Consider the following 228,545-nt stretch of genomic DNA (forward strand, 5'->3'; position numbering starts at 1 on the left):
TCCGGAGCCGGACCACTCAACCTTCGGCTAGTTGAGCGTTCTGCACTCAACTGTACTCAGGGCGCGATCAAAGTCAACCCAAAGTTGAGTCGAGTACGCTCAAGCCTTGCTTTTGATGGCCTTAAAGACCCGGAAATACGGGGATTTCCGGGTGATTTCGCCGTGGGAGAAACGCACGACGGCGGTGGCCTGGGTTGAGGACCGACGTCGAACTCGCGGGAACAGTGCCGGATCGCGTGAGCGCTCCGGTGACTCCGCAGCGTTCCGGCGATGTCGACGGCTCACGCATGAGGGCCCAGCGCGCCCGGCCCGAGCCGGCCAAGGTAGTAGTCCTTCGGCCAATGCCTCACCCTCCGGGGCAGCCTCGGATAAGCCGCGGCCAGCAGGCGCATGGTCCCATCAAAACCGCGGCGCTGCCGGGCATTCCACGGCAGCTTAAAACCCTCGCGGAGCTGATCGGGCAGCAATCCGGCCGTGAGCAGCCGGGCCAGCGGCATGCCCAGGCGCAACAGGAGCGGCCCGCTGCTCGGATAAAGGAGGTCGCGGGCAACCCGCAAAGCGGCCGCATCCGGTTCCAGGTGCTGCAAGGATTCATTCCAATAGTTCGCGAAGGCCGCACGGTCGGCGGGCCAGAGCTCGGAGGGTAGCTGCAAGGCTGTCCCGATCCGTGCATACTCGCTGTAGACGCGATCGGCAGTGCCGTCGTCGAGGGGTCCGTGGACCTTTTCATAGACGGTGACGGCCGTGTCATAGAGGGTCGCAACCACCCAAAGCTGGGATTGCGCATCAAAGGCGTTATAGCCTTTCGAGGCGTCGTCGGCCGTGCGGCGAACAGGTGCGTGTGCACGGTTTACGGCACGCCGGACCGCGGCCAATTGCTCCTCCGAACCGTAGACCACGGCATAGACGTACGTCATGGTGGCTCGGAGCCGGTCCAGCGGCCGTTCGGCGAAATTGCTGTGCTCCGCGACGCCGTGGCCCACTGCCGGGTTGGAGATCTGCATCAGGATGGCGCGGCCTGCTCCGGCGAGCAAAACGCCTTCCGCGCCGATGTCAGCAAGTCCACGAGCCATGCAGTAAATGTACCTCCCACCCGTTGCAGCTTTGGCGGCTACAACCCCACGATCCCCATCAGGACCGCGAGCTGATGCTCAAAAAGCTCGTTGCGGGCGGCGAAGGTATCGGCACCGTACTGGCCGAAAACCTCGAAGCTGATTGCGCCGAAAACCGACGTCCACACCAGGACCCCCTTCGCCAAAACCGGCCCGTGAACTGCCAGGCCCAGTCCGGCGCGGATGGTCTCGAGGTCCGCGCCGAGGGCAGGAGGAACAACGACGTCGGGCGCCACTTCGGCGGCCAGGGCGCCTGCGCGGTGGGCGGCGTCGAAGATCCCCACCATCCGGTAGATCACGCGCGTTCCGGGTTCCGTGGTGCGCTCGGCAGGTGCTTGGTATCCGGGCACCGGACTGCCGAAAAGGAGGGCATAACTGGCCGGCTCGCGAAGGGCCCACCGACGAACGGCCCGCCCGAGCGCCAGGAACCGGCCCCGGTAATCCTCTTCAGGGAGGACGTCGACGGCGGCATCGACTTCGTCGCCCAACTCGCCGTAAGCGTCAATCAACAGGAGGGTCAACAGTTCGTCGCGACTCTCCACATAGCGGTAGACGGCCGAGGACACCACACCAAGATCCCGTGCGACAGCCCGCAGGGACAAGCCTGCTGCCCCATGCAGCGCAAGGTGCTGCCGGCCCAACCGGATGATGTCCGCCACGGTTTGGGCCCGGGCGCGCTCGCGGGGTGTCGATTGCTTGGCCGGTGCGGCGGGAGGCGGGTTCATTCATCCAGCATGCCCACAAATGAGAGCACCGTCAACAAATGCAAGCAGTGCTCTTGACTTTCAGCCCAAGAAGGTTCATTCTGAATTCAGAGAGCACTGCTCTCGAAATCATTCAATACGAAATCATTCAATAGTAGAAAGCGAGCACCACCATGTACGTCGTCACTGGAGCAGGCCCCGTTGGATGGACCGTCGCCGAACAACTTGCGAATGGGGGCGAGCGAGTGCGCATCCTGACTCGTTCCGGCGGCGGCCCGGACCACCCGCTCATCGAGAAGTTGCGCGTGGACGTCTCGGACCCGGCGCAACTCGGGTTAGCGTTCGACGGCGCCTCGGCCGTCTTCCACTGCATCCACGGCTCCGCCTACCGAGCCAAGGCCTGGGCCGCCGAGCTTCCAGGAGCCGAGCAAGTGGTGATGGACGCAGCAGCGGAGTCGGGCGCCGTCGTCGTCTTCCCGGAAAGCTTGTACTCATATAGTGAACCGGACAAGACCATCACGGAAAGCAGCCCGCGTGAGGCAGTGGGGGGCAAGCGGGGGATCCGTTCCGCGCTCCTGAAAGCGCGGCATGCCCACCGCGCGAATACTGTCAGCGTGGTGTCAGGGGATTTCTTCGGGCCACGGGCGCGCCTGGCCCACGCCGGCGAGCGCATGGTCCCCCTGGTTCTCAAGGGCAAAACGGTCCAGGGCCCTCGGAAGCGCTGATCAGCCCCATTCCTTCACCTACGTCCCGGATCTCGCGGCCGCCATGATCGCCGCCGCGCAACAGCCTGAACTCTGGAATTCGGTGCTGCATGCCCCGACAGGACCGGCCATGACAATGCGGGAAATCGCGGGAAACTTCGCCCGGTCCGCCGGCGTTCCGGACCCGAAACTGAGCGTGGTACCAGGCTGGCTGCTCCGGACGCTGGGCCTGTTTTCGACGGATATGCGGGAGTTGGCCGAGATGCTGTACCAGTTCGAGCGGCCGTTCGTGATGGATTCGACGGCGAGCCAGGCCAAGCTCGGGCTCGAACCGACACCGCTACCGGATGCGATGGCGGCAACGGTCTCCTGGTGGCGGGATTAGGAACTTGCGGTTGCGCGCTGAGCCTCGTTCATTCGGCGAACCATCGAATGGAGTTAGTCCGGAATCCCGGTGACTCACAGGCCACTGCGGGAGTAACGTAGTGCTCATCGGCCATGCTGGACCACTTTGTGGAGCGGGGTGTCACCGTGGGTGTTGTGCGATCATCGTTGACCGAGCTCCTGGGGATACTCTCCGACGCCGTTTTGCCGGAGCGGGTCCGCTTCGACGACAATTCCGAACCACCTACTGACCCGTCCACCCATGCCGCTGTCACCGTTCACGCCGTCGCGGTAAACAGGGTGGGCCGCTCCCGGCGGGACGTTCCCCTGCTGGACCTTGAACTCAAGGTGGCTGTGGAATGCCACGGCCCGACGCAACTGGACAACATGGAGAAGCTCCTCCTGGCCGTCGAGCACAACAGCCAGTACTCAGTGGTTTCAAGCGGCGAATTCGAGCCGGACGAATACGATGCGGGCATCCGTCAAGGCCTCGGCTTCCTGATCCGCATTCCCGTGGGAATCCGCCTCGAAGAACCTTCGGACCCGCATGCCACTGAACCTCCCATTGCAACCACCACGGTGCCCCGCCGCATTCACGGCCGCCTGGTCGACGTGCACAACAAGGGCATCCCCGATGCGTACATCCGGGCGCATTCGTCAGCTACCGCCGTGGTGAGCGACCCCACCGGCCACTTCGAAGTCCTGGCCTCGGCAGACGAGGTCCAGCACTTTGTCGTAGCGGTCCGCGGCACTGAACGTGAAGTCCCGGCCAACACGAGCAGCCTGCCTGTCATCATCAGGTGGGAGTGAAGCACTACGTCATCACGGGCGGCAGGGCGCCGGACATGAAATGATCAACCATGCGTCCGATGCAGCACTCCAGCAAACTACAAAACGTCCGTTACGAACTCCGTGGGCCCATCCTCCAAGCGGCCAAGACCATGGAGGCCGAAGGGCACCGCATTCTCAAGATGAATCTTGGGGACACCGCACCCTTCGGACTTGAGGCGCCGGAGTCCGTGGTGGTGGACATGATCCACCACCTCCGCGGCGCCCAGGGGTACAGCGATTCCAAAGGCATCTTCACTGCGCGGACTGCGATTTCGCAGTACTACCAGACCAAGAACCTGATGAATATCGGCGTCGAGGATATCTTCATCGGCAACGGGGTCAGTGAACTGATTTCCATGACGCTGCAGGCGTTCCTGGAAAACGGCGACGAGGTGCTCATCCCCGCGCCGGACTATCCACTGTGGACGGCCACGGTGACCCTCACGGGCGGCAAGCCGGTGCACTACCTTTGCGACGAGGGCCAGAATTGGTGGCCGGACATGTCCGACGTCGAAGCCAAAATCACCAAGCGCACCAAGGCCATCGTCATCATCAACCCGAACAACCCCACTGGTGCGGTATATCCTCGCCACGTCCTGGAGCAGTTCGCGGCCCTGGCCCGGAAACACGATCTCGTCCTGTTCTCCGACGAGATCTACGAGAAAATCCGCTACGAGGACGCCCAGCACATCCACACGGCGTCGGTGGCAGACGATATCTGCGTCCTGACCTTCAGCGGCCTCTCCAAGGCGTATCGGATGCCGGGATACCGCGCGGGATGGGTCGCAGTGACCGGTCCACACGCGGCCACGGCTGAATACCGCGAAGCCTTGGAGCTGCTGGCCTCCCTTCGACTGTGCTCGAATGTTCCTGCGCAGCACGCCATCCAGACCTGCCTCGGCGGCTACCAAAGCATCGAGGAACTCATCAGGCCAGGCGGCCGGCTCCGCGAACAACGGGACCTCGCCTTAAAGCTCCTGACTGCGATTCCCGGGGTGAGTTGCGTTCCAGCAGCCGGCGCCATGTACTTGTTCCCGCGCCTGGATCCGGAGGTCTACCCGATCGCGAGCGACGAGAAATTCGTCCTCGACCTGCTGCAGGACCAGAAAATCCTGGTCTCCCACGGCTCCGCGTTCAACTGGCCAACCCCGGACCACTTCCGCTTCGTCATCCTGCCTTCCGTCCGGGAGATCGAGGAGGCCGTACGAAGGATTGCCACGTTCCTGGCCGCGTATCGGCTCCGCGGGGGTAGCGTTTCCGTATGAACGAGCAGATGCCAGAAGACGTCTACACGCACGGCCACCACGAGTCGGTGGTACGCGCCCACGCCTCCCGGACAGCCGAGAATTCTGCCTCCTTTGTTCTCCCGCATCTCACCGCCGGGACATCAGTGCTCGACGTCGGATGCGGACCTGGGAGCATCACCTGCGACTTCGCGGAACTGGTGGCTCCCGCGAAAGTAGTCGGGCTCGACCGCTCCGCTGAGATTGTGGCGCAGGCAACCTCGTTGGCGTCGGAGCGTGGCGTGGAAAACGTGGAATTCGTCACCGGCAACATCTACGATCTGGACTTCGAAGACGAGAGCTTCGACCTCGTCCACGCACACCAAGTCCTGCAGCACCTGACCGACCCCGTGGCAGCATTGCGCGAAATGCGGCGGGTAGCCAAGCCCGGAGCCATCGTGGCCGTACGCGACGCCGACTTCCATGGCATGAGCTGGTACCCGGAAGTCCGCGAGCTGGACGACTGGATGGATCTGTACCAGAAGATCGCCCGACGCAACGGAGCAGAGCCCGACGCCGGGCGGCGGCTCGTCTCATGGGCACAGGAGGCGGGCTTCACCGACGTCGCGCCCTCCAGCAGCAACTGGCTGTACGCCACCGCGCAGCAGCGCCGCTGGCAGTCGCGGGTCTGGAGCGAGCGCGTCCTGCACTCCGCCTTTGCCGAGCAGGCGCTGGAATACGGCCTTGCGAACGAGGCAGATCTGGCCCGGATCGCCGCCGGTTGGCACCGTTGGGGCTCCACGGATGATGGCTACTTCCTGATCCCGAACGGGGAGGTCATAGCGCGGGCGTAGCGGCCCGCCAAAATTCCTTGAGAATATCCGCCAACCCATGTCGAAAACCCGCCAGCAGTTCCGACCCATCAACGAAAGCGCCCACACGGAGCGCCCTGATAAGGAGTTCGAGATGAAATACATGATCATGATGTTTGGTTCGGCCGAGGGCATGATGGAAGTGGCCGATCCCGAATGGATCAAGGAAATGATCGGTTTCATGATCCAGATCGACAAGGATCTCCGCGATTCCGGCGAGATGGTCTTCAACGCCGGCCTGGCAGACGCCAGCACCGCGAAGCTGGTCAAGCAGTCGGACAGCGGGGTCATCACCACCGACGGACCGTTCGCTGAAGCCAAGGAATCCCTCATTGGCTACTGGGTGGTGGACGTGGCCAGCGAGGAACGGGCAGTGGAAATCTGCTCAAGCATTGTGAAGTACGCGCCTGTTGTGGAGCTCCGCCGCGTGCAGGACGAGCCGCCGGAGGTCTAGCGCTTGGCCGAGCCTTCCGGGGACACCGTGCTTGAGGACCGGCTGCGCACGCTCGCGCCGCAGGTCCTCGGCATGCTCACACGCAGGCACGGCCAGTTCGCCGAGTGCGAGGACGCCGTGCAGGAGGCGTTGCTCGAGGCAGCATTGCGGTGGCCTGGGTCCGGCATTCCGGACAACCCGAGGGCGTGGCTTTTCACCGTCGCCTCGCGTCGCTTGGTGGACCACTGGCGCAGCGAAAGTGCCCGGCAGGCGCGCGAAGAACGCGCCGTTGCCTTGGAACCGCCGCCGCCCGGAGACGACGCCGGAGGCCCCGTTTCAGATGCCGACGACGGCGCTGGCGGGTTTGCAGAAGATACCCTCGCCCTCCTTTTCCTGTGCTGCCACCCAGCGCTCTCAGCACCCTCGCAGCTCGCACTGACATTAAGGGCGATCGGAGGACTCACGACGGCGGAAATCGCCAGCGCCTTCTTGGTCCCGGAAGCCACCATGGGCCAGAGGATCAGCAGGGCGAAGCAGGGCATCCGAAAGGCCGGAGCCCGCTTCGAGATGCCGGAGGCCTCAGAGCGCAAGGCCCGGCTCGGCGTCGTACTCCATGTCCTTTACCTGATCTTCAACGAAGGCTACGCCGCAAGTTCCGGCCCATCCATGCGGCGCGAAGACCTGACAACCGAGGCGATCCGCCTCACGCGGCTCCTTTGGGGGCTGCTCCCTGAGGAGCATGCGGTGGGCGGGCTGCTAGCCCTCATGCTCCTCACTGACGGGCGACGCCGGGCCCGGTCACTGCCGGACGGGAGGCTGGTGCCCCTCGCTGAGCAGGATCGCGGGCTGTGGGACGCAGCGCAGATCGCCGAAGGATTGAAACTCTTGCCGTCCGTGCTGGGTGTTGGCCGTCCGGGGCCCTATCAGTTGCAGGCAGCCATCGCGGCGGTTCACGCCGAGGCGGCCTCCGCCGAGAAGACCGACTGGCCGCAGATCCTCGCTTTGTACACGGTTCTCGAAGCCGTGGCCCCCAGCCCTGTGGTGACACTCAACCGGGCCGTCGCCGTCGCGATGGTGGAAGGCCCGCGCGCCGCCCTTGATCAGTTGGAAGGATTGGAATCCGAGCTGGGACAGGGGCACAGGCTCGACGCCGTCCGCGGGCACCTGCTCGAAATGTCCGGGAATCCCGCGCAAGCCCGGGAGTCCTTTCTTGCCGCCGCCAGGAAGACCCGGAGCCTGCCCGAGCAGCAGTACCTGCTGGTGAAGGCGGCCAATCTCGGCAAGTTTTCCACATAGGCACAATGACCTCTGTCAGCGGACTGCCGCGGTGAATAGCCTCAAACCATGATCATTCAAGCAGGCTTTGACCTCGAGCTCCTCGCCCGCCCGCTCATCGTCCAAGAAGAAAAACTCTACCCAAGACTCGTAGTGACCGGCCTCGACGCCGAGATGCAGCTGCAAAGCATCCGGGTTGTCACGGAGACCTTTGAAGGCAGTCTGGAACCATTCCACGACGCCGTCCTGGAACACCTGGAACTTGAGGGCACCAAGTTCTTTGCAATCGCACACGCCGGGATCTGGACAGAAGAATACTGCTTCGAGCACCAGCCAATCATCATGGAAGCGAAGAGGCTCGAAAAAGCCGCGGCAGCGCGGGGCTTTCGCATGATCGGCCACTTTGGGCTGGATGAAAGCGGCTATATGTCAGCGGGACCGCATTCCTACTTTGACCAGTATCACGAGGAGGACCTTCCGAGCACCATGACCCATTGGGTGCATTCAAAGTACGGTAAATGCGGCTAGGTTCCGGGCATCGGGAGGGTAAGAAATTCCCGACGGCCCTTCACCCTCCAGAGGTTGACCAACTAGACTTGGTCAACATGGGACAGTACAACGTCCAGGAGGCAAAAACCCGGCTTTCTGAACTTCTGCAGATGGTTGAACGGGGCGAAGACGTGGTTATCGCCAAAGCCGGCAGGCCGGTTGCGCGGCTCGTCATGATTGAGCGGCCCACCAAGCGCCGCCTTGGATTCGTCAGGGGACAACTTCCGGATAATTTCCTAGAGCCTATGGATGAGGAGGAACTTGCGCTGTGGGAAGCACCGCTTATCTCCTCGACACGCATGCCCTGATCTGGGCCCTGACGGAACCCCGGAAGCTCTCACCCAAGGCGCGACGTGCAATCCAGTCATTCGATAACCGTCTCGTGGCATCATCTGCCAGTGCTTACGAGATCGGCTACAAGCACAAGCTGGGTAAGCTCCCCGGCTTGGACGGGCTGCTTCTGGGCTATGCCCATCACGTCGCCGAGCTATGCAACGAGGAACTGCCCATCCGGAGCGTGCATGCGCTTGCGGCCGGGCACCTCGATTGGGTGCATCGGGATCCCTTCGACAGGCTGATCGCTTCGCAAGCCATCGTGGAATCGATGGTGGTGATCACGGCCGATCAGGAATTCCATAGCTTCCCGTTGGTGGAGACGCTCTGGTAACTGCCCGTCCGGGCATCGCCTCCCGCGGGCATAAGCTGGATTGGTGCAAATTTCCCTTTGGCTGGCCCTGGTAGGCGCCGGCGCCCTGATCAGCTTCACTCCCGGCGCGGGCGCCATCTCCACCATGAGCAATTCGCTCAACTCTGGATTCCGCCGCTCCATCTGGGGAGTGTTGGGACAGCAGGCGGCGCTGATCATCCACATTGTGATCGTGGCCCTCGGGGTGGGGGTCCTGGTCTCCAGCTCACCCGTGATCTTCAACGTGATCCGTTACACGGGTGCCGCATATCTGGTGTACATGGGCATACGCCAGTTCCTGCACCGGCCGGACCTGAACAAGGAAAAAGTAGAGTCCCGGCGGAACGAACCGGGATGGTCCATGTTCCAGCGCGGAATTTGGGTCAATTTGCTCAACCCCAAGGCGATTGTCTTCTTCCTGGCTTTCATGCCGCAGTTCATCCGCCCGGAGCAGCCGCTGATCCCGCAATACCTGATCCTCAGCGCGACAATCGTTTTCATCGACATCTGTGTCATGTGGTTCTTCTTTGCACTGGCAGCCCGTTCATTCCAGCGATTCACCCACAACGAGCACGGACAGAAAGTCCTCAACCGCACCTTCGGTGTCCTGTTTATGTCGGTAGGTGTCCTGCTCGCTACCATCCACTAACCGGAGCAAATGACACCAGGCACCCGGCGCCGGTTAGCCTTGAGCAGTCGAACCCCGCACCATCAACGAGCTCTCCAGCGTCAGCTGCGGCTGCTCCAGCTCACGGCCTTCCATCAGTCCCCGTAGCTGTTCGCCAGCCTTGAGTCCCAGCGGGGTGGCGGGCAAATGCACGCTGGTCAGGCTCGGGTTGCTTGTGGCTGAGTACGGCAGATCATCGAAGCCGGCCACAGCCAGTTCCTCCGGAATCCGGACACCGGCCACGCGGGCTTCCTGCAGCACTCCGTAGGCGTGCGTGTCTGTTCCGCAGACGACGGCGGTCACCCCGGCCCGTTGCCAAGCCGGCCAGACGGCGGCGAAGGCAGCCGCGGCTGCACCGACGTCGATGGTTGTACTGATCATGTGGTGGTCCGCCACGGAAATGCCGCAGGATCTTGCCTCGTCCAGGAACGCGGCCCGGCGCACTTCGAACGTTGCTGTGCCGGTCACACTGTCCACGTAGGCCACGCGTTGGTGCCCGGAGGCCGCAAGATGCGCAGCCAGTTGACGGGCACCATGGGCAACATCGAGGTTGACGGACGGGGCGTAAGACTCAAGGCCCGGGGCATCAAGGAGGACCAGCGGCCCGGCGACGGACAGCTCCTCCAGGAATCCTGCATTGGGTGCGTCAACCAGCAGGCCGGCAGGGCGAAGGGCCAGGAGCTTCCGGACGTCGTCTGCGCGCGGGAATTCGCCGGCATCGGTCACGGAGAGCAACAGCTGGTATTCGGATCCGAGCGATTCCCGGACCCCGGCGATGACTTTGGCGAAAAATGGGTTGGAAATATCCGGCGCCACAAGGATCACAATCGAGCTCACACCTTTGGCCAGGGAACTGCCGATGCCGTCCACCACGTAGCCGAGTTCGGCAATGGCTTGGCGGACGCGCGAAATGTTGTCCTCGGACACCCGGCCTTGGGTTTTCCCATTGGCCACCAGCGAAACCGTCGCAGTGGAGACGCCTGCCAGGGAGGCGACCATCGCCGCGGTCACGCGCTGCGTGCGGCCAGGGGCCTGTTGCACTCGTTCCGCGGATTCCATACCTCGATCGTAGCCCGAACCAGCCATTTCCCGCGCCGCATGGCATCAAGCGCTTGACGCAATTCGCGTTAAGCGTTTGACGTGAGGCACAAGTCGGTGCCAGAATTCCCCTGAATGCTTTAACACCCTGCATTTGCAGGCCCCAATGACGTGGAGATGAACATGGACCCCAACACCATGACCCGTGAACGCAAGAAGATCATCCTGGATTGCGACCCCGGGCATGACGACGCCGTTGCCCTTCTGCTGGCCCACGGCAACCCGGACATCGAACTGCTCGCCGTCACTACCGTGGTTGGCAACCAGACCCTCGAAAAAGTCACCCGCAATGCCTTGTCGGTAGGCACCATCGCGGGGATCGCGGGTGTTCCCTTCGCCGCCGGCTGTGACCGCCCGCTGGTGCGCACGATCGAAACTGCGCCGGATATCCACGGCGAAACCGGCATGGATGGCCCCGAGCAGCCCCAGTCAGCCATCCAGCTGGACCCGCGCCACGCCGTCGACCTCATCATTGAAACGATCATGGCGCACGATCCGGGCACCGTGACCCTTGTCCCTACCGCGGGACTCACCAACATCGCCATGGCGGCCCGCAAGGAGCCGCGCATCGTTGACCGCGTCAAGGAAGTAGTCCTGATGGGCGGTGGCTACCACGTGGGCAACTGGAGCGCGGTGGCCGAATTCAACATCATCATCGACCCCGAGGCTGCACACATCGTCTTCAACGAAAAGTGGCCTGTGTTGATGGTGGGCCTCGACCTGACGCACCAGGCCCTGGCCACCCCGGAGGTTGTGGAGAAGATCGCCGCCGTGGGCACCAAGCCGGCCAAGTTCGTCATGGAATTGATGGAGTTCTTCACCAAGGCCTACAAGGACGCCCAGGGTTTCGACTATCCCCCGGTCCACGATCCCTGTGCGGTGGCCTACGTCATCGATCCCACGGTGATGACCACCCGCAAGGTCCCGGTCGACATCGAGCTCCAGGGCAGGCTCACCCTAGGCATGACCGTGGCTGACTTCCGCGCCCCCGCACCGGCTGACTGCAACACCTCGGTGGCAGTCGACCTCGACCACGAGAAGTTCTGGAACCTCGTCACCGACGCGCTTGTCCGCATCGGCGAACCGACCACCACAGAACCGATCACCTCAGAACCCGCCGCCGCAGAACTCGCCGCCATCGCTGTCGGCAGCATCGCAGAAGAGGCCAAGTAAATGACCACCCTCATCAACGGAACCAAGACCACCCGGGGCAACATCACGGCCCTCATGGTCGCCCTGCTGGCCGCCTGCGTGGCGTTCCAGCTCAACGCTTCCATGCTCAGCCCGGCCCTGGTCACCATGGGCAACGAGCTCCACACCGACCAGGCAGTCATCGGCCTCTCGCAGACCTGGTTCTTCACAGCGGCCGCTCTGTTCTCGCTCTTCCTTCCGCGCCTGAGCGACATCGTCGGACGCAAGAAGATCCTCGTTGGCATGATGGTCCTGATGGCCGTCGGCTCGGTCATCGCAGCGATGGCCCCGGATGTCACGTGGCTCTTCGTGGGCCGCATCATCCAGGGCGTCAGCGGCCCCACCGTGCCGCTGGCCCTGATCATGCTGCGATCCGCCGTCGACAATCCGCGCAAGTACGGCGCCCTGATGGGCCTCATCACGGCAGTCAACGGCGGCGTCGCCGGCGTCGATTCCTTCGTGGGTGGCTACTTTGCCGAGCACTTCGGCTTCCGCAGCATCTTCTGGCTCATGGTTGCCCTGGCAGTCGTGGCCACGGCCTTGGTGGCCCTCCTGGCCGGCGAGACCAAGCCCGCCGCCGGCACCACCATGGACTGGCTCGGCGTATTCTTCATCGTGATCGCAGTGGGCGCGTTGCTGACTGCCCTCAACGAGGGTTCCAAGCTTGTTGGCGCCTTCTCTTCCGGCACACTGATGCTGGCCATCGGCCTGATCGTCGTCGCCGCTGCCGCATTCGCAGCGTTCTGGACGGTGGAAAAGCGCTCCAAGTCGCCGATGGTGGAAACCATCCACCTTCGGCAGCGTTCCACGTGGGCACCACTGCTGACCACCACCCTCGCCATGACCGGCATCTTCGCAGTCATCAACGGCATCGTTCCCGCCTACGTCCAGGCCGCGGCTCCGGGATTCGGCGTTGGCCCCACCGAGATGTCGCTCATGATCCTTACGCCGTATGCCCTCCTCGGCTGGGTTTTTGGACCCATCAGCGGCCGGCTCGCTCCGGTGCTCGGCTACACCAAGGTCCTGCGCATCGGCATGGTGGGTAGCATCGCGGCGCTGGCCATTATCGCGTTCTTCGGCCTCAGCAGCCTGCCCCTCATGATTGTAGGAACGGCCTTGCTCGGCATCATGTACGCCGGTACGGTCAACATCATGCTCAACGGACTCGGCGTTGTCCTCTCCCCCGCCGGAAATCCCGGTTTCCTGCCCGGCATGAACGCCGGCGCATTCAACCTGGGCGCTGGCCTGAGCTTCCTGGCGCTGCCGGCCGTGCTCGTGGCGACCTCCGCCCTCGGCGACGCCAAAGCCTCTTACTTGACGGTCGTCGTCGTCGGCCTGGCCATCACGGTTGCCGCCTTCGCGGCGTCGATGCTCATCCCGAAGCCCCTCGAAGCCGAGGTTGAAAAGTGACCTCGCGGATCGTCGTCGTCGGGTCCTTGAACGCGGACCTGACCATCTATTGCGAGCGGCTCCCGCTTCCCGGCGAAACCGTCCACGGCAACGGTTTCGCGGTCAATCCGGGAGGGAAGAGCGCCAACCAGGCCGTCGCGGCAAGCAAGCTGGGGGGCACGGTGACCCTCATCGGTGCGGTCGGGGATGATCCCAACGGGGCTATGCTCCTGGCTTCCACGGAAGGTGCCGGCGTGGACGTTTCGCGCGTCCGCCGTTCCGCGGAGGTGGCCACCGGCGTCGCGGTGATCGCTGTGGACGCCCACGGGGAGAACAACATCATCATTTCGGCCGGAGCCAACGGGACGCTCGCTCCGGCGGACGTGTCGGCGGACGCCTTCGACGACGCCGCGGTGCTCTGCCTCTGCCTGGAGGTGGCCCTCGAGACTGTTGAGGCGGCCGCCAAAACCGCGCACGACGCCGGTGCAACAGTCCTGTTGAACCTCTCGCCGTACGCCGAGATCCCGCAAAGCCTGGCCAACCTGAGCGATGTCCTGCTGGTCAACGCCCACGAAGCTTCGATGTTCCTGGGCGACGCCGAGACGCCGCACCCCGGCGCGCCAGCAATCGCCTGGGAACCGGTCCGGGCCCAATTCGCCGAGCGGGGGCTGGAGCGGGTACTGGTTACCCTCGGCTCCCACGGCTCGGTGGTCCTGGATTCGCTTGCCGCCCCCGGGGAACAGATCTCACGGATCGCACCCACCAAGGTCAACGCAGTAGACACCACCGGCGCTGGGGACGCCTTCACCGGGGCCGTCGCCGCCCGCCTTGCTGCAGGCGAAACCTTGGCCGAGGCCGCCGCGTTCGCCTCGGTTGCGGCAGCGCTCGCCACCACCAAGAAGGGGACCCAGGCGGCCTACCCCGGCGCTGGGGAAGTCCTGGAGCTTTTGCGGATTTCCTGATTCAGGCGGTGCTTTTACGCCTCCGCCAGCGACTTTACAAAATCTGTAAACCGCAGCCATTTTTGACTAGCCAAGACGGGGTGGCATCCCCCATGCTTGCTCCATGTACTCAGCGTCGAGCCCATACCGCATCATCACCGTCTGCACGGGAAACATCTGCCGCTCGCCCATGGCGGAGCTGATGTTGACCGAAGCGTTCGACGCCGGAGGGCTGGGCGGAGCGGTTGTTGTGGACTCCGCGGGAACCACGGCATACGAGGCCGGGCACCCCATCGATCCCCGTGCGGCCCGGGTGCTTTCGACGCACCGGATCCACTCCGAGAAACACGTTGCCCGAAGCTGGCGGCCGGAATGGTTCCGGGAACGGGACTTGATCCTGGCTCTCGACGTGGACCATTACGGCTGGCTGCACGAGGCCGCCCCGGACTCCCAAACGCTCGCCAAAATCCGGATGCTGCGCAGTTTCGACCCGTCCGTAACGGGCCGCAGCACCCTGGACCTGGGCATCGAGGACCCCTGGTACGGCGGCCACCATGATTTCGACGTCGCCTGGGACCTCATTCGCGCGGCTGTTCCCGGGATCGTCGCCCACACCCGGGCGGTCCTTGCGGCGGAACGGCTTGGCGCCGAACAGCACGGGCAGCACTACGACCCACAGCAGGTACGCTCTATTTCATGACCCCAGCACCCGTGATCATCGCCGTCGATGGCCGCTCCGGCGCCGGAAAGACCACCCTCGCCGTCGAACTCGCCGCCCGCCTCCGCATGCATCACAAAGTGTCGCTCTTCCATCTCGAGGACATCTATCCGGGATGGAACGGGCTCGCCGCGGGCATCGAGCGCTATGTCACCACTGTCCTGGCTTCGCTCCGCAACGGTGACGCCGCGGAGTGGGTCAGCTGGGACTGGGAGAACCATTACGACGGCCGCAGCCATGTGACGCTGCCTGCCGAGATCGTCATTGTCGAGGGGGTCGGAGCCGCGGCGAGCGACGCACGGCCCATGCTGGACGCCGTGGTCTGGGTGGACGCACCCGACGGCGAACGCCGGCACCGCGCCCTGGCCCGGGATGGCAGCAGCTACGAACCGTTTTGGGACAGCTGGGCGGCCCAGGAAGACGAGTGGCTGGAGACCGATGACGTCCTCGAACACACCGATGTCAGGGTCCTGAACCGGGCCGATGGGAATGCCCCGGATGACGTCCTGCAGGTGCTGAACTACCTCCCTTCGCTCTCTCCCGTGCTGGCCCCCGAGCTTTCGGGCCGCCGCGGATTGAGCCTGAGCTACGAACACCATGAAGGAATCGTTCCGGATCCGGCTGCCCTGTTCGCCGAGCTCTACGGTGATTCCCCGCGGGCCGTGTGGCTCGATTCTTCCAACGCTTCGGGCGACAATCCGGCTCCCGGCGCGGATCGCCGCCGCTTCAGCATCATGGCGGACGATTCAGGGGCCTTCGGGCAGTGGGCTAGCCACGCCGACGCCATCACCACCATCACGGCAGGCCAGGCATCCGTGGCGGCCGAAGGACTGTTCTTCCGCTGGCTCAACTCGGTGTGGGGCCGCCGGAGCGTCAGGGCCCCCGAAGGCTACGAGTGCGGGTTCACCTTGGGCTGGCTCGGCTATTTGGGCTATGAGCTCAAGCGTGAAACCGGGGGCTCGAACGTGCACTCGCACACTCCTGATGCCCAATTAATCTTCGCCGGCCGCGCAGTGGTCCTGGACCACCAAAGCGGCCACGTGTGGGCCCTCAGCCTGGACCCCGACGACGGCGAGTGGCTCACCCGGGTGCGGCGCGCCGTCGCCCGTTCCTCGTGGAAGCCGCTGCAAGCCCCGGAAACACGCGCGGTTCCGAGCTTTTCGAGCCGGGATACCGAGGACGGGTACAAGAGCAAGATCGCCGACGCCCAGCGCCAGATCGCCGAGGGCAACACCTACGAGGTCTGCCTGACCACCACCGTGAGCGCCGAGGATCCCGGGCTGGACCCGTGGGAGAGCTACCTCGCTCTGCGCCACCGCAACCCCGCACCGTTCGCGAGCTACCTGCGGTTCGGCGAGCTGACCGTTGCCAGCACCTCGCCGGAGCGTTTCCTGCGGATCACCTCCGACGGCGGCATGCGGGCCGAGCCGATCAAGGGCACCAGGGGCCGGGCCAACGATCCCGTCATCGACGAGGCCCTGCGGCGTGGCCTTGAGTCCTCGCTCAAGGACCGTGCCGAGAACATCATGATCGTGGACCTGCTCCGCAACGATCTGAGCCATTTCGCCGTGCCTGGTTCGGTCACGGTCAGCCGGCTCTGCGAGGTGGAAAGCTACGCCACGGTGCACCAAATGGTGAGCACCATCGACGCCCAGCTACGGCCAGGCGCACCCAGGGCAGAGGCCGTGGCGGCTGCGTTCCCCGCAGGATCCATGACAGGCGCCCCGAAAATCAGCACCATGGACATCCTCGATGGGTTGGAATCCGGGCCGCGCGGGGTCTACTCAGGTGCCATCGGCTACTTCTCGCTCAACGCGGCCGCGGACCTCGCCGTCGTGATCCGGACTTTGGTGATGAGTCCCGACGGCGACGGCGGCCGCTCACTGAGTCTCGGCGTCGGGGGCGCCATTACTGCGGATTCCAAGCCGCTGGAGGAGTACGAGGAAGTCCGGACCAAGGCATTCGGCGTTCTCTCGGCGCTTGGCGCGGAGTTCCCGGAGGACTGAGATTGTGTACAGATCATGCCCCTTATTCGGGGCGTTTAACGGGCATGATCTGCCCACAAACTCGCGGTCAGTCGTGTTCCTCCGTGCGTGCACGGACCGTCCGGGGATCGTTGCGGGTGATCGCGTAGTAGATCAGGCTGGCCAGGATGGCCCCCACAAACCAGGAATACGGGCCTAAACCCGAGCCTCCCGGCAAGAACCCCTGCAGCCCGGGCACCAGGGCCATGACACCCGCGACGACGGCGGCCGGGACCAGCGCGGCGACCGCCTTGAGGTTCCAGCCCTTGGTGTAGAAGTAGAGGCCTTTCTCGTCCTCGTGGTACAGGTCCGAGACCTTGCAGCGCTGGTGGCGGATGCGGAAGAAATCGGTGAAAATGACGCCAAACAAAGGGCCAAGGAGCGCGCCCAGGCCGCCCAGGAAGTACACGATCACTACGGGACTGCTGAAGAGGTTCCAGGGCAGGATCACGATTGCGAGCACCGCGCTGATGAGGCCGCCGCGGCGGAAATCGATCCGATGCGGGGCAACATTGGCGAGGTCGTAGGAGGCCGAGACGAAGTTGGCCACCACGTTGATGCCGATCGTGGCCACCACAAAGGTGATGGCGGCGATGATGGTGATCCACGGGTTTTTGATGGCCTGGACGATCGCCACGGGATCAGTGATGACCTTGAACATATCCTGGCCGCTGTACTGGTCTGTTGTGAAGTAGGACGCTGCGCCCGCTGTGACAACCACTGTGACAAGGGCGAAGGCAATGAAGTTCACAGGGAGGCCCCAGAAGTTGCCGCGCAGGATAGTCCTGCGGTCCGGCGAGAACCGGGAGAAATCGCAAAAGTTCAGGAGCAGCGCGGAGAAGTAAGTGACCGTCAAGGCGATGGCCGAGAAGAACTGGGTCAGCGCGGCGGGACCGTCCAAGGGAGCGACACCGGGGATCGAAAGGCTGAACTTGTCGCCCGCCTGCGTCAGGATGTAGACCGCGAGCGCGAACATGGCGACCCAAATGGCGGGACCTGCCCAGTCCGTGGAATTTCCGGACCGTCTCCATGCCTCTCCGGATGACCAGCAGCTGGACCGCCCAGAGGACCAGGAAAGCGGCCCAACCGATCGGCGTCAGGCCAAGGATGCGCGGCACGTTCGGACCGTCAAGCGGCGTGAGCCCGGGCCATACCGAAAACAGCAGCACCAGCACCGCTTCCGATGCGAGCCAGGTCTGGATGCCGTACCAGGCAATGGCAATGAGTGCCCGGATCAGCGCTGCCAGGTTGGCGCCGAAGAGCCCGAAGGACATCCTGGCCAAGACGGGGTACGGGACGCCGGTCTTCTGTCCCGCTGTCCCCGCGAAGTTCATGAGGAAATACACCAGGGTAATGCCAAGGACCAAGGCTAGGAAGACCTGCCAGCCCACCAGGCCCGTGATGAAGAGACCTGCGGCGAAGGTGTAACCGGCGATACTGTGGACGTCGCACATCCAGAGGGCGAAGAGGCTGCGGACCTTCCAGTTCCGTTGCCGGGCAGGCGCCAGATCAGCGTTCCACAGCCGGTCGCTGACTAATCGCCCCTCGGCCAGGATTCGAACTTTTTCCGGATATTCGTCACCCGCCTCGGGTGGCGCCTGCACAGCCGGCGACTCGTTTTTCCGCGCCATGATGCCTCCGAAGAACGCTTCCAAACATGCTTGGAATTACAGAATCGCCCCATCACGGCCGGAATGAAAGCCCCGACGGCGGTGTGCCCATGTGCGTTCAAGCGTTGAGGTTCAGCATCTCCACGTAGCGGTCGATCATCATGTGTTGACCCTTGATCTGGGAGATCAGCTCCGGGCTGGCGATCTCGCCGTCGGGCAGCTGTCCAGAACCGCCGGACGGCCCCAACGGCAGGATGATGACGGGCCTCGACGGCGTGTAAGCGGATAGTTCCGCGGAGCCCTCAATCTGGGCTTGGACGTTTGTGGCAACCACTGCGGCCTCGCGTCCGGCGACGCCGGCCTTGTTCACGTCGATCGCCGATATGTCGCCCAAGGCGTAGACGTTCTCGAAGCCCACCACGCGGAGCTCGGGGGTGACGTCCAGATAGCCCTCGGCGGTCCGTGCAGCCAGGAGGTCTCCCGCCACATAGTCCGTCTGCGGGGCTATTCCATAGCAACGGAACCAGATGTCCGCCTCGATAGCAGTACCGGCCGTAGTTTTGACAGTAAAGATGGAGAATTCACCCGCAGGGACCGGAGGCAACTCCACCAACGGATTCCCCAGAATTCGCCGCACGCCGAGTTCATCCAGCTGCCGGTTGACCTCAATCCGCAGCCGTGGATCGTACGGCCCGGGAAGGATGTCCGGCGCCATGTCCACCATCACAATGTCCTTGTCCGGCCATGCCGCCGCGATCTCGCCCGCAAATTCAAGGCCCACAGCCCCGCCGCCGAGCAGCATCACCCTATTGGCGCGTTTGAGGTCATGATGTGCGGCTTGGTAGCGGGCGATGGCGTCAGTGGTGACCAATCGATCACTCTTGGCCGGGAACGGGTAGCTGGAACCGCTTGCGAGAACAATGTAGTCCGGCGTCAGGCTGGCACCCGAAGCCAACTCGACTGTGTGCCCGTTCACTCGAACAGCGCGGTCACGGAGTACCTCACCGTGGGCCAGCAAGCGGTCGTAGGGAAGGAACATCCGCGGCAGGAAATCGGGTTGGACCACGGATCGGAGAGCCGCAATGTTGTGTACGAAAGCGTCCTTGGGCTCTACCAAGGTAACCATCGCGTGTTCGTCTAGGGCCTTGGCTACGGAGATCCCACCGTAGCCTCCGCCGATAACCACCACAGTGGGTTGCTGCGGAGCCTGGTTGTTCATGGCAACTCCTTAGATAGAAAGCTCACGCTGCTCGACTCGTGCCGCTCAGATCGTTTATGAATCACAACGATTTCCAATCATCAATAATTTCCTCAGTGATAGGATTTTGCTGATGACTTCTTCGGCAGCGGGAAAGCAACTGGGGTTTCTCTTGGCGCGCCACGGGCGGATCATGAATACGCGCCTCCGCCAAGCACTGGACTCCTCCGGGCTCAGCCCGAGGCATGCGGTGCTGTTATGCCGGCTTGACGAGTCCGGGCCGCTCAGTCAGCAGGGCCTGATCGATATCCTCTCGATCGACGCGAGCGGACTGGTGGCGGTCCTGAACGACCTTGAACGCGAAGGGCTGGCGGAACGACGCCGCGATCCCGCGGACCGTCGTCGCCATATCGTTGAAATCACGGCGGAAGGCAAGCGCGCGGTGGCGTCGATCGAAGTTGCGGTGGCCGACGTCGAGCAGGAGGCCTTTGCCGGGTTCTCAGCCGATGAGCTCCAGCAACTCCATGGGTTGCTGTCGAGGATCCATGCCGAACCTGCGGACGAGGACTGCGCCGAGGACTGAGTCCCTACTGCAGGGTGGCGGTCAATCGCGCCACGTTGTCCACGTACTTGGCAAGCATCGGCCGGTGCAGCCAATCCTGCAGGGACAGCTCGCGGCACATCTCCCGGTAGCTCGACTCAACGGAGCGCATGCTGTCTACTGCCTTGGCACCCAAGAGCATCACGGACACCTCCATGTTGAGCGAGAAGGAGCGCATGTCCATATTGCTTGAGCCAAGGACCGCTACCTCGTCGTCGATTGTGAAGTGCTTGGCGTGCAGCACATACGGTGCGCGGTACAGGTAGATCCGCACCCCGGCCTCCAACAATGCCTCGTAATAGGAGCGCTGTGCATGGTGGACCAGGAACTGATCCCCCTTCTCGGAAACGAAAAGTTCCACGTCCACGCCGCGCTGGGCCGCCGTCGTAATTGCGTAGAGCAGCGAATCGTCCGGCACGAAGTACGGGCTGCAGATCGAGATCCGGTGCTGCGCCGAGTAAATCAACGTGTTGAAGAGCCGCAGGTTGTTTTCCGTGACAAACCCCGGGCCGCTGGGGACCACTTGTGCCGTTATCCCGCCCGCGATCTCCTGGGGCGAGACCCGCAGCTGGTATTCGAGGGATTCGTCGGTTTCGCTGAGCCAATCGGTGGCAAAGACCACGTTGAGGGTAGCCACGATGGGCCCCTCCATGCGGGCCATGAGCTCCACCCATTTGCGGCCCGCGCGGCGGTGCTTCGGGTTGTTATAGGAGGGCTCAATCAGGTTCTGGGATCCAGTGAAGGCAATTTCGCCGTCGATCACCAGGATTTTCCGGTGGTTGCGCAAATCCGGGCGGCGCCACTGACCGTGGATTGGCAACAAAGGCAACATACGCCGCCACTGGATCTGGCTGCGCTTGAGCCTTCGGACGAGCCTTCGGTAGCCAGGGATTCGCAGGGTGCCGATGTGGTCGAAGAGGAGCCGGACGTTCACTCCACGGGCGGCCGCGTTTTCCAACTCGGTGAGGAGCTCGTCCGTGACGAAGTCGCTGCTCATGATGTAGAACTCTGCGTTGACGAAGCTTTGTGCTTCCCTGACTGCCTCTGCCATGGCCTTGATCGATTCCTGGTAACCCGGGATCAGTTCCACGGAGTTGCCGTCCACCATTGGCAGCGAGCCGAGGCGCTTGTTCAGCTCGCCTGCAGACTTCACCCATTCGGGACCCGAATACTTGCTGACGACGTCGATGAGCGCCGAAGTGCCGGCACGCACCCTTTCGTTGACTTCCTCTTGCTGCTCACGACGGCGGCGGGACAAGCGGAAATTGCCGAACAGCAAGAAAAGGACGAAACCGACGGATGGAACGAGGAAGACGGCGAGGAGCCAGGCCATGGCCGTGGTGGGACGGCGATTTCCGGGGATGACACCCAGCAAAACGATGCGCAGGATGATTTCGACGACGGCCCATGCGCTGAGGAGCCAGGCCCACTCCACCCCGAATTGAAAAGGAAACAGCACTCGGCAAACCCCCGCGGTCAAAGAACTAACAGTCAGCACAGCCTATCGGCCCCGCCGCAGCTGACCGCTTGTCCCGTGGGCCGCACTAAGCTGGAAGCATGACTTTTCCTGCCTCGACGATCCTTGTTTTCGCTGGATCCAGCGTTCGAAAACGGCCGTATCGCCGATTCCAGCCAGCCGCAGCTGATGGCCACGGACCTCGGTGCCACCCGAGGTGACGGCGTCTTTGAGTCGCTGCTCGCCGTCGAGGGCCGGGCACGGAAGGTGCAGGCACACCTGAACAGGCTTGGGAGCTCAGCCCGCGCGCTGGACCTCAACATTCCGGAGCAAGACGTCTGGCGCCGTGCGATCGATACCGCGATCACCGAGTTCCGCGACTCCTTCCCGGCGCCAAGCGCGGCGGAGGACGAAGTAGTGGTCAAGCTCCTGGTGACCCGCGGCGTGGAAGGCTCCTCGACTCCGACGTGCTGGATCCAGGCTTCGCCGTCACCCGCGGGCAGTCGCCGGCAGCGCGAGACGGGCATCGACGTCGTACTCCTTGACCGCGGCTTCGACACGGAGGCAGGCGAGCGCGCCCCGTGGTTGCTGCTCGGCGCCAAGACGCTTTCCTACGCTGTGAACATGGCCGCGCTGCGGTACGCGCGCAAGCAAGGTGCCGACGACGCCATCTTCACCTCCACAGACGGCCGCGTCGCTGGAGGGGCCAACGTCCACCGTTTTGCTGGCGCATGTTGAAACGCTCGACGACGGCGCTGGCTCCGTGCGGACCATCAAGCGCCTCATTACTCCGCAGCTGGACAGCGGCATCCTGCCGGGCACCTCCCAAGACGCCTTGTTCACGAAGGCGAAGGCGGCCGGTTGGGAGCTTGGCTACGGCCCGTTGGTTCCGGAAGACCTGTTCGACGCCGACGCCGTGTGGCTGATCTCGAGCATCCGGCTCATCGCGCCGGTCAATCACGTGGATGGCAAGGAGATCGGCACCCCGGCAATGCGCAAGCAGCTCACGGCCGAGCTTAACGAGCTGTTCGCGGGGATCGAGTAGGCGCTTCCCCGTCCTTACGCGGCGACCTTACGCGGTGAGTTGCTCCCGCAGGATGTCTGCGTGCCCGCAGTGTTGGGCAAGCTCACGAAGCATGTGGAGGTAGACCCAGCGCAGTGGAAGCGGACCGCGTCGGTTCCCGTTGAGCATGTCGTCGAGGCCCAAGGATGAGGCCGCAAGTCGCGATGCCTCGCATGCCTCGCGGTGTGCCTGCTGGATTGTGGCGATGGTGTCTTCGTCGTCGAGGATAAACGACTCGTCCGGCGTTGCAGGGATGCCGATCTCGGCACGGGACCGGCGGGTGATCGCTTCGTCGAACCATACTTTCTCGACGAAGATGGCGTGCTTCACCAGACCCAACAAGGTGGTCCGGGAAGGCACCAACGAGCGTCGCACCTGTTCCTCGGTCAAGCCGTTCAAACTGTCATGGAGCAAACGCCGGTGCTCGTTGAGGAACGCCTCGAATTGGGTCCGGATGGGCTGGTTAATGACGTCCTCGGCAGACGCCACGGGAAGAGAAGTCATGCGTGGAGTATCCCAAGAAGGGCGCCCCGGGGCAATCCACCGAAGTCAGGCTTTTGTGCTGATCACCGGTGTGCTCATTGGCCACCAGCCGTGATCCTCGCCGCGGCTGCCCCTGCCGACCCGGTGGAGGGGCCTGTATTGACCCGCATCGCCAGGATCTGGACCACGACGAATCCGGGCTGCAACTCAACGACGCGGGCGTAGGGAACGGAACAGTCAATCGTCAGCTCCTGCGGTGCGAGGCCGGTCCTCGGATACCTGGCCGATGACCAGGAGAGCATTCGAGGCGCCGATACAAGAAGCCGAAACGGTGTACGAGCCGGCAGTCTCCACAATGGCAGACTTTCTGATCCCGCTGCTTGAGCCTGACGCGGTGCCGGAGTCCTCCAGGAGCACTGCCCCGGTGGCCGTCCCGAGCAGCTTCTTTACCGCAACAAGGTTGGTGGCATCGAGCGCCAACGTCGCCTCGTCCTTGGTGGGCAACGGGGTCCGGGGCTGGGAACTCCGCGCAGGCCCGGCAACCGGACCGCCGGCGTCGGTATATTCACAACCGGACATACTTGCGGCCAGCAGCAACGCGGTCAGTAACACCACAGTTTTGGTTCCCCCACGACCCAACATGGATCCGAGTGTAGCCTCCGGAACTGCGCCCGTCAGCTTCCAAACTGACCGCGAGTTGGGGCAGGTGAGACCCCTGAGTCTCTTGTGTCGCCATGGCGGCAGTAGTTAACTAGTTGCGGTTGGGTCTGCTGGCCGGATGAGAACGTCTGATGCGCCGGTTCTGGGGCCGGCGCATCAGGCTATTAAGAAAGCGTCTCGCCCATTCCACAACGGGGCCTGAGTCCGTAGGGTAATCGGCATGAGCATTTACATCAGCCCCGACTCAGCTGCATGGTCGCTAACAGCCATGGCAACTGCCGCGTCGGCCGGATCAATCGATGATGCGAATGGCATGTCCAACCTGGTACAGGAAATCTACGAGACAGAAGGTTTCGAAGCCCTGTCCGGGGTGGTCTTTGCCTTAGCTCATCACAACAGTCTTTCGCTTCATGCTTTGGCCACGGCCACCGGGATTTCCGTGCACGAATTGCTCGAAATGCGAAGGCATCAGGGATCCACGTTCCATCATTCACCTTCCACAGCCACACCCGGGATGGAAGCGATGACACGCCAAATCCAGCCGAGCCTGGAACCGCTACCGAGTGAAACCGAGGCCTAGCCCCCAGTACGCACCGTACGGATCCCGTGCCCGGGCGAAGCTGCCGCCCCGGTTACGGAACATGACGACGGCCGGTGATGCAGGCCGCCGTCGTGGATGTTACTTTTTTCTTGAGTAATGAGCACCAGCGCAAAGCCCTGACTTGCTGGTCGGCAACCCTCTCTCCGGCGGGGTGCCTCAGGTGACTACTCGGCGTATCGACATTTTCGAACTGCAAGCGTGACTGAGGAGCACCAGCAATGCCTGAACCCACTAAAGAAAAACTCTCGTACCGTCTCATCACGGGCCCTGACACGCAGGAATTCTGCGAGCGGATCTCCACTGCCCTCGCGGAGGGCTATGTGCTGCACGGCAGCCCGGCCGCCACTTTCGACGGCACGGAGGTGATTGTGGCGCAGGCCATCGTCCTGCCCGCCGCGATCGCCAGCGCGGACGCTGCAGTTGCGACTGCAGTTGATGAACTGGACAGCCAGCTGGATGAAGAGTTCGACGGCGAGGGCCACGCGTGAGCTACGCAGGCGACCTCAGTCCGCACGACGCCTGGACCAAGCTGGAGCAAGGCGCCATCCTGGTGGACGTCCGCACCGAAGCCGAGTGGGCCCACATCGGCATTCCGGCGACCGCATCCGCGAACAACGAGCTAAACGATCCCCTCTTCATCCAGTGGAACCTGGCTGGCGGAATCCCCAACTCACGTTTCATCGAAGAGCTGACAAAGCAGGCTCCACAGGCGGATGGCATCGAGCTGGTCTTCCTGTGCCGCTCAGGCCAGCGTTCCATTGCCGCGGCCATCGCCGCAACGCAGGCCGGCTACACCGCCTACAACGTCCTGGAGGGCTTCGAAGGCGAGCCCGACCGCTACGGGGAGCGCACCGTGAACGGCTGGAAAAACCGCGGACTACCGACGAACCTGGGGAACATCTAAGTGACTTTCAATCCTGACGCCGCCAGCTGGAGCCCTGACACCCAGGCAGTCCGCGGCGGCCTTGACCGCACCAATTTCCAGGAAACGGCAGAGCCGATCTTCCTGAACTCCGGCTTCGTCTACGAGTCCGCCGCAGCTGCCGAGCGAGCTTTCACGGGCGAGGACGAGCGCTTCGTCTACTCCCGCTACGGCAACCCCTCAGTGGCCACCTTCCAGGAACGGCTCCGCCTGCTCGAAGGCACCGAAGCGTGCTTCGCGACGGCGTCGGGCATGTCGGCAGTCTTCACCGCCTTGGGTGCGCTGCTGGCCGCCGGTGATCGGGTGGTTGCCGCCCGTTCGCTCTTCGGTTCCTGCTTCGTCATCCTCAACGAGATCCTGCCACGCTGGGGCGTCGAGACGGTCTTCGTTGACGGACCGGATCTTGAGCAGTGGCGCGCCGCCTTGTCGGTGCCGACCACGGCAGTCTTCTTCGAATCGCCGTCGAACCCCATGCAGGAGATCGTGGACATCGCCGCGGTCAGCGAGCTGGCCCACGCTGCGGGCGCCACGGTCGTCGTCGACAATGTCTTCGCCACGCCCCTGCTGCAGCGTTGCGGCGATCTTGGCGCGGACGTGATCGTCTACTCGGGCACCAAACACATTGATGGTCAGGGCCGGGTCATCGGCGGAGCAATCCTGGGCACCAAGGAGTTCATCGACGGCCCCGTCAAGCAGCTCATGCGGCACACCGGGCCCTCGCTCTCCGCGTTCAACGCCTGGGTGCTCACCAAGGGCCTCGAAACCATGGCACTGCGCGTGAACCACTCCTCCACATCCGCGCTACGGATCGCCGAATGGCTCGAGGAACAGCCAGCCATTAGCTGGGTCAAGTATCCGCTGCTGAAATCCCACCCGCAGTTCGAGCTCGCCGCGAAACAGATGAAGGCCGGCGGCACCGTGCTGACGTTCGAGCTGCTCCCCTCTGAGGGGCGCTCGGCGAAAGAGGCTGCCTTCACGCTGCTGGACGGCCTCGCGGTCATCGACATCTCGAACAACCTCGGCGACTCCAAGTCCCTTATCACCCACCCCGCCACCACCACGCACCGGGCCATGGGTCCGGAAGGCCGCGCGGCCATCGGCCTGAGCGACGGCGTCGTTCGGCTTTCCGTGGGCCCTGGAGGATGTGGACGACCTGATCCGGGCCCTGGAGCGGGCCCTCAAGCAGGTCTAGCTCTGCGCTGCCCGCCAATCCGGGCGCACCCAGGTGAGCACGGGTTGCGGTTTGGTGTCGCTCTCGTCCTTCTCGGACCGCGTGGTGATCTGGACGGCGTGCTCGACGACGGCGGCGAGCCCGGCGGCGTCGGGCGCGTCACCGTTGCTCTCGCTCCAGCGCTCGGCGACCGCGCGCTGTTCGATCGCGCCGTTGCCGCGGTTCAGAATGGCCGAGATGCCGGCCTCCACCAAGTCGAATTCACCCTGCTCAGCCAGGACCGGCTGCAGATACTCCACCAGAGACCAGACGACGTCGGCCGCAGGCTCGGGCCGAAAGGTGCCAAAGTCCAGCAACTCGCCGCGCAATCCAAAGTTGCTGGCCTGCCACGACGCCATCCGTAAGAGTGCGGTGGGCACTACCGCTGGCTCCATGCCGGCATGGTATTCGCGGACAGAAGTCTCCACCAGGGCCCTGACCAACACCGCGATCAGCGCCGCGTCCTCGGCCCGGAGGCAGACATCGGCCACCCGGACCTCGACAGTGGGAACGTGCCGGGACAGCCTCGCGTCGAAGTAGACCATGCCTTCATCCAGTAGCACCCCCGTTTCAATGAGCCTTTTGACTACGCTCCGATACGAACCCAAGGAACCGAAGACGGCATACGGCCCCGACGACGGCCAGCGGTTCCACGCTTGGGTCCGGTAGCTCTCGAAACCGGTCGACATCCCCCGCCAATACGGGGAATTTGCGCTGATGGCTGTGAGGACCGCGAGCTTGTCCCGGATTTGGTCCAGGACCACCACGCCTTCCTCGGGCGACGCGACTGATGTGTGGACGTGGAATCCGCAAGTAAGTTGTTCGTGGACCGTGATGCCGAAACGTTCGAGCATGATGGCGTACCGGGGATCCGGAGTGGTGTGGCTTGCGGTGTCCACGGGGGATGTGGCCAACGCCGCGATCCTTGCGCCGTTGCGCCGCGCGGCGTGGCTCGCGAGACCCCGTCCCCTGCGGATCTGGTGCAAAAGTTCAGCATAGCTGCGGCATGGCCGGGTCTGGGTCTCGATCTGCTCAAGCTTGAGTTCGTGGCTGAGGCCGGTATCGGTATCGGGGCCATCCATGTCCTCAGGGCTGAAAGCTTCGTTGGAGGGGGCGCTCAGGGTGGGGCTGTCTTGGGCTTGTTCTTCCCGCGGCACACCCGAAAGGAGCGCGTCGGCAAGGGCCAGTGGCTCGCCGGTCACGGGATCGACGATCAGCAACTCCTCTTCCACACCAAAAGTGCGCACGGATCCATTGTGCGCTATAGCGGCCTTGCGTAGACAGAGGCGGGCTGGGGGTTCCCGACGGATTCTGCTGGATCATTCATGCCATCTGAAAGGCGTGCCCCCATTTTCCGGGCCTGCAGGAGCGCCAACCCGGGGATGATCCAGCAGAATCTCGGTCGATTCATCCACATAGCCCACATTCCTTGGCGCTTCAGGGGTCATTCCGTGGCTAGCTGGATCCATGGATGCCTTGGAATATCTGACTTCGGTGGGCGGTGTCGCCCGGGTGGGTCTGCTTCGCGCGAACGGCTATGCGCCTTCGGCTATCCGCAAGCTGGCCTCCGCTGGCGGCCACCAACCACGCAAAGGCGTGTGGGCCATCCCATCAGCGGATCCGGAATACCTCACTGCCATCCTTAACAACGGGCATCTCACCTGTGGAAGTGCAGCAACACGGTATGGCCTCTGGATCAAGGACAAGCCCGGCCGTGTCCATTTGGCCACGAGGCACTGCCGGGGCAGGGGCTTCGTCCGGCATGGAGGCCTCCGCCTGCCCCTGGAGAACTCAGTTCCCGTGGCCTCCGTGGAAGACACGGTCATTCATGCGCTGACCTGTTTGCCCGAAGTTGATGCCATTTCGATCGCGCAATCGGCCATGCAGCAGTTCGGCGTGCCTCTGGCCATGCTCGAAAGCGAGATCCCTGCCAACTACTACGGGAACGCCCGGAGGCTTCTGGCCAAGGCCGATTTCCTCTCCGAATCGGTGCCCGAGATCAGTGCCCGCCTTCTGTTCGAATCCGAAGGCCTGACGTTCCGCCGTCAAGTCAAGATTCGAGGGGTGGGACGCGTCGACTTTCTGATTGGCCGGCGCCTCATTGTTGAAGTCAATGGCTACGCCTTTCACAGCTCGCGCGAGGCATGGAGAAAAGACATGGCACGCCTGAACGCGGCACAGCTACGTGGTTTCGTCCTCCTGAGCTTCGCACCGGAGACAATCTGGAACAACCCGGAGCACGTGATGGAGGAAATCCGTGCTGTTCTGGCCCGGGACGACCAACCCCGGTGACGGGTGGCGATGCATTCTGCTGGATCATCGCCGAAGGCTGGGAGGTACGTCCCCTAGTTTTCGGGGCGAGAGCGCGGGCCGGTCCGGATGATCCAGCAGAATGTGCCGTTAGTCCTGGAAGTACTCGATTTTGGCACCGATGGTGTTGAGGCGCTCGGCCAGGTCCTCATATCCGCGTTCGATCACGTAGATGTTGCGCAACTCGGACGTGCCACGGGCCGCGAGCATGGCCAACAGCAGGCAAGCGGCCGGGCGGAGCGCCGGAGGGCAGCCGATTTCCGCGCCACGCCATTTAGTGGGCCCGTTGACGTAGATGCGGTGCGGGTCGAGGAGTTGCACCTGGGCGCCAAGCTTGTTGAGCTCGGTCAGGTAGATGGCCCGGTTCTCGTAGACCCAGTCGTGGATCATGGTCTGGCCCTCGGCATTGCCGGCGATGACCGCGAAGAACGGCAGGTTGTCGATGTTCAGCCCCGGGAACGGCATCGGGTGGATTTTGTCCTCCGGCGCGCGCAGCCGTGATGGCTTGGTGGTGACGTCCACCAGACGGGTCCGTCCGTTGCGTGCAAAGTACTCGCCGGAGATGTCCAATTGCTGGCCCATCTGCTCGAGCGTGGCCAGTTCGATCTCCATGAACTCAATGGGGACACGGCAGACAGTCACTTCCGAGTTGGTCACGATGCCCGCGGTAATCAGGCTCATGGCCTCGATGGGGTCTTCGGACGGGAAGTACTCGATGTCGACGTCGATCGCCGGACGTCCGGTGATCCGCAACGTCGTGGTCCCGACGCCGTCGATCACCACGCCGAGTCCTTGAAGGTAGAAGCAGAGGTCTTGCACCATGTAATTGGGGCTCGCGTTGCGGATCACGGTGGTACCGCTGCGGTGGGCGGCGGCCATGATGGCGTTCTCCGTCACGGTGTCGCCGCGCTCCGTGAGCACGAAGGTTCGGTGGTCGCCGTCGGCCGGTGGTGCTTGAACGGAGTAGAAGCCGGACTTGGCTTCGACCGCGAGTCCGAATTGTCGCAGCGCCTGCATGTGCGGCTCCACGGTTCGAGTCCCAAGATCGCAACCGCCGGCATACGGCAGCTGGTACGTGCCCGCCTCATCGAGAAGCGGGCCGAGCAGCATGATGACGCTTCGGGTCCGTCGCGCCGCTTCCACGTCCATGGAGGCGAGGTCCAGGGTCTCCGGGCGCCGGATGCTCAGATCGTTGCCATTGAGCCAGGTGCACTCGACGCCGATTGAAGTCAAAACCTCCACAATCCGGTTGACTTCTTCGATCCGGGCAAGCCGGCGCAAGGTAGTGGTGCCGCGGTTGATGAGGCTCGCGCAGAGGAGTGCGACGCCGGCATTCTTACTGCTGTTGACATCCACCGATCCAGACAGCGTGCGGCCGCCCTCCACGCGCAGGTGGGTCATCTGCCGTTTGCCGACTTTGACGATGGTGCGCCCGAAGATGGACTCAAGGCGTTCGATCATGCGCAGACTCAGATTCTGCTTGCCCTGTTCCATGCGGGCAATGGCGCTTTGGCTGGTGCCCAGCTCCGATGCGAGCTGTCCCTGCGTCCAGCCCTTTTCGCCACGAGCGTCGCGGAGAAGGTGACCTACATGTTCGGCAGTCGGTTGCGTCATGACCAATAAATATCACAAATGATCTATTTGAATCCATTTTTGGTGTGCAACACGCCGTATTTGCCGAATAATAGTCGTTTTGCGCATAAATTTCAGAGACAGTACCTCGTGAATTGGAACCATCCCTGGGCCTGCAGAATTCCCAGCGTGCGGAACACGGAGCCTCGCCAATCATTGACATGACCACAGCTGCTGGGGAAGGCTCAGCCGAATGACAGCAAGCGGGTTCGCCAACTACGCGCCCAGGGCGCCCATGGAGCTGCGAGCATCCACCGCTTGAAGCTGACGTCCGCCCGGCCGCGCACTTGGACATCGAGCGCATCCGTGACATGGAGGCAAAAGCGGGCCGCACCATTCCTGAGGCTAGAACGCTGGCAGCAGCCATCGGCGACGACACCCGCCTGGTGGTGGTCGCCGTCGTACGCAGAGCGGTTGCGGTCAGATCGGACGGCGAGGAAGATGTTCTCGGCTGGGGCAAGACCCATTTCTGGGACTATGCCGACGGCTCCGCCCCGAGTGGCCACTATCTGGGCGGCCTCAGCGTTCGGCCCGATTGGCGACGCCACGGCATCGGCACTATTCTGACCCAAGCCAGGCTGGACTGGATTTGGCGGCGCGCGTCGGAAGCCTGGTACGTGGTCGACGCTTCCAACCTCGCGTCAATCGATCTGCATCGTGGGTGGGGGTTCAGGGAAGTAGCCAGAGCGCCGAGCTTTCACACCACAAAGTTCGACGGCGGCGAGGGCGCCCTTATGCGGGCACCCCGCCCCGGAACGGCGACTTATTAGTTGGCCTGCTTCAGCCAGACGAAGTGCCACGTCCCCGCCCATTGGGCCGCGAGCACGGCCGCGACGGCGATGAACACCCCGCCGGCCAGAACCCAGACGTCCAGCCGGCTGTACGTGGATTCGCGGGCCCAAGTCCGCCTGCCGCGGCCGAATCCACGAGCCTCCATGGTCACGGCCAGACGGGAAGCCCGTCGGATCGCCTGCACCAGCAGGCCGAAGCTTTGGCCCAGCATCGCCCTAAACCGTTGAGCGGGGCTCCCGTGTGAGCCAACTCCCCGCGCCCGCCGCGCCATGCCGATAGTCTGCCACTCCTCCGCCATGAGCCCCACGAGTCGCAGCGCGGCCAAAGTGCCCAGGACAAAACGGTGCGGCAGTTTCGCTTTCTGCGCCAAGGCATCGGCGAGGTCGGTCGGGTCCGTGCAGCTCATCAGCAGGATGGCCGGCATGGCGATCGCAAGGCCACGCAGCATGAAACCTAGCCCTAACTGCAGCGAGCCTTCGCTGATAGACCAGATCCCGACGTCAAACAGTACCCTGCCGCTGTGCGCAGAGAGGATCGCCGTACTCCAGCCACCAAGTGCCGCCGCGATAATCAAGGGCCAGCCGCGCTGCCACACCAAACGCAGAGTCAGTCCCGCGAGGGGAAACAAGGCCAGCTCGCCGAGGAGCGCCGTCGAAGCGGACACCCAGTCAATGGACAGGGCCAGCACCAGGGTGATCAGGAAGACGGACGCAAACTTGGCCAGCGGATTCGCCCGCGTGAGGAGCGCGTGATTGCCACTCAGGGTCACTGCATTCCTCATGCCGCACCCGCCTCCTGACGCGCGCTGCCTTGAATCGCAGGCTCGAACCGCATCTCGGTTCCGCCCAGCACGGAGCTGAACTCCCTGTCGTGAGTCACCGAAACCACGGAAGTACCGGCGTCGAGCAATTCGGACAAGAATGACGCCAGCTCGGCCCACGTGTTGGCATCCTGTCCGAAGGTCGGTTCGTCCAGCACCAGCACGCGCGGATGCGCGGCAAGCACGGTGGCCACGGACAGCCGTCGCTTCTCGCCGCCGGAGAGCGTGTACGGATTGGCGTCCACCAAATGGCTCAGGCGCAGCCGTTCCAGCAACTCGTCCACACGCTCCTCGCCGTGGCCGAGGTGCTTGGGGCCGAACATGAGCTCGTCCAGCACCCGGCCCGTCACGAATTGGTGCTCCGGCTCCTGGAAGACGGTCCCGATACGCGAGATCAGCTGTTCGGCCTTCCAAGTGAAGGGATCGACGCCGACGCCCGCGTGAAGTCCGACGGCGGCAGTCACCGAGCCGGAGACCGGCGCCAACAGTCCGGCAAGGGTCAGGGCGAACGTGGATTTTCCGGCGCCATTGGGACCCGTGATCGTCAGTGCCTGCCCCGCAAGCACTTCGGCGTCGAGTCCGGTTTGCACGGGGATAGGGGGGACCGTTTTGAGCCCGCGACGGCGCGCCCGTTCGCGGGAGACTGCCAGATCCTGGGTGGCGAGCAGCAGCTCTCCCCCGACTGCCGATCCGACTGCCGATCCGTCCGCCGCCCGGGAACGTGGCCGGGTGGCGGGCACATAGGCGGGAACCCACACGCCTGCAGCAGTGAGCATGTCCCTTGCTTGCGTCAGTACGGTCTCCGGATCGCCGTCCAGGAGCACAGCGGGCGTCGAGCCACCCTCGGCGGAACTGCCCGGCTGCAGGACCACGATCCGGTCCACGAGGTCTTTCCATACCGAGACCCGGTGCTCAACTACAACGAGCGTGGCTCCGGTTTTGTCCAAGCAGCGTCCCACGGCGTCGCGGACCTCCAGCACCCCGGCGGGGTCCAGGTTGGCGGTGGGCTCATCCAGGAGGACCAAGCCCGGCCGCATCGCCAGGATGCCGGCAAGCGCGAGGCGTTGCTTCTGCCCGCCGGACAGGGCCGACGTCGGGTGGTCGAGCGCGAAGCCGCCGCCTGCGCTGGTCCTCAGCCCGACGTCGTCGAGCGCTTCGTGGACCCTCGTCCAGATCTCCTCCCGCGGCACGCAAAGATTCTCGGCGCCGAAGGCGACATCATCGCCCAGCCGCGAGAGCACCACCTGGGTCTCGGGGTCCTGCTGCATGAGTCCCGCACGGCCCCGTCGGGAACGAGGCGAAGCGCCGTCCACCAGCAAACTGCCGGTCTCGTCGGCGTCGTCCCCCTCCTCGCCCAACACCCCCGCGAGGGCATGCAAAAGTGTCGACTTGCCCGCGCCCGATGGGCCGAGCAGCAACACCCGTTCACCGGGACGGATGTCCAACTCCAAGCCTTGGATGGCCTGTGTAGTGCGGCCGGCATGCCGCCAGCCCCATCCTTGGGCCGTGACAGCGGCCGGCCGCACGCCGGCATGGGAACTGGGCATTAGGAGAAGACGGGCTCCGAAGCGGCCTTACGGGACGCGAACGAGCCCAACACACCGGTTTTGGCGAGGCCGCGGGTGGCGATCCACGCCAGCGCGCCGGCAATGACGGCACCGGAAATCGTGCAGAACACAATGTAGGCCAGCTTGTCACCGGCTTCCCAGGCGATGTTCCAGCCCCACGGCAGGAAGGAATCGTTGAGCCCGCAGAACAGACCTGCACCGGCCCCGGCCAGCAGGGACACCGGCAGGTTGAACTTCTTGTACATGAATGCGAGGAAGATGAGTTCCGCGCCGAGTCCCTGGAGCAGTCCGGACATCAGCACCGTGGTGCCGTACTGGTTACCCATGATGAGCTCGCTGACGGCGGCAACGGTTTCGCAGAAAATCGCGGCACCGGGCTTGCGGACAATGAGCATGCCCAGAACAGCCGGGATCATCCAGCCGCCGGCGATCAGGCCGCCGAGAGGCGGGTAGGTAGCGGTCGCGGGCGTGACGACCAATGCCATCTGGTCCCAAGCCCAGAAGATCACGCCGCCGGCGATGGCGACCAGAGCCGCCACCACGATGTCCACCACGCGCCAGTTGTAACCGGGCTTGGTGAGGGCCGCCTTTGCAGAAATACCAGTCATTTTGTCCTCCTGAGGAACAGGAGGGGAAAGTGTTTCCGGTTTTCCTTCGAGCGGCTTGCGCCTCCGGTTCCGGACACTATGAGAACTCGACTCCCTTGCGCCGGTACTAGCCGGATCAGGTTCGAGGGTCTGCGGCTGTCCGCACTCTCAGCGCCCGTCCTCCGTGCCGCATTGCTGCAAGCCCGACGGCGGCGCTCCCCTGTCGTTATCAATCCACCCTTTTGGGCGTGGTTCAGTTTACACCTTGGCGGGGTTGCGGGCGCTTTGTTTGCGCGCGCTGAGCGGTCACAAAGGACGGAGAGCGACACATTCTGCTGGATCATTCGCCGTCCGAGCGCGAGCCGGCCTGAGGTGGCGCGGGCAAGTGGCGAAACTGGGAGAATGATCAAGCAGAATCGAACGCGCGGCATCCCCAGCTCCGCGGGCGGGCAGCAAGCGGGCGGCAGGCGGGCAAAGGAGCGGTCTTGACAGGCATTGGCGAAGCGAACACCACGGTGGCCGAACCTAGGCTCGCGGCGAGCGTGATCCTGATCCGCGATGCCGCACATCCCCCGGATCCTGTAGATCCCGCAGATCCAGCGGCTCTGGCAGGACCAGCACATCCCGCGGCTCTGGCAGGACCAGCACATCCCGCGGCTCTGGCAGGACCAGCACATCCCGCGGATCTGGCAGGACCAGCACATCCCGCAGGACCAGCACATCCCGCGGGCCGCGGGCTGGAGGTGTTCGTGCAGCATCGAGTGTCCACCATGGATTTTGCCGCGGGCATGGTGGTCTTCCCCGGCGGACGCGTGGACCAAGCGGACAGCGCCGGCTGGGACTTCACGGACGACATCGTCGAGCAGCATGCCGCCGCGTGGCACCGGAGCAGTATTGCCGCCGAGCCCTCGTTAGCCCGGCACAACGCCGGCCGGGTGCTCGCGGCCGCGCAACGCGAGGTGTTCGAAGAGGCCGGGCTGAAGCTCGACGCAGCCACCCTCCGCCCGTGGGCCAACTGGGTCACCCCGGAGGACCAGCCCAAGCGCTTCGACACATACTTCTACGTTGCCTGCCCGGCTTCGGGTGCAGAGCCACAGCACCAGACAACGGAAGCGTCGTCGTCTCAGTGGATGCCGGTCCGCGGAATCCTTGACGCCGAGGCCGCAGGGACTCTCAAGCTCATGCCGCCCACCCTGGCGCTGCTGGACGAACTTCTGACTCTCGGCGCGGTGGAGGCGGTCCTGGCCGAAAGGCGCGACATCGTTCCGGTGCGCCCGAAGCCCGGAGCCCTGGAGGAGTTCTTCCGGCTCAGGCGCCAACCCCCATCCGTGGCTCCCTAAAGGCCCCGTTGGGCGCTGAAACGGCCGGTGGGTTGCAATCGATAAAGTCGGGTTAGGCTGGGGTCGGTCCTGTTTCCTCCCGCAAGGAGTCCCGCAATGAACCTCGTCTTCAAACTGCTCGGTGCCGGTGTAGGCATCGGCGCTGGCATTGTCGGTAGCAAGATCGTCAACGCAGTGTGGGAAAAGACCACGGGCAACAAGCCTCCCAAGGGCCACGACGATATGGAAGCAAGCCTGCGTTCGGCCCTGACTTTTGCCTTGATTTCATCGACTGTCAGCGCCGTCATCCAGGTCCTCGCTGGCCGCAGCACTCAGCGCGCGATCTCGCGCTTCAACAAGACCCCGGAAGTCGTCTAGCGCGGCTCGCCGCCACCCCCGGCGGGGGCTCCGTTCCGGAAGTCGTCTAGCGCGGCTCGCCGCCACCCCCGGCGGGGGCTCCGTTCCGGAAGTCGTCTAGCGCGGCTCGCCGCCACCCCCGGCGGGGGGCGACGCGGGGCGGGCCTCTTCAGCCTTCTCGGCGGCCCGCTCACCGGCCGCCCGCAGCACCACAGCCTCGAGTTCGTCCGCGCTGAGAAATTCGGGGTGGAGGTGCTTGGTCCTGTATCCCGCGCGGCCCACCATGTGGGCCGACACAGGCACGGTCAGCAGCTGGAAAATCCACGCGACCAAGAGAACGGGCCACACCCACCACTCGCGCATCTGCAGCCCGATAGCCGCCAAGACAAGGAACAGCCCCAGCACTTGCGGCTTGGTAGCGGCATGCATGCGGCTCATCAGGTCCGGGAAGCGCAACAGGCCGATTGCCGCGCCCAATGACATCAGCGCGCCAACAATCAGCAATACGGCGGTAACGGCATCGATCACGGCGTCGGCTCCGGTGGCATTAGGAGTCATTGACTTGCCCTCTCCGATCGGCCACGAAGCGGGCAACCGTCACGGAACCGATAAAGCCGATGAGCGCCAGCGCGACCAGCAACACGAGGTTGTTCAAGTGCCTGTTGACGGCCATGTCGATGGCCAGCGCGGCGCTCAGGATCGCAAGCAGCACATCCGAGGCCAGCACTCTGTCCAGCAATGACGGTCCGACGGCGATCCTATAGATCGCTCCGGCCGCCGCGAGGCTGAGAATCACCGCCGTAACAATCAGCACGATGTCTTTCACGAGCCAGCTCCCCTCGTTGCAGGCCAGCCTTCGGCCTGGAGCGCATCCATTTCCTCGCGTGTACCCATAATCCGGATCAGCCCGGCCTCAGTGTCCTGGACTTCCCGGCGAAGTTTGGCGAGGTCGGTCTCGTTGCGGACGTTGAGCCCGTGAATGTAGAGCGTAGACGTGGAGCGGTCTACTTCCACCACCAGGGACCCCGGAATCAGCGAAATCACGTGGCCTGTAGCGGTCACCATGAGGTCGGAACGGCTCCGCAATGGAACGGCGACGACGGCGTTTGTCACCGCTGGCCCGCGGAAGATCGCCAGGTACATGACCTGGATACTCGCGGCCACCACCTTGCCCAGGAACACCACCACAAAAGGAATGGCGCGCAACACATTGAAGCGTCCGCTGAGCTCCACGGGAGGCAGGTAAAAGACCCTTGCCACCACCACCGCGATCAACGCACCGAACACGAGATTGCCCGGGCTGAAGTCCCGCCAAAGCGCGCCCCAGACCACCACCAGCCAGACCAGCAGGGGCAGCTCGGTGCGGAAGGAAATCCGTTTGCGGCTCACTTGCCACCTCCCTGCACCAGCGCCGGCGCTCCGCCTAGTGGCGCAGCGATCCCCGGAACCGCGGCCTTGTCGCCCAGCACGGAGCGGATATATGCAGTACGGTCCAACATCTGTTCCGCGGAGTTCCCGGCCAACTGGAACAGCGGACCGGCAAAGACTGTCAACGCTACGCCAAAGACCACCAACGCGGCGGTTGGCCCCACCATGGTGCGCGGAAGCAGACCGACCCCTACGGTGTCCTTCAGGACCGGGTCCGGGTACTCCGCGTCCTCGGGTTTCCGCCAGAATGCGCGGTTCCAGACGCGGGCAATCGCCAGCAACGTCAAAAGGCTGGTGATCACGCCACCCACCACCAGGGTGATGGCCAGGGGCGTCCCCAGCGCGACACCTGCCTGCAGCAGCCCTAGCTTCCCCAGGAACCCCGAGAAGGGCGGAATCCCAGCGAGGTTCATGGCCGGAATGAAGAACAGGAGCGCAAGGAGCGGAGAGAGCTTGGCGAGTCCACCCAGCCTGTCCATGGACGAGCTGCCACCACGGCGCTCGATCAGGCCCGTCACCAGGAACAGGCTCGTTTGGACAGTGATGTGGTGGGCTACGTAGAACACGGCCGCCGCAAGGCCCGCGATCGAGGACATGGCGATGCCGAAAACCATATAGCCGATATGGCTGACCAACGTGAAGGAGAGTAAACGCTTGATGTCGCTCTGGGCTATGGCGCCAAGGATGCCCACCAGCATCGTGAGGAGCGCCACCACCATCAGAGGGGTATTCAACGTGTCCCCCGGAAACAGGAGGGTCTCCGTGCGGACCATGGCGTAAACGCCCACTTTCGTGAGCAAACCGGCGAACACGGCGGTGACAGGAGCCGGCGCGGTGGGATACGAGTCAGGCAGCCAGAAGGACAGCGGGAAGACTGCTGCCTTGATGCCGAAAGCCACAAGCAGCATGACGTGGAGCAGGTTCCTGGTACCCGGATCCACTTCCCCAAGCTTGATGGCGAGGTCGGCCATGTTGATGGTTCCGGTGGCGCCGTAAATCATCGCAATAGCAATCAGGAACAACACCGAGGAAACCACGGAGACCACCACATAGGTAACTCCGGCACGGATCCGCGGGCCGGTTCCGCCCAGCGTCATCAACACATAGCTCGCGGTCAACAGGATCTCGAAGCCGACGTACAAGTTGAAGAGATCGCCCGTGAGGAAGGCGTTGGAAACGCCGGCCACCAAGATCAGGTATGTCGGGTGGAAGATCGACACGGGTGCCTCGCGGTCGCCGTCGGCCATGCCTTGCCCGGTGGCATAGATCAACACGGCGAGGCTGACGACGGAGGAGACCACCAGCATGAGCGAAGAGAACTGGTCCACCACCATCACCACACCCCACGGGGGCACCCAACCACCCAGGGTGACGGATGCCGTACCGCTGGTCCACACCGAGGCCAGGAGGAAGCATTCCAGGAGCAGGGTGAGGGATAAGAGCCCGATACTCACCGTGCGTTGCGCACGGGGGTTCCTGTTGAGCGCGAACGTCAGGGCGGCACCAAGGATGGGAAGTACGACGGCGAGCGGCGCCAGGCTGGCGATATTCACTCGGGGCCTCCTTCCTCGGCGTCTGCCGAAATTGTTGTGACGGGGAACTCCGACGTTTCTTCGGGCACCACGGAGTCGTCCTCGGCGTCAAAGCTGGGTGTCTTGGCCACGCGGCGGTCTTCGGCGTCGTCCTGGATATCGTCCTGACGTGCCAGCGCCCAGGTCCGGTAGATGATGCCGAGCATGAATGCCGTCACCGCGAAGGAAATCACGATCGAGGTCAGGATCAACGCTTGAGGCAAGGGATCGTTGTAGTCGCGCGGATCTGTCGCCTTGTCGAATAGCGGAGCAAGTCCGGCATATCCGCCCGTTGCCAAGATCAGCAGGTTGGTTGCGTTGGCCAGGAGCATGAGTCCCAGCAAGACGCGGGTCAGGCTGCGTTCCAGGATCAAATAGATTCCGCAGGCATAGAGCACGCCCATGACGATCAACAGGGTCAGGTTGACGCTCATTCGGTCCCCTTCCCCTGCGCAGAAGCAGTGGCAGTGGAGGCTTCGGACCGGGCCACTCCGGAACCTCCGGTGTCTCTGCTGGCGGTCTCTTCAAAGTGTTCGTCGATCTCGGCTCCCAGGCTGCGCAAAACGTCCAGGCCAGGCCCACCACCACGAGGTACACTCCGATGTCGAAGATCGTGGACGTGACGAATTTGATGTCGCCGAACAATGGCAACCAGAACTCGATGATTGCGGTTTGGAACACCTGGCCGCCCAGGAGCAACGGCACGAAACCCGCCGCGGCCGCCGTCGCGAGGCCGGTTCCGAGCAACATGCCGGCGCTGATCGGTGCGGCTTCCCGCAGCTCGAAGCGTCCGCCAGCCAGGTAGCGGATGGTCAGTGCCAGTCCGGCCGTGAGTCCGCCGGCGAAGCCTCCGCCCGGAAGATTGTGGCCCGCCAGCAGCAGGTACACGGAGAAGACGATCATCGAGTGGAAAATCAGGCGAGTGACCACTTCGAAGATGATGGACCGGCGCTCGGGAGCCAGGGTCCGGCCAGCCACGAGCCAAGGATCCGCCAGGGAACCCGCGAACTTTCGGACGAGTGCCAGCGAGGCGTCCTCCCGGGAACTGCCCCCGACGGGGCGGTGGCGCCCCACGGTCCCTTCGGGCACCGTCGCTGCCTTGTTGATCCGCTCACCGCGGCTGCGGACAAAGATCAAGCTCGCGACGCCGGTAGCGGCAACAGCCAGCACCGAGATCTCGCCGAAGGTGTCCCACGCCCTGATATCAACGAGCGTCACGTTGACCACATTGAGGCCGCCGCCGCCTTCGTAAGCCAGCCGGGGGAACGAAAGGGACACGGGATCCGCGATTCGCGCACCCATCGCGTAGATCGCCACGAAGATCATGGTGACTCCGAATGCCACGCCGATGATGACGCGAACCACCCGGTACTTCCCGCCGGTACGGTCGCGGAGCTCGGGAGGGAGGCTGCGCATCGCGAGGACAAAGGCCACCAGGATGATGGTCTCAACGAGCATCTGGGTCAGGGCTAGGTCTGGGGCGCCCTGCAACGCGAACATCAACGCGATGCCGTAGCCGGTGACGGACACCATCAGCACCGCGAGGAAGCGTTTGTTGGCGCGAACGGCGGCCAGCGCACCGACGACGATTCCGGCCCCGGCGATCAGCTGGAGGGGCGAGTTCGGGTCGATCAGGTAGAGGCCGCCCGGAAGGGGTTTGTTGGCCACAATCAGCGCGGTCAACGGGACGGCGAAAGCCACCGTGAGAATGACTGTCAGGTAGAAGAAGAGGGAACCGCGTTGCGTGCGCCCCGTGACCCAAACAGCGACGTCGTCGAGCGCACCGATGGTGCGTCGATATGCCCGGTCGCCGTCCACCCAGTCCGGGACCCGGCTCTGCGCAAGGGACACGAAGTTGCGGCCATAGAACATCACGACGCCGGCCGCGAACGTTATGGCGGTGAGGCCCAAGGCGGGCGTCAATCCGTGCCACAACGCGAGGTGGCTGGCGCCGCCCGAGCCGGCGCCGGCGTCGTTGGTTCCGGCGCCGTGACCGGCGAAAAGGGCGGCATACGGCTGAATCCAGGCGTCAACGGAAGCCGGCCACAGGCCGTACGCGCCCGTAAGCAGGCTCAGGATGGCGGGCGCCGCCAGGAACGCCGGCTGGACGGCTTTGAACGGCGTCCGTTCTACGCCCGGTTTCGTGGCGAACGCACCCCACATGAAGCGGGCGCTGTAGGCGAAGGTGAGGATTGACCCCAGCACCAAACCCACCAGGAGGATCAGCCCCCACGGCTGCGTGGCGGGGGCCGTGCCGTAGTGGACAAACGCTTCGAACACCGATTCCTTGGCCACGAAGCCCGCCAAGGGTGGAACTCCGGCCATGGATGCGGCGGCGATGCCGGCCACAATGGCGAGCGCCCTCGAGGACTTGTACACCCCGGAGAGCTTGCGGATGTCGCGGGTGCCGGATTGATGGTCGATGATGCCCACCACCAGGAACAGGGCGGCCTTGAAGAGTCCGTGGGCCAGCAGGAGCGCTAGTCCTGCGAGCGCCGCGTCGGCCTGTCCGAGGCCAACCACCATAGTGAGGAAGCCGAGTTGGCTCACGGTGCCGTACGCAAGGATGAGCTTGATGTCGGTCTGCCGCAACGCCCGGTAGCCGCCCACCAGCATGGTGGCGAGCCCCAGCCCGAGCACCAGGGGCAACCAGTACGGGCTTTCACTGAAGCCCGGAGCCATGCGGGCCACAATGTAGATACCGGCCTTCACCATGGCTGCAGCGTGCAGGTAAGCGCTCACCGGCGTGGGAGCGGCCATGGCGCCGGGGAGCCAGAAGTGGAACGGGACCAGCGCTGATTTGGTGATCGCACCTACCAGGATGAGTACGACGGCGGCAGCAACAGCACCCTGAGTCGGTCCGGCGATGAGGGTGGCGGCCTCCGCCATGATCGCCGAAATCCGGTATGTTCCGGCCGTTTGGCCCAGAACGATGAGGCCAACGAGCATGGCCAAGCCACCTGCCGTGGTGACGATGAGCGCCTGCAAGGCCGAGCGTCGGGCGGCAAGGCGGGTGCGCGCGTAGCCAATCAACAGATACGACAGGACCGTGGTGAGTTCCCAGAAGATAAACATCATGAGGAGGTCGTCCGCGGTCACCAGCCCGAACATCGCTCCCGCGAAGGCAAGGAGTTGGGCGCCGAATCCGCCGAGATCAGCATCCTTGTTCTTGAAGTACCGGGCACAATAGACCAGAACCAAGGCCCCGACGCCCAGGACCAGCAAGGACATCACCCAGGCAAGGACGTCCATGCGGAAGGCAAACTCGAGCTTGAGGTTTGGAATCCACGGGAGCGATTCTTCGATGAAGCCACCGGTGGAACCGGAACCAGCGCCACTGCCTGAACCTGCAGCGCTGCCGGGATAGATCCGGTCAAACTGCAGAAGCAGCCACACGAAGGCGCTGGCGGGAACCGCCGCGAGGACATAGAAGGCATTCCGCTGGAGTGTCCGGAAGATCCAGGGCGCCACAGTTGCCGCTGCAAAGGTCACGGCGAGAACTGTGATCACTGGAATCTCCGCAAAGTCAGGAATGAGTTGTCAAAAGTTGGAGCAGGCGGTCAAACGTTGGGTTCGGTGTGAAGGTAGTTTATCAACCGGCCATGACAAAAATCTTCCATGTCCACGTGGCACAGCTGTCCCGGCGACGGCCCAAACAGGACTGCATCATCCGGGGTAAATGGGTTACGGAGCGATGAGTCCGTCAACCACAACCGCGAGCATCGATGCTGCCGTGTCGGCGGGAAGCTCGCTGTTGTCCACCACTGCGGCCACGCCGCCAACGAGCCTGCTGATTTGCATTGCCTCGACCCCCGGGCGCAAGGCCGAGTCCAACGATTCAATGACCCGCTGATTGGCACTGACGTAGGTCTGGCACTTCGCTGCAAACGGAGATCCAGGGTCACCTAGCGCGGCGGTGATCCGGGCGGCCGCACCCTTGTGTTCTGTCAGCATCGCCGCGTAATCGGTCAACCAAGCCAATAGCTGCTCACGTGCAGGGGCGTCGAGGGCAAGCGCACGGTCCACTGCCGCGTTGACCTTGTCCGCCCACGCTTCGAGAACCGCGTCGTACAGCGACTCCTTGGTCGGGAAGTGCCGGTAAAGCGTACCGGCACCCACCTCGGCCGCTTTGGCGACTTCGTCCATGGACACCGCGTCGAAGCCTTTGGCGCGGAAAAGAGCGCGGGCAATCTCCACGATCCGATCGCGGTTGCGTTGAGCATCAGCGCGCACAGAAACACCTTTCAATACTCTGTTGCAAAACGGAGAGTGTCTCCGTATAGTTCTAAACGGAGCATCTCTCCTCTTAGTGTACGTCAGCCCATCGGCTAGAACAGGACACCTCCCATGACATCCACAACCGCCACGCGTGCACCCGCCGGAACCACCCGGCGAAGCGGTGATCCACGCGGCCGCACCAGCAGCATCGGCCTCTGGCTGGTCATGCTCGCCCAACTTATGCTCGTCCTCGACGCGACCGTAGTGAACGTCGCGCTCCCCCACATCGCCACCGACCTCCAATTCACCCGGGCCGAACTCAGCTGGGTCCTGAACGGCTACGCCGTCGCGTTCGGCGGCCTCCTGCTGCTCGGTGGACGGATCGGAGACGTCTTCGGCCGCCGTCGGACGTTCCTCGTGGGCGTCGCAGTCTTCACGTTCTTCTCACTGCTCGGCGGCCTGGCCACCTCACCCCTTCTCCTTGTCGTCGCCCGCGCACTCCAAGGGCTCGGCGCCGCATTCGCCGCACCGAGCGTTCTCGCCCTGATCACCACCAGCGCAAGGGACGACGGCGCGCGGAACCGGGCACTCGCCCTGTTCTCCGCCATTGCCTCGATGGGCGGTGCCCTCGGGCTCATCCTCGGCGGCCTCCTCACCGACACAGCCAACTGGCGGTGGACCGTCTTCATCAACGTGCCGATCGGCGTCGTCGTCCTCATTGCCGTGCCGCGACTCGTCGCTGAAACTCCCCGGCGACCGGGGCGCTTCGACGTCCTGGGAGCGGTAGCTGCAACGGGCGGCGCGGTCGCCATCGTCTGGGCCCTCATCCAAGCGGGCGACGGCGGCTGGTCCAGCCCCCGCACCATAGGCGGCCTTTTGCTTGGCGCAGCGCTGATCGCCGTGCTCGCCATCACCGAGCGACGGGTGGCCCACCCCTTGCTGCGCCCGCAGCTGCTCCGCAGCCCAAGCCGGGTAGCGGCACTTGCAGCGATGGCGGCCACCTATGGCGGGATGCTGGCGATGTTCTTCCTCATGGTCCAGTACCTCGAAGACGATCTTCACCTCACGCCCATGGTGACCGGACTGGCGTTCCTGCCGATGCCCCTGAGCATCTTCGCAATGTCCCGGATTGTGCCGCGACTGGTCGAACGGGTAGGTGCGGTCCGTCTCGTCATCATTGGCGCAGCGCTTCGCGTCATCGCCTTCCTTCCACTCACGCAGCTGAATCCGAACACGCCTTTCGCGATCGTCGTCGCTGCCCTGCTGTTGACGGGAATCTCGGCCGGCTTGACGTTCATGCCGCTCACGACGCTCGCTCTTCGCAACGTAGAACCCGAGCACGCAGGCTCCGCGTCGGGGCTTTTCCAGACAATGCAGCAGCTTGGCGGCGCCGTCGGGCTGGCCATCGTGGCTTCGATCTACGCGGCCTTCGCTATCCCGGGCGATTTCCTGACCGGCGGCCGGGCGGGGTTCTGGTCGGCCACGATCCTCTCGGCCGTTGCCCTGGCCGCCGTTGTGGGGCTGGTTATCAGACCTCGGAGAGCGGTGTCAGGCTCCCCGCTCTGAGTGCCCTCAATCCTGCCTAGCGGAATCGGCGTCCAGTTGGTGTGCTGGACGCCGAACCGCTGTCAGATCTACCCGTAGGAAGCACCTCGCCGTCGCTTGAGACGGTTACCATTCAGATCATGAACATGGCAGCTGCGCCTGAAGCCCCGCACCCGGCATCCGAACTCGCTTCCGGGCCGGCCCTGTCCAACAAGGGTCAGATCCTTGCGTGGGCATCCTGGGACTGGGGTTCCGCAGCCTTTAACGCTGTCATGACCACTTTCGTCTTCACGGTCTACCTGACGTCCAAGGCCTTCGGAGGAGGAGATTCCGCGTCGGCGGCGTTGGGATCCGCGTTGGCGATTGCCGGCTTCGCGATTGCCCTCCTGGCCCCCGTCACCGGCCAGCGCTCCGATTCCGGTGGCCGCCGCAAGCTGTGGCTCGGCGTCAACACCGCCCTGGTCGCCGTCCTGACCGCCTCGTGCTTCTTCGTTTTCCCCCATCCCGAGTTCCTGCTTCTCGGCGTTTCGCTGATTGCGCTCGGCAACGTGTTTTTCGAGTTCGCGAGCGTCAACTACAACGCCATGCTTGCCCAGATATCCACCCCCGCCAACATCGGCAAGGTGAGCGGATTTGGTTGGGGAATGGGGTATCTGGGTGGAATTGTGGCGCTGCTCGCTGTGCTGCAACTGTTCGTCCAGCCGTCGTTTGACTGGTTCGGGGCTTCTACCCAGGACAGCCTGAACATCAGACTCGTGGCTGTTTTCTCCGCGCTGTGGTTCTTCATCTTCGCGCTACCGGTCCTCTTTGCCGTGCCGGAACTTGCCGTCAAGAAACCGGAGTCCCAGCTCGGGTTCCTGGCCTCGTACGGCTTGCTGGGGCGCCGGATCTTGGCTATTTACCGAACCAGCCCGCACACCATCTATTTTCTGCTCGCGAGCGCCATCTTCCGCGATGGATTGGCGGCGGTGTTCACCTTTGGCGGCGTCATCGCCGCCGGGACGTTTGGATTCGAACTCAAGGGAGTCATCTTCTTCGCAATTTTCGGCAATGTGGTGGCCGCCGTCGGGGCCATGATCGGCGGTTTCCTGGACGACCGGATCGGGCCCAAGGCTGTCATCGTCATTTCCTTGATGGGACTCCTGGTAGCCGGCACAATGATCCTGGTGCTCGGCGACGGCGACTATGTGTTCTTCGGGGCCCCTTGGGCAGGCAGCACCACTTTCTGGGTGTTCGGCCTGTTCCTTTGCCTCTTCGTTGGACCGGCCCAGGCTTCTTCCCGGGCCTACCTCGCAAGGCTGGCGCCGGACGGCGAATCGGGCGAATTGTTTGGGCTCTACGCCACCACCGGCCGGGCAGTGAGCTTCCTGGCCCCGGCTCTCTTCACACTGTGCATAGCGATTGCCACTCCCTTGGTGGCCCCGGGCGGAGCCCAACGCTGGGGCATTCTCGGCATCATGGTGGTGCTCCTTGCCGGCCTGCTGGTCATCCTGCCGGTCAAATCACCCAACAAGGCGGAAATCGCCACCGTCCCGACGCGCTGAGGGGCGGGGCCGGCGGCCGTGCCTAGATTCCATCCAATCTGCAGAAATCCTTGTATTTTGATTGTTAGTAGAGTTTACTAACTCCCATGGAAGCCCTCCGTGACCGCCAGCGCACCGATCGAACAGGCACCGATCGGACAGGCCCGGCGACCCTGCCGTCCGACGGGCGCGCCCACAACCTCTCCTTGGTGCGGCAGACGCTTCACTCGGCAGGTGCCATGAGCCGCGCGGATCTCTCCCGGACGCTGGGACTGACCCGCGTCACGGTTTCGGACCTCGTCTCGGATCTGCTGGAGCGCGGCCACGTGGTGGAACTCGGCCAATCGGATGAAGTCCGCCCGGGCAAGCCCGCCATCCTGGTGGACATCAATCGCCAGGGCCTCCAGATGATCGGAATGGACCTTGCCGAAAATTCCGTGCTGCGTGCTGCTGTCCTCGACCTGGACGGCAACATCCTCGAACGCGTGGAACGGGCCATCACTTCCGAAATGGGCCAGGATGTGGTCAACCATGTCCTGGGCCTGGCCTCTGAGGCCGCTGGACGCGCCACCGCTACGCTGCTGGGCATCGGCGTCGGAACCCCCGGCATCGTCAACGCAGACGGCGTAGTCACCACGGCACCCAACTTCGAATGGAAGGACGTTGCGCTGCGCGATCTCCTCCAGGAAGCGCACTGGCCTGCCGACCCTCGTCTCCAACGACGCCGATGCCGCAGTCCACGCGGATTACACCTTCGGCGGCGGCAGTGACGACATGGTTCTGGTGAAGATCGGCCGCGGTGTCGGTTCCGGGCTCATCGTGGGCGGCCGGCGCGCACGGGGTGCCCACTCAGCGGCAGGAGAAATCGGACACGTCACTGTCGGCACGGACGGCGGGACCATGTGCAAGTGCGGGAAAACCGGCTGCCTCGAAACCTGGATGTCGGTTCCCAGCCTCGAACGCGCCCTTGCCGAAGCTACGGCGAGTGCCGAGCCGAAAGCCGCGGCCGGCGTCGTACTCCGCGAGGCAGGCGAGCGGCTCGCCATCGCCCTCGCACCGGTGGTCGGCGTGCTCGACCTGTCGGAAGTTGTCCTCAGCGGACCCCGGGAGCTCTTGGAGGGCCCCCTTCTCGATGCCGTCCAGCAGACCCTGCTCGAGCGGCTGCTGCACCAGGACCCCTCGCCGGTGTCCGTCCGTCTCGCGGCAGATGCGCAGGACATTGTCCTGCGGGGAGCCGCCGTGATGGTCCTGCGGAATCAGCTCGGTGTGGCTTGAGTGCCGCACTTGCGCCGTTTTCCAGCCCTGACTACCCACTAAGCACCCTTGAAGAAGGAGCCGGACATGGACACGATTCAGTCCCCCGCCACCCAGTCCTTTGAAACCAAATCCGCCCGCACGGACGAGCTCCGCCGCTTGGCGGCAGGAACCCTCATGCCGGGATTCACCGGCATTGCCGTCCCGGTCTGGATCCTTGAAGCGTACGACGCCGGACTGGCGGCTGTGTGCCTCTACGGCACCAATGTGGCGTCCCCCGTTCAGTTGCGTGAGCTCTGCGCCGGCCTACGGGCGCATTCCCCGAACACGCTCATCGCCGTCGATGAAGAGGGCGGCGACGTCACCCGGCTGCACTACCTCACGGGATCGACGCAACCCGGGAACGCGGTCCTCGGGCGTTTGGACGACGTCGATCTGACGGCGGCCAGCGCTACCGCCATCGGCCACGAACTCGCGGGACTGGGCATCAACCTGAACCTGGCTCCGGATGCCGACGTCAATTCCGCGCCGGACAATCCCGTGATCGGCGTCCGCAGCTTCGGGGCCGAACCGGACCTGGTGGCCCGGCACACTGCCGCGTGGATCCGCGGGCTCGAAGACGCCGGCGTGGGGTCCTGTGCCAAGCATTTCCCCGGCCATGGCGATACCACCACCGATTCGCATCTGGCACTCCCCCGGGTCACAGCGGACGCTGCAACGCTGGATGCCCGCGAGCTGGTCCCGTTCCGCGCACTCGTGGCGGCTGGTGGTGCCACTGTCATGACCAGCCACATTCTCGTTGAAGCCCTGGACCCGGACCATCCCGCCACCTTCTCTTCGCGCATCCTGCAGGACCTGCTCCGCCGCGAGATGGGATTCAACGGCGTGATCATCACCGATGCCTTGGACATGGCGGGGGCATCCGCCCAGACCGGGGTAGCGGAAGCCGCCGTCCGCGCACTGATTGCCGGGGCGGACCTGCTGTGCCTGGGCTCCGAAACCGGCCCGGCCCTCTTCGATCAGACCCTCAACGCGATCGCCGCTGCCGTGGAAGAGGGGCGGCTGCCGATGGAGCGCTTGGCGGACGCAGCCGAACGCACGGCAGCGCTGTCCTCGCGTTTCCCCGCTGCCGGCGCCGCGGAAATCCAGGAGGCCGCCATCAGGGGCCAGTTAGGCCTTGACGGCCGGGCGCAGCCTTCCGGCGTCCCCGCCGACCCGAAGGCGCTTGACGGCGAGCGCATTGCCGAGGCCTTCGAGGTGTCCGAAGCAGCGGAAAGATGGCTCGCCCGGGAAGACCCTGTTGCCATCGTTCAGGTGGAAACCGGGGCAAATTTCGCCGTCGGCCGGGTGCCGTGGGGTCCCGCTGCCGCGACTCAAGCAGTGGTCAGCGAAGGCGAGGTGCCCGACGGCGCGCGGGTCGCCGTCGTCGGGCGCGGCCTGGATGCCGAGCACCCGCTGTGGACCGTTTTCGCCCGGTTGAGGGCGGAAGGTCACGCGGTGATCGCTGTCGAGTGCGGTTGGCCGCGCGGCGGAGCGGACATCGTCACCTATGGCGCGTCTCTGGCGGTCTCCCAGGCACTGACGACGCTATTGAACGGCAACGTCAACGGCTGACCGCCGCCCGCATTATCCCTCCACAGAAAGTCGCCATGGAAGTCATTGTCGCGCCCACCCCGGAATCCGCTGCTTCGGCAGCGGCCCACGCCGTCCTCTCGGGGCTTCCTACAGGGCGGGATCCCGTGCTCGGCCTAGCCACTGGGTCCTCACCGCTGGGCTTATATGCGGAGCTCGCAGCCGCCGTAGCCTCGGGAGTCGCCGACTTCTCGGCCGCCACGGGCTTCGCGCTGGACGAGTACGTTAGCCTCCCGGCGGGCCATCCACAGTCCTACCGCCAAGTGCTGGTCCGAGAGGTCTGCGCGGTCATCGGCCTGCCGCTGGAGGGGCTGAATGTTCCTGATGGTACGGGCGTCACCCAGGCCGAGCTTGAAGCGGGAGCCGGTGCTTACGATGCGGCGATCCGCGCGGCGGGGGGCATCGACGTGCAAATCCTCGGCATCGGCGCCAACGGCCACGTGGGCTTCAACGAGCCGGGGTCCTCGCTGTCCTCCCGGACCCGGCTGAAGAGGCTGACCGCCCGGACGCGGCGGGACAATGCACACTTCTTTTCCCATGCCTCCGACGTCCCCACCCATTGCATCACCCAGGGATTGGGTACCGTGCTGGATGCCCGCCGGCTGGTGCTCATCGCCACCGGTGCCGCAAAAGCCGCCGCGATCGCTGCCGCCGTCGAGGGCCCGCTCACCGCGTCGTGCCCCGGCTCCATCCTCCAGTGGCATGCCGACGCCGTGGTGGTTCTCGATGAGGCCGCTGCCGCCGGATTGGCGAACCGGGAATACTACGACGACGCCGCGCGCGGACTCGCGCTTACGCCTTAAGGAGAGGGCGGACCGACTCGCCCCGGGGCTGCGAGTGGCATCATTCCGCCGCCCCTTCAAGAGGGCTAGGGTGGACTTATGAACGTGGAGGAGACAGAACTTCCGGGCCTGGGAGTCCGCAAGGATTTCGTCACGGCCTCGGGACGCCGGATCGGTGTTGTCGAGATGCGGGAAGGCGAGACCGAGCTTTTCGTCTCCACCTGGGACGATCCCGATACCTGCCAAGCATCCATCCCGTTGACCGCAGACGAAGCCGCCGCCCTGGGCAACCTCCTGGGTGGGCAACACATCGCCATGCGCCTCGCCGAAGCCCACAAGGAAGTCCCCGGCATCGCCACGCGGCAGTTCTCCATCACGGCGGACTCCCCTTTCAACAACCAGCCCATGGGCAAAGCCCAGATCCGCACCCGCAGTGGTGTCTCGATCGTGGCAATCATGCGCGAAGGCGAAGTGGTTCCCTCACCGGCGCCCGACGTCGTGCTTCACACGGGTGATCTGCTGGTGGCTGTCGGTACGCAGGAAGGTCTTGACTCTGCGGCTGCCATTCTGCGCAACGGCTGACGTTCATGGACCCCTGGCCCTGACCCTTATCGAGTTGGGCGCAGTCGTTTTCTGTCTCGGCCTTTTGGCGCGCTTGGCCGGCAGGATCGGCATGTCCCCCATCCCGCTCTATCTGGTGGGGGGACTCGCATTCGGGGCAGGAGGTCTGATCAAGCTCGATGGGATGCACGAGTTCGCCCATCTTTCCGGCGAAATCGGTGTCATCCTGCTCCTGTTGATGCTCGGCTTGGAATATACGGCCGCGGAACTCGTCACTGGGTTGCGGCGGTCCTGGCAGGCCGGTGTGCTGGACCTGGTCCTGAACTTCCTCCCAGGCGCGGGCATCGCCGTCTGGCTCGGCTGGGGGCTTGTGGGCGCGATCGTCATGGGCGGTGTGACCTATATTTCTTCCTCCGGCATCGCCGCGAAGGTGATCACGGATCTGGGCCGGATCGGTAACCGCGAAACTCCGGTGGTGCTGGCCATCCTGGTTTTCGAGGACCTCACCATGGCCATCTACCTTCCGATCCTTACGGCGATCCTTGCCGGTGTGGGCTTCCTCGGCGGACTCCAGACGGTGGGCATCGCCCTAGCGGTGGTTACCCTAGTGCTCGTGGTGGCCCTCAAGCACGGCCACCGGGTATCGCAGGCCGTGCACAGCGAAAACTCCGAAGTCTTCCTGCTCAATCTCCTGGGAGCCGCGCTCTTGGTGGCGGGGATTGCGTCCGCCCTCCAGGCTTCAGCGGCAGTGGGTGCGTTCATGCTGGGCATCGCCATTTCGGGGGCGACGGCCCACAACGCAACACGGATACTTGAACCTTTGCGCGATCTCTTTGCCGCGATCTTCTTCGTCGCCTTCGGCCTCAACACGGACCCGTCCAGCATCCCTCCCGTGCTGGGCTGGGCGCTGCTCCTGGCCTTCGTGACCGCGGTTACCAAGGTACTCACCGGATTCTGGGCAGCCAAACGGGCCGGCATCGGTGTGCCTGGCCGTTTCCGCGCCGGAGCGGCCCTGATTGCCCGCGGCGAGTTCTCCATTGTCATTGCAGGGCTGGCCGTGACCTCGGGAGGTGCCCCACGGGAACTCGCTGCGCTCGCCACCGCTTACGTCCTGCTCATGGCGATCCTCGGACCGGTCGCCGCGCGCTTCGTGGAGCCAGCCGTCAAAGTCTTCCGCAGGTCCCCCCGCAAACCTAAGAAATCCGAGCCTGTCGCCTCCCTCGAGGCGTGAGATCTCGCCCCTTTGAGCGAATGTGATGTCTCGGCACATCGTGGACACTTCATGTCTCGGGACATCGTGGACGGTTCATGTCTCAGGACATTGTGGACAGTTGGTTGGCCATAAATCCGCGGGGTTTGTTGTTGCCGACGTAGTTCGTGCCTTTCGGAGGGCGCTGGTGGCTGATGATTTCCGTTCCGCGGGTGTCGAAAAACATGATCGTTTCATCGTCGTAGAGGACGTGAATTTCGTGGCCGATGTATTCCTTGCCGAGTTTGAAGCGGGTGCCGACGACGGTGGCCTCGCCGTGTAGATTGGCGGTTCGCCGGACGCTGCGGCGTGCGTTCGCTTTGGTGGTTTCCGGGGTGGGCGGCTGCGGGGGCATGGCCTTCGGGGTGGTGTTCCATGCCTCGATCGGCGTTGTTCCGGGCGGGAGCGACTGGTGTTCGCGCTCGGTGTTGTAGTACTGGTCGAACGTGTCGATGTGGGCCTGGAGCTCTTCCATCGTGGCAGCCGGCGGTTGCTTGTTCAGGAATCTGTGCAGCGTCCGGTGGAAGCGTTCGTTCTTGCCCTGTGTGGTGGGTTTGTATGGTTTGCCGGTGATCGGTTCCACGCCTAGGGATTTCAGGTAGTCCACCAGGGCCCCGGTCCGTCCCATCCGGGTGGGGTTGAACGCGGATCCGTTGTCCGAGAGGAACTTCCGCGGTACTCCGTGGCGTTCGATCGCTGTTTTTACGACCCGGATGGCCGCTTCGCTGGTCTCTCCGCTCGCCACGAGCGAGGCCAGCGCCAAACGGGAGTGGTCATCGACGATCTGAAAGATTGCAACCTTCGTTCCCTTGGCAAGCATCCACTCGGTCGAGTCGATCTGCCAGCACCCGTTGGGCTCCGGATAAACGAACCTGCGAAGAGCGCTGCGGGGCTTCTTCCGTGGTTCCGGGACCACGACCCCGGCCCTGGTGAAGATCCGGGCCAGAGTCGCGCGGGAGGGCGGCTCGAAGCCTTGCCGGCGCATTTTCGCGGCCACACTCAAAGGCCCGTGGTCATAACCGGCCTGCTCCAGGGAATCCCTCGTCAACAGCGCCACTTCAACCATTCCCGAGCCGATTTGCGCCGGGCTGCTTTTCGGTTTCGTGGACCCCAATTCCATGGCCCTGATCGATCCGGAAGCCTCGGCCGCGGCCCTGACTTTATAGAACCAAGACCGGGACACTTTGTGCTGCCGGCAGAACCGCGCCACTGCACCCCTCGGAGCGTCCTCGGGCCATGTCGCCACCAAAAGCCGGATCTTGATATCCGGAGTGAAATTGCTCATGACCAGAGCAAATCCCGCCATAGTGTCCACGAAGTCCTGAGACACACTGTCCACGATGTCCTGAGACAGAAGTGTCCATTAAGTCATGAGACTCCACAGCCCCTTCCGCGCGCTCAAAGAGTCGAGATCTCACGTCTCGGCAGGCGCCCAGAAGCGGACAGGGAAACCTAGACGGCCGTCCGGTGGAAGTTCAGGTGGCTGCGGCTGGCGGTGGGACCGCGCTGGCCTTGGTAGCGGTTGCCGTAGCCCCCGGAACCGTAAGGGTGTTCGGCGGCCGAGGTGAGCCGGAAGAAGCACAGTTGGCCAATCTTCATGCCCGGCCACAACTTGATGGGCAGCGTGGCAACGTTGGAGAGCTCCAGGGTCACGTGGCCCGAGAATCCGGGGTCGATGAAGCCGGCCGTGGAGTGCGTCAGCAGGCCGAGGCGTCCCAGCGATGACTTACCCTCAAGGCGAGCAGCGATGTCATCGGGCAGGCTCACAGTCTCGTACGTCGAACCGAGCACGAACTCGCCCGGGTGCAGAATGAACGGTTCGCCGCCTTCGACCTCAACCAGGCGGGTCAGCTCCGGCTGCTCCTCGGAGGGGTCGATGTGCGCGTATTTATGGTTGTCGAAGAGCCGGAAGAAGCGGTCAATCCGCACATCCACAGAGGACGGCTGAACCATCGCGGGGTCGTAGGGCTCCAGAACAATACGTCGGGAGTCGATTTCGGCACGTATGTCGCGGTCAGAGATCAGCACAGGATCCAAAGTACCGTATGCATCCCGTACCCTGTGGTGCCGAAGTGGCGCATGGGACTATAGTGCACCACATAGACTGCCGTTACCACTGTTGTATTTGGGAACGGTGGCACGACGCGAACCTGGGAAACATTGAGACGAATTGCGGTGCCCGTTGCCGTGCTGGCGGCCTGCCTCCTCACGGTGATAGCCCCTGCCTCCGGCCCGCTGCAAGTCCCGGTTTCGCTCGCCGGAACTGCCGCCGCTGGCGCGCCTGCCAGCTCAAGCACCACCGCAGGCGCTGAAAGTACGACGACGACGTCGGCCCCGCCGTCGCGATCCAGCCTTCCGCAGGCCGCGCCTGCGCCGGGGTCACCCGCAGCCGCTAACCCAGCAAGCCCGGCCACTCCCCCCATCCCAGCTGCTGCGGCCCCTCAGGCCGCTGCCCAGGACGCGAACTCCGGGTCGGCCGTCCAGGCGGCGACCCCGCCCGCTCCGGCCAGCACCGCCGTCGAACCCGGCAACGCAACGTCACCCCAGGCAGTGGGCGGCCCGCCCCCGCTGCCCTCTATCCCGCCAGCATCAGGCCCGGACCCGCTCCCTGGCGGCGCGGCGGATACCTCGACACCCGCAGCCCCCGCGAGCAAGAACCCCCCGGCGGCCGCTCCTCTGGTTTCAGCCCAAGCCCTGGTCAACGACGATAATTCCGCCCAGGTGCTAGCAGTCTTCAACGCCATCAACGCCTACCGGACCTCCCTAGGCTTGAATCCGGTCAAGTACAACCCCACGGTGTCCACGCTCTCGCAGGACTGGTCCAACAACATCGCCAGCCGCGAGGTGATTGAACACCGCAGCAGCTTCTGGACCGATCCCCGGGCCCTGAACCCGAACAACGGCGCAGGCGAGGTCATTGCGGTCCGCTGGGATCGGGATGCCGCCCAGCTGGTCGAATGGTGGAAAGGTTCGCCCGCCCACGATGCCTTGCTGCGCGATCCCCGGTTCAACGTCATTGGCGTTGGAATCACCTTCACGGACGGGAACTGGCAGACCACTCCCAACCGCTACACCATGTGGGGCGTGGTCAATCTCTTCGGCTACACCACCCTTCCGGCGGGCACCGTCAACAGCCCTGGCGCTGGCACAACCCTGCCCCAGCCTTCGGCTCCGAGCGTCTGCGACCCCATTGCCAAGCATCAACCACCAACACTGAATCTCAATTCTGCCGCGATCCGCAGCGCTGGTGACCTTCTCGCCGTCGACTCTTCGGGCGCCCTCCGGGACTACCCGGCACTAGGCAACGGGACGTTCGGGGCGGCCCGGGTGGTCGGTTCCGGTCTCGCGGGGACCAAAGAAGTCATGATCACGGACTGGGACCGCGACGGCGTTTTCGATGTCCTCGCCCAGATGCAGGACGGGAGGCTCCTCCTCTATCCCGGCGTCGTGAGCGGTGGTTTCAAAACTCCGGTGGTACTGGGGACGTCGGGCTGGCAAGCGATGACCATGGCCGTCGGGATCTGGTGCGGCAACAACCGGCTCCCCCAGATCCTCGCCACGGATTCGGGCGGCGCGCTGTATCTGTACAAGAACATGGGACTCACGGCCCTCGGTGCACCGACCCAAGTTGGCTCCGGCGTGAGCGCCATCCGCCTCACCATGGTGGATTACGACGCCGACGGCTTCCAGGACCTGCTGGCCGTGGAAGCAAACGGGAACCTCCGGCTCTACCGCGGCTCCGGGGTTCCGTCGCCCAGGGCGGAAGCCCATTTGGTAGTGGGAACCGGCTGGACGGACTATTCCGGCCTCCGCTCGCTCCGTGGAGTCACGGGACTCAACACCACCGGCATTGCGGGCTTGTTGAGCAACGGTTCCATTGAATACTGGGACTTGAGCAGCGGACGCCTCACCACGCCGAGCACTCCCCTGACCGGTTTGGGCGGCCTCAAACTGGTGCAGTAGCTGGGCCCACGCCGCCAGGGTTCCCTGGGCGAGCGGCGCAGGCGAGCGGAGCGGTGGGGACTAGGATTCGGGGGTTTGCTCCTCGATGACCGTCTTGAGCTGCTCCAGCTGGACTACTTCGACCTCCATGGTCTTCTGGATCATGCTGTTCATGAGTTTCTGCAGGCCCCTCGCATGATACTCCAGCGCGAACCGCAGGCGGGTGTTCGGGCCTTCGGTGCTGAGGTAATAGCCACCCGTGGGTCGCGCAGGACCGGCGACGACGGCGAACCGCACCTCCGCGCCGGGCCTGGCTTCGGTGATCTGGAAGTCGGCCGCAATCGGCCGCCCACCCGGGCCCGCCAGGGTCTGTTGGTAGACGGCGCCCTTTTCGCCGCTTTGTCCGGAGCGGAGGGAAATGCTGCGTATTCCGTTGCGCCACAGCGGATTGTTCAGGCCGTCCACGAGGAATTGGTATACGGTCATGGCGTCTCGACAAATAAGCACTTCATGCTCTGCAAATGCCATGGGACCTTCTTTCTGCATGCGACTCAACGGCATAGCCGGGTTCCCCATGACACAGCAGCTAACTGCTTCAGAATAGTCAGGGGTGGCGAAGCGCAACACACCCGCGTCGAGCCTTAACCGAATCTTTACGAGTTGCGTGCCGGACTTGATGTGACCGTGATGCCGGGATCCTTGGTGCCACGCCCCGGTGAGCCTGGTCTGGAACACCGGCGCATCTGCGCTAAGCTGGGATCTGCTCCGGCTACATCGCGGGGCTTTGCGGGCGTAGCTCAATGGTAGAGCGCTAGCTTCCCAAGCTCGATACGCGGGTTCGATTCCCGTCGCCCGCTCCACTTTCCTGCCGCTGGATCTGCTTGTTTTCGGTGCCGGGCGAGCTTCACGTATACAAGGCTCACAATCCCTTGGGTGTATCGTCAGGATCTAGGAGCCATTTCGGCTCTGCTCTAGGGAGCGATCATGGCCGACAAATCACCGCGCCAAGCTGCATCAAAAAAGGCCGGCAAATCCATCAAAGAAAAGCGCGCGGACAAACGGGCTGCAGAGTCCTCCGCAACAGCGGCGGTAAAGCCAACAACCGGCAACAAAAAGTGAGTGGCCATATAGGCCCCGTCACCCTCGGCATCCTTTCCTCATCGCGGAAACCGGACGAGCGACGGCTGCCCGTCCATCCCTTGCATCTGGAGCGCATTGCTCCGGAGCTCAGACAACGCATTCGGCTCGAGCACGGATACGGTGAGCGTTTCGGCTTTTCAGACAGCCAGCTGGAGCCCCTCGTAGGTGGCATGGCCAGCCGTGAACAGCTCATCTCCGATTCGGATGTGATCCTGCTGCCTAAACCACAAGCGTCAGACCTTGCTGATCTCCGTGACGGGCAGGTCCTCTGGGGTTGGCCTCATTGCGTCCAGGACAGAGCGATCACACAGCTCGCCATCGACAAGAAGCTGACCTTGATCGCGTTTGAAGCGATGAACCACTGGGCCAGCGACGGCGGCTTCGGGCTTCACGTTTTCCACAAGAACAACGAGCTTGCAGGCTACTGTTCGGTCCTGCATGCCTTGGCACTCACGGGTTCCACGGGAGATTACGGGAGGCGGCTGAGCGCCGTCGTTATTGGTTTCGGAGCCACAGCACGCGGCGCCGTGACCGCACTAAACGCCCACGGCATCCACGATGTCCAGGTGCTGACCAACCGCGGTGTTGCTGCGGTCGGCTCCCCTATCCATTCTGTGCGGATTGTGCAGTTCGACCACGACCAGAACGCCCCCTTCCTGAGCGAGGTCATCACTGAGCGTGGCCGCCTGCCGCTGGCGCCGTTCCTGGCCGCCAGCGATATCGTGGTCAATTGCACGCTGCAGGACCCGAACTCACCGCTGACTTACTTGCGGACTGAGGACCTTGACGCCTTCCAGCCGGGAAGTTTGATTGTTGATGTCTCCTGCGACGAAGGCATGGGCTTCAGTTGGGCGCGCAACACCACCTTCGCCGAACCCATGTTCACGGTTGGTGACCACATCAACTACTACGCCGTGGACCACAGCCCGTCCTACCTCTGGAACTCATCCAGCTGGGAAATCAGCGAGGCTCTGTTGCCATTCCTCGAGACCGTTATTTCCGGCCCCGAGGCGTGGGAGGCGGACGAAACGATCTCCCGCGCCATCGAGATCCGGGACGGCCACATCCGCAACCCGGACGTGCTCGAGTTTCAGAAGCGCACGGCGGACTATCCGCACCTTGCGGCGTAGACGGACCGCGGTTTCGGCGCCCGGGCAACCGGGCGCCGAGCGGGCGCGGCCCGGCGCTACGCCGACTGCGGGACGATCCGCACCATCCGGCGTCGGTCCTTGACGTCCACTTTGAGCCGCAACTCAGACTTCCGGGCGAGGACGACGGCGACTGTCACCGCTGCGAGCGCCGGCACCCCGCCTGACACCAAGAGCGCTGCGTGCGGGTTCAGGTGTTCAGCGAGCCAGCCGATCATGGGTCCACCGATGGCTTGGCCACCGATGAGCACCATGATGTAGAGGCTCATAACGCGGCCGCGGATGCTCATGTTGGCGCTGACTTGGACCAGCTGGTTCGCGGCGGTCAGGAACATGAGGCACCAAAATCCGGAGAGGACCATGGCGGCGGCGAGCCACACCATGGACGGCGCCAGCGCGGCCAAGCACAGCATCAAGCCGTACATCCCGGCGCACAGCACAACTGAGCGCAGACGCAATTGCCGGCGGCGTGCCGACGTGATTGCGCCGGCGAGAGCGCCAAGGGCAACCATGGCATTGAGCAAGCCGTAGCCCCCGGCACCCGCATGGTAGATGTGGTCAGCGAAGGCAGCCAAGAGAACAGGCAGGCTCATCGCAAATACCGCCACGAAGCCAGCCATGAGCCATGGCCAATAAATGGTGGGCTTGCTCAAGGCGTAGCGGAGGCCTTCCTGCAGCATCCCCTTGCGTTTTGGCACAGGCGTGCTGACAAAAAGTTCATCCTTGCGCAGCATGAGCAACATGGTCACCGTGGAACAGCAAGCCACCGCATTTGCCGCGAAGGCCCAACCCGCACCGACCGCCGTCAGCAATATCCCTGCAACGGCCGGTCCAATCAGGCCACCCAGCTGGAACGTGGTCGAGTTGACGCTGATGGCGTTGCGCAGGTATTTCGGTCCCACGAGTTCGTTGACGAATACCTGCCGGGCGGGCTGGTCCAAGACGGTTACGAGGCCGAGGACCAGCGCGATGACATAAACGTGCCACACCTCGATCCGGTGGCTCAGCGCCAACGTGGCAAGGATGGCAGCCAGGCCAGCCGCCACGCTCTGGCAAAGGATCAGGATGCGCCGCTTCGGGAAACGGTCGGCCATCATGCCGCCCCAAGGACCCAGGAACAGCGAAGGCATGAACTGCAACGCCACGGTTATTCCGACGGCGGTCACGGAGCCGGAAAGCTGGAGGACCAACCAGTCTTGCGCAATCCTCTGCATCCAGAGCGCGATCACCGCCACGAAATGGCCCATGGCAAAGATCCTGAAGTTGGGCACCTTGAGGGAGATGAAAGTGTGCCGCCAAGGTAGCCGTTCGCTGACGACGGCGATCGGCTGGGTGGTGGTGTCCGTGTAGTCAGCAGCGCCCGGATTTTGGCTGCTTGAGGTGAGTGCATCGATGGAAGGTTGGCTGACGTTTGCCGCGGCGGGCGGTGGGGGTGCCAAAGGTAGTCCTTGGATAGACGGTTTCGCTGGGATGCTTTAACGCTAGGGCGGGCTCCGGTAATTATGGAAGAGAATTGGCCGTATAACTAGCATTACGAAATGCAATGAATTACCGTGAACAACGGAAACCCGACCATCCAAGGAGCCCCGTGTTCGAACCCGTGCAACTGCGGTCTTTCCTGGCCGTGGCAGAGACTTTGAGTTTCACCAAGGCAGCCGAACGCCTCGGCCTGGCCCAGCCGACGGTCAGCCAGCACGTGAGAAAACTGGAGACGGCGGCAAAACGCGTGCTCGTAGCGCGTGATACCCGGGACGTTCGGCTCACGGACAACGGCGACGCCATGGCTGGCTTCGCGCGCAACATCCTCTCGGCCCACGATTCTGCGGCCAGGTATTTCTCCGGGTCCGCGATGCGCGGCCGGCTGCGATTCGGCACGGCCGACGATCTTGCCATCACCGGATTGCCGCGGATCCTGCGCGAGTTCCGGCAGCTGTATCCCCAGATCAACCTCGAACTCACGGTCAGCCAGAGCGATCAGCTCTACAAACGCCTTAATGCCGGCCAGTTGGACCTGGTCTTCGTGAAGTGGGTGGGCGAGGCCAAGGACGGCACTGTGGTCCGGAACGATTCCTTCGCTTGGGTCGGCCTTGAACAAACGACGCTGGATAAGGCGAGCCCGGTGCCGCTGATCTGCTATCCCGCGCCCAGCGTGAGCCGCAAGTTGGCAATCGATGCGTTGGAGGCAATGGGCCGGACGTGGCGGGTAACGTGCTCCACGAAGCAAATCTCGGGGGTCCTGGCAGCCGTGCGCGCGGGCATCGGCGTCGCGGTCATGCCGTCGTCGCTGATTCCGGAAGACCTCACGGTGATCACCAAACGCTTCGACCTCCCGCCCGTGGGAGACGTCGACTTCACCTTGATCCGCAATCCGCTGGCGAACGCCGAGGTGGTGGACGCACTGACGCAGGCGATCATCGGCAGAACGCTCAACAAGCAGGCTTAGCCTCCGCTAGGGCTGTGTCAGGCATCACCAGGCGATCCCGCGGCCACGCGCTAAACTTGTCACGTTATGAACCGCACAATGTTTAAGTCCAAAATCCACCGCGCCACGGTGACGCATGCCGATCTGCACTATGTAGGTTCGGTCACGGTCGACCTGGATTTGCTGGATGCGGCGGATATTCTGCCCGGCGAGCTTGTCTCGATTGTGGACGTCACCAATGGGGCGCGCCTGGAGACCTACACCATCGCCGGCGAGCGCGGCTCCGGCGTCATCGGCATCAACGGCGCGGCTGCGCACTTGGTGGACGTCGGCGACCTCGTCATCCTCATCACGTATGCGGAGATGACCACGGAAGAAGCCAGGGTCTTCCAGCCAAAGGTTGTGCACGTGGACAAGGGCAACAAGATCGTCCAGCTCGGCAGCGATCCGGCCGAATGTCACACCCCCGGGCTCATGCGACCGCCGCATGCCCTCAACAACGCAGACCTGCACTAGGTTCCAGTCCCTCGGGGCACATTCCACGCGGTCCATATGGCGGGACACCCCGCCGTCGTGCCTCATAGCGGAATAAAGCTGATTTAGGCTGGGACCGTGAACCCACGCCGTCCCGCGCCGATCCCCCTCCGGATGCCGTAGTGCTCGGCGTCCTTTCCGGGTTCTTCGTGGTCTGGGCCATCATTCTGGTGGGCATGTTCGTCGGCAAGCGCGGGATCCTGGGTGACAATGCGCGCTCCGTCTTGAGTGGCCTCACCTTTTTCGTCGCGAGTCCCGCGCTCCTGTTCGAAACCCTGAGCAAGGCCCGTCTTCACGACGTTTTCGCCGCGCCTCTCCTGGTCACGGCTGTGGGCGCCGTGACCACCGCCTCCTTGTTCTTCATCATCGTGAAATTCTGGCTCAAACGGTCCCTGCCCGAATCTCTCATGTCCTCGATGAGTGCTTCCCTGGCCAACTCCGCGAACCTCGGCATCCCCATTGCGGTTTTCGTCCTGGGGGACGCGAGCTATGTGGCGCCGTTGCTGATCTTCCAGCTCGCATTCTTCACACCGATGTACCTCATGGCACTCGATGCCAGCACCAGCAGCCACCGCACCACTCCCACGCGGTTCATCCTGATGATCGTGCGGAACCCGATGATCGTCGGCTCGGCCCTCGGCTTGGTGGTGGCCGGCACCGGCTGGCAAGTACCGTCGCTCATCATGGATCCGATCCACTTGATCGGAGGCGCAGCGATTCCGGCCATGTTGATGGCATTCGGGATGAGCTTGAACGGCTCCCGGCCCCTGCAAAAGGACACCGGCCGCCGCGTGGACACCCTGTTGGCCAGCGGCTTCAAGCTATTCGTTCACCCGGTCATGGCGTACTTGTTCGCCCGCTTCGTCCTGGGCTTGGACGGTCACGCGTTGTTCGCCGTGGTGGTCACGGCGGCGTTGCCCACGGCGCAGAATGTGTTCGTGGCTGCGAGCCGTTACAACACAGGAATCGCGGTAGCCAAGGATACGGTCTTGATCACCACGGTAGTAGCCGTCCCGGCAATGATCGCCGTGGCGTTGCTGCTCACCTAACCTCACACTTCGTCCACCGCGTCCAGGGACTGGTCCAGCAGGCGCGCGCAGCGGATGAAGCCCAGATGCGAGTAAGCCTGCGGGTGATTGCCCAGGTGAGTCTCGGTACCGGGGTCAAACTCCTCCGGAAGCAGTCCGGTCGGCCCGAAGAGTGCCACGAGCTGGTTGAACAGTTCCAGCGCATCGTCCAGCCGGCCCACGGCAAGGTACGCCTCGATGAGCCAGGTGGTGCAGATGTGGAACCCGCCTTCCAGACCCGGCAGGCCGTCGTCGTACCTGTAACGGAACACGGTGGGACCCACCCGAAGTTCACGCTCGACGGCGGTGACGGTGTCCAGGAAGCGCTGGTCGCGGACATCCAGCAGGCCGGAGAGTCCAATGTGCAGCACGGCCGCGTCGAGGTCCGGGCTGTCGTAGGCAACGGTGTAGGAGCTGGCGGCATCATCCCAGCCTTCCTGGAGGACCTCCGAGCGGATGATGTTCGCCGTTTCCTCCCACTCGGCCCCGATAGAGCGATCGAACCGGACCGCCGTCCGCATTGCCCGGTCCAGGGTCACCCAGCACATCACCTTGGTGTAGACGTGGTGCCGTGGGGCGCGCCGGGCTTCCCAGATGCCGTGATCGGGTTCGTGCCAACGCGCCAGGACGGCCGAGGCCATCTGCTCCATGAGCTTCCAGTGCTCGTCCGGCAAGGTGCCCCGCCGGGTGCCGAGTCCGTGAATGAGTTCGGCGATCGGCCCGAAGACGTCCAGCTGCACTTGGTGGTCTGCGGCGTTTCCGATCCGCACGGGCCGGGAGCCGGCGTAACCGGGCAGGCTTTCAATGATGGCCTCCGTGGACAGCGGGGAACCGGTCACGGAGTACAGGGGGTGCAGCCATTCCGGACCGGGCGCGCTCTCCAGCGATGCGGCCAAGCCAGCGGAGGAAACCGTCTGCTTCCTCCAGCGAGCCGAGATCCACCAGCGCGTTCACGGTCATGGAACCGTCGCGGAGCCAGCAATAGCGGTAGTCCCAGTTCCGGGTTCCGCCGATCCCTTCCGGCAGCGAGGTGGTGGGTGCCGCGAGGACCGCCCCGGTGGGTTCGTGTACCAATGCCTTCAGGACCAGTGCCGAGCGCCGAACCAGCGACGGTTTCATGTCCGGCAGCTCCAGCCCGCGGACCCACTGCCGGGATTGGTGCGCGACGGCGGCCCGCCGGTTGAGCTCTCCGGCGGGGTCCGGCGTCGTCGGCTCAGTGTCACCGCACCTGAGGTTCATGGCGACGGGACCGTACGCGAGGCTGACTTCGGCGGTGGCGGTGCCGTGCTTGCCGTCGCTCGTGACCGTGAAGGAGACCCCGGGTGCGAAGAGAATGATGGGATCCGAGGTGCCAACGACGTGCAATTCTTCGCCGCGGATTTCCATGTTGAACGGGGCGTTGGCGTAGTCGGGCCGCGGCGCGAAGACAATTCGGGCACTGCCCGTTCCGGACAGGACACGGACCAGGCTGGTGATGCCGTCCGGGGCCGGCTCAAGATAGTCGGTGACGGTGACGTCTGCCCAGCGGGTCTCCACGATCATGGTGTTGTCCACATAGCGTTGGCCCAGCACCTTGGAGGTCTTGACCGGTTCCACGCTGAAATGACCGGCCGGATCGCCGCCGAGGATGTGGGCAAACAAGGAGCCGGAATCCGGGAGGGGATGGCTCATCCAGCAGATCTTGGCTTCCGGGGTGAGCAGCGCCGTCGAGGTCCCGTTGCCGATCATCGAGTGCCGCTCCAGCCCCACCGCGTCCTCGCCGAACAGCCATGCCCGGCGCAATTCGAACAGGATGGCGAGTACCTTGGCAAAGGATTCCGGGTCCGGCAGGCGGTGGCGCGCCATCGTTTCGCCGTCTCCCACGTGCAGCCCAAGGTCCGGTCCGCGCAACGTGGCAATGGCGAGTTCATCGCTGTCCGCGTCCCCGGCAAAGAGGGCTGCGCTGGCCCCCAACTGTGTCCGTAGATGCTCCAGCGCGGCGTCTTTGGAGGGTTCCACAATGGACATGTCCAGTACTGAGCCGTCCACAATGAAGAACAGGCCCAGTTCTCGGGCGATGTTGTGGGCCTCGCGGGTAACCTTTGCGACGACGGCAGGGGTGGCCGGCCGGGTGTGGATGGACACGGCCACCGGCTTGCGCTCAATGCTGATGCCCTTCTCGAAGCCGATGGATTCGTTGAGGGCTGTGGCTGCCTGCTGAAGGACCGCTTCCGTGGCCATCGAGATGCTGTAGGCGTACGTCATGTCGAATTCAGCGCCGTGCGAACCCACCAAATGGACCTCCGCCGGGAGCCTTGACACCGCAGCCAGTGCCACGCAGCGAGCGGCCCGAAATGACGGCTGTGTGCGTGTTCGGCAACGCCGCCAGTGCACGGAGCGCGACGGCGGCGCTCCCCAGCGGGAGTGTTTCCGTGGACACGCCTTCGGCTGTGCAGAGCGTTCCACCATAGTTGCAGGCAACCAGGAGCCCTGGCGTGCGGGCCAGCATCCTGAGCTCCGCGAGCAACTCCGGGGTGATTCCGTCGTGGGCCGCCTCGGATTGGACGAACGTCCGGAGCAGGCCGAGCGGAAGCGATTTTGTCAGCAGCGCGGAATCGGCCACGGACTGGTTGAGCGGAGTAGCCATGGGGGACGATCCTTCCGGGTGGATTCGTCCAGTGTCCGCCCACGGAGTTTCGGGCCCGTGACCCGCGTATTGCCGGGGTGTAACGAGTTTGCACCTGCGAGTTTGTGTACAGATCATGCCCCTTCAGATCGCGCTTAAGGGACACGATCTGTACACAAACTCCTACACCCGGGTCAGCCCCACAGCCTCCGCCACCAGTTCTACGGAACGCAGGCGCTGCTCGGTACCGCCGCTTTGGTGGGCGACGATCAGTTCGTCCGCGTCGGCGTGCCGGGCGAATTCGTCGAGGTAGTCCCGCACAACCTCGGGCGTGCCCACTGCCGAATACTTGAACATCTGGGCAATGTGCTGGCCCTGGGGGAATCGAAGATGAGATCCGCCTCGTCGGCCGTGAACTCACGGCCACCGCCGAAGAGCAAGGAGACGCGGGCACGCTTGATCTCCAGGAAAAAGGCGCTGGGCCTCGCTGGCGGAGTCTGCGGCCACCACGTTGACCCCCGCAATAACATAGGGTTCCTGCAATTGCTCCGAGGGCTTGAACTCGCGGCGGTAAATGGCAACGGCGTCCTGCAAGGCGTTGGGCGCGAAATGCGAGGCGAAGGCGTAGGGCAGGCCGAGCTGCGCCGCCAGACGCGCCCCGAACAGGGAGGATCCGAGGATGTAGAGCGGCACGTTGGTGCCCTTGCCCGGCGTTGCTTCGACCCCTTGGATGCGCGTTGGACCCGCGAGGTAGCCCTGCAATTCCAAGACGTCCTGCGGGAAGGTGTCCGCGGACATTGGATCGCGGCGGAGTGCCCGCATGGTGTTCTGGTCGCTTCCGGGCGCCCGTCCCAAGCCAAGGTCGATACGGCCCGGGTGCAGCGTCTCAAGGGTGCCGAACTGCTCGGCGATGGTGAGCGGCGAGTGGTTGGGCAGCATCACGCCGCCGGCACCGAGCCGGATGGTGCTCGTGTTGGCGGCAATGTGGGCAATCAGCACGCTCGTGGCAGAGGACGCGATGGAGCCCATGTTGTGGTGCTCGGCGTACCAGATCCGGCGGTACCCGAGCCGCTCGGCAAGTTGCGCCATGGCGACGCTCCCGGCGAAACTCTCTGCCGCCGTCTGCCCTCTGCCGATAATTGCCAGGTCGAGGATGGAGAGGGGAACAGTCACGTGGTGCCGGCCTTTCGAAGATGATTTCGTTCAAGGGGCCGGTTTCCCGGCCACTCTTGCGACAACGACGGCGGCGCCCGGGTTATTTCTCTCGCTTGCGTGGTTTCCGTCTCAGCGTGGCCGTTGCGTGACCCTTCGGGACCTCGCATCCCTTGGGGTTGAATAGTCCAGTGCCTGCTGAATTCTCGCTCCGTCCCGCCCTGCCTACCGATGCCGGCTGGATCGCGGAACTGCGCGCCGTCGTCATGCGTCCGGATTTGGAGCGGCTTGGGCGTTGGGATCCGGTCCGGGTCCGGGAGCGCTTCTTAAGTGCCTTCCAGTCGGATCACACCTTCGTCATTGCTGTGGGAGGGCAAGCTGCGGGTGTCATCGCTGTCCGCCCGGAGCCAGATGCATTGTGGATCGAGCACTTCTACATCGCTCCCGGATTCCAGGGGCGAGGACTTGGGGCCGGCGTACTCCGTCGGATCATGGGCCAGTCCAGGGACCATCGACCGTTCCGGCTCAACGTGCTCCAGGGAAGCCCGGCCCGGCGCCTCTACGAACGCCACGGCTTTGTCCTGGAGACTCAGGATCCGGTAGACGTTTTCATGGTCGCGTCCTGAAGTACTTCCTGGCTCAGCTTGTGGATGATCGGATGGCCGCCTTCACGCCAAGCCTGCCGTGAACCGTTAACCGATCTGTGTCCCACTCTGTGACATCGCTGCGTGCCGGACGCGTTCCAAGCGCGCGCCGAACCCTGCGGGCACTTGAATTGGCATTTCGTTGATCGGGAACCAACGGACGTCCTCGCTTTCATCACTCACGGAGACCTCCACATCCGGGGCGGTGGCCGCAGCGAAGCCCACATCCCAATGGGCGGAACACGAGAATCCCGCATGTAGATCGTGTCGGTCAAGATCCATGATCCCGGGAGAAAGCAAGACAAGGTCGCTAATTCCGGACTCCTCCCGGGCTTCCCTTTGTGCCGCTTCCGCGACCGATGCGTCCTCCGACTCGATGTGACCGCCGAACTGTACCCAGAACTGCCCCTTGCGATGGAAACACAGGAGAACACGATCGAATTCAGGCGAAAAGACGAAGCAGGACCCGGTGACATGCTCCGGGCCGCCACTTCGACGCAACGCGGCGTCCCCTGCTGATTTTAGGAATCGCAAATACGCGTCTCGCGATCCCGATTCAGGAAGTGCACTAAGGCTGGTGAGCAGATTGGCAAGAGGCATCCTGCCATCTTGCCGCACGAGCCAACGAACAACTCAATGCCACGACGAAGTGTATGTATCGAAGCGATAATTGGCAGCGTCTATCCCCAATTGGCCGCATAACACCTTTGTCGATATGGTTTTAGCTATGGAGATTGAGGTCGACAGAGCCTAGCCACCTGTCGTTCGGTGGCCACCCGGTTGATTGCGCTCATGCGCACCCGGTGAAAAATCTCCCTCTCAGCTGTCTGCAGTCGCTGTTCCGGCGGCCCGGTTTCGCTGATAGGTCCGTGCGTCAGGTGCAGTGCCCTCCGAAGTAGCGCGCCTTTTCGCGCCTCGGAGAGAGCACGTTGACCCATGACTGCGCCCCTTGATGGGCAAGAACTAAAGGATTCTGTCTCATGTCAGCACAATCAGCCATCACGTTGCATGACCTGTCATTCGAGTGGCCTGACGGCACTCCCGCTCTTCACCGGCTCAATGGCACCATGACCACCGGCCGGACTGGATTGGTCGGCCGCAATGGCGCAGGAAAATCGACCCTGCTCCGTTTGATCGCCGGCAAACTGACGCCGACCCTGGGTCGCGTCGAAACCGTTGGTGACGTCGGCTACCTCCCCCAGACTTTGACCCTCGGGCGGCACACGACGATCGCCGCGCTCCTCGGCATCGACAGCATACTCACGGCGCTCCATGCCATTGAGAGTGGCGACGTTGACGAGCGCCATTTCGACGCCGTCGGCGACGACTGGGACATAGAGTCGCGGGCAGACGAGGCGCTCCACGAAATCGGATTCTCCGCGGACGATCTCAACCGACAGGTCGGGGAGCTCTCAGGCGGCGAAGCGGTGCTCATCGCACTGACCGGGCTGCGCATCCGCTGCACCCCGGTGACGCTTCTCGACGAGCCAACCAACAACCTTGATCGGCGCGCCCGGGCCAAACTTGCCGACTTCGTCGATAGTTGGCCGGGCACCCTCGTGGTAGTCAGCCATGACCTCGAGTTGCTTGAGCACATGGACTCCACAGCTGAGCTTCATTCCGGCAAGCTTGACGTGTTTGGTGGCCCTTACAGCCTTTTCACCGAACATCGGGAACAGGAGCAGGCCTCCGCAATCCAGGCAGCACGCAGCGCCCAGCAGGCGCTGAAGGTCGAGAAAAAGCAGCGCGTCGAAGCCGAAACCAAGCTTGCCCGCCGTGAGCGCACAGCGAAGAAAACCCAGGCCAGCGGCGGCATCCCGAAGATACCTGGCCGGCAACCGTGCGAGCAAGGCGCAGGCATCGGCAGGCTCGATGCGCTCAACCCTCGACGACAAAGTGCTCTCAGCCCAGGCCGCCGTCGACGCCGCCGATGCGAGAGTGAGGGAGATTGAGCAAATCCACCTCACTCTTCCCGATCCCGACGTGCCGCGGAGCCGCCGGATCGCCGAGCTGTGCGACGGCTCCCGGACGATTGTCATCCAGGGTCCCGAGCGCGTGGCCCTGGCGGGACCCAACGGTGCCGGCAAATCGACGCTCCTCAAGCACCTCGTCGAGGGGCGCCCCGCAGAATCCTCGGGCGGGATCAGCGGAAGGCTGCTGACCGAGCGTGTGGGGTATCTCCCGCAACTGCTCGACGGACTGGACGATTCCCGTTCGGCGCTGGAGAACGTGCGGGAGGCAGCGCCGGCGGCCGCGCCCGGGGACATCCGCAATCAACTCGCACGCCTCCTCATCAGGGGATCCACGGTTGATCGCCCGGTCTCCAGCCTGTCGGGAGGTGAACGGTTCCGGGTCAGCCTCGCGAAGCTGCTCCTGGCGGAGCCGCCCTCCCAACTGCTGATCCTCGACGAACCGACGAACAACCTCGACATCGCCAGCGTCGAGCAGCTCGCCGAAGCCCTGGACGCATACCGTGGCGCACTGCTGATCGTGAGCCACGACGTCGGTTTTCTGAGTCGCCTGAACATCAACACAGTTGCTGAGCTCGACGGCCAAGGGAGCCTGCGGGAGCGCACGGAGCCACTCGCCTAGGTAGCCTCCTGAAGAGATCAAGCACTTGGCTTTCACAAAGGACCTGGCGCCCATCGAGAGGTGAGATCTCGGGCCTTTCGCGGGCTGTGATGTCTCGGCACATCGTGGACACTTCATGTCTCGGGACATCGTGGACGGTTCATGTCTCAGGACATTGTGGACAGTTGGTTGGCCATAAATCCGCGGGGTTTGTTGTTGCCGACGTAGTTCGTGCCTTTCGGAGGGCGCTGGTGGCTGATGATTTCCGTTCCGCGGGTGTCGAAAAACATGATCGTTTCATCGTCGTAGAGGACGTGAATTTCGTGGCCGATGTATTCCTTGCCGAGTTTGAAGCGGGTGCCGACGACGGTGGCCTCGCCGTGTAGATTGGCGGTTCGCCGGACGCTGCGGCGTGCGTTCGCTTTGGTGGTTTCCGGGGTGGGCGGCTGCGGGGGCATGGCCTTCGGGGTGGTGTTCCATGCCTCGATCGGCGTTGTTCCGGGCGGGAGCGACTGGTGTTCGCGCTCGGTGTTGTAGTACTGGTCGAACGTGTCGATGTGGGCCTGGAGCTCTTCCATCGTGGCAGCCGGCGGTTGCTTGTTCAGGAATCTGTGCAGCGTCCGGTGGAAGCGTTCGTTCTTGCCCTGTGTGGTGGGTTTGTATGGTTTGCCGGTGATCGGTTCCACGCCTAGGGATTTCAGGTAGTCCACCAGGGCCCCGGTCCGTCCCATCCGGGTGGGGTTGAACGCGGATCCGTTGTCCGAGAGGAACTTCCGCGGTACTCCGTGGCGTTCGATCGCTGTTTTTACGACCCGGATGGCCGCTTCGCTGGTCTCTCCGCTCGCCACGAGCGAGGCCAGCGCCAAACGGGAGTGGTCATCGACGATCTGAAAGATTGCAACCTTCGTTCCCTTGGCAAGCATCCACTCGGTCGAGTCGATCTGCCAGCACCCGTTGGGCTCCGGATAAACGAACCTGCGAAGAGCGCTGCGGGGCTTCTTCCGTGGTTCCGGGACCACGACCCCGGCCCTGGTGAAGATCCGGGCCAGAGTCGCGCGGGAGGGCGGCTCGAAGCCTTGCCGGCGCATTTTCGCGGCCACACTCAAAGGCCCGTGGTCATAACCGGCCTGCTCCAGGGAATCCCTCGTCAACAGCGCCACTTCAACCATTCCCGAGCCGATTTGCGCCGGGCTGCTTTTCGGTTTCGTGGACCCCAATTCCATGGCCCTGATCGATCCGGAAGCCTCGGCCGCGGCCCTGACTTTATAGAACCAAGACCGGGACACTTTGTGCTGCCGGCAGAACCGCGCCACTGCACCCCTCGGAGCGTCCTCGGGCCATGTCGCCACCAAAAGCCGGATCTTGATATCCGGAGTGAAATTGCTCATGACCAGAGCAAATCCCGCCATAGTGTCCACGAAGTCCTGAGACACACTGTCCACGATGTCCTGAGACAGAAGTGTCCATTAAGTCATGAGACTCCACAAACCTTTTGCGCGCTCAAAGAGCCGAGATCTCACCCCTCGATTGCTACCCCACAGCCTGGCGCGCCGCGGCTTCGATTCGGGCCCGGTGGGAGGCCCATTCTTCGCCGCTGCGCTGCGACAAATTCGGGTCTCCCGGGCCTTTCCCGGCCGATCCGTCGATGAGCTCACGCAGTATGTCGGCATGCCCCAAGTGCTGGGCTGTCTCGACGCACATGTGCACCAGGATCTGATGGAGCGTCACGTGGCGCCGCTCGCCGGACCACCACGGCACTTCCCCCGGAGCGTCGAGCGGGAGCGCCTCGATGGTTGCATCGCTGTGCTCGGCCGAGAAATGGTGCAGTTCGATGATCTGCGCCCTGGTCTCCTCCGACGGGACCCACAAGTCCGCGTCCGCCTCGGCGCCGTCGTCGAGCCATGGCAGTTCCCGGCCACTTGGCCGGCCGAAAACCTCTCCGAAGTACCCCAGTTCCACGCTGGCCACGTGCTTGACCAATCCCAGGAGGTTGGTGCCGGTAGGGGTCATGGGCCTGCGGACGTCGTACTCGTCGAGTCCGTCGAGCTTGGCGAGGAGCTCGCCGCGGCGGGCGCGCAAGTATTTGAGCAGAATCGCTTTGTCATCCATGCCGGGCACTATACCGTTGCGCGTACGCACGCGCCGGAGGATGGCGCACTTCTCAACGGCACGGCGCGTGAGTACGGTCGGTGCATGGCCAAACTGATCTATACGGGAATCATGTCCTTGGACGGTTACACCGCCGATGCTGCCGGCAGGTTCGACTGGAGCATGCCCGACGAAGAAGTGCACGGTTTCATCAATGACCTGGAGCGGCCCGTCGGCACCTATCTCTTGGGGCGACACATGTACGAGGTCATGTCTGTTTGGGAGGACATGTCCCTTTCCGGGGAGCCGCCCGTCATACGGGACTACGCCAAGATTTGGCGGGCCGCGGACAAGATCGTGTACTCCACGACCTTGGCGAGTCCGTCCACTGCCAACACGCGCATCGAACGCGATTTCGACGCCGGGGCAATCCTCGCGCTGAAAGAGGCCGCCGAGAGGGACATGTCCATTGGTGGCACCATGCTCGCCGCCCAGGCCATCAAAGCCGGCTTGGTGGACGAGTTCCGTCTCCTCCTCACGCCGATCGTCGTCGGAGGCGGGAAGCAATACCTTCCCGACGGCGTCGGACTGGCGCTCGAGCTGCTGGACGAGCACCGCTTTGGAAACGGCGTGGTCTATCTTAGGTACGCCAGACGCACTTAACCTCATCCCGTCGGCGCCGCCCAGACGGAGCTCCGAGCCGCCGTCAGGCCCCTCCCGCAGCGCGTTCGTTCGTCACGGGAGGAGAAGGATGCCCAAGTATTCCGAAAACGGCAGGTAACGTAAAGGGCGTGCAGTTGAGTCAAGCGTTGGTCAAGACCGCGGCCGGGTGGCTGCTCGGCCTAATGCTTGCTGTGGCGGCTGCGATTGTTTGCATCAATCTCGTGAGCAACTCCATAGCCAGTCCGCAGCAGCAGGTTCGTGAATACATCGGAGCCCTCCAGAAGGGGCACGGCGGGGAAGCCCTCGGGCTACTCCACGCCTCCGTGCCCAATGCCAACGCGGCCATGTTGGACGGGACCGCGCTGCAGACGGCCGCCTCGAAGATCACCGACATCAAGATCGGCAACGCCGAATCGCGCGGCGGCAACCGGGTGACAGTGCCCATGGACTACCAGATTGACGGCAGGGCGCTGCACTCGGATTTCGTGCTTGAACGGACGGGCACCGAATGGCTGTTCTTCGGCAAGTGGTCCTTCGTGCCAACATCTTTGCCCACCCTCGAAGTGACCGTGGTCAACGACAATGAGGCCACTCTCAACGGTGTCCCTGTGAGCCTGCCTAATGGCCGCAACAGCTTTGCCGTCTTTTACCCTGGCCAATACGAAGCGAGCCTCGCCGGCAAATACTTCGCCGCACCGTCCACCAGCACGTCAGTGACCGCCAGCGCTTTGACCGAGGCACCCCTCAACCTCTTGACGAAGCCAACGGATGCGATGATCCAGGTGGTCAACGGCAAGGTCAAGGACTTCCTGGACAACTGCGCCGCCACCGCCACGCAGCAGCAAAAGCTCCAACCCGACTGCCCGTTCTACCATGTGACCAACAGCCGGGTTGTGGACGGAACCATCAAGTGGCAAATCACTGAATACCCGAAGGTCAGCATCGATCCGTTTGGCGGTCAATGGGTCGTGGCACCCCTGAACGGCAAGGCGAGGGTAACCGCCCGCGAAGTCGATCTCTTCAGCGGACAGGTGGGCGACCTCGACGCCGTCCACGATTTCAGCTTCACCACGCGGCTGGATGTAGGCAGAGACGCCATCACGGTGACGCCATTGGTGAGCTTCTAGCTCCCGTCGCCGGCTTAGTCCATCCCGCGCAGGTCAAGCACCAGCTCAGTGTCACCGTCCGCCTGAAGAACCACGGGGATGCCCCAGTCCTGCTGGTACAAGTGACAAGCGGCGTGATCCGGAATCTCGCCGTCCTCGGTCTCCGCCCCATCACAGGCCGCAGCGCGCGCCGTAATGTGGAGGATGCCCTCAGGAACGTCCGCGGACAGCTCCAAGGTCCGCAGCAGTCCCACTGAGGTACCGCCGCCCGAAACCAGCAGCTCTGGCGGGGTCGAGGAGATCTTCAGCTGCGTCGGGTCGCCCCAGCGGTCGTCGAGCTTCTGTCCGGTCGGAGCCGTGAAACGTACCTTCAGTTCCAGGTTGCCCTGGGGCGACGGGGCTCTTGGGCCGCTGCGTCTGCGAGGCACCCTCGTCCACCTGCTGGGCTTCCTTGGGGATCGGGACCAAAACCAGTTGGTGTTTGTTGGACTCCACCACCACCAGCAGCGGTTCGCCGCCTTCGGGGTAGACCACGACGACGTCGCTCGGCTCGGCGAGTCCCCTCGCCAAGGTGGATACCGTCTTAGTCGCCGGATCGTAGCGACGCACGGCACCGTTGTAGGTGTCGGCGATGGCCACCGAACCGTCCGGGAGCACTGTGACACCGAGGGGGTGCTGCAGCCGGGCTTCGCCGGCCTCGCCATCCCGGAAGCCAAAATCGAACAGGCCCTTGCCGACAGCCGACTCAACAGTCACGCCATTTTCGCCAAGAACCAGACGGCGCAATGCCGAGGTCTCGGAGTCGGCCACCCAAATGTCCCCGGAGGCATCCACGGCGAGGCCGGAAGACTGCGCAAACCACGCTTCCTCTGCTGGCCCGTCCAACAAGCCCTCGAGGCCCGAGCCAGCCAGGATGGACACCTCGCCGCTCAAAGGCTCGAAAGCGAAAATCTGGTGGGTGCCGGCCATCGCGATGACAACGCGCTGCAGCTTCTCGCTCCACACCACGTCCCACGGCGATGACAAGGACACCCCAGTGCCGAGACCCAGCACCCCGACGTCGACGGCGTCGGCCGCGAAGTCAGCCGGACCGGCGTCGTGATGTTCCGACCAGGTCCCCGCGCCGCTGTCCGTCACGCGGGCCGGACCGGCGTCGAGCAGGCGCTGGACGCCGTTGCCCGCAACGGTCTGTACGTAGCCCGAGCTGAGGGTGACGCCGCGGAGGCGGTGGTTCACGGTGTCCGCAACCACGGCTTCGTAGCCGAGCTTCCACGCGAGATCTGCTGGCAGCACGGCAACACCCTGCGGCTCGTTGAACTGTGCGACTTCCGCGACGCCGTCCAGGTAGCCCTTGGTTCCGGAGCCGATGACGCGCTCCACGGTCTCAAGGTCCGGGCGCAGTTCCACCAAACGGTGGTGGCCGGAATCGACGACCAGGTAATTGCCGTTGTCCAGCTGGGTCGCCTTGCCGGGGAAACGCAACGTGCCCGACGTCGGGACAGGAGCCACGTAGGGACCGTCACCGCGGTGGAGGGTCCCCTTGGCTTCGTGCTCAGCAACGAGTTCCTCAACGAGCACCGCAAGTCCGCCTGCATGGCCCTCGCCGGAGAGGTGCGCCACGATGTAGCCCTCGGGATCCACAACCACCAAGGTGGGCCAGGCGCGGGCCGCGTAGGCCTTCCACGTGGCGAGCTCGGGGTCGTCCAGGACAGGATGGTGGATTTCGTAGCGCTCAACGGCAGACGCGAGCGCAACGGGATCGGCCTCGTGCTCAAACTTGGGAGAGTGCACGCCCACCGTCACCAGGACGTCGGAGTACTTTTCTTCGAGCGGGCGCAGCTCATCAAGGACATGCAGGCAGTTGATGCAGCAGAACGTCCAGAAGTCCAGCAATACGATCTTGCCGCGCAGGGCTTCCAGGTCCAGGGACTTCCCGCCGGTGTTGAGCCAGCCGCGGCCCACCAGCTCAGAGGCACGGACACGCAGTTGGGTGCGTACGGATTCGCTCATCAGCGTCCTTCCAGATTGGTTTTACTCTCGGGCTGCTTTGATGCCCGATCAGCTAGCTTGGTGTCGCGGTCTGCGAGCCGCGCAAACATATCGTTATAAGCATTAAGGTCGGCGTCGTTATTCCTGTCGGCTGCCCGGTCGGTCCGTTTCGTCTCCCGCTCGTCCGAGCGGGACCACATGACCGCGACGCCGATCGCCACCAGCAGGGTAGGAACTTCGCCGATCCCCAGGCCACGGCGCCGCCCATCTGCTGGTCCGCGAGGGCCGAAAGTCCCCACGTCCGGCCGAGGTTGCCGAAGTAGTCGGCAGCGAGCAGTCCGGTGCCGCCCATGATGGACACGCCGAAGAAGGCGTGGAAGCCCATGGTGGCCAGCAGGAGGAGCAGCCGCATGGGATAAGGGGCCCGGCGGGGCAACGGGTCCGTGCCGATCATCGTCAGGACAAAGATGTAGCCGGTCAGCGTGAAGTGCAAGTTCATGAGCTCGTGGCCCACGTGCTCACGCATGGCCCAGCCGAACGCGTCCGAGAAGTAGAACAGGACGATCGAACCGGCGAAGTTCGCGGCGGCAAAGAGCGGGTGGGTCACCACTTGGGAGAACTTCGAATGCACGAACACGAGCAGCCACTCGCGAAGCCCACGGGAGCCGTCCCCTCGGGATCCCTCGCCACGCGACGGCAAAGCACGCAGGGCGAGCGTCACAGGCGAACCCAGGACGAGGAACAGCGGAGCCACCATGGTCAGCGCCATGTGGTCCACCATGTGCGCCGAGAACAGCACGCGGCCGTAGACCGACGGCGGCCCCGACGTGATGTACGTCAGCACCACCAAGCCGATCATCCAGTTCACCGCCCGGAACCAAGGCAGGAGTCGCCGCGCTTCCGAACCTTGACCATGCCCAGGATGTAGCTCACCGCGCCGAAGAGTGCCACGGAAACCCAAAGCCAGTCGAATCGCCATTCGGTCAGCCATCGCGCGGGCGTCAGTTCGGGCGGCAGTTCATAACCGGACAGGATGAACGCGGGCGAGGCATCCGGCGCGTAGGTGGCGAGCTGCGGTGGAGCCGAACTGGCTAGCGCAACGGCGAGTCCCGACGTCGCGCCCATCACCAACAACTCCACCAACACAAGCTGCCACAGCACACGGCGCGTGGTCATCGATTTGCGGCCCAGCTGCGGGATCACCCACTGGCGGTGCATGAAACCAATGCCGCCGAGGACAATCGTCGCGAATGCCTTCGCCAGGATGATCTGCCCATAGGGGGTGCCGACCAAGGCCGAAAAGCTCGTGACACGAATGCTCGCGTTGATGACGCCCGAAGCGAAGACCAGCACGAACGCAAAGCCGGCCAACGCAGAGAAGCGGCGAAGGGTCTGCTCGGTGATGTCCTTGGTGCCCTTCGAACCCCGGAGAATCCCGGACAGGGCAGCGAGCATGATGATGCCACCCACCCAAGTGGACACACCTACCAAGTGCAGGCCGAGGGAATTGATGGCGCCTTCGTGGTCGTTTGAACTCGCGGAGTGGCCGATCAGTGCGCTTGGCACGAGGCCGCCCAAGGCCAAAACGAGCGTCAGCGCGAGGCCTGCCAAGGAGCGGACGCCGAATAGCGCCGTCGTGACAATCGCGGCGATGATCGTGACGGCGAGCCACGCCTGGCCCGTCTGGATGTCGGTCATGAAGTAGACCAGGGAGGCGGTGAACTGCGGGTCCCCGGACAGGCTTTGGCCGGCAACGTCCGCATAGGTCAGGACAAGGACCGCGACGGCGGAGAGCGTCCAGGCCGCGCCTGCTGCTGCGGCTATGGCCAAGGCCCGGGTAAACGCCGGGTGCTCAGCGGCGTCGTCCTCCTTCGACTTGGACGCATTCCTTGGGAGGATCACGACGGCGAAGATCAGGCCGCCGATCACGGTCGCCAGAGACACGTTGTGGATGGCCTTCGCAACGGGCAGTCCCCAGCGGACCAGTGCGCCGGGATCAGACACATGGCGGGCGGCTGAGGCGCCGGAGAAGATCAGGGCGGCCGCGAGGCCCAGGAAAAGCATCGCCAAGCCCGCCAACTGCCACGGCAAGGTAATCCCTTCCACGGCAGCGCCCGCCTTGGTTCCCGGCTTGGAAGCGGGCGAAGGGGCGGTGGCTGGAGTCTTGGCTGATGGCACCTATCCATTGTCCGCTAACGCGGGCGGCGCGGCGAATCGAACGGATTAAAGCAGAAAGGCGGCAACCTGTTGGTTGCCGCCTTTCTGAGGCGTTTGCCGAAGTGTCTTACTTCTTGGAGACAGCTGCCTTCAGCTTGGAGCCAGCAGTCAGCTTGACGCTGTGGCCGGCTGCGATCTGGATGGTTTCGCCGGTCTGCGGGTTGCGGCCCGTGCGGGCTGCGCGGTCGGTGCGCTCGATTGCGAGCCAGCCCGGAATGGTGATCTTCTCGCCAGCGGCGACGGAAGTCTCGAAAACTTCGAACAGTGCATCGAGCACGGAGTTGACTGCGGCCTGGCTGGTGCCAGCCTTGCCAGCTACCTCGGAAACCAGTTCGCTACGGTTCTTAGCCATTTGTGTCCTCGCTGGACTTTACGATTTTGGAGCTCACACACGGCATGCGCGCGAGCCACTGTTCGAAAACTTACCAGCTTGGGCGGACGAGGCCAGCAAATTCCGCGTGTTTCCGCGCTTTTTTGACCAAATTCACCCTATTTCGGGCGTATTTGGGGGTCAATTCCGCCGCGGGCGAACTCCGACCCCTTCCGACGCGCTCACTTATGTGGGTCCCCCGGTCGACCTTCGCTCACTTATGGCGGTTGCCGGCTGACGCCCGCTCACTTATGTAGGTCCCGGGCGTTCATACGTGAGCGGGGGTGTGGTCGCCCCGGTGCGTGCCGGGGTGTTTGGGTCAGGTCCCGGGCGTTCCTACGTGAGCGGGGGGTGGTCGCCCCGGTGCGTGCCGGGGTGTTGGGGGTATTGGACACAACGTGTGTATGGGAGGGGCGGGTTGTTCGGGTGGACGTCCCGGCGTGAGCCGGAGGGCTGGATTGGACGCGTTCCGGGGATGGCTGTTGCTCCGGCCGGGCCTGTGACCCCGCGCAGGGGCTGGGCGATACGGTAAATGGGTTTCGACGCGTGAATTCCGGTGTCGACAGGGATTGAGCGCACCCGCAAGAATTTTGTGCGTCGCGAGGTTCCGGGGGTTGCAGGGACGAGGGCTTCCGGCGCCGTACAGGCTGGGCCGGACCGCGCATGACCCGCCCGGGATTTACCCACGTTTTGTCCCATGACCCCCGGGCCGGCTGGCGGGGCCGGGTTTGGTTGGGTGTGTTCCGGGGGGGGGTTAATGGGGAGACCCCCGACCTGGTGGTTGGGGGGTCTCGACCTGTACTGGTTGTCCGGCGGTGTCCTACTCTCCCACACCCTCCCGGGTGCAGTACCATCGGCGCTGTGGGTCTTAGCTTCCGGGTTCGGAATGGGACCGGGCGTTTCCCCCACGCTATGACCGCCGTAACCTTTTCACCCGTCACCAACCCTTTGGGGGGGTGGTGTGGGAAGTGTTGTGGTTGCGGCTGTTGTGTTGTGACAGTCGTGTTATTCAGTTGTGGTTTTTTGTCCCCGTGCAACAGTGTTGTTGTCTGGGAACCACATAGTGGACGCAAGCAGTTTTGTTTGTGTGATGTAAGTTATCGGCCTATTAGTACCGGTCAGCTTCAACAGTCTTTAGTCCTGTCTTCCACATCCGGCCTATCAACCCAGTGGTCTGGCTGGGGGCCTCTCACACACGAGGTGTTTGGAAATCTCATCTTGAAGCGAGCTTCCCGCTTAGATGCTTTCAGCGGTTATCCCATCCGAACGTAGCTAATCAGCGGTGCACTTGGCAGTACAACTGACACACCAGAGGTTCGTCCGTCCCGGTCCTCTCGTACTAAGGACAGCCCTTCTCAAATTTCCTGCGCGCGCAGCGGATAGGGACCGAACTGTCTCACGACGTTCTAAACCCAGCTCGCGTACCGCTTTAATGGGCGAACAGCCCAACCCTTGGGACCTACTCCAGCCCCAGGATGCGACGAGCCGACATCGAGGTGCCAAACCATGCCGTCGATATGGACTCTTGGGCAAGATCAGCCTGTTATCCCCGAGGTACCTTTTATCCGTTGAGCGACGGCCATTCCACAATGTACCGCCGGATCACTAGTCCCGACTTTCGTCCCTGCTTGAGATGTCTCTCTCACAGTCAAGCTCCCTTGTGCACTTACACTCGACACCTGATTGCCAACCAGGCTGAGGGAACCTTTGGGCGCCTCCGTTACTTTTTAGGAGGCAACCGCCCCAGTTAAACTACCCATCAGGCACTGTCCCTGACCCGGATCACGGGCCGAAGTTAGATGTCCAAAGTGACCAGAGTGGTATTTCAACGATGACTCCACCCGAACTGGCGTCCGGGCTTCAACGTCTCCCACCTATCCTACACAAGCCACTCCGAACACCAATACCAAACTATAGTAAAGGTCTCGGGGTCTTTCCGTCCTGCTGCGCGTAACGAGCATCTTTACTCGTACTGCAATTTCGCCGAGTTTATGGTTGAGACAGCGGGGAAGTCGTTACTCCATTCGTGCAGGTCGGAACTTACCCGACAAGGAATTTCGCTACCTTAGGATGGTTATAGTTACCACCGCCGTTTACTGGGGCTTAAATTCTCAGCTTCGCCTTGCGGCTAACCGGTCCTCTTAACCTTCCAGCACCGGGCAGGAGTCAGTCCGTATACATCGTCTTGCGACTTCGCACGGACCTGTGTTTTTAGTAAACAGTCGCTTCCCCCTGGTCTCTGCGGCCCCGATCCCCTCCCGGTCGCTAGTACCGTTCAAGGTTGGGGCCCCCCTTCTCCCGAAGTTACGGGGGCATTTTGCCGAGTTCCTTAACCATAATTCTCTCGATCGCCTTGGTATTCTCTACCTGATCACCTGTGTCGGTTTGGGGTACGGGCAGCTCGAACCTCGCGTCGATGCTTTTCTAGGCAGCATAGGATCACCGGATCCCCCCTTGCGGGAGTCCCGTCAGATCTCAGGCACGTCATCCAAGACACAGCGACGGATTTGCCTATCGCTGACCCTACATCCTTAGACCGGGGCAACCATCGCCCGGCCCGGCTACCTTCCTGCGTCACACCTGTTAATACGCTTACCTCCCGGGATCAGATCCCGCGCTCGGCCAAAACCCGCACACCACAAGGGTGATTGGGCAGGCTCCGGGCGGTTAGTATCCCCCGATCAGCATGGGCGGTCCTTCGCCGGTACGGGAATATCAACCCGTTGTCCATCGACTACGCCTGTCGGCCTCGCCTTAGGTCCCGACTTACCCAGGGCAGATTAGCTTGACCCTGGAACCCTTGATCATTCGGCGGACGGGTTTCTCACCCGTCTTTCGCTACTCATGCCTGCATTCTCACTCGTGTAGGCTCCACCGCTGGTTTCCACCGCGACTTCACCGCCCACACGACGCTCCCCTACCACTCCAGAGGACTGAACCACGAAGGCTTGTCTATACTCTGAAATCCACAACTTCGGCGGTGTACTTGAGCCCCGCTACATTGTCGGCGCGGAATCACTTGACCAGTGAGCTATTACGCACTCTTTCAAGGATGGCTGCTTCTAAGCCAACCTCCTGGTTGTCTTCGCAACTCCACATCCTTTCCCACTTAGCACACGCTTAGGGGCCTTAGTTGGTGGTCTGGGCTGTTTCCCTCTCGACTATGAAGCTTATCCCCCACAGTCTCACTGCTGCGCTCTCACTTACCGGCATTCGGAGTTTGGCTGACGTCAGTAACCTTGTAGGGCCCATCGGCCATCCAGTAGCTCTACCTCCGGCAAGAAACACGCAACGCTGCACCTAAATGCATTTCGGGGAGAACCAGCTATCACGGAGTTTGATTGGCCTTTCACCCCTACCCACAGCTCATCCCCTCCATTTTCAACTGAAGTGGGTTCGGTCCTCCACGACGTCTTACCGTCGCTTCAACCTGGCCATGGGTAGATCACTCCGCTTCGGGTCTAGATCACGCCACTACACTCGCCCTGTTCAGACTCGCTTTCGCTACGGCTACCCCACACGGGTTAACCTCGCGACGTAACACTAACTCGCAGGCTCATTCTTCAAAAGGCACGCCGTCACACCCATACAGACAAGCTGCAGATGCTCCGACGGATTGTAAGCACACGGTTTCAGGTACTGTTTCACTCCCCTCCCGGGGTACTTTTCACCTTTCCCTCACGGTACTGGTCCGCTATCGGTCATTAGGAAGTATTTAGGCTTATCAGGTGGTCCTGACAGATTCGCACGGGATTTCTCGGGCCCCGTGCTACTTGGGATCCTCTCCAGGCGGTGCACGACATTACGGTTACGGGGCTCACACCCTCTACGGCCGGCCTTTCAAGACCGTTCACCTATGCCCACACTCTCACCCCACCGGTCCGGCAGAACCAGTACGGAAAGTCCCACAACCCCGCCCATGCAACACCCGCCGGCTATCACACATGGAACGGTTTAGCCTCATCCGCGTTCGCTCGCCACTACTAACGGAATCACTCTTGTTTTCTCTTCCTGCGGGTACTGAGATGTTTCACTTCCCCGCGTTCCCCCCACGCACCCTATGTGTTCAGATGCGGGTCACCAGATCACGCAAAACGCGTCTGGCGGGGTTTCCCCATTCGGACATCCTGGGATCACCGTTCGGTTATCAACTCCCCCAGGCTTATCGCAGATTCCTACGTCCTTCTTCGGCTCCTAATGCCAAGGCATCCACCGTGTGCCCTTAAAAACTTGACCACACAAAAACAACACAAATTTCGAGAGAACCACAGACACCGACACACACCCCCGAAGGAGCGCACACCGGCACCAGGTTCATAAAAAGAAATTGCTGTAGACACGGAACAAACCCCAAAAGGCCTGCCCATGTCAGATGCTCGCGTCCACTATGTAGTTCTCAAACAACAACCCCGTACCACACACCCCCCACACCAAACAGCGTGAAAAGCCATGCAGCCAGGAAACCAGAAACACCCAAAACCACCACCAACCCCACCCCAGCACCCCACCCCCAAAAAACAGGGAAGGACACACAAAGGTGACACCAGCGACGGGCCTGTTGCCTCAGGACCCAACAGTGCGCCAAACACAACCCCCGCAACCCACACCCCGGCACGTTCCCAACACCCCGCACCCGCACCCCCCAAAAGGGACACAGGACACACAGGACGCCGTACTGGCACCAGGACACAACCACGGAAAAGGCCATGCCAAAAATTTGATTCGTTGATATTCCACCCATGAGCACCCACCGCAGAACAGACGCCTGCGCAATGGGCTTTGCTTCCAATACACCCCCCACCCACCATGCGGCAGGAAAAGGGCGATAAAGGCGCTCCTTAGAAAGGAGGTGATCCAGCCGCACCTTCCGGTACGGCTACCTTGTTACGACTTAGTCCCAATCGCCGGTCCCACCTTCGACGGCTCCCCCCACAAGGGTTAGGCCACCGGCTTCGGGTGTTACCAACTTTCGTGACTTGACGGGCGGTGTGTACAAGGCCCGGGAACGTATTCACCGCAGCGTTGCTGATCTGCGATTACTAGCGACTCCGACTTCATGGGGTCGAGTTGCAGACCCCAATCCGAACTGAGACCGGCTTTTTGGGATTAGCTCCACCTCACAGTATCGCAACCCTTTGTACCGGCCATTGTAGCATGCGTGAAGCCCAAGACATAAGGGGCATGATGATTTGACGTCGTCCCCACCTTCCTCCGAGTTGACCCCGGCAGTCTCCTATGAGTCCCCGCCATCACGCGCTGGCAACATAGAACGAGGGTTGCGCTCGTTGCGGGACTTAACCCAACATCTCACGACACGAGCTGACGACAACCATGCACCACCTGTGAACCAGCCTCAAGAGGGGAACGCATCTCTGCGCTTTACTAGTCCATGTCAAGCCTTGGTAAGGTTCTTCGCGTTGCATCGAATTAATCCGCATGCTCCGCCGCTTGTGCGGGCCCCCGTCAATTCCTTTGAGTTTTAGCCTTGCGGCCGTACTCCCCAGGCGGGGCACTTAATGCGTTAGCTACGGCGCGGAAAACGTGGAATGTCCCCCACACCTAGTGCCCAACGTTTACGGCATGGACTACCAGGGTATCTAATCCTGTTCGCTCCCCATGCTTTCGCTCCTCAGCGTCAGTTAATGCCCAGAGACCTGCCTTCGCCATCGGTGTTCCTCCTGATATCTGCGCATTTCACCGCTACACCAGGAATTCCAGTCTCCCCTACATCACTCTAGTCTGCCCGTACCCACTGCAGAACCGGAGTTGAGCCCCGGTCTTTCACAGCAGACGCGACAAACCGCCTACGAGCTCTTTACGCCCAATAATTCCGGATAACGCTTGCGCCCTACGTATTACCGCGGCTGCTGGCACGTAGTTAGCCGGCGCTTCTTCTGCAGGTACCGTCACTTTCGCTTCTTCCCTACTGAAAGAGGTTTACAACCCGAAGGCCGTCATCCCTCACGCGGCGTCGCTGCATCAGGCTTGCGCCCATTGTGCAATATTCCCCACTGCTGCCTCCCGTAGGAGTCTGGGCCGTGTCTCAGTCCCAGTGTGGCCGGTCACCCTCTCAGGCCGGCTACCCGTCATCGCCTTGGTAGGCCATTACCCCACCAACAAGCTGATAGGCCGCGAGTCCATCCAAAACCACAAAAGCTTTCCACCAACCACCATGCGGTGACTGGTCGTATCCGGTATTAGACCCAGTTTCCCAGGCTTATCCCAGAGTCAAGGGCAGGTTACTCACGTGTTACTCACCCGTTCGCCACTAATCCACCCAGCAAGCTGGGCATCATCGTTCGACTTGCATGTGTTAAGCACGCCGCCAGCGTTCATCCTGAGCCAGGATCAAACTCTCCGTTGAAGTAAAACAAAAACAGACACAACCACAACCACCGGAAATAACGGCAGAAACAGCTGCACAAAATTTGAAACCAGCCAAAAAACCAGACCACCACACACGGGGGTGCGGGCAGCCCGGCAAATCAACCAATTCATATAAAATAAACCGGTATCAACAAACTTGGCACACTATTGAGTTCTCAAACAACAGACACACCCGACACCACCCAAACCACACGGTCCAAGATCGCTCCGGAGCAACTTTCCAAACTTACCCGAACTGCGGAACCAAAGCAAATCAACGTTTCCGCGATCCGCCATCCAACAGGGGTCCCCACCCATCCACAGCGCACCAACAAGCACGCCATTTTCAGGCTGTTCATCAAGGGGGTCGGTCGCTAACTTTCCGCATCAGCGGCGGCGACTCGAATTACTTTACACACCCCGCAGACCACACGCAAATCACCCCACACCAAGGCAAAAACCGCGGTAATCCGCGGCAAAACGGGCGATTCCGCACCAGAAGCAGCCGCCGACGTCGTAATTCAGCATTGTGTGGTGCGCCACTTAAGGGGAGGCGCCCCGAACCGCAAGAAGCCGGAACGCAAGAAGGGCCGGCAACCACATGGTTGCCGGCCCTTCTAGTGCTTCTGGATTACCAGGAAGACTTGGTGATGCCCGGAAGCTCACCACGGTGAGCCATGTCGCGGAAGCGAACACGGGAGATACCGAACTTCTGGAAGGTACCGCGCGGGCGGCCGTCGATGATGTCGCGGTTACGCAGACGGATCGGGGAGGCGTTGCGGGGCAGCTTCTGCAGGCCGAGGCGAGCCTCTTCGCGTGCTTCGTCAGTCGCGTTGGCGTCAGCCAGGGTCTTCTTCAGTTCGAGACGCTTGGCAGCGTAACGCTCAACGATGACCTTGCGCTGCTCGTTGCGAGCAATCTTGGACTTCTTAGCCATGTTTAGCGCTCCTCTCGGAATTCGACGTGCTGGCGGATCTTGGGGTCGTACTTCTTCAGAACCAGACGGTCCGGGTCGTTACGACGGTTCTTGCGGGTTACGTAGGTGTAACCGGTGCCCGCAGTGGACTTCAGCTTGATGATCGGACGTACGTCCTTGTCTTTTGCCATTAGAGCTTCACCCCACGAGCAGGATCCCGGCAACGACAGAGTCGATACCGCGAACGTCGATGGTCTTGATGCCACGGGCCGACAGGGTCAGCGTGACGTTACGGCGCAGGGACGGAACCCAGTAGCGCTTCTTCTGGATGTTGGGGTCGAACCGACGCTTGTTGCGGCGGTGCGAGTGCGAAATGCTGTGTCCAAAGCCCGGCTCGGCTCCGGTCACCTGGCAGTGTGCTGCCATGACGACTCTCCTAAAAAATAAACGTAACGGCCAACAGAGTTCCTGCTTGCCGTGCGACGGGCGGCGTCCGCAACCAGTCCACACCGTTTTCGGTAGTTCCCGCAGAGCTTGACCCATGACTGAAATCAGCCAATGATCACCGCTGCGGCGAAGGTAGTGGGTCCCGGACAACAGGCCGGGATACTGGGCGAATACTGGAATGCACGCAACTTGAGCCCCTAACTACCGGCCCGCGGATGTCCCGTTGTTGCCAACAGTTACCGCCAACCGGAGCAATTGCACACGCTCCGCGCCACCTAGCGCCTATTAAGTCTAGGGGCAAGGGCAAATTAAGACCAATCGGGTGTATAAAGGCCCGCTGAAATGCACGGCCCAAGGCCGCCGCCCATACTCACCTCAAGACATAAGCGGTGTCCAGCCCTTTCACAGGAGATCGAAAGGTAGAAGGTTCAATCTTGAACCATGAAGACACAACTCCTCGCCTCCCCGGACCCGCGGGTAGCCACGACTACCAAGCAGGCCGCACGGTCCCCGCGGAGCAATCCCGCCAAGGGAAGGTTCGCCGGACAGCATCGCCGCCGGATGTTCCGAGCGGACATGCTCACGGTTGCGCTGTGGGCATCGCTTGCGGCAGCGCTGGCTTTGTGGCTTGCCGACGGCGGGGTGTCGACGGTAGGGAATCTCACCCAAGCGGTGACCGCCGTCGGGATCGCTGGCCGGACTTGCCGGCATGGACCTGGTCTTCCTGATGCTTCTGCTCGCGGCACGCCTGCCTTTCGTGGACGGCGCGGTCGGGCATGACAGGGCGTTGGAATTCCATCGGAAACTAGGCAAACCGGCGCTCTACCTCTTGCTGGCACACGGACTTCTTGTGGCGACCGGCTACGGCATGGCCGAAGGCCTGAACCCCGTCAGCGAGGCCGTTTCGCTCTGGGTGTTGGTACCCGATATGTGGCTGGCGTTTGTCTCCATGGCGTTGTTCATTGCCGTCGTGGTCACCTCGCTGGTAGCTGTGCGGCGCCGTTTTCCGTACGAATTCTGGTACTTCGTCCACTTGCTTACCTACCTCGCGGTAGCAACGGCATTGCCGCACCAGTTCAGTGTGGGCGGCTTGTTCGCCGCAGGCACCTGGCAGCGCTGGTACTGGCTGCTGCTTTATATCGGAACAGGTTCGGCATTGGTTTGGTTCCGTCTGGCCGTGCCGGTGATGGCGACATTCCGGCACCAGCTAACGGTGCGGCGCGTGGTGCGGGTGGCGCCGGACGTGGTCAGCATAGAAATGAGCGGCCTCCGCCTGAACGAATTGACGGGCGCCGGCGGCAGGTTCTTCGTCTGGCGCTTCCTGGCCCCGGGAATGTGGTGGCAGGCACACCCGTATAGCTTGTCCGCGGAACCGCAAAGAGCTCCGGCCATACCGGGCCGGCTGCCTCGGCAGGACACCTTGCGCATCACCGTCCGTAACCTAGGTACGGGTTCGTCACGGCTGGCCTCTCTCCGCCCGGGAACGAAAGTAGCGATCGAGGGCCCCTACGGCGTCTTCAGCACAGCCGCCCGGAGCCGGGATCGCATCGTGATGATCGGAGCAGGAATCGGAATCACCCCGCTCCGTGCACTCTTGGAATCCACTCCTTTTGCACCCGGCCAAGCGACAGTTCTACTGCGTGGCAGCAGTGAAGGTGAGTTGTTCTTGGGCGACGGAGATCCTGGAGTTGTGCCGGAAACGCGGCGCCACTCTCTTCCACCTGATCGGCCACCGCGCAAGGAATGCCAAGAGCACGTGGCTGCCGGCCTCGGCAGGTGCCGCGCGGCTGCGGGACTACGTACCGGACATCGCCGACGCCGATGTCTACATCTGCGGCCCATCCGCCTGGGCGCGCCAGGTCTTGGCCGACGCGAAAAGCTCCGGCGTCCGGGAGGAACAACTCCACTACGAAAGGTTTGACTGGTGAGACTCAGGGCAGGAATATCAGCGGCGCTTGCGTCAGCGGCAATCCTCCTCGCCGGATGGCAAGCAGGGGCGCATGTGGCCGAATCCAACGCATCAGCCGTCGCGACGTCCTCCACAGGAGGAAACACGGGCACGACGGCGAATGGAACCACCGGGAGCAGCGCTTCCGGATCGTCCTCGGGAACCAGTTCCAGCACAGGTTCCGGGTCCAGTTCCAGCACAGGTTCCAGTTCCAGTTCTAGTTCTAGTACGGGAGCGACGGCGAAGGCAGGCGCGTCGGCCAAAGCGGGCGGCACTTACGCAGGCACCGCCGTGGACACCCGCTTCGGAACGGTTCAGGTCCAAGTGACGGTCAAGGCCGGAGTCATCACGGATGTCACGGCCTTGCATCTGACGGACCAGGAGCAAAGGTCCGTCCAGATCAGCGCCAGGGCCGCGCCGCTCCTCCGTTCCGAAGTCCTGAGCGCGCAAACTGCCAACGTCCAAACCATCAGCGGGGCCACCTATACCAGTGAGGCGTATTTGACGTCCCTTCAGGCAGCCCTCGATGCAGCCCACTTCTAAGCCCAGTGAGCCGGGACGGGACATCGCCGGTCTCCGCCTTAGTTCCCGCACCTTCACCAGCATGGGCACTGTGGTGAGCCTCGCTGTTCCTCACGGGACTTCCCACGCTGTGGAGGAAGAGCTCGAAGCGGCCACCGCCGTCGTCGAGCAGTTGTTTGACGCTCTGGACAAGAAGTTCAGTCTCTACCGTCCCGACTCGGAGGCGAGCGCGATGGTCCGCCGCGAGCTGGCGCTTGCGGATGCCTCAGCGGACATGCGCCAGCTTTACCTGGAGGCCTCCCAGTGGCGCACCCTCACGGAAGGTGCGTTCACAGCGGAGCGACCGGACGGTGTGGTGGACTTGGCGGGGATCGTCAAGGGGCACGCAATTCGGGAGGCCGGAACGTCCCTGCACGCGCTGGGCCTTAAGGATTGGTGCCTCAACGCGGGCGGAGATGTCCTGGTGGACGGTTCGCCGGCCCCGGGTACCGATCGTGCATGGCTGGCCGGGATTGTGGATCCGGCGGATCGGGCGGCACTCCTGACTGCTTTTCCACTGGCAGGCGCCAAGCATGCACTGGCGACCTCCGGAACCGGCGAACGCGGCCACCACATCTGGTCAGCCGGCTTGACGCGAGGGAAATCCGAGGGATTCCGCCAAGTTTCGGTGGCGGCTGAGGACATCGTCACGGCCGATGTCCTCGCTACCGCCATCATGGCTGGCGGCGCCCGGACCCTCACGCTAGCCACTGCCCGCTGGGACGTTGAGGTGCTCGCGGTGAAGAACGACGGCGGGCTGCTCGCCACGCCGGGGTTCCGGACCCCTTCGGCCCAGTACGGCTAAAGCGGAGTGAGTTGTGGATACCTCGGGCTGAGCCCATCGCCGGATGATTTGCCCGTCACTCGGCGGACGACCCACGGGGCCGCGTGTTCGCGGGCCCAGCGTGCGTTGGCACGCAAAGCTTCCACCCGGGCAAGTTGGGGTTGCGCGACCGGGGGCGGCACGTCGAGGGAACCGTCGTGTTCCAGGACAGCCAGTACCCGGTTGGCCATGTTGATGTGGCCGGCAGTGGACATGTGCATACGGTCCTGCGACCACATGTGCCAGTCGTGATATTCGCTGAACCGCCAATAATCCACCAGTAGCGCCCCGTGATTCTCGGCAATCTCGCGCACCAGCTCGTTGTAGATTGCGGTGCGTCCGCGCATGGTGCCGAAAACCTTGGAACTGCGGGCGTCGAAGCCAGTGAAGAGGAGCAGCGTAGCGCCGGTGGAGCTCAGCTTCGCGATTCCCGCCTCGTAATCCTGCATGAGCCTGTCGATGTCCACTTTCGGACGGAAGATGTCATTCGCTCCCGCGTACAGGGTCACCAGCGTCGGTTCAAGTGCGACGGCGGCGTCCACCTGTTCTGCCATGACTTGCCGCAGTTTCTTGCCGCGGATGGCCAGGTTGGCGTAGCCGAAATTTTCGTTGCTTCGAGAAAGTTGCCGGGCAACGAGGTCCGCCCACCCCCTGACTCCATGGGGGAGCGACGGGTCCGCGTCGCCAAGGCCCTCGGTGAACGAGTCTCCCAATGCCACATACCGGGCAGAAAAATTCATGTCGTCAGTCTTTCATCACGGCGGGGCGGCGGTCACGTGGGGTTCGTCGCAGGGTTCGCGCCTCAGAGTTCGCGCAGGATCCAGTGATCGTCGTCCAGGCGAGCCACGATCTTCTCGCCGATCCGCGCGAGGTCCGCAACGTCGTCGTCGGTCATCGCGTCCAACATCAAGGCCCGGACCGCGTCCACATGCCCTGGCGCGAGAGTCACGATGGTGTCCATGCCGGCCTCCGTTAAGTGAGCCACCGTGACGCGAGCATCACCCGGATGCGCTTCCCGCTCTACCCAGCCGCGTTTCTGCAACTTCGTGACCACGTGCGAGAGCCTCGACAGCGATGCACTCGTCCGTGCCGCCAGCTCACTCATCGGCAGGAAACGTCCGTCGGCCTCGGACAGCATGGCGAGCACGTTGTAGTCGAACAGTGACAATTTCCCGGCCGCTTGCAGCTGGGTGTCCAGGGCTGCGGGCAGCAAGGTGTTGATACTCAGGAGGGCCAGCCAGGCACGGCGTTCGTCGGCATTGAGCCAGCGCGGTTCGGTCATGAACTCATCTTAGAAGGAAATCAATGCTTGACACTTCAACTTAAGAGGATTATTGTTTTAGTTGAAGCTTCAAGTAAATAAAAGCGGGCCTCCACGAGACCACGAGCAAAGGAACAACAATGGCTGACATCACCATCATCGGTACCGGCAACATGGCATCCGGAATTGCGGCCCTCGCCGCTGCGGCCGGCAAAAGCGTCCAGGTCCTCAGCCGCGATGCGGGCTCCGCCGCCGCGCTGGCGGCAAAGGTCAACGGAACGTCGGGCACCACGGGCACTCCTGTGGAAGGCAGCATCGTTGTGCTGGCCACGCCGTTCGAGGCTTCCAAGGAAGTGATTGCTTCCTATGGTTCGGCCCTCAACGGCAAAGCAATCGTGGACATCTCCAACCCCGTAAACTTCGAAACCTTCGACTCACTTACCGTCCCCGCCGGAACCTCGGCCGCTGAAGAACTCCAGGCTTTGGCTCCGGGCGCATCGGTGGTCAAGGCGTTCAACACCGTCTTCGCAGCCACGCTCGCGGAAGGCGAAGTGGGCGGCCAGATCCTTGATGTGCTGGTAGCGAGCGACGACGCCGAGGCGACGGCCGCCGTCGTTGACTTCATCAAAGGTGCCGGGCTGCGTCCCGTGAACGTCGGACCGCTGCGCCGTTCGCGTGAGCTCGAGGCCTTCCAGCTTCTCGTCATGACGCTCCAGATCAGCGAAGCCCACCCGGATTACAACTGGAACTCGGCGGTCAAACTGCTGCCGTAGGAAATGCACATTGACTCACGGGAGGCCGTCCTTCGCCTACTTGGCGAAGGACGGCCTCTGCCGTTGCACCATCTGGGCGTCCCCGCGGGGCTGTAGGCTGACGAGCATGTTCGTCGTTTCGCTGACATACAAGGTTCCCGACGAGATCGTCGATTTTCACCGCCCCGCACACATGGACTGGGTCAAAGAAGCGTTCGACGCCGGCACTTTCCTTGCGTCCGGGCGTCGCGTTCCCGCTGTCGGCGGTGTGCTGTTGTCCAACGTCGACCGTGCAACACTCGACGCTTCCCTGGCTACGGATCCGTTCTACGTGAACGGAGTAGCCGACTTCGAGGTCATCGAATTCACCGTGACAACGGCGTCTACCGGGTACGAAAACCTGCTGGACTGACTTGACTGCCACCGCGCCAATAATGTGTCAGGCGAGACGCTGGTGTACGTCAGAGCCGCGCGGGTTCAGGCGACGTCCCCAACCGCTCAGGGAGAACCACCGGCATGAGCGCAGGCCAGCGGGCGCTCAAGTGGTCCCCGCTCGAAACTCCCCGGAACCGGCGCGAAAGCCAAGGCGCCACATCTCGCCTCAGCCACGCGGCGTCGTCGGCCATTATCTCGGCGCGGTTCCGGGGTAGCAGCGGCCCGAGCACCGGTGAGCCGAGGGAATGCGGGGCACCCAACACTTCCAAGACTTTCCGAGCCATATATTCGTGTCCGATTCCGGACATGTGCAGCCGGTCAGGCGCCCACATGCGCCGGTCTTGGTACTTTTCGAAGCACCAGTGATCCACCAGGAGTGTTCCATATGCGGCGGCGATGCGCCGGATGTGCTTGTTGAAAACGGCGGTGCGCAGCTTGAGCGGTTCCAACATGGGCGAGAGCGGGACGTTGTACTCGGTGAACAGGAGGATTTGGGCACCGCTCTCCGCAATCCGGGCCACTGCGTCTTCGAATCTCACCACAAGAGAGCGCATGTCCAGCCGGGCGCCGAGGAGATCGTTGCCGCCAGCGTGGAAACTGACCAGCGTGGGAGCCTGACCCAGAGCGGGTTGAAGTTGTTCAGTCACAATCGGTTTGAGCCGCCGGCCGCGAACCGCCAAGTTGGCGTACCGCGTCTGCGGCTGATGCCTGGCCAATTCCTCGGCGACCCGGTCAGCCCAGCCGCGGCAATCGTTGGGAAGGCGAGGATCGGAATCGCCGACCCCTTCCGTGAAGGAATCCCCGACGGCGACAAATCGCACCGGCGTTTGCGTGGTCATGATCAGGTGCCTCCGTTGTTTTGAGCGTTGTTTCCAGTACCAGAGACGGCGGCTTGGCGTGTGGCGAGTTTCCGCAGCCCGGCCTTCCGCGGAACTTTCACGGGCTCAGGCCAGCGAGGGCGAAGGCTGTCCCCGAGCGTGACGCCGCGGAGCTTCCGGCCGAACAGGGGCAGGACCCAATCGTTCACCCAACGGCGCTGACGACGTTCCCAGTCACGCAGCTTGAGCCGCTGGGGCGGTTCCCAGTCCTTGGGCGAGAACTTGTGCGGGACGCCGAGGTGGTCCAGGACCTGTGCCGCCATGTATTTGTGTCCGGCCTTGGACATATGGAGACGGTCAGGAGCCCACATCCGACGGTCGTGGTAGGCATCAAGGCACCAATGGTCCACCAAGACGGCGCCATACGTAGCAGCCAACTCGCGGACGCGCTCGTTGTAGAGGGCATTTCGCTTCTTCAACGGCTCCAGCACGGCCGAGACTTTCACGTCATACCCCGTGAATAGGACCAACGTGGCTCCCGTGGCGGCGAGCCGCGCTACGAGCTTTTCGTATTCGGCCAAGAGTTCGTCCATGTCCGTGCCGAAGTCAAGAATGTCATTGCCGCCTGCGTACAGCGTGACGAGCGTCGGTTCCATGGCCAGGGCCCGGTCCAACTGCTCCTCGACAACATGGCGTAGCCTCTTGCTCCGCACGGCAAGATTGGCATACTCCCAGCCAGGTTCAGCCTTGGCCAGTTTTTCGGCGACGCGGTCGGCCCAGCCCCGGACGCCGTTCGGCAGGGTCTTGTTCCGATCCCCCACGCCCTCGGTGAAGGAATCGCCCAAGGCAACAAACCGCCGTCGTCCGTTCTGGTCAGCATGAAGCACGTTCCCAGCCACGACGCCAGCGTAGCCCCGTCCGGTTGACCGCCGGCAAAGCCCAGGTTAATTCGACGCTCACTCACCTAAGTGAGCGAACGTCGGGGATAGCGGAGAACAATCCGACGGGTTTTGGACACCAAGGGCGTCGTTTGCAAGGATGACAGGACCGGCTGGCACAAGGGACCACGCCAAACCGGGAAACCGGCAAGGATCGAGAGGATGAGCATGCGCACCGCACACGTTGACGCTGCCATGGTTGGCGAGGTGGCCGATCTGGCCTGCTTTGCAGCCTTCCTTGCGTCGGCCATCCCGCTCGGCGGTCTCGGGAACTAGCCCGCTGCCAGCACGTACGAAGCACAACAACGGATTCCTCTGTTGTGCGCCCGGATCGCCAGACGCCAGCGTCCTTTCCCCCTTCGGGGCCACATCGATTCGAAAGAACTCTGCCGTGCAGAAAATTACCGCTCAACAAGTCCGATCCTCATTCATCAATGCGAGCCGCTCGGAAGCCGCCAAACTCAGCCTCTCGAAGGACTTTGATTCCCTCGATTGGGACAACCTCGAATTCCTCGGCTGGCGCGACGAAAAGATGCCGATGCGAGGCTATCTTGTCGTTCAAAACGAGGGAACCCTCACTGGGATCATGCTTCGCGCGCCGGAAGGGGGCTCCGGCAAGAAACGCTCGGTCCTTTGTGAGCTATGCCGCGACGTGTTTTCCAAGGACGATGTTTATCTCTGGGTGGCCAAGCGTGCCGGTCAACCGGGTCGCGACGGCAACACAGTCGGGACGTTGATCTGCGCCGACTTCGGCTGCTGCACCAACGTCCGCAAAGAGCCCCCGGCCAGTGAGATCAATCCGGACCCGGGCGCCGTCGTCGCTCGCCAAATCGGCGGATTGCAGTCCCGGACGGCACAGTTCCTGAGGCGCGTCCAGGGAAAGTAGCCGCTCGGCCACCAGTGCCCGCTCACATAAGTGAGCGGGCACTGGTGGTACCGGTAGCGGCAGTTAGCGGAGCACGATGTCCACGGGGTTGGCTTCGGAACGCCATACGCCTGGCACACCCGGGGCGCCGATGACAGGAGCTGTCAGCACGCCGGAGCGGTTGGTTCGTTTGTCGCGCAGGATTTCGGTGACCGAACCAAGATGCCGGGACAGGTCGATCACGTTTTCGGGAGCGGCAAGCAACAACTGGAATCCGAACTCGTGGAGCGCCTTGATGCCCGCACCTGCGAATTCCTCCGAAGCCAAGACAAACGCCTCGTCCATCATCACCGTGCCGTACGTCGTGAAACCCTGCTCGGCGATGCCCAGCTGGTAGCTCAGGGCCGCTGCCATGATGAACGCCGTGAACCGCTGCCGCTCGCCACCGGACATCGACCCAGTGTCCGCGTGCATGTACACCTCGGTCTTCTTGCCGCCGCGCGCGCCTTGGACGGAGCGGTGCTCTTTGCACTGGATGAAAAGATGCCCCCGGACATCCAGCACCTCGGCCCGCCAACGCCGGTCCTCCGGAGTTTGCGATCCGAGACGCTTGACCAGCGTTTCGAGCGACTTGTAGCGGTTGGTGAGTTCGACGTCGTCGTCCGCCTCCGTTGCCGTCGCGGCACCCGAAGCGGCGGCGGCCGCGCGGGAGGGCCGCGTGTGGCGCGTCTTCAGCGCGTTGTGAATGGCGTCCTTGAACTGCTTCGCGGTGGCCGGCAGCGTCTGCTTAATATCGAGTTCCAGGAAGCTCCCCTCGTGGAAATTGACCTCGGACAGGATGCCGTTGAGGGGCAGGATGCGGCTCGTGATGGCGCGGCGTTCTTCGTCGAGGAGGTGCAGCAGCGTGCTGAACGACTCGTGCGTGCGCTGGTTGAAGAACTGCCGGAATTCGGCTTCTTGAGCCGGCAAACCTTCGCTGACGATCTGGTGATAGCGGGACTCGAACTCGCCCGCAGCGCCGATGGAGGTGCCGTGGTCTGCCGAGATGGCAGTGCCCCATTCGCGCACGAATCCTTCGAACATGCGCGTGAGCCGCTCGGCCAACGCCTGCCCGCGGGACTCCGTGGCGTGCAGCTCTGCCAGGAGCTTGGTCCGGACTTCGGCAGCCAGGGTGTCGAGTTCGTGGAGCTCGCCCACCTCGCTGAACGCGCTGAAATACGGTTCGAGGGCAGTCACAGTGGCGCCCGACGGCGGCGCCTGGTCAAGGCGGTTGCGCGCAGCATCCAGGAGGGCGTCAGCCGTGGTCATCTGCTGGTCGAGTGTCTTGTATTCGCTCTGCAACACCGCCGCCGACCCTGTGGAGGACTGGTGCTTTTCGCGTACGGCCTCGATGTTTGCACGCAAAGGTTCCAAGTCAGCCTGCGCTGCCAAGGCGTCCTTGAGCCGCTGCTCGATCTTGGCGAGCTCCTCGGCGGCCACTGCCGCAGAGACCTGTTCCCAAACACGCTCGTCGTGGGCGATGCGGCGCAGCGCCTCGAGTTGGCGCGTCATGCCTTGGTGCGAATCCTCGCGGCTCTGGGCGAGTTCGGCCGCCTTCTCAAGCTCATTTTCGAGCTCACCGACCTTCGCAGCGACCAATTCCAGCTTGGAAGCATTGTCGAAGCCGAGAACGTAGTCCTGCCTGCTGGTGAAGCGGTCATCCTTCTCCACAGTGTGCCTGTTCCGCTTGACCACACCGCCCAGGCTGAGGCCCTTGTCCAGTCCGGCGAGCTCGTCCGGATTCTCCACGCACGGGTAGGCGAAATCGAGGGCGATCCGTTCGCGGATCCACTGACCGGAATCCGCATTGGCACCCAAAGCGAGGATCTCCAGCTTCGTGAGCAAATCGCCGTCGGACACGTCCTCCACAGCCAAAGCACCGCCCGCGAGCGGCTTGGAAACATCCACTGCACGCAAGGCGCCGCGGACCGTGTTGTCGTTCAAGTAGCGCGTGACGGCGGCAAAGTGCTCCCCCGGGACCAGCAGCGTCGTGGCCAGGTTCCGCAAGGCGCGCTCGGCCGCGGGCCGCCACTGCTCCTCCCCCTCTGCCAGGTCGATCAGCTCGCCGCCGAACGGCATGCGGTCCTCGGGGACTCCGGTGGCAGCGGCAATTGCCGCACGGTTTTCAATGCTCGACGGCGGCAGGAGGGACTTGCGCGTCTTCAGCGAGACGAGTTCCTGCCGGGCTGCGGCGAGCTCGCGTTTTTTGGTGGCGTGGCCGTCGAAGGCTTCGAAACGAAGCTCACGCAGGGCCTCGGAATCGTCCTTGAGCTCGGCCGAGCGGGTTGCGGCCTGCTCATGGGCCTGCTCCCAGCCCGCTGCCGTCCATTCGAGGGTGAGTCCGGCGTCGGCCAACGCCTGACGAGCCGCCTCCTCAACCTGCTGACGAAGTTTGAGGCCGACGCGCGCATTGTCCAACGATTGCTCGATCGCCGAAATTGCATTGCCGCCCTGGTTGTTGTAGTCCGATTCGAGCTGGCGCAACTCCTTCGCCAGCGCGTCCCGGACGCCACGTTCAGTGCTGAGCTCCTTGGCTTTGAGCTGCGCGAGCTCCCTGAAACGGGCCAGAGTCTTGGCGTGAACCGTGACCGAAAGCTGCTGTTTGTAAGCGTCGAATTCCTCGCCGCTGAGCTCGCGGAGCCTGTTCGCCTCAAGCAACGACTGGGCGTACTCCTTGTTCATGCCGGGCACCGCGGCCAGCTGGTCGCGCTGCTGGCGAACGTCCTCAAGCCGCTGCCTGATGGACATGAGGTTGCTGAATTCCTCGACGACGTCGTCCGCAGCAGCGAGCGTCGCGGGCGCGTCGAGAACCTGGTCGCGGAAGAACGTGTTGACGCTGCCGCCGAGCCCCTTCCCTGCCTGGATCACCCTCAGGAGCGGAAGTGCCTGGTCTGAATTGATGCCCAGCAGCCGACGGAACCGCTCCGCAAAGGCCTTGTGCACATCGAAGATCTGGGCATCCGTAAAGATGGTTTCCAGTGCGCCCTTGGTGAAACGCTTCTCGGCAATGCCCTCGATCGCGCCGAGATCCAAGGGTTTGTTGTCGATCACGTAGAACCGGCCGACGCTCGACTCCGTGCCGTTTTTGGGCAGGTCAAAGAGGGCCGAAACGGTGACCTTGGTGCCAGCCGCATTGTCGAACGTGAGGGCGACGGCGGACCATGTGGCACCAGGGCGCTGGAAGGCACTGGCCGAGCCCTCGCCCACGGCCTTGTCGCCCACTTTTCCGCGCATGTAGGTGAACGTGGTCCTCTTGTCCTCCACAGCCCCGCCAGCCCGCTGTGCCGCGGCCTCGTTGGAGCGTGGCCGGGCATCGAAGACGCGAAGCATGGCATCGAACAACGTGGACTTGCCGACACCCGAATTGCCCGTAAGCAGCGTCCCGTTGCGGTCAACGTGCATCGTGTGGGCGCCATGGAATGTTCCCCAGTTGACCACTTGAACCAAGGCCAGGCGCATCTGGCCGGGGTTAGTGAGCTCGCCGATCGGAAGCATCGTCGCAATGGTCACTTGGCTGCCTCCGATTCGGTGGTGTCGTTGGAGTCGTCGTCGGGGTCTGTGAGCTCGATCAATGGTTCGGTGCCGGATTCGTCGGCGGCAACTGCTACGAGGGCTTCGATTTGGGCGGGGATGTCGCCGATGTTTTCGAAGGGAAGGGCTAGCGGGAGGGCTTTGGAGATGGCGAACGTGTCCTCGATGCCGGTGGCCAGGAGGAGTTGGCGCGCAAGGAGCTTGGTGACGGTGCGGTTGACGACGTCGGTATCGCGGAGGGCGTCTTGTTGGCCGGACGGCTGGTAGTGCGCCACAAGCTCAGCGATTTCCTCGCGGGTGATGGTGGGTTCCGTCTGGGCCGTGACGTGGCGGTCCAGGAGGAGCCGAAGCCGTAACAGCACGATGGTTTCCACTCGGCTCAAGGCGCGTTGTTGGCGCAGGATGCTGGATCGTGTACTGCCGCCGATCGCGTCCGGATCAACGGGCCGAAGCACCGCAATCTTCCGTTCATGGTCCAGCTGCAGGTTCAGGAACAGCTCCGAGAGCCTGCTGCGGAGAATCACTTGGTTGTCCAGGAGGGTGGTCCAGAGTTTTTCGTCGCGGCCGCCGTCGATATACGGACCCTTGAGCAGCCGCACGAGAGCCTGCCGGACTTTCATGGAGAGCACACCGGTATCGCCCGGGAAGAGCGCCGCGCCGTCGACGAACGTGTCGCGGGGCGTGACGTGGAAAGGTTCCTGATGGACATGCTGCGCTATGTCCACTCCTTGCTCCGAAGAGGGGGCATGCTCGCTGGGGTGGGGGGCGTCAGTCATCGGAATCCTTAGCGTCACTTGAAGTCAGCGTCACGAGCGGCAGGTACGCGGTGCGGGTGCTGCCATCGATTTGTTCGAAGTCGATGTCTTCCCAGGCAGCCCGGTCAAACGCTGCACCGCCATGCAGCGCCGCGGACAGGAGGGCCCTGACAGTGTTGATGTGCCGTTCTTCCTCGGGCAAGTTTGCCCAGGCCCCCGCCAGAGTGGAGGCGCCCGCCATGGCCGAGCGGACGACGTCGGGCTTCGCCTTTGCGGAGCGCAGCGAACGGACGCGGTCCGAATCGCTGAAGGCGATGGGATCGGCGAGCTTCGGGGGCGCCGCGAACTCATCCGGATCGAACAGCTTGACCATGGCGAGCGATTCGAATCCCGCGTTGAACAGCACCGGTCCGCGGACCAGGCCCGCACGGTCACGTTCGTACGGCATGGAGCGGATGGCCTGTTCGGCCTCCCGCAGGACCTGCCGGAGCCGGACGGACTGCCGGATGTCATCGCTCTGGATGTAGTTGTTCAGGCTCTCGGAGAGCCTGCCATAGATGCGCTGGATCTGGCTGTGCTGCGTACGCAGTTCTGCCACAAGGTTCTTGAGAGTTTCACGGTCCTCATGGCTGAGGTCGTCGGCGAACTGGCGGCTCAACACATCGCCGATCGCCAAACGGAACCGCAGCTGCTGCTGCGGATCCTCGAGGAACGCCGTGAAGGAACGGAACGTGCGGCCTTCGGGGCTCTGCCGCAGACGTTTGTCGGCCTCCAGGACCTGCGCCATGGTGGCGCCCTTGCTGAGCGATTCTTCGATGATCTGGTTGCGGAGCTCACCCACCAGTTCTTCGATACGATCACGCATTTTCTTGTAGTCGGCGGGCAGGCTCGCCGCCAGGTCGAGGATGTTTCCAGCCGCTTCGACAGCTTCTTCATCGTCCAAGAGCCCATCGAAATCTCCGGAACTGATGTCCTCGATCAACTGCCGGCGCTCCTGGATTTCCTCGCCGAGGGACTCCAGCCGGGCGCTTTGGTCCGGATTGGTCTCGTTGGCGAGCTTCTCGACGTCGCCCAGCAGAGTTCCGAGCCGCGAACCGTTAAGGGTGGACCGTTCGCTGGAGAGACTGTCGAGGAAAGCCAGGACGCGCGCGGCGGCCTCGGTGACCTCGTAGACGATCTGCCCGGACTGGCTGCGACGTGTCAGGAATTGCTTGCGGGTCCATTCGTCGGCAAAAGCTTTGCCGCTCGCTTGGCCGCCCAGCGACGGGTCCTGCCGCCGGAGCTGCTCAAGGAAGGCGTCGACGTCGGCATGGAACTCTTCGAGCGGAAGCTGCGGTCTTGTGCGGGTAAAAGACGCCTGCAGCACCGCGATGACCCAGGGGGCCGAGCGGGTGAGAGCCCAAGCGGGGCCCTTCGTGAGAAGTTCGAGATCCCTGAGCCGTGCACTCATGGCATCGGCAGAGGACATTGCTGAGCGGGACACTTACTCTCCTTCAGCTGCCGCGGAACCTACTGGCAGCGGAAATCCCGAAAACTGCCCCGTACAAGGTTAACGCAGGGTGCGCCGCAACCCTTCCGTGATCTACCTCCCGGTAGGGTTTCGATCGCGTATCAACAGGCGCGACGCCGGTGTTGTTGCTGGCTGAACCGCCGACGCCGCCCCTAGTGTCGACACCAACGACGTCGACGCTCCGACGTCGGCTTTGGCAGCGTTGCGGAGGGGACCCAATGCAGATCGATCTTACGGCCTTTGATAGCAGCACCTATGTCTTCGTGGGAACACTCGTCTTCGGCCTGGTGCTGGCGGCGTTCATCGCGGTAGCTGCCATGGCGGCGCTTGCGTTGGTCGGCGCGGCGAGCTTTGCCTGGTACACCGTCAAGAGCGTGCTGGGCGGCTTGGTCCACGGCATCAATTTCGCGTGGGACCAACTGATCCACCAGGCCGGCAAGGTTGAATTGCCGGTGGAATTCACCCCCCAACCCGCCCCTAGCACAGGTACCTACCCGCGGGTAGCATTGAGGGACAGCTGAAGGGTCCTCCACCCAAGGCGGATACCTGGGCTCGAACCGGCACAACCGGCAAGAGGAGTCCTCCCATGACCTCCGCCACTGATAACAAGAGCACCGGCGTCAGCGCCGAAGAAGCCCGCGCCGTCGCCGAGGCCGCCCGCGAGACCGAATGGAACCGCCCAAGTTTTGCCAAAGGGCTGTATCTGGGCGATTTCGATCTCGGGTTGATCCACCCTTGGCCGCAGGCAAGGCCGGAGGACGTCGAACGCGGCGAAGAGTTCATGGCGAAGTTGACGGAGTTCTGCGGCACCATGTCCGGCCGCGATATCGAGCGCGAGGCCAAGATCGCGGACGAATACCTCGCCGGCCTGACCCAACTGGGTGTTTTCGGCATGAAGATTCCGCGTGAATATGGCGGTTTGGGCCTGTCTTTGGTCTATTACGGACGGGCCCTGGCGCTACTGGGTTCGGTCCACCCGAGCCTGGGCGCGCTGATTTCGGCCCACCAGTCCATCGGCGTCCCGGAACCGGTCAAAGTCTTCGGCACACCCGAACAGAAGCAGGAATACCTGCCGCGCTGCGCCGCTGGCGCCATCACGGCTTTCCTGCTGACCGAGCCCGACGTCGGCAGCGACCCCGCCCGGATGGGCTGCACCGCAGTGCCGGACGACGACGGCGGGTCCTACCTTTTGGACGGCGTGAAACTTTGGACCACCAACGGCGTGATCGCCGAACTGGTGGTGGTCATGGCTGTGGTTCCAGCCCGCACCGACCCCGGCGGAACCGTACAGAAGGGCGGGATCACGGCGTTCGTGGTGGAAATGAACTCCCCAGGGATCACCGTGGAGAACCGAAACTCCTTCATGGGTTTGCGCGGCATCGAGAATGGCGTGACGCGCTTCCACCAAGTCCGCGTGCCCGCCGCCAACCGGCTGGGGCGCGAGGGCCAAGGACTCAAGATCGCACTCACGACGCTCAACACTGGCCGCCTGTCCATCCCCGGGCTATGCGTGGCAGCGGGGAAATGGTCGTTGAAGATCGCCCGTGAATGGTCCAACGCCCGCACGCAATGGGGACGGCCGGTCGGAAAACATGAGGCCGTCGGCAAGAAGATTGCCTTCATCGCCGCCACCACGTTCGCCCTCGAAGCTGTCTTCGAGCTGTCCGCAGAGATGGCCGACGCCGGGCAGAAGGACGTGCGGATCGAGGCCGCCCTGGCCAAGCTCTGGTCGACTGAACTGAGCTACACGGTGGCTGACGAGCTGGTGCAGATCCGTGGCGGCCGTGGCTTTGAGACGGCGGATTCCCTGGAGGCCCGGGGGGAACGCGCCGTCGCTGCCGAGCAACTTCTCAGGGACATGCGCATCAACCGGATCTTCGAAGGCTCGTCCGAGATCATGCGCCTGCTCATCGCCCGCGAGGCCGTCGACGCGCACCTTTCGGCAGCTGGCGAGCTCGCTTCGGCTGACGCAACCCTGCAGGAGAAGGCGCGTGCCGCCGTCGGCGCCTCAGGTTTTTACGCCAAATGGCTCCCGAAGCTCGTGGCCGGGGCCGGCATGGATCCACGGTCATACGCTGAGTTTGGACGCTTGGCCAAACAATTGCGTTATGTGGAGCGGGCTTCGCGTCGGCTGGCCCGGCAGACGTTCTACGGAATGGGCCGCTGGCAGGCGAAGCTAGAGTACAAACAAGCATTCCTCGGCAGGATTGTCGATATCGGGGCGGAGTTGTTTGCCATGGCGGCGTGCTGTTCACGGGCCGAGATGCTGCTGCGGACCGTCCCGGAACAAGGCGCGTCCGCGTACGAGCTGGCAGAGGCCTACTGCGAGCAGGCCCGGGTCCGCGTGGATGGATATTTCGAGCAACTGTGGCGGAACACCGACGACGTCGATCACGAGTTGTCCTCCAATGTCCTGGCGGGCGACTATGCCTGGCTTGAGGCCGGAATCCTGGACCAATCCGAAGGCACAGGTCCTTGGATCGCCGATGCCTCGCCCGGCGCCTCGGTGAAGGAAACCCTGCATCGGAAGTACCGCTGAGGCCCGCTGCCGATCGAAGCAACGGACACGGCTAGCCGACGTCGCCGGCCTCGCCGTCGAGGTAAAACCAGCGCCGGTCGATCCTCAGGAAGCGACTGGTTTCGCGCTGGACTCCGCGCTCGCCGTCGGAACGGTAGTGCGCCGCGAACTCGACCAGCCCGTCGTCGTCCAGGGGACCGCCGCGGCGCGTGGACAGGATGTCCAGCCGCCGCCACTGAATGTCCGGGTCCAGATCGAGCCCTGCCGGTCTGGTGTCCGGGTGCCAAGTGCGCAGCAGATAGTCCGCGTCAAGGACCACGAAGGCGGAGTATCGGGACCGCATGAGTTGCTCAGCCGTGGGGGCGTCAGCATCTCCGCGATGGAAGCGCCCACAGCACTCGGCGTACTGGTCTCCGGACAGGCAAGGACAGGCGCCGTGGTGGAGGGGAGCAGAATCGAGTGGCATTGAAGCCCTATCTGGACGAGATGGTGAGAGCTAGCTAACAAATTTTGTCACACGAGATAACAGCTTCGAAACAACCTCGGCTCGCCGGAGTTTGGCGGATGAATCCACCGGATTCGGCCCGTAGGCTAGAAGTCATGCCCGCGGACCAAAGGTCGCGGCGCCCACCTCAAAACTCTGGCTCGGGGAGGCTACGTGGGAGATCCAACAACATTTGGCCTCTATCTGACATTTTTCGGCACGCTCGGACTGGCTTTGCTGATGTTCCTTGCCTTGGGCTTCCTGATGATTGCGACTTTGGTGCTGGCCGGCGTCGGCAGGTTGGTTTCGATCATCCTGATGGCCATGGTGGGGATCTTCCCGAAACGCAACACTGTCCCTGTGGTGCACCTGCCCCCGCGGCCCCGCCGGGTCCCCTCCTTGCCGACGGATTTTGAGGAATCGACGACCGCGGAGGCAGGCTCCTCCGAAACGGATCCGGCCGTTCCCGAGCAGCCTCGTCTTGGACTTTTTGCGACCGTGCGGCTGGCGTGGTCTGCGGGATGGTCTGCTCTGCGGAACTTCCCGTGGAAGTCACTCGTGAATCCACGGACGTGGCCGAAGCCGGCTCAGGTCAAGGCCGGAATCGCAGCGACTGCGGCTGCGGTAGCGACCACCCAGGCCAAGGAACATCCCTTTGTGGTTGCGGTGAAGCAGGATCCTCCGACTTTGAACAGCCAGTGGGCCGCGGCGGTCGCCGAGGCGGACTCCCGCGCAGCAGCGCGCGACGCTGAACGGATGCAGGAAGAGGCAAACGCGGCAGCTTCGCAGGAGACGGCCGACCAGGGAAGCGCGTCCGAAGCGTCTTCCACGCCGATCCGCGAACGTCATGGCGATCCGCATGACGGCAAGCCTGTCTCGTCCGCCCGCGTGACCGCCGGATCCGGCTCCCGCCCCCGGGCATAAGGCTCAGCCCTCGGACCCGACTGACTGTTGTGGGTCGCGCGCAGACTATACTCGTTCGCAATCATGACTAGCCTTCCGTCGTCCCCGAGCAACGTGCGCATTGACGCGTGGCTCTGGGCTATCCGCGCCTATAAAACCCGTTCCGCCGCCACAACCGCCTGCCGGGCAGGACACGTGCGAATCAACGGTAATCCGGTCAAGGCATCCCAGTCAGTGATTGTCGGCGACACCATCCGGGTCCGCCAGCCCGGTTTCGAACGCATTCTCGAGGTTCGCCGGCTCCTTGCCAAAAGGGTGGGTGCCGAGGCTGCATCTCACTGCTTCACCGACCACACGCCGGCTCGCCCCGCTGCGCCGGCCCTCGGGCTCCCGCAGCGCGATCGCGGCACAGGACGGCCGACCAAAAAAGATCGGCGAGATATGCAAAAGCTGAAAGGCGAGTAGCCCTCGGACCGCCTTTAAGGCCTACCGGGCCGCCATTCGAGGCGGGTCGGAGAGCTCACCGAGGGGTCCGACGTCGGGCACTTTTGTTCCTCGGCTCTGCAGGAGCGTGAGCGACGCGCAAAGTGACGGCGTAAAGTGGCAAGGGACGCCGATTCTGGACGCCGCGCCGCCGAAGGAGAGAACGTGACCATTGACTGGGACGAAAAAAGGGCCTTGCTACAGGAGCCCAACATTGCTGCCGTGACGCAGCTGTGCGATGAACTCATGGCAAAAAGGCCAGGTTCTTTCGTGCCTTACATCGATCCGGTGCATGACGAAGATGAGTGCCGGATTGTCACCCTCCAGACCAGCCCGGGCCGGGGAACTGCCTCGGGCTTCGTTTCACACCTCAACGACGACGACGCCGCCCGGCGGGCGCAGATGATCTATGACTCGGCGGAGCTGGACGCGCGCTACGTCATGCCGTGGAATTCCTACCCGTGGATCCGCGACCCCGAGCTGCCACCCGCGCTGAGCGCCCAGGAAAAGACCGACGGGCTCCGCCCGTTCCGTCAGTTCCTCAAGATCAACAAGAGGGTCTCGGCCGTCGTCGCGCATGGTGCGGAGGCTGCGGCCTTCCTGGCGCTCTACGAAAAGACTTACCACTCGCCGCTCCGCCAACACGGTATCAAGGTGTACAAGGCGAGCGCCCTCGGCGGACGGGCCTTCGCTTTGTCCGAGGCGAAGCAGCAGGAACTTCTGGCCAAGAACATCGAGACCTACAGGGACGCGATGCAGCGGGCTGGCATCCAACACCTATAGAGAAGGCACTGTTCGGAATCACTCCGGGCCGTGAAACTCCGGTTTTACCGGCGCCAACACCTAATTTCGACCATTTTCACTACTCATTTCGGATTTTTCACCACTCAGTGGCCGATTTCGGCCGTAGCGTTGTTAATTGTGTGAGCCTAGTCACTAACGGTGTGCATCTCCCACCGAGGCTGGCTCGCCACGCCCTTCCTTGCCCGGATCAACGGTGTTTCGTGGGGCGGGCAATTCCTTTGCGGTGCCGTTGGGGGCATGGGGGATTCAATGATGGCAACGCTAAGAGTGAGGAGTCCTGGAGTGTTCGAAGAGGAAACGCGCCGGGCACTGGAACACGTGGCTCGCGGCATCAGCGTGCGGATCGTGGGCAACGGTGGAAGCGGACGGTCGACCGTCTTGAAGTCGATCGTTACAGAGCTTGAAAAGACCGGAGTCGAGGTTTTCAGCGTCGCCGGTGCACGCCTTCTGCGGGAGACCCCGTTCGCCGGAATAGGGGCACTCGGCCTTGACGCGCGCTCCCGCCAGAATGGACCGATGGGAGTCGCCGATGTCCTGGCCGAGCGGCTCGCGAGGCGCGGCCCCAAAGCGATAGTTGTTGACGACGTCGACCTGCTGGACAAAGAGTCCCTCGCTGTTGTCGACATCGTCCAACGGCGGACGCGACGCCCGCTTGTGACGACGGCGGGTGACCGCCCTCTCTATTCGCAGTCTTCCCCGTTTTCGCCGGCGCGTTGGCCTGAGGCGAAAATCCGCTTGAGCCCGCTTCGATACGATCAGGTCAACAAACTGCTGACCCAGACCCTCGGTTCGGCACCAGATGCCGATCTGACCACCGCCGTCCTCATGAAGTCTGCAGGGAACCCGCGGCTCGTGGCCAGGATCGCCCAAAGCGCGGTGTTCAGCAAGCTGCTCATACGTCGTGATGGGCAGTGGAGCATCGGCAGCCATACGCTGTGGAACGAGTACCTTCAGGGCACCATCGAAGCACTCCTTCAGGGCCTCAATACTGACGAACTGACTGCATTGCACACGATTTCCGTGCTGGGGACCAGCACGATGGAGTCCCTGCATCCGATGGTTGGACAGGAGATCCTCGACGGACTCGAAAGGTTCGGGCTCATTGCGGTGACGGAGGACGCCAACAACACCCTCTGGATGGACGTCAGTCCTCCTATCGTCGCGGACTATTTCCGGGACCGTCACTCCTTTTCCTCGCGCAGGCTGCTGACTAGCCGCATAGCCCGGGAGATCGACGCTCCACTCCACGCGGCAAACAGTCCCGTGCCACCCACTCTCGCTGAACTGATCAAGGATCTTCGGGGCGAGGCCAAGGGCGGCACGGCCGCAACCCGGCACTTCAAGGAACAGCTGCGGCTGCTTGAAGAAGCGCACTTCGGGCTGTGGGACTCGGAACCGAGCATGTCCAACGCGGCTGCATTCCTCAAGTTCTACTGGGGTGGCCCCATGGACCCCTCGCGCATCGAACGAATCTTCCGTGAAACACAGGTAACTGGGGCAAATCCCGCCGACCACTTCTTCTTTGCGATGACCCAGGCGCTTTGGACGATTCCCCGGGATGGTGGGCTGGTGGGCGCCACCGGCATATTGAAGGATCTGGGCAATGCCCGCCCAGATTGGACGGCCGAGGCCGAAGCATTTGCTATCTACCTCGCAGCTTCCTTTGACCGTGTACCAGCCACCCTCGACGAAGCCCTGAACGGGCTGGTGAGCCATCATCCCGAAAGCGGTGTGGTGCCGGTCATCCAAGGCATGCTGGAGCTCTACCGTTTCGATGCCCAGGCGGCTCTTTCGGCCCTCGATTCCGCTGAGGGCTACGAACTCACCGCCAGCGTTGAACCTTTCGTCCGTGGACTCGCCCTGCTCGTGGCCGGATTGAACGATGAGGCGTTGGCGTTCTCCTTGGCGCAGCGATCGGCAGCACTCCGGAGCCTTGATCAATTCCGCTTCGTCGCAAGCAGCTATGTGGCGGCGCTGGCCCTGATCCAACGAGGCCTCAGCCGAGAAGCCGACTACGTGATGACGAGTGTCTTCGCCCTCGGCAGGCATGGATTTCCAGTGAGCTTCCTCCATGACGCCCTGCTGAGAATTGCGGGTCTTCGAGCATTGTCGCCCGCAGCAAAGACCGTCCCCTCGTTAGGAGGCCAGGCCCGCAAGGATGTCGCGGATATCGGCCCATTGCCCGGAACCGGAAAGGCGGTGTACGAGCTCGTATCCGCGCAATTTGCCGATTCCGAGGAATTCGATGAAAGAGCAGCCAAGCTTCTGCGCCAGCAGCTTGATCGCGGCTACGTCACGGAAGCCGTGTATTCGTCGTTGTTCATGCTGTCACTGTTACCCGGCAGGAGAATCCTTGCGGGATCGAGGCGTTTGTTCAAGAAGAACGGCGTCTCCTCGCATGAGCAACTGCTCGCGATTGCCTCTGCCGTCTACAACGAGGACCACCGGCTGCTGAGGACTCTTCTTGAGCAATATGAACCAGATGCCGACCTTCACCTGATCGGAACGCTTCTCAACGGGACAGTGAAGCGCTACTCACTTGAACACGACCCCGATGACGTCGCGGTTTTCCAACAAATGGTGACCACCTTCGAGGACCATTTCCATCCGAAGGGCCAACTCCTCGTCCTCGACACTGGAGGGAAGCGGCAGAAACCGCTGTCAGCGAGGGAGACCGAGATTGCTATTCTCGCCGGCCATCAGAGCAATATCGAAATCGCCAGCCGGCTCGGAATCAGTGCCCGAACTGTGGAAAACCACATCTCGAGATCCCTGAAGAAGACCGGAACTTCGTCCCGTAGTGCCCTGTACGAACGGGTTCGACCCAAGCGGAAGTGAGCGGGATCCTTTTCCCTCAAGGGGCTGGAAGCAGTTCGAAGGGTTCAGTCAGCTCAGAGACTCCTCCCGTAGCATGGTGCGAATGGTATTCATACGGCTCTACCGCGAAGGCAAACTCGAACGCGACGACGTCACCGCCCACGAGATCGAGGCACTGGCCCACCAGGACGGCGCCGTGCTGTGGATCGACTATACGAATCCGACGGCGGATGACCTGCTGGGTGTCGAGACGGTGTTCGGGCTCCACCGTCTCGCCGTCGAGGACGCCGTGCATGACTTCCAAAGGCCCAAGCTGGACCGATACCCGAATCATTTGTTCTTGTCCGCCTACCAAGCTGAACTGAAGCCCGGTACCAGCGAGCTCGGCATCGCCGAGGTCTCAGCGTTCGTGACCCGGAACGCGCTCGTGACTGTGCACGGACCCGATTTCGACACCGACAAGTTGATGGCGCACTGGGACGCGGAAACCGACCTGACAAGCCACGGGGTGCCCTTCCTCTTCTGGGGCCTGCTGGACATGATCGTTGACGGACACTTCGACGCGGTCCAGGAACTCGACGGTTACATCGACACCATTGAAGAGTCGCTGTTCGACGATCACTCTCCCGACCACGACTTGCAGCGGAAGACCTTCGAGCTGCGCAAAAACCTGGTCCGGCTCCGCAGGGTGGTCCTGCCCATGCGCGAAGTCCTCAACACCCTCTTGCGCCGGGATGACCTGATCGGTTGCAGTCCCGCGATGCAGCCATTCCTCCAAGACGTCTACGACCACGTGCTACGCGCCACCGAATGGACCGAATCGCTCCGCGACCTGGTCACCACAATTCTGGAAACGCACATCAGCATCCAGGGAAACCAAATGAACCTGGTCATGAAAAAGGTCACCAGTTGGGCCGCGATCATCGCCGTCCCAACCGCCATTACCGGTTTCTTCGGGCAAAACGTGCCGTTCTTCGGCTTCCAGAACGAATACGGCCTCTGGCTCTCCAGCGCTCTCATGGTGGGCGGATCGGTCTTCCTTTACCTCGCATTCAAGAAACGGGACTGGATCTAGCCGGCATCCGGGAGGAATTGGCGGTTCCTGATCCGTGACTCGCCGAACTCGACTGCCACGCGGCCGATTTCCCAAGGCCCGCGGCCTCGGTATCTTTGCTTGCCTACGGCCACATGGGGTACCCATCTGGGCGAGCGGAATCCAAGCGCCGGGGAACTGAGAATGAAGTCGTCGATGTTGTCCACAAGCAGTTCGTCCAAGAGCTCATGAAGGGCGCGCACGAGGGAGACTTGGTAGTCGCGCACAAAGTCGGGTACGTCCACACCCAGCCCACACACGCCACCACCGCCGAGAACAATCAATCTCTCGGCACTAGCGGAAAAACCTTCCAGCACAGGCAGTGCCTCAAGCCAGGAAATCGTTCTGCGCATGACCAACCCGGCGTCGGTGGCCCCTTTGGTCCATTCAGCCACATCCCGGCAAAAGTCCTCCGCGACCCCAAGATGCAAAAGCGTCATGTGCAGCCCCCGAGGCCTGCGCAACGCCCAGACATAACGCGCCAACTGCTCATATTCCGAAGGCCCTGCCCCGACGCCCAAGACGGGCACCTCAACCGTTATCCGGGGAAGCCACTGCATCCGAACCTCCTGTATCCGGCGAACCGAGATTCTTGGGGCAATTATGCTCTCCGGACCGATCGATTCTGCTGGATCATTCGCGACGGGAGATTACCCAACCCCGGGAATCCGCGGCACGGGATCTGGTCCACAGGAATGATCCAGCAGAATCAGCCGATGCCCTGCCCGTGCCCCCGCCCCTTCACAATCCCGGCCCGCGTTGACACCACCCTGTGACCCGTGCCATATTCTTAGGGTGAACCTGTCAGACAGCCGGACAGCCGGACAGGCCGCCTTTGGACAGCCAGCCGTCAGCCAGAAAGCTGCAGCCGGCCAGCGCACCGCCACAAGCGGCGCCGTCCCCCGGCAGGCCACCAGTCCCGCGGGCATCAAAACCCCCACTCCCCTCGCCCGCTTCAGTGCTGCGGAAGCCGTTTTCAGTGCGATCCGCCAGGACATCGAAGGCGGAACCGTGGAAGTGGGCGCCAAGCTTAGCTCCGAAGCCACGTTGGCCGCGCAGTACGGGGTAAGCCGTTCGGTCATCCGCGAAGCCCTCCGTTCGTGCACTGCGCTCGGACTGACGGTCACCAAGACCGGCAAAGGCACGTTCGTCGTTGCAGACCGGGTGGCCAATGACCTCACGCTCGGCCAATATTCGGCACGGGACCTCAATGAGGCCCGTCCACACATCGAAGTCCCCGCTGCTGGCCTGGCAGCGAAACGCCGCAGCGCCGAAGCCCTCGAGAACCTGAGGGAAATCGTCGAGGCCATGCTTGCCGAGACCGACCCCGAGACGTGGGTCAGCCTCGACGCCAGCTTCCATTCGGCGATCGCCCGCGCCAGCGGCAACAAGGTCTTCGAAAGCGTCGTGGCGGACATCCGCGAAGCCCTGGCCCACCAATCCGAAACCCTGAACATGGTGGCCGATCGGCAGCATGTTTCGGACGATGAGCACCTCCGCATCGTCAAAGCCATTGAATCGGGCGACTCTGCAGCCGCCGAATCAGCCATGGCCGACCATCTCAGCGCCGTTAGCGTTGCGTTGGACACCATCCTCAGCAAATGATCCACCACCTGAAGGAAGTCATGCCCATCCCGCATGCAATGCGCGCCGCTACGCCGGAAAACACCACCGCCGCTACCCCGCGCCACGTCCCGCTTGCAGAACAGACCCGCGATGGTTTGGTGGAGAGCATCCACTACGGTTCCCTTATCGCCGTCGGGCCGGACGGCGATACACTCCTCGAAGCAGGCGAGCCCGACGCCGCGTTCTACCCCCGGTCTTCCCTCAAGCCGTTGCAGGCGGTCGCCATGGTCCGCGCTGGACTCAAGCTTCCGGAGAACCTCCTCGCCCTCACCGCGGCGAGCCATTCGGGCGCCGCCATGCACCAAGAAGGCGCCGCGCGCATCCTCGAAATGCACGGCCTCAACGAGGCGGCGCTGGAAAACAGCACTGACTTCCCTTACGGCACCGCTGAGCGCGAAGAGTGGCTCCGTGCCGGAAAGCAGCAAAGCCAGCTCGCTCAGAACTGTTCCGGGAAACACGCTTCCATGGCAGCCACGTGCGTGATCAACGGCTGGCCTGTCCAGGGCTATCTGGACCCGGGGCATCCCCTCCAGATCCTCGTGAGGGACACCATCACCGAATTCACCAGCGAGGACCCCGCCGCCATCAGCACGGACGGTTGCGGCACACCCCTATTCGCCCACAGCCTGCATGGCATGGCCCGGGCATACAGCCGCATGGCGGCAGCGGACAACAACAATGCGGAAGGCCAAGTAGCCCACGCCATGCGCGCCTACCCCGAGATGGTGGCGGGCGAGGGCCGCGACGTCACGGCGATCATGCGCGTGGTTCCCGGCCTGCTCGCCAAGGACGGGTTCGAAGGCCTCCAGCTGATCGGCCTCCGGGACGGCACCGGCGTCGCCATCAAGATTTCCGACGGCGGCGACCGCGCCCGAATGCCCGTCACCGTCCGCGTCCTCGAGGCCTTGGGGCTCGACGGCGGCCAGCTCGCATCGCTTGCCAGCCCACCCATATTGGGTGGTGGCCACCCCGTAGGTGTCCTGCGTGCCACGAACTTCCTTGCATGCAGCTGAGACCGTCGCCGACGAAGACCAGAAACCAGAAGACCAAAGGACAGCAATGACCACAGTCAATCACGCACGCCCATTCCGCTCTGAACATGATCTCTTGGGTGACCGTGACGTCCCGGCCGATGCCTACTGGGGCGTACACACGCTGCGCGCCATGGAGAACTTCCCTATTACGGGCCAGCCATTGGCCAGCAATGCCCACCTCGTCAAGGGCCTCGCGGCAGTGAAGCTCGCCGCGGCACGCACCAACCGTGAGCTCGGCCTCTTGGATGATGAGCGGGCAGACGCCATTGAGCAAGCCTGCCAGGACATCATGGACGGCAAGCTCCACGAGCAATTCATGGTGGACGTCATCCAAGGCGGCGCCGGCACCAGCTCCAACATGAACGCCAACGAGGTCATCGCCAACCGGGCCCTGGAAATCCTTGGCCACCCCAAGGGTGACTATGCCAGGCTGCACCCGAACGATCACGTCAACCTGAGCCAGTCCACCAACGATGTCTATCCGACAGCCGTCAACCTGGCCACCATTTACTCGGTTCAGGGCCTCCTCGCAGCGCTCCAGGAACTCCAGATCGCCTTCGCCGAAAAAGGCCAGGAATTCCGCACGGTGGTCAAGATGGGACGCACCCAGCTGCAGGATGCTGTCCCGATGACCCTCGGCCAGGAATTCGGCGGCTACGCCGTGACGGTCGGCGAGGACCGGGCCCGGCTGGCCGAGTCCCAGCTCTTGATCCACGAAATCAACCTTGGCGCTACCGCCATCGGTACGGGCCTCAACGCCCCCGCCGGCTACGCCGAGGCAGCCTGCCGGCACCTGGCTGAGATTACCGGCCTGCCGCTGGTGACCGCCGTCGACCTCATTGAAGCGACCCAGGACGTGGGCGCGTTCGTCCACCTCTCGGGCGTCCTGAAGCGTGTCGCCGTCAAGCTGTCCAAGATTTGCAACGATCTCCGCTTGCTGTCCTCCGGGCCGCGGGCGGGATTGGGCGAGATCAATCTCCCGGCTGTCCAGTCGGGATCGTCCATCATGCCAGGCAAGATCAATCCGGTGATCCCGGAAGTGGTCAGCCAGGTGGCCTATGAGGTCATCGGCAACGACGTCACCGTCACCATGGCGGCCGAAGCGGGCCAGCTCCAGCTGAACGCCTTCGAGCCGATCATTGTCCACAGCCTCCACAAGAGCATCTCCCACCTGGAAGCCGCGTGCCGCACACTCACGTCGCGCTGCATCCGGGGCATTACCGCGAACACCGAACACCTGCGCCTCACCGTGGAGCAGTCGATCGGACTCGTTACCGCACTCAATCCACACATCGGCTACGCCTCCGCCACAGCCATCGCCCAGGAAGCATTGGCAAGCGGCAAGGGCGTCGCCGAACTCGTTCTCGAACACGGATTGCTGACATCGGTCCAACTCGACGAGCTCCTCCGCCCCGAACGCCTGGCCAACCTCAGCAATCCGGCCGAGCCGAACAGATAGTCCGACGACGGCGGCAGTCACCAGCCGCCGGACGGCCTCGCGCCGGATGGCAAGATCCGGACACCCCAACAGGACACCCTCAAAGGATTCCCATGACCAACGCACCCATCACGGACCACACGGTCCCGTCACAGGCGCACGCCACTGAAAAGCTCCTTCACGCAGAGGACAAGGGCTACCACAAGAGCCTGAAGCCACGTCAGATCCAGATGATCGCGATCGGCGGCGCCATCGGCACCGGCCTGTTCCTGGGCGCCGGCGGCCGCCTCAACGCTGCAGGCCCCTCGCTCGTCATCGCCTATGCGGTCTGTGGCTTCTTTGCCTTCCTGATCCTGCGCGCCCTCGGCGAACTCGTGCTGCACCGCCCGTCGTCGGGCTCCTTCGTCTCCTACGCCCGCGAGTTCTTCGGCGAGAAGGCGGCGTTCGTCTCCGGTTGGTTCTACTGGATCAACTGGGCCACCACCACCATCGTGGATATCACCGCCGCAGCGCTCTACATGAACTTCTTCGGCAAGTACGTCCCGTGGATGGGTGTGGTCCCGCAGTGGGCCTGGGCCCTGATCGCCCTGGTTGTGGTGCTGAGCCTGAACCTGGTTTCCGTTAAGGTGTTCGGCGAAATGGAGTTCTATTTCGCCCTCATCAAGGTGGCTGCGCTGGCGGCCTTCCTGGTGGTTGGCACCTTCTTCGTCATCTTCGGAACGCCGGTTCCGGGTCAGGAGGTCGGCTTCAGCCTCCTCACCGACCACGGCGGCATTTTCCCCAACGGCCTCCTGCCCATGATCATCCTCATGCAGGGTGTGCTGTTCGCCTACGCCTCGATCGAACTCGTGGGTACGGCCGCCGGCGAGACCGAAAACCCCGAGAAGATCATGCCCAAGGCCATCAACTCCGTGGTCTTCCGCATCGCCGTGTTCTACGTGGGCTCGGTCATCCTTCTTGCCCTGCTGCTGCCGTACACCTCGTATGAAAAGGGTGTCAGCCCGTTTGTGACGTTCTTCGGCCACATCGGCATTCAGGGCGTGGACGTGATCATGAACCTCGTGGTCCTCACGGCTGCGCTGTCCTCGCTGAACGCCGGGTTGTATTCCACTGGCCGCATCCTTCGCTCCATGTCCGTGGCCGGTTCGGCTCCGAAGTTCGCCCAGCGCATGAACAAGGCCGGCGTCCCTTACGGCGGCATCGCCATCACCGCCGGCGTTTCACTGCTCGGCGTCCCGCTGAACTACCTCGTCCCGGCACAGGCGTTCGAGATCGTCCTCAACATCGCTTCCGTGGGCATCGTGGTCACGTGGGCCACGATTGTCCTGTGCCAAATGCAGCTCAAGCGTTGGGCGGACAAGGGCTGGCTGAAACGTCCGTCCTTCCGGATGTTCGGCGCTCCGTACACCGGTTACCTCTCGCTGTTGTTCCTGGTGGGAGTGCTGGTAATGGTGTTCATCGACTCCCCGCTCACCATGCTGGTCACGGCTATTGCCTGCGCCCTCATGGTGGTCGGCTGGTACCTGTGCCGCAAGCAGATCCACGAGCTTGCCGCAGCCCGCGACGGCTTCACGGGCGCATCTCCGGTGGTTGCCAACCTGCCGGTTGCCGGTGCCGAGGACAAAATTTAGCCCTGCGATGGTGAGTGCCCGACGGCGGCACCTGCGGTTCCGTTCGCGCGAAACCGCAGGTGCCGCCGTCGTACTTTCCGTCCCGACGCCCGCTCACTTCTGTAGGTTGGCGCTGACTCCTGTTCCCTCGAAATGTGACCGGCCGGATTTGAAGTCCGATGGCACCATGGAAGATGGACACCACCGCAGCTCGAAGGAGAGAATGCACGTGAAATTTGCCCGTTTGGGACCGGCCGGCCACGAACAGCCTGTGGTTATTACCACGGACGCCGACGGCGTTGCCCAGTATTTCGACCTGCGCCCGCTGACCTCCGATGTCAACGGCGCATTCCTCGCCGGCGGCGGTATCGCCAGTACCCAGAAGGCGCTCGACGCCGGGACGTTGCCTGCCGTGCGCGCTGAGGGACTGCGTGTCGGTGCCCCGATCGCCCGCCCGGGCGCCGTCATCGGGATCGGTTTGAACTATGCGGCCCATGCCGCCGAATCCGGGGCAAACCCACCGGAAACGCCGGTAGTCTTCCTGAAACCCTCCAACACCGTTGCCGGACCGTTCGACGCCGCCCCCATCCCGCCGTCGTCGACGAAGTACGACTGGGAAGTGGAACTTGGCATCGTCGTCGGCCGGGAGGCTTCCTACCTTGCCGACTTGGACGAAGCTGCGGCGTGCATCGCCGGCTATGTCCTGGCCAACGACCTCTCCGAACGCGAGCTCCAACTCCCCGGAGCTGCCGGACAGTGGACCAAAGGCAAGACCCTCCCGCAATCTACCCCTTTAGGCCCGTGGCTGGTTCCCGCGGATCAGATCGACGCAGGCGCATTACGCCTCCGTACGTGGGTAAACGGCGAAGCACGCAGGATTCCACCACAGCAGACCTGATTTTCGATCCCGTCACCTTGGTCCACCACGTGAGCCAGCACATGGTGCTCGAACCAGGTGACGTCATCATCACCGGCACACCGGAAGGCGTTGCCATGTCCGGCCGCTTCCCGTACATCCAGGCCGGGGACGTCGTCGAGATTGAAATCGAGGGCCTCGGCCGGCAGCGCAAGGAGTTCCATCCGGCGTCTTAGTTGGCGCGACGCTCGCTCACCTAAGTGAGCGAGCGTCGGAATGAGGGGCAGGAGTTCTGCCCCGCCGTCGTAACGCAACGCCTCCGCAACCCCTGCCCGCGCACCCTTCGCCTATGCTCAACACCAGGGCAATCGATGGCGATCCACCAAGGAGCACGGCATGAGCAATTGGCGCATCAGGGACTTCCACTCGTCGGACATGGACGGCATCCTGAATCTTTGGGAGTCGCTCAAAGCGGACAACGTGGATCCGGTCTACGCGCTCTCCGAGGTCCTGGCGTCGTGCGAAAAGGACCACGCCGTGGTCGCGGTGCAGGGCGAGCAGGTGGTGGGCGCCGCCGTCGGACGTGCGGCCCACGACCAGGGCTGGATCGTCTTCCTCGCCACGCTGCCCGAGTTCCGTGGCCGCGGGATCGGCACCTCGCTGCTGGCCGCCGTCGAGAACCGCATGACTCCGCACGGCCTCAACAAGCTCTCGGCCCTCATGCCGGAGTCGGAAACCCGTGTGGAAGCGTTCCTGGGCCGCGGCTTCCTGCTCAAGCAAAACCTGCACTATTTCGAGCGGACCATTCCGGTGCAACGCCAGGAGCTCGAGCCGTTGAGCCAGCTCGGCGGCCGCATCCTGGCGCGCGACCTGTGGGAAAACGTGGCCGGCATGCGGCGCGAGAAGGAGCTCCTGGAACGCCGATTGGTCTTACCTCTCGCCGAGGCCGATCTCGCGGACGAATTCGGCGTGGTGCCACCGCGCGCCGTCGTGCTCTTCGGCCCTCCGGGGACCGGCAAGACCACCTTTGCCAAGGCCATTGCGTCGCGCCTCGAGTGGCCGTTCGTGGAGGTTTTCCCCTCGCGGCTGGCGTCGGACCCCAAGGGCCTGGCCGGGGCGCTCCGCGAGACGTTCCTGGAAATCGCCGAGCTGGAGCACGCCGTGGTGTTCATCGACGAAGTAGAGGAGATCGCATCCCAGCGGTCCGGCGAGCCGCCGTCGCCGTTGCAGGGCGTCACCAACGAGCTCCTCAAGATCATCCCGGCATTCCGTGAGCAGCCAGGCCGCCTGCTGGTGTGCGCCACCAACTTCATCCGCGCGCTGGACACTGCTTTCCTGCGCCACGGCCGCTTCGACTACGTGATCCCCATCGGCCTGCCCGACGTCCACGCGCGCGAGGCCATGTGGCAGCGCTTCATCCCGGCCAGCGTCGTGGATTCGGTGGACGTGGGGCTGCTGGTGTCGCGGACCGAGGGCTTCTCCCCCGCGGACATTGAGTACGCGGCACGCAGCGCCTCCCAGCGTGCCTTGGAAAAAGCCGTTTACACAGCCGCCGCTCCCGGTGGGTCATCTGCCGGGAGCGCCGCACCGCCGTCGAACGCGCGCAAGGGACCGGTCACGCAGGACTACCTCGACGCGATCGCCGATACCCGCACCACCGTCAGCGATGAAGTCCACCAAGACTTCCTCGAGGACATCGACGCACTCGGCCGGGTGTAGCCCAAGCAACGCGGGGTCACTTACGGCCCATATTCGGGTCCGGGATGGGCCGTAAGTGACCCCGCGTTGCAGACTTTCGACTCCACCGGCACGAACGTACCGATTTCGCGCATCGCACCCTTGATTTGCAGCTCGACGTGGCGGAATATGGTGAAACCGGCACGAACGTACCGGACGGCCGCGCGCAAGACCCGCGCATGCGCCACCGAATGACGGAAGGATGGGCATGTCCCCCAAGGAATTCAGCAAAACCCTTGGCAACAACGTCCGTGCACGTCGCGCTTCCCTGAGCCTGAGCCAGTCGGACCTCGCAGACCTCGCCGGCGTCTCGGAACGATTCGTCCGATTCGTGGAGCAGGGGAAGGCCACGGTCCAGTTGGAACCCCTCCTCGCAGTCCTCAGCACCCTGGGCCTTGAGCTCACGGTGCAACCCACGCTTACCAACCCAGCAAACACCCGCTCCACAAGGCCATGACTTTCCATCGCATCGCCGACGTGTACAAGCAGGGCATCCTGGCAGCGCGCATCGAGCGGCACGAAGGAGGCACAAAGTTCAGCTACTTACCGCGATACCTCGAATCAGGCGGCCCGGCCGTCGCCACGACGCTCCCGCTGACAAAGGAAGCCGTTTTCACCCCGAGCGGCGCCGTTCCGGCCTACTTCACCGGGCTCCTCCCGGAAGGCCGCCGCCTGAATTCCCTTCGCCGGTCGGTCAAAGCCAGCGCCGACGACGAGCTCGCCCTTCTGATGGGCGCCGGTGGGGACGCCGTGGGCGATGTCCAGACGGTCCCCCACGGTGAGCCGCCCACAGAAGGGGGCTCCGCCGTCGTACTCGATTCGAAGCTGCCGCTCGACTTCGACGCGCTGCTCGGCGATTCCGGACTCATCGATCCGGTGGCTCTGGCGGGTGTGCAGGACAAGTTGTCGGCCGGGATGATCTCGCTCCCGGTGGCTCAAGCGGGCAAGCGCTTCATCCTCAAACTCAATGCCCCCGAGTTCCCCTTCGTGGTGGAAAACGAGTTTCTGATGTTCCGTTTTGCGCGCAAGCTGCGGATCCCCGTGAGCAACGTGCAATTAGTGCACGACGTCGGCGGGCGGGCCGGGCTGCTGGTGGAGCGTTTCGATCGCCTCACCGGAGCCGACGGCTCTGCGGTACGCCTCGCCGTCGAGGACGGAGCCCAAGTTCTGGGACTTTACCCGGCGGACAAGTACAGCGTGCCGTTCGGCGAGGTGAGCGCGGCGTTGGCAGAGCACTGTTCCGCGCCGCTGCCTGCCTTGCGCAATCTGGCCATCCAACTCGCGTTCGCATGGCTGAGCGGCAACGGCGACCTCCATGCGAAGAACGTCTCGATGGTGCAGTCCCGGCCAGGAGAGCAGTCACCACTGGGTGAATACACCATCGCCCCTGTGTACGACATCCCCTCCACAGTGGTCTACGGGGACAAGACCCTCGCGCTGGGCATCGGCGGGAAAAAGAGCGGAATCTCCCGGAAGCACTTCCTCGCGTGGGCCGGGAAACTGGGTCTGACCGAGCGCGCGGCGGAGGGCGTCCTGGAGCTCGCGCTCAAGGCGTCCGGCCCCCTCATCGCAGAGCTCGACGCCGGCGCCTCACCTTTCGGGGTCATTCAGACGAGGGATTGGGTCAAGGAACTTCGGCATCGGCGAAGGTTGATGGACGGGTAGTTCGGATCCCGGGCGAAGTCATGGTTCGGTCCTAGGTTCACGCGATTGGCGGCGCTAGGCTCGCTCTCAGAGGCGAGATGGACTTGCCGCGAGCCAAGGGATTGAGCGCATGACACAAGAGGTCCGGACCCCACCGACATCCACCCCAGGCACTTCTCCGCATCCACCCTCCTACTTGAGACCATCGCGATTGCTCTCCCAAAGTGAGCCGACCAAGCTGCATCCATCGGTCCTGGCGGAGGCCGAACGCCGGGCCGCAAGCATTCAGCTTCGAGTCGCAGATGCGATCACGGCCTTCGCCGGATCGATGAACTTCGTCTACTTGCATGTGCTGCTTTTCGCCGTATGGATGCTCGTATTCGAGCCGAGCCCATGGCCGACGTTGACGCTGATCGTCTCGCTCGAAGCGATCTTCCTCTCCACCTTTGTCATGATCGGCCAGAACCGCCAAGCGGCTTTCCAACAGGTGAAGGCCGATCATGACTACACCACCCAGGAGCAGCTGCTGGAGGAAAATACCACTCTCACGCGGACGATTCACGAGCTCACCCGCCAGATCCACGAGCGGATCCTCACCGAAGCCACCGCAACCCAGCCGACGCGGGATGATCCGACGAAACCATAGGCGGGCGAAACGCGGCGGGGTGCGACGAAACCCGGCGCGGGGCGCGACAGCGCTAGTCCGCCAAGCGATCCAATTCAGGCAGCAGATCCGGGTTGATCCGCTGCAGGATCAAGTGGATCTCTCCGGGCAAAACGGCCTTGTAGAGCACTTCCCGTGCTTCCGCGTAGCGCGTGGTGGGCGCTTTGTCGGGCCACTTTTCGGCGAGCGCCCGCACCCGCTCAGGCAATGAATTGTGGGCATTGTCCGCGATCTTGACCAGAGTGGCGTCGTGATCCTGTGCGATGTACTCAATGCCGGCAGCATAGTCGTCCGGGTCATCCTGGAAACGGCGCGTTACCCGCTCGATGATGCCCACGGCCCGCTCGGAAACGCCCATATCAAGCAGTGCTTGCTTGGTGATAGGGGTGTCCTCGGCAATGTCGTGCAGGTACCCGGCGATTCTGATGTCGTCGTCGAAATCTGCGAGCGCATCCCCTACCGCCAGCACGTGCTCGCGATACGGCCGCTTCAGCTTGTCCTTCTGGCGGTTGTGCGCCACCTCTGCGAGGACCATGGCTGTTTCAACGGTGAATCTCGGTTCGGTCATGCATTCATCCTACTGAGCCAGTTCGGTGACTGCCTTCCGCACCGCGGCGCTCAGCTCGAGGTTGCGGCAGCCTGCTCCGCCTGGCTCAGCCTGGCTCGGCACGTACCCGAAAGCGAGTTCATGCACAGGGTCCGCGAACCCCAAAGATGCGCTGGCGCCGTCGTGCCCGAATGCCCGGTAGCTGCCGTAGGGCGAGCGTGCGTGCGATTTCATGAACACCGTGCCGAAGCAGCTCGTCTCGCCGAACACGCGGTCGATGCCGAAGACTTGCTCGGCCGTGACCGTCTGGATGGTCTCTTCACTGAGGAGGGGCGCGACGGCGGGACGGTCGCCGTCGGCGGCCAGCCCGGTGAGTGCCGCAGCATAGACGCGGGCCATGCCCTCGGCGCTGGCAACTCCGGCGGCGGAACTCAGTCCGGCGGCGCGGACCTCCCGGATGTTGGGCAGCTCCAGGATGTCGCCCACTTGCGAGTTGACCGCGAGACCAAAGTGGCTGGCTGGGTCAGTCCACGGGGCGGAGGGATCTGCGGCCCACCGGAGGGTGGCATAGCGCGAATCCTCGGAATCAGGCAGACCAAGGAAGAAATGGGCGCCCGTGACCGAGCGGATCCGCTGCTCGTAGATTTCCTGGAGCGTGGAACCGGTGATCCGCCGGCACAGCTCTTCCATGAAGACGCCGATGGTCAGGGCGTGGTATCCGAAAGCGGTCCCGGGCTTCCAGAGCGGCCGCATCTGCGCGAGTTTGGCGGCGGCCAGTTCGGAGTTGTTGTATTCCGCCAAGGCAAGGCCGCCTTCAATTCCCAGGAAGTCCTGCTTGGTGCGAGAGGAGTTGGGCCACGGTGATGGCGGCTTTTCCTTCGGCACCGAATTCAGGCCAGTACTTGACCACCTCGGCCTCGAGGTCCAGCAGGCCCTCCTGGACCAACAGTGCGATGACCAAGCCGGCCACGCCCTTGGAACAGGAGAAAACGCCGGTCACCGAATCCGGGCGGCGGTGCGGTCCACCGCTGATATCCAACACTTTGACGCCACGGTGATAGGCCGCGAGCTGGGCTGAATATTCCGGGTCCTCGCCAAGGAATCGGCCTAAGAGTTCGGCGACGGGTTCGAATCCAGGGGCAATTTTCTGTGCGTCCACCCGGACAGCCTAGCCGCGAGTGTCCATGGTCACCACGATCTTGCCCTTGGCACGTCCCTGCTCCACTGCCGCAAAGGCGTCGGCAATCTTCTCGAGAGGGTAGCTGCTGTCCACCACGGGCTTCAGCCGACCTTCAGACACCAGGCTTGCCAGGAATCCCAGATCCTCGCCGCTCGGGTGCATGAACAAGTAGCGGTAGCGGACCTTCGCATCCCTGGCGCGCCCGCGGATCCCAAGGCTGACTACCCAGAACAGCGCGGTCATCCACGCCGGGGCGGCAAGGTCCTTCAAGGCCGTTTGCGGTTCGGGCATGCCGGCAACGCTGACCACTTTCGAGCCGGGTTTGAGGATCTTGAGGGTCTGCTCCAAGGTCTCGCCGCCGACGAGATCCAGGGCGGCATCAAAGCCGCTGAGGACTTCGGCCAGGTTTTCCTTCGTGTAGTCGACGACGGCGTCCGCGCCGAGCCGCCGCACCAGCGCTTCTCCGCGGGGAGACGCAGTGGTGGTCACCTCCGCGCCAAAGTATTTGGCCAGTTGGATGGCAACGGTTCCCACGCCGCCCGCGCCGCCAGAGATGAATAATTTCGTGCCGGGTTTGATTTTGAGTTCATCACGCAGCGCCTGCAATGCGGTGAGGCCCGCAAGGGGAAGGCTCGCGGCCTCGCCGTAGCTGAGCGTTCTGGGCATGAGCGCCACAAGCTCCTCATGGACGGCCGCGTGCTCGGCAAATGCTCCCAGCCGGGTCTTGTCCACGCGGGCGAACACCCGGTCTCCCGTCGCAAAACTCGTGACGCCGGGGCCAACCGCCTCGACGATTCCGGCCAACTCGCTGCCAGCCACCAGCGGCAGCCGGGCCCTGGTGATCACCCGCACAGCCCCTTCGCGTTGTTTGTAGTCCACGGGGTTGAGCCCCGCGGCAAACACTCTGATGAGGACCTCCCCGGGGCCGGCGATCGGCTTCGGGACGTCCTGCAGCTCCATTGCGTCGGCGCCGCCGTAACGGGTCAGCACATAGGCGAGCACTTAGGCCTCTTTCCGGAGGGTCGATTGTCCATGGCCATTCCAGATCCACGGACTGCGCGGCAGGCGGTCCGGATGAAAACTGTCCAAGGCGCCACCGAGCGGTCCTACTGGCAACCCTATCGATTCCAGGATCACGTCCCGCACCGCCCCGGCGGACATCCCGACGGCGGCAAGATCGCCCAGCGTCACGGCACCGTCGCGCTTAGCTAGCCGGGCGCCGTCGGGGTTCAGGACGAGCGGAACGTGCGCGTACTGCGGCACAGGCAGACCCAGTAAATGGGCCAGGGTAGGCCTGGCGGGGTGTGGAGGACAGGAGGTCGTCACCTCGCACCACTTGGTCTACGCCTTGCTCGGCGTCATCCACCACCACGGCCAAGTTGTAGGCCGTGACGCCGTCGTTTCGACGGAGCACAAAGTCATCCACCACGCCTTTGTAGCTACCGTGCAACTTGTCCTCCACAGTCCATTCATGTGTTTCGGAGCGGAGCCGGACGGCGGCCGGGCGCGACGCCCTGCGGATCTCGAGCTCCGCCGTCGAAAGGTTCCTGCACGTCCCCGGGTAGGCACCTTGCGGAGCATGCGGAGCGGACGGCGCCTCTTGGATCTCTCGCCGCGTGCAGAAACATTCGTAAGTCAGCCCGGCGTCGGTGAGCCGGTCGATGGCCGCGTTGTACAGCCTGGCGCGGCCTGTCTGGCGTACGATGTCGCCGTCCCAAGTCACGCCGACTGCCTTCAGGTCGCGGAGCTGCACTTCCTCAGCGCCGGCGCGGGCACGGTCCAGATCTTCAACGCGCAGCAGGAAATCGCGGCCGGTGGAACGCGCGAAGAGCCACGCGAGCATGGCGGTGCGCAAATTTCCCACATGAAGCTCGCCGGAGGGGCTCGGAGCGAAGCGGCCAGCGGAAGTCATGGCACAAGACTATGCGTCCTTGCCTGCCGGGCGCCCGGGTGGTGCGGCACGACGGGCCGGCAGCACCGTTCGCGCAACACAAGAGCCCCTCAGCTACCGGAACGCGTTCGGTGGCTCAGGGGCTCTTGCGGTGGTGCCGGCATTGGGCCGGCGGAGTGCGGAAGGACAATGCGTGAACAAGAGTCGATCAGCGGCTGCGTCCTTGCGGGACTGTGTTTCGGTGGCCGGGTGGTGTGCCGGGGGTCCGTAGCCTGCGGGGTCCGGCGGTAGCCATTCCCTTTGTTGCCACAATTTCAACAGAGACGATGCAGTTGGCGCAACGGATGCTTTTGCTATTGATCAGTTTGACTAATTCTTTGGCAAGAGGGAGACAATGGATGGTCACTTTGCCGTAATTGGTTCGGCAGGGTGCGGGGAGAAAGCGGTAGCTGTGCAGGAATTGGACTCGACGGACAAGCGGATCCTTGCCGCGCTCGACGACGACCCCCGGGTGCCCATCATGGTCCTCGCCCAGCGCTTGGGCTTGGCCCGCGGAACGGTCCAGTCGCGCCTGGAGCGGATGACGGCGTCGGGCGCCCTGCGTCCCAACAGCAGCCGTGTGCTGCCCTCCGCGCTGGGCAGGGGCGTCGCCGCGGCAGTGAGCGCGGAACTGGACCAGAGCCGGCTGAACGAGGCCATCGCGGCCCTGCGCGAGATCCCCGAGGTGCTTGAATGCCATGCACCCGCCGGGGACACCGACCTCATCATCCGCGTGGTCGCCACAAGCCCAGACGATCTCTACCGCGTTTCCGAGGAGATCCGGCTGTGTCCGGGAATCGTGCGCACGTCCACCAGCATGTTCCTCCGTGAGGTGATTCCGTACCGGACCACAGGGTTGCTGGAGACGTGAAGAGTCTAGATTTATTCAGACCTTCCCATGACCATAATTAAGACCTAAACTGTCTATATGCAAACTCTACCCCTCTCCACAGTGAAGGCCAGGTTGTCCGAACTCGTTGATGCCGCCTCGGTGACGCATGAGCAGGTGGTCATCACCAAGAACGGGGTCCCTGCCGCGGTCATCATCGGCACCGATGAATGGGAGTCCTTGCAGGAGACTCTTTTCTGGCTTTCGCAGCCGAACGTGCGCGAAGAGCTGGCCGAGGGTAGGAAGGAAGTGTCCGAGGGCCGCGGCATCTCCGAAGAGCAGATCCGGGCCGAGTTCGGCGTCCCGAAGCGTCGGAACTAAAACGGGTGGCATATGAGGTCGTCTTTTCGCCAGGCGCCCGCCGGGACATGCAGCGCATTCCACCCCGGATCGTCCCAGCGATCGTCGAGTTTGTCTACGGAGACCTCGCCCGGAACCCCCAGCGGGTCGGCAAGCCCCTGGAGCGCGAACTTGCTGGCTACCATTCAGCCAGGCGAGGGCCCTACCGGGTTCTGTACGCGATCGATGAGGGCAAGATTGTGGTCGAAGTTCTCAGGGTGGACCACCGCGCCGACGTCTACAGGCCTCGCTAGCGGACCACGGCCGCTTCCGCGCGGAGCACCAGTGTGCCTACACCGGCGGCCCGGCGTTCGATTTCAGGTTCTTCATCACCAAAGTTGAATTGAGGCGCTCGACGGCGGGGAGAGCCGAAAGCTGGTCGTCGTAAAAGCGCTGGTAGGCAGGGAGATCCGCGGCGATCACCCGCAGGAGATAGTCCGGAGAACCGAAGAGCCGCTGCGCTTCGACAATGTTGGGTATGAGTGCCACCCGGTCTTCGAATTCCGACATGGTGGTGCGATCGGCCTGGCGCAGGGTGACAAAGACGATCGCCTCGAAACCCAGGCCAATGGCGGCTGGATCGATGTCCGCCCTATACCCTCGTATCACCCCGGAAGCCTCCAGATCCCGCAGCCGCCGGTGACACGGAGCCACCGTCAATCCCACCTTGGCGGCGAGCGCCGTGGCAGTCATTCGGCCATCCTCTTTGAGGTAGCGCAAAATAGTTCTATCAATTCCATCAATCACGCAATTATCTTACCGATTCCTCGGCAAGGCGGGCTAAATATGGGAACACTTATGGGCTGATTTTCCATAGGGTTCATGGTGTAAACACCAGCCAGGAGCAACCATGAATCCCCACCTTTTCCTCGCCTTCGTCATTGTCTCCGTCACTTTGGCGTGCACCCCGGGGGTCGACTGGGCGTATTCGATCGCTGCAGGCCTGCGGCAGCGCAGCTTCATCCCCGCCGTAGCCGGCCTGTGCAGCGGATATGTGCTCCACACGGCCCTCTTGGTGGCCGGACTCGCAGCCCTTTTGACGGGCGTTCCGGGACTTCTCGGCTGGCTAACGATCGCGGGAGCAGCCTATTTGCTCTGGCTTGGCGTCAGCACCATGCGCTCGTGGCGGGGCGCGAGCTTCAGTGCGGAAGACGCCGTCGGGCAGTCCCGGAACCAGTTGCGAACCTTCCTGCAGGGAATCGGCACCAGCGGCATCAATCCCAAGGGACTGTTGTTCTTCCTGGCACTGGTGCCCCAGTTCGTGAGCCCGGAAGCGTCTTTGCCGGTTCCGGTGCAGTCGGGTGTACTGGGCCTGACGTTCGTGGTGTTCGTTGCGATCATCTACACAGCGGTGGCTCTAACCTCGCGAAAGCTACTCCAGTCCAGGCCTTCCGCCGCACGGGTGGTAACGCTCGGCAGCGGGATCATCATGGTTGGACTTGGTACCGTTCTGCTGGCTGAGCAGCTGCTGCCGCTCCTCAGGTGACGCTCAGGCCACGCAGGATCGCTCTGGCGTTCCCCTCTTGAGCCGAGGGGCTTGCTAGTCGCCTGGCTCGCCGAAGTCCTTGTTCCACAGCCGGCGCACCTCGACGTCCTTGCGGATCCCGTCGACGGTCTCCAGCTCGGATCGCTGCCTCCCGCCACGCCGTTTGCGGGTGATGGCGCCGGGAATGGATGGACGGGGGCTGAGCGTCCTTCGCCCGACGTCGAGCATTAACAACGCCCTGTCCGTAAGCGCATCATTGCGCAGGGCGAGGCTTGTCTTCTTCCTCCGGAGCACCTCCCCGAGCGTGGCTTGAGCCGCCACCCGCTCCCCGAACGCCCTGAGCGACTGCGCCCGTATCAGCAGCAGCGCCGCCGAGAGGTCGTCCGCGTTGCGGAGCCCTTCCGTCCAGGTGATGACGTCGGCATGCCGCTCGAGTGACGCCGCTACGGTACAGCGGGCCAACGCGGTGGGCAACGACGGCGGCAGGCTGGCCAATACGTCGAGGGCCTCTTCCGTCTGGCCTGTCTCACGAAAGCAGTGCGAGAGGGCCAGGAACACGGATTCCTCGCTGAACAGAATCGGAACGTCAATCCGCTCGGCAACCTCAACCCGGGTGACCACCCGGCCAAGGTAACTGCCCGAGAACTGGCTGGCAGCGTCGTCGATCCGTATGGACAACCCCCGCTGCAGCAGCTCCGACGCCCGCAGGTATCCACCGTGCTTGTACGCAAGCAGCCCTGCAATCACGTAACACAGGCCAGCCCAGCCTGGGTAGGTGCGGGCCACGCCGATGAGGCTGTCCGGCTCCGTGCTGGTGAAGATGGCGTCGTAGACCGACTTCGCGGTCTTGCCGGCCAGGCGCTTGAGCTTGGGAACGTCCCCCGCGACGTCGATCCGGCCGGCGGCCTTTCCCTTCAGGACACCAGCGATCGCATCATTCAGGCCATCGGCCAGGCCGCTCACCGAGGTGCGGACATGTCCATTCCGGAACGGTGTGATGTCCCTGGTATCGGCAAAAATCGCACCGCGGACTCCTGGAGCCGATGGCTCACTCACAGTTGCCCTGCCATCGCAGGATAAAGCGTCGCAGAATTGGGCATCACAGAACCATGCTAGCTGCGCTTGACCCAGCCTCTCCCCTCTATTTCCGGGGTTTTCGGGAGTAAGATATCCTCGTCGGCAGGGTTCCGACTCCTTGCCGCGATGCGGCCCTCCATTTGAGGGGCCGAGAAAAATCGTGATCGGGAGGAGCTATGACCACTGCTTCACACCCCGCGCAGCACCACCATGTGATGGGGCTGACGCTGCACAACACAGCACTAGGTTTGGGCTGGGTTTTCCTGGCTGTTGGCGTCCTGGGATTTATCCCGGGCATCACCAGCAATTACGGCGCCATGACCTTCGCAGGACATGACTCGGGCGCCATGCTTCTTGGAATATTCCAAGTATCCGTCCTTCATAACATCGTCCATTTGCTGTTCGGTGCGGCAGGTCTTTACCTGGCCAGGACCGGCAGGATGGCGCGCGGTTACCTCATTGGCGGCGGCGCAATCTACCTTGTCCTCTGGATCTACGGCCTGATCACCAGCTCGAATATGAGCGCCGACTTCGTGCCGATGAACTCTGCGGACAACTGGCTGCACCTGGTTCTTGGCGTTGCCATGGTTGGCCTGGGCCTCTGGCTTGGGCGGGACGCAAGAGAGGAGATGAAGGGCCGCGCCATGTAGCGCACCCTGACTCTGCAGCACCACCTTGCAGTTGCACGACGGCGACCGCCCCTTTTGGGGGCGGCCGCCGCCTTTGCGTCCGGGGTTTGTGCGTCAGCCGAGGAGCCTGTGCTCGTAGGCAAATGCCACGAGTTGAAGCCTGGTGCGCAGTCCGAGCTTGCCGAGCACGCTGCGCAAGTGGGTTTTCACCGTCGCCTCGGAGACAAAAAGGCTCTCCGCCATTTCTGCGTTACCAAGCCTTTGGCCGCGAGGAGGAACACATCCCGCTCGCGGGGCGAGAGTTCGTCCATCACCGCCAGATCCGGTCCAGCCACCGGCACTGTCCTGGCTGCGTGCTGGAAGAGTTCGTGGACCGAGCCGGGCGCGATCACCGAGTATCCGGAATACACGGTCCGGATGGCGGCCAGCAGGAATTCGGGTTCCGCACTCTTGAGCAGGTATCCGCTGGCGCCCGCCTGTACTGCCTCAACCACGGCTTGGTCCCTGTTGAACGTCGTCAAGGCAATGATCTTGGGCTTGTCCACTCCCGCGGCATCGGCTTCTTCCGTGATGCGCCGCGTGGCCGCAACGCCGTCCAACACGGGCATCCGAAGGTCCATCAACATGACATCCGGCCGCTGCTTGGCCGCGAGCGCCACGGCCTGCTCGCCGTCGTCGGCCTCCCATGCCATGTCCATGTCTGCTTGGCTCTGCACTAGCATGCGGATGCCTGAGCGGAACAGCGGCTGGTCGTCCACCAGGGCCACCGTAATGTGCGATTCAGCCACGTTTTACGCTTTCCCGCTCAATGGTTTCCACCTTAGTGCCCGACGACGGCGACGAGCCTTCGAGGGCCAGCGCCGGCTCTGGCCGGGGTTCCGGGCGGAACGGTGCGTTCTCCTGGTCCGTTTCCGCTCCGGTTTCCGCGCCCTGTTCCGATGCGCCGTCAACGGGGCGCGGAACCGAACGCGAGCCGTACGGGATGAAGACCGTCACGCGGAATTGCTCACCGTCTGGCCCGGAGCTGAGCCAACCTCCGGCGAGGTGTGCACGCTCCCGCATTCCGGGGATGCCGCGCCCCACCCGCTCGGCCGTGCCGCCGTCGTCCGTCCCCCCAATTGAAACGGACGCCGGCAATTCCGACGCAACGTGCATGGTCAGCCCCGGGCCGCTCCAGTCGAAGTGGAGGCGTACGGCCGTGCCGCGTCCGCCGTGTTTGAGCGCGTTCGTGAGGCATTCCTGCACAATCCGGAAGACCGCGAGTTGCTGGCCCGCGCCCAGCTCAACCGGCGCACCCGTCTCGCTCTGCTGGACCTTGAGGCTGCCTTGACGCATCCGCTCAACGAGAGGCCCGACGTCGGTGAGCCGGGGCTGCGGGGCCACCAGACCGTCGTCGCGGACTCCTTCAATGACCCGTTGGGCGTCCACCAGGGCGCGACGGGCGGAGACTGCGATATTTTCCAAGGCATCAAGAACTGCTTTGGGTTGGTCCTGGCTCAAGTAGCGCGTGCCATCCGCCTGCGCAGCGATGACCGCGAGCGAGTGGGCCAAAACGTCGTGGAGGTCGCGGGCTATCCTCGTTCGTTCCTGCTCCACGACAAGTTCAACCTCGGTTTCCTTGAGGCTTGCCTGGGCGAGGACCTTGGACTGGAATAGCTTGCCTCGGTCCTCGTACAGCGCCAAGGCAATACCGACTGCGGAGCAGCCCGCGGCGATCAAAATCAGGACTGAGAAGAGCTGCCAGCCGAAGTAGCTGAAATTGAAGCGGTCCCCGAAGGGCATTCGCGGGAACCAACCAACGCCCCAGCCGTATCGCCACGACACGATCAAAACAGTCATGCCGGCAGCGAATGCAACATTGGATGCTACGGCAATGACTCGTTGCCTGCCGGATCCGGTCCACAGTATGAAGGCCAGCCCAATGAATGAACCGATGTAGATTGCCCAATGATCGTCCCGAGGCGGAGGGAGGACATGGGTCAATTGACCGAGCAAGAGGATGGCCGTAAACCCCAGTGACACATACGGCTTCCACGCCGCCACTCCAATGGCCAAGGCAATTAGGACGATCATCCAGGTTCCGGGCCAATAGCTGAGCCACCACGTCCCGACCCTTCCTGCCTCGGCCACGCACCACAGGGCGAAGAAAATGACGGCCGCCGCGGGGGCGCCCCAATGCCGTACAACTTTCAGTGTCTGTTCCATGTCAGCCACCCTATCCACGGCCATGGAGGCGACAACGCCGATTCTGCCCACCAGCGTCCGATCTCCACCCGGAAGCCAGCGGATTCATCCTCGGAGCCAGAAACGACGGCGACGCTCCCCAGCACGGGGGCGTCGCCGTCGTCGGCTATTGCTTGGGGTCCGAAGTTACTCAGCCGCGGCAGCGACCGCCGCGGTCACCGCGGGGGCAACGCGGGGATCCAGCGGGCTGGGCACGATGTACTCAGCGGAAAGGTTTTCATCTGCCAGCGCGGCGATGGCGCGGGCCGCGGCGATCTTCATGGCCGGTGTGATCCGGCGCGCGCCCGCATCCAAGGCTCCGCGGAAAATACCCGGGAAGGCAAGGACGTTGTTGATCTGGTTCGGGAAGTCGCTACGACCGGTGGCCACGACGGCGGCGTACTTGACGGCAACTTCCGGCAAGACTTCGGGATCCGGGTTGGACAGCGCGAACACGATCGAACCTTGATTCATGAGCTTCAAGTGTTCTTCAGCAAGCTTGGACGATGAAACGCCGATGAACACGTCGGCGCCGTGGAGGGCTTCGGCCGGTCCACCGGAAAGGGCGCGAGGGTTGGTCCGCTGCGCGAAACGGGCTTTGACGCTGCCCGAATCGGCAACGAGATCGGCGCGCTCGGCGTTGATGATGCCCTTCGAATCCAGCAAGACGACGTCGTTGACACCCGCGGTCAGCAGGATCTCGGAGACGGCGATTCCCGCCGCACCTGCACCGGAGACCACGACGCGAAGCCCGGAGAGTTCACGGCCGGTCACCTTGGCAGCGTTCGTCAGGGCGGCAAGAACCACGACGGCGGTGCCGTGCTGGTCATCGTGCATGACGGGGCAGTCGAGGGCTTCGATGAGCCGCTCTTCGAGTTCGAAGCATCGCGGCGCCGAGATGTCCTCGAGGTTCACGGCGCCGAAGCTCGGCCGCAGCCGGACCAGGGTCTCGATGATTTCGTCCACGTTGGTGGTGTTGAGGACCAAGGGGATGGAGTCGAGATCGCCGAAAGCCTTGAAGAGTGCGGACTTCCCCTCCATGACTGGGAGGGAAGCGCTGGGTCCGATGTCACCGAGACCGAGCACCGCGGTGCCATCACTGACAACAACCACCAGGCGCTCGGCCCATGTGTGAGTACGGGCAAGTTCCGGGTTGGCGTGAATCGCACGGCTCACCTCGGCGACCCCGGGGGTGTAGGCAATGGAAAGGTCACGCTTGTTCAAGAGCGGCACGGTACTGGAGACGGAAAGCTTGCCACCTTCGTGGGCAGTGAAGATTTCCTCTTCGCTCAGCGCCAGGGCGGTCAGGTTCTGTTCAGGGGTGATGGTTTCGACGGACACGTCGTTGTCTCCTCAGGCTAGCCGCGTACTCACGGCACAATTCGGGCAGGTATCGAGGTTTCGGTACGAACCATGGGTGGCTGGTCCGAGCTGTGAAACTCCTGCGGATATGGGCTGCTAGCCGCTTGGGTCCTGCCTTCGTAGACAGGGGCTTGATAGGAAGACTAGATACATCTGGCCATAAACACATACTTTTGCTCGTAGTGGTCTAGACCAATTACGGCGAGTTCCGGAATAACTACGCTTCCGCGATCAACCTGAAAGCGTTCTTGAGGTCCTTCTCGGCGTCGAAAAGTGAGAGCCTGCGGCAGTTGACGGAGTGGACCAGACCACTCACCACGTGCAGCAGGATCTTCGCCCTGCCGGCGTCGCCGATCGCAGCCGCAACTATCCCGGCGGAGAGCACTTCGATATCACGCAAAAGCGTGGGGATGTCACCGTCGCGGGTATCCCAAGTACGGGACAGGCAGTGCTCGACGGCGGGCTGCATGACCCGCATGTGGAAGATCTCCATCCCGAGTCCGATGACTTCCTGCTGGCTGGATCTCGAAGAGGCCGGCTTGGCGTCATTAAGTTCGCGGAGCTGCTGCCGGTAAACCGCGAGCATCAGGTGGACCGTGGACGGGAAGTAGCGGTACAGCGTGCCCAGCGGAACGTGGGCCCTGGTGGATACGTCCGAAAGGCTCACGGTATCGAACTGCCGCTGGGCGAATCCTGCGGCAGTCTTCAATATCCGGGCGTAGCGTAGTTGCTGTCTCGGCGTGGTGGGAGCAGCCGCCATCTGGGGCAACCCCGCGGCCAGATCCAGCGAATACGGTTCCAAGGAGTTCGGTTCGGACATTTCCGGCGTTCTGTTGGTTGGGCTTCGTTCTGGGAGTTACCGCGGGCGCAAAAAGGCTACGCGGTCCTGACAATGATACGGCAGCAAGTTGTCAGTTCCCTGAGAGCGGGCTCCCGCCCTACGTGACGCTTTTGATCTTCACTACGAATACAGCTCCTAGTAACCCAATGACAGCTGCTGCCACATACAAGGAGACGTAGCCGCCCCAGAACGCCACAATCGGAAAGGCGATGGACGGGGCGATTACCTGCGGCAAGGAGTTGGCCACGTTGATGATGCCAAGGTCCCTTCCCCGGTCCAACGCAGTCGGCAGCACCTGGGTGATGAGGGCAAAGTCGACCGCAAGGTAAGCACCGAAGCCGACGCCCAGGACCATCGCGCCCGCAATTGCCCCAGACCAGTGGAGGAACGAAGCCAAGGATCAGGCTGGCTACCGCAATCACCACGGAGGACGTAATCACCAACGGCTTGCGTTTGCCCATGCGGTCACTGATGGCACCACCAACAACACTCGTGACAATCACCATGACGGCATAGAGGCCGGTAAGGATGAGGACACCGAACTCTGGCTTGATGCCCTGGGTCGCTTCAACGTGGACCGCGTCCTGGAGGAAGAACAGCAGGTACAACGTGACCATGTGGTTGCCGATGTTGACCAGCAGGCGGGTCAACCAGGCCCACGCGAAGTCCGGATACTTGACCGGCGAGATCCAGAATCCCTTGACGAAAGTCCACAGCTTGAACGGTGGCCTGCCCTCCTTCGGGAGGGGGACATCATCATTCTTGAAAAAGTAGAGTACGACGCCGGCAAGCAGCGCTGCGGCGCACACGACGTAACCGAGGGCGAAGTTCCCCGAAACGGCTGACGCGATCACGGCACCGGCGAGAATGCCCACGGTCTGGCCCATGGCCGCAAGCCCACCGACAGTGCCACGCTGGGGCACCGGGACCCGGTCCGGGATGGCCGCCGTCACGGCCGCATACGCACCGTTGCATCCTGCCTGAACCAGGCACCACAGGACGGTCATGACCGCGACGTTGGGCGCGCCTGCCAGAGCCACCAAAGCTGCGGCGCCCATGGACCGGCGCCGAAGAGAACCCAAGGTATGCGCCGCCCGAACCGGGACGTGGTGCGGTCACTGAACGCACCGAAGAGGGGGTTCGACACCAAGGACACCGCCGCGCCACATCCCGTGACAAGCGCAAGGATGGCCTCCTTGTGGCCTTCGTCAAAGTGGATGGCCTGCTGCCCGAGCAATACTTGGATGGGGCCGAAGAACGCAGCGTTGATGCCCACATTGACGAGCACCACTCCGGTGACCCACAGCGAGCGGACGCGCTCCACGGGCTCCGCGAGCGCCGTCGTCGGGCCCCCTGTTTGGCCATGACCGTGGGCAGGATCGTGAGCAGGATCCGTCACCGGTCTCTTAGGCACTGAACCTCTTTTAGGCACCGAACCGGGCAGATCGGACAAGTTCATGACCGCGCTCCCCTCGCTTCTGTACGTGTGGATTCAGCGTAGCGCTGCGGGGGGGCTCGCTCGGATGTCATAGAAGCGCATATGTGGATAACTGCGGCCGGCCCCGCTAAGGCGAGTCCGGACGGGTTAGGGTAACTTCAACGGAGCGAGGAGGATCAACGATGAACAAGCCAGCAACGCCCATCAACACCGCCGATCTTTACGACGAGCGTGCCGAAGATGTCGAGTCCATCTCACTGCAGTTCCAGGACCTCGGCGGCGCCTCGCACTTCAACGGCCCCGTACGCACCATCAAATGCTTTGAGGACAATGCCCTCGTGAAGGCCGTCCTGGCTACTCCCGGCGAAGGTGCCGTGCTGGTGGTGGACGGCTATGGCTCACTGCGTACCGCTCTGATGGGGGACATGATCGCCGAGAGCGCCGTCGCGAACGGCTGGGCCGGCGTCGTGATCAACGGAGCCATTCGCGATCGGGTGGCGATCGCGAAGCTGCCTTTGGGCGTCAAGGCCCTCGGGAGCAACCCCAAGAAAAGCTCCAAAGTGGGCCGTGGCGAAGTGGACATCCCCTTGGTGATCGAAGGCGTGCATATCGAACCGGGCAACCTTATCTACTGCGATCCTGACGGGATTCTGGTCGAGCGGTGACAAATTTTTCTTCATTCGGGTAAACAGGGAATACAGGAGCGATTAGGATAGTTACTGAAAGCAACTATCCTGCTTAATCCCCCCTTTTCATCCACCTTTGGAGAAGCAATGTCCAACGCCACGCCTGTGCGGGCCGCCGGAGAGGTCCTGACACACCGTCAGACGCTCACTGTCATGGTGGGCCTCATGCTCGGCATGTTCCTGTCCTCCTTGGACCAGACCATCGTGTCCACGTCCATTTACACCATCGCCAACGACCTCGATGGCCTGTCCCTGCAGGCGTGGGCCACCACGGCCTACCTCATCACCTCCACGGTGACCACCCCGCTCTACGGCAAGCTCAGCGACATCTTCGGGCGCCGCCCGCTGTACCTGGCAGCGATCCTGATCTTCCTCGCCGGCTCCCTGTACGCCGGTTCCGTGCATTCCATGACCGAGCTCGCCATCGCCCGCGGCATCCAGGGTATGGGCGCCGGCGGTCTGCTGGCCCTCGCGCTGACCATCATCGGCGACATCGTTGCCCTGAAGGACCGTGCCAAGTACCAGGGCTACTTCATGTCTGTCTTTGGCGTTTCCTCGGTCCTCGGCCCCGTGGTCGGCGGTGCTTTCGCAGGCTCGGCCAACATCCTTGGCTTCGACGGCTGGCGCTGGGTCTTCTTCATCAACCTGCCCATAGGCCTGGCTGCACTGGCTGTGGTGTTCTTCTACCTGCACCTGCCCGCGAAGCACGTCAAGCAGAAGATCGACTACTGGGGCGCAGCAGCCATTACGCTGGCAATCGTCCCGCTGTTGCTCGTGGCCGAACAAGGCCGCAGCTGGGGCTGGACCTCCGGCAACTCGTGGATCTGCTACGGGCTTGGCGTCATCGGCATCATCGCGTTCCTGTTGGTTGAGCGGCGCGCCGGCGACTACGCCCTGATCCCCCTGCGGCTCTTCAGGAACATGACCTTCGGTTTGTCTTCCCTGCTGAACTTCATCATCGGTATCGGCATGTTCGGGGCCATCGCGATGCTCCCGATGTACCTCCAGCTGGTCAAGGGCCTCACCCCCACCGAGGCGGGCCTCATGATGATCACCTTCACGGTGGGCATCCTCTTCGGTTCCATTTCGGCGGGACGCACCATCTCGTCGTCGGGCGTCTTCCGGATCTTCCCGATCCTCGGTACGGGCATCCTGACCGCGGCCGCCGTCGTCATGGGCCTGACCCTCGGCGTGGACACCGGACTCTGGGTTCCCGGCCTGATCGCCGTATTCTTCGGCATGGGCCTCGGCTTCTGCATGCAGCCCCTCACTTTGGCCATGCAGGTCTCCGTGCCGTCGAAGGACATGGGTGTGGGCACGTCCACCGCGGCGTTCTTCCGTTCCATGGGCGGAGCCGTGGGAACCGCAGTGTTCATCTCGTTGCTCTTCAGCCTGGCCGCCGACAAGATCGCCTCGGGCATGAAGGACGCGATGGGCAGCGCGGATTACCTCAAGGTGCTCAAGGATCCTGCGGTTGCCGCGGATCCCGCCAACGCCAAGCTGTACGCCTTCTTCAAGAACGGCGCCACGAACGATTCGTTGAACGACACCAGCTGGCTGCACCACGCCAACCCTGCGCTCACACGGCCCATCCTTGAAGGCTTCGCGCAGTCGATCGACACCGTGATGCTGATCGCCGCGGCGCTTACGGGCCTCGCGTTCCTCATCACTTTCGCTTTGCCGAACAAGAAACTCACGGATCCGAAGACCGCAGCGAAGGAATCCGTTTCCGCGCACTAGGTTCCATCTCTTCGACCACGTCACGGCAGGCAGTCTTTTGGACTGCCTGCCGTTGTCGTTTCCAGCGCCAACCCGGGAAAGCGTCCGACGGCGGCGCGAAAGTCTGCGCGGCGTGACACGTCCGGTGCGGGTGGCCGCGTTGACTGGAAGTCACGCTGGCAGCGTGCCAAACTGTGTAGCTTGAGTGCACCGGCGTCCCCGTCGGATCAGCTGCCGACGATGACCGCGCCGCACAGTCCATTACGTTTCCTCAAGGGAGAGCCATGCCCGATTCCAGCTCCGATCGCCATTCCGGCGTCCCCCGCAAGGTCATTGGACTCGCCGTTGCGGGCGCCGTAGGCGGGTTCCTCTTTGGGTTTGATTCATCCGTGGTCAACGGCGCCGTCGACGCGATGAAGGACGAATTCATGCTGAGCGAAGCCATCACGGGCTTCGCGGTAGCGGTCGCATTGCTCGGTTGCGCGGCTGGAGCCTACCTCGCGGGGAAAGTGGCCGACCGCTTCGGCCGCATCCCCGCCATGAAGCTTGGAGCCGCCCTCTTCCTGGTGAGTTCCATCGGCACTGGCTTGGCTTTCAGCATCTGGGACCTGGTTTTCTGGCGGTTGGTGGGCGGCTTGGGGATCGGCCTTGCTTCGGTGATCGCGCCCGCCTACATCTCGGAAATTTCGCCTCGCCAGATCCGCGGACGGCTCGCATCGCTGCAGCAACTCGCCATCACTACAGGTATTTTCGCGGCCTTGTTGTCCGACGCCGTGCTCGCGACTTCCGCTGGGAGCGCCCACCACGCACTGTGGTTGGGTATTGAAGCGTGGCGCTGGATGTTCATTGCCTGCGCCGTGCCCGCCGCGGTCTACGGCGTGATCGCCTTCCGCCTGCCGGAATCCCCGCACTTCCTGGTCCTCAACGGCAAGGAAGACGACGCGCGAATGATCTTCGACAACCTGATGCCCGGCGACGATACCGAACGCCACATCCGCGACATCCGCGACTCCATCCAGGAGGACAAGCTCTCCACCAAGAAGGGCTCCTTGCGGGGCAAAGCCTTTGGCCTCCAACCCGTGGTGTGGATTGGCATTATCCTGTCCGTGCTGCAGCAATTCGTCGGCATCAACGTGATCTTCTACTACTCCACCACTCTGTGGAAGGCAGTCGGATTCCAGGAGCAAGACTCTCTGGCCATCTCCGTCGTAACCTCCATCACCAACATTCTGGTTACCCTGGTGGCCATCGCCCTGGTGGACCGCATCGGCCGCCGGCCCATCCTCCTGGCTGGCTCCATCGGAATGGCGGTGTCCCTGGGAGCCATGGCGCTGGCCTTCGCTTCCGCCACCGGTAGCGGTTCAGCAGTGACCTTGACCGGTGCTTGGGGTCCGGTGGCCCTCGTTGCCGCCAACGTGTTCGTGGTCAGCTTCGGCGCCTCGTGGGGGCCCCTGGTGTGGGTGCTGCTGGGCGAAATCTTCCCCTCACGCATCCGCGCCCGCGCCCTGGGACTGGCCGCCGCGGCCCAGTGGATCGCCAACTTCGCCATTACACTCAGCTTCCCCGTCATGGCGGCGGGTTCGCTCCCGCTGACTTACGGCATGTACGCACTGTTCGCCGCGTCGTCGTTCTTCTTCGTCATGTTCAAGGTTCCCGAGACAAACGGCATGTCCCTCGAGCAGGCCGAGACCCTGTTCGTCCCGAAGGGCTCGAAGCCCGCCGAGCTCGCCGTTCCACCCGAGTAGCGTGGGCTTCGCGCACCCAAGTAATCCCCACCGCCACCCTCGGGGCTACACGAGGTGCGGTTCGTGCGACTTCAGGAAGCGGCGGCCGCCCACGGCCACGAGGATCGCGACAGCCAAGGCAAGCGCCGCAGCGAAGAACGGTACCTGAGGACCGAAGTGCTCGCCCAGCTGGGCTGCGACGAACGGAGCCAGCGCCCCGCCCATCCAACGCACAAAGTTGTAGCCGGACGAGGCCACGGGACGCGGTGAGTCGGAAACTTCCATGGCCAGTTCGGTGTAGAGCGTGTTGTTGATGCCCAGTAGGGCGCCGGCCACAATGACCAGTACGACGACGGCAGTCACCGAGTGCCCCGCGGCAAGTCCCAGCCCGGCAAGGTCCAGCATGAGGGCACCTAGGGTGCCAACCAGAACATTGGTGGTGCCGAAGCGACGCTGCAGCACCGGCGCTACGAAGACCGAGAAGACAGCCACGGCAACGCCCCAGCCGAAGAACACGGTACCGATACCGTAGGCATCCATCCCCAGGATGAAAGGCGTGAAGGCCAGGATGGTGAAGAAGCCGTAGTTGTAGAACAGGGCACTGGTCGCCGTCGTGCGGAGACCCTTGTGGCCGAGGGCGAGGAGCGGATCACGCAGCCGGGCTTTCTTGGCGGGAAGGGCGGTCTTGGGCAACATCACCATCAAAGCGATGAAGGAAACAGCCATGAGGACCGCGGTGCCGAAGAAGGGTGCACGCCACTGCCATCCACCCAGGAGTGCGCCGAGCAAAGGGCCGAGGGAAATGCCCAGGCCAAGCGCGGCTTCGTACAAAATGATCGCGGTTCCGGTTCCGCCGCTCGCGACGCCGACGATCACGGCGAGGGCAGTGGCCACGAAGAGTGCGTTGCCGAGACCCCAACCGGCGCGGAATCCGACCAGTTCACCCACGCTTCCGGACGTGCCTGACAACGAGGCGAACACCACGATCAGGGCCAGGCCGGTCATGAGCGTTTTCTTGCCGCCGATCCGCGAAGAGACGAACCCCGTCACGAGCATCGCCACAGCGGTCACCAGGAAATAGCTTGTGAAGAGCAAGGACACCTGGCTGGGGCTGGCCTGGAGGTTCTTGGCAATGGCCGGCAGGATCGGATCCACCAGTCCGATGCCCATGAAGGCGAAGACGGCAGCGATCGCCGTGGCCCACACAGCCTTGGGCTGCTTGAGGAACGAGGCTTTCTCGGCCTCGAGGGTTTCTTCCGCTGGCTGCAGTTGGTCTGCGAGCTGGCCTTTCATGGACTGTTCTCCTAGTTCTTGGGTTGTTCAGGTTTACTTGTTCAGTTCTGGACTGATTGGTTGATTTTGTCGAACACCGGAAGGGCAGCTTCGACGGCGTCGCGTTCCGCCTGGCTCAGCGTTCCGAGGAGGCCGGCGATGAATTCGTTGCGGCGGCGATCTGCGTTCTCGACGGCGGTACGTCCGGCCAGGGTCGCGGCGACGCGGACGGCGCGGGAGTCGTCCGGGTCTGCTTCGCGTTTGACCAGTCCGGCGCGGTCAAGCTTGATGATCTGCTCGGTGGCGCTAGGGACCTTGACCCCAAGGTTCCGGGCGATCCCCCCGACGCGGGCACCGCCGTCGAGCGCCATTTTGAGGACGCCGAGCTGCGCCGAGCTGAGCTGCTCTTCCAAATCAAGGCGGCGCATCACGTAGACGCTCTGCCGCAAAGCTTCGCGGAATGACTGGGCGAGGGCGAGGAGCGCATCGTCAGCTTGGTTGGGGTTCATATTTAGGTATCCTAACAGTTAGGATACCTAAATATCAAGAAACTGCAACGCGGGGTCACTTACGGCCCATATTCGGGGCCGGGATGGGCGCTAAGTGACCCCGCGTTGCAGAGGGGAAGCCTAGATCTCGGCCTTCCGGTCTTCGATCAGCTTCAGTACCTGCGGGAACAACGGGTGCGACGGCGGCAGTTCCGTGATGCGTTCGACGGCGTCGGCGGCATCCATTTCGGCGAGCATCCGGGCGAGTTCCACGGCTTCGTCGTCTGCTCCGTCATCGAAACGCAGGGCAGCCGACATCGCGTCGAGCAAGGCAACGGGAGTAACTCCGCGCTCGGCAAGTTCCGCGGCCGGGCCGATGAACCGTTCGTGCCGGCCCAACTTGCGGAGCGGAGCGCGGCCCACCCGGTTTACCGTGTCCGGCAGGTACGGGTTGGTGAAGCGGGACAGGATCTTCTGCACATAGGCTTCCTGCTCAGCCTCAACGAATCCATGTTTGGCCACGAGAAGCTGTTTGGTTTCTTCCAACACGGCCCGCACCCGGGCAGCCACGGAGGCATCGGCCATGGCGTCGGAGATCTTCTCCAAGCCGGCACCAAAGCCGAAGTACGCTGCCGAGGCGTGTCCGGTATTGACTGTGAACAGCTTCCGTTCGATGTACGGGCCAAGCTCGTCCACGAAGGTCGCTCCCGGGATCACGGGCGCCTCTCCCGCGAACGGAGTGCGATCAATGACCCATTCGTAAAAGGTCTCTACGGTGACGTCCAAACCCTGGCCGGGAGCTTGGTTGGGGACGATCCGGTCCACGGCGGTGTTGGCAAACACGGCCGCGGAGGAAAGGTGACCCGCGGCGCCGTCCCACGCGGCCTCCACTTCGGACCGCAGGAGATCCGTGGCGTTAATCGCGTTCTCGCACGCCATGACCTGGAGCGGGGCCAACGACGGCGAGCGGTTGGCGATGCCCCGCGCAATCACCGGCGCGACGAACTTGAGGATGTGCGGCCCGACAGCGGTGGTGACGAGGTCCGCCGTCGCGATTTCATCAACGACGGCGGCCTCCTCGGTGCCCGAATTCAGGGCCCGGAAACCGGAGACGGTCTTGACCGACGCATTTTCGCCGACTTCGTGGACCTCGTAGGAGGATGCGGCTGCAAGTTGGCTGATCAAGGCGTCCGCGACATCGGCGAACACCACCTCATATCCAGCCTCGTGCAGCAACAGGCCAACAAAGCCCCGTCCGATGTTTCCGGCCCCAAAATGGACTGCCTTCACTATGCATTGACCTTTCCGAACAGATCCAGCACTTCTTCCACCGACGTCGCCTGCTCAAGCTTGGCCACCTGTGCCTTGTCCGTGAAGACCTTGGCAATGGAGGAGAGGATGTGGAGATGCTCGTTGTTGATACCGGCGACGCCGACGACGAACTTGACCTGCTTGCCACCCCAGTCGATGCCCTCGGGATAGCGGACAATCGATACGCCGGAGTGCAGGATGTGGTCCTTCGCAGCATTGGTGCCGTGCGGGATAGCCAGGAAGCTGCCCATGTAGGTGGACACGGATTCCTCGCGCTCATGCATCGCGTGCACGTAGCCCACGTCCACGGAGCCGCGGTCCAGCAGGAGCTTGCCCGCCTCGTCGATGGCCGAGTCACGGTCCGTAGCGGTGCCGTTCAGGACCACGCTTTCGGCGAGCAGGACATCCTTGCCCTCGACGGCGGCGGCCGGGGCTCCGGCGTGCGCGCCGGCCGGCTCGGCTACCGCCGGCGAGCCGTCGGCAGAGCCGTCAGAACCGGTGCCCGAGTTGCTGCTCTTGACCAGTTCCACAATCTCCTCGTAACGGGGACTGTTCATGAAGTTGTCCACCGAGACGTGCACGGCGCTCGAAGTGGCCGGGCGGGCCCGCTCGGTCAGGTCCTGGTGCGTGACCACGACGTCGTAGGTGTCGCTGAGGTTGGCGATGGCCGAGTTGGTGACCTTGACCTCCGGGAAGCCGGCCGCCTTGATCTTGTTCCGCAACACTGAGGCGCCCATGGCGCTGGAACCCATACCGGCGTCGCAAGCGAAAACGATGTTCTGGATGGGCCGGGTCAGGACGGCGGTACCGCCACCGGAGCCCAGGAGCGCGGAGGAAACGGAGCTCTTCTTGCCCTTCATGTCTTCCATCTTGGCGGTTGCGTCGCCAAGATCGCCTTCGTCGCTGTGATGCGTGGTCCGAAGAATCAACGAGGAGACGAGGAACGATACCGTTGCCGCCAAGATGACCGACAAAATGACGCCTACATAGCTGTCGCGGGAGGTCTGGGCGAGCACCGCAAAGATAGATCCCGGTGCCGCCGGAGCCACGAGGCCGGAGTTGGTGACTGCAAGCGTCGCGATGCCTGTCATGCCTCCAGCGATAGCTCCGAGAATCAGCAGCGGGCGCATCAGGACATACGGGAAGTAGATCTCGTGGATCCCGCCAAGGAACTGGATGATCAAAGCGCCCGGCGCCGAGGCCTTCGCTGCCCCACGACCAAAGAACATGTAGGCGAGAAGAATTCCTGCACCCGGACCGGGGTTGGCCTCAAGCAGGAACAAGATGGACTTGCCCTGATCGAGCGACTGCTGGATGCCCAGCGGAGTCAGCACGCCGTGATTGATTGCATTGTTGAGGAAGAGAACCTTGGCGGGCTCGATGAAGATGCTGGTCAGCGGCAGGAGCCCATTGTGCACCAGGAACTGGACGAAATTGCCGGCCGCCGTACTGAAGGCCTGGACTACTGGGGAGATACCGAAGAAACCGAGCATGGCTAGCAGGGCGCCCCAAATGCCCGCTGAGAAGTTGTTCACCAGCATCTCGAAGCCGGGGCGGATCTTGCCTTCCCAGATGGCATCGATCTTCTTCATGGTCCACCCACCGAGAGGACCCATGATCATGGCACCGATGAACATCGGGATGCCGGCACCAACGATGACACCCATGGTGCCGATCGCCCCGACGACGCCGCCGCGCGCACCGTATACGTTCCTGCCGCCGGTGTAGGCGATGAGGAGCGGAAGGAGATAGGTGATCATGGGGCCCACAAGACCGATATTCGGCGCACCCTCGGCATTGTTGCCGAAGCCACCGAGTTCAGCGACGGGCAGCCAGCCAGTCTTGATGAACAGGGCCGTTATGATGCCCCATGCGATGAAGGCCCCGATGTTGGGCATGATCATGCCCGAAAGGAAAGTTCCGAACTTTTGGACACCAACGCGCAGGCTGGTGCGCGGCTTCGCAACGGACGCTGTTGCCATGTGTGAATTCCTAACGTGAGTCCCGCAGCTGTGCGGGATCAGTCGATACCTACCTCAAGCGATATTTACCCAAGAGGCACAGCTCTAGGAGCTGCTGGAAATTCGGTGAAGCCATTCAAGGAAAAGCTTCAACTCCGAACTGGATAGCTGGTCTGAATGCGAGGCTTGGAGCGCCGCATTCAGCGCGATTGCCGCAACAACAACGGACGACCTGCCGGAGTCGTCTGCTGCGGCGCCACGGGCTGTTTCCGTGGACACGGCGAAAATCATGGAATCCCGGGTCATGGTGGAAAGTTCGAGATTCCGGTCTTCCAGAGGCTCTGCAATGAGCATGAGCGTGACACCCACATTGGCGGCCAGGATGCTTCTGGCCGCCTCACGCGGAGGTACGTTGATCTGCCCGGCAATGGCCGCCTTGCCCAGCATTTCTTCCAGGAGCGACTCGGCATCAGCCACGATGGCCGGCCTGCTTTCCGGACGAATGTTGCCGAACATCACTAAGTAGAGGTGCGGTTGAGTGAGTCCGAACTGGACGTGGTTATCCCACATCCGGCGGACATCCTCCAGGGGTTCCCCAGAGGGTGCGAAGTCCCGCTCTCCCGCCACGTACTCCTCGAAGCCGGCTGCAACGACGGCGTCGAACAGCCCCTCCTTGTCGCCAAAGTGGTGGTAGAGCGTGGGCGCCGTGACTCCGGCAAGTTTGGTGATTTGGCGCGTTGAGACCGGTGACCCGTCAGAATTCGCCAGCAACTCGGCAGCTGCACGGAGCAGCCGAGTTTTGGGCGGAAGCTGGTCATCGAAACTCATAGCCGCTACCCTAGCACCTATAGCAACGCTATATGAAGTGAGTCACAGGAGATTTTTTCGGACCTTGAGGCACCGCAGCCCCCGGGTCCGCTCCAAGAGCAGGAACAGAGGATTTCGGTGCAGAATTTCCAAGGAGTAGGCGTCAGCCCGGGCCGCGTCATCGGCACTATTCGTCAGATGCCCAAGCCAGTCAGCGAACCGCCGTCGGGCGAGCAGCTTGCCGCTTCCGTGACGGCGGAAGAGGCCGTCGCCGGGTTGAAAACCGCGGCCCAATCCGTCCACGACGAACTCAAAGCACGTGCGGACAGAGCCAGTGGGGACGGCAAGGCCGTGCTGGAAGCCACCGCACTGATGGCCAAGGACACGATGCTCCTGAAATCGGCTACCAAGCTCATCAACAACGGAAGCTCCGCCGAACGCGCCATTTGGGAAGCCGGCGCCTCGGTCTCGGAAATGCTCCACAACCTCGGCGGGTACATGGCCGAGCGCGCCACCGACGTCCTGGACGTCCGCGCCCGGATCGTCGCCGAACTCCGCGGTGTCCCGGCCCCTGGGATCCCGGCGTCGGACACCCCGTTCATTCTGGTCGCGGAAGACCTGGCCCCCGCCGACACCGCAACGTTGGACCCCGCCGTCGTGACAGCACTGGTCACCTCGGGCGGCGGACCGCAGTCCCATACCGCGATCATCGCGCGTTCGCTCGGCCTGCCCGCCGTGGTCGCCGCGCGCGGAGTAGACGAAATCCCGGACGGCGCCGAAGTTTATGTGGACGGCGCAGCCGGTTCCCTCACCGTTGAACCGTCCGAAGAGCAGCGCGCTGCAACCCTCGCGTGGGCCGAGAACGCCGCCACACTGGCTGTTTTCGACGGAAACGGTACGACGGCGGATGGCCACTTGGTCCCGCTTCTCGCCAACGTGGGCGGGGCCAGGGACGCTGCCGCGGCCGCCGCGCTGGGCGCCCAAGGCGTTGGTCTGTTCCGCACCGAATTCTGCTTCCTGGAACGGGATACCGAACCTACGGTGCTGGAACAGGCCGCTGCATACAGGGGCGTGTTCGACGCCTTCCCGGGCAAGAAAGTGGTGCTCCGGACGCTCGACGCCGGCGCCGACAAGCCCCTCCCCTTCCTCACCGATGCCACCGAACCCAACCCTGCACTCGGGGTGCGCGGCTACCGCACCGATTTCACCACGCCCGGTGTTTTGGAGCGCCAACTCGAGGCAATCGCCATAGCGGCCAGCGAAACCGAAGCCGAGGTGTGGGTCATGGCACCCATGATCTCGACGCCGGCCGAGGCCGCCCGATTCGCCTCGCTGTGCGAAGCCGCAAAAATCAAAACCTCCGGCGTCATGGTTGAGGTTCCGTCGGCCGCACTGACCTCGGCCGCGGTCCTGCGCCACGTGGGCTTCGCATCCTTGGGCACCAACGATCTCACCCAGTACGCCATGGCCGCCGACCGGCAGCTCGGCCCGCTCGCCGAACTCAACACGCCGTGGCAGCCTGCTGTCTTGCGCCTCGTTCAGCTGACGGTCGCCGGCTCGGCTGAGGAAGGCCACGGCAAACCCGTTGGCGTCTGCGGTGAGGCGGCCGCGGACCCGGCCCTCGCCGTCGTCCTCGTTGGCCTGGGTGTGACCACTCTGTCCATGACCGCCCGGTCTCTGGCCGCCGTCGGAACCGTTCTCAAGACGGTCACCCTCGAGCAGGCGCAGGAGCTTGCCCGTTTGGCTCTCAGCGCACCCGAAGCACTGGACGCCAAGGCTTGGGTTCGCGCCAAGCTGCCGATTCTCGAGGAACTCGGGCTCTAAGCCCGGCCAACCCCTACCCGAACACAAGGAGAAACAATGCCCGAACGCACCGCCACCATCGCCAGCCGCTCCGGATTGCACGCCCGTCCGGCGGCTATTTTCGCGGAAGCCGCAGGGGAATCCCCGGTTGACGTGACGATCGCGATGGCCGGAACGCCTGCCGAAGACGCACTTGACGCCGCCAGCATCCTTTCGCTCATGACGCTTGGTGCGGCGAAAGGCGACGTCGTAGTGCTTCGGGCCGAAGGCGACGGGGCCGACTTGGATTCGCTCGTGACGCTGTTGGAAACGGATCTCGACGCCGCATAGCTGGCGCTCTTCAGAAGCCCGATGTGCCCGTGGAGTTGTATGCCTTCGGAACTGTGGCCGGCCGCAAAACAGCCGGCCACAGCATCCCAGGGTCTCTACCGGGAAAGACGCGCCATCAGTAACTGGGGGACCGCGATGGCGCGCTGTCCAAAATGCCTAGGCCTTCCGCTGACGCTGTGCGCCGGCAGTTAGTCCTTGGAGCTTTGTACAACTATGAGTGGAATGTGGCGCTGAATCGTGACGCGGATATTGGATTTTTCCTGCAGCACGGGTTCAAAAGTGAGCGAACGTCTTAGGCGAAGGCGGAGATGCCTGTGATCGACCGGCCGATGATCAGCGCTTGGACGGTCTCCGTGCCTTCGTAAGTGTGGATGCCCTCGATATCGGCGAAGTGACGGGCAACCCGGTTGGACAACAAGATGCCATTTCCGCCCAACAGGTCCCGCGCATTGGAAGCGATACTGCGCGCCGTCCGGGTGCAGGTGAATTTGGCGAGCGCCGCCTGCGCGGGGGTCAGCACGCCTTCTTCGTCCAGCCGGGTCATCTGCATGACCATAAGTTGCATCGTGGCGAGCTCGGAGTGCATGCGGGCAAGACGTTCCTGCACAATCTGGGAAGCGGCCAGCGGGCGGCCGAACTGCCGGCGCTGGGCTGCGTACTGCACGGCGGCCTCGTAGCAAGCCGTTGCATGCCCGACGGCGGACCACGCAACTCCCAGCCGGGTCGCCAAAAGGACACGCGCCGTGTCCTTGAAACTCCGGGCCCCCGGAAGCATGTTTTCCTCGGGGACGAAGACATTCTCAAGACGGATGTGCGCTTGCCAGATGGCCCGCAGGGACAGCTTGCCCTCGATGGTCGTGGCCGAGTAGCCGGGGGAATCCTGCGGGACCAGGTACCCATGGACATGTCCGTCATCGGCTCGGGCCCAGACCACCGTGAGGCCGCCGATCGAGCCGTTGCCGATCCACTTCTTTTCGCCATTGAGGACAAAGCCACCCTCAACCGCGGTGGCCGTCGTTTCGAGTCCTACAGAGTCGGAGCCGTGCGCCGGTTCGGTCAAGGCAAAGGCGCCATACTCCTCAGCTCGGGAAAGCACGGGAAGCCAGCGGGCCTGCTGCTCAGGGGAACCGCATTCGGCCACGGAACGCAAAGCCAATCCACCCTGGACTGCGACAACCGTACCTATGGAGCCATCCCCGCGGCTCAGTTCCATCGTGACCAAACCAGCGGCCGTCTTGCTCATGGCCGGGAATCCGTCGACGTCGATTCCATCGCGCAACAGATCAAGTTCACCGAGGCGTTTAACCAGGCGCAGCGGATACTCTGCGCGCTCCCAGTAACCCGCGATGACAGGGAGCACTTCGTCCTGGACAAAGGTCCGCGCACGCTCCCAGTAAGCGCGGTCTTCGCCACTGATGTCCTTGAAAACCGAGGCGGGATCCGGATCCAGGGCTTCGTTCAGGACATATTCGGGCTCCATGGTGCCCGCCGGGAAAACAGCAGCCAGCTCTTCTGACAAGTTGTCGGACGTCGTCATGCGGGAATCCTCGCTCGGGGTCGTGACTGTGCGACTCCCAGCATGCGCTGACACTCAGTTTCATGTCAAGAAACTCGGTGTCATCGATACATTCTGCTGGATCATTCCACGCCACCCTCACGCGGCGCCGCGAAAACACGGGGATCTTGAGATTAGACACGCGAATGATCCAGCAGAATCTCCGCGCCCTCGGCAAGATGGGGCTACGACAAGGCCAGAAGGAGCTAAGCCAGGGCGTCCCGGACGGCTTGGAGGATCTGGTCTTTGCCTGCTCCCGGGTCCAGTGACGGTCACAACGACGGCGGGCCGGCCACTTTCCGGACGAGGCTCACCGGCCGCCGCACTACCCGCCACCACGGCTGAAGCACTGGCGAAAGTGCGGGCCAATGCATCCAATTCACGCCCGAGCCGTGCGGCCAGCCCTTCGGCTTCAGCTTCCCGGGCATCACGCTCGACACCCGTGACCCGTTCGCCGGCAGAAACCGCCCGCAGCCATTGGCGCAGGACGCTGTTGTGCACCGCAACTACCGATGCAGCAAAGGCCATGGAAGTGACCTCCCGGCTTTCGCCCTCGGGCAGCACGGAAAAAAGATGATTCCGAAAAGCCCGCTGATAACGATGCGTCATGACGAGCTCGCGATCACGAAGAGCGGGCACCTGATGCAAGAGCTCGTAGCGCGCCAGGGAGGTTTTCCGATTGCCTACATGGTGGTCAAAGACCAGGAGGGCCGCATCCACAACGGCACCCAACGGATCCGCCGTCGTGCGCGAAAGCAGCTCCTGAACTCGGGTGAGAATCCGGTCGTGATCAGCGAAAACGATGTCCTCTTTGGAACCGAACTTGCGGAAAAATGTACTGCGACTGACGCCGGCGGCGTTGGCGAGATCGTCCACGGAGGTCGCGTCGTAGCCTTGCCGCACCAGCAGCTCGATCGCCGCCGCCACAGCGGGGCCGGGATCCGGATTGGCGGGGTAGTTGACCATAGGCGTGAATCTAACACGACGGCGTAACCACGCAGCCTCGAGCGCGGCTAGGCTTCTGCCATGGCATTGATAGCTCCCCGCGTGACGCCGGGCTTGGCCGCGGACGACGCCCGGAACCTGGCGCGCTCACTCCAGGACAGCAACGACATCACCGTCTTTGTGGACGGCACGGTCCACCGGCTGCCGGATGAGGCGAGGGACGCCGTCGTCGACCTCCTCGGCCGGCTGAGCCGCGGCGAAGCGGTGACCGTAAGCAGCGTGGAGGAAATGCTTACGACGTCGAGGGCTGCCGAACTCGCGGGAATCTCGCACACCTACCTGCGCAACATGACGGACCGCGGCGAAATCCCGGTCGAATACCGCGGCACGCACCGCCGCATCAGGCTCGCGGATATCATGGCGTGGTTGGAAACCCAGAAGCATAACGAGGACGACGGGCGGGAGGTTGTTCCGAGCTGAGAAAGTTGTTTTCGACTGAGGTGGAGGCCTTCGGGCTGAGGGGGCGGATCTGGACCGCGCATTACGGCCCGGCGCACAGCCGCGTCACGCCGAGCCAATTACGGGCCGGGCCGGCCTACGTACTGCTCCACGGAATCGGCGTTTCGCATAGGTACCTCGCGCGGCTCCATGCCGTGCTCGACGCCTCGGGGCCAACGTATTCCCTCGACCTCCCGGGATTCGGGGGCACGCCCAAACCCGAACGCCGGCTCAGCGTCGCCGACTACGGAGCTTTCATCGCCGCGGTCCTCAAATCCCGCGGGATCGACTCCTACTACCTCGTGGGCCATTCAATGGGCGTGCAGTTCTCCATCGAAACAGCTTTGCACGCGCCCGATGCGGTCCTCGGGCTGGTGCTCATGGGACCGGTGGTGGATTCCCGGCACAAGAACGTCGGGCGGCAGTCGCTCGCGCTGGCCATCGACGGACTGTTTCACGAAAGCCCGTCATCCAATTGGATCGTACTCACGGATTACCTGCGCTGCGGGATCCGCTGGTACCTGACCGAGTTGCCAGTCATGATGGCCTACCCCACCATGGAGCGCGTGGCGCACCTCCAGGTCCCGGTGCTGGTGCTGCGCGGCGACCGTGACCCCGTGGCTGGTTCCGACTGGTCGCTCAGGCTGTCCCGAGCCGCGGCAGAGGGCCGCCTTTCAGAAATACCGGGGTGCGGCCACGTCGTCCAGCACCTCCGGCCGAAGGCCGTGGCTGATGCCATCAAGAGCTTCGTTTCGCCGGTCACGCAGGCCTAATTCCCGTCCTTCCGGCGCTCACGACGGCGGAACTTGCCCGCGGTCTCCCTGTTGCCTCACTCCCGCCCCCGGGACTACGCTGGCCGGACGGCCCAAATACTAAGTGTGCTTAGGAAAGGAGTGCCATGACCAGCTATGACCCCGAGGACGATCCCCAGACGTACGGAGCGCCCGGTGCTGACGAACCTGGAGACGCGAGGGAGGGAGGCAAGCGAGAAGATCCCGCGGCCTCCGCGAACCCCGATCCGCTTAGCGGAAACATCACGGGACTGGAGCCCGGCGGCGGTGTACCGCCCGGCGAAACACCACCTGCCGAGGACCAGATGAGCACAGACCAAGGGCACGAAGAATAGGGCGCATCAGCCTTCCAGTGGCAGGATCTCCCCAAGGTCGTAGTCGGCCGGCTCTTCCAGTTGAGCGTAAGTGCAGGTTTCCGGATCCCGGTCCGGCCGCCAACGCCGGAACTGGGTGGTGTGCCGGAACCGATCGCCCTCCATGTAGTCGTAGGCCACCTCGATAACGAGTTCGGGGCGCAGCGGCTCAAAGGACAGGTCCTTCCCAGCGCTCCACCGGCTCACCGCTCCCGGCTTCCTGGAACCAGCCGCCGCAGGATCGGCCCAGTTTCCCCACGGATGCTCGCTCAGCTCGGCGCGGTAGGGTTCGAGTTCGGCCACGAGGCTCTCGCGGCGCGCCATCGGAAACGACGCCACCACCCCCACATGTTGCAGGCGGCTTGAATCGTCGTACAGCCCGAGCAGCATCGACCCGATAACGTTGGCAGTTTTGTGCCAGCGGAAACCTGCCACCACGCAGTCTGCGGTCCGCTCGTGCTTGGTCTTGAACATGGTTCGCTTGCCGGGTTGGTAAAGGCCGTCAAGGGGCTTGGAAACGACGCCATCCAGGCCCGCGCCTTCGAGGAGTGTGAACCACTCCTGCGCCTTGCTGAGGTCCGTCACGGCCGGAGTGATGAAGACCGGATCCGCCGCCGCTTCAAGCGCACCCTCCAGCGTTGCGCGCCGTTCCGCGAAGGGGCGGTCCATCAGGTTGTCCTGGCCCAACGCGAGGATGTCGAAGGCGATCAACGATGCCGGGGTCTGCTCCGCGAGCATCCGCACCCGGCTGTCGGCGGGGTGTATCCGCTGCTGGAGTCCTTCGAAGTCCAGCCGGTTCTCCGAAATGAGGACGATCTCGCCGTCGATCACGCACTTCTCCGGAAGGTTCTTCCGCAATGCGTCCACGAGCTCGGGAAAATACCGGGTCATAGGCCGTTCGTTGCGGCTGCCGAGGACGATCTCGTCTCCGTCTTTGAAGACGATCGTCCTGAACCCGTCCCATTTGGGCTCGAAATGCCCCACATCGGGAATTGTAGGAACGGCTTTGGAGAGCATGGGCGCGATCGGAGGCATCACTGGCAGGTCCATAGGACTGGTTCTACCAACAGATCAGGTTCCAAAGCTAGTCTTCGGCCCCGGATACCTGATCCAGGGTGAGATACCAGCGCGCTCCGGCCCGGAACGATATATCGCAAAACCGGTCAGCCCGCCCGTTATTCAAATGTGACTTTGCATGCGGGCTGTTGTACCGTCGAGGGGCGACCCAGTCTCCAACCGGGCCGCTTCCGGGCTGACGCCGAGCTCTGCCGCAACCCGGAATCCGCCAGACCCGCGGCAGAGACGGGGGACCCAGAGTCTCCGGGCCTACTTCAGGCCCTTGGGGTGAAGCCGCCACGCGCGGCCGGACGGCCTCGTCCGAACCCGACAGCTAACCTCGAAGGCGTTGAGAGGCAATCACCATGTCCCCAACCATGGATCAGCCTCGCCGTGCCCAAGTGGCGGGCGAGAGCACCAAAGCAACCGGACGGCGTCGGGCCAAGGACAGCGAACCGTTCATCGCTGCACCGGCTTTTGAACCTTTGAGTTCGACGGCGGAACCCACCCCCGCGGCAACCCCGACGACGGCGGCGCCCACCACGCGCGCGGCCGCCCGAGCGGCCGAACGGAAGCGAGCTGCCCAAGCCAGCGAAACGGCGGCCATTCCGACCGTGACTGCTGTTGCCGCGACGGCTGCCGCGACGGCAGAACCAGCCAAAACCGAGAAGGCCGCCACAGCGGCACTTCCTGCGGCACCTCGTGCCGGCGTCGGTCCGGCGACGTTTACCGGTTCGTCGTTCAGTCGCGAACCACACGCCGTCCTCAAGAAAGCCGCCGCCGTCCGGACGATGAGCAACCGAATGGCAGTAGTGACAGGTGCCTTAGGCATCTTGTTGGCCGCCGGCTCCCTGGGCCAAGCCCTTGAGCTGCCCTTCTTCGGCCAGGAATCCGGCGCTCCTGCAACGGCGAGCACCTCCCCCAGCGATGCAGCATCACCTTCGGCAGCCACCCCAAGCCCCAAGTCCGGCCAGACCACCGCGGACCCTGCGCAACATTCGCCGCAAGGATCTGCCACCGTCCAACCGTCGAGTGTCCCGGCACCCTCGATCTCCCTCCAGGTCCCTGCAGTCCCGGTCCCCGCACTTCCGTCAGCGCTACCCCCAAGCCTCGCCCCGGTACCTGTTCCTTCCATCCCGGTTCCGCCTCAGCCCACACCGGCGCCCAGCCCGGGTCCGACCGGGCCAGCGACCCCCACCCCGACTCCACCCCAGACCAGCACGCCCTCTCCCGCGCCCACAGGTTCTTGGAAGCCACGGACCCCTGCCAGTCCTACGCCCACACCGCCGCCCATCCAACCAAGCGTAGATCTTGGATCGATTTTGGGCGCTGCAACCGGACTCTTGCCGTGAGACTGCATCGAACATCATCCGTCGAGTGGCACGGGCGATGCTGCGGCAACACCCGGACGCAGATGATTCAGCACCGCCCCGACCGCTGGCACTGCAGCCTTCGGTTGACGAAGTTGAACAAATAGCGGCGTCCGGTGCCAGCGGCTTCAAATCCGCGGGCGGCCCGCCCAGCGGCGCGCTTTGAGCGTTGCGTGGAGTTCGAGCCGGGTCGCGCCATTCAGCGGATCAGCACCGATCAGCTGGCGGATCCTCGCAAGCCGGTTGTAGATGCTGCTGCGATGCAAGTGCAGCTTCGCGGCCACGTCCTGCACTGCGCCGTCGCTGTCGTAGAGCAGTTCCAGCACCGGCAAGAGCTCTGAGTTCCGATCGGCGTCCTCGATCGATTGGAAAGCAGACGAACCGGAATCGTCCCAACCTCCGGGCGCCTGCAGCCGTTCGAACAATTGGTAGATTCCGGCCGAGCGGCTGTCCACGAGTTCGCCCAAAGGAGGATCGACGGCGGCAGCCTGGGCCGCGAGCTTCGACTGCCGGTATGCCCGGCCCAATTGGCGGATGACTGAAAACGACTCGCTGATGCCCAGAATGACGCGGTCCACCTTCCGGCCGGCGCGCTTGGCGAGTTCCAGCTGATAGTGGACAAGGACCTGGGCATGCTCTGCCCGTCCGCTGGTTTCGCGGAACAGCATCACCGAGTGCGTCTCCGTACCCGCGCTGAAAAGCACCGAGTCGACGCCGATGGTCGCCTGCAGCGCGGCGGAACGATGGGTCAGGGTGGCCGCGATCGGATCCGAGACGCCACCGCTGTCGTCGGCGTCGAGCACCGTGACCAGCTGCCACGGTCCCCGCCCTTGGATCTCCTTCCATCCCGCCACCGCCGCCACCGCATTGGATTCGCCCTGACATGCAGCCAGGAATTCCTGCTCACGGCGGCGGCGGAACTCCGACTCGGCCGTGTTGGAATCGAGCAGCAACCCCGCGAGGAGGTCCAACTCGTCCCGGACGCCCGGCAATTCGGCGAGTATCGCCGTCGCGGTCTGCTCGTCAAGGTCTTGCTGGACCCAGAGGTACCCGACGCGGAATCCGCGCACCAGCAGCGGGACGCAGACGCGTCCCACCATCCCGAGTTCCTCATTGGCGGGTACGACGACGGGACGCACCGCCGTAGCGATGCCGTGCGAGAGCTGCCACGCACTGACGTCCACCGGAACCCGCTTGCTCAGGAGGAAGTTCACCCGGACGCGGTCGGCGTGGGACTGGTTGGAACTGTAGGCGAGCAGGACGCCGTCGAGGTCTTCCAGGGAGAGGCCGCGGCCCAACTTGAGTGCGACATCCTCGACTATCTTCTCCACGTCCTGCTGCATGGAGAAAACACTACTTTGCCCCACGAACATCAGGCGACACCTGACGCTCTCAACATCGACAAATGTCGAGCCAGCGGAAGCAAAAAGCCTGAAATTCCGCGGGAGTCCTCAACGACGGACATCGCCTTTCCTGTCGCCTGGCTCACAGCGGATTTATTCTGGAATCACAGTCCCCCCGCCAAGAAAAAGGCCGTTGAAGCCTTTCGAAGATGGAGCCCAAAAATGATCATCGGTGTCCCCAAAGAGATCAAGAACAACGAATTCCGCGTCGCCATCACCGCCGCGGGCGTTCACGAATTCCGCACCCACGGCCACTCCGTGCTGGTTGAACGCGGCGCAGGCCTGGGCTCCGGCATCACGGACGAGGAATATGCGGTTGCCGGTGCTGAGATCGTCGCAGACGCTGACGACGTCTGGGCACGCGCTGACATGGTCATGAAGGTCAAGGAACCCATCAAGGCCGAATACCCCCGCTTCCGCAAGGGCCTGATCCTCTTCACCTACCTGCACTTGGCCGCCGAGCCCGAGCTGACGCAAGAACTCATCAACTCCGGCGTCACGGCCATCGCCTACGAAACCGTCCAGGAAGGACGCGCACTGCCGCTGCTGGCACCGATGTCCGAGGTCGCCGGGCGCCTGTCGGTCGTCGTCGGCGCTTCCTCCCTCATGGCTCCGGCCGGCGGCAAGGGCGTGCTGCTGGGCGGAGTCCCGGGTGTCCGCCCGGCCAAGGTGGTTGTCCTCGGCGCGGGTGTTGCCGGCACCAACGCCGCCGCCATGGCTCTTGGCCTGGGCGCCGATGTCACCATCATGGACATCAACATCAACCGTTTGCGCGAACTGGATGCCCTCTACCAGGGCCGACTGAAGACGGTCGCCTCCAACGCCTACGAGATCGAGAAGTCCGTGGTCGACGCCGACCTCGTCATCGGTTCCGTGCTGATCCCGGGCGCCAAGGCCCCCAAGCTGGTCACCAACGAGCTCGTCTCCCGCATGAAGCCCGGCTCCGTGCTGGTGGACATCGCCGTGGACCAGGGCGGCTGCTTCGAGGACACGCACCCCACCACGCACCAGGAACCCACGTACAAGGTCCACAACACGATCTTCTACTGCGTCGCCAACATGCCGGGAGCCGTTCCGAACACCTCCACCTACGCTCTGACCAACGTCACCCTGCGCTACGCAGTGGCCTTGGCCAACCTGGGCGTCAGGACGGCATTCGACCGCGACCCCGCACTGGCAGCCGGCCTCAACATCGCCGCTGGCAAGGTCACGCACCGCTCGGTTTCCGAGGCGCACAACCTGCCCCTCGTCGCCGACTGGCACAACCTGGTTTCGGCATAGCTTTTCTCCGCCTCTACGAGCGCGGTCTTACGAGCCCGACCTTATGAGCTCGACGGCGGGGTGCGGCTTCCACGGGAAGCGGCACCCCGACGTCGTGGTCTGGGGGTTACGGTTTTACCGGGTTGCCCGGAAGAATCTCGGAAGGAATGGGCTGGGGCAACGGGAGCGTGGGCGTTGGGATCACCGGCGTCGGGATAGTCACAGGAGGCTGGCCCTTGGCGATGTCGTGCAGTCCCTTCTGCGGATCCGACTGGGATCCTGTACCGGTAGTGCTGCCCGAGGTCGCATGCGGCACGGGGTGGGCGCTGCTGCTGGGGGAGCCGGCACCGGTGGGCTCCGGAGAAGGGGGAACACTCGTCTCATGGGTGGGCATCGGAACCGGCTCCGGGCGGGTTCCCTGCTGTTGCGGAGCCTTGCCACCCGATTCCAGGGGTGAGCTGGGACACGACCGATCCCACCACAGCGCCCAAGTGTTCGACCGTGCCCGGAATGCCGCCTTCGGACGCAGCCGCAGCGGTACCTCCGGCGGCAAGGGAAGCCGCAACGGCAACGGCGGCGAAGGTCAAGCGGCCCTTTTTGCGGCGACGGGCGGCCAGTTCATCAGTGGGCGCGGCTTCGTGAGCAGGCACGGCTTCGTCAATGAGCGCGGCTTCGTGAGCAGGCGCGGCGTTGTCGAGAAGCGCAGCGTCGTCAACGGGTGCGGCGGCAAGGCGAGGCGAGGCCGTGACACGGGCAGGCGCCATCAAGGCCTGCACTTCGGCTGATGGCCGCGGCCGGCTGTTTGCCAGGGCGCGCAGTTCCAGCAGCTCGTCCCGGATCTCGTACGCTTCTTCGAGCCCGGCTTCAGCTAGCAGGCGGTCGACGCTCTGCTCGCCGCAGGATGCGGATTTTTCGCTCATGGTGTGCCATTCCTTAGTAGTGCACGTTCTCTCAGTGCACTCAGTGCCCTACGCTGCAACTGCTTCACGGCACCTTGGGACTTGCCCATAATGCCCGCTGTTTCTTCCACCGAAAGGTCCGCCACGACCCGTAGAGCCAAGACCTCCCGGTAGTCGGTGTTGAGGTCGGTCAATAGCTCGGTCACGCCGAGCCCCACTCCGTGCCCGAAGGCTTGGTCCTCAGCCGAAGGCGAGCACCGCGCGTCCAGATCAGCTTCGTACGGCGCGGCATCGGGGGTTCGCTCCCGTTTACGGTAGTGATCCACCATCCGTGCATGAGCGATGGAGAAGAGCAAGGTCTTCGCCCCTTGGAGGCCACCGTGGAGGTTGTCCAATTTGGGATAGAAAGCCAGGAACACGTCTTGCGTGACCGCTTCCGGATCGTCCACGCCGCGGGCTCGCAGGTATCCAAAAATCGGTCCGGAGAAGCTGTTGTAGGCAGCCGTGAAGAGCAGTGCGGGATCGTCGAGGTCCGCCTGCAGATATTCATCAGCCAAAGGGTTAAGCACCCGCGGCCCTCCATTCCACGCAGCGCAGTCATCGTCCTCGGCCTGGGAAAATGACTGCTGCCGACGCCTATTGCGTTGCGGGGCTCCTTGTCATTTCGTCAAGGAGCCCCGCCGTTCAAGCCTACAAGCCTACCCTGTCGCGTTACGGGCGGACAGAATCGGTCGGTACGTTCACCGGGGCGGTGGGGAGCTGGGACGGCACCGCAGGAACGGAAGGAACAGCAGGAACGGCCGGGGTAGACGGCACTGCAGGAACGGAAGGAACAGCGGGGACAGCCGGGGTGGACGGCACTGCGGTTCCGTCGGCGTTGGCATTGGCAGAGCCGTCAATCTTCAGACCGGCAGCCTTGCCTTCGCTCACAACGGTTTCGCAGTGTGCCTTGACGTTGGCTTCGCCACCGGCAGCTACAACCAGCGAGGAGTAGCCGGGTACCTTGGCGTCAGCCTTCAGGCCACCGTTGAGCATGGCTGTGCAGAGGCCGAACGACTCAGGCGTGATGGCTTTGACCGCGGCCGCCTTGGACTTGGCGTCGTCGACGGCGTCAGTCGCCTTGGCCTTGGCGGTCTCGGAAGCGTTGGTGGCCTTGGACTTCGCGTCGTCAACGGCGTCAGCGCCTGTGGACCTTGCGGTCCCCACCGCGTCGGTGGCCTTGGAGGCCAAGGGAGCCGGGGCGCCGACCAAGTCGTGGGCGCTCTTCTGCACATCGTTGGGAAGCGCTCCGTTGAAGGCTGCGACGCCGGTTCCGCCAACCGCTACAGCTCCGGCGGCCATGACGCCTGCGGCGATTTTGCTGGTGGCAAGGACAGTGAACAAGGACATGAAACCCTCCGACAAACGTGTTAGGACTGCTCCGGCAGCGGCTTTGTCGCTACTGGATGATCAGTGCGGACGTGGTCCGCACTCCCCCTACATCGCTCACGACCCCGGACAGGTTACGCAGGATCCGAAAAACTTCATCCTTAACTTCGCGCGAACTGGCAGACGATGACCTTTCCCAAGCGTTTTGGGGTCATCTGCTGCCAGTTCGCGCGGGGTTAGGCAAGCGACCTGGCCTGTTCGATCAGCTTGAGTACCTCAACTGGGCCGGCCGGGTCCACGGGGAGCGGCAAAGCAGAGGCGGCACCGCCGTCGACGATCTTTTCCGCAAGGATCCGGTAGAACTCCTGATACGCGCCACGTTCGGTGGGCACTGCGGTTCGCTCGCCGTCGATTTCCAAAGTTCCGTAGTCCTGCGGATCGTCGACGCCGTACGAGGCATCCGTGGGCACGCCACCGGCGACGATGAACGGCTCCTGGGGATCGATCCCGAACTTCACAAAGCCGCCCTTGCTGCCCAAAATCCGGAATCGCGGGGCGTGCAGCTGGCTGTTGACGTTCATGGCCACATGGCTGGTGACACCGGAAGCATGTTTCAGCACAAGGAAAACGTCGTCATCTGCCTGCTCCTGAGGCCGCCGCGCCAGGATTTCGGCGTGGACCACCTCGGCGGGACCGAACATTTGCAACGACAAGTCCAGCAGATGGGTGCCCAGATCGAAAAGCAGCCCACCGCCGTCGTCGGCTGTAGCGCCGGCCTTCCACGCCTTGCTGATTTCGGGCGACCACCGCTCCATCGACGCCTCGCAACGCATGATCTCGCCCAGCGTCCCGGCGTCGAGCAGCTTCTTGACGGTCAGCGCGTCGCCGTCCCAGCGGCGGTTTTGGTAGACCGTGAGCACGCGACCCAGCCGCGCAGCCAACTCGATCAGCTCCTGCCCTTGTGCGCTGGTCACAGCGAACGGCTTGTCCACGACGACGTCGAGCCCGGCTTCCAGCGCGGCTTTCGCAAGCGGGTAATGCGTCGCAGGCGGCGTACCGAGGACCATCAGGTCCAGCTGCGCGGCGAGCGCCAAGGCGCCATCCGGCCCGTCCACGAGTTTCGCTCCGGGATACCGCTCCTGCGCTTTGGCCTTGCGCCCCGCGTCCGAGGTTGCAATCACGTCGAGGGAATACGCCGAATTGGCTGCGATGAACGGGGCATGAAAGACGCTACCTGAAAGGCCATAGCCGACGACGGCGGTGCGGATCGGTGTGTGGGTCATGCCGCTACCGTACCGGGCCAAGGTAGCCCTGCGTAGCTTTGTCAGGCGTCTTTAAGCAGGCGCGTGACGAGCTCACGCCACGAGGCCACCAGTCGCTCCGGCGCGACTCCATGAACGCGGAGGGCATGGAGCATGCCCTCCGGATCCAGGGTGGCGCCGAGGGAAAGAGCAAGAAGCCAAGGATCGCGGTCCAGGCCCGCTTCCCGCAGCAGCATCTCGATGTGCCGGTGCCACAACACGATCGGCGGGGCGTCGTGCCGGTTGTGCGGGGAATGCTCCGCAGCTGCACGCGCCAACTCACCGTATTCTTCGACATATTTGATGCGCGCTTCGCCGAAGGCAATGAGGCGTTCCAGTGGGGGCGCTCCGGGTCCGAGCGGCGGCGGCCCGAAGATGAAATCACGCTGGAATTCCGCCTCGGCGTCGCTCAGGAGGATCATCATGAGTCCTGCACGGCTGCCGAAACGGCGGAAAACCGTTCCCTTCCCGACGTCGGCCCGGCACGCGAGCATGTCCATCGTGACGGCATCCACGCCGTATTCGGCCACGAGATCCCTGGCAGCTTGAAGGAGCCGTTCGCGGTTACGCGCGGCGTCGCTGCGCTCCGGCTGCGTCCCGAAAGGCGAACCGGGCCGGATGGGGATGAGGCTCACAAAAAACATTCTAGCCCCGGGAATATTAAGCGGACCGCAGTCCGTTTAGAATCTACGAAGGCATCAAAAGCCTCCAAAACCGAGTGCCTGCGGCACCGTCCGCGGCCAGACCCCAGGAGTTCCCATGTCCAAGAACACCGTTCTCGCCCTTGTTGGCAGCCTCCGCGCCGATTCCCACAACCGCAAGCTCGCCGAAGCCATCCAGCTCAACGCCCCGGAAAATGTTGACGTACAGATCCACGGCTCCCTCGGCAACATCCCGTTCTACAACGAAGACATCGACGTCGAAGGCCAGGTTCCCGCCGAAGCCGCAGCCCTCCGCGCTGCCGCTGCGGAAGCCGACAGCCTTCTGCTCGTCACCCCTGAGCACAACGGCACCATGCCGGCATCCCTCAAGAACGCCATCGACTGGCTGTCCCGCCCGTTCGGCGCCGGTGCGCTGGCAGGCAAGCCGACTGCCGTCGTCGGAACCGCTTTTGGCCAGTTCGGTGGCGTCTGGGCACAGGACGAGGCCCGCAAGGCCGCAGGCATCGCCGGCGCCAAGGTCCTTGAAGACGTCAAGCTTGCCGTTCCGGGTTCCATGATCCGCTTCGCCGAACTGCACCCGAAGGACGACGCTGAAGTTGTTGAGCAGATCAAGGGTATCTTCGAGCCCCTGACCGCTGTCCAGGAAGACGAAGCAGCAGCCTAGTTCTTTCACGCACCCTCGCGGTGCGGCCACGAGAATGCCCCCGACCCGCCATGAGGCGTGTGCGGGGGCATTCTCGTTCGGTGAGGGGGTGGGTCCGGCGGCTCGCTACTGGTGAGTTCCTCTCCCCTAGCCCTGGGTCGCCGGCTGGCCACCGCCGGGTCCGCCGGTTTCCGTACCCGTCACTTTGAATGACGCGTCGAGCTTGACGGTGGCCTGCGTCCCGTCCGACTTCACGATGTGAGCCTCATAGACGGCCCCCTCGGCGTCGTTCTCCATCCGTTGAATGGTGGCGCCGGGATTGGCGGCCATGACAGCCGCCTTGACCTTTGCCGCGGTATCACCCGTCAGCAGCACTTCGGTGATCCCATTCGCCGTGTGACCGCCCTTGCTCGGATCCTGGGCGGCCGGCGCCGTGCTCGACGTGGTGGAGGTGGCGGTCGTCGTCGTGTCCGCGGCGTTCGCTGGCAGGGCCGAGACGGCGAACGCGCCACCGCCGATTGCCGCAGCGAGGGCGAGGCTAGCAAGCGTGGATTTGGTGAACTTTCTCATCATGGACTCCTTCTTAGCTCTGGATCCCCGGTTGAGGAACTGCTTTCCGTCGTCGCGTCCCAGTCTGTTCCGGACTCATGGGGGCACTGTGCGGGGGCTGTGGATCTCGGCACTACGCTCGGCGCAAGAAAACGGTCCAAATTATGAAATCTTCTATTTTCTGCGTCACGATTCGGCAGCCTGGGCGTACTTCATCAATGAGTGTCCGTGCTGCCATTGGGGGCAGCGCGGACCTACCATTCCGTAATTGAGCTGAGGCCGCACTGTCAGGCGCGGCGTGAAAAGTACGACGACGGCGATCGCGGCATTGTGCCTATCGCTTGCGCTCTGCCTGGCTAGCTGCGCGTCGTCCGCCGAATAGCGCGTCCATCTCGGAGTGACTCAGGGTACCGGCGAGGCCGGACCAGTTCCCGTCGCCCAATACTTCCGTCGCCAACCGGGAGACCGTTGCGTAAGCAGCCTTGGCAGCATTGCCGCCGATGCTGATTCGCCGCACGCCGGCGTCGTGCAATTCACCGGGCGACGGCGAACCCAAACCTGCCAGCGCGTTGAGCGGCGCCGCGATCCGACGCGTGAGTTCGTGCAAGATGTGGAGATCAGACACCCCTGGCACAAAGATCCCGTCCGCCCCTGCCTGCTGGTAGGCCTCCGCGCGCCGCAGGGTTTCTTCGTATGCAGTTTCCGGAAAGTTTCCAGACAGATAAGTGTCAGTTCGGGCATTGATGAACAACCCGACGCCGGCTTCTTCCGCGGCGTGCCTGATCAAGGCGATGCGTCTCGACTGTTCCGCCATATCGCTCAGCGGTTGTTCCGCCGAGTCCTCAATATTGATCCCGACGGCGCCCGCCTCGAGGACCGAACGAACCGTTGCCATGAGTTCTTCGTCAGTGCGTCCATAGCCGGTCTCGATGTCCGCCGTCACCGGCAAGCGGGTCGCGGCGGCAATTCGAGACAGCGCTTCCATCGCCAAATGCGGCGGAAGGTGGTCCCCGTCCTGGTACCCCAAGCTTCAGGAGACCGCCGAACTGGAGGTGGCTACCGCCGTCGCACCCGCTTCCTCAACCATGCGTGCAGATGCCGCATCCCACGCATTCACCAACACCAGGGGCGCTTGCCGTGCGGTGTGGAGTTCACGGAAGCGGAGTGCCTTGGACTGGAGTTCAGGATGCGTCGTCATGGCTCTATTCCAGCCGTCCGTGATCCAGACGTAAAGCGGATCGCACCGCGAATGTCGAAATTGAGATGAAACATCCGTTGCTCCTTTGGCAACTCCGGGGAGTATCCTGTCCATGTGACCCACGAAACATTGGATGCCGGGACTGAGCTGCCCGCCGAAGCAATCGACGCAATAGAGCGAGCAGCAACTGCCGCCCACCGCCACGAGGAACTGTTCTCGGAGCGCGCCGCCAACATCAAGCAGTCCGCCGTCCGCGACGTCTTCGATATTTCGATGCGTCCAGGCCTCGTTTCCCTTGCTGGCGGGAACCCTTACCTGCAGTCCCTGCCGCTTGAGAAGCTTGGTCAGACTGCGGCCCGCATCATCGCTGAGGAAGGCATGACCGCCCTGCAATACGGGGGTGGGCAAGGGACCGAGGAGCTGCGTGCGCAGATCTGCGAGATCATGGCCGCCGAAGGCATCACCGATGCCCGCCCGGAAAACGTGGTGATTACCGCAGGCTCCCAATCGGCCCAGGACGTTGCGACCAAGGTCTTCTGCAATCCGGGTGACGTAGTTCTGGTGGAAAACCCCACCTACGTGGGGGCGCTGAACACGTTCGAGGCCTACCAGGTGCAGGTTGAGACAGTAGACATGGACGACGACGGCCTGGTCCCGGAGTTGCTCGAAGCAAAGATCGCTGAGCTTCAGGCCGAAGGCAAGAGCATCAAGTTCCTCTATACGATCCCGAACTTCAACAACCCTTCCGGGATCACACTAGCTCCGGCACGGCGCCAACGAATCGTCGACATATGCAGCAATGCGAATATTTTGGTGCTCGAGGACAACCCCTACGGACTTTTGCGTTTCGACGGCAACCCGCTGGCGCCGATGCGCGCCGCGAATGCGCATGACGTGATCTACATGGGATCGTTCTCCAAGATCTTTGCCCCAGGATTGCGAATCGGCTGGGCCCTCGTGCCCGAGCACCTGCAGCGACGGTTCTACCTGGCGTCCGAGGCCGTCACGCTTTGCCCTCCCACCCTGAACCAGATGATCATTTCGGCATATCTTCGGGACTACGACTGGCGCGGGCAGATCGAGACTTACAGGTCCCTGTACGAGGAACGCTGCAATGCGTTGCTCGTGGCTTTGGATGAGCACATGCCCCAGGACTCAGCTGGACCAGGCCCGAAGGCGGATTCTTCGTCTGGGTCACGCTGCCTGAGGGGGTGGACACCTACCCGTTGCTCAAGGAAGCCATTGAAGCAGGGGTCGTATTCATCCCCGGCGCGGCGTTCACGCACTCGGACGAACCATCCAACAAACTGAGACTGGCCTTCAGTGCAGTACCCCCGGAGTCCATCGTCGAGGGCGTCCGCCGCTTGGCCCCGGTACTGCGCGAAGCGATCGACACCATCAACAAAGGAGTTACATTATGAGCGGAATCGTAGTGGTCGGAGTGGACGGCAGTGAGACCGCGATGCGGGCAGCGGATTCGGCGAAGAATTTGGCAATCGCGCTGGGTGCGGAACTGCGCGTCATCACCGCTTTTGAAGGCGACCACGTGGAGATCGTCGAAAGCGGATCGGACAAGTGGATTCTCTCCGATGCAGACGCGGCGGAAAAGGTAGCCCGCCAAGTTGCGGCGGATCTCGCCTCCGATCAATTGAAAACGAGCTACGGATCCGTCCACGGCAAGGCCGGAGATGCGCTGGTCAAGGAAGCCGAGCGTGTTGGAGCGCAGGTGATTGTGGTCGGCAACCGGCGCATGCAGGGGCTGGGGCGGGTTCTTGGCAGCGTCGCCAACACCGTGGCACACAACGCCCCGTGTGACGTCTACATCGCCAAGACCGACGCACCTTAAGGCTCATCCCCTAAGTTGACGGGGATCACGCGTTGTGGTGGGCGGTCTCACCCTGATTTGGGCCGTCCTATTGGGATGCCACCCGTAAAATTGAAGTGGCCCCCAAGGGCGCGAGCCGCCCATCACAACCACCCTGAGGGGTCTCCATTGCTTACTCTGCAGCCGCGCCAGCGCGTTGGACATGACATTTTGCTCGCCCGCCACGGCAACCACATCAGCTCCATGCGTTTCGACCGCGTGAATGACCGCATCGTGGCACTTCTCGACGACGGCTCGGTGGACAGCGCTCCAAACCTGATTTCCCCGCTCTTGCAGATGCCCGAGACGTTCCGCAGCATCATGCGTTCCGACTGGAAGTTGCTGCTCGTGGTCGGTTCAGCCATGTTGGCCGTTGGAGCCCTGGCCATGGTGTTGTCCTTTGGAATGATCGGCGGCATGAGCGATCAGCAACTTCGCGACCTCGCAGTCAGCTACACGGGCTACTAGCCGCCGCTCTGCCCGGCGCGGGGCGCCGTCGGCGTTTCCCGCCAGGTCTAAACCGCTAGATCAGCCAACCGCGCAGGACCCACCAAAGCCCCGCGATGACCCCGCCGCCGAAGAACGCGCCGGCGATGACTTGGCCACGGGTATGGTCCCGCAGCACCACCCGGGACCAGCCGACAGCAGGAACCAGAAGTATTAACGGCAACCAGGCTGGCCCGAACATGAGCACGGCAATGACTGCCGCCGCGGCGATCGCCGAAGCATGGCCGCTAATCTTCCACACGAGGCTGACCACAGCCAACACCATGATCCCGCCAATGAGTGCAAGGATCATCACCGAGATACTCGTCGGGGCATGAAAGAGGTTGAGTACCAACAGCCCCAGGACCACGGACACGAGCGCAAGCATCAGCAAAGGTGCACGTTCCTTGCGATCGCTGACGTGGTGGTCGCTTAGCCTCCCGAGCTTCACCATGACCAAGACGTAAGCCAGCGGCAGGACGCACACAAAGAGCGCACCAATGACCCCGAACCAGATGGTTCCCGGGAAACCCGGTTCCACCGCGGGGCTGATCAGCAGCAAGATGGACACCACGGCCGGCGGTTGGAACACTTCCGTCAAGATCCGGGCAACGCGATGCCGGGCACCGAAGGCGGGCGTGTCCACATGCCGGGAACCGCGCTGCTCTCCCGTGCTGCTGATTTGCCGACCGTCAGCGCTGTGCTGCTTCTCAATCAAGCAGCAGCGCCGGCTCTTCGAGGATGGAGGCGACATCGGCCATGAAGCGGGCCGACAGATCCCCGTCTACAACCCGGTGGTCGAACGAACCGCCAAGCGTAGTGATCCAGCGAGGAATGACCTCTCCATCGAGTACCCACGGCTTTTGCTTGATAGTCCCGAACGCGACAATTGCCACTTCGCCCGGGTTGATGATGGGGGTTCCGGTATCGATCCCCAGGGCGCCGACGTTGGTGATAGTCAGCGAACCACCCTGCATCTGCGAAGGCTGGGTCTTCCCCTCGCGGGCCGTGCTGGCCAGCTCGTTGAGCGCGAGGGCCAACTCCTTCAGGGAAAGATCCTGGGCATCCTTGATGTTCGGGACCATGAGCCCGCGCGGGGTAGCTGCCGCGATACCCAGGTTCATGTAGTGCTTGACGTGGATCTCCGCGCCGCCCTTATCATCGGCGTTCTCTACCCATGTCGCGTTGACACTAGGGTTGCGGGCCGCGGCCCAGATGACTGCCTTGGAAAGGATCAGCAGTGGCGACACCTTGATGCCCTCAAAGTCCCTGGATGCCTTGAGGCGCTTGACGAATTCCATGGTGCGGCTGGCATCGACGTCCACGAAGATACTCACGTGCGGCGCCGTGAACGCCGACTCCACCATTGCCTTCGCGGTGGCCTTGCGGACGCCCTTGACCGGAATCCTTTCCACGCGCTGATCCTGCGGCTTCTTGGACGCGCCCCAGAACCTGTCTGCTTGATCCACCTCGGCATCGCGCTGAGCCTGGTAACTGATCAGATCTTCCCGGGTCACTTCACCGCGGGCTCCCGTAGGAACGACGTCGGCCAGGTCAATTCCCAGCTCGCGGGCGATCTTGCGCACAGGCGGCTTGGCCAGGACCCGGTTGACGAGCCCACTGACCGTTGCGCCGAGGCCCGTAAGGCCCGGTGCCTGACTCGTGCCAGGTGACTGCTGCTCAGCAACGATCCGCAGCGCCAGCGCCGGAGCGGCGGGCTCGGACTGACGCTCGCCGACTGGCTCGGCCGCCGGCTCGACGACGGTTGGGGTCAGTGCTGGCTCAGCTGCCGCGGACGTGGCCGGGGTAGCCGTCTCCGGACGCTTTCGCGGACGGCGCTTGACGGCGTCGGCCTTCGGACCGGAGCCGACCAGCGGGCCGCCGGCAGGACCGCCGTCGGGCGTTCCCGCGTCCTCAGGCAACTTGCCATACATGAGCGTTTCGACGACCTGTTCGGCGGCGAGTTCCGGCACAGCGGATGTGGCCCCAGCAAGATCGGTCGAAACTGCTGCGGACTGCGCGGCCGGCTGAGGGGCGGGCGCGACTTCTCCAGCCACACTGTCCGAAATGCCGATGATGGCGGTTCCTACTTCAACCGTGATGCCCTCACCAACGAGCAATTCCGCAACAGTGCCTGCGTAGGGCGACGGCAATTCCACAAGGGACTTTGCGGTCTCGATCTCGCAGATAACGTCGTTGATGGCCACGGTATCGCCGGGTTTGACCTTCCAGGAGACAATTTCTGCCTCGGTCAGGCCTTCGCCGACATCCGGCAGGTTGAATTTCTTAACAGTCACTTGGGTCCTCGATCTCGGCTGGCCCGTCCGCGTGGCGGCGGGTGCAATCAGGTGCGGCTAGTAGGCCAGGGAACGGTCCAGGGCTTCGAGGATCTTGTCGATGTCCGGCAAATAGTCCTCTTCCACCTTCGCCACTGGATACGGCATGTGGAACCCGCCCACGCGGATGACGGGAGCCTCAAGGTGCAGGAACGCACGCTCACTGATCCGCGCAGCGATCTCGCCGCCGATACCTCCGAAGGTCGGTGCCTCGTGTGCAACGATCAAGCGGCCGGTCTTCTTGACGGATGCCGTGACCGTGTCGAAATCGATGGGGGAAATAGAGCGGAGGTCGATCACTTCGACGCTGTGCCCGTCCTCTTGCGCCGCAGCTGCAGCGGCCAGCGCGACCGGGACCAACGGACCGTACGCCACGATGGTTGCATCGGAACCTTCGCGCAAAACGTGCGCTTTGAACGGGTCCGACGCCCGGCCCGCGTTTTCGGTGTCTACTTCACCCTTGAGCCAGTAGCGGCGCTTCGGCTCGAAGAAGATGACCGGGTCCATGCACTCCACGGCTTGCTGGATCATCCAGTACGCGTCGTGTGCATTGGACGGGGTGATGATGCGCAATCCGGCCGTGTGGGCGAAGAGTGCCTCCGGCGATTCCGAATGGTGTTCTATCGAGCCGATGCCGCCGCCGTACGGAATGCGAATGACCACGGGAACCGTTAGTTTGCCAGCGCTGCGTGAGTGCATCTTGGCCAATTGAGTGGTGATCTGGTTGAAGCCAGGGAAGACGAAACCATCGAATTGGATTTCACAGATGGGACGGTAGCCGCGCAGGGCCAGGCCTATCGCGGTGCCGACAATGCCGGACTCTGCCAGCGGGGTATCCACTACCCTGTCCGCGCCGAAGTCCTTGATCAGGCCGTCAGTCACGCGATATACGCCACCCAGCGGGCCGATGTCTTCTCCCATGAGCAGGGACTTCGGGTTGTTCGTGAGTGAAGCACGCAGGCCTTCGTTGATGGCCTTTGCAATGGTCATGGTGGTCATCAGTTGCCTGCCTCCTCTTCGTCGCCTTCGAATCCGGCCGAGTATTCCTCGAACCAGGCAAGTTCCTCGGCCACCAAAGGGTGCGCCTCAGCGTAGACGCCGGCGAACGACTGCCGAATATTCGGCGCCTGAAGGTTCTGGGTGGTGCTGCGAACGTGGGCCGCGAGTTTATCTCCGTCAACCTTGACTTGCTCAAAGAAAGCCTCGTCGGCAAGCCCCTCGCTCCTGAGGTACTTCTCCAGCCGGTCTAGCGGATCCTTGCTTCTCCAAGCGTTCTCTTCGGCCGATTCACGGTACTTGGTGGGGTCATCCGCCGTAGTGTGTGCGCCAACGCGGTACGTATAAGCCTCAATGAGCACCGGACCGCGGCCTTCGCGCGCGTGCTCAAGTGCCCATTCAGTAACTGCATGGACGGCGATAACGTCGTTGCCGTCCACCCGGATGCCCGGGAAGCCATATCCCTTCGCCCGGTTGAAAAGGGGAACCTTGGTCTGGACTTCAGTGGGGACCGAGATTGCCCAATGGTTGTTCTGGCAGAAGAACACCACCGGAGCGTTGTAGGACGCCGCGAAAACCATCGATTCGTGGACGTCACCTTCAGAGCTGGCCCCGTCCCCGAAGTAGGCCACAACAGCGGCTTTCGGCTCGTTCGAGCCATTGGCTTCAGCGAGCTTCTGGTCCCGCTGGATTCCCATCGCGTAACCGACGGAGTGCAGCGTCTGTGCCGCCAGCACCAAGGTATAGAGGTGGAAGTTGTTTTCGGTGGGATCCCAGCCACCGTTCGAAATTCCGCGGAAAAGTTTCAGGAGTTCAGCCAGGTCCACATCGCGGGTCAAGGCAACGCCGTGCTCACGGTAGGTGGGGAAAATATAGTCCTGCCGCTGAGTGGCGCGTCCGGAGCCGATCTGGGCGGCCTCCTGGCCGGTCAACGGAACCCAAAGGGCCAACTCACCTTGGCGCTGGAGGGCGGTGGCCTCCTGATCGAAGCGGCGAACCTTGGCCATGTCTGCGTAGAATCCCCGCAACTGCTCAGGTTCAAGGCGCTTGGCGTAGTCCGAGAACACCGGATCGGTCCCTAGCTTGCCATCCGGCCCCAGAAGCTGGATCATCTCGGCCGCAGGTTCGCCGGAGGCGCTCCCCACAGAAGACTGCTGGTCCAGTCCTGTTCCGTTGATCCCGGGGGTGGGCAATTGAGTTGCGCCCATTCCGTCTCCTTGCCTGCTGCAGCCAGACGCTGAGCAATTTTTCGCTGATATATGCCGATTCCGGAATGCATTCCGGAATCGGCATATCTTGGCTTTCGTCCCTTACTTTATCCGCAGTAAGGGACGCAGGGACATTTGTTAACCGCTAGGAAGCCCGCGGTGGTTTTGTATAGGACGCACAGAGCTCGAGGAACCGCGTATTGGCCTCGATCTCTCCAATGCTGACCCGGACCCCCTCATTGCCAAAGGCCCGCACGGACAGTGCCCTCTGGCCCGCCAACGCAGCAAATTCGCCGCTGTTCTCCCCGAGATTCAACCACACGAAATTGCCTTGGGCCTCTGGGACAAACCATCCAAGCTCCCTGAGTCCTGCCGTCACCCTGTCCCTCTCATCCACCAGGCCTTGGACCCTTTCGACAACCTGGTCGAAGTTCTCCAGCGAGGTGACCGCGGCGCGTTCTGCGATCTGAGACACCGCAAAGGGTGTGGCCGCAACACGCAGGTGCTGTGTGAGTTCCGGCCCTGAAACGCTGTATCCAACGCGCAGCCCGGCGAGCCCGTGGGCCTTGGAGAACGTGCGAAGGACAACAACATTGGGGTATTTGCTGTAAAGCTTGATGCCGTCCACGGCGTTCTGGTGCCTGACGAACTCCTGGTAGGCCTCATCGATTACAACCACCACGCCCGAAGGCACTGCCCGGATGAACCGTTCCGTCTCCTCGGCAGTGAGGATGGGGCCAGTGGGGTTGTTGGGCGTGCAGAGCAAAATCACCTTGGTGCGGACAGTGACCGCAGCCGCCATCGCATCAAGGTCGTGGCGTCCGTCGGAAAGCAACGGGATCTGGATACTCTCGGCCCCGGCCAGCCCAACGCAGATGGGGTAGGCCTCGAAGGAGCGCCAGGCGTAGATGACCTCATCCGATTTGCCGTCATGGTTCTGTCCGGCAAAGGTGGAAAGGATCTGATTCAGGGCACCGAGGCTTCCGGCTCCCGTGACGACGTCGTCTGCGGGGATACCCAGGAAGTCAGCGAGCGCCGTGCGCAGCTTCGTAGACAAGGGATCCGGATACCGGTTGATGTCCGACTGATCAGCGATGGCCTTGAGCACAGCCGGAATCGGGGGCAACGGGTTTTCGTTGGAAGAAAGTTTGTAACTGGTCAGACCCTCAATAGCTACGGGAGGCTTGCCTGCCGCGTATTTGGGGAGCCTGTCCACAACCGGGCGGGGACGCACGCCCTCCGGTGCGTTGTCAGAAGAATTCATGGCACCAGCCTACTTGGAGGCATTCGAGCCGTGCACGAGCGTTCAAGCCCTGCAACGACGTTCAAGCCGTACGGACGAGCCTTCAAGCCCGCGCGGACGAGCCTTCAAGCCCGCGTATGTGAAAGCATGGGCGCATGGGTTCATTCATTGTGCGTGTCCTGATCAACGGGCTGGCCCTCTGGGTTGCCAGCTGGATTTTGCCCGGGATGGATATTTCCACCTCGGCAACCACCAACGCTGTCAACAACGCGGGGGTCGCACAAGGCAGCGACACCTTGGGCATAGTGCTTGCCTACCTTTTCATAGGGTTGATTTTTGGCATCGTCAACGCCTTTGTCCGGCCTTTGGTCAGCCTTCTCTCTCTTCCAATCACAGTCCTCACTCTCGGCCTGTTCACGATTGTTATCAACGCCGCGATGCTGTCACTGACAGCGTGGCTCAGCAGCTACACACCGGTACACCTCACAATCGATAGCTTCTTCTGGACTGCGGTTCTGGCAGCGATCATCATCAGCCTGATCTCAATAGTGGCCAGCTGGATTCCCGGCGGTAACAGGCGCTAGGGAGCTCTACGGCGGCTTGGAGCCTCTCGACTCAGCTTGAACCGGCTCACCTTGGCCACTCCGCCAACGCCCAGTAGGCCGCCCAGGGTGGCTGTGGACGCGCCAAGTGAAGGATCGGAGCTGCGCTGCACCAGCTGCGCCCCTTCCTCGTAACGGGAGAGCTTATGGGCCGACCACGGACCCAGCTCTTCCCCCGGGGCCAAGCTCACGGGATTGGTCATAGTGACGGTGACCCTGTCCTTGGTATCGGCATTCGCTTTGCCATCAGCACCCGGCACCCAATCGTTTTCGTGCTCCAGGTGCAAGCTTCCGATGCCGGCATCTGGCGTGATGCCTCCGACCGGGGAACCCGCTGTCAGGACGAACTTGAGGCGGTACTCTGCCAGAAACGCCTTGTCCTGGCTGAGGTTCATGGCATGGATTCCACCCTGACTGTGGCCCACTGCCACCACCGTCTCGCTGGCTGCGGCACCCGCCTCGAGCAAGGCCTGACGGATCGCTTTACTGGTTTCCGCCGAGTTGTAGCCCAGTGCTTCGGCGATGCCGGCTTCGTCAAGCGGATTGCTGCCCCCGGGTGGATTTCCCGGCTGGGTACCGGGAATCAGTACCACCCATGCCCTTCCTCCGTCCTTATCTACCTGCACGACTTCAATTTCGCCCTCTGAACGAGCTGAGAATTCATCCAGCTCCCGGAGCATTCCTGAAGTCGACAGGTCCACGGCCTTCATAGTGGTCTCGCCGCGGCTGACTTGGACAGAACGTGGCTTCAGGAACGCCAGCCCAGGGGTGGCCACCATAGCTCTCAACACGGCGCCCACGTCAGTTGGCCCAGCGACGGCCCCTGCCACGTTGGCCGCTGCGGGCGGCAATCCCATCATCCATCCCAAGATTCGAGGTAGATCTTGGACGACCCCTTCTACAGCGTCCTTTCCGCGTAGGTCAAAGGGGTTCGGACCGTTCCCGAAGACCGTCGTCCCCAAGCCCATTCGCAGCCTGATCGCGGCATGCGATTCCGCGAACTCATATTCACGGTGGCTCGCCCTGACATCATTGCCGATCCGCTGGAGTTGTTCCCGGACCCGCCGAATGTCCCGGCCGCTCTCCCCTGCAGCAATGATGGCGTTGCTTCCACTCGAGTAGGACGAGGCTTGGAATGGAAAGAGAGCGACCCGCACCGTTTCGGCCTCCACTTCAATAGCCTGCAACTGAATCACGAGGCCGTCCAACGCGGCTGCGCCGTCCAGCAGTTCCTCGAATTGGAAGTTGATTCCGCCAACACCGCCGCGGATGAGCAGGGATCCGTCCGGTACAGGTGCTCGGGGGCGCGGCGACTCTCCCGCGCCGACGGGAGCGATCTCGTCCATCAGCGGCCCTGGTCGCTATTCAATCCCACGTTTTGGGAATGCCGCAGGGTCACAGCGGCGGCCGCGCGCAGGGCATCACGGGCTCTTCGGAGGGACGCGGCCTGCAAAGCCATAGTGGTCCTGTAGGCGCGGCCGGCCGGGGACTCCCATTGATTCAGTTGCAACTGCGCCAGTTTCGCAAGCACGGCATCTGCCTCGTCTGCGCAGGCTGTCAACCGCCACGCGAGTTGCTGGACGTCCGCGCCACGTGCAATGCATTGTTGGGAATCCAGATCCACTCCTCCGGCCACCATCACTTCGACGCTCATGAATTGCCCCCTCCTGGTCCGATGGATGTTGTGGCACCGACGCTACGGCGCGCTCCGGTGGTGCGGAACCGCCGTCGTGGGCTATGTGGACAAACCCCCGAAAACGCCGCTGTGGAGGGGAAGTTAAGGTGTTATGCACATAGCGCAGACCGGCTTAATGGCGTGGGCCCAGTTCATGAAAGAATTGCCTCATGCCTGAAACCGTCGCCGCCGCTGTTACCCGTACGCCCTCTGGACGCCTGGCCCTCGCCGCGTCGCCGGAGCCGATCGCCCTGGGCCCGCTTGACGGCCGGTACCAGTCCGCTGTCGCTCCGTTGGTCGACTATCTTTCCGAGGCAGCCCTCAACCGCGACCGCGTGGCCGTCGAGGTCGAATGGCTCATCCACCTGACCAGCAACAACGTGCTCCCTGGTGCCGGCCCGCTGACTGGCGACCAGCAGGAGAAGCTGCGCGCCATCGTCACCGAATTCGACGGCGCCTCGGTCACCGAGCTCGCCGAAATCGAAGCCGTCACGGTCCACGACGTCAAGGCCGTTGAGTACTACATCGGCCGTCGCCTGCCCGCGATTGGCATTGAAAACCTGACTGCGATGGTGCACTTCGGCTGCACCTCCGAAGACATCAACAACCTCTCCTACGCTTTGGGCGTGAAGGGGGCCGTGGAAGATGTCTGGCTTCCCGCTGCCCGCGCCTTGGTGAAGCAGATCGAAGCGATGGCCGAAGAAAATCGCGCCGTCCCGATGCTTTCCCGCACACACGGCCAGCCCGCCACGCCCACCACGCTTGGGAAGGAACTGGCAGTCATCGCGCACCGCCTGAACCGCCAGCTGGACCGCATTGCCAAGACCCAGTACTTGGGTAAGATCAACGGCGCCACCGGCACCTACGCAGCGCATGTCGCGTCCGTTCCGGGCGCCAACTGGCAGGCCGTAGCCCAGTCCTTCGTCGAGAGCCTTGCGCTGACTTGGAACCCATTGACCACCCAGATCGAGAGCCACGACTGGCAGGCTGAACTCTACGCCGACGTCGCGCGCTTCAACCGCATCCTGCACAACGTCTGCACGGACATGTGGAGCTACATCTCCATTGGTTATTTCCGCCAGATCCCGGTCGCTGGCGCTACGGGCTCTTCCACCATGCCGCACAAGGTGAACCCGATCCGCTTCGAAAACGCCGAGGCCAACCTGGAGATTTCCAACGGGCTGTTGGACACGCTAGGCGCCACCTTGGTCACCTCCCGTTGGCAGCGAGATCTCACGGATTCTTCCTCGCAGCGCAACATCGGCGTCGCGTTCGGGCACTCGCTCCTTGCGATCTCGAACGTCGCCAAGGGACTGAAAGCTCTCGATGTTGCCGAGGATGTCCTCGCCGCCGACCTCGACACCAACTGGGAAGTTCTGGGCGAGGCCATCCAGATGGTCATGCGCGCCGAGGCCATCGCCGGTGTTGAGGGCATGGAGAATCCATACGAGCGGCTCAAAGACCTCACCCGAGGTCAGCGCGTCGACGCCGCACGTATGCAGGAGTTCGTCTCCAGCCTGGGGCTGTCTGCGGAGGCGGAGTCGCGTCTGCTGGCCCTCACGCCGGGCAAGTACACGGGTATCGCGAACCAACTTGTGGACCACCTGAAGTAGACAGACGCACCGGCGCAGAGCGGTGCAAGCCGCTCTGCGCTGCGACTCAAACGGCGTGTCGAACCGACGCTCAGGTGCCGGGCCTGATTGGCTAAAAGAGTCGGGCCAGACCGCCGCGTTGGCCTGGGCTTCCCCCAAATCGACGTAAGGAATTGTGTCAGCATGAGGCTCTTACTTATCCGTCACGGACAAACCCCTGGCAACGTCCTGGGGCAGCTGGACACCGCCTTCCCGGGTCCGGGGCTGACTGACCTCGGCGAACGTCAGGCCGCGGCACTTCCGAAGTCCCTCTCCAACGAAGCCGTCACTGCCATCTATGCATCCACGCTGATCCGCACCCAGCTGACGGCAGCTCCTCTCGCAAAAGCCTTGGGGCTGGAGGCCACCGTTTTGCACGGTCTGCAGGAGATTGAGGCCGGCGCACTGGAGAAGCTCACCGACCACGAATCGCATCACCGGTACATGAGCACAGTTTTTGCGTGGACAGGCGGCGAACTGGACGTTCGAATGCCGGGAGCGGGCAACGGCCACGAGTTTTTCGCCCGTTACGACGCAGCCATTGCCAAGGTCGCAGCGGCAGGCGACCAGACCGCCGTTGTCGTCAGCCATGGTGCCGCGATCCGGTGTTGGGCCGGCCGGCGGGCCGCAGATGTCGGCCGGGAGTTCGCGGCAACCCACCAGTTGCAGAATACCGGAATCGTGGCGCTCGAAGGCGATCCGGATAGCGGCTGGCGATTGCTGCACTGGGACCAGAGCCCCGTGGGCGGGCTTGCCCTGGCCGACCGGAACGCCGAAGATCCCACGGGCGACGCCGTCGATTGACGGCACTCTCAAGGCCCGGACCGACGCGCCAGTATTTCTCCGGACGCTTACGCGTACGAAACACCGCGGTAACCCCCGTTTCCTAGGCTTGATTTGCATAACCCCTCCGGCGAAAGAGGTTCCGATGCAGACTAATCCGCGGCTCAACATCAGACAGGTCACCTGGGCGAACCCTGTGGGCGCAGACCTCCGCTCAGCGCAGCAAGCGGAACTGGACACGCGGTTCGGCAACTCTGACCATGCAGCCAGGACCAGCACCATCGGAAGCGGACACTGCCGTTTTCGTCGTCGCGTACGAAAAGTGCTCAGGGCAGCCCCTCGGGTGCGGCGGGCTGAGAATTCTCGACGCCAAAACCGCAGAAATCAAGCGCCTTTACGTTGTTCCGTACGCCCGGGGCTCGGGAGTTGCAAGTTCAATCCTCGCCGCACTGGAAGCGCAAGCACATGCCCACGGATTCAGCGTGATCACGGCGGAGGCAGGGTCAGCGCAATCAGACGGCCGGAGTTTCTACGAGAGCGCCGGCTTCGCCGCAGTGCCCAACTTCGGCCCGTACATCGGCATCAGTCACTCCCAGTGCTACGCGAAGCCCATCGATTCGCACAGCGCCTCGCATACGGCAATGGCGTAGGACACACCCTCCGTAGCCCGTAAAACCTGACACCGGCCGCCTTACTCCTGGCTGCGTCCACCCTGCCCAAGATGGGCCCGGTTCAGCGCTTCGATCTCGTCATCGCTGAGCTCGTCAAAGCTCCGCGCCTCGTGCTTATCGCTGCGGGAGAATCGGACGAACATCAGGATGATGAGGGGAAGGTCCACGATCTCGGCGAGGAACCACATCAGGTCCCCTGCGAGTTGTTGATCCCGCAGCGGTGAGGGGAACCAGCCTTGCTGATTGCCCAAGACCGGGGGTGCGCCATCGAGAATTCCCGGGCTGAGCCGCATCAGAACCCCAGGTACTGCGTCGGCGAGCAGCTCAATGAACACAAAAATGAACTCGACAACAATGAGTGATCCAGTGCGTCCTGCCCCGTCTTCCATAATCGGAACCGTCATCAGGAGACCCATGACAGGCACCAGTAAAGTCAGGATGATATCGGCAGCCGGGTTGGTCCTGAGGACGTAGAAGAGCGGCGTCAGGAACACCGTGAACATGGCAAGTCCCAGAAGTGCCGCCACGAGCGTGTTGCTGAGCATGCGAACAAGCCGGTGCGCGAGGACCGCTTCAACCCTCGCAGCGCCTACGGGGCCGAGGGTCTGCCGTGCAAGTGTCAGCGGTTTACCCAGGCCAATCAACAGCGGGACCACAAACAGGTAAGACGTCACCTTAAGGGTGAACGCCCACCGCAGATCGTGGCTGTAGGTGCCCGGGAAGCCGAAGCTCAGTGCCGCGAAACTACCGAGCCCGAGGGCAAAGAAGGCGAATGAGTTCCACAAAGGCCAGCGGACATCGCGGCGTTTGGCAGCCGCCAGACCCTTTGAATACAGAATGATGGCGGCAACAAAAATGACCAAGGCAGGCCAATTCATCGACCAGGCGCCCAGCACAACGCTCAATGGGGGCATGTCAGCGGCCCCGTCCGGAAGGCAGGGGGGTCAGGCCACCGCCGTCGGTCAGGCCACCGCCGTCGTTATTTGGTGAAATATTCATGGTGTTCCTCCAGCGCGTTCCCGGTTGCCGCTTGGTGCGCGAATCGGCGTGTCTTGTTGTGCGCTGAACCGGGTGCACCATATCCATGTTACGGAGTCGCGCCAAGCATGGCACGCCGCAGGCGACGCAGGCGCCCGCCCTCGGCTAATCTCGCATTATGGAAAAGGCTGACATCACATTCCGGACCCGCAAGTGGATACGCCCGGAGGACCTCAACGCCAACGGCACGCTGTTCGGTGGAAGCCTGCTGAAATGGATCGACGAGGAAGCGGCAATCTACGCAATCCTCCAACTCGGAAACGGCCGTGCCGTCACCAAGTACATCTCCGAAATCAACTTCGTCAGCTCGGCCGTCCAGGGCGATCTGGTGGAGATGGGTCTGACGGCAGTCCGTTTCGGCCGGACGTCACTGACCATGCGCGCGGAAGTGCGCAATATGATCACCCGCGACAGCATCCTGACCATTGAGGAAATCGTGTTCGTCAACCTCGGGCACGACGGCCGGCCGGAACCGCACGGCTACACGGAAATCACCTATGACCGTGACCGCATCCCCACGCACCACTTGACGCAAGCCCTCCAGGAGGACTGAGCGTCCCGCTAGCGGTGTGCGAGGGCCATGGCCGTCCTTGATGACCGTGCGCGTCCGGTCTTCGTCCCAAAGGATCGAAGGCTCATCGAACGGATTTCCGTCCAGGATGACCATGTCTGCGCACGCACCGGGCGCTATGCGCCCGAGATCGTCACGCCGCAACAGGGAAGCATTCGTTGAGGTCGCCGATCGGAGGGCTTCGAATACCCCCAGGGCCTCGCATTGCAGGCGGAGTCCAGCCAGCTGCTCGTCCTCCAGTTCACCCATCAGGTCCGTCCCGAAGCCAATCCGCACCCCCGCGTCGCGGGCCAATTGGACAGCCTTCCGGCCAGCATCCAGTACTTCCCGGTTCTTCGCCGCGCCAACCGCCGTAAGCCCGATTTCCGCCCCACGCCGGTTCATCGCATCGTAAGTCACCAGCGTAGGCACCAGATAGACCTCGTTCTCGGCCATCAATTGTGCGGTTTCGGCGTCAAGCAGATTTCCGTGTTCGATGCAGCGAACGCCGTTGAGCACCGAATGACGGATGGCCTCAGGCGAATATGCGTGCGCCGTAGCGTAGGCTCCGCGCCGGGTGGCCTCTTCCGTGACGACTCGGATTTCGGCCGCACTGTATTGGGGAACGCGGATCGGATCCACGGGCGAGATGACTCCGCCCGAGGTCATGAGCTTGATGGCGATGGCACCGGTGCGGAACCGGTGGCGTACTGCCCGGAGCAAATCATCCGGGCCGTCGACGACTTCACACATGTGGCCACCGTGAAAGCAGCCGCCGTCGTTCGCAGCTCGGATGTCACCGTGACCCCCCGTCTGGCTTAGCGCGGGACCCGTGAAGAAATACCGAGGTCCCGGATAAAGGCCCTCCTCGATGGCGGTGGCCAGGCCAATGTCGCCGCCGGCCACATCACGTACGGCTGTGAAGCCCCGCGCCAAGGCGGCCTCAAGGCGACGCGCACCGGCCAGGGCGGAATAGCTCAGGGGCCCAGTCTCGTTCGTGGCCGACGTCAGGCTGAGTGCATAAGCATGGAAATGGGCGTCGATAAGTCCCGGGATCACGGTACGGCCGCCAACGTCCAGGACGCGTCCGGCCTCGTCGAAGCCCTTCCCGGCAGCGGTGATCCGGCCGTCATGGACGGTAATGGATCCTTCGCGCAGATTCGGAGATTCGCCGTCGAAGATCAGTGCGTTCCGGATAGTCAGTGTTCCGGGCGGATAGTCTCTCACGTGCGCCATCCCTTCCTAGTCAGTTGACTTGAGGGCGTCTTCGAAAAGACGGACCGAGCGCGTGGCGATGTCGACGGCAGCGTCCACCGACTTTTGGTCGTAGCTGCCTTCCGGCCCGAGAAAATTCATGGACCCGATGGTCCGGCCGCTGCTCACGACCGGAACGTTGACAATAGCCCCGCACTCAAGCGACTCAATTGTTGCGAAGTCAAAGAAGAACGCCCGGACCGCTTCCTTGTCAGGGCCGAAAAAAGGTTGCTGCCCTCTGATGACCTGTTCCAGCCACACCGGATTCGTATCCCCGGCAAAAGTCTTCTTTCCGCCGACAGGGTAAACCTCGGGGTGCGTAGTGTAAATACGCGCCATGCTGGTGCCTGAGTCGGCCACCACGGAAGCAGTGAACAGGTTCACCCCGACCGCATCGCGGGCGGCGTTGTACACATCATCAAAGGAATCAAACTGGGAACTCATGAGAGCCTTTCTGGTTTTCGACGGGATCTTTGGAAGTGGCCTTGTCCTCCGTGGATCGCCGTAGCGCATTGGCGATCAGGTGGACGGAAAGAAGTTGGGAGGGAGCGTCAAGCGGAACACCCAGCTCCCGGGCCCGGGTGAGCCTGGCCTGCAGGGTGTTCCTGTGAAGGTCGAGCGACTTCGCCGCGAGGCTGACTGAGCCTCGGTGGTCCAGGAAGGCCGCCAAGGATGTGATGATCACGTCCCTGTCGGGACAGGCCATCAGGCGCGGGAGCGTCAGCTCGGCCACGAGCACGACGGCGTCTATGTCGACGAAGGTCGTGGCCGCGCCGACTCCGAGACCGGCAAAGCCCAGAACGGTACCGGGCCCCCTAGACCGCGCGGATTCAGCAGCCAACCGGGCCTCCCGGACGATTGAGGGAAGGACGGGGGCGTCGTCCTGCCATCGGGACAGTCCGGCCACGAGCCCGAGCTCGGCAAGAGCCTGCCCGAGCCTGGCCCTGACCCGTACCTCCAACTGGGCAGCGGCATTCTGCTGACTAGCCGGGACGAGCGCCAGCCAGCCATCTTGAACCTCGGCCAAGGGGCTGCGTACCGCGACCTTGTGCCACAGCAGGCGCAGCACAGCCGTCAGCTCGGGGCGATGGTCCTGCACCGGTCCGTTGCGGATCCATACCGCCACGTAATGTTGCCCTTGGCGCCAGCCAAGCTGGGTTAGCAAGTGCCTGTGTTCTTCCTCGAACAGCTCGCCAGACGAACCGGGGACTTGGTCTAGCCCGGTGAGTGCCGCGGTAGGAGCGGCGCGGACCGCGTCGAGGAAGTCACGGGCCAGCCACGCAGCCTTGACTGAAGGAGTTGCCACCTCAAGGATCGAGCGAACAAGCCGGAGGTTGTGGATTCCGGATGTGGGCACGCGGGCCGTGAGGGTGGAAAAGGCGGCATTGCCGGCACCGCGGACGTCCACGCTGATGACTTCGTCGACCTCCCGTGCAGGCATGCCCGCCGCGGCCAGGACCACGTCGTTGTACTCCAGAGTGACTCCAACCCCGTCAAGCTCCCTTGAGATCGTCTTGAGGACAGCGTCAAGGGTGGTGTCCTTGGCAACGGCGCGGGCAAACCGGGCCAATTCAGCATCGACCACGGACAAGGCCGCTCCGATCTCGGCCGCCAATGCCAAAGCAACGGCAGCAGGGTCCCCATCTGCAGCCAGCAGGGTGATACCCAGGCGCTCGGCGAGGCCGATCACCGCCGTCGAGTGGTTGTTTCCGACCACAACCGCGCTGGCCCTCCGCTCCCACGCGTGCCGCAGCGCGGCGGACACCAACCAACCGCCTGAACCCATCTCTGCCGAGAGGACGACCACTGTGTTAGGCCGCACCCGCCGGATTGCCTCAAGCTGGGAGACGAGAACCACGCTCTCGATCACGCCGCTGGATGGAGTGAGATACAGCGGCGTGGTACCACGGAGGGAACCGTGCGCCAGAAGCCCCGCGACGTCGAGCCGGCTTTCATTTTTAGGCCTACTCATGCCGCCGCCCCGGGTGGGCGACCGGGATGCCGAAGGCCCTTGGCTCGGCGAGATCCAGGCCCGCCTCGGTGTACCACTGCGAGGCCGCGGTGATCTTCACGATGTCCATGACATCGCCCACCTGCACATCGTCAATGGTGACTACAGTCCCATGCTCTGAATTGAGTAGCGAGACCATGTCCGGGACGGCGGCCGCGATGGCGCCGTCGACGAGGACCAGCAGGATCTCGTTCTGTACTTCCAGGCGGATGATTTGCCCCGATCTTTCGTCGACAAGCGTCACGCTGGACGGCAACGCCGGAATGCCGAGGTCCGACGGCCGGGACAGGCCTTCGACGTGGCTTACACGTGCCCTGGCGATCCGTGTGGCACCGAGGAATTCGTTGAGTTGTTGGAACTTGCGTTCAACAGAGGCCCCGGCGTCGAGAATTTCCCCGATCCGTATCATTCGACTGATGGAGCCGTGGACACCGTGCTCCTGCATTTGGCGCGCCGAGCACGGATACATGGCGGTGGCAGCCCAACCACCAAGCTCGGTGACAAGCGCCCGTACTAGCGTCTCGGCCCGCTGCGGACTGTCGACCTCAACAACCGCCCGTTCCCCGGTTACCCCCATGAGCGCGATAGGGCCAATCGCGACGTTTCCAATGTTCAGCGTTGTTTGGCTGATCAGGGGGAAAACACGACCCATAGGGTCCGAATCAATGACCGGCAGCGAGGATTGCAGCCCGACCATAAGTGGGACGATTCCGTTGATGTTGGCGGCTGCGAGCGAATAGATCGCCCGCACCGGCCGGCCGAGGTTCGTTTCGATCGCACGGATGCAACCGATGAACTCATCGCCCACGGGAGGCATATCCGCAATGAAGAGACCCTGAGTCACCATTCCGATCGCCACCACAAGGTCATCGGGCTCCAGCTCATCGATCGTGACCAGCTCCAAGGTCCGGTTCTCCATCGCCTTCGTAATCATTTCGGCGTAGATATAGATGGCAGTCGGGTCGATGGTGCAAGCCAGCGAAATGGGCCCCGGTGCGGAGGTGCCGGACGTCTTCGGGAGTGAGTTGCGTCCTCATCAGGCGACGCCCGGGTCCGCGGCGGAAAGCGCCCGACCGTGGCTTTCGGCGGCGTCTTCCCGGCTGTTCCCCGAGGTCTCACCGGCGGCTTGGACACGGATCCGCACGATGCCGGGATTGCCGTAAGGCATGGCATAGACGTTTGATTCAACGATGCGGGTCTGCCCAGGACTTGCCCCCAACTGGACCGCTACTGATTCGGCGTCTTCTTCGGCGCGGGCCTGTACTTGTTGCAGGTCCTCCCGCCCGCTGACGGTCTCGAGCCTGTCGATCCACGCGGTCAGGGGCGCGACGGCGGATCCCAGCTGCGCGGCGTCGTGCGTCGTTACCAGTGTGGGAACCAGCCCGAACGGCAAGGGGATCTCCTGGCTGTGACGGAAGTCGGCGATGACTGAGGGGACTTCCGGGCGGATGGGGTGGTCCGCCGTGTATGGTTCGACGACGGCGGCGTTGCTCGCCAAACTCGCCTCATACCCTTGGCGGATGAGGCTTCGTGTTGCGGGAAGGCCACCGCGGACTTGGCCCACAGTAACGCCGCTGTCCGTGCACATGACGATTTCGCCGTCAAGGGTTCCAGCCAAGGTGGCCGCCCCGAGGACCTGCATGGCTGGTTCGGGGCGCAGCCCTTGAATCGGAATCACCGCAAGCCGCGCCAAGGGAGCGCGGCCGCCGTCATTCTTGGCAAACCACATCGCGGCGGCGGGGAGATGCCTCCGCCCCGCATCTTCGAGCATCGCGGCCAACTCTTCGGCAGTGTCCATCAGGGCGCTGTTCAAGATGGCGGTGTAGTCGCGGTCGCGAAAGACGCTCGAATAGAAATCGCTGGAGATGCTGATGCGCATGTCGCTGTCAACGGACAGGATGGCATCGGCGATGCGCGTCTCGTGATCCTTTGACGCCGTCGAACCCACCGAGGTGATCGCCACATTCCGCACATCCCCGGACAGAATGTCCGGAAGTGCGGCCGAGAATGCTTCCAAGCCCAACGGCGCGAGTGGACGTCCCCGCAAGTCGTGGCCACCGCATACATGGACTGTCCGGGCTACCGCGGGTTCGACAAGGGCTGGTAGTCCGCTCACGTGGAACGCGTCCGCAGGCGGCCTGGGCGAAATCCGGATCGCGATAACACGGGCAAGCTTCCTCGCTGCCAGCACGCGCCCGACGTCGGCAGTGATGTCAGTGATGGCCTGGCCGTACTCTCGAACCAGCCTCCGAAAAGCGGTATCGATCGCCTCCTCAAGGCCGGCTCCGGGCGCCGAAGCGCGCTCGCTTTCCTGAAGCGACACCACGCTACCGCCATCCAAAACCATGGTCCTGCAGCTTGCCCCTTGGAGGCGCAGCCCTACTCGCATTGATCAGCCTCCTGTTCGGCCTTCTGCCGCTCCCCCGCCGGTCCGTGAGCGTGTCCCATAAATATAGAGTCCTCGGGCAGGCCTATCTGCTCGGCTTCCGGAAGAACAATCCGTCCGCGGCAACTGCGATCAAGATGAGGACGCCGGTCACTACTTGCTGGTAGGTAGTGTCCCAGTGCAGCAAGTTGAAGCCATTGCCGATCACGGTGAGGATCATGACCCCAACGAAAGCCCGCCACATAGCGCCCTGTCCGCCGAGGATGCTGGTGCCGCCGATGACCACGGCCGCAATCGCCGTGAGTTCGACACCCATCGCCATGGCGGGTTGGGCCGAACCGGCGCGCGAGGCGAGGATCATCCCGGCCATCGCCGAACACAGGCCGCTGATGGCGAAAACAGCCACGTGGATGGAACCAGTCCGGATGCCACTGAGCCGCGCCGCCTCCTTATTGCCGCCCACGGCGTAAATCCTGCGGCCGAATGTAGTGCGCCACAAGACGATTCCCAACACGATAGTCACAGCGACCATGAGCACGGAACCGGCAGTAAGACCAAAGAGGCTTGGCCATGTCCAGGTCTGAAAGGAGAAAAGCTGCTCGGGCAAAGGGGCAACAATGGCGCCACCTGTAATCACGATTGCGAGGCCGCGGTAGATGATACTCACCGCGAGCGTTCCTATGAACGAGTTCACCTTCGTTCCGACCACGATCAGGCCAGTGACCGTTCCTAGGGCAGCCCCCACCAGCAATGCGCCGATGAACCCCGCGGCCACGCCGAGGTGCTGGGTGATCATTACTCCTGCGATGGCGGAGACGGCCAGGTTCGCCGTGGACGAAAGGTCGAATACCCCGCTGATGATGCAGAGTGTCGCGGCAGCCGCCAGAAGCCCTACGATCGCGGCTTGGTCGAACAGGTTGACGAAGTTGCGGCCCGTGAGGAACGTTCCGGTATTGAGGGTCAGGAACAACATGATGGCGATCAGCCCAAAGACGATCCCGAAATCCCTGACATTGAGTTTGAACTTCTTTTCCGCCCGCGTGGACACGGCAACGGTAGCTGTGGTCATGTGATTCACCTATTTCAGAAAAGCGGAAGTCATGACTTCATCGCGGGAGGCGTTCCGGTCGAATTCTGCAACGATGCGGCCCTGCCTCATGACATGGATTCTGTGGGAGAGTCCGATGACTTCTTCAAGCTCGGAGCTGACGACGATGACGGCCGTGCCCTTTGCTGCGAGGTCAACGATCATCCCGTGGATGCGGGCCTTGGCTGCGATGTCGACTCCCCGGGTGGGTTCGTCCACCAACAGGACCGCTGGAGGGTTGAGCAGCCACTTCGCAAAAAGCGCCTTCTGCTGGTTTCCCCCGGACAGATTGGCAACGGGCGAGCCGGGCCGGGCGCCGCGCATATCGACGGAGCTGCTGATGGTCGAAACCGCTGATTTCTCCCGGGCGCGCCTGACAAAGCCGGCCGTTGCACGATCCGACAAGGTGGCGAGGGCAATGTTCTCCTCAACCGGCCGGGACATGACCAGGCCCTGCTCTTTTCGTGACTCGGGCACGAGGGCTATTCCGGCTTTGATGGCTTCCCGGATGGAGTTGGCACGAAGGCGACGGCCATTGATTTCAATGTGCCCCGCAGTGGTCCGGTCGGCGCCGAACATGGCGAGCAAAGTCTCGCTGCGGCCACTACCCACCAAGCCTGCGATACCCAGGATTTCGCCTTGGCGGACCGTGAAGGAAAGGTCTTTTACCTTCGACGTGCACAGCCCGCTCACCTGGACCACCGTTTGGGCTTCGTCCGGCACAGGCGGGATCTCCGGGAGGAGGAAGTCGACCTCCCTGCCGACCATCAGGCCCACCAGCGTCTCCGGGGTGTGCTTCGACGCGTCTTCGGTGATGATGTGCTGCCCGTCCCGGAGGATGGTCACACGGTCCACCAAGCCCAGCACCTCCTCCAAATAATGGGACACGAGGATGACCGTGGTTCCTGAGTTGGCCAGGCTCCTGATCACCGTCAGCAGTTTTGCTTTCTCGGCCTCATTGAGGACCGCCGTCGGCTCATCCATGCAGAGCACCTTGGCACCGCGGGCGAGGGCCTTCAGGATTTCCACCTGCTGTTGTTGGCCGATGGGAAGAGACCCGGCAATCGCCCGCGGGTCCAGCTCAAAGCCCGTCTCTTCCAGAAGGCGCTCAAAGTGCTCAGCATCCCGGCTTGGGCGGAGCATGCTTCCGGTGTTGGCCCACCTTCCAAGAAAGACGTTTTCCAGCACGGAAAGGCCGGGGATGAGTGCGAGTTCCTGGGAGATGAGGGAAATTCCTTGGGCGATCGCGTCCCGCGGCTCGGCGATCCTTGCCTCGCGCCCGTCAAGCTTCACGACGCCGGAATCGGCAACGATAGCGCCACCGAGTATCTTCAGGAGCGTGCTCTTGCCTGCTCCGTTTTCCCCCATGATGCCGTGGATTTCTCCCGGAGCGATAGACAGTGTGACGTCCCGCAATACGGTGCTGGCGCCATATCGTTTTCCGATTCCGGAGACGCTGATTTCCGGAGCGGCACTTCGAATGATGCGCCCTGGTGTATCCACCTGTTGTATAGCCATTTTGACCTCTGGAGACGGATGGGGGATTTGGCCGGCCTCACCGTGCCCGGGCATTCCGCCCGGGCACGGTGAGTCCGCTGGGGGGATGATCGGTTAGTCCGAGTACTTCGAGACGTAGTTCACGGCGTCGAGCGCTTGCTTAGTGCCCTTGGCCTTGTTGGGGGCCAGGCTTGCCTCATCAACAGCGCTCTCCACTTGTTGACCCCTGGCTTTGGCAAGGCCCAGCTCGGTGGCTTTGGCGCCGTTGGCCACAACGTCGCTGACGTAGATGGAGAACCATTTACCGGAGCGGACGGCGTCGACGTTTGAGGTGGACGCGCCATTGCCGATGAATTTGATGTTGCTGTTGCCGGCTACTGCGGCAGCGCCTGTGATGGCCTGGGACGCGCCAATGACGACGTCCACATCCGGGGTCGCTTGTGAAACGTTCTGGAATGCCTGACGGCCGCTGTCCTGGGTATAGCCGCCTTCAACACTGGCCACGAGCTTGATCTTCGGGTCGGTGGCCAGTTCAGCCTTCACCGCATCAGTTCGGGCGTTGTCCAGCGGGAGGGACTTGAAACCCTCGAGGTAGGCCACCTTGCACGTGCTTTTGGCCACCTGGGCGCAGGCTTCCTTGCCCATGACGCCCAGCATTTTTCCGTTGCTGGTGGGAAGGTCAACGATGCTGATGGCGCCCGGAACCTGGGGCTGGATAGTGTCGAACTTGGGGCCGACAACGGAGAATTCGACCACCACGGTAATGCCGGCCTGAACGGCCTGCTGTAAGGGGGCAATCAAGGCCTGGTTGTCGTTCGCTTGGACAACGATCACTTCGAATTGCTTGGAAGTGACCGCGTCTTGAATCTGCTGGACCTGGGTCTGCGCGTTGAAGTTCGGATCAACGAAGGTAGCGGTGGCATTGTGGTCCTTTGCCGCCTGCTGAACACCGAGGAAAGTTCCCTGGGCGAAACCGTTCGACTTGGCGAAGCCGAAGAAACCTACGTGGAGGGGCTTGTTGGCGTCTGCCGTCGAAGCTGGTCCAGCGGCGGCCTGGGTGGGCGGAGTACAGGCTGACGTCAGCAAGGCAAGCCCGATGAGGGCAGCAGCCGCAGCTGATCTTTTGATGTTTTTCATGGAAGGCGACTTTCTGTTGGCGGGGTTAATATCCGTAATGGGTCTTGGCAAAGTCTTCGGTGATGAAGCCGTTGACGATGTCGTAGGTGATGTCATCGCGCGAGCGTTCGGCAACATCTCCGAAGCCGCCTCCGCCGCCGACAGCCAGACGGACGACGTCGCCCGCCTTGACCTTCCGGGCGTTTGCTTTCAACGTGCGGACCTCGTCGCTGCGTCCGGGATTGAAGATAACCTCGGGACCTTGCGCGTCCGAGCCGCCGAAAAGTCCCCAGGCGGGAGTCTTCGACCTTTCGAACCAGAGCCCCACCACACAGTCGGCCAGGAATTCGTACTCACGCACCACTCCGTTGCCGCCTCGCCACTGGCCTGGTCCACCCGAGTTGGGGCGGATGGAGTACTCGTTGATCCGGAACGGGTAACGTGTCTCCAGCATCTCGATCGGAAGGTCCTTCAGCGATCCGTTGACGTTGTTGATCATGGCTGATTCGCCGTCGGTGCCCTGCCAAGCACCCCACCCGCCGAGCGTGGCCTCCATGGTGACGAAGTTGCGGCCGAAACGCGGGTCGAAGCCGGCCGCGGTGATGATCATAGAGTCGCCGTGGCTGGCGCTGGCGACCCTTTCCGGCATGGCCGGCGCCATGGCCTTCGAGACAAGGTCGATCAGCAAGCCGAGGTGGGAGAAGTACCACTGGCACGGTGCCGGAGCCACGGCACCCAGGACCGAACCCGACCGCACCTGGGTTGTCAGTGGCCGGAAAGATCCGCCGTTGGAATTGGAGTCCGGGCTGACGAGGAGCTTGTAGCCGACGCGCAACGCAGAGACAGCCTGGGCTGCGCCGCAGTTGACGGGACCCATGGTCTGGTCAGCCGACCCGGTGACGTCGAAATCAACGGTGTCGCCCGAGACGGTGATTTTCAGTTTGATCGGGATAGGGGTGTCAAGGTTGATTCCGTCGTTGTCCAGGACACCTTCGGCTTCGTAGATCCCGTCCGGGATATTGCGGACGGTCTCCCGCTCGATTTCTTCGGTCTGCCGGAAGATCTCGTCACGGGCGGCTTCCAGCTGTTCCATCCCGTAGCGGCCGACGAGCTCCTTCATCCGGGTGGTCCCCATGCGAAGTGCGGCGATCATCGCGTGCATGTCGCCGATCGTCTGGTAGGGGAACCTCACGTTCGTGCGGATCAGGTCTACGACGGACGTCTCGACCCCGGCTTCGATCAGTTTGACCGGGCCCATCCGGAAGCCTTCCTGGAAGATGTCCGTTGCGTCCATGGAACCGCCGACATCCTTGGACCCCATATCCATCCAGTGTGCTCGGGTGGCTGCGAAGCCGACTACTGCGCCGGCGTCGAAGATCGGGGCGAAAATGGTGACGTCGTTCAGGTGGGTTCCGCCAAGGTAGGAGTCGTTGAGGATCCAGATGTCCCCTTCCTTCCAGACCTCGCGGCCGTACAGCTCTTCGACCGCGATGGAACAGGTTTCGAGGTTGCCCAGGAACAGCGGCAAGCCTGCGGATTGGCCCAGAACACGATGCTCGGTGTCCAGGAGCGCCACGACGCAGTCCCCGCCTTCGTAGAGGATGGGAGAGTATGCCGATCGGATCAGGGTGGCGTTCATGTCATCCGCGGCGCTGGTTAGCGCGTTCCGGATGATTTCAACGGTGACTGGATCCAGGGTTTTGACTGCAGTGATTGTCATTTTTTGGTACCTCAGTTTCCTTCGACGTCTTGAGTGCGGATGACCAGGGAGCCGAATTCGTCGACAGTAACGTTGAACCCCGGGGGCACCACCGTTGTGGCAGTCTGCTCCACGATGATGGCGGGACCTTCAAACGTGTGGCCCGCAGCCAGATCGTCGCGACGGACGACGATTGTGGGGTGCTCCAGGTGTTCAAAGACCACCGGGCGGATCTCGTGCTTGAACTCGGCGCTCTCTGCGGTGGCGAAGAGGGGTGCCTCGAGGCGGCCGAGGTCGCCGACGGCCTGCGTCCGCAGCGCGACGATTTCAATGGGCGCCCCTGGGTTGGAATGCCCGTAACGCTCGTGGTACATCGTGGAGAAGCGGTCAGCCAGATTGGCGACGAAGCCGGCGGACTCGGGCTCGTCAGCGGACGCCAATGGAACGTTCAGGGAGAACTCCTGCGACTGGTAGCGCACGTCGACCGATGCTGTGGTGAGGCGGCTTTCCTCGGGAACGCCCTCGGAAACCAGCGAGCTCAGTCCCTCGATCTCCATGGACCGCAGGACACCGGCCATGTCGGCCACATCGATGTCCTCGTCGAGGTAGAAGTAGGGCTCCGAGAAGTCCTTGCGGATGTTGGTCTGCAGCATTCCCCAGGCGGAGAACGCGCCTGGGAACCGCGGGACTACCGTCTCGGGAATGCCCAGCTCTTTGGCGAGGAAGACGGCGTGCATGGGGCCGGCGCCGCCAAAGGCCACGAGGGCGAAGTCCCTGGGTTCGATGCCCCGGGAGATGGTGATGGTCCGGATCGCTTGAGCCATTTGGGAGTTTGCGACGTCGCAGATGCCTTCGGCCATGGCGATGGGATCCAGGCCGAGCTGGTCGCCCACCGTTTTCAGGGCGGTGATCGCGGCCTCACGGTTCAACGCCACTTGTCCGCCCGCGAACCAATCGGGATCTACGCGGCCAAGAACCAGGTTGGCATCGGTGACGGTGGGTTCGGTGCCTCCGCGTCCGTAGCAAGCCGGTCCCGGGTTGGCGCCGGCAGAGCGCGGGCCTACGCGGAGGCCACCGGCTTCAAGCCAGGCAACAGAGCCGCCGCCGGCGCCGACGGTGTGGATGTTGACCACGCTCATCAACATCGGGAGGCCTTCCAGATGCGCCTCGGTGGACACGTCAGGCTTGCCGTCCACCACGAGGGAGACATCGAAGGACGTTCCGCCCATGTCTACCCCGATCAGATTGCGGTTACCGGAAACACCAGCCAGTTCGACGTCGCCCATGGCACCGCCGACGGGGCCGGAGAGCAGCGTCTGAAGTGGACGTTTCCGTGCGGACTCAGCGGTAAGCACGCCCCCGGAAGACTGCATGATGTGCAGCGGGGCTTCCACACCCCGGCCTGAAAGTTTTTCTTCGAGGTCGAGAAGGTAGTTGCGCACCACGGGGCCGGTGTAGGCCTCGACGACGGCGGAGGAGGTGCGCTCATATTCGCGCCACTCCTTTGCGGCCTCGTGGGAAAGGGAAACGGTGAAGTCTTCGCCCAGTTCCTCAAGCAGGATTTCGCGGGCACGGAGTTCGTGGGCGGGATTCTTGTAGCTGAAGAGGAACGCGACGGCGACGGCGCCGTACCCCTCGTCCACAGCACGGCGCGCCGCCTGTCGGACGGCTACTTCGTCCAGGGGACGGATTTCCTGGCCCTGTCCGTCGAGGCGTCCTCCGACGCCGATTACGTCCTTTCGCTCGACCAGCGGGACCGGCTTCCGGTACTGGGCGTTGTAGAGCTCAAGGCGCGGACCGCGGGCGATGTGGTAGGTGTCCTCGACTCCGGCGGTGGCCAGCAGCAGCACGGGAACGCCGCGGCGTTCAAGGAACGCATTCAGGCCTTGGGTGGTGCCGTGAACCAGGAACTCGATCTCCGACAGGTCTGGAACAATGGATTCAAGTCCGGCAATCACGCCGGCGCTGAGGTTCCCCGGAGTCGTGGACGCCTTCGTGGCCGCATAAGTCCCGGCCTGCTGGTCATACGCGACGATGTCCGTAAACGTTCCGCCGATGTCCATCGACACCCTGTAGTTCGGCATGTATGTCTCCTCATGGTTCTGAATCTGAACTCGATGTGTGAGACATCACAATATAGACGGGGGTCGGGACAGGACTGGGCACACTGCACTATTTCGAGCGAGCCAGACAGGCATAATGCCTAACGCCATTGTGGCTCGCTCTATCGATGCAGGTCAGGTCTGAGTCTCTTCAGCTCATTAGCCGGGAGGTATTGGGGCCTTAGTAGCGGGTCCGGACTTGGGCCAGGCCCGCCTCAAGCGGCAGCCCCTTCTGAAAAGCTTCTTTCCCGGAAACGGGTGCTGGCGGCCGCGAGATGCGCGACCGCCAGCTTGTATTTCCGGTGACGGGAGTGTGATGCCACCGGAACCTTGGGCGCCTCAAGCGAGGCGTGTTGCCTCAAAAAAGAGGCTCATCGGCGGTCGAAGGTCAGACCGCCGGGGCCCTGGAACGTTGGCATCAATTCCAGCATGCCCACGTTGACGTGGCGCGGAGTTTCGATCGCGTAGTCGAGTGCATTGACGATGTCGTCAGTGGTCAGCGACTCGTAACCCTCGTAGTAGGTATTCCACGCTTCTTCCATGGCTTCCGGGGTGCCGCCCATGTTCCGGCCGAAGATCTCGGTTTCCACCCGGCCCGGGCAGATCTCGGTCACGCGGATGCGCTTGCCAACCGTGTCGTTCCTGAGCTGGCGGGAGATCTGGTGCACGGCAGCCTTCGTGGCGTGATACACCGTGTGGCCATAGAAGTTGTAGACCCCGGCGATGGAGCTGATGTTGATGATGTGGCCAAGGTCGCGCTCCACCATGCCCGGCAGGACCAGCCTCGTAAGCTGAAGCAGGCCGCGAAGGTTCACGTCAATGAGTTCGTCGATGTCCTGCTCGGACGAGTCCAGGATGTTGCCGGGCCGGGATACGCCGGCGCAGTTGACCAGGATGTCCACCTTCAGCTCGCTCACGACGGCGGCCAGCGCGGCCGTGTCGGTCAGGTCCACTACGTGGGGGACAGCTCCGGTGCGGTCGGCCAGTTCACTGAGGCGTTCCTCGTTGCGGGCCACGGCGTGAACTGTGAGGCCCCTCTTGGCGAGGCGTTCAGCGATGGCCGCGCCCATACCCGTCGAAGCTCCGGTGACGAGGGCGGTGGTGTAGTCAGAAAAAGACATCAGTTCTCCAAAAGGTGGGGAATGAAGGGCACCAGCGTGCCCGCAAGTCGGTTGAGGCTAAGCGTCGCGGAGAGGTTCGTGGGCCCGGTCCTTGACCGTGCTCACGGCTGCAAGCGTGCCGAGGGCCGTGATGACTGCGTAGAAAGCAGGCATGTAGATGTTGCCGGTGCTGCTGATCAGCCAGGTCATCAGCAACGGAGCAGTTCCGCCGAAGAGCGCGGAGGAGATGTTGTAGCCGAGGCCGTAGGCGGAGTACCGAACCCGGGTGGGGAACAGCTCAACAATCAGGATGTGGATGACGGCCGTGTGGCCGGCGAAGACGATGGCCATGATGGAGGCACCAAGGATAGCCAATCCCATGTTTCCTGTTGCGATGAGGGCGTAGGACGGGATGCCCAGGATGGTCATGGCGATGGCGGAGCCGGCGATGACCTTCTTGCGCCCAATGCGGTCGGACAGGGCGCCCATGAACGGGATGGCGATGCAGATGACAACCAGGCTGCAGGCGGTGATGAACAGCGCCTCGCCGATGGTGAAGTTAAGCTGCTTGCCCTTGAGGAACGTGGGCATGTAGGAGAACAGGACGTAGTAGCCGGAGCCGTTCATGAGCGGGATGAAGAGGGCCAAGACCATGGCCCGGCGGTGCTCAGCGGACTTGAATGCTTCCTTGAGCGGGTTCTTGGAAAGGCCGCCCTCTTCCTTGAGCTTTGTGAAGTTGGGGGTGTCCGCGATGGCCTTGCGGATGTACCAACCGATGACGCCCATGGGAATGGCGACCAGGAACGGAATGCGCCATGCGAAGGAGCCGAAGCCACCGCCGTCGATCGCGGCTTGGGTGAGCCAAGGAGACATGGAGAACGCTACAAGGGTGCCGGTGAGCAATGCTGCGAACGACGCGATCTGAGCATAGGAAGTGATGATGCCGCGTTTGCCTTCTGGGGCGTGCTCAGCCAGGAAGGTCATGGCACCTGCAGCTTCGCCGCCAACCGAGAAACCCTGAAGGAGCCGCAGGAGGACGAGCAGCACGGGGGCAACGATGCCGATGGCCGCATAAGTGGGCAGGACCCCGATTCCGGCAGTGGCAATACTGATCAAGAGGATCACGAAGACCAGTAGCTTTTGCCGGCCGATCCGGTCCCCCAAATAGCCACATACAACAGCGCCAAGAGGACGGACGAAGAAAGAGACCGCGTAGCCGGCGAACACGAAGAGAAGTGCGTTGTCCGGGTTGCCCGGGGCGAGGAACACCAAGGCAAGCGTTCCGGCCATGAAGGCGAAGATGCCATTGTCGTAAAGTTCCACGAAGATGCCAACGCAGCCTGCGGTGACAACCTTGCGCGTTTGACGGCCAGTGAGCCGTTCGTGCTGCACTTGTGCAGCGTTGGTGCTTGCGGTCATGACATTTCCTTCTTGATATTGAGCGTAGCAACGCCTACTGGTTGACGACAGGCTTTTAGCTGCATGCCGCAACCGGTAAGTCCTGCCACTGGGGTCGGCAACCGATGCCGAGGAGTCCGAAGACTGTGTTGACGGATTCACGGAGCGTTTCAAGCTGCGCCCGCGAGCGCCGATGCGCCACAGTTGCCTCCGCAACTGTGGTTTTCCGGAAGCGGACCTTGTCGCCTGGGCGGGCTTGGGCGAGTACGTCAAGGCCAATGCTGGTGACGACGGCGAGCACCGGGTACCCGGCGGTGACCCCGCGGCCCCGGTGGAGTACCAGGAGCTCTTCCCGGGAGGGAACTTCGACGGCGCCCACCGGCACTCCGCGTGAAAGCACCTCGCCGCTCGTGGTTCTTTCCGGCAGTTGGCCGCCGAGTCGAAGGCCGATGTGGTTGCTCCGTCCGCTCACGGCGTACTCCGAGGTGAAGAGCAGTTCCCCGGATTCGCCGAACTCGGCGACGTCGGGCCCATCAGTCACGTCGACCAGCAGTTCCTGCCCCATGTTGGGGCGTTCAAGGCCAAGCCGGAAGAGCGGAAGGTCGAAGTACGGCTGACGCACGGGGCCCACGGTGCGGCGCGTGATAAGTGTGGCTCCTTCCTTGAGTTGCAGACCAAACCCCACAACCGTGTCCGGAGCGCAACTGCCCAGCAACTGCGGCACCTCGAATGAGCCATGGATGGCAAGGTAGGCACGGAGGCCCCGGTTGATTCCCCGGATGGCGACCGTCTCCCCCGCTCGGACCGAGACCGGTTCCCACTGGCTGCATGGTCTCCCTCCGACGGTCAGAGTCAGGGGTGCACCTGTGACCGCGATCAAGATGTCATCCTCGGCTTTCATCTTGAAGTCCAAGGCAGTGATTTCCACGAGGGGATCGTTGTCCAGGTTGCCGGTCAGGATGTTGGCGGCGCGGGCCGAATACTGGTCCAAGGCGCCATTGACCGGCAGTCCAAAGCGGGGCCCGCGGAACCGGCCAAGGTCGGTGACCACGCAGTTGCCGGGTTGCTGGATGAGGATCCGCCCGCTCATAGCCGGGCTTCCAATTCCCTGCCGACGTACGAGCCAAAGTTCTCGGCCTCGATCCGGCGGAACCGGAGAATGTCGCCGGGCTTGTAGGGAACCAGAGGTTCACGGCGAATGTTCAGGACGGAAAGCGGCGTCTGGCCGATGACGCACCAGCCGCCGGGTGCCATCGCAGGTGCAATGACAGCTTGCCGACCAGCCACAGCCACGGCCCCTGCCGGGACGCTCAATCGAGGATCTTTGAGGCGCGGTACGGGCAGGGGAAACGCGGGGCCGTCCATCATGGGTGACCCAGCCGGTGCGCCAAGGCAACGGACGGTGTACGTCTTTTCGGTGTGTAGGCGGATGACATCTTCCGTGGCGATGCCTTGGTGCTCGGCTACGCGCTCCAGGTCAGGACCGTATTCGCCCCCGTACACCACCGGGACGTCGAACTCTCGGGGTGCCGCATCGGCGTCGGCGGACCGGTCCAGTTCAAGGAGCCCAAGCTTCACGAAAGCGCGCACCTGATGCGCCGACACGAGGACGGGGTCGAATTCCACCAGCACGGAATCGTAGGTGGGTACAGCGCCATGGAGCCCCTCGCCGCCGCAGCTCTCGAGCCAGTTGGCAAGACGGTGGACTGTCAGCCAGTTGTCCTCGCTTGCCTTTGCGAGTGCAACTACCCGCAGCGCGGAGTCTCCGGATTCGTAAACTTCGGTGGGGGCCGCTTGGAGCACGGACATGTCAGGCCGCCTTCCTTTTGGCATCCATGACTTCGGTCAAGGGGGCGACGCGGACGCCGGCCGAAATGAGCTCCGAGCGGATGAGCCGGGCCAGTTCGACGGCGTCGGGGTTGTCTCCGTGCAGCAGGACGGTGTCTGCGGAAATGTCGATGTCGGTGCCGTTGGCGCATCGGATCTTGCCTTCGCACACCATGCGGACGGTGCGGTCCACTATGTCCGAGCGATCGTGCAGCACGGCTCCTGGCTGGTTGCGCGGGACCAACGTCCCGTCTTCCTGGTAGGCGCGGTCCACGATGCCCACCACGGCCACGCGCAAGCCAGCTTCGCGGGAAGCCTTGGCCAGCTCGCCCTCTTGGGCGACGACGACGAGTTCGCGGTCCACGCCGGCTGCGGCTTCAGCCACTGCCGCGGCGTAGTCGGCACGGACGGCCACAAGATTTCCAAGTCGGCCGTGGGGTGCAAGATGGGTCACCTTGGATCCGTGGAAGGCCGCGAACCCGAACAGGGCGCCGAGCTGATAGAGGACATCTGCGCGGACCTCGTCCGCGGTGAGGCCCATGTCCCGGCGGCCGAACCCTCGCAGGTCCGGGAAACTCGGGTGCGCGCCGATGCCGACTCCGCGACGTACGCATTCAGCCACCGTGGCGTTCATGATGTCCGGATCACCGGCATGGAACCCGCAAGCGATATTTGCGCTTGAGACGATATCCAGGAGATCGAGGTCATTGCCTATGGTGTAGGCGCCGAACCCCTCGCCAAGATCCGCTACAAGATCAATTGTCGGGTTCACGTGATTCTCTTTCCGTGGCTTTGCATTAGGGTGCCTCAATTCCACATTTCCCAATCAAGGAATATTGGAATATTCAGGAATGGCAGCTGCTTCGTGATTATCAATAGCGCCGCCGAAGATTCTTTCTAGAAGTCTCGCACCCGCGAACTACTGTGCACAAAGACCTATTCGCTATCACGGGATAGCTTCCGGTTATGACCTACGCCACATCTGCTGCAGGCGGGGAAGCCCAGGCGTCTGGGGTGAGACCACGCCAAGCAAGCGCGCCGCCGTCGAACGTCTATTGACCGCGGTCGACGACGGCGGGCGGCGGTGCGCGTCGCTTCCACCCAGTGCACATGCGGACATTCCGCGTCCGGAAAAGCTTTCCCAGCAAGCAATTCATGCCTGCTTAATGGAAACTCCTAGTGAGTAACGGAACGGGAAAAGCGTGCCCTCAGGAGGCAAAAATGATGCCGATCACGATCAAAGCCTCAGGCCCGCAGCATCGAATATGAGTAAATTCGAATCAGACTGACTCTGCGAGCCAAAATGACTAGTCAGAAATGTTCGATGCCTCCAGCTCTAGCGGGCAGCCCTCAGCCCTCGACGATGGACATTGGCAAGCCGAAGCCATGCACGGACGGGGCGAGGCTGTCGAGCTGCCAACCGTCCGACGACGCTCGGAACGTCGCGGTCTGCGCCAACGAATAGCCGCTCGGGACGCTGCTTGGCCCATTCGCCGTCGACGCAAGATATTCCTGGGTCAATTCCTTGAAATGGACGCTCGCCTCCGAGCCGGTCACCTCGATCGAGTCCACGGTCACCGTCGTCGAAAAGGAGGTATACCAGAACCCGAATGACTTCAATCGAGCCTTCGACCGGGTCACCACTGGTAGGTCCCGCTCGCGTTTTGCGCGGTAGGCCGCCGTCGTTTGCCCTTCGGCGAGGCGCTGAGCCGGAGGAGCGTTGAGGGCCGTGCCGTTTCGGTCCTCAACGGCGACCTGGATGACGGGCGCGAGTTCGGACGACGACGGGCGAGGCACCGTTGCGAGCGATTCCACCTCCGTGCGGTCCGGATGCCGGCTGACACCCGGCAAGGGCGAAGCCGAGCAGTACCGCCGCCGCGACCGAGGTGCGTGGGTACTTGATCATGGTCCCCCTTGCCGTGAATGTCCTCACAGCGTGCCCTGCCGACTGCAACCAGTCAACGGCTCAAGCATGACCACCAACCGGTAGCCATGATTTCAGAGACCACACTTTTCCTTAATGAGCCGAAACAGGCCAAATGCGCCTATATTTGAATACCAGCAAAATTTGATTGATAGGAATCGGGAAACCGGCACTAATACTTGGGAAATGTCATCACAGAACGCGGGAGTACATATTAGTCCTTAGGGGACAAACCGCACAAAGACGGATTTCGCGTCCCGGCATAGAATTTCCTTATGGAATCCAACTCCCGATGAGGGCGTACAGGAAGGCAGACCCATGGACACGCGGAAGCTCTCATACTTCGTGAAGATCGTTGATTCGGGGAGCATCACCAAAGCGGCCGCTGCACTCCATGTCGCCCAACCTGCCCTCAGCCAGCAGGTGTCTGCCCTGGAAACCGATCTTAAGCAACGCCTGCTGATCCGCAGCAAGCAAGGAGTCGAGCCGACTGCCGCTGGACACACGCTGTACCGGCACGCCCAGACCATCCTGCGGCTCGTGGAACAAGCCAGGCAGGACGTCGCTGCGTCCGGGGCGGCGCCGTCGGGCCGGGTGTCAATCGCCATCGCACCGTACAGCATGGCCTCCAGCCTGACGCCGCAGATCATCCGAGAGGTGGGCCGGCGATACCCGGACATCGTGGTGCACCTGACAGAGATCTTCGGCGGTGTGCTGAGCGAGGCAATCAAGAATGGCCGCCTGGACATGGCACTAATCTACGAGCCGGGGAAGATCCGCGGGGTGCAGTTCACCACCATGATCGTGGAAGACCTACACCTGGTCACCCATGAAGACGTCGACGTGGCCCATGGCCGGTCAACGGTCACCCTTGAAGAAGCCAGCAGCCTTGGGCTGTTCCTCCCCGAAAAGAACCACACCCTGCGCCAGATCATCGAGAAGGGACTGGCCGACCAAGGCTTGCCCCTGCGCCTGATCGGAGAAGTGGAATCCGTGCCATCGCTTGTTCGGCTCATCCGCGCAAACCTTGGCGCCACGGTCCTGCCGAAGTCCGCCGCCAATGCGCTCTTCCCCGATGAGAACTTCAAGGTCCTGAGGATCATCGAACCCGCGCTGCAAAGCAAAATCGCCCTGTGCACTCCCGACCATGAGCCGCTGTCCGAGGCCGCCTCGGCCGTGCTGATCATCGTCAAGGAAATGCTTCAACATCGGCTGATCACCAAGTACGCGGCAGACCCCTCCCAAGCCTGATCCATCCATAACATTGTCTTATCTAGACAGACAGCTTTGGTCTTATTCACGCGCGTTTTAATTTCCTATTATCGAATTATCAAGTAATTCGATATGGCTCGCGGATTTCGTGAACCCGATCAAAGGAAACAGCGGTGAAAAAGATCAACCAGGCCAGTTGGGTTTCGAATACAACCCGCGGGTCGATGAGTGCGCGGACCGGATTCCACTGCCCAAGGAATGGTTTCTGGCGTCCTTGGGGAGGCGTGGGCGAGCCCCTGTTCGTCTTCGAAGGAAGCCTTATGCCGGCCCACGCCGGAAACAGCATCGAGTGGCATCTCATCGACGCCCGGCCAGGACACCCCGGGCTGGATTGATTCGTTCAGCCACGCCACCGAGCCGGCTGCCCGCCGTCGTCGTCGGACGCCGTCGTCGTCGGGCCCCGCCAGCACAACCCACAAGGCGCCCTGCTTTACGCAAGGCGCCTTCCCTTATGTTCGGCGCTAGTCTTCGATCAGGAGACCCTTGGCTTTTAGTTTGTCCGTCAACCCGCACAACTCGATGGTGGTACCGCCTGCGTGGTAGGCCTTGATGAGCTCGCGTTCGGCATCATCCCGGGCCTGGGAGAGGGCGATCACCTCTTCTGCTTCCTCGCGGCGGACCACGACGACGCCGTCAGCATCACCGCGGAGGATGTCGCCGGGGTAGATGATCTCGTCACCGAAAACCAAAGGATGGTTGATCGGCCCGAGGGTTTCCTTGACCGTGCCCTTGATGCAGATGCTCCCGGAGAAAACGGGCAGGCCCAGTTCGATGAGGTCCTGGGTGTCCCGCACACCGGAATCCGTCACCATGGCAGCGATCCCCTTGGCCTTCATGGCATTGCCCAGGACGTCGCCGAACGTTCCGGCGTCGGAAAATTCCTGCGCACCGACCAGCACCACGTCGCCCGCCTGGGCGTAGTGGATGGCGACCTGCAGCATGAGGTTGTCCTGCGGGGCACAGGCCACCGTCACGGCGGGCCCGCAAAAGGACATCGAACGGACGATCGGTTTGATCTTGGGGCTCAGCGCTCCCCGGCGGCCCTGTGCCTCGTGGATGGTCGCAGAGGAGAACGCTGCGAGACGACTGACGACGTCGGCGTCGGGCCTCTGGAACTTGGTCTTAACGTGAATCATTTCTTGCAACTTTCTCTTGGCTGGCTTCCAGGGTGCCCGTAGGGCTTAGTTGAGGGCGCTGACGGCTTGGCGGATCGAGTCCACGCCAGCGTTGATGGTCTCCATGGACGTCGCGAAGGAGATCCGGAAGTAGGGCCCGAGGCCGTAGGCCGAGCCCTGGATGACCGCGACCGAGGCCGCGTTGAGGAGATACAACGTGAAGTCCTGATCGTTCTCGATGGCTGTGCCGTCCGGTGCGGTCTTTCCGATGACCCCGCTGCAGTTCACGTACGCGTAGAAGGCGCCATCGGCGGGCGCAACGGATAGCCCATCAATGGCGTTAAGGCCTTCGACGGCGACGTCCCGGCGCTTGCGGTACACCTCCACGCTGTCCCGCACGAAGGACTGATCGCCGTTCAGCGCAGCTGCCGCGGCCGCCTGGCTGACCGACGACGGGCAAGAGGACGTCTGCGACTGGAGTTTGTTCATGGCGGCGATCAATGGCGCCGGTCCAACGCCGTACCCGAGCCGCCAACCGGTCATCGCGTAGGCCTTGGAGACACCGTTGACCAGCAGGATGCGGTCGCGGAGGGACGGAACCGCTGTGACGAGGCTGGTCACCCGGCCATCGCCGAAGTGGATTTCGTCGTAGATCTCGTCGGTGAGGATATAGACGTGCGGGAATTCCTCAAGGACGGCACCCAGCGCCTGCAGTTCCTCGCGTGAGTACACAGCCCCCGTCGGGTTGGACGGAGCGTTGAGGATGAGCCACTTCGTCTTGGGGGTGATGGCTTCCTTGAGGGCCGCCGGCGTGAGCTTGAACCCGGTGTCTTCTCCGCAAGCGACGATCACGGGCGTGCCGTCGTTGGCGAGGACCATGTCCGGGTAGGAAACCCAGTAAGGAGCCGGGACGATGACCTCGTCGCCCTCGTTGAGCGATGCCATCAGTGCTACGTAGAGAACTTGCTTGGCACCGCCGCCGATGGTCAGCTGGTTCGCTTCGTAGTGCACGCCGGTGTGGCCTTCGATCCGGCGGAGGATGGCGGTCTGTAGCCCGGGCGTTCCGGTCACCGAGGTGTATTTGGTCTCGCCGGCGTTGATCGCTTCGATAGCGGCCGCCTTGATGTGGCCGGGGGTATCGAAGTCCGGCTCGCCGACGGTCAGGTCGATAATCGGGATGCCTTCGGCACGTAGTTCACGGACGCGGGCGGCGGCCGCCACGCTCGCTGAGGACTTGATGCGTGTCACCCTCGACGCCGGCAGGTACTCGGACATTGTCTTCTCCAGAATCGTGAAACTCAGGATTCGGGTGTCGAATCCCCAATTTCGAGACTAGGCACTGCCGGGCGCCGTGGATAAGACCTAATGTGCGTGGACCAATAAGGGGCACTTATGACCGCCTGATCCACTTGCCGAATCTGACGGGCTGTCTAAGCCGCCGGGCTCACTCTTTCTTTGCCGGAGGCGTCCTGCAGGCAAACAGTTCCTGTGTTCCTGTTTTCCTGGCGATGAGCACCGTCAATGCGCGGGCTTCCGTTGAAACCGGCTCAAAATGTTGGATCGACCGCGCACCAACGTTCCAGATGCGCTTCACGTCCAGCACCCGGTCGTGCTCATCCGTGGCAACCAAGGGCGGACTTCCCTGCCCCGCCATGGGCCTCCGTTTCCAGCACAGACTGACCACCGTCGCGTGCTCCCAGAATTCCACGGCAGTTACGAAGAATTCGCGCCCCTCGTCATCCAGGAACAGCCCGGACTGCGGGACGTAAACCGCCCGCAGATCGTACTCCACGGGGCCCGAACGCCTTCCAGCCGGCGGCTGGGCAATGGCTACAGTTTTTTGAGGATTGAGATCTGGTTGCGCGACCACGGCATGCTCCATTGAAGTTGCGGTCGACCCCCTCCTCGACCGCCCCCGAGGGGCCTCGGGATATCCAATGTAGCTCCGTCCCGGAACCTCCGGAAGAGTGTTGACTACCTACCTAATTCAGTAGCTCGACGGCGTGTCACCTGTCCCGCCGTCGGGCGCCATACCGCCGTCGGGGGCTGTGGGGATGAACTTGTCCGCGAGGGCTTCGGTGCCGCGGGCGAGCAGCGCGACATCGGCGCCGACCAGCACAAACGAGGCCCCGGCCGTCATATATGCCCGAGCCGTGTCTTCGTTGAAGGCGTTCACGCCGGCCGGTTTACCTGCGGTTTTCGCGGCGGTGAGGCAGTGTTCGACGGCGGCGCGCACCTTGGGGTGCTCCTGCTCGCCGAGCAGGCCCATGGACGCGGCGAGGTCGGAGGGCCCGACGAAGATGGCGTCGACGCCGTCGACCGCCAGGATGTCCTCCACCGCGTCAACGGCTGCGGAGGTTTCGATCTGGACCGTGACGCTGACCGTCTCCGACGCCCGGGCGAGGTAGTCCGGGATGCGGTTCCAGCGCGAAGCCCATGGCCAGAGAGGAGCCGACGCCGCGCACCCCGTGGGGCGGGTAGCGCACCGCGGCGACGGCGGCCTTGGCTTCCGCGGCGGAGCTGACCATGGGGATGAGCAGGTCCTGCACGCCTAGGTCCAGGTATTGCTTCAGGAGCACGGTGTCGTTGACCGGCGGACGGACCACGGCCTGGACGGGGTAGCCGCGGACGGCCTGGAGCTGGGCGAGGATGGATTCCAGGCCGTTGGGGCTGTGCTCGGCATCAATCAACAGCCAGTTCCAGGCCGGCACCGGCGCAGAGTTCGGCAATGAGCGGGCTGCCGGAGCACACCCACATCCCGACGAGGGGCCTGCCTGCTTTACCTTTTTGATTGCGCAGCGCCTGACGGAACGTACGGTCTGGTTCTACTCGAACCGGCATGTGACAACCCCCAAGGGTCCGTAATCGGCGTGGACGGTATCCCCTTTGTACACCCAGAGGGGGCGGGTGAAGGACCCAGCGAGGATGATTTCGCCGGCCTTCAGCCCGTCACCGTGGGGGGCGATCTTGTTGGCAAGCCAGTGCACCCCGTTGGCCGGGTGGTCCAGGACGCCGGCGGCGACCCCGGTCTCCTCCACGGTCTGGTTCTTGTACAGGATCGCGGAAACCCAGCGGAGGTCCACGGCGTCCGGTTTCACTGGTCGCCCACCGACCACCATGGCACCCATCGCGGCGTTGTCGCTGATGGTGTCCACGATGGTCCGGCCCTCCATCTCGATCCTGGAATTCCAGGATCTCCAGAGCAGGCACCACGTAGTCGGTCGCGTTCAGGACGTCGAAGATGGTGCAACCGGGCCCTTTGAGGTCGTGTTTGAGCACAAATGCGAGCTCCACCTCCACCCGCGGGTGCGTGTACTGGTCCCACGCCACGGAGCAGCCGGTCTCGAGGACCATGTCATCGAAAATGGCGCCGTAGTCCGGTTCGGTGATGCCCGTGGCGTCCTGCATAGCCTTGGACGTCAGCCCGATCTTGCGGCCTACCAGCGTGCGCCCTGCGTCTTCGTTGCGGCGGCGCCACAACTGCTGCACGGCGTAGGAATCCTCCACCGTCATCTCCGGGTATCGGGCGGTGAGGCGCGGAACAGGGGTCCTGGTCCGGCCTGCTTCCAGTAGTTCGTCCGCAATGGTTTCTATCGTCTTCGGGTCAAGCATCTTCACGCTCCGTTCGGCTGGCTGACGTTCTCTGAGAGTTGCGGGCTTAGAGTTGCGAGCCCACCTTGAAGCCGGCGGCTTCGCCGTCGGCCTGGCGGGTGTAGGAGAAGCCGTCGGCGCCCACGGTGACAGCCATTTCCGAGGCGTCGGTGCGTTCGATGACCGGCTGCGGGTTGCCGTCAAGGTCCAGGACCAGGGAAGCCTCGGTGTACCAGGACGGGACGACGGCGTTGCCCCACCAGTCGCGGCGCTGGTTGTCGTGGACATCCCAGGTGACCGTGGGGTTGTCCGGGTCCCCGGTGTAGTAGTCCTGGGTGTAGATCTCCACGCGGTGCCCGTCCGGGTCCAGGATGTACAGGTAGAAGGCGTTGGACACACCATGCCGGCCCGGGCCACGTTCGATCCGGTCGCTGATACGCAGGGCACCCATCTTGTCGCAGATCTGGATGATGTTGTGCTTCTCATGAGTGGCGAACGCGATGTGGTGCAGGCGCGGGCCGTTGCCGCCGGTCAGGGCAGTGTCGTGCACGGTCTGCTTGCGGTGCATCCACGCCGCGTACGTGACGCCGTCGGAATCCTTGATGTCCTCCGAGACCCGGAAGCCCAAGTCTTCAAGGTACTTCCGGCCGCGCGGCACATCGGGCGTGACCTGGTTGAAGTGGTCCAGGCGGACCAGTTCCCCGGCGGAGTACAGGTCGTAGCGCTGGGTGAGGCGTTCCACGTGCTCCACGTCGTAGAAGAACTCGTAGGGGAAACCGAGCGGGTCCTCCACGCGGACCGAGTCGCCGACGCCCTTCGTGAAGCCCTCCTTGCGCCGCTCCACACGGCAGCCCAGCTCGCGGTAATAGGCCTCGGCGGCGTCAACTTCGGCCGGGGACTTCACCCGGTACGCGAACGCGGCAGCGGCGGCGACCGGGCCCTTGCGCAGGACCAGGTTGTGGTGGATGAACTCCTCGAAGGAGCGCAGGTAGATGGTGTTCTCGTCTTCTTCGGTGACATGCAGGCCGAGCAGGTCAACGTAGAACGCGCGGGACCTGGCGAGGTCCGTGACCACGAGCTCGAGGTAGGCGCAGCGGACGATATCCGGGGCAGGGACGGTGGGGGTGGGTGCAAAGTTGGTCATGGGGTTCTCTCTTCGTTGAAAGTCGCGAAAGGGGGTACGGGCCGGGAGTTTGTGTACAGATCAGGTCCCTTTAGCGGGCGTTTAAGGGGCACGATGTGTACACAAACTCGCGTGCTAGGCGCCGAACTTGGGGGTGTGGACGGTCCCGAGGGTGATGTGCACGGCCTGCTGGTCAGTGTAGAAATCGATGGAGCGGTAGCCGCCTTCGTGGCCCAGGCCGGAGGCTTTGACCCCGCCGAATGGGGTGCGCAGGTCCCGGACGTTGTGGCTGTTGAGCCAGACCATGCCGGCCTCGACGTTCTGGGCGAAGTTGTGGGCCCGGGTCAGGTTCTGGGTCCAGATGTAGGCCGCCAGGCCGTATTTGGTGTTGTTCGCCAGGGCGAGGGCTTCGTCGTCGTTCTCGAAGGGCGTGATCGCGACGACGGGACCGAAGATCTCTTCCTGGAAGATCCGGGCCTCGGGCGCGACGTCGGCGAACACCGTGGGTGCGATGTAGTTGCCTGCGGGGAGGCCTTCCGGCCGTCCGCCGCCGGCGAGAAGCCGGCCTTCGGACTTGCCGATCTCCACGTACGAGGCCACCTTTTCGAAGTGCTCGGGGTGGACGAGGGCGCCCACCTGGGTCTTGGGATCGTGCGGGTCGCCGACGACGATGTTCTTTGCGCGGGCGGCGTACTTTTCGCAGAACTCGTCATAGATGGCGCGTTCGACCAGGATGCGGGAGCCGGCGGTGCAGCGTTCCCCGTTGAGGGAAAAGACGCCGAACAGCGCCGAATCGATCGCGGCGTCGAGATCGGCATCGGCGAACACGACGCACGGGGACTTCCCGCCGAGCTCCATGGACAGGCCCTTGAGGTTGGCCGCGGCGTTGCGGAAGATCGTCTGCCCCGTGGTGGTCTCGCCGGTGAAGGAAATCAGGGGCACGTCCGGGTGCTTCACGAGCGCGTCGCCGGCTTCCTCGCCGAGTCCGTTGACCAGGTTGAACACGCCGTCCGGCAGGCCTGCATCCTTGAAGATGTTTGCCCACAGCGACGCGGACAACGGCGTGAACTCGGCCGGCTTCAGCACCACGGTGTTGCCGGTGGCCAAGGCGGGAGCGAGCTTCCAGGACTCGAGCATGAACGGGGTGTTCCACGGCGTGATCAGGCCCGCGACGCCGATCGGCTTCCGGTTCACGTAGTTGATCTGCGAACCGGGGACCTTCATGGCGTCGTCGAACTGGGCCACGATCAGGTCCGCGAAGAAACGGAAGTTCTCGGCCGCACGCAGGGCCTGACCCTTGGCCTGGGTGATCGGAAGGCCGGTGTCAAAGGTCTCCAGCTCGGCGAGGCGCTCTTCCTGGGCTTCGACGGCGTCGGCGATCTTGTTCAGCACGCGGGCACGTTCACGCGGCTTCATCTTCGGCCACGGGCCGTTGACGAACGCTTCGCGGGCGGCGGCGACGGCGAGGTCGATGTCTTCCTTCTGGCCCGCCGCGGCGGTGGCGTAGTTGGTGTTCGAGACCGGGTCCAGGACATCGAACGTCTTCCCGCCCACGGAATCAACGAACTGGCCGTTGATGAAGTGCTGGATGTGGGTGGGGAGATCCTTCGGGACGTAGTGGGTAGCTGTGGTTTCTGGTGCAGTGAACGTCATTGTTTCTCTTCCTTTACTAGTGCAACGCGGGGTCACTTACGGCCCATAATCGGGCCTGACATGGGCCGTAAGTGACCCCGCGTTGCTTCTAGGTGGTCTGGGCGAGGTACGCGTCTAGGGTGGCGCTGCGGTGGCGGCGGGCGGCTTGTTCGATGGTGTCGGCGTCGGCGTTGCTTTCTATGAGCTTCAGCAGCGCCTCGTGCTCTTTGACGGACTCCTGCGCCCGGCCGGGGACAAAGCGGAACGTCGAGGCCCTGATCGAGGCGAGCCGGTTCCAGCCCCTGTGGACCAGGCCCAGGATGTGCGGATTGGGGCAGTGTTCAAAGAGCACGCTGTGGAAATCCTGGTTCAGCGCGGTGAAGCGGACCGGGTCAAAATGCTCCAGACACTCGCGCATCTCAGCGTTCACGGCACGGGCACGGGCAATAGCCACCGAATCGATGAGCGGTGCGGACAAGGCAGTAGCCGCGCCTTCCACGATGCTCAGGGTCTGCATCGTGTACAGGTACTCGGTGGGGTCGATCCCGGAGACCGTGGCGCCGACGTTGCGCTCGAATTTCACGAGCCCTTCGGCTTCCAGGCGGCGGATAGCCTCCCGGACCGGCACCACGCTCACGCCGAGGTCCTCGGCGATCTTGGCCAGCACCAAGCGGTAGCCTGGCGTGTACGTGCCCTCCACGATCCGCGCCTTGACGGCGGCATAAGCCTGCTCGGATTTGCTCCCGGTCTTCCCGCCCAAGGCGAGGCTCCCGACGGCGGTGTCAGTCATCTTGGACTCCTTCGCGGCGTTCCAGTGCGGACCATTCTTGGTAGCGCCCGTGCCATTCGGCGTTCATCGGGTACAGGCCGTCGACGCTATTGCCCTGTTTGACCATCTCGAAGATGAAGGTTTCTTCCTTCTCCTGCTCGATGCATTCGTCCACGAGTTCCCCGGCGATGGCCGGGGGGATCACCAGGATGCCGTCGGAGTCGGCCACGATGATGTCCCCGGGCTGCACCGTCGCTCCGCCGCAAGCGATGGTGATGTCCGTGTCCCACGGGATGTGACGGCGGCCGAGCACGGCCGGGTGCGGGTTGGCGAAGTAGGTGGGCATGTCCAGTCCTGCGACGGCGGAGTAGTCGCGGACGCCGCCGTCGGTGATGATCGCCGCGGCGCCGCGCATCTGGGCGCGCAGCGCGAGGATGTCCCCCACGGTGCCGGTGCCTTTTTCGCCCCGGGCTTCCATGACCAGGATCTCGCCTTCGTTCACGGAGTCGATGGCCCGCTTCTGCGCGTTGAAACCGCCGCCATGCGTTGTGAACAGGTCCTCGCGGTTGGGAACATAGCGCAGCGTCCGGGCCAGGCCGACGACGCGGCGCTCGGGGCGGGTGGCCTGGAGTCCGTCGATGCTCACGTTGTTCAGCCCGCGCTTGCGCAGTTGGCTGGACAGGGTCGCGGTGGCGACGGACTCGAGCTTTTTCTTCAGCTCCGGGGACAAAGCGGTCACCGGCGCGCTGAATGAAGGCAGCCCGGCTGCTTCCCGCGAACCGTACGCCTCCTCCCGCTGCGTGTCATCGGTCATGGGCCGGGCGCCGAAGTCCGCGAACGCCGTCGTACCTTCCGTCACTTTGGTGGTCAGACGGCCGCTACTGAGGCTGCCGGCACTGACTTCGACCTCGACGACGTCGCCGGGCTGGGCGACGGAGGCGCCGGCCGGGGTGCCGGTCAGGATGATGTCGCCGGCTTCGAGGGTGAGGAGCTGGGAGAGGTCGGCAATGAGGCGGGCGAAGGGGAACAGGAGGTCTTCGGTGGTGTCGTCCTGGACGAGTTCGCCGTTGTGCCAGGTGCGGATGCGAAGTTGGGAGGGGTCGACGTCGGCGGCCGGGATGAGCTCGGGGCCCACCGGGGTGAAGCCGTCGCCGCCCTTGGACCGGAGGTTAGAGCCTTTGTCCGCGTAACGGAGGTCGTAAACGCCGAGGTCGTTGCTGGCCGTGACCCACTCGACGTGGCCCCACGCGTCCTCGATGCCCACGCGCCGGGCCGGCGTGCCGATGACCAGCGCGATCTCGCCCTCGTAGCCCAGGAGTTCACACCCGGCCGGACGTTCCACGGGGCTTCCGCTCAATGACAGGGAGCTGGAAGGCTTCAGGAAATAGGACGGCTGCTCCGGCGTGCGGCCGCGCTGGGCCGCCCGGCTGGGGTAGTTGATATGCACCGCGATGACCTTGCGGGCCGCGGCCAGGAGATGGTCGGTGACCTGTTCCAAGAGTTACTCCTCATCGAGTACGAAATCGTATACGAAAACTATGGCCCAAGGTTCGGGAGGCGTCAACCCCCTTGATTATTCCGATTTCCGGCCAAACGGCCCGACGAGCAGCGGAGGCATGGCTTGCTCAATGCGGAGGTCGGTCGATTCTGCTCAATCATCCGGCCGGGCAAATCCGTCTCTGCCGGAATGACGCGGAATCCGGACCCTCTACGAGCGGATGATCCAGCAGAATGTATCGCGCTTCGCGAACCAGGCGGCTCCACGCGGCTCCAGGCGCGTTCCAGGCGCGTTCCAACGGCGCTCCGCGCTACCAGCCGCAGGGGCCTTGTCACGCGCGTCACGCCCTTGTAGAGTCTTGGACTAAGATTCGTTTCTATTATCGAACACCGTGTTCCAATATTGAACAACGAATAGACCGCCACACAACGAAGTGAGGAATTCCCGTGCAGTTCCACCACCACGGTTACGTATCCGGTGACCCTCGAGTCCAGCCGGCCGCAGGCGTAGGCATCGATCGCCCTTCGGGCCTTCCAGACGAGGTCGACGTGCTCATTGTGGGCAGCGGGCCAGCGGGCATGCTCACCGCTGCGCAGTTGTCCCAGTTCCCCGGCATCACCACCCGGATCGTGGAGCGTCGCCCGGGAAGGCTCGCCATCGGCCAGGCCGACGGCATCCAGGCCCGGAGCGTGGAGACGTTCCAGGCCTTCGGCTTCGCCGAGCGGATTATCGCCGAGGCGTACCGGATCACCGAGATGGCGTTCTGGAAGCCGGACCCCGCGGACCCGTCGCGCATCATCCGCGCCGCCCGCGCCGTCGACGACCCCGCCGGAATCAGCGAGTTCCCGCACCTCATCGTCAACCAGGCCCGCGTGCTGGACTACTTCGCCGAGTTCATGGCGAACTCCCCCACCCGAATGTCTCCCGACTACGGTTTCGAGTTCCGCGGCCTCGAGGTCACTGGTGAAGGCGAATACCCCGTCACCGTAACGCTGCTCCACACCGCCGGCCCGAACGAAGGCCGGGAGCGCATTGTCCGGGCCAAGTACGTTGTCGGCGCCGATGGTGCGCGGAGCAAGGTGCGGGAGTCGATCGGCTGCACTCTCGCCGGTGACCAGGCCAACCACGCCTGGGGTGTCATGGACGTCCTTGCCTCCACCGATTTCCCGGACATCCGCTTGAAGTGTGCCATCCAGTCCGGCCAAGGCGGCAGCATCCTGCTGATCCCACGCGAAGGCGGCCACCTCTTCCGCATGTACGTGGACCTGGGCGAAGTCTCGCAGGACGCCCACCGCTCCGTGCGTAACACCACCATTGAGCAGATCATCGCCAAGGCGAACGAAATCCTCCATCCCTACACGCTCGACGTCCGTAACGTCGCCTGGCACAGCGTCTACGAAGTCGGCCACCGCCTCACGGACAGGTTCGACGACGTTCTGCCGGAGGAGCGCGGCACACGGACTCCACGCGTTTTCATCACTGGCGATGCGTGCCACACGCACAGCGCCAAGGCTGGCCAAGGCATGAACGTCTCCATGCAGGACGGATTCAACCTGGGCTGGAAGCTTGGGCACGTCCTTGAGGGCCGCAGCCCCGAAGCCCTGCTGTCCACGTACTCGGCCGAGCGTCAGGTCATCGCAAAGAACCTCATCGACTTCGACAAAGAGTGGTCCACCCTGATGGCCAAAAAGCCCGAGGAGTTCGAAGACCCCACGGAGCTTGAGAACTTCTATGTGAGCACGGCAGAGTTCCCCGCCGGCTTCATGACGCAGTACGCGCCCAGCATGCTCATCGCGGAGCCCGCACACCAGGACCTGGCCACTGGCTTCACCATCGGTAAGCGTTTCAAGTCCGCCCCGGTGGTACGCGTCTGCGACACCAACCCGATGCAGCTTGGCCACCACGCCAAAGCAGACGGACGGTGGCGTATCTACGTCTTCGCTGACGCGAAGACGCCAGGCGCCGACTCGACGGCGGCAGGCGCGCCGTCGCCCGTCGTCGACTTTGCCGAGTGGATCGCGAACTCGCCGGACTCGCCGCTGGCCGCTACGCCGTCGGGCGCTGATGTTGACGCATGGTTCGACGTGAAGGTCATCTACCAGCAGGACCACGCGAGCATCGACATCAACTCGGTACCGTCGGTGTTCAAGCCGGAGGTGGGGCCGTTCAAGCTCACCTACCTCGAGAAGGTCTACGCCACGGATCCAACGGCTGACATCTTCGAGCTGCGCGGCCTCGACCGTGGCGGCGTCGTGGTGGTGGTGCGCCCGGATCAGTACGTCGCGAACGTACTGCCCTTGACGGCGACGGCGGAGCTTGCCGCGTTCTTCGCACCCCTCCAGCGCGCCGGGCTGCCCGAAACGGTGTAACGCTCCGCCGAAGGGTTCATTCTGTCGGTGGCTGGCCGTAGGGTACCGGCATGGACATCATCTTGGTTCCCGGATTCTGGTTGGACGCGTCGTCGTGGTCGGAAGTCACTCCTCCCCTTGTCTCAGCAGGACATAGGGTGCACCCGCTCACCCTGCCCGGACTGGAGGCGGTTGATGCCCCGAGATCCGGTATCGGCCTGCGGGATCACATTGACGCGGTGGTGGCTGCGGTAGACGCCGTCGGAAATCCCGTTGTCTTGGTGGGCCACTCGGGCGGAGGTGCCATCATTCATGGCGCCGTCGACGCCCGTCCGGACCGTGTGGTCCGCGCTGTTTACGTGGACAGCGGCCCGCTCGGCGAGGGCGGGGTCATCAACGATGAACTACCGGTCGACGGCGACGCCGTACCGCTGCCGCCGTGGGAACTTTTCGAGGATGAAGACCTGGTTGACCTCAGCGAAGAACTGCGGGCCGCCTTCCGCTCACGCGCCATCCCGGAACCGAAGGACGTGACCACGGACAAGCAACGCTTGCACGATGTGCGCCGCTATGACGTCCCGGCCACCATCATCGCGTGCGAATTCCCCTCCAGCCTCCTGGCAGAGTGGATCGAATCCGGCCACCCCTTCGTGGCCGAGCTCCGCCGTATCAAGGACGTCGAATTCATGGATCTGCCCACCGGTCACTGGCCCCAATTCACCAAGCCCACTGAACTCGGGGAAGCCATTCTCACTGCGGTCGAACGGACAGAGTAGGGGTTCATGGTGGATCCTCAGGCAGCCCGAATATAGTCTCAGAAAGAAAGAGCCCTTATGAGGAGGAACATGTGAGCGTCCCACCCGGTAGAGCAACACCCGGCCCTGCACCCGCGCCGGGCTGGTATCCGGACCCATCAGGTTCGGGACAGCTTCGATGGTGGGACGGCAGGGCATGGACGGGAGGCCTCGGAGGCCCGCAGCATCCGGTTCAACGCGCAGCGCGCCCGCACATCAGTCAGCAGACTCCGGTCTACAACGCCTTCATCTGGCTGATTGTGGGGCTCCCCGCACTTCCGTTGATCATGCTGCTTTTCTGGAACCCGGGCCTACGGCTAAGGACCATCGGCGCAGGACGCGTCCAGACGGCAGACATGTCGTCAATATTCACTCTGCCGTACATTCTGATTGTCACCAGTTCCCTGCTCATCTATGCGGTCTCCGTTTTCATGGCCTACCTGGATTGGCAGAGATTGAACAGAGACGGCGTTGTCCGTCCGTTCCATTGGGCCTGGGTTTTCCTAAGCCGGGAGGTCTATGTGATTGGCCGCTCCATCATCGTCAACCAAGTTGCTCCACGGCGCGGACTCGCGCCGATATGGGCGACGATTGGTGTGGCAGTTCTGGCTGTAGTCATTGTCAGCATCAAGGTATCCGTCATGTTCTCGACGATAGCTACCCAGCTTCCGACGATGTGATCCACGCAGCCCCGCGCGACTAGGGCCGCGGAAACCTTCTGAAGCCCACTACGCCGCCGGCGGCGATCAGGGCTCCACCGAATGCCAGCAGGATCCCGGCCACGGAAACGGTTGGTGCCACGGGTTGGCTCGTTTGGACTGGCTCGCCGGGGCTCAGCGGGGCCGCGGCGTCCACCGCTGCATTCTGCGTCGGAGGGGCCGGACTCGAAGCGATCTGCACGGGTGCTGCGGACCCCGCCGCAACCGCGGGAGTTGCCTTGGTAGGCTGCGGCTGCACGGTCGGCTGCGACGAAGCGAAGTTGTTAGGCGCCGGGGTGCTGACGGGTGGAATCGCGGTTCCCGGATCTGGCTGGGGTTGCGGCTGGACCGGCGCGCTAGGCGCGGGAGTAGTTGGTTTGACCGACGGGCTGGGAGTTGGAGAGCCTCCCGGAGAGCAGGTCCCGAACAGCCCCAGAAGGCCCGGTGAATTGCAAGATTCAGCCGCCGCCGGTTCCGCCGATGCAAGCGCCGTCAGGCACAAAGCGAAAGCCAGCGCGACAAGGACTCGTGGAACCTTCCGGCTAGTCATGGCATCGACTCTACCTACTGTGCGGCAACTTGTGGGGCACGCGGTTCCCCGCCGAGCTCTACAGCCAACACCCGGATGGTCTCGCGGCTTCATCCGCTGCCGCATGGAGACCCCCGGATTCTCAGGGCGTGATCGGGCCTTCCATGATGCGGAACGCGAGCGAAACGTCGCCTTGGATGACCGCGGATTCCGCGAGGTTTGAGCGCCCCCAGAGGCCGAGGTACATAGAGTGCAGAGGCGCGGTGATCGACGCTCCAACCGGCCCCTGTCCGAGGGTCCAGCTACCGGCCTCCGGCACCTCGAAGGTCACCGCCGCTTCCGGTTGCGGCATCCGTCCCAGCCGCAGCTGGCGCGGGGCAAACATTGCCAAGACTTCGTCGATTCCGTCGATCATGAAGTCCCGTTCAAAGCCGGGGGCCTCCGCTTCCAATGCCAGGCAGGCGTCGACAAGATGGATTGCATGTTCGTGAGCCTGGCGTTGAAGCCAGAATCCTGCCTTTCGCGGAGGCGGACCGAAATTCCAGCATTCTTTTTCGGGGTCCACTCCCTCGATTGCCTCCAGGAAGGCGTTTGCTCCCTCGAGGAACCAGGTTGCTCCGCCAGAGGACGGTGCGGGCGATTGCTCGACGTACCTCCCATGGCGCACAATTTCCGCAGCCCACCGTTCGATTGAACCGATGTGCCCAAAAAGCCCATCGAGTGACCAACCCGGACATGTTGGAACGGAACGTGTCAGCTGGGCTTCGGTTTGCCTCGCAAGGGTGCTGAGCTGATGGACGAAGGTGGACAGCTCGGAAATGTAGCGATCTGGCGACATTGCTTGAGCATAACGCGCGATCACGGGCGGCCAGTGTCGCGGAAAATCGTGCGATGTCGCGGGAAAACGGCGAGACGACAAATTTTTCCTACGCGATGTCCTTTTGGCGACGTCTCCGCCGTCGTACTGATGTATCAACCGACAAGAAGGAGTCATCGTGGAGTACATGCTTTTCATTTGTAGCGATCCCGCCGCGCCGAAATATGTCGCAGCCGAGGACAATATCGTGGAATGGGTGGCCGAGATGGAAGCGCGGGGTGTCTCCCGTCATGGTGACCGGCTGCGCCCCGTCGAGGATGCGACCACCGTCACGGTGCGAGGGGGCGAGGTGGTCGTCTCGGATGGGCCGTTTGCGGAAACGAAAGAATGGATCGCCGGGTATGACATCATCGCGTGTGCCGATCTCGATGAGGCAATTGAGGTGGCGTCTAAGCATCCCATGGCAAAATTCGGCAAGATCGAGATCAGGCCTGTGTGGCCGCTCGGGCTGTAGCGGTTCGGCCGATGGGCCGCACTTTTGATCGAGGAGCGCTGAAGTGGCACCAGAGCTGACTGACGCAAGGACCGCCGTCGAGACCGCTTCCGCAGAGGAGACGGCGCGAATCACCGCAACTCTCATCCGCGTGACGGGCGACTGGAGCCTGGCGGAGGATTGTGTCCAGGATGCGTTCGCCCGCGCCTTGGTCGACTGGCCGGAGAACGGCATTCCGCGGAACCCCGGGGCGTGGCTGACAACTGTGGCCAGGAACAGGGCGATCGATCGAATGCGGAGTGCGGCCAGCGAAAAGAGGGCCGTCCGTGAGCTCGCGATTCTCGCTGAGCTCGAAGGGCTGGCTGAAGATGCGGGCAGCGATCCAGGGGCCGACGACGACCGGTTGCGGCTGATCTTCACCTGCTGTCACCCTGCCCTCCCGCTCGAAGCGCGGGTGGCACTGACGCTGCGCACGGTCGCGGGGCTGACGACCGGTGAGATAGCGCGTGCGTTCCTCGTCTCGGAAGCAACCATGTCCAAAAGGCTCGTCCGCGCGCGGGCCAAGATAAGGGATGCCGGAATCCCCTATCGGGTACCGCCGCCTGAGCTGAGATCCGAACGCACCGCCGGGGTCCTGGTCGTGCTCTATCTCATGTTCAACGAAGGCTATTCGGCTACCGGTGGCGAATCGTTGATCCGCGAACCTCTTGTCCGGGAAGCGATTCGCCTCAACCGGTTGCTTGTTTCGTTGCTCCACGGTTCGTCCCATGAAGCCGAGGCCGCGGGCCTCCTGGCGCTCATGCTGTTCCATCATGCCCGGCGTAGCTCGCGAACGGACGCCGCGGGTGACTTGGTGACATTGGAGGAGCAGGACCGCGATTTATGGGATCAGGCCGAGATCGCAGAAGCCGTGGCGCTGCTTGCGGCTGCTGAACGGTCAGGAATTTCACGCCGTTCCCGGCCAGGGAACTACCGTCTCCAGGCGGCCATTGCGGCGTGCCACATGACCGCCCGCACTTCCAGCAGTACAGATTTCGCCCGGGTGGCCATGCTGTACGACTCCCTGGCGCACATTGCTCCGTCACCGGTGGTTGAGCTCAACCGGGCCGTCGCCGTCGCGATGTCCCAAGGACCGGAGGCGGGGCTTGCCCTGATCTATCAGCTGGACCGAACACGATCACTCGAGGGGTACTACCTCTTGCCTGCCGCGAAAGCCGACCTCCTGCGCCGCCTGGGCAGGAAGACAGAGGCCAGGAACGCATATCAGCGGGCCCTGGAACTCGCACCCTCTGAGGCGGAGCGCCGCTACCTCGGTAAACGCTTAGCGGAGACCAGCCCCGGACTTTCCTCAGAATCCGCCGAAAACGGGCGAACCCAATCCGCCGAAAAGGAGCACGAATGAAACACCTCCTGCTGATTCAAAACAACATGGACACGTGGAACGCACTCCCCGCGTCGGAGATCGAGGCGATCATGGAGGCGCACAATTCGTTGCAGCAGGAACTCAGGGCCTCGGGAGAATTCGTGGAGGCCCATGAGCTGGGTGAGGAGTCCAAATTCGTCAGAAACAACGGAGCCGGGTTCACTGTGACGGACGGTCCGTTTATCGAGACGAAGGAAATCGCGGCCGGCTACTACATCGTGGACTGCGTGGACATGGCCCGCGCTGTGGAAATCGCAGGCAAGTTGGGAGAGGCCAAGCTGTGGCCAATCGAAGTACGCGCGATAGACCCGCGCCGCGAGGACGTACTACGAGCCTGAGCCCGGTGCCTGCAACGCGCCACGTGAACAGGCTATGAGCTACGTTCTGGCGCCCGGCCGAACGGGGATATAGCTACTCGAAACGCACAACGTTCCATTCAAGGATTCGCGGGTCCGCGAGGCCCTGGATGACGAACGGATCGCCGGCGATGAAGTGCTCGGCGTCCTCGCGCGAAGTGAAGATTCCCATCGACCCGGCAGCCGGGTCAGGGGTCTGAAACGAGCCAAGAGCAACAAGCCCGCCACCGTCGGCACGGAACGCCTCATAGAAGGCCTTGTGGCGCGGATACGTCTCGAGAATGCGCGAACGATCAACACCCTCGCGCAAGCTGTACATCACGACGAATTCCATGGCCCGATCCTACCCATGATGATCAGCAGCTGACAGGCAGATCGTAGCCCTGCGGAAGGGGGACTCGACAAGCCAATACGGTTCCCACTCCCTTCGGTTCCCCACGAACGCCCTGGGCTCTAATCACTTGGGCTCAATCGCCCAGTTCCCCCAGAATCCGGGCTAGCTCAGCGCGATCCCCGGCACTGAGCCGCGCAAAGTACTCGGAAGACTTCCCGCGCCGTTCGGCACTGATCGTCGCAAAAAGCCGTTGGCCGGCCGCGGTGGCCGTGACCAGGGTGGCCCGCCGGTCTGTGGGATCGGGCTCGCGACGGACCAGGCCCTTGCCCTCGAGTTGGTCCACCACTTCCGTCGCCGAACGCGGCGCAATACGCAGCCGTTCCGCCAGGTCCTTCAGGCGCATCGGGTCCCCGGCCGCCGCGGCACCCTGCCCCGCAGGCGAGTCGGCAGGCGCCACGCTCTGCCCCACAGGCGAGTCCGCCGGCGCCACGCCCTGCCCCCGAGGCGAGCCGACAACCGGGCCCCCTGCCGTCGGAGAACCGAACGGACGCCGTCGCATTAGGGTCATCAGCGCCCGCCACTGGTGCGGCGTCAGGTCCCACGGCGCCAGCTGCTCGGCCCAGGTCCGGCGCAGTCCCCGGAAAGCAGCGTGGAAGAGATCGCCAAGATCGGCGGAATCAGAGGGCTGTGAGTGCATGCTGACAGTCTAGCAATTTGACCACCTACCACATAGTGAGGTAACCTCTTCATTATTGGTTGCGATTCCCGCGCCCCGTTCACCACGGGAGGTGGTGCTATGACGGAGAACATCCTCACCCACAATCCTGCCCAGCCAGGGCACCCGCAGCTCCGGCGCAGGAGGTCCCGGAGTAAGAGGTCCCGGCCGCGGCCCCGCTCGCCTCAATCCCGCCGACCGCACGCAGCTGAAACAGCATCCCGTGAGCCTCAAACGAATCGCCGGGCTGTTCACACCGCACAAAGTGACCATTGCCGCCGTCGTGCTTCTCATCAGCGCTTCCAGCATCATCGGCCTGGCGCAGCCGTTCCTGGTCCGCCACATCATCGACGTCGCTCTCCCTGGCAAGGATCTGCCGCTTCTCGCGTGGCTGGCCGCCGGATTGATCGCCGTGGCAGCCGCAACCGCACTCATTGGCGTGATGCAGACCTGGATGACCACGGGCATGGGCCAGAAGATCATGCACACGCTGCGCACGCGCTTGTTCACGCACCTGCAGCAGCAATCACTGGGATTCTTTACCCGGACCCGCAGCGGCGAGGTGCAGTCGCGGTTGAACAACGACATTTCCGGCCTGCAGCAGGTCATCACCTCCACCGCGACCGGTGTTGCGTCCAACCTGACCACGGCGATCGCCACAGCCATTGCCATGGTGGCCATTTCACCCGGGCTCTCACTCCTGTCCCTGATAGTGATCCCACCAGCTGTTTGGTTCACCCGCCGGGTGGCCTTGCTCCGGCGCAACTTCACGTCCACGCTGCAAAGCGAATTGGCCACCATGAACACGCAGGTCGAAGAAGGGCTGTCAGTCTCCGGCGTCCGGCTCTCCAAAACCCTCGGAACCACTAAGCGCGACGCCCACCGCTACACGGAAAGCTCCAAACGGCTGATCGGCCTGGAGATGCGCTCCCAGCTGGCTGGTCGCTGGCGGATGTCCACGATGGGCATCATCTTCTCGGCCATTCCGGCGCTGATCTACCTGGCCGCTGGCTTGCCCGTCACGAGCGGAGGCATGACCATTGGCACGCTCGTCGCGTTTACCGCACTCCAGGGCGCCATCTTCCGCCCCGTTATGAGCCTGCTGGACCTCGGCGTCCAATGGGTCACAGCGATGGCCCTGTTTAGCCGCGTCTTTGAGTACCTGGACTTGGCTCCCGAGATCACTGCCCCGGCGCGGCCCGTCCGGCTCGATCCGGCTGCAGCGCGCGGCGAGGTCCGTTTTGAGGGCGTCCGTTTCGCGTACGACGGCGGCACTGACGTTCTGCTCGGCATCGACCTTACGCTTCCGGCCGGCACCAGCACCGCAATCGTGGGTCCCACGGGCTCCGGAAAATCGACACTTGGCTCGCTGGTCCCGCGCTTGCATGACGCCACAGCAGGACGGATCACCATTGACGGTGTGGACGTCCGGGATATCGCCCCTGAGGACCTGACGAAAATCGTGGGTGTGGTGTCCCAGGAGACGTACCTGATTCACGACACCATCCGGGAAAACCTGCTGCTCGCAGCGCCCGACGCCGACGACGCAGTCCTCTGGAGCGCGCTGGGCTCCGCGCAGATCGCGGATCTGATCGCAAGCTTGCCCGACGGCCTCGACACCGTGGTTGGCGCGCGGGGCCACCGGTTCTCCGGGGGAGAGCAGCAGCGCTTGGCCATTGCCCGAACCATCCTGCGCAATCCCAAAGTGCTGGTCCTCGACGAAGCTACCTCCGCCCTGGATAACGCCACCGAGGTGCAGGTGCAGGCGGCGCTCGACCGGCTGGCCGTTGGTCGGACCACCCTGACCATCGCCCACCGGCTCTCGACGGTCGAGAAAGCGGACCAACTGGCAGTTCTGGCCGGCGGCGCAATCGTGGAGCTCGGCATCCCTAGCCAGCTTCGCGATGCAGGAGGCGAATATGAGCGGCTCGTGGAGGGTAGGGAGACCGCGGGGTTCGCCGCCGCTGAGGCTGGCAGGGGCTGAGGAAATCACGGCATGAACCGGTACCCGATTCCCACCTCGGTCATCAGGTGGCGAGGATTCCCGGGTTCTGGTTCCAGTTTCCGGCGGAGCTGGGCCATGTACACGCGCAGGTAGTTGGCTTCTTTGGCATACGCCGGACCCCAAACCTCACTGAGTAGCTGCTGTTGGGTAATCAGCTTCTCCGGATTCCGTGCGAAGAGATCCAGGATCCTCCATTCGGTCGGCGTGAGCCGGACATCCTCGCCGTCGCGCGTCACGCGCCTCATGGCCAAGTCCACCGTGAACGACTCGGTGACCAACACCGGCAGTGCTTCGCCCGGATCGGCGGTGCGTCGCAGGATGGCCCGGAGGCGCGCCAAAAGCTCATCGAGCCCAAACGGCTTGGTGATGTAGTCGTCCGCACCCGCGTCCAGGGCTTCAACTTTGTCGTCGGAGCCATGGCGGGCCGAGAGCACCAGGATGGGCACACTGCTCCACGCCCGCAGGCGCGTGATGACAGTGGTTCCATCGATATCCGGCAGCCCGAGGTCAAGGATCAGGACCCCCACCGGATGCTGGGCCGCAGAGCGCAAGGCTGATTCGCCGTCGGACGCGGTGGCCACGGTGTAACCGTGGGCTTGGAGCGTAATCCGCAAAGCCTTGACGATATGGGGATCGTCGTCCACTACCAGGACGTTGCTCATCTCGCCTCCCTGGAGGGATCATTGGGACTGCCCGACGGCGGCCGGTGCCGGCGTTCCAAGAGAACCGATTGCGCTTCCAAGGGAGCCTGTGTTTCGTCCTGTGGGAACGTGATCCCGGTAGACAGTGGAAGCCGGATGACCATAGTCAGGCCACCGCCAGGAGTCTCTTCCGCGGTGAGAGTGCCCCCCATCGCTTCGGTGAATCCCTTGGCCACGGCGAGCCCCAAACCGACCCCGGTGGTGGACGGTACGTCGTTAAGGCGCTGGAACGGCTGAAACATCCTGACGACGCTTCCCTTCGGAACTCCCTGGCCGTGATCGATGATGCAGAGTTCTCCGGACGGCCGCCCGTTCAGGGTTGAGGAGCTGAGTCCGCCGGCGGCCCCGACCAGCACTACATCGGAATCCGGGGCGTACTTGATCGCGTTCTCCACGATGTTGGCAATGACCCGTTCCAGCATCCCGGCGTCGGCATCGATCTCCGGCATATTTCCCGGCAGGTCAACTCGCACGCGCCCGGCCGGTACACCATGCAGGGCCGCCGGAATCACTTCGTACCAGCGCACGGGGCGGATGAGGGCGTTCACCGAATCCGACGTAATGCGGGACATGTCCAGGAGATTCCCCACGAGCACGTCGAGCCTGTCAGAGCATTCCTCGATGGTTGCCAGCAGTTCCTGTTCCTCCTCAGGGGTGTACTGGACATTCGACTGCCGCAAGCCACCCACCGCCAATTTGATTCCGGCCAGCGGAGTCCGGAGGTCGTGCGAGACGGCGCGGAGAATGGACGTGCGCATCGTGTTGCTCTCGGCTAAACGCATCACTTCGCGGCGACTTGCAGCCAACTGCCGCCGCTCGAGTTGCGCCGAAAGATGCGCGGCGAAGGCGCTGAGCAGGCGGCGATCGCTGGCAGGCAGGATGCGGCCGGATAGAACCAAGCGGGTTCCGGCATCGATTTGCTCGGTGTTGTCGCCGCCGTCAGGAGCCGCCGGCGCAGCCTCCCCGGCTTTCGCGACGAGGCGCCAGCCGCCATTCGCCGCATCGGCGGAGACCGCAGAACCCGCAGCAGCGGAACGCGCGCCAGCAGAACCCACAGCCCTGAACAACGCCGCCCCGCGCATCTGGAACACGTCCAGTGCCTGCTTCAAGAGCCCTTCCACCGTGTCCTCTGCACTCGATGCCCCACGAGTGAGATCACCCAGCGTGGTGGCCTCGGCCCTGGCCCGAGCGGCCTCTTTGGAACGCCGGGCCGAGACGTCCACCACGGCCGCCACAGCGGCTGAAACGCCCACGAAAACCAGCAATGCCAGGATGTTCTCGGGGTCGCTGATGGTCAGGGTGCCCACGGGCGGGATGGAAAAGAAATTCACCAAAAGGCTGCTCCACAGGGCACCAAGGAGGGCGGGCCACAACCCACCTACCAGAGCCACTGCAACCGAGCCGGTCAGCTGGAGAAGCACAGCAGTCGTAATGTTGTGCGTTGGGCTCGCGGCCAGCAGGAGCTGCAGGATCACCGGCAGAACCACGGCCATCGCAAAGCCAACAATCACCCTGACGCGGCCAAAGTCCCGCTGCCGCGGACGGTCGACGCCCCGGCCGCCCAAGGGATGCGAAACCATGTGCACGTCGATGTCGCCAGAGTCCCGCACCACCCGGTTGCCGATTCCCCGGCCGGTCAGCCTCCCGGCCAGGGACCGCCGTCGGGAAATCCCGACGACGATCTGCGTCGCGTTCACGCTGCGGGCAAAGTCCAACAAGGCCTTCGCGGGATCCTCCCCCGCCACAATGTGATAACTCCCGCCTAAATCCCGGACCAAAAGTCGCTGGGCTTCGAGGGCCTGCGGCGATTCGGCGGCCACGCCATCCGCGGCGCGGACGTGCACGGCGAGCAAGTCGCCGCCGTTGACGCGCTTGAGAATCCGGGCAGCCCGGCGGACGAGCACCTCCCCCTCAGGGCCACCTGTGAGACCAATGACTATGCGTTCCCGGGTGGGCCAGCTCGCCTCGATTCCCTGTTCCAAGCGGTATTTCGCGAGCCCCTCGTCGACGCGGTCGGCCAGCCAGAGCAGGGCCAGTTCCCGGAGTGCGGTCAGGTTGCCGAGCCGGAAATAGTTGGACAGCGCGGCGTCGATCTTGTCCGCCGAATAGATCTTGCCGTCGCCCAGCCGCTGCCGCAGCAGCTCCGGTGAGATGTCCACAAGGTGGATTTGATCGGCGCGCCGCACAACGTCGTCGGGCACTGTTTCTGCCTGCCGGACATCGGTGATGGCGCTCACGACGTCGCCGAGGGAAGCCAGATGCTGCACGTTGACGGTCGAGAGGACGTTGATTCCTGCGTTAAGCAGCTCCTCAACGTCCTGCCAGCGCTTGGAATTGCGGCTTCCGGGAATGTTCGAGTGGGCGTACTCGTCGACGACGGCGGTCCGCGGCTTGCGAGTCAGGACGGCGTCGACGTCCATCTCTTCGAAGGCGGTGTCCCGGTACGCGACGGTGCGCGGCGGGATGACTTCCAATCCGTCCATCAAGGCACGGGTGTCGCTGCGTCCATGGTCCATAGCGAAAGCCACCACCACGTCTTCACCGCGCCCGCTCAGCCGGTGGGCCTCTTCGAGCATGGCGTAGGTTTTACCGACTCCCGGGGCCGCCCCGAGGAAAATACGCAACGTTGCCCGTGCCATGTGGTCATTCTTTCACTTGTTGAACGCAGCGGCCCCTTGCCGCGAAGACAGCCCCTTTCACTTGGTCGGCGCCGCTGCGGCTACGTCCAAGTTCAGTTCCGTGACGTTGACGGACGGCTGCCCCAGGAAGGCTTCAAGTCCAGTCATCGTGCGCCGGTCCACCATGGCCTGGACCGTTTCACGACTCAGTCCGTGCGCCGTCGCCACCCTGGGTACTTGGAGGCGGGCGTAGGCCACCGAGACCTGCGGATCCAGCCCGGAACCACTCGCCGTCACGGCGTCGGCGGGGACGTCGGACTCCTTGACCCCCTCTGCGGCGGCGACGGCGGCGCGGTTTGCTTTGACGGCGTCGAGCAGGTTGGAATCGTTGGGACCGAGGTTACTGGCACTGGACGCCCCCGGGTCCCACTTGGCCGCCGAGGGACGCGCATGGAACCACAGAGGACTCTGGGTGCCGGATTTATCGGCGGAGACCTGCGCGATCAGCGCCGAAGCCGCGGGCTTTCCGCTTGCGTCTTTCACGATGGAGCCATTGGCCTGGAACGGTGCAACGGCCTGCCCGATGCCGAAAATCGCCAACGGGTAGAGCAATCCAAGGACAACGGTGGCAAGGAGCAGAAACCGCAGGGCGGTTCCTGCCTGCCGAAGATAGCCGGAAAGGGTGTTCATGGTGGCCTCCTAGCCGATGCCGGGGATGAGGGAAATGAGCAGGTCGATGAGCTTGATCCCGATGAAGGGTGCCACGAGGCCGCCGAGTCCGTAGATCGCGAGGTTCCTGGCCAAGGCCCGGCTTGCCGAGACTGCGCGGTACTTGACGCCGCGCAGGGCGAGCGGAACCAAGGCGATGATGATCAGTGCGTTGAAGATCACGGCGGAAAGGATGGCCGAGGAAGGCGAAGCCAAGCCCATGATGTTCAAGAGGCCGAGTCCCGGAAATGCGCCTGTGAACAGTGCCGGAACAATCGCGAAGTACTTCGCGACGTCGTTGGCCACCGAGAACGTGGTCAAGGCACCGCGGGTGATGAGCAGCTGTTTGCCGATGCCCACGATGTTGATGAGCTTGGTGGGGTCAGAGTCGAGGTCCACCATGTTGGCGGCTTCCTTGGCGGCCGGAGTGCCCGAGTTCATCGCGACGCCGACATCCGCCGCGGCTAATGCCGGGGCATCGTTGGTGCCGTCGCCGGTCATCGCCACGAGCCGACCTTGCGACTGTTCGTCCTTAATGACAGCGAGTTTGTCTTCCGGGGTGGCCTCGGCAACGAAGTCGTCGACGCCGGACTCGGCGGCGATCGCTTTCGCGGTAATCGGGTTGTCGCCTGTGATCATGACGGTCCGAATACCCATCTTGCGCAGTTCGGCGAAGCGGGCGTGCATGCCCGGCTTGACCACGTCGGCGAGGTGGATGGTGCCCAGAACCCGGGCTCCGCCGTCGTCCGCGACGCCGGCCACCAACAGCGGGGTCCCGCCCTGGGCCGAGATTTCGCGCACTTTGCGGTCGACTTCGGGAGGCGTCAGCCCGCCCGCCTCGGCAACGAAGGCCGCGACGGCGGACGCGGCGCCCTTGCGGATCTTCCGCCCGTCGAGATCCAGGCCGCTCATGCGGGTGCTTGCGCTGAACTCGACTACCGCGAACTCCTCCGAGCCCTTCAGGAGCTCCGGCAGTTCCGGGCCGCCGACGCCCTTTTCCACGGCGAGTTCCACAATGGAACGTCCCTCGGGTGTTTCGTCAGCCAGGCTGGAGAGCCGGGCCGCTTCGATGAGTTCCGTCCGGTCGACGTCGTGGGCCGGGAAGAAGTTGATCGCGCGGCGGTTGCCGTAAGTGATGGTGCCGGTCTTGTCGAGCAGGAGCGTGGTGATGTCTCCGGCGGTCTCCACCGCGCGGCCGGAGGTTGCCAGGACGTTGTGCTGCACCAAGCGGTCCATACCGGCGATGCCGATGGCCGGGACCAACGCCCCGATAGTGGTGGGGATCAGGCAGACAAGCAGCGCCACCAGCACGATCGGCGACGGCGTCGCGCCCGCCAGGGAAGCGAACGGCGCCAAGCTCACGGTGACCGCCAGGAACACGATGGTCAAGGAGACCAGCAGGACGTGGAGGGCAATTTCGTTGGGCGTCTTTTGCCGGACGGCGCCTTCAACAAGCTTGATCATCCGGTCAATGAACGTTTCGCCGGCCTCGGCAGTGATTCGAACGGCGATCCGGTCCGAAAGGACCTTGGTGCCCCCGGTTACCGAGGAGCGGTCGCCACCGGATTCGCGAATGACGGGCGCCGATTCACCCGTGATGGTGGACTCGTCCACGCTCGCCAGGCCCTCGACGATTTCGCCGTCGGAAGGGATGACATCCCCGGCTTCGCAGATGACGACGTCATTCTTCCGCAGTTCCGTTCCCTGCACCTCTTTGAGGGTGCCATCCTCCAAGCGGAGCCTGGCAACAACGCCTTTCCGGCTGGCACGGAGGCTATCTGCCTGGGCCTTGCCGCGACCCTCGGCGATCGCCTCTGACAAGGTCCCGAATAGCACAGTCAGCCACAACCAGACCGTGACCGCGATGCTGAACACCGCCGGTTTGACGATGCAGATGGCAGTACAAAGGGCCGCACCCACCAGCACGGTGAACATCACGGGAGAGTGGATCATCTGGCGCGGCGCTAGCTTCTTCACCGCAACAGGTAGGGCGCTCCGGATGCTGGCGAAGTCCAGCTTGGCTGGAGCTTTGGTGTGGTGTTTGTGCTCGCCGGGAGTACCCAGGGGATTGCCGTCTGCGTAAGTCTGGGCAGCCGTGTCCTTGGCGAATACCGTGCTGGACCGGGTCATTTGAGGAGTCCTTCTGCGAGGGGGCCTAGGGAAAGGGCCGGGAAGTAGCTCAGGGCGGTCATGATCAACGTGACGCCGAGCAAGAGGGAACCGAAGAGCCAACCATGGGTCGGGACAGTGCCGGACGACGCCGGGATCTTGGGCTGTTTTGCCAGGGAACCAGCCAAGGCAAGCACCAGCACGATGGGCAGATAGCGGCCCAACAGCATGTCGACGCCGAGCATCGCGGACAGATATGGTCCCGAGCTCGTAATCCCGGCGAAGGCCGAGCCGTTGTTATTGGCTCCGGAGGTGAAGGCATAGAGCACTTCGCTGAACTGGTGCGGCCCGGAGGCGGGAGCGTTGGCCATGGCGTCCGGAAGCAGGACCGTGATCCCGGCGAGCGCCAGCACCACGGTGGGCGTCACCAGGATGTACATGGCCGCCAGCTTCATCTCGCGGGGTCCGATCTTCTTGCCCAGGAATTCCGGAGTGCGGCCCACCATGAGTCCGGCAATGAACACGGACACGATGGCGAGGATCAAGAGGCCGTAGAGTCCTGATCCGGTGCCACCAGGGGCCACCTCGCCGAGCATCATGTTCACCATGGCCATTCCACCGGCCAGGGGCGGCAGGGAATCGTGGGCAACGTTGACGGCCCCTGTGGACGTCAACGTTGTGGCCGTGGCGAAAATCGAGCTCTGCGCTGCGCCGAAGCGCTGCTCGAAGCCCTCACCCAAACCGCCGGCAGCCGCGGTTGCTGTTCCTTGGGCGGACGCGACGGCCCAGCCCATCAGCGCGGTGGAGCCCAACCAGAGCGTAGCCATAACCCCAACCACCGTGTACCCCTGACGCTGGTCCCCCACGATGCGGCCATAGGCATATGGCAGCGCAAAGGGGATCAGCAGGATCAAGAAGACTTCGAACATGCTGATGAACACGTTGGGGTTTTCGAATGGATGCGCCGAATTGGCATTAAAGTAGCCGCCGCCGTTGGTTCCCAAAATCTTGATGGCTTCTTGCGAAGCGACCGGACCGCCGGGAATCGTCTGTGTGATACCCGCGGCTTGGTTGGTGACATCTGTGGACCAGAAGTTCTGCACCACACCGCCGATGACCATCACAACGGCCGCGAGAACAGCCATGGGGAGCAGCACGCGGAAGGAGGTGCGGGCCAGGTCCACCCAGAAATTACCCAACCTGTCCGTCCGGGTCCGCGCGATGCCGCGGATCAGGGCGACCACCACCACAATTCCGACGGCGGCGGAGAGGAAGTTCTGCACGGCCAGGAGGCACATCTGCACGAAGATCCCCATGGTGGACTCAGGGACGTAGGTCTGCCAGTTGGTGTTGGTGGCAAAGGAGATGGCTGTGTTCATTGCCGTCCACGGGTCCACACCTGGCAAGGAGTTGTTCCCGGGGAGGACGCCTTGGAGCCGCTGGAGGAGGAACACCAGCAGGATGGACACGGCGGAGAAGACCAGGACACTTCGCAGGTAGATGGCCCAGCTCTGCTCGGTGCCCGGGTCCACGCCGGACAGCCGGTAGAACAACCGCTCCGCCCGGGTCGATTTCTCGCCTTCAAACACCCGGGCGAGGTAGACGCCCAGCGGCTTGTGCACCAAGACCAGCAACAGAAGCAGGACCCCTACTTGGGTAATGAAGGAGGCAATGCTGAAAACCATCCGCCATCACCACTTTTCCGGGTGGATCAAGACGGCCAACAAGTAGCCGAAGAGGCACAGGCCTGCAATGAACAGGACCAACCACATGATGGCGTCCACGCTCACTGCCCGTTCACCGGCCCGTCGCCGTCGACGATTTTCCCCAAAAGGTGGGCTATCCACATCACGATCCCCATGGACACCACGAAGATCCCCACAACAGCCACGTCGGCCACTGGAACGTCCTTTCATCCGCGCCCCGTTTGCGGGGCTGCTGCCAGTCAACTCCTTGGCAAGCGGCGAAAAGTCGTTCCTAACGGTTCCTTAACACGGTCCGGGCTGATCTTGACGGGGTCTTAATACCCCCTTCCCCGCCCCTCCCGGCCCTTCCAAACCGTCCCAGCGCCCGACGTCGGCGGGCCCGTCCCGACGCTCTCACATATTTCTTCTGCATCTTCGTTCTCGCCGGACCCCGGACAGCGAGCTAAACGCATGCGCAAAACTGCTCCCCGGGAGTGGGAACCGAATATTTCGGTCCAACTTCCGGGGAGCAGTTCATGCGCTAGCGTGGCACCTCATGGAGTTCGCTTAGAGGAAATACCCCGATACGTCGGCAATGAGTTGCGCAGTTCCGGACGAGGCATTGAACAATTTGACCATTCCATCGGCCCCGACTGGAATGATGACGCTGTTCGGGACGATTTGCCCGGTCGAATAGTTCAGATTCGATGCATTCGGCAGTACTGCGCGGGAAGGATAGGCAGTAACAAAGCCGAACGACGTCGGATTGGCGACGGTGAGGTTGAAAATCGTCGCAACTGCGCTTGCCGGGACTCCACTCAGGCCAGCAATCTGGAACGATATGGTTCCATTGGCCGGGACCGCGGTGGTGTTGCGCGTGTCCAGGAATCTCGTAGGCGCGATCGCTTGGAAGGTACCCGGAAGCGTCGCCGTTCCCGCTAAGTAGTACCCGGATACGTCGGCTATCAATTGCGCGGTACCGGAGGACCGATTATACAGTGTGACCTTGCCGTCCGAACCAACCGGAACCGTAACGCTATTCGGGACGATTTGCCCCGTCGCATAGTTCAGGTTGGACGCGTTAGGTAACGCGGTGCCGGAAGCGTAGGCCGAGACGAACCCGAACGACGTGGGATTCGCAACAGTCAGGTTAAAGGTCACTGCCGAAACGGTTGCCGGAATTCCACTTGCTCCACCAACCTGGAACGACACGGTTCCATCGGGCGGCACCGCCGTGCTGTTGCGCGTGTCCAGGAATCTGGTAGGTGCGATCGGTTGGAATGCCCCAGGGGCAACCGCCGCTCCCGCAACGTAATATCCAGACACGTCGGCTATCAATTGCGCGGTACCGGAGGACTGGTTGTACAGCGTGACCTTGCCGTCCGCGCCAACCGGAACCGTAACGCTATTCGGGACGATTTGCCCCGTCGCATAGTTCAGGTTGGACGCGTTAGGTCTCGCAGTGCCGGAAGCGTAGGCAGTGACGAACCCGAATGAGGTTGGGTTCGCAACCGTCAGGTTAAAGGTCACCGCTGAAACGCTTGCCGGGATTCCATCGACGCCGGCCACTTGGAAGGAAACCGTCCCACCGGGCGCCACCGGACCACTACTGGATCTCGTGTCAAGCAATCGTGCCGGCGTCAGGGGTTGGAAAGCGCCCGGCGTCAAGACCGTCTCCGTCAAGCTGTAATCGTCGGTGACCAGCGTTCCCGTGCTGATGAGCGTCAGGCCCATGGTCATGGCCGTAGCGCCTGGTGGGACCGGTGGAGTCGTAAAGGTCACTTGGGTATATGCAGCTGAGGGTAGATAGAGCGGACTCGACGTCCAGTACTGCCAGTTGCCTTGGCCCAATCTGTAGTAGACCTCGAATTGGGTATTCGCCGTGGAGTTATACCAAGCAGACATCGTGTATCTCTTGCCCGGCGTCACTGATGGTGTGCATTGCCCGGTATCAAGCGGGGGCAGTACTTTAGCGTCCCCATCCGCGTAGGTGGTCATGACCAGTTGTTCGGCAGCAGTGCCTGTGTGGGCCGCAGTCACCGTGCTGTAGGTGTAGGTGTTGTTACCGTAAGATCCTGGAACCCAGCACGAAGGCGCCCCTCCGACAACAGGACCGGCGGTCTCAAAACCGGGATTGCGGATCAGATTCCCCGAGGTGATGGGCGCAGGTGGTGGCGGCCCGGCGGGGTTGCTCTTGACCGTGCCCCCAATCACCTGGTCGACAGTCTTGACGACAATCCGTCCTGCGGCCTGCTCCGCCACCAGAAAATCGATGAGGGCATTGAAGTTTGCCGTAGACACGTTGAGTGGATTATTCGCGACGTTGATGTGGTGGAACGTGTATTGCATCCAGCCGCCGGCGGGCTCGGCCTTGAGGGTCAGGTCCTTCATGTTCTGCAATGTCCACGTGCTGTCGATTTGGTCCGGCGCTTTCGTCAGATATGGGTCGGCAGGAGGGATGGTCTCGGCCAGTGGCATGCCCGCTGACGCGGGGATCTGGCTGGCGATATCGCCCAATCCGCGGGCGCTGTTATAGCCGCACTGTTGAACGATGGTCTCAATGGCTGGAGTCGATGAGGCGTACGGGTACGCAAAGTTCGTTACGCGCAATCCCATGTTGGTCAGATTGGTGCGGTCGTCGCACACCTGCCGGGTGACCTCACCGGTGTCGGCGTAGGCCAAGTCGGGGTGAGTGATACTGTGCCCGGCAATCTCGTTTCCTGCTGTTTGCAGAGCGAGTGCCTGCGCGGTGTTCATATGCAATATGTCGGAATTAAGAAAAACCCGACGGCGTGAAGAATGTTCCGTGCAGACCCTTGGAATTCATGTAGGCCGCCGCAGCCATTTGGTCGATATGGGCATCATCGAACGTCAGCGTCACAGTGACGAGGGCGGCAGCGTGCGCTGCCGGAGCAAGTATGACCGCGCTGAGGAATGTCACCAAGACAAGTACCACTGTGCCCATTGCCGTAGCAGCTCTCCGGCCGGCTTTAGGTATTTTTCAGGGCTGTCCCCGCTCCGGAACATCCGCTACCGCCCATCGATCTGCGGCGAGCGCAGACCTCTGTTCGAGAAGCTGGTCCTTCGGGACGCTGTGCCTGGATTGTTTCATGGGACCTGACTCGATTCACGATGCGGCTTGTCGACCCATGTCCCCAGGGAGATGGCCCGAACGAAACCGGAACGGGCGTTCTTTCGTCCGGCCCCCGTACCCTCCGGTTGGCCGACGCTCCTCAAGGTACCTTCGTTCCAAAGCAGCGACATGAGTGCCGGCTACCTGTCTTTCTGGCCGGCCACTCTACTTCTGCGGCGGCATTTCGGGATTACTTGGAAGCTCGTTTTCCGCCTAGGCCCAGAGGCTAGTCGCGCAAGCGCCCGGCGTGTACAGTCGGTGTTCCCAGCCCCCTTCCGGTCAGGCTCGTCCAACCGCGTCCGAGGAGTAAGGAGTGCCTGTGACGCTGCCCGCAGTCGACAAAAGCGCACAGCCGGCACATGAGCACAAAAGCCCTGTCCGAGCTTCAACATCGAAGTCTGCCGTCGGATTAGTCGTCGGCCTCGCCTTCGTTGCGTTACTCGCCGTCGTGCGGTTGCTGGCCCCGTCGACGTCGGCAAGCTTTGGGCTGCCCGACGCGGCCCGTGACTTTGCCACACTGTCGATCAGTGTGGTGGTCGAGTCCCTGCCCTTCGTTTTCCTCGGGATCGTGCTCTCGATCGCCGTCCAGATCTGGCTGCCCGAAGGCCTGCTGCTC

General features: G+C 63.3%; 198 protein-coding genes, 1 tRNA gene, 3 rRNA genes, 23 pseudogenes and 3 riboswitches (1 of these 228 cut by a window edge). Of the genes and pseudogenes, 100 read left to right on the forward strand and 125 right to left on the reverse strand.

Features of this window, described 5'->3' with window-relative positions:
- Window positions 1–281: 281 nt before the first annotated feature.
- A complete protein-coding gene (locus tag ACF0H6_RS09925) occupies window positions 282–1,073 on the reverse strand; it encodes an oxygenase MpaB family protein (protein WP_395249452.1) in 792 nt (263 codons plus the stop codon).
- Between the two features lie 38 nt (window positions 1,074–1,111).
- Window positions 1,112–1,837, reverse strand: a complete 726-nt coding sequence (locus ACF0H6_RS09930; protein WP_395249453.1) for a TetR/AcrR family transcriptional regulator — start codon at window positions 1,835–1,837, stop codon at window positions 1,112–1,114.
- Between the two features lie 152 nt (window positions 1,838–1,989).
- On the opposite strand from ACF0H6_RS09930, the pseudogene ACF0H6_RS09935 reads away from it, so the two are divergent.
- From ACF0H6_RS09935 to ACF0H6_RS09980, 10 genes and pseudogenes are all read left to right on the forward strand, one after another.
- Window positions 1,990–2,905: pseudogene (locus ACF0H6_RS09935) on the forward strand (NAD-dependent epimerase/dehydratase family protein).
- A gap of 113 nt (window positions 2,906–3,018) precedes the next feature.
- Complete coding sequence (locus ACF0H6_RS09940; RefSeq protein WP_395249454.1) at window positions 3,019–3,714, forward strand: hypothetical protein; 696 nt, start codon at window positions 3,019–3,021, stop codon at window positions 3,712–3,714.
- A gap of 50 nt (window positions 3,715–3,764) precedes the next feature.
- Complete coding sequence (locus tag ACF0H6_RS09945; protein WP_395249455.1) at window positions 3,765–5,000, forward strand: pyridoxal phosphate-dependent aminotransferase; 1,236 nt, start codon at window positions 3,765–3,767, stop codon at window positions 4,998–5,000.
- The gene (locus ACF0H6_RS09950) at window positions 4,997–5,812 is read left to right on the forward strand and encodes a methyltransferase domain-containing protein (protein ID WP_395249456.1); all 816 of its coding nucleotides are present in this window, start codon (window positions 4,997–4,999) and stop codon (window positions 5,810–5,812) included. The genes ACF0H6_RS09945 and ACF0H6_RS09950 overlap by 4 nt, the downstream gene beginning before the upstream one ends.
- A gap of 112 nt (window positions 5,813–5,924) precedes the next feature.
- A complete protein-coding gene (locus ACF0H6_RS09955) occupies window positions 5,925–6,284 on the forward strand; it encodes a YciI family protein (protein WP_395249457.1) in 360 nt (119 codons plus the stop codon).
- A gap of 72 nt (window positions 6,285–6,356) precedes the next feature.
- A complete protein-coding gene (locus ACF0H6_RS09960) occupies window positions 6,357–7,559 on the forward strand; it encodes an RNA polymerase sigma factor (protein WP_395249926.1) in 1,203 nt (400 codons plus the stop codon).
- 48 nt (window positions 7,560–7,607) lie between these two features.
- The gene (locus ACF0H6_RS09965) at window positions 7,608–8,066 is read left to right on the forward strand and encodes a hypothetical protein (RefSeq protein ID WP_395249458.1); all 459 of its coding nucleotides are present in this window, start codon (window positions 7,608–7,610) and stop codon (window positions 8,064–8,066) included.
- A gap of 77 nt (window positions 8,067–8,143) precedes the next feature.
- Complete coding sequence (locus ACF0H6_RS09970; protein ID WP_395249459.1) at window positions 8,144–8,395, forward strand: type II toxin-antitoxin system Phd/YefM family antitoxin; 252 nt, start codon at window positions 8,144–8,146, stop codon at window positions 8,393–8,395.
- The gene (locus ACF0H6_RS09975) at window positions 8,356–8,754 is read left to right on the forward strand and encodes a type II toxin-antitoxin system VapC family toxin (RefSeq protein ID WP_395249460.1); all 399 of its coding nucleotides are present in this window, start codon (window positions 8,356–8,358) and stop codon (window positions 8,752–8,754) included. Before ACF0H6_RS09970 ends, ACF0H6_RS09975 begins: the two co-directional genes overlap by 40 nt.
- 43 nt (window positions 8,755–8,797) lie before the next feature.
- Window positions 8,798–9,421 carry a LysE family transporter gene (locus ACF0H6_RS09980; protein ID WP_395249461.1) on the forward strand — a complete coding sequence of 208 codons (624 nt, stop codon included), beginning with the start codon at window positions 8,798–8,800 and terminating at the stop codon, window positions 9,419–9,421.
- A gap of 33 nt (window positions 9,422–9,454) precedes the next feature.
- Here ACF0H6_RS09980 and ACF0H6_RS09985 read toward each other — a convergent pair whose 3' ends face one another.
- Window positions 9,455–10,498, reverse strand: coding sequence for a LacI family DNA-binding transcriptional regulator (locus tag ACF0H6_RS09985; RefSeq protein WP_395249462.1), 1,044 nt, complete (start codon window positions 10,496–10,498; stop codon window positions 9,455–9,457).
- A gap of 162 nt (window positions 10,499–10,660) precedes the next feature.
- Between ACF0H6_RS09985 and ACF0H6_RS09990 the strand changes: the two genes are divergently transcribed.
- The 5 genes from ACF0H6_RS09990 to pabB all read left to right on the forward strand — a co-directional run bounded on the left by ACF0H6_RS09990 (window position 10,661) and on the right by pabB (window position 16,782).
- Window positions 10,661–11,710, forward strand: coding sequence for a nucleoside hydrolase (locus ACF0H6_RS09990; RefSeq protein WP_395249463.1), 1,050 nt, complete (start codon window positions 10,661–10,663; stop codon window positions 11,708–11,710).
- Window positions 11,711–13,138, forward strand: a complete 1,428-nt coding sequence (locus ACF0H6_RS09995; RefSeq protein WP_395249464.1) for an MFS transporter — start codon at window positions 11,711–11,713, stop codon at window positions 13,136–13,138. It begins immediately after the preceding gene.
- A complete protein-coding gene (locus ACF0H6_RS10000) occupies window positions 13,135–14,079 on the forward strand; it encodes a ribokinase (RefSeq protein WP_395249465.1) in 945 nt (314 codons plus the stop codon). Before ACF0H6_RS09995 ends, ACF0H6_RS10000 begins: the two co-directional genes overlap by 4 nt.
- A 103-nt stretch (window positions 14,080–14,182) precedes the next feature.
- A complete protein-coding gene (locus tag ACF0H6_RS10005) occupies window positions 14,183–14,758 on the forward strand; it encodes a low molecular weight protein-tyrosine-phosphatase (protein WP_395249466.1) in 576 nt (191 codons plus the stop codon).
- A complete protein-coding gene (gene pabB / locus ACF0H6_RS10010) occupies window positions 14,755–16,782 on the forward strand; it encodes an aminodeoxychorismate synthase component I (protein ID WP_395249467.1) in 2,028 nt (675 codons plus the stop codon). The genes ACF0H6_RS10005 and pabB overlap by 4 nt, the downstream gene beginning before the upstream one ends.
- A 67-nt stretch (window positions 16,783–16,849) precedes the next feature.
- Here pabB and ACF0H6_RS10015 read toward each other — a convergent pair whose 3' ends face one another.
- The 3 genes and pseudogenes from ACF0H6_RS10015 to ACF0H6_RS10025 form a co-directional block, all read right to left on the reverse strand.
- Window positions 16,850–17,776: a cytosine permease gene (locus ACF0H6_RS10015; RefSeq protein ID WP_395249468.1), complete on the reverse strand. Its 927-nt coding sequence runs from the start codon at window positions 17,774–17,776 to the stop codon at window positions 16,850–16,852.
- 91 nt (window positions 17,777–17,867) lie between these two features.
- A pseudogene (locus tag ACF0H6_RS10020) lies at window positions 17,868–18,431 on the reverse strand (cytosine permease); the annotation flags it as partial.
- Window positions 18,432–18,528: 97 nt separating this feature from the next.
- The gene (locus ACF0H6_RS10025) at window positions 18,529–19,629 is read right to left on the reverse strand and encodes an FAD-dependent oxidoreductase (protein WP_395249469.1); all 1,101 of its coding nucleotides are present in this window, start codon (window positions 19,627–19,629) and stop codon (window positions 18,529–18,531) included.
- A 112-nt stretch (window positions 19,630–19,741) separates the two neighbouring features.
- Between ACF0H6_RS10025 and ACF0H6_RS10030 the strand changes: the two genes are divergently transcribed.
- Complete coding sequence (locus tag ACF0H6_RS10030; RefSeq protein ID WP_395249470.1) at window positions 19,742–20,191, forward strand: MarR family winged helix-turn-helix transcriptional regulator; 450 nt, start codon at window positions 19,742–19,744, stop codon at window positions 20,189–20,191.
- Between the two features lie 4 nt (window positions 20,192–20,195).
- Here ACF0H6_RS10030 and cls read toward each other — a convergent pair whose 3' ends face one another.
- Window positions 20,196–21,668 (reverse strand): cardiolipin synthase, encoded by a 1,473-nt coding sequence (gene cls, locus ACF0H6_RS10035; protein WP_395249471.1) that lies wholly within the window; start codon window positions 21,666–21,668, stop codon window positions 20,196–20,198.
- 98 nt (window positions 21,669–21,766) lie between these two features.
- Here cls and ACF0H6_RS10040 point away from each other — a divergent pair.
- Window positions 21,767–22,710, forward strand: a pseudogene (locus ACF0H6_RS10040) (aminodeoxychorismate lyase).
- 27 nt (window positions 22,711–22,737) lie between these two features.
- Here the strand turns inward: ACF0H6_RS10040 and ACF0H6_RS10045 are convergent.
- Both ACF0H6_RS10045 and ACF0H6_RS10050 read right to left on the reverse strand, forming a co-directional pair.
- A complete protein-coding gene (locus tag ACF0H6_RS10045) occupies window positions 22,738–23,232 on the reverse strand; it encodes a DinB family protein (RefSeq protein WP_395249472.1) in 495 nt (164 codons plus the stop codon).
- A gap of 216 nt (window positions 23,233–23,448) precedes the next feature.
- Window positions 23,449–23,826 (reverse strand): hypothetical protein, encoded by a 378-nt coding sequence (locus ACF0H6_RS10050; protein WP_395249473.1) that lies wholly within the window; start codon window positions 23,824–23,826, stop codon window positions 23,449–23,451.
- 265 nt (window positions 23,827–24,091) lie between these two features.
- Between ACF0H6_RS10050 and ACF0H6_RS10055 the strand changes: the two genes are divergently transcribed.
- The 4 genes and pseudogenes from ACF0H6_RS10055 to ACF0H6_RS10070 all read left to right on the forward strand — a co-directional run bounded on the left by ACF0H6_RS10055 (window position 24,092) and on the right by ACF0H6_RS10070 (window position 26,586).
- Window positions 24,092–24,451, forward strand: coding sequence for a hypothetical protein (locus ACF0H6_RS10055; protein WP_395249474.1), 360 nt, complete (start codon window positions 24,092–24,094; stop codon window positions 24,449–24,451).
- Between the two features lie 113 nt (window positions 24,452–24,564).
- Window positions 24,565–24,677, forward strand: a riboswitch (SAM riboswitch).
- A gap of 13 nt (window positions 24,678–24,690) precedes the next feature.
- Window positions 24,691–24,960: a DUF1737 domain-containing protein gene (locus tag ACF0H6_RS10060; RefSeq protein ID WP_395249475.1), complete on the forward strand. Its 270-nt coding sequence runs from the start codon at window positions 24,691–24,693 to the stop codon at window positions 24,958–24,960.
- Entirely contained in the window at window positions 24,957–25,376 is a 420-nt protein-coding gene (locus ACF0H6_RS10065) for a rhodanese-like domain-containing protein (protein ID WP_395249476.1), read from the forward strand. Before ACF0H6_RS10060 ends, ACF0H6_RS10065 begins: the two co-directional genes overlap by 4 nt.
- Window positions 25,377–26,586 (forward strand): annotated as a pseudogene (locus ACF0H6_RS10070) (O-succinylhomoserine sulfhydrylase).
- On the opposite strand, the gene ACF0H6_RS10075 reads toward ACF0H6_RS10070, so the two are convergent.
- Window positions 26,583–27,851, reverse strand: a complete 1,269-nt coding sequence (locus ACF0H6_RS10075) for a glutamate--cysteine ligase (RefSeq protein WP_395249477.1) — start codon at window positions 27,849–27,851, stop codon at window positions 26,583–26,585. The pseudogene ACF0H6_RS10070 and the gene ACF0H6_RS10075 sit on opposite strands and share 4 nt — an antisense overlap.
- 220 nt (window positions 27,852–28,071) lie before the next feature.
- On the opposite strand from ACF0H6_RS10075, the gene ACF0H6_RS10080 reads away from it, so the two are divergent.
- Window positions 28,072–28,896: an endonuclease domain-containing protein gene (locus ACF0H6_RS10080; protein WP_395249478.1), complete on the forward strand. Its 825-nt coding sequence runs from the start codon at window positions 28,072–28,074 to the stop codon at window positions 28,894–28,896.
- Between the two features lie 108 nt (window positions 28,897–29,004).
- On the opposite strand, the gene ACF0H6_RS10085 is transcribed toward ACF0H6_RS10080, so the two are convergent.
- A complete protein-coding gene (locus ACF0H6_RS10085) occupies window positions 29,005–30,528 on the reverse strand; it encodes a UDP-N-acetylglucosamine 1-carboxyvinyltransferase (RefSeq protein ID WP_395249479.1) in 1,524 nt (507 codons plus the stop codon).
- Between the two features lie 329 nt (window positions 30,529–30,857).
- On the opposite strand from ACF0H6_RS10085, the gene ACF0H6_RS10090 reads away from it, so the two are divergent.
- A complete protein-coding gene (locus ACF0H6_RS10090) occupies window positions 30,858–31,316 on the forward strand; it encodes a GNAT family N-acetyltransferase (RefSeq protein ID WP_395249480.1) in 459 nt (152 codons plus the stop codon).
- Here ACF0H6_RS10090 and ACF0H6_RS10095 read toward each other — a convergent pair.
- Genes ACF0H6_RS10095 through ACF0H6_RS10105 form a run of 3 tightly spaced genes read right to left on the reverse strand, consistent with a single transcriptional unit; the run spans window position 31,313 to window position 34,334 of the window.
- On the reverse strand, window positions 31,313–32,119 hold the full coding sequence (locus ACF0H6_RS10095; RefSeq protein ID WP_395249481.1) for an energy-coupling factor transporter transmembrane component T family protein: 807 nt from the start codon (window positions 32,117–32,119) through the stop codon (window positions 31,313–31,315). The genes ACF0H6_RS10090 and ACF0H6_RS10095 overlap by 4 nt on opposite strands.
- On the reverse strand, window positions 32,116–33,705 hold the full coding sequence (locus tag ACF0H6_RS10100; RefSeq protein WP_395249482.1) for an ABC transporter ATP-binding protein: 1,590 nt from the start codon (window positions 33,703–33,705) through the stop codon (window positions 32,116–32,118). Before ACF0H6_RS10100 ends, ACF0H6_RS10095 begins: the two co-directional genes overlap by 4 nt.
- Window positions 33,705–34,334, reverse strand: coding sequence for an ECF transporter S component (locus ACF0H6_RS10105; protein ID WP_395249483.1), 630 nt, complete (start codon window positions 34,332–34,334; stop codon window positions 33,705–33,707). Before ACF0H6_RS10105 ends, ACF0H6_RS10100 begins: the two co-directional genes overlap by 1 nt.
- Before the next feature lie 74 nt (window positions 34,335–34,408).
- Window positions 34,409–34,545: riboswitch (TPP riboswitch) on the reverse strand.
- A 253-nt stretch (window positions 34,546–34,798) separates the two neighbouring features.
- Here ACF0H6_RS10105 and ACF0H6_RS10110 point away from each other — a divergent pair.
- Both ACF0H6_RS10110 and ACF0H6_RS10115 read left to right on the forward strand, forming a co-directional pair.
- The gene (locus tag ACF0H6_RS10110; RefSeq protein WP_395249484.1) at window positions 34,799–35,653 is read left to right on the forward strand and encodes an NUDIX hydrolase; all 855 of its coding nucleotides are present in this window, start codon (window positions 34,799–34,801) and stop codon (window positions 35,651–35,653) included.
- Window positions 35,654–35,749: 96 nt separating this feature from the next.
- Window positions 35,750–36,010, forward strand: a complete 261-nt coding sequence (locus tag ACF0H6_RS10115; RefSeq protein ID WP_395249485.1) for a DUF4235 domain-containing protein — start codon at window positions 35,750–35,752, stop codon at window positions 36,008–36,010.
- Window positions 36,011–36,106: 96 nt separating this feature from the next.
- Here the strand turns inward: ACF0H6_RS10115 and mnhG are convergent, their stop codons facing one another.
- The 7 genes and pseudogenes from mnhG to ACF0H6_RS10150 form a co-directional block, all read right to left on the reverse strand.
- Window positions 36,107–36,547: a monovalent cation/H(+) antiporter subunit G gene (mnhG, locus tag ACF0H6_RS10120; protein ID WP_395249486.1), complete on the reverse strand. Its 441-nt coding sequence runs from the start codon at window positions 36,545–36,547 to the stop codon at window positions 36,107–36,109.
- Window positions 36,537–36,815 (reverse strand): monovalent cation/H+ antiporter complex subunit F, encoded by a 279-nt coding sequence (locus ACF0H6_RS10125; RefSeq protein ID WP_395249487.1) that lies wholly within the window; start codon window positions 36,813–36,815, stop codon window positions 36,537–36,539. The genes mnhG and ACF0H6_RS10125 overlap by 11 nt, the downstream gene beginning before the upstream one ends.
- Window positions 36,812–37,378: a Na+/H+ antiporter subunit E gene (locus ACF0H6_RS10130; protein WP_395249488.1), complete on the reverse strand. Its 567-nt coding sequence runs from the start codon at window positions 37,376–37,378 to the stop codon at window positions 36,812–36,814. The genes ACF0H6_RS10125 and ACF0H6_RS10130 overlap by 4 nt, the downstream gene beginning before the upstream one ends.
- Complete coding sequence (locus ACF0H6_RS10135; RefSeq protein WP_395249489.1) at window positions 37,375–38,970, reverse strand: Na+/H+ antiporter subunit D; 1,596 nt, start codon at window positions 38,968–38,970, stop codon at window positions 37,375–37,377. The genes ACF0H6_RS10130 and ACF0H6_RS10135 overlap by 4 nt, the downstream gene beginning before the upstream one ends.
- Window positions 38,967–39,422, reverse strand: a complete 456-nt coding sequence (locus tag ACF0H6_RS10140) for a Na(+)/H(+) antiporter subunit C (RefSeq protein WP_395249490.1) — start codon at window positions 39,420–39,422, stop codon at window positions 38,967–38,969. Before ACF0H6_RS10140 ends, ACF0H6_RS10135 begins: the two co-directional genes overlap by 4 nt.
- Window positions 39,419–42,498 (reverse strand): annotated as a pseudogene (locus tag ACF0H6_RS10145) (Na+/H+ antiporter subunit A). Before ACF0H6_RS10145 ends, ACF0H6_RS10140 begins: the two are co-directional and overlap by 4 nt.
- Window positions 42,499–42,672: 174 nt before the next feature.
- Window positions 42,673–43,221, reverse strand: a complete 549-nt coding sequence (locus ACF0H6_RS10150) for a TetR/AcrR family transcriptional regulator (protein ID WP_395249491.1) — start codon at window positions 43,219–43,221, stop codon at window positions 42,673–42,675.
- A 114-nt stretch (window positions 43,222–43,335) separates the two neighbouring features.
- On the opposite strand from ACF0H6_RS10150, the gene ACF0H6_RS10155 reads away from it, so the two are divergent.
- From ACF0H6_RS10155 to ACF0H6_RS10185, 7 genes and pseudogenes are all read left to right on the forward strand, one after another.
- A complete protein-coding gene (locus ACF0H6_RS10155; RefSeq protein ID WP_395249492.1) occupies window positions 43,336–44,772 on the forward strand; it encodes an MFS transporter in 1,437 nt (478 codons plus the stop codon).
- A 119-nt stretch (window positions 44,773–44,891) separates the two neighbouring features.
- On the forward strand, window positions 44,892–46,295 hold the full coding sequence (locus ACF0H6_RS10160) for an MFS transporter (RefSeq protein WP_395249493.1): 1,404 nt from the start codon (window positions 44,892–44,894) through the stop codon (window positions 46,293–46,295).
- Between the two features lie 218 nt (window positions 46,296–46,513).
- Window positions 46,514–47,549: pseudogene (locus ACF0H6_RS10165) on the forward strand (ROK family protein).
- A gap of 66 nt (window positions 47,550–47,615) precedes the next feature.
- Window positions 47,616–49,142, forward strand: coding sequence for a glycoside hydrolase family 3 protein (locus tag ACF0H6_RS10170; RefSeq protein ID WP_395249494.1), 1,527 nt, complete (start codon window positions 47,616–47,618; stop codon window positions 49,140–49,142).
- A 35-nt stretch (window positions 49,143–49,177) separates the two neighbouring features.
- Entirely contained in the window at window positions 49,178–49,963 is a 786-nt protein-coding gene (locus ACF0H6_RS10175) for a glucosamine-6-phosphate deaminase (RefSeq protein WP_395249495.1), read from the forward strand.
- 78 nt (window positions 49,964–50,041) lie between these two features.
- Window positions 50,042–50,524, forward strand: coding sequence for a cation:proton antiporter regulatory subunit (locus ACF0H6_RS10180; protein ID WP_395249496.1), 483 nt, complete (start codon window positions 50,042–50,044; stop codon window positions 50,522–50,524).
- Window positions 50,490–51,734: a cation:proton antiporter gene (locus tag ACF0H6_RS10185; RefSeq protein ID WP_395249497.1), complete on the forward strand. Its 1,245-nt coding sequence runs from the start codon at window positions 50,490–50,492 to the stop codon at window positions 51,732–51,734. The genes ACF0H6_RS10180 and ACF0H6_RS10185 overlap by 35 nt, the downstream gene beginning before the upstream one ends.
- 59 nt (window positions 51,735–51,793) lie before the next feature.
- Here the strand turns inward: ACF0H6_RS10185 and ACF0H6_RS10190 are convergent.
- Window positions 51,794–52,962: pseudogene (locus ACF0H6_RS10190) on the reverse strand (DDE-type integrase/transposase/recombinase); the annotation flags it as partial.
- A 242-nt stretch (window positions 52,963–53,204) separates the two neighbouring features.
- Window positions 53,205–53,780 (reverse strand): dCTP deaminase, encoded by a 576-nt coding sequence (gene dcd / locus ACF0H6_RS10195; RefSeq protein WP_395249498.1) that lies wholly within the window; start codon window positions 53,778–53,780, stop codon window positions 53,205–53,207.
- Window positions 53,781–53,912: 132 nt separating this feature from the next.
- Here dcd and ACF0H6_RS10200 point away from each other — a divergent pair, with 132 nt between their 5' ends.
- Window positions 53,913–55,715, forward strand: coding sequence for a CAP domain-containing protein (locus tag ACF0H6_RS10200; RefSeq protein ID WP_395249499.1), 1,803 nt, complete (start codon window positions 53,913–53,915; stop codon window positions 55,713–55,715).
- Between the two features lie 60 nt (window positions 55,716–55,775).
- Here ACF0H6_RS10200 and ACF0H6_RS10205 read toward each other — a convergent pair whose 3' ends face one another.
- Window positions 55,776–56,222 (reverse strand): hypothetical protein, encoded by a 447-nt coding sequence (locus ACF0H6_RS10205; protein WP_395249500.1) that lies wholly within the window; start codon window positions 56,220–56,222, stop codon window positions 55,776–55,778.
- Window positions 56,223–56,480: 258 nt separating this feature from the next.
- On the opposite strand from ACF0H6_RS10205, the gene ACF0H6_RS10210 reads away from it, so the two are divergent.
- The 3 genes from ACF0H6_RS10210 (at window position 56,481) to ACF0H6_RS10220 (ending at window position 57,964) form a co-directional block, all read left to right on the forward strand.
- Window positions 56,481–56,554 (forward strand) — tRNA-Gly (locus ACF0H6_RS10210).
- A 124-nt stretch (window positions 56,555–56,678) separates the two neighbouring features.
- Window positions 56,679–56,813 carry a hypothetical protein gene (locus ACF0H6_RS10215; protein WP_395249501.1) on the forward strand — a complete coding sequence of 45 codons (135 nt, stop codon included), beginning with the start codon at window positions 56,679–56,681 and terminating at the stop codon, window positions 56,811–56,813.
- Window positions 56,810–57,964, forward strand: coding sequence for a N(5)-(carboxyethyl)ornithine synthase (locus ACF0H6_RS10220; RefSeq protein WP_395249502.1), 1,155 nt, complete (start codon window positions 56,810–56,812; stop codon window positions 57,962–57,964). Before ACF0H6_RS10215 ends, ACF0H6_RS10220 begins: the two co-directional genes overlap by 4 nt.
- Before the next feature lie 56 nt (window positions 57,965–58,020).
- On the opposite strand, the gene ACF0H6_RS10225 is transcribed toward ACF0H6_RS10220, so the two are convergent.
- Window positions 58,021–59,421, reverse strand: coding sequence for an MFS transporter (locus tag ACF0H6_RS10225; RefSeq protein WP_395249503.1), 1,401 nt, complete (start codon window positions 59,419–59,421; stop codon window positions 58,021–58,023).
- 149 nt (window positions 59,422–59,570) lie between these two features.
- Between ACF0H6_RS10225 and ACF0H6_RS10230 the strand changes: the two genes are divergently transcribed.
- From ACF0H6_RS10230 to ACF0H6_RS10240, 3 genes are all read left to right on the forward strand, one after another.
- Window positions 59,571–60,425 carry a LysR substrate-binding domain-containing protein gene (locus tag ACF0H6_RS10230; RefSeq protein ID WP_395249504.1) on the forward strand — a complete coding sequence of 285 codons (855 nt, stop codon included), beginning with the start codon at window positions 59,571–59,573 and terminating at the stop codon, window positions 60,423–60,425.
- Window positions 60,426–60,491: 66 nt separating this feature from the next.
- On the forward strand, window positions 60,492–60,920 hold the full coding sequence (panD, locus tag ACF0H6_RS10235) for an aspartate 1-decarboxylase (RefSeq protein ID WP_395249505.1): 429 nt from the start codon (window positions 60,492–60,494) through the stop codon (window positions 60,918–60,920).
- A 140-nt stretch (window positions 60,921–61,060) separates the two neighbouring features.
- Window positions 61,061–61,987 (forward strand): AEC family transporter, encoded by a 927-nt coding sequence (locus ACF0H6_RS10240; protein WP_395249506.1) that lies wholly within the window; start codon window positions 61,061–61,063, stop codon window positions 61,985–61,987.
- Between the two features lie 2 nt (window positions 61,988–61,989).
- Here ACF0H6_RS10240 and ACF0H6_RS10245 read toward each other — a convergent pair.
- Window positions 61,990–64,631, reverse strand: a pseudogene (locus ACF0H6_RS10245) (trehalase-like domain-containing protein).
- 162 nt (window positions 64,632–64,793) lie between these two features.
- Window positions 64,794–65,783: pseudogene (locus tag ACF0H6_RS10250) on the reverse strand (LLM class flavin-dependent oxidoreductase).
- A 170-nt stretch (window positions 65,784–65,953) separates the two neighbouring features.
- Here ACF0H6_RS10250 and ACF0H6_RS10255 point away from each other — a divergent pair.
- The gene (locus ACF0H6_RS10255; protein WP_395249507.1) at window positions 65,954–66,388 is read left to right on the forward strand and encodes a GNAT family N-acetyltransferase; all 435 of its coding nucleotides are present in this window, start codon (window positions 65,954–65,956) and stop codon (window positions 66,386–66,388) included.
- A 66-nt stretch (window positions 66,389–66,454) separates the two neighbouring features.
- Here the strand turns inward: ACF0H6_RS10255 and ACF0H6_RS10260 are convergent, their stop codons facing one another.
- On the reverse strand, window positions 66,455–67,006 hold the full coding sequence (locus tag ACF0H6_RS10260; RefSeq protein ID WP_395249508.1) for an NUDIX hydrolase: 552 nt from the start codon (window positions 67,004–67,006) through the stop codon (window positions 66,455–66,457).
- 380 nt (window positions 67,007–67,386) lie between these two features.
- Here ACF0H6_RS10260 and ACF0H6_RS10265 point away from each other — a divergent pair.
- Window positions 67,387–68,998 (forward strand): annotated as a pseudogene (locus ACF0H6_RS10265) (ABC-F family ATP-binding cassette domain-containing protein).
- A gap of 123 nt (window positions 68,999–69,121) precedes the next feature.
- Here the strand turns inward: ACF0H6_RS10265 and ACF0H6_RS10270 are convergent.
- Window positions 69,122–70,290: pseudogene (locus ACF0H6_RS10270) on the reverse strand (DDE-type integrase/transposase/recombinase); the annotation flags it as partial.
- Between the two features lie 217 nt (window positions 70,291–70,507).
- Window positions 70,508–71,086: a DinB family protein gene (locus ACF0H6_RS10275; RefSeq protein WP_395249509.1), complete on the reverse strand. Its 579-nt coding sequence runs from the start codon at window positions 71,084–71,086 to the stop codon at window positions 70,508–70,510.
- Between the two features lie 84 nt (window positions 71,087–71,170).
- Between ACF0H6_RS10275 and ACF0H6_RS10280 the strand changes: the two genes are divergently transcribed.
- Both ACF0H6_RS10280 and ACF0H6_RS10285 read left to right on the forward strand, forming a co-directional pair.
- Window positions 71,171–71,728: a dihydrofolate reductase family protein gene (locus ACF0H6_RS10280; RefSeq protein ID WP_395249510.1), complete on the forward strand. Its 558-nt coding sequence runs from the start codon at window positions 71,171–71,173 to the stop codon at window positions 71,726–71,728.
- A 134-nt stretch (window positions 71,729–71,862) separates the two neighbouring features.
- The gene (locus tag ACF0H6_RS10285; RefSeq protein WP_395249927.1) at window positions 71,863–72,855 is read left to right on the forward strand and encodes a hypothetical protein; all 993 of its coding nucleotides are present in this window, start codon (window positions 71,863–71,865) and stop codon (window positions 72,853–72,855) included.
- Window positions 72,856–72,869: 14 nt separating this feature from the next.
- Here the strand turns inward: ACF0H6_RS10285 and ACF0H6_RS10290 are convergent, their stop codons facing one another.
- The 10 genes and pseudogenes from ACF0H6_RS10290 to rpmB form a co-directional block, all read right to left on the reverse strand.
- Window positions 72,870–73,070: a hypothetical protein gene (locus ACF0H6_RS10290; RefSeq protein ID WP_395249511.1), complete on the reverse strand. Its 201-nt coding sequence runs from the start codon at window positions 73,068–73,070 to the stop codon at window positions 72,870–72,872.
- Window positions 73,045–74,844 (reverse strand): NHL domain-containing thioredoxin family protein, encoded by a 1,800-nt coding sequence (locus ACF0H6_RS10295; protein ID WP_395249512.1) that lies wholly within the window; start codon window positions 74,842–74,844, stop codon window positions 73,045–73,047. Before ACF0H6_RS10295 ends, ACF0H6_RS10290 begins: the two co-directional genes overlap by 26 nt.
- A pseudogene (locus ACF0H6_RS10300) lies at window positions 74,844–77,001 on the reverse strand (cytochrome c oxidase assembly protein). Before ACF0H6_RS10300 ends, ACF0H6_RS10295 begins: the two are co-directional and overlap by 1 nt.
- A gap of 106 nt (window positions 77,002–77,107) precedes the next feature.
- A complete protein-coding gene (locus tag ACF0H6_RS10305; RefSeq protein WP_028267655.1) occupies window positions 77,108–77,392 on the reverse strand; it encodes an HU family DNA-binding protein in 285 nt (94 codons plus the stop codon).
- 825 nt (window positions 77,393–78,217) lie between these two features.
- Window positions 78,218–78,334 (reverse strand): 5S ribosomal RNA (rrf, locus tag ACF0H6_RS10310).
- A 163-nt stretch (window positions 78,335–78,497) separates the two neighbouring features.
- Window positions 78,498–81,646 (reverse strand): 23S ribosomal RNA (locus tag ACF0H6_RS10315).
- 606 nt (window positions 81,647–82,252) lie between these two features.
- A 16S ribosomal RNA gene (locus ACF0H6_RS10320) occupies window positions 82,253–83,774 on the reverse strand.
- Together the 16S, 23S and 5S rRNA genes form the textbook arrangement of a ribosomal RNA operon.
- Window positions 83,775–84,407: 633 nt before the next feature.
- Window positions 84,408–84,713, reverse strand: coding sequence for a 30S ribosomal protein S14 (rpsN, locus tag ACF0H6_RS10325; protein WP_395249513.1), 306 nt, complete (start codon window positions 84,711–84,713; stop codon window positions 84,408–84,410).
- A 2-nt stretch (window positions 84,714–84,715) separates the two neighbouring features.
- Window positions 84,716–84,883 carry a 50S ribosomal protein L33 gene (gene rpmG, locus ACF0H6_RS10330; RefSeq protein WP_003798558.1) on the reverse strand — a complete coding sequence of 56 codons (168 nt, stop codon included), beginning with the start codon at window positions 84,881–84,883 and terminating at the stop codon, window positions 84,716–84,718.
- Window positions 84,884–84,890: 7 nt separating this feature from the next.
- The gene (rpmB, locus tag ACF0H6_RS10335) at window positions 84,891–85,118 is read right to left on the reverse strand and encodes a 50S ribosomal protein L28 (protein ID WP_395249514.1); all 228 of its coding nucleotides are present in this window, start codon (window positions 85,116–85,118) and stop codon (window positions 84,891–84,893) included.
- 462 nt (window positions 85,119–85,580) lie between these two features.
- On the opposite strand from rpmB, the gene ACF0H6_RS10340 reads away from it, so the two are divergent.
- The 4 genes from ACF0H6_RS10340 (at window position 85,581) to ACF0H6_RS10355 (ending at window position 88,453) form a co-directional block, all read left to right on the forward strand.
- Window positions 85,581–85,919 (forward strand): hypothetical protein, encoded by a 339-nt coding sequence (locus ACF0H6_RS10340; protein WP_395249515.1) that lies wholly within the window; start codon window positions 85,581–85,583, stop codon window positions 85,917–85,919.
- Window positions 85,849–87,060: a ferric reductase-like transmembrane domain-containing protein gene (locus ACF0H6_RS10345; protein WP_395249516.1), complete on the forward strand. Its 1,212-nt coding sequence runs from the start codon at window positions 85,849–85,851 to the stop codon at window positions 87,058–87,060. The genes ACF0H6_RS10340 and ACF0H6_RS10345 overlap by 71 nt, the downstream gene beginning before the upstream one ends.
- Before the next feature lie 3 nt (window positions 87,061–87,063).
- Entirely contained in the window at window positions 87,064–87,630 is a 567-nt protein-coding gene (locus ACF0H6_RS10350; RefSeq protein WP_395249517.1) for an FMN-binding protein, read from the forward strand.
- Window positions 87,631–87,691: 61 nt separating this feature from the next.
- Window positions 87,692–88,453: an FAD:protein FMN transferase gene (locus ACF0H6_RS10355; RefSeq protein ID WP_395249928.1), complete on the forward strand. Its 762-nt coding sequence runs from the start codon at window positions 87,692–87,694 to the stop codon at window positions 88,451–88,453.
- Here the strand turns inward: ACF0H6_RS10355 and ACF0H6_RS10360 are convergent.
- Together ACF0H6_RS10360 and ACF0H6_RS10365 are read right to left on the reverse strand one after the other, a co-directional pair.
- Entirely contained in the window at window positions 88,450–89,211 is a 762-nt protein-coding gene (locus ACF0H6_RS10360; RefSeq protein ID WP_395249518.1) for an SGNH/GDSL hydrolase family protein, read from the reverse strand. The two genes, ACF0H6_RS10355 and ACF0H6_RS10360, sit on opposite strands and share 4 nt — an antisense overlap.
- A gap of 62 nt (window positions 89,212–89,273) precedes the next feature.
- A complete protein-coding gene (locus ACF0H6_RS10365) occupies window positions 89,274–89,753 on the reverse strand; it encodes a MarR family winged helix-turn-helix transcriptional regulator (RefSeq protein ID WP_395249519.1) in 480 nt (159 codons plus the stop codon).
- Between the two features lie 119 nt (window positions 89,754–89,872).
- Between ACF0H6_RS10365 and ACF0H6_RS10370 the strand changes: the two genes are divergently transcribed.
- Together ACF0H6_RS10370 and ACF0H6_RS10375 are read left to right on the forward strand one after the other, a co-directional pair.
- Window positions 89,873–90,505, forward strand: a complete 633-nt coding sequence (locus tag ACF0H6_RS10370; RefSeq protein ID WP_395249520.1) for an NADPH-dependent F420 reductase — start codon at window positions 89,873–89,875, stop codon at window positions 90,503–90,505.
- A gap of 106 nt (window positions 90,506–90,611) precedes the next feature.
- A complete protein-coding gene (locus tag ACF0H6_RS10375; RefSeq protein ID WP_395249521.1) occupies window positions 90,612–90,896 on the forward strand; it encodes a YciI family protein in 285 nt (94 codons plus the stop codon).
- 49 nt (window positions 90,897–90,945) lie between these two features.
- Here the strand turns inward: ACF0H6_RS10375 and ACF0H6_RS10380 are convergent, their stop codons facing one another.
- On the reverse strand, window positions 90,946–91,758 hold the full coding sequence (locus ACF0H6_RS10380) for an SGNH/GDSL hydrolase family protein (RefSeq protein WP_395249522.1): 813 nt from the start codon (window positions 91,756–91,758) through the stop codon (window positions 90,946–90,948).
- A gap of 2 nt (window positions 91,759–91,760) precedes the next feature.
- Entirely contained in the window at window positions 91,761–92,636 is an 876-nt protein-coding gene (locus tag ACF0H6_RS10385; protein WP_395249523.1) for an SGNH/GDSL hydrolase family protein, read from the reverse strand.
- Between the two features lie 430 nt (window positions 92,637–93,066).
- On the opposite strand from ACF0H6_RS10385, the gene ACF0H6_RS10390 reads away from it, so the two are divergent.
- A complete protein-coding gene (locus ACF0H6_RS10390) occupies window positions 93,067–93,561 on the forward strand; it encodes an FBP domain-containing protein (RefSeq protein WP_395249524.1) in 495 nt (164 codons plus the stop codon).
- A 63-nt stretch (window positions 93,562–93,624) separates the two neighbouring features.
- Here the strand turns inward: ACF0H6_RS10390 and ACF0H6_RS10395 are convergent, their stop codons facing one another.
- The 3 genes from ACF0H6_RS10395 to ACF0H6_RS10405 are packed head-to-tail and all read right to left on the reverse strand — an operon-like array spanning window position 93,625 to window position 99,348.
- A complete protein-coding gene (locus ACF0H6_RS10395; protein WP_395249525.1) occupies window positions 93,625–97,089 on the reverse strand; it encodes an ATP-binding protein in 3,465 nt (1,154 codons plus the stop codon).
- Window positions 97,086–97,886, reverse strand: coding sequence for a DUF4194 domain-containing protein (locus tag ACF0H6_RS10400; protein ID WP_395249526.1), 801 nt, complete (start codon window positions 97,884–97,886; stop codon window positions 97,086–97,088). The genes ACF0H6_RS10395 and ACF0H6_RS10400 overlap by 4 nt, the downstream gene beginning before the upstream one ends.
- Entirely contained in the window at window positions 97,879–99,348 is a 1,470-nt protein-coding gene (locus tag ACF0H6_RS10405) for a DUF3375 family protein (protein WP_395249527.1), read from the reverse strand. Before ACF0H6_RS10405 ends, ACF0H6_RS10400 begins: the two co-directional genes overlap by 8 nt.
- Window positions 99,349–99,593: 245 nt before the next feature.
- On the opposite strand from ACF0H6_RS10405, the gene ACF0H6_RS10410 reads away from it, so the two are divergent.
- Together ACF0H6_RS10410 and ACF0H6_RS10415 are read left to right on the forward strand one after the other, a co-directional pair.
- On the forward strand, window positions 99,594–99,896 hold the full coding sequence (locus ACF0H6_RS10410; protein ID WP_395249528.1) for a hypothetical protein: 303 nt from the start codon (window positions 99,594–99,596) through the stop codon (window positions 99,894–99,896).
- A gap of 65 nt (window positions 99,897–99,961) precedes the next feature.
- Window positions 99,962–101,914, forward strand: coding sequence for an acyl-CoA dehydrogenase family protein (locus tag ACF0H6_RS10415; protein ID WP_395249529.1), 1,953 nt, complete (start codon window positions 99,962–99,964; stop codon window positions 101,912–101,914).
- 31 nt (window positions 101,915–101,945) lie between these two features.
- On the opposite strand, the gene ACF0H6_RS10420 is transcribed toward ACF0H6_RS10415, so the two are convergent.
- Window positions 101,946–102,359, reverse strand: coding sequence for a YchJ family protein (locus ACF0H6_RS10420; protein ID WP_395249530.1), 414 nt, complete (start codon window positions 102,357–102,359; stop codon window positions 101,946–101,948).
- Window positions 102,360–102,551: 192 nt separating this feature from the next.
- Between ACF0H6_RS10420 and ACF0H6_RS10425 the strand changes: the two genes are divergently transcribed.
- The 5 genes from ACF0H6_RS10425 (at window position 102,552) to ACF0H6_RS10445 (ending at window position 108,459) form a co-directional block, all read left to right on the forward strand.
- A complete protein-coding gene (locus tag ACF0H6_RS10425; RefSeq protein WP_395249531.1) occupies window positions 102,552–103,301 on the forward strand; it encodes a hypothetical protein in 750 nt (249 codons plus the stop codon).
- Between the two features lie 63 nt (window positions 103,302–103,364).
- Window positions 103,365–103,745, forward strand: coding sequence for an RNA-binding S4 domain-containing protein (locus tag ACF0H6_RS10430; protein ID WP_395249532.1), 381 nt, complete (start codon window positions 103,365–103,367; stop codon window positions 103,743–103,745).
- Between the two features lie 183 nt (window positions 103,746–103,928).
- The gene (locus ACF0H6_RS10435) at window positions 103,929–104,546 is read left to right on the forward strand and encodes a uracil-DNA glycosylase (protein WP_395249533.1); all 618 of its coding nucleotides are present in this window, start codon (window positions 103,929–103,931) and stop codon (window positions 104,544–104,546) included.
- A gap of 303 nt (window positions 104,547–104,849) precedes the next feature.
- The gene (locus ACF0H6_RS10440) at window positions 104,850–107,405 is read left to right on the forward strand and encodes a LuxR C-terminal-related transcriptional regulator (RefSeq protein ID WP_395249534.1); all 2,556 of its coding nucleotides are present in this window, start codon (window positions 104,850–104,852) and stop codon (window positions 107,403–107,405) included.
- Between the two features lie 82 nt (window positions 107,406–107,487).
- Entirely contained in the window at window positions 107,488–108,459 is a 972-nt protein-coding gene (locus tag ACF0H6_RS10445) for a magnesium transporter CorA family protein (protein WP_395249535.1), read from the forward strand.
- Here the strand turns inward: ACF0H6_RS10445 and ACF0H6_RS10450 are convergent.
- Entirely contained in the window at window positions 108,456–109,037 is a 582-nt protein-coding gene (locus tag ACF0H6_RS10450; RefSeq protein WP_395249536.1) for a hypothetical protein, read from the reverse strand. The genes ACF0H6_RS10445 and ACF0H6_RS10450 overlap by 4 nt on opposite strands.
- A 235-nt stretch (window positions 109,038–109,272) precedes the next feature.
- Between ACF0H6_RS10450 and ACF0H6_RS10455 the strand changes: the two genes are divergently transcribed.
- The 9 genes and pseudogenes from ACF0H6_RS10455 (at window position 109,273) to ACF0H6_RS10495 (ending at window position 119,068) form a co-directional block, all read left to right on the forward strand.
- A complete protein-coding gene (locus ACF0H6_RS10455; protein ID WP_395249537.1) occupies window positions 109,273–110,082 on the forward strand; it encodes a FadR/GntR family transcriptional regulator in 810 nt (269 codons plus the stop codon).
- Window positions 110,083–110,102: 20 nt separating this feature from the next.
- Window positions 110,103–111,116 (forward strand): asparaginase, encoded by a 1,014-nt coding sequence (locus tag ACF0H6_RS10460; RefSeq protein ID WP_395249929.1) that lies wholly within the window; start codon window positions 110,103–110,105, stop codon window positions 111,114–111,116.
- Between the two features lie 46 nt (window positions 111,117–111,162).
- Entirely contained in the window at window positions 111,163–112,596 is a 1,434-nt protein-coding gene (aspA, locus tag ACF0H6_RS10465) for an aspartate ammonia-lyase (protein WP_395249538.1), read from the forward strand.
- Window positions 112,597–112,688: 92 nt separating this feature from the next.
- Complete coding sequence (locus tag ACF0H6_RS10470; RefSeq protein WP_395249539.1) at window positions 112,689–114,206, forward strand: amino acid permease; 1,518 nt, start codon at window positions 112,689–112,691, stop codon at window positions 114,204–114,206.
- Between the two features lie 202 nt (window positions 114,207–114,408).
- Window positions 114,409–115,277 (forward strand): annotated as a pseudogene (locus ACF0H6_RS10475) (fumarylacetoacetate hydrolase family protein).
- 160 nt (window positions 115,278–115,437) lie between these two features.
- Entirely contained in the window at window positions 115,438–116,760 is a 1,323-nt protein-coding gene (locus ACF0H6_RS10480) for an ATP-binding protein (RefSeq protein WP_395249540.1), read from the forward strand.
- Window positions 116,761–116,986: 226 nt separating this feature from the next.
- On the forward strand, window positions 116,987–117,235 hold the full coding sequence (locus ACF0H6_RS10485) for a helix-turn-helix transcriptional regulator (protein WP_395249541.1): 249 nt from the start codon (window positions 116,987–116,989) through the stop codon (window positions 117,233–117,235).
- Window positions 117,232–118,443, forward strand: coding sequence for a type II toxin-antitoxin system HipA family toxin (locus ACF0H6_RS10490; protein ID WP_395249542.1), 1,212 nt, complete (start codon window positions 117,232–117,234; stop codon window positions 118,441–118,443). Before ACF0H6_RS10485 ends, ACF0H6_RS10490 begins: the two co-directional genes overlap by 4 nt.
- Before the next feature lie 190 nt (window positions 118,444–118,633).
- On the forward strand, window positions 118,634–119,068 hold the full coding sequence (locus ACF0H6_RS10495; protein ID WP_395249543.1) for a DUF1003 domain-containing protein: 435 nt from the start codon (window positions 118,634–118,636) through the stop codon (window positions 119,066–119,068).
- Window positions 119,069–119,120: 52 nt separating this feature from the next.
- Here the strand turns inward: ACF0H6_RS10495 and ACF0H6_RS10500 are convergent, their stop codons facing one another.
- The 5 genes and pseudogenes from ACF0H6_RS10500 to gluQRS all read right to left on the reverse strand — a co-directional run bounded on the left by ACF0H6_RS10500 (window position 119,121) and on the right by gluQRS (window position 122,725).
- Window positions 119,121–119,654: a phosphohydrolase gene (locus tag ACF0H6_RS10500; protein ID WP_395249544.1), complete on the reverse strand. Its 534-nt coding sequence runs from the start codon at window positions 119,652–119,654 to the stop codon at window positions 119,121–119,123.
- A 9-nt stretch (window positions 119,655–119,663) separates the two neighbouring features.
- Window positions 119,664–120,434, reverse strand: coding sequence for a serine hydrolase domain-containing protein (locus ACF0H6_RS10505; RefSeq protein ID WP_395249545.1), 771 nt, complete (start codon window positions 120,432–120,434; stop codon window positions 119,664–119,666).
- Between the two features lie 13 nt (window positions 120,435–120,447).
- On the reverse strand, window positions 120,448–120,792 hold the full coding sequence (locus ACF0H6_RS10510; RefSeq protein ID WP_395249546.1) for a serine hydrolase domain-containing protein: 345 nt from the start codon (window positions 120,790–120,792) through the stop codon (window positions 120,448–120,450).
- Between the two features lie 9 nt (window positions 120,793–120,801).
- The gene (locus ACF0H6_RS10515; RefSeq protein ID WP_395249547.1) at window positions 120,802–121,815 is read right to left on the reverse strand and encodes an NADP-dependent oxidoreductase; all 1,014 of its coding nucleotides are present in this window, start codon (window positions 121,813–121,815) and stop codon (window positions 120,802–120,804) included.
- A pseudogene (gene gluQRS / locus ACF0H6_RS10520) lies at window positions 121,816–122,725 on the reverse strand (tRNA glutamyl-Q(34) synthetase GluQRS).
- Window positions 122,726–123,155: 430 nt separating this feature from the next.
- Here gluQRS and ACF0H6_RS10525 point away from each other — a divergent pair.
- From ACF0H6_RS10525 to ACF0H6_RS10535, 3 genes are read left to right on the forward strand one after another with little or no spacing between them, the layout of a single operon-like run.
- Entirely contained in the window at window positions 123,156–123,614 is a 459-nt protein-coding gene (locus tag ACF0H6_RS10525; protein ID WP_395249548.1) for an Lrp/AsnC family transcriptional regulator, read from the forward strand.
- A 57-nt stretch (window positions 123,615–123,671) separates the two neighbouring features.
- Window positions 123,672–123,953 carry a type II toxin-antitoxin system Phd/YefM family antitoxin gene (locus tag ACF0H6_RS10530; protein ID WP_395249549.1) on the forward strand — a complete coding sequence of 94 codons (282 nt, stop codon included), beginning with the start codon at window positions 123,672–123,674 and terminating at the stop codon, window positions 123,951–123,953.
- Between the two features lie 5 nt (window positions 123,954–123,958).
- On the forward strand, window positions 123,959–124,225 hold the full coding sequence (locus ACF0H6_RS10535) for a type II toxin-antitoxin system RelE/ParE family toxin (RefSeq protein WP_395249550.1): 267 nt from the start codon (window positions 123,959–123,961) through the stop codon (window positions 124,223–124,225).
- Between the two features lie 37 nt (window positions 124,226–124,262).
- Here the strand turns inward: ACF0H6_RS10535 and ACF0H6_RS10540 are convergent, their stop codons facing one another.
- Window positions 124,263–124,718, reverse strand: coding sequence for an Lrp/AsnC family transcriptional regulator (locus tag ACF0H6_RS10540; protein WP_395249551.1), 456 nt, complete (start codon window positions 124,716–124,718; stop codon window positions 124,263–124,265).
- 103 nt (window positions 124,719–124,821) lie between these two features.
- Here ACF0H6_RS10540 and ACF0H6_RS10545 point away from each other — a divergent pair, with 103 nt between their 5' ends.
- Window positions 124,822–125,457, forward strand: a complete 636-nt coding sequence (locus ACF0H6_RS10545) for a LysE family translocator (protein WP_395249552.1) — start codon at window positions 124,822–124,824, stop codon at window positions 125,455–125,457.
- Between the two features lie 54 nt (window positions 125,458–125,511).
- Here the strand turns inward: ACF0H6_RS10545 and ACF0H6_RS10550 are convergent, their stop codons facing one another.
- Window positions 125,512–126,513: a hypothetical protein gene (locus ACF0H6_RS10550; RefSeq protein WP_395249553.1), complete on the reverse strand. Its 1,002-nt coding sequence runs from the start codon at window positions 126,511–126,513 to the stop codon at window positions 125,512–125,514.
- Window positions 126,514–126,710: 197 nt separating this feature from the next.
- Here ACF0H6_RS10550 and ACF0H6_RS10555 point away from each other — a divergent pair, with 197 nt between their 5' ends.
- Window positions 126,711–127,184 carry a DUF4383 domain-containing protein gene (locus tag ACF0H6_RS10555; RefSeq protein ID WP_395249554.1) on the forward strand — a complete coding sequence of 158 codons (474 nt, stop codon included), beginning with the start codon at window positions 126,711–126,713 and terminating at the stop codon, window positions 127,182–127,184.
- Window positions 127,185–127,277: 93 nt separating this feature from the next.
- On the opposite strand, the pseudogene ACF0H6_RS10560 reads toward ACF0H6_RS10555, so the two are convergent.
- The 5 genes and pseudogenes from ACF0H6_RS10560 to ACF0H6_RS10580 all read right to left on the reverse strand — a co-directional run bounded on the left by ACF0H6_RS10560 (window position 127,278) and on the right by ACF0H6_RS10580 (window position 133,048).
- Window positions 127,278–127,885 (reverse strand): annotated as a pseudogene (locus ACF0H6_RS10560) (response regulator).
- A 58-nt stretch (window positions 127,886–127,943) separates the two neighbouring features.
- Window positions 127,944–129,368: a histidine kinase gene (locus ACF0H6_RS10565; RefSeq protein ID WP_395249555.1), complete on the reverse strand. Its 1,425-nt coding sequence runs from the start codon at window positions 129,366–129,368 to the stop codon at window positions 127,944–127,946.
- Window positions 129,369–129,533: 165 nt separating this feature from the next.
- On the reverse strand, window positions 129,534–130,727 hold the full coding sequence (locus ACF0H6_RS10570; RefSeq protein WP_395249556.1) for an NADP-dependent malic enzyme: 1,194 nt from the start codon (window positions 130,725–130,727) through the stop codon (window positions 129,534–129,536).
- A gap of 238 nt (window positions 130,728–130,965) precedes the next feature.
- Window positions 130,966–131,568 carry a TetR/AcrR family transcriptional regulator gene (locus ACF0H6_RS10575; protein WP_395249557.1) on the reverse strand — a complete coding sequence of 201 codons (603 nt, stop codon included), beginning with the start codon at window positions 131,566–131,568 and terminating at the stop codon, window positions 130,966–130,968.
- A 118-nt stretch (window positions 131,569–131,686) separates the two neighbouring features.
- Window positions 131,687–133,048, reverse strand: a pseudogene (locus ACF0H6_RS10580) (MFS transporter).
- A 161-nt stretch (window positions 133,049–133,209) separates the two neighbouring features.
- On the opposite strand from ACF0H6_RS10580, the gene rraA reads away from it, so the two are divergent.
- From rraA to ACF0H6_RS10595, 3 genes are all read left to right on the forward strand, one after another.
- The gene (gene rraA / locus ACF0H6_RS10585; protein WP_395249558.1) at window positions 133,210–133,692 is read left to right on the forward strand and encodes a ribonuclease E activity regulator RraA; all 483 of its coding nucleotides are present in this window, start codon (window positions 133,210–133,212) and stop codon (window positions 133,690–133,692) included.
- A 108-nt stretch (window positions 133,693–133,800) separates the two neighbouring features.
- Window positions 133,801–135,453, forward strand: a complete 1,653-nt coding sequence (locus ACF0H6_RS10590) for an MDR family MFS transporter (RefSeq protein ID WP_395249559.1) — start codon at window positions 133,801–133,803, stop codon at window positions 135,451–135,453.
- Between the two features lie 263 nt (window positions 135,454–135,716).
- On the forward strand, window positions 135,717–137,177 hold the full coding sequence (locus ACF0H6_RS10595) for a sugar porter family MFS transporter (RefSeq protein WP_395249560.1): 1,461 nt from the start codon (window positions 135,717–135,719) through the stop codon (window positions 137,175–137,177).
- Window positions 137,178–137,222: 45 nt separating this feature from the next.
- On the opposite strand, the gene ACF0H6_RS10600 is transcribed toward ACF0H6_RS10595, so the two are convergent.
- The 5 genes from ACF0H6_RS10600 to ACF0H6_RS10620 form a co-directional block, all read right to left on the reverse strand.
- The gene (locus ACF0H6_RS10600) at window positions 137,223–138,449 is read right to left on the reverse strand and encodes an MFS transporter (protein WP_395249561.1); all 1,227 of its coding nucleotides are present in this window, start codon (window positions 138,447–138,449) and stop codon (window positions 137,223–137,225) included.
- A gap of 41 nt (window positions 138,450–138,490) precedes the next feature.
- A complete protein-coding gene (locus ACF0H6_RS10605; RefSeq protein ID WP_395249562.1) occupies window positions 138,491–138,937 on the reverse strand; it encodes a MarR family winged helix-turn-helix transcriptional regulator in 447 nt (148 codons plus the stop codon).
- Between the two features lie 120 nt (window positions 138,938–139,057).
- Window positions 139,058–140,206 carry a mannitol-1-phosphate 5-dehydrogenase gene (locus ACF0H6_RS10610; RefSeq protein WP_395249563.1) on the reverse strand — a complete coding sequence of 383 codons (1,149 nt, stop codon included), beginning with the start codon at window positions 140,204–140,206 and terminating at the stop codon, window positions 139,058–139,060.
- Window positions 140,206–142,209, reverse strand: a complete 2,004-nt coding sequence (locus tag ACF0H6_RS10615; protein WP_395249564.1) for a PTS mannitol transporter subunit IICBA — start codon at window positions 142,207–142,209, stop codon at window positions 140,206–140,208. Before ACF0H6_RS10615 ends, ACF0H6_RS10610 begins: the two co-directional genes overlap by 1 nt.
- An 84-nt stretch (window positions 142,210–142,293) precedes the next feature.
- Window positions 142,294–143,016, reverse strand: a complete 723-nt coding sequence (locus ACF0H6_RS10620) for a TetR/AcrR family transcriptional regulator (protein ID WP_395249565.1) — start codon at window positions 143,014–143,016, stop codon at window positions 142,294–142,296.
- A 117-nt stretch (window positions 143,017–143,133) separates the two neighbouring features.
- On the opposite strand from ACF0H6_RS10620, the gene ptsP reads away from it, so the two are divergent.
- Complete coding sequence (gene ptsP / locus ACF0H6_RS10625; RefSeq protein WP_395249566.1) at window positions 143,134–144,819, forward strand: phosphoenolpyruvate--protein phosphotransferase; 1,686 nt, start codon at window positions 143,134–143,136, stop codon at window positions 144,817–144,819.
- Window positions 144,820–144,855: 36 nt separating this feature from the next.
- Window positions 144,856–145,128 carry an HPr family phosphocarrier protein gene (locus ACF0H6_RS10630; protein WP_395249567.1) on the forward strand — a complete coding sequence of 91 codons (273 nt, stop codon included), beginning with the start codon at window positions 144,856–144,858 and terminating at the stop codon, window positions 145,126–145,128.
- Window positions 145,129–145,420: 292 nt separating this feature from the next.
- Here the strand turns inward: ACF0H6_RS10630 and ACF0H6_RS10635 are convergent, their stop codons facing one another.
- On the reverse strand, window positions 145,421–146,665 hold the full coding sequence (locus ACF0H6_RS10635) for an acyl-CoA dehydrogenase family protein (protein WP_395249568.1): 1,245 nt from the start codon (window positions 146,663–146,665) through the stop codon (window positions 145,421–145,423).
- A 164-nt stretch (window positions 146,666–146,829) separates the two neighbouring features.
- Here ACF0H6_RS10635 and ACF0H6_RS10640 point away from each other — a divergent pair, with 164 nt between their 5' ends.
- Window positions 146,830–146,952 carry a hypothetical protein gene (locus ACF0H6_RS10640; protein WP_395249958.1) on the forward strand — a complete coding sequence of 41 codons (123 nt, stop codon included), beginning with the start codon at window positions 146,830–146,832 and terminating at the stop codon, window positions 146,950–146,952.
- Between the two features lie 583 nt (window positions 146,953–147,535).
- Here ACF0H6_RS10640 and ACF0H6_RS10645 read toward each other — a convergent pair.
- Window positions 147,536–147,649: pseudogene (locus ACF0H6_RS10645) on the reverse strand (TetR family transcriptional regulator); the annotation flags it as partial.
- 60 nt (window positions 147,650–147,709) lie between these two features.
- On the opposite strand from ACF0H6_RS10645, the gene ACF0H6_RS10650 reads away from it, so the two are divergent.
- From ACF0H6_RS10650 to ACF0H6_RS10660, 3 genes are all read left to right on the forward strand, one after another.
- On the forward strand, window positions 147,710–148,108 hold the full coding sequence (locus tag ACF0H6_RS10650) for a helix-turn-helix domain-containing protein (protein WP_395249569.1): 399 nt from the start codon (window positions 147,710–147,712) through the stop codon (window positions 148,106–148,108).
- Window positions 148,105–148,899 carry an alpha/beta fold hydrolase gene (locus tag ACF0H6_RS10655; RefSeq protein ID WP_395249930.1) on the forward strand — a complete coding sequence of 265 codons (795 nt, stop codon included), beginning with the start codon at window positions 148,105–148,107 and terminating at the stop codon, window positions 148,897–148,899. Before ACF0H6_RS10650 ends, ACF0H6_RS10655 begins: the two co-directional genes overlap by 4 nt.
- A gap of 125 nt (window positions 148,900–149,024) precedes the next feature.
- Window positions 149,025–149,252 carry a DUF6480 family protein gene (locus tag ACF0H6_RS10660; RefSeq protein WP_395249570.1) on the forward strand — a complete coding sequence of 76 codons (228 nt, stop codon included), beginning with the start codon at window positions 149,025–149,027 and terminating at the stop codon, window positions 149,250–149,252.
- A gap of 6 nt (window positions 149,253–149,258) precedes the next feature.
- Here the strand turns inward: ACF0H6_RS10660 and ACF0H6_RS10665 are convergent, their stop codons facing one another.
- The 4 genes from ACF0H6_RS10665 to ACF0H6_RS10680 form a co-directional block, all read right to left on the reverse strand.
- Window positions 149,259–150,320: an ATP-dependent DNA ligase gene (locus ACF0H6_RS10665; RefSeq protein WP_395249571.1), complete on the reverse strand. Its 1,062-nt coding sequence runs from the start codon at window positions 150,318–150,320 to the stop codon at window positions 149,259–149,261.
- A 223-nt stretch (window positions 150,321–150,543) separates the two neighbouring features.
- A riboswitch (cyclic di-AMP (ydaO/yuaA leader) is annotated at window positions 150,544–150,689 on the forward strand.
- A gap of 19 nt (window positions 150,690–150,708) precedes the next feature.
- Entirely contained in the window at window positions 150,709–151,305 is a 597-nt protein-coding gene (locus ACF0H6_RS10670) for a hypothetical protein (protein ID WP_395249572.1), read from the reverse strand.
- Window positions 151,306–151,473: 168 nt separating this feature from the next.
- The gene (locus tag ACF0H6_RS10675) at window positions 151,474–151,620 is read right to left on the reverse strand and encodes a hypothetical protein (protein ID WP_395249573.1); all 147 of its coding nucleotides are present in this window, start codon (window positions 151,618–151,620) and stop codon (window positions 151,474–151,476) included.
- A gap of 204 nt (window positions 151,621–151,824) precedes the next feature.
- Window positions 151,825–153,039, reverse strand: a complete 1,215-nt coding sequence (locus tag ACF0H6_RS10680) for a PucR family transcriptional regulator (RefSeq protein ID WP_395249574.1) — start codon at window positions 153,037–153,039, stop codon at window positions 151,825–151,827.
- A 222-nt stretch (window positions 153,040–153,261) separates the two neighbouring features.
- On the opposite strand from ACF0H6_RS10680, the gene ald reads away from it, so the two are divergent.
- The gene (gene ald / locus ACF0H6_RS10685) at window positions 153,262–154,380 is read left to right on the forward strand and encodes an alanine dehydrogenase (RefSeq protein WP_395249575.1); all 1,119 of its coding nucleotides are present in this window, start codon (window positions 153,262–153,264) and stop codon (window positions 154,378–154,380) included.
- A gap of 106 nt (window positions 154,381–154,486) precedes the next feature.
- On the opposite strand, the gene ACF0H6_RS10690 is transcribed toward ald, so the two are convergent.
- The 6 genes from ACF0H6_RS10690 to ACF0H6_RS10715 form a co-directional block, all read right to left on the reverse strand.
- Window positions 154,487–154,753, reverse strand: a complete 267-nt coding sequence (locus ACF0H6_RS10690) for a hypothetical protein (RefSeq protein ID WP_395249576.1) — start codon at window positions 154,751–154,753, stop codon at window positions 154,487–154,489.
- A complete protein-coding gene (locus tag ACF0H6_RS10695; protein WP_395249577.1) occupies window positions 154,740–155,279 on the reverse strand; it encodes a hypothetical protein in 540 nt (179 codons plus the stop codon). Before ACF0H6_RS10695 ends, ACF0H6_RS10690 begins: the two co-directional genes overlap by 14 nt.
- Window positions 155,276–155,827 carry an RNA polymerase sigma factor gene (locus tag ACF0H6_RS10700; RefSeq protein ID WP_395249578.1) on the reverse strand — a complete coding sequence of 184 codons (552 nt, stop codon included), beginning with the start codon at window positions 155,825–155,827 and terminating at the stop codon, window positions 155,276–155,278. Before ACF0H6_RS10700 ends, ACF0H6_RS10695 begins: the two co-directional genes overlap by 4 nt.
- Before the next feature lie 142 nt (window positions 155,828–155,969).
- The gene (locus tag ACF0H6_RS10705) at window positions 155,970–156,647 is read right to left on the reverse strand and encodes a hypothetical protein (RefSeq protein ID WP_395249579.1); all 678 of its coding nucleotides are present in this window, start codon (window positions 156,645–156,647) and stop codon (window positions 155,970–155,972) included.
- A gap of 215 nt (window positions 156,648–156,862) precedes the next feature.
- Window positions 156,863–157,909, reverse strand: a complete 1,047-nt coding sequence (locus ACF0H6_RS10710) for a Gfo/Idh/MocA family oxidoreductase (RefSeq protein WP_395249580.1) — start codon at window positions 157,907–157,909, stop codon at window positions 156,863–156,865.
- Between the two features lie 41 nt (window positions 157,910–157,950).
- On the reverse strand, window positions 157,951–158,562 hold the full coding sequence (locus ACF0H6_RS10715) for a TetR/AcrR family transcriptional regulator (protein WP_395249581.1): 612 nt from the start codon (window positions 158,560–158,562) through the stop codon (window positions 157,951–157,953).
- Window positions 158,563–158,686: 124 nt separating this feature from the next.
- Between ACF0H6_RS10715 and ACF0H6_RS10720 the strand changes: the two genes are divergently transcribed.
- Window positions 158,687–159,253, forward strand: coding sequence for an NAD(P)H-dependent oxidoreductase (locus tag ACF0H6_RS10720; RefSeq protein WP_395249582.1), 567 nt, complete (start codon window positions 158,687–158,689; stop codon window positions 159,251–159,253).
- Window positions 159,254–159,379: 126 nt separating this feature from the next.
- On the opposite strand, the gene ACF0H6_RS10725 is transcribed toward ACF0H6_RS10720, so the two are convergent.
- A complete protein-coding gene (locus ACF0H6_RS10725) occupies window positions 159,380–159,805 on the reverse strand; it encodes a hypothetical protein (protein WP_395249583.1) in 426 nt (141 codons plus the stop codon).
- A 310-nt stretch (window positions 159,806–160,115) separates the two neighbouring features.
- Window positions 160,116–161,093: pseudogene (locus tag ACF0H6_RS10730) on the reverse strand (isocitrate lyase/phosphoenolpyruvate mutase family protein).
- Here ACF0H6_RS10730 and ACF0H6_RS10735 point away from each other — a divergent pair.
- From ACF0H6_RS10735 to ACF0H6_RS10745, 3 genes and pseudogenes are all read left to right on the forward strand, one after another.
- Window positions 161,094–162,400: pseudogene (locus ACF0H6_RS10735) on the forward strand (PLP-dependent aminotransferase family protein).
- Window positions 162,397–162,825 carry a universal stress protein gene (locus tag ACF0H6_RS10740; protein WP_395249584.1) on the forward strand — a complete coding sequence of 143 codons (429 nt, stop codon included), beginning with the start codon at window positions 162,397–162,399 and terminating at the stop codon, window positions 162,823–162,825. Before ACF0H6_RS10735 ends, ACF0H6_RS10740 begins: the two are co-directional and overlap by 4 nt.
- 147 nt (window positions 162,826–162,972) lie before the next feature.
- The gene (locus ACF0H6_RS10745; RefSeq protein WP_395249585.1) at window positions 162,973–163,311 is read left to right on the forward strand and encodes a hypothetical protein; all 339 of its coding nucleotides are present in this window, start codon (window positions 162,973–162,975) and stop codon (window positions 163,309–163,311) included.
- Between the two features lie 55 nt (window positions 163,312–163,366).
- Here ACF0H6_RS10745 and ACF0H6_RS10750 read toward each other — a convergent pair whose 3' ends face one another.
- From ACF0H6_RS10750 to ACF0H6_RS10770, 5 genes are all read right to left on the reverse strand, one after another.
- The gene (locus ACF0H6_RS10750) at window positions 163,367–163,975 is read right to left on the reverse strand and encodes a phosphatase PAP2 family protein (RefSeq protein WP_395249931.1); all 609 of its coding nucleotides are present in this window, start codon (window positions 163,973–163,975) and stop codon (window positions 163,367–163,369) included.
- A 64-nt stretch (window positions 163,976–164,039) separates the two neighbouring features.
- A complete protein-coding gene (locus ACF0H6_RS10755) occupies window positions 164,040–165,626 on the reverse strand; it encodes a dihydrolipoamide acetyltransferase family protein (RefSeq protein WP_395249586.1) in 1,587 nt (528 codons plus the stop codon).
- A gap of 57 nt (window positions 165,627–165,683) precedes the next feature.
- Complete coding sequence (locus ACF0H6_RS10760; RefSeq protein WP_395249587.1) at window positions 165,684–166,664, reverse strand: alpha-ketoacid dehydrogenase subunit beta; 981 nt, start codon at window positions 166,662–166,664, stop codon at window positions 165,684–165,686.
- Window positions 166,664–167,869, reverse strand: a complete 1,206-nt coding sequence (gene pdhA / locus ACF0H6_RS10765; RefSeq protein WP_395249588.1) for a pyruvate dehydrogenase (acetyl-transferring) E1 component subunit alpha — start codon at window positions 167,867–167,869, stop codon at window positions 166,664–166,666. Before pdhA ends, ACF0H6_RS10760 begins: the two co-directional genes overlap by 1 nt.
- 145 nt (window positions 167,870–168,014) lie before the next feature.
- Window positions 168,015–169,133, reverse strand: coding sequence for a histidinol-phosphate transaminase (locus tag ACF0H6_RS10770; protein WP_395249589.1), 1,119 nt, complete (start codon window positions 169,131–169,133; stop codon window positions 168,015–168,017).
- Window positions 169,134–169,267: 134 nt separating this feature from the next.
- On the opposite strand from ACF0H6_RS10770, the gene ACF0H6_RS10775 reads away from it, so the two are divergent.
- Entirely contained in the window at window positions 169,268–169,696 is a 429-nt protein-coding gene (locus ACF0H6_RS10775) for a phage holin family protein (RefSeq protein ID WP_395249590.1), read from the forward strand.
- Here the strand turns inward: ACF0H6_RS10775 and ACF0H6_RS10780 are convergent.
- Together ACF0H6_RS10780 and ACF0H6_RS10785 are read right to left on the reverse strand one after the other, a co-directional pair.
- The gene (locus ACF0H6_RS10780) at window positions 169,693–171,060 is read right to left on the reverse strand and encodes a hypothetical protein (protein WP_395249591.1); all 1,368 of its coding nucleotides are present in this window, start codon (window positions 171,058–171,060) and stop codon (window positions 169,693–169,695) included. The genes ACF0H6_RS10775 and ACF0H6_RS10780 overlap by 4 nt on opposite strands.
- Window positions 171,060–171,368: a hypothetical protein gene (locus ACF0H6_RS10785; RefSeq protein ID WP_395249592.1), complete on the reverse strand. Its 309-nt coding sequence runs from the start codon at window positions 171,366–171,368 to the stop codon at window positions 171,060–171,062. The genes ACF0H6_RS10780 and ACF0H6_RS10785 overlap by 1 nt, the downstream gene beginning before the upstream one ends.
- Before the next feature lie 191 nt (window positions 171,369–171,559).
- Between ACF0H6_RS10785 and purB the strand changes: the two genes are divergently transcribed.
- From purB to ACF0H6_RS10800, 3 genes and pseudogenes are all read left to right on the forward strand, one after another.
- Window positions 171,560–173,002: an adenylosuccinate lyase gene (gene purB, locus ACF0H6_RS10790; RefSeq protein WP_395249593.1), complete on the forward strand. Its 1,443-nt coding sequence runs from the start codon at window positions 171,560–171,562 to the stop codon at window positions 173,000–173,002.
- A 162-nt stretch (window positions 173,003–173,164) separates the two neighbouring features.
- Complete coding sequence (locus tag ACF0H6_RS10795; protein ID WP_395249594.1) at window positions 173,165–173,824, forward strand: histidine phosphatase family protein; 660 nt, start codon at window positions 173,165–173,167, stop codon at window positions 173,822–173,824.
- Window positions 173,825–173,948: 124 nt separating this feature from the next.
- Window positions 173,949–174,453 (forward strand): annotated as a pseudogene (locus ACF0H6_RS10800) (GNAT family N-acetyltransferase).
- 41 nt (window positions 174,454–174,494) lie between these two features.
- Here ACF0H6_RS10800 and ACF0H6_RS10805 read toward each other — a convergent pair.
- On the reverse strand, window positions 174,495–175,388 hold the full coding sequence (locus ACF0H6_RS10805) for a cytochrome c oxidase assembly protein (RefSeq protein WP_395249595.1): 894 nt from the start codon (window positions 175,386–175,388) through the stop codon (window positions 174,495–174,497).
- Between the two features lie 242 nt (window positions 175,389–175,630).
- Here ACF0H6_RS10805 and ACF0H6_RS10810 point away from each other — a divergent pair, with 242 nt between their 5' ends.
- Window positions 175,631–176,065, forward strand: coding sequence for an acyl-CoA thioesterase (locus ACF0H6_RS10810; RefSeq protein ID WP_078107214.1), 435 nt, complete (start codon window positions 175,631–175,633; stop codon window positions 176,063–176,065).
- 42 nt (window positions 176,066–176,107) lie between these two features.
- On the opposite strand, the pseudogene ACF0H6_RS10815 reads toward ACF0H6_RS10810, so the two are convergent.
- The 16 genes and pseudogenes from ACF0H6_RS10815 to ACF0H6_RS10890 all read right to left on the reverse strand — a co-directional run.
- Window positions 176,108–177,298, reverse strand: a pseudogene (locus tag ACF0H6_RS10815) (amidohydrolase family protein); the annotation flags it as partial.
- A gap of 6 nt (window positions 177,299–177,304) precedes the next feature.
- Entirely contained in the window at window positions 177,305–177,760 is a 456-nt protein-coding gene (locus tag ACF0H6_RS10820) for a GAF domain-containing protein (RefSeq protein ID WP_395249596.1), read from the reverse strand.
- Window positions 177,744–179,288 (reverse strand): helix-turn-helix domain-containing protein, encoded by a 1,545-nt coding sequence (locus ACF0H6_RS10825; RefSeq protein WP_395249597.1) that lies wholly within the window; start codon window positions 179,286–179,288, stop codon window positions 177,744–177,746. Before ACF0H6_RS10825 ends, ACF0H6_RS10820 begins: the two co-directional genes overlap by 17 nt.
- Window positions 179,281–180,261 carry a DUF917 domain-containing protein gene (locus tag ACF0H6_RS10830; RefSeq protein ID WP_395249598.1) on the reverse strand — a complete coding sequence of 327 codons (981 nt, stop codon included), beginning with the start codon at window positions 180,259–180,261 and terminating at the stop codon, window positions 179,281–179,283. Before ACF0H6_RS10830 ends, ACF0H6_RS10825 begins: the two co-directional genes overlap by 8 nt.
- A gap of 102 nt (window positions 180,262–180,363) precedes the next feature.
- Complete coding sequence (locus ACF0H6_RS10835) at window positions 180,364–181,674, reverse strand: methylhydantoinase (RefSeq protein WP_395249599.1); 1,311 nt, start codon at window positions 181,672–181,674, stop codon at window positions 180,364–180,366.
- 124 nt (window positions 181,675–181,798) lie between these two features.
- Window positions 181,799–182,782 (reverse strand): ABC transporter permease, encoded by a 984-nt coding sequence (locus tag ACF0H6_RS10840; protein WP_395249600.1) that lies wholly within the window; start codon window positions 182,780–182,782, stop codon window positions 181,799–181,801.
- A 9-nt stretch (window positions 182,783–182,791) separates the two neighbouring features.
- Entirely contained in the window at window positions 182,792–184,318 is a 1,527-nt protein-coding gene (locus ACF0H6_RS10845; protein WP_395249601.1) for a sugar ABC transporter ATP-binding protein, read from the reverse strand.
- Between the two features lie 93 nt (window positions 184,319–184,411).
- Window positions 184,412–185,434 (reverse strand): sugar ABC transporter substrate-binding protein, encoded by a 1,023-nt coding sequence (locus tag ACF0H6_RS10850; protein ID WP_395249602.1) that lies wholly within the window; start codon window positions 185,432–185,434, stop codon window positions 184,412–184,414.
- A gap of 25 nt (window positions 185,435–185,459) precedes the next feature.
- Window positions 185,460–187,133 carry a hydantoinase B/oxoprolinase family protein gene (locus ACF0H6_RS10855; protein WP_395249603.1) on the reverse strand — a complete coding sequence of 558 codons (1,674 nt, stop codon included), beginning with the start codon at window positions 187,131–187,133 and terminating at the stop codon, window positions 185,460–185,462.
- Between the two features lie 11 nt (window positions 187,134–187,144).
- Window positions 187,145–189,196, reverse strand: a complete 2,052-nt coding sequence (locus ACF0H6_RS10860; RefSeq protein ID WP_395249604.1) for a hydantoinase/oxoprolinase family protein — start codon at window positions 189,194–189,196, stop codon at window positions 187,145–187,147.
- Between the two features lie 389 nt (window positions 189,197–189,585).
- The gene (locus tag ACF0H6_RS10865; RefSeq protein ID WP_395249605.1) at window positions 189,586–190,335 is read right to left on the reverse strand and encodes an SDR family oxidoreductase; all 750 of its coding nucleotides are present in this window, start codon (window positions 190,333–190,335) and stop codon (window positions 189,586–189,588) included.
- 57 nt (window positions 190,336–190,392) lie between these two features.
- The gene (locus ACF0H6_RS10870) at window positions 190,393–191,733 is read right to left on the reverse strand and encodes an MFS transporter (RefSeq protein WP_395249606.1); all 1,341 of its coding nucleotides are present in this window, start codon (window positions 191,731–191,733) and stop codon (window positions 190,393–190,395) included.
- Between the two features lie 55 nt (window positions 191,734–191,788).
- Window positions 191,789–192,802, reverse strand: a complete 1,014-nt coding sequence (locus ACF0H6_RS10875; RefSeq protein WP_395249607.1) for a biotin-dependent carboxyltransferase family protein — start codon at window positions 192,800–192,802, stop codon at window positions 191,789–191,791.
- On the reverse strand, window positions 192,799–193,521 hold the full coding sequence (locus ACF0H6_RS10880) for an allophanate hydrolase subunit 1 (RefSeq protein ID WP_395249608.1): 723 nt from the start codon (window positions 193,519–193,521) through the stop codon (window positions 192,799–192,801). Before ACF0H6_RS10880 ends, ACF0H6_RS10875 begins: the two co-directional genes overlap by 4 nt.
- A gap of 1 nt (window position 193,522) precedes the next feature.
- Window positions 193,523–194,311 carry a LamB/YcsF family protein gene (locus ACF0H6_RS10885; protein ID WP_395249609.1) on the reverse strand — a complete coding sequence of 263 codons (789 nt, stop codon included), beginning with the start codon at window positions 194,309–194,311 and terminating at the stop codon, window positions 193,523–193,525.
- A 578-nt stretch (window positions 194,312–194,889) separates the two neighbouring features.
- A complete protein-coding gene (locus tag ACF0H6_RS10890) occupies window positions 194,890–195,390 on the reverse strand; it encodes a hypothetical protein (RefSeq protein ID WP_395249610.1) in 501 nt (166 codons plus the stop codon).
- A gap of 391 nt (window positions 195,391–195,781) precedes the next feature.
- On the opposite strand from ACF0H6_RS10890, the gene ACF0H6_RS10895 reads away from it, so the two are divergent.
- The gene (locus ACF0H6_RS10895) at window positions 195,782–196,714 is read left to right on the forward strand and encodes a LysR substrate-binding domain-containing protein (protein WP_395249611.1); all 933 of its coding nucleotides are present in this window, start codon (window positions 195,782–195,784) and stop codon (window positions 196,712–196,714) included.
- 134 nt (window positions 196,715–196,848) lie between these two features.
- Window positions 196,849–197,070 carry a hypothetical protein gene (locus ACF0H6_RS10900; RefSeq protein ID WP_395249612.1) on the forward strand — a complete coding sequence of 74 codons (222 nt, stop codon included), beginning with the start codon at window positions 196,849–196,851 and terminating at the stop codon, window positions 197,068–197,070.
- Window positions 197,071–197,196: 126 nt separating this feature from the next.
- On the opposite strand, the gene ACF0H6_RS10905 is transcribed toward ACF0H6_RS10900, so the two are convergent.
- The 9 genes and pseudogenes from ACF0H6_RS10905 to ACF0H6_RS10945 all read right to left on the reverse strand — a co-directional run bounded on the left by ACF0H6_RS10905 (window position 197,197) and on the right by ACF0H6_RS10945 (window position 206,463).
- Entirely contained in the window at window positions 197,197–197,871 is a 675-nt protein-coding gene (locus ACF0H6_RS10905; RefSeq protein WP_395249613.1) for a 4-carboxy-4-hydroxy-2-oxoadipate aldolase/oxaloacetate decarboxylase, read from the reverse strand.
- Window positions 197,872–197,916: 45 nt separating this feature from the next.
- Window positions 197,917–199,125: an aspartate transaminase gene (locus ACF0H6_RS10910; RefSeq protein WP_395249614.1), complete on the reverse strand. Its 1,209-nt coding sequence runs from the start codon at window positions 199,123–199,125 to the stop codon at window positions 197,917–197,919.
- A 169-nt stretch (window positions 199,126–199,294) separates the two neighbouring features.
- Window positions 199,295–199,732 (reverse strand): hypothetical protein, encoded by a 438-nt coding sequence (locus ACF0H6_RS10915; RefSeq protein WP_395249615.1) that lies wholly within the window; start codon window positions 199,730–199,732, stop codon window positions 199,295–199,297.
- 105 nt (window positions 199,733–199,837) lie between these two features.
- Window positions 199,838–200,691 (reverse strand): annotated as a pseudogene (locus tag ACF0H6_RS10920) (HpcH/HpaI aldolase/citrate lyase family protein).
- A pseudogene (hpaH, locus tag ACF0H6_RS10925) lies at window positions 200,676–201,462 on the reverse strand (2-oxo-hept-4-ene-1,7-dioate hydratase). Before hpaH ends, ACF0H6_RS10920 begins: the two co-directional pseudogenes overlap by 16 nt.
- A gap of 46 nt (window positions 201,463–201,508) precedes the next feature.
- Window positions 201,509–202,585: a 3,4-dihydroxyphenylacetate 2,3-dioxygenase gene (gene hpaD, locus ACF0H6_RS10930; RefSeq protein WP_395249616.1), complete on the reverse strand. Its 1,077-nt coding sequence runs from the start codon at window positions 202,583–202,585 to the stop codon at window positions 201,509–201,511.
- 114 nt (window positions 202,586–202,699) lie between these two features.
- A complete protein-coding gene (hpaE, locus tag ACF0H6_RS10935) occupies window positions 202,700–204,217 on the reverse strand; it encodes a 5-carboxymethyl-2-hydroxymuconate semialdehyde dehydrogenase (RefSeq protein ID WP_395249617.1) in 1,518 nt (505 codons plus the stop codon).
- A gap of 88 nt (window positions 204,218–204,305) precedes the next feature.
- The gene (locus tag ACF0H6_RS10940; RefSeq protein ID WP_395249618.1) at window positions 204,306–204,986 is read right to left on the reverse strand and encodes a GntR family transcriptional regulator; all 681 of its coding nucleotides are present in this window, start codon (window positions 204,984–204,986) and stop codon (window positions 204,306–204,308) included.
- Window positions 204,979–206,463 carry a fumarylacetoacetate hydrolase family protein gene (locus tag ACF0H6_RS10945; RefSeq protein WP_395249619.1) on the reverse strand — a complete coding sequence of 495 codons (1,485 nt, stop codon included), beginning with the start codon at window positions 206,461–206,463 and terminating at the stop codon, window positions 204,979–204,981. Before ACF0H6_RS10945 ends, ACF0H6_RS10940 begins: the two co-directional genes overlap by 8 nt.
- A 446-nt stretch (window positions 206,464–206,909) precedes the next feature.
- On the opposite strand from ACF0H6_RS10945, the gene ACF0H6_RS10950 reads away from it, so the two are divergent.
- From ACF0H6_RS10950 to ACF0H6_RS10960, 3 genes are all read left to right on the forward strand, one after another.
- A complete protein-coding gene (locus ACF0H6_RS10950; RefSeq protein ID WP_395249620.1) occupies window positions 206,910–208,832 on the forward strand; it encodes an FAD-binding monooxygenase in 1,923 nt (640 codons plus the stop codon).
- A 50-nt stretch (window positions 208,833–208,882) separates the two neighbouring features.
- Complete coding sequence (locus tag ACF0H6_RS10955) at window positions 208,883–209,587, forward strand: alpha/beta fold hydrolase (RefSeq protein ID WP_395249621.1); 705 nt, start codon at window positions 208,883–208,885, stop codon at window positions 209,585–209,587.
- 71 nt (window positions 209,588–209,658) lie between these two features.
- A complete protein-coding gene (locus ACF0H6_RS10960; RefSeq protein ID WP_395249622.1) occupies window positions 209,659–210,285 on the forward strand; it encodes a DUF2510 domain-containing protein in 627 nt (208 codons plus the stop codon).
- Window positions 210,286–210,304: 19 nt separating this feature from the next.
- On the opposite strand, the gene ACF0H6_RS10965 is transcribed toward ACF0H6_RS10960, so the two are convergent.
- Window positions 210,305–210,853, reverse strand: coding sequence for a hypothetical protein (locus ACF0H6_RS10965; RefSeq protein WP_395249623.1), 549 nt, complete (start codon window positions 210,851–210,853; stop codon window positions 210,305–210,307).
- A gap of 121 nt (window positions 210,854–210,974) precedes the next feature.
- Window positions 210,975–211,670 carry a maleylpyruvate isomerase family mycothiol-dependent enzyme gene (locus tag ACF0H6_RS10970; RefSeq protein WP_395249624.1) on the reverse strand — a complete coding sequence of 232 codons (696 nt, stop codon included), beginning with the start codon at window positions 211,668–211,670 and terminating at the stop codon, window positions 210,975–210,977.
- Between the two features lie 166 nt (window positions 211,671–211,836).
- Between ACF0H6_RS10970 and ACF0H6_RS10975 the strand changes: the two genes are divergently transcribed.
- From ACF0H6_RS10975 to ACF0H6_RS10985, 3 genes are read left to right on the forward strand one after another with little or no spacing between them, the layout of a single operon-like run.
- Entirely contained in the window at window positions 211,837–212,163 is a 327-nt protein-coding gene (locus tag ACF0H6_RS10975; protein WP_395249932.1) for a YciI family protein, read from the forward strand.
- A gap of 43 nt (window positions 212,164–212,206) precedes the next feature.
- Window positions 212,207–213,544: an RNA polymerase sigma factor gene (locus tag ACF0H6_RS10980; RefSeq protein WP_395249625.1), complete on the forward strand. Its 1,338-nt coding sequence runs from the start codon at window positions 212,207–212,209 to the stop codon at window positions 213,542–213,544.
- Window positions 213,541–213,903, forward strand: coding sequence for a YciI family protein (locus ACF0H6_RS10985; RefSeq protein WP_395249626.1), 363 nt, complete (start codon window positions 213,541–213,543; stop codon window positions 213,901–213,903). Before ACF0H6_RS10980 ends, ACF0H6_RS10985 begins: the two co-directional genes overlap by 4 nt.
- A 73-nt stretch (window positions 213,904–213,976) precedes the next feature.
- Here ACF0H6_RS10985 and ACF0H6_RS10990 read toward each other — a convergent pair whose 3' ends face one another.
- On the reverse strand, window positions 213,977–214,255 hold the full coding sequence (locus ACF0H6_RS10990) for a YciI family protein (RefSeq protein WP_395249627.1): 279 nt from the start codon (window positions 214,253–214,255) through the stop codon (window positions 213,977–213,979).
- Window positions 214,256–214,388: 133 nt separating this feature from the next.
- Window positions 214,389–214,952 (reverse strand): MarR family winged helix-turn-helix transcriptional regulator, encoded by a 564-nt coding sequence (locus tag ACF0H6_RS10995; RefSeq protein WP_395249628.1) that lies wholly within the window; start codon window positions 214,950–214,952, stop codon window positions 214,389–214,391.
- Window positions 214,953–215,076: 124 nt separating this feature from the next.
- Between ACF0H6_RS10995 and ACF0H6_RS11000 the strand changes: the two genes are divergently transcribed.
- Entirely contained in the window at window positions 215,077–216,954 is a 1,878-nt protein-coding gene (locus tag ACF0H6_RS11000; protein WP_395249933.1) for an ABC transporter ATP-binding protein, read from the forward strand.
- Between the two features lie 5 nt (window positions 216,955–216,959).
- On the opposite strand, the gene ACF0H6_RS11005 is transcribed toward ACF0H6_RS11000, so the two are convergent.
- From ACF0H6_RS11005 to ACF0H6_RS11040, 8 genes are all read right to left on the reverse strand, one after another.
- Window positions 216,960–217,637: a response regulator gene (locus ACF0H6_RS11005; RefSeq protein ID WP_395249629.1), complete on the reverse strand. Its 678-nt coding sequence runs from the start codon at window positions 217,635–217,637 to the stop codon at window positions 216,960–216,962.
- The gene (locus tag ACF0H6_RS11010; RefSeq protein ID WP_395249630.1) at window positions 217,634–220,315 is read right to left on the reverse strand and encodes a DUF4118 domain-containing protein; all 2,682 of its coding nucleotides are present in this window, start codon (window positions 220,313–220,315) and stop codon (window positions 217,634–217,636) included. Before ACF0H6_RS11010 ends, ACF0H6_RS11005 begins: the two co-directional genes overlap by 4 nt.
- A 57-nt stretch (window positions 220,316–220,372) precedes the next feature.
- Window positions 220,373–220,984, reverse strand: a complete 612-nt coding sequence (kdpC, locus tag ACF0H6_RS11015; protein WP_395249631.1) for a K(+)-transporting ATPase subunit C — start codon at window positions 220,982–220,984, stop codon at window positions 220,373–220,375.
- Window positions 220,985–220,993: 9 nt separating this feature from the next.
- Window positions 220,994–223,132, reverse strand: a complete 2,139-nt coding sequence (gene kdpB, locus ACF0H6_RS11020; RefSeq protein WP_395249632.1) for a potassium-transporting ATPase subunit KdpB — start codon at window positions 223,130–223,132, stop codon at window positions 220,994–220,996.
- The gene (gene kdpA / locus ACF0H6_RS11025; protein ID WP_395249633.1) at window positions 223,129–224,796 is read right to left on the reverse strand and encodes a potassium-transporting ATPase subunit KdpA; all 1,668 of its coding nucleotides are present in this window, start codon (window positions 224,794–224,796) and stop codon (window positions 223,129–223,131) included. The genes kdpB and kdpA overlap by 4 nt, the downstream gene beginning before the upstream one ends.
- A gap of 6 nt (window positions 224,797–224,802) precedes the next feature.
- Window positions 224,803–224,895, reverse strand: coding sequence for a potassium-transporting ATPase subunit F (locus tag ACF0H6_RS11030; RefSeq protein WP_395249634.1), 93 nt, complete (start codon window positions 224,893–224,895; stop codon window positions 224,803–224,805).
- A 468-nt stretch (window positions 224,896–225,363) separates the two neighbouring features.
- Window positions 225,364–227,553, reverse strand: coding sequence for a polysaccharide deacetylase family protein (locus ACF0H6_RS11035; RefSeq protein ID WP_395249635.1), 2,190 nt, complete (start codon window positions 227,551–227,553; stop codon window positions 225,364–225,366).
- Window positions 227,554–227,569: 16 nt separating this feature from the next.
- On the reverse strand, window positions 227,570–227,761 hold the full coding sequence (locus ACF0H6_RS11040; RefSeq protein ID WP_395249636.1) for a hypothetical protein: 192 nt from the start codon (window positions 227,759–227,761) through the stop codon (window positions 227,570–227,572).
- A 493-nt stretch (window positions 227,762–228,254) separates the two neighbouring features.
- Between ACF0H6_RS11040 and ACF0H6_RS11045 the strand changes: the two genes are divergently transcribed.
- Window positions 228,255–228,545: the beginning of a permease gene (locus ACF0H6_RS11045; protein WP_395249934.1), read on the forward strand. The gene runs 762 nt beyond the window's last position; 291 of the gene's 1,053 nt are visible here — the first part of the coding sequence; its start codon is at window positions 228,255–228,257; its stop codon lies beyond the right edge, outside the window.

The sequence above is a fragment of the Arthrobacter sp. NA-172 genome (genome assembly GCF_043952055.1).
GTDB lineage: Bacteria > Actinomycetota > Actinomycetes > Actinomycetales > Micrococcaceae > Arthrobacter.

Bases quoted from the DNA above. Each gene is read 5' to 3' on its own strand.
- ACF0H6_RS09925 (WP_395249452.1), bottom strand. From the start codon at position 1,073: ATGGCTCGTGGACTTGCTGACATCGGCGCGGAAGGCGTTTTGCTCGCC.
- ACF0H6_RS09930 (WP_395249453.1), bottom strand. From the start codon at position 1,837: ATGAACCCGCCTCCCGCCGCACCGGCCAAGCAATCGACACCCCGCGAG.
- ACF0H6_RS09940 (WP_395249454.1), top strand. From the start codon at position 3,019: ATGCTGGACCACTTTGTGGAGCGGGGTGTCACCGTGGGTGTTGTGCGA.
- ACF0H6_RS09945 (WP_395249455.1), top strand. From the start codon at position 3,765: ATGCGTCCGATGCAGCACTCCAGCAAACTACAAAACGTCCGTTACGAA.
- ACF0H6_RS09950 (WP_395249456.1), top strand. From the start codon at position 4,997: ATGAACGAGCAGATGCCAGAAGACGTCTACACGCACGGCCACCACGAG.
- ACF0H6_RS09955 (WP_395249457.1), top strand. From the start codon at position 5,925: ATGAAATACATGATCATGATGTTTGGTTCGGCCGAGGGCATGATGGAA.
- ACF0H6_RS09960 (WP_395249926.1), top strand. From the start codon at position 6,357: ATGCTCACACGCAGGCACGGCCAGTTCGCCGAGTGCGAGGACGCCGTG.
- ACF0H6_RS09965 (WP_395249458.1), top strand. From the start codon at position 7,608: ATGATCATTCAAGCAGGCTTTGACCTCGAGCTCCTCGCCCGCCCGCTC.
- ACF0H6_RS09970 (WP_395249459.1), top strand. From the start codon at position 8,144: ATGGGACAGTACAACGTCCAGGAGGCAAAAACCCGGCTTTCTGAACTT.
- ACF0H6_RS09985 (WP_395249462.1), bottom strand. From the start codon at position 10,498: ATGGAATCCGCGGAACGAGTGCAACAGGCCCCTGGCCGCACGCAGCGC.
- ACF0H6_RS09990 (WP_395249463.1), top strand. From the start codon at position 10,661: ATGGACCCCAACACCATGACCCGTGAACGCAAGAAGATCATCCTGGAT.
- ACF0H6_RS09995 (WP_395249464.1), top strand. From the start codon at position 11,711: ATGACCACCCTCATCAACGGAACCAAGACCACCCGGGGCAACATCACG.
- ACF0H6_RS10005 (WP_395249466.1), top strand. From the start codon at position 14,183: ATGTACTCAGCGTCGAGCCCATACCGCATCATCACCGTCTGCACGGGA.
- pabB (WP_395249467.1), top strand. From the start codon at position 14,755: ATGACCCCAGCACCCGTGATCATCGCCGTCGATGGCCGCTCCGGCGCC.
- ACF0H6_RS10015 (WP_395249468.1), bottom strand. From the start codon at position 17,776: ATGTTCGCGCTCGCGGTCTACATCCTGACGCAGGCGGGCGACAAGTTC.
- ACF0H6_RS10025 (WP_395249469.1), bottom strand. From the start codon at position 19,629: ATGAACAACCAGGCTCCGCAGCAACCCACTGTGGTGGTTATCGGCGGA.
- ACF0H6_RS10030 (WP_395249470.1), top strand. From the start codon at position 19,742: ATGACTTCTTCGGCAGCGGGAAAGCAACTGGGGTTTCTCTTGGCGCGC.
- ACF0H6_RS10045 (WP_395249472.1), bottom strand. From the start codon at position 23,232: ATGACTTCTCTTCCCGTGGCGTCTGCCGAGGACGTCATTAACCAGCCC.
- ACF0H6_RS10055 (WP_395249474.1), top strand. From the start codon at position 24,092: ATGAGCATTTACATCAGCCCCGACTCAGCTGCATGGTCGCTAACAGCC.
- ACF0H6_RS10060 (WP_395249475.1), top strand. From the start codon at position 24,691: ATGCCTGAACCCACTAAAGAAAAACTCTCGTACCGTCTCATCACGGGC.
- ACF0H6_RS10080 (WP_395249478.1), top strand. From the start codon at position 28,072: ATGGATGCCTTGGAATATCTGACTTCGGTGGGCGGTGTCGCCCGGGTG.
- ACF0H6_RS10085 (WP_395249479.1), bottom strand. From the start codon at position 30,528: ATGACGCAACCGACTGCCGAACATGTAGGTCACCTTCTCCGCGACGCT.
- ACF0H6_RS10090 (WP_395249480.1), top strand. From the start codon at position 30,858: ATGGAGGCAAAAGCGGGCCGCACCATTCCTGAGGCTAGAACGCTGGCA.
- ACF0H6_RS10095 (WP_395249481.1), bottom strand. From the start codon at position 32,119: ATGAGGAATGCAGTGACCCTGAGTGGCAATCACGCGCTCCTCACGCGG.
- ACF0H6_RS10100 (WP_395249482.1), bottom strand. From the start codon at position 33,705: ATGCCCAGTTCCCATGCCGGCGTGCGGCCGGCCGCTGTCACGGCCCAA.
- ACF0H6_RS10105 (WP_395249483.1), bottom strand. From the start codon at position 34,334: ATGACTGGTATTTCTGCAAAGGCGGCCCTCACCAAGCCCGGTTACAAC.
- ACF0H6_RS10115 (WP_395249485.1), top strand. From the start codon at position 35,750: ATGAACCTCGTCTTCAAACTGCTCGGTGCCGGTGTAGGCATCGGCGCT.
- mnhG (WP_395249486.1), bottom strand. From the start codon at position 36,547: ATGACTCCTAATGCCACCGGAGCCGACGCCGTGATCGATGCCGTTACC.
- ACF0H6_RS10140 (WP_395249490.1), bottom strand. From the start codon at position 39,422: ATGAGCGTCAACCTGACCCTGTTGATCGTCATGGGCGTGCTCTATGCC.
- ACF0H6_RS10155 (WP_395249492.1), top strand. From the start codon at position 43,336: ATGACATCCACAACCGCCACGCGTGCACCCGCCGGAACCACCCGGCGA.
- ACF0H6_RS10160 (WP_395249493.1), top strand. From the start codon at position 44,892: ATGAACATGGCAGCTGCGCCTGAAGCCCCGCACCCGGCATCCGAACTC.
- ACF0H6_RS10170 (WP_395249494.1), top strand. From the start codon at position 47,616: ATGGACACGATTCAGTCCCCCGCCACCCAGTCCTTTGAAACCAAATCC.
- ACF0H6_RS10175 (WP_395249495.1), top strand. From the start codon at position 49,178: ATGGAAGTCATTGTCGCGCCCACCCCGGAATCCGCTGCTTCGGCAGCG.
- ACF0H6_RS10180 (WP_395249496.1), top strand. From the start codon at position 50,042: ATGAACGTGGAGGAGACAGAACTTCCGGGCCTGGGAGTCCGCAAGGAT.
- ACF0H6_RS10205 (WP_395249500.1), bottom strand. From the start codon at position 56,222: ATGGCATTTGCAGAGCATGAAGTGCTTATTTGTCGAGACGCCATGACC.
- ACF0H6_RS10215 (WP_395249501.1), top strand. From the start codon at position 56,679: ATGGCCGACAAATCACCGCGCCAAGCTGCATCAAAAAAGGCCGGCAAA.
- panD (WP_395249505.1), top strand. From the start codon at position 60,492: ATGAACCGCACAATGTTTAAGTCCAAAATCCACCGCGCCACGGTGACG.
- ACF0H6_RS10260 (WP_395249508.1), bottom strand. From the start codon at position 67,006: ATGCCTCTTGCCAATCTGCTCACCAGCCTTAGTGCACTTCCTGAATCG.
- ACF0H6_RS10275 (WP_395249509.1), bottom strand. From the start codon at position 71,086: ATGGATGACAAAGCGATTCTGCTCAAATACTTGCGCGCCCGCCGCGGC.
- ACF0H6_RS10280 (WP_395249510.1), top strand. From the start codon at position 71,171: ATGGCCAAACTGATCTATACGGGAATCATGTCCTTGGACGGTTACACC.
- ACF0H6_RS10295 (WP_395249512.1), bottom strand. From the start codon at position 74,844: ATGAGCGAATCCGTACGCACCCAACTGCGTGTCCGTGCCTCTGAGCTG.
- ACF0H6_RS10305 (WP_028267655.1), bottom strand. From the start codon at position 77,392: ATGGCTAAGAACCGTAGCGAACTGGTTTCCGAGGTAGCTGGCAAGGCT.
- rpsN (WP_395249513.1), bottom strand. From the start codon at position 84,713: ATGGCTAAGAAGTCCAAGATTGCTCGCAACGAGCAGCGCAAGGTCATC.
- rpmG (WP_003798558.1), bottom strand. From the start codon at position 84,883: ATGGCAAAAGACAAGGACGTACGTCCGATCATCAAGCTGAAGTCCACT.
- rpmB (WP_395249514.1), bottom strand. From the start codon at position 85,118: ATGGCAGCACACTGCCAGGTGACCGGAGCCGAGCCGGGCTTTGGACAC.
- ACF0H6_RS10340 (WP_395249515.1), top strand. From the start codon at position 85,581: ATGAAGACACAACTCCTCGCCTCCCCGGACCCGCGGGTAGCCACGACT.
- ACF0H6_RS10345 (WP_395249516.1), top strand. From the start codon at position 85,849: ATGGACCTGGTCTTCCTGATGCTTCTGCTCGCGGCACGCCTGCCTTTC.
- ACF0H6_RS10355 (WP_395249928.1), top strand. From the start codon at position 87,692: ATGGGCACTGTGGTGAGCCTCGCTGTTCCTCACGGGACTTCCCACGCT.
- ACF0H6_RS10360 (WP_395249518.1), bottom strand. From the start codon at position 89,211: ATGAATTTTTCTGCCCGGTATGTGGCATTGGGAGACTCGTTCACCGAG.
- ACF0H6_RS10365 (WP_395249519.1), bottom strand. From the start codon at position 89,753: ATGACCGAACCGCGCTGGCTCAATGCCGACGAACGCCGTGCCTGGCTG.
- ACF0H6_RS10370 (WP_395249520.1), top strand. From the start codon at position 89,873: ATGGCTGACATCACCATCATCGGTACCGGCAACATGGCATCCGGAATT.
- ACF0H6_RS10375 (WP_395249521.1), top strand. From the start codon at position 90,612: ATGTTCGTCGTTTCGCTGACATACAAGGTTCCCGACGAGATCGTCGAT.
- ACF0H6_RS10380 (WP_395249522.1), bottom strand. From the start codon at position 91,758: ATGACCACGCAAACGCCGGTGCGATTTGTCGCCGTCGGGGATTCCTTC.
- ACF0H6_RS10400 (WP_395249526.1), bottom strand. From the start codon at position 97,886: ATGACTGACGCCCCCCACCCCAGCGAGCATGCCCCCTCTTCGGAGCAA.
- ACF0H6_RS10410 (WP_395249528.1), top strand. From the start codon at position 99,594: ATGCAGATCGATCTTACGGCCTTTGATAGCAGCACCTATGTCTTCGTG.
- ACF0H6_RS10415 (WP_395249529.1), top strand. From the start codon at position 99,962: ATGACCTCCGCCACTGATAACAAGAGCACCGGCGTCAGCGCCGAAGAA.
- ACF0H6_RS10420 (WP_395249530.1), bottom strand. From the start codon at position 102,359: ATGCCACTCGATTCTGCTCCCCTCCACCACGGCGCCTGTCCTTGCCTG.
- ACF0H6_RS10430 (WP_395249532.1), top strand. From the start codon at position 103,365: ATGACTAGCCTTCCGTCGTCCCCGAGCAACGTGCGCATTGACGCGTGG.
- ACF0H6_RS10445 (WP_395249535.1), top strand. From the start codon at position 107,488: ATGGTATTCATACGGCTCTACCGCGAAGGCAAACTCGAACGCGACGAC.
- ACF0H6_RS10450 (WP_395249536.1), bottom strand. From the start codon at position 109,037: ATGCAGTGGCTTCCCCGGATAACGGTTGAGGTGCCCGTCTTGGGCGTC.
- ACF0H6_RS10460 (WP_395249929.1), top strand. From the start codon at position 110,103: ATGCCCATCCCGCATGCAATGCGCGCCGCTACGCCGGAAAACACCACC.
- aspA (WP_395249538.1), top strand. From the start codon at position 111,163: ATGACCACAGTCAATCACGCACGCCCATTCCGCTCTGAACATGATCTC.
- ACF0H6_RS10470 (WP_395249539.1), top strand. From the start codon at position 112,689: ATGACCAACGCACCCATCACGGACCACACGGTCCCGTCACAGGCGCAC.
- ACF0H6_RS10480 (WP_395249540.1), top strand. From the start codon at position 115,438: ATGAGCAATTGGCGCATCAGGGACTTCCACTCGTCGGACATGGACGGC.
- ACF0H6_RS10485 (WP_395249541.1), top strand. From the start codon at position 116,987: ATGTCCCCCAAGGAATTCAGCAAAACCCTTGGCAACAACGTCCGTGCA.
- ACF0H6_RS10490 (WP_395249542.1), top strand. From the start codon at position 117,232: ATGACTTTCCATCGCATCGCCGACGTGTACAAGCAGGGCATCCTGGCA.
- ACF0H6_RS10500 (WP_395249544.1), bottom strand. From the start codon at position 119,654: ATGACCGAACCGAGATTCACCGTTGAAACAGCCATGGTCCTCGCAGAG.
- ACF0H6_RS10530 (WP_395249549.1), top strand. From the start codon at position 123,672: ATGCAAACTCTACCCCTCTCCACAGTGAAGGCCAGGTTGTCCGAACTC.
- ACF0H6_RS10545 (WP_395249552.1), top strand. From the start codon at position 124,822: ATGAATCCCCACCTTTTCCTCGCCTTCGTCATTGTCTCCGTCACTTTG.
- ACF0H6_RS10555 (WP_395249554.1), top strand. From the start codon at position 126,711: ATGACCACTGCTTCACACCCCGCGCAGCACCACCATGTGATGGGGCTG.
- ACF0H6_RS10565 (WP_395249555.1), bottom strand. From the start codon at position 129,368: ATGGAACAGACACTGAAAGTTGTACGGCATTGGGGCGCCCCCGCGGCG.
- ACF0H6_RS10575 (WP_395249557.1), bottom strand. From the start codon at position 131,568: ATGTCCGAACCGAACTCCTTGGAACCGTATTCGCTGGATCTGGCCGCG.
- rraA (WP_395249558.1), top strand. From the start codon at position 133,210: ATGAACAAGCCAGCAACGCCCATCAACACCGCCGATCTTTACGACGAG.
- ACF0H6_RS10590 (WP_395249559.1), top strand. From the start codon at position 133,801: ATGTCCAACGCCACGCCTGTGCGGGCCGCCGGAGAGGTCCTGACACAC.
- ACF0H6_RS10595 (WP_395249560.1), top strand. From the start codon at position 135,717: ATGCCCGATTCCAGCTCCGATCGCCATTCCGGCGTCCCCCGCAAGGTC.
- ACF0H6_RS10600 (WP_395249561.1), bottom strand. From the start codon at position 138,449: ATGAAAGGCCAGCTCGCAGACCAACTGCAGCCAGCGGAAGAAACCCTC.
- ACF0H6_RS10605 (WP_395249562.1), bottom strand. From the start codon at position 138,937: ATGAACCCCAACCAAGCTGACGATGCGCTCCTCGCCCTCGCCCAGTCA.
- ACF0H6_RS10615 (WP_395249564.1), bottom strand. From the start codon at position 142,209: ATGGCAACAGCGTCCGTTGCGAAGCCGCGCACCAGCCTGCGCGTTGGT.
- ACF0H6_RS10620 (WP_395249565.1), bottom strand. From the start codon at position 143,016: ATGAGTTTCGATGACCAGCTTCCGCCCAAAACTCGGCTGCTCCGTGCA.
- ACF0H6_RS10630 (WP_395249567.1), top strand. From the start codon at position 144,856: ATGCCCGAACGCACCGCCACCATCGCCAGCCGCTCCGGATTGCACGCC.
- ACF0H6_RS10635 (WP_395249568.1), bottom strand. From the start codon at position 146,665: ATGACGACGTCCGACAACTTGTCAGAAGAGCTGGCTGCTGTTTTCCCG.
- ACF0H6_RS10640 (WP_395249958.1), top strand. From the start codon at position 146,830: ATGATCCAGCAGAATCTCCGCGCCCTCGGCAAGATGGGGCTACGACAA.
- ACF0H6_RS10650 (WP_395249569.1), top strand. From the start codon at position 147,710: ATGGCATTGATAGCTCCCCGCGTGACGCCGGGCTTGGCCGCGGACGAC.
- ACF0H6_RS10660 (WP_395249570.1), top strand. From the start codon at position 149,025: ATGACCAGCTATGACCCCGAGGACGATCCCCAGACGTACGGAGCGCCC.
- ACF0H6_RS10665 (WP_395249571.1), bottom strand. From the start codon at position 150,320: ATGGACCTGCCAGTGATGCCTCCGATCGCGCCCATGCTCTCCAAAGCC.
- ACF0H6_RS10675 (WP_395249573.1), bottom strand. From the start codon at position 151,620: ATGGGCGGCGGTGTGGGCGTAGGACTGGCAGGGGTCCGTGGCTTCCAA.
- ACF0H6_RS10680 (WP_395249574.1), bottom strand. From the start codon at position 153,039: ATGCAGCAGGACGTGGAGAAGATAGTCGAGGATGTCGCACTCAAGTTG.
- ald (WP_395249575.1), top strand. From the start codon at position 153,262: ATGATCATCGGTGTCCCCAAAGAGATCAAGAACAACGAATTCCGCGTC.
- ACF0H6_RS10690 (WP_395249576.1), bottom strand. From the start codon at position 154,753: ATGCCCACCCATGAGACGAGTGTTCCCCCTTCTCCGGAGCCCACCGGT.
- ACF0H6_RS10695 (WP_395249577.1), bottom strand. From the start codon at position 155,279: ATGAGCGAAAAATCCGCATCCTGCGGCGAGCAGAGCGTCGACCGCCTG.
- ACF0H6_RS10705 (WP_395249579.1), bottom strand. From the start codon at position 156,647: ATGTCCTTGTTCACTGTCCTTGCCACCAGCAAAATCGCCGCAGGCGTC.
- ACF0H6_RS10710 (WP_395249580.1), bottom strand. From the start codon at position 157,909: ATGACCCACACACCGATCCGCACCGCCGTCGTCGGCTATGGCCTTTCA.
- ACF0H6_RS10720 (WP_395249582.1), top strand. From the start codon at position 158,687: ATGTCCAAGAACACCGTTCTCGCCCTTGTTGGCAGCCTCCGCGCCGAT.
- ACF0H6_RS10725 (WP_395249583.1), bottom strand. From the start codon at position 159,805: ATGATGAGAAAGTTCACCAAATCCACGCTTGCTAGCCTCGCCCTCGCT.
- ACF0H6_RS10740 (WP_395249584.1), top strand. From the start codon at position 162,397: ATGAGCGGAATCGTAGTGGTCGGAGTGGACGGCAGTGAGACCGCGATG.
- ACF0H6_RS10760 (WP_395249587.1), bottom strand. From the start codon at position 166,664: ATGACCACCATGACCATTGCAAAGGCCATCAACGAAGGCCTGCGTGCT.
- pdhA (WP_395249588.1), bottom strand. From the start codon at position 167,869: ATGGGCGCAACTCAATTGCCCACCCCCGGGATCAACGGAACAGGACTG.
- ACF0H6_RS10770 (WP_395249589.1), bottom strand. From the start codon at position 169,133: ATGAATTCTTCTGACAACGCACCGGAGGGCGTGCGTCCCCGCCCGGTT.
- ACF0H6_RS10775 (WP_395249590.1), top strand. From the start codon at position 169,268: ATGGGTTCATTCATTGTGCGTGTCCTGATCAACGGGCTGGCCCTCTGG.
- ACF0H6_RS10780 (WP_395249591.1), bottom strand. From the start codon at position 171,060: ATGGACGAGATCGCTCCCGTCGGCGCGGGAGAGTCGCCGCGCCCCCGA.
- ACF0H6_RS10785 (WP_395249592.1), bottom strand. From the start codon at position 171,368: ATGAGCGTCGAAGTGATGGTGGCCGGAGGAGTGGATCTGGATTCCCAA.
- purB (WP_395249593.1), top strand. From the start codon at position 171,560: ATGCCTGAAACCGTCGCCGCCGCTGTTACCCGTACGCCCTCTGGACGC.
- ACF0H6_RS10795 (WP_395249594.1), top strand. From the start codon at position 173,165: ATGAGGCTCTTACTTATCCGTCACGGACAAACCCCTGGCAACGTCCTG.
- ACF0H6_RS10805 (WP_395249595.1), bottom strand. From the start codon at position 175,388: ATGCCCCCATTGAGCGTTGTGCTGGGCGCCTGGTCGATGAATTGGCCT.
- ACF0H6_RS10810 (WP_078107214.1), top strand. From the start codon at position 175,631: ATGGAAAAGGCTGACATCACATTCCGGACCCGCAAGTGGATACGCCCG.
- ACF0H6_RS10820 (WP_395249596.1), bottom strand. From the start codon at position 177,760: ATGAGTTCCCAGTTTGATTCCTTTGATGATGTGTACAACGCCGCCCGC.
- ACF0H6_RS10825 (WP_395249597.1), bottom strand. From the start codon at position 179,288: ATGAGTAGGCCTAAAAATGAAAGCCGGCTCGACGTCGCGGGGCTTCTG.
- ACF0H6_RS10830 (WP_395249598.1), bottom strand. From the start codon at position 180,261: ATGATTACGAAGGCGATGGAGAACCGGACCTTGGAGCTGGTCACGATC.
- ACF0H6_RS10835 (WP_395249599.1), bottom strand. From the start codon at position 181,674: ATGGTTTTGGATGGCGGTAGCGTGGTGTCGCTTCAGGAAAGCGAGCGC.
- ACF0H6_RS10840 (WP_395249600.1), bottom strand. From the start codon at position 182,782: ATGACCACAGCTACCGTTGCCGTGTCCACGCGGGCGGAAAAGAAGTTC.
- ACF0H6_RS10845 (WP_395249601.1), bottom strand. From the start codon at position 184,318: ATGGCTATACAACAGGTGGATACACCAGGGCGCATCATTCGAAGTGCC.
- ACF0H6_RS10850 (WP_395249602.1), bottom strand. From the start codon at position 185,434: ATGAAAAACATCAAAAGATCAGCTGCGGCTGCTGCCCTCATCGGGCTT.
- ACF0H6_RS10855 (WP_395249603.1), bottom strand. From the start codon at position 187,133: ATGACAATCACTGCAGTCAAAACCCTGGATCCAGTCACCGTTGAAATC.
- ACF0H6_RS10860 (WP_395249604.1), bottom strand. From the start codon at position 189,196: ATGCCGAACTACAGGGTGTCGATGGACATCGGCGGAACGTTTACGGAC.
- ACF0H6_RS10865 (WP_395249605.1), bottom strand. From the start codon at position 190,335: ATGTCTTTTTCTGACTACACCACCGCCCTCGTCACCGGAGCTTCGACG.
- ACF0H6_RS10870 (WP_395249606.1), bottom strand. From the start codon at position 191,733: ATGACCGCAAGCACCAACGCTGCACAAGTGCAGCACGAACGGCTCACT.
- ACF0H6_RS10875 (WP_395249607.1), bottom strand. From the start codon at position 192,802: ATGAGCGGGCGGATCCTCATCCAGCAACCCGGCAACTGCGTGGTCACC.
- ACF0H6_RS10880 (WP_395249608.1), bottom strand. From the start codon at position 193,521: ATGTCCGTGCTCCAAGCGGCCCCCACCGAAGTTTACGAATCCGGAGAC.
- ACF0H6_RS10895 (WP_395249611.1), top strand. From the start codon at position 195,782: ATGGACACGCGGAAGCTCTCATACTTCGTGAAGATCGTTGATTCGGGG.
- ACF0H6_RS10905 (WP_395249613.1), bottom strand. From the start codon at position 197,871: ATGATTCACGTTAAGACCAAGTTCCAGAGGCCCGACGCCGACGTCGTC.
- ACF0H6_RS10910 (WP_395249614.1), bottom strand. From the start codon at position 199,125: ATGTCCGAGTACCTGCCGGCGTCGAGGGTGACACGCATCAAGTCCTCA.
- ACF0H6_RS10915 (WP_395249615.1), bottom strand. From the start codon at position 199,732: ATGGAGCATGCCGTGGTCGCGCAACCAGATCTCAATCCTCAAAAAACT.
- hpaD (WP_395249616.1), bottom strand. From the start codon at position 202,585: ATGACCAACTTTGCACCCACCCCCACCGTCCCTGCCCCGGATATCGTC.
- hpaE (WP_395249617.1), bottom strand. From the start codon at position 204,217: ATGACGTTCACTGCACCAGAAACCACAGCTACCCACTACGTCCCGAAG.
- ACF0H6_RS10940 (WP_395249618.1), bottom strand. From the start codon at position 204,986: ATGACTGACACCGCCGTCGGGAGCCTCGCCTTGGGCGGGAAGACCGGG.
- ACF0H6_RS10955 (WP_395249621.1), top strand. From the start codon at position 208,883: ATGGACATCATCTTGGTTCCCGGATTCTGGTTGGACGCGTCGTCGTGG.
- ACF0H6_RS10965 (WP_395249623.1), bottom strand. From the start codon at position 210,853: ATGACTAGCCGGAAGGTTCCACGAGTCCTTGTCGCGCTGGCTTTCGCT.
- ACF0H6_RS10970 (WP_395249624.1), bottom strand. From the start codon at position 211,670: ATGTCGCCAGATCGCTACATTTCCGAGCTGTCCACCTTCGTCCATCAG.
- ACF0H6_RS10975 (WP_395249932.1), top strand. From the start codon at position 211,837: ATGCTTTTCATTTGTAGCGATCCCGCCGCGCCGAAATATGTCGCAGCC.
- ACF0H6_RS10985 (WP_395249626.1), top strand. From the start codon at position 213,541: ATGAAACACCTCCTGCTGATTCAAAACAACATGGACACGTGGAACGCA.
- ACF0H6_RS10990 (WP_395249627.1), bottom strand. From the start codon at position 214,255: ATGGAATTCGTCGTGATGTACAGCTTGCGCGAGGGTGTTGATCGTTCG.
- ACF0H6_RS10995 (WP_395249628.1), bottom strand. From the start codon at position 214,952: ATGCACTCACAGCCCTCTGATTCCGCCGATCTTGGCGATCTCTTCCAC.
- ACF0H6_RS11005 (WP_395249629.1), bottom strand. From the start codon at position 217,637: ATGAGCAACGTCCTGGTAGTGGACGACGATCCCCATATCGTCAAGGCT.
- ACF0H6_RS11010 (WP_395249630.1), bottom strand. From the start codon at position 220,315: ATGGCACGGGCAACGTTGCGTATTTTCCTCGGGGCGGCCCCGGGAGTC.
- kdpC (WP_395249631.1), bottom strand. From the start codon at position 220,984: ATGAACACCCTTTCCGGCTATCTTCGGCAGGCAGGAACCGCCCTGCGG.
- kdpB (WP_395249632.1), bottom strand. From the start codon at position 223,132: ATGACCCGGTCCAGCACGGTATTCGCCAAGGACACGGCTGCCCAGACT.
- kdpA (WP_395249633.1), bottom strand. From the start codon at position 224,796: ATGGTTTTCAGCATTGCCTCCTTCATTACCCAAGTAGGGGTCCTGCTT.
- ACF0H6_RS11035 (WP_395249635.1), bottom strand. From the start codon at position 227,553: ATGAACACCGCGCAGGCACTCGCTCTGCAAACAGCAGGAAACGAGATT.
- ACF0H6_RS11040 (WP_395249636.1), bottom strand. From the start codon at position 227,761: ATGGGCACAGTGGTACTTGTCTTGGTGACATTCCTCAGCGCGGTCATA.